Raw genomic sequence first — 210,817 nt, 5'->3', positions numbered from 1 at the left:
AGAAATTCGGTAAAAACCCGGTTTCTTTGTCGGAGTCTGTAAGCCCTGAAAAGAAGAGACGGCGGTTGAAACCGCGTCTACACAGGCAAAACCCACCTCCGTGGGTTGAAGATAATTTTTCTTAGTCGGCGTCCGGCGGACATCGTTTGTGTGCCCGTAAACTCCGCGGTTTCAACCGCCGGGCACCGCGCCGTGCCGTATCCCTACCCCAAAAAATCATCGCAAATTTGTCTCAAACATCGCCCAAATCCCCCATTCCCTCCAAACGCAGGAAATGCACCCGGCCCGACGAATCGCCCGCTACAACTGTCACTCCATCAGGCGCAAAAGCACAGCCATTAAACGTACCATCTCCGCTGAAACTAGCAACCTCTTTACCTGTGAGCAAATCCCAGATTTTCAGGGTTCTATCATCGGAAGCGGAAATCGCGGTTTTACCGTTGGGTGCGATCGCGACTGCTCTTACCACGCTACTATGACCCGTGAGAGTTTTCAGTTCACAGCCTGTCTCGGTGTCCCAGATTTTCAGGGTTTCATCCCAGGATGCCGAAATCACGGTTTTTCCGTCGGGTGCGATCGCGACTGCTCTTACCCAGCTACTATGACCCGTGAGAGTTTTCAGTTCACAGCCTGTCTCGGTGTCCCAGATTTTCAGGGTTTCATCCCAGGATGCCGAAATCGCGGTTTTTCCGTCGGGTGTGATCGCCACTGCTGTTACCCCCTCACTATGACCGGTGAGAGTTTTCAGTTCACAGCCTGTCTCGGTGTCCCAGATTTTCAGTGTTTTATCCTCTGAAGCCGAAATCGCTGTTTTTCCGTTTGGTGCGATCGCCACTGCTGTTACCAAGCTACTATGACCAGTGAGAGTTTTCAGTTCACAGCCTGTCTCGGTGTCCCAGATTTTCAGGGTTTCATCCCAGGATGCCGAAATCGCGGTTTTTCCGTCGGGTGCGATCGCCACTGCTGTTAACCCGTCACTATGACCCGTGAGAGTTTTCAGTTCTGAGCCTGTCTCGGTGTCCCAGATTTTCAGGGTATTATCCTCTGAAGCGGAAATCCCTGTTTTTCCCTTGGGTGTGATCGCCACTGCGGATGCCGAAATCGCGGTTTTTCCGTCGGGTGCGATCGCCACTGCTGTTACCCCGTCACTATGACCCGTGAGAGTTTTCAGTTCTGAGCCTGTCTCGGTGTCCCAGATTTTCAGGGTTTTATCATGAGATGCGGAAATCGCGGTTTTTCCGTCACGTGCGATCGCCACTGAATTTACCCAGGTACTATGACCGGTAAGAGTTTTCAGTTCTGAGCCTGTCTCGGCATCCCAGATTTTCAGGGTATTATCCTCTGAAGCGGAAATCGCTGTTTTTTCGTCCGGTGCGATCGCCACTGCTCTTACCAACTCACTATGACCGATGAGAGTTTTCAGTTCTGAGCCTGTCTCGGTATCCCAGATTTTCAGGGTTTTATCCCCGGATGCCGAAATCGCGGTTTTTCCGTCACGTGCGATCGCCACTGAATTTACCGAGCCACTATGACCCGTGAGAGTTTTCAGTTCACAGCCTGTCTCGGTGTCCCATATTTTCAGGGTATGATCCTTGGATGCCGAAATCGCGGTTTTTCCGTCTGGTGCGATCGCCACTGCTCTTACCCAGCTACTATGACCCGTGAGAGTTTTCAGTTCCCGGCCTGTCTCGGTGTCCCAGATTTTCAGGGTATGATCCTTGGATGCCGAAATCGCGGTTTTTCCGTCGCGTGCGATCGCCACTGCATTTACATAGTCACTATGACCGATGAGAGTTTTCAGTTCCCGGCCTGTCTCGGTGTCCCATATTTTCAGGGTTTTATCAGAGGATGCCGAAATCGCTGTTTTGCCGTCTGGTGCGATCGCTACTGCAATTACCCAGCGAGTATGACCGATGAGAGTTAAAAGTTCAGTACCGCGCTGGATGTCCCAGATTTTCAGGGTTTTATCCGATGAAGCCGAAATCGCTGTTTTTCCGTCGCGTGCGATCGCCACTGCATTTACCCCCTCACTATGACCGGCAAGCGTCCGCAACGCACCTTCATTTGCCCTCTCTAAATTAGCCTTCAAAGGCCGCAACCAAGGACTATCTTTCGATTGCTTCGCCTGTTCCAGCATCCCCTGAATCTGAGGTATTTCAAAATCCAGCAACCTCCCCCACAAATGCCCTGCCAATTGCGTTTTATCCTTCTCCAAAACGTGCGCCGACTTGCGAATTGCCGCTTGAATCAATCTCAGAGTTTGACTTTGCTCCTGAGACAGCAACACATCAGAAATTCTCGCCAAATCATAATCATCAATTAGCGCTTGTACCCCCAACACCTCCAGTTTCATCTGAATAAAACCGAAATCCGTCAACCAAGCACAATAACGGTCAACCTTCCCCCGTTTCGCAAATCTCTTCGGTTGGTATTTCACCAACAAATCTCGATCTTCCTGACACTGCTGCGCCAACCACACACCTAAATCGCTCATAGCGGCGCTCCTCCTGTAGAGTTATCGCTAATGTCATCGTTAATATCTTCCAGTGTGATTCCCGCCGACTGTACAGTTTCATCAGCTTCGAGAAACTGCCGAAAACTGTTGTGATAGATAGTATATCGAGTTTCCTTCCCTACTTTCTCCTGTCGCAAAAACGAATTCCATTTTCCGAGTACCTGTTGTACCTTCATCACATTTTTCTCGCTGGCAGATTTAGCCAACCAGCGACAAGAAACTGGTTCCTCTGCTTGCGACAGGTAATAGATAATCTTAACCTTCAATTCCAGCAGAGGATCGTCTTCCCGACCGATCATCTGTCCCCAGTGCTTTTGATAATATCCCAGCAAACCCTCTGGCAATTCGTTCAAATTCACATCATTGTAAGTACCGCCTTCAATTTCATCCAGAATGTACCGGAGATAGATAAATTTCTTTTCGCTTTTCTCGGCTACCGCCGTCACAAACTGTTCCCGCTGCAAATTTCGAGCTTTAATCCAATCCTGAATTAACTGGCTTCTCTCCGTGCGTTTAGCCAGATAAGCCTTGACATCTTCCAGACTTTCTGCACCGTACTCCATCAAATCAAAAACTGTCTTATTAGCTGCCGGCATAGGCAGAAATTCCGGCCGCTTCGAGACAATAAAATAAACATTATCCGGCAAGTCGTTAGGCAAATACGAAACATTGCTACCGCTAATTTGATTATTCCAATCAACTTCATCCAGCGCATCTACTACAAAAATTATTTTTTTATCTCTGCTAGATTTAGCGCTGACTTCCTTCAGCAAATCGCCTAGAAAATTGTTATTTTCCAGGGCATTTTCCGGCAGTCGCGGATACTTGTCTTTCAGGTTAAAACCTTCAATTAACTGAAGACAAGCATTTTCCAAAAAAGTTTTAGCGCTGATAATCCCGTCGGGTTGCGAGTTGAAATGAGTAACGCAGCGTCGCTTCAGCATCACCACACAGGTAGCCATAATCGCGCTTTTCCCAACACCCGGTTCCGCTTCTAAAACAAAATAGCCCTTCGGCTTTATCCTCAGAAACTCATTAATTGCTTCAAACACAAATTTCCGACCGGTAAAGTCTTTAATTCTGTCCTGAATAATCGTCTCGGATTTGAAGGAAATCGGCAAACTCGGCGCAGCAGGATCGATATATCTTTGCAGCAATGCCCGAATCTGCGCCAAATCATCCCGGATCTCAATTTCGATCGCGCCCAACTTCGCCATCACTTGACAAATCTGCTGCTGCGTAGCCACCTCCTCCAACTTGTCGAGAATCTCCCCATTTTGCAGCCCCAAATCCTTAAGCTGGGCCAAAGCAACTTGGTGCAAATTCAACAGCATCGCCGCAAACTTTTGTCCTCCCGTCGCCGCATCTTGTTTCAGCACTTCCCGGTACGCCTGCGGGAAAGTTGCGTAGAGTCTTTGCGCCACGAATTCGACGATTTCTGCATCAAAGGATTTCCCCTCGCTGCGGGCGAATTCCTCGATGAATCTTGCCCAATCTTCCGGTGTCAATCCCGTAACCCGATCGAACTCCGCAGCATCCGCCGAAAAAATCAGAGTCAGTTGCTCTTCGGAAATATTTAAACCCCTTGACAAATCAGCCGCTTGTATGTTAATGTTCTGCCAATATTTAGGAGTCTTCTCAGCTAAATTATCTAAATCCCTGGCAGACGAATTTTTACTAAGGGCTAGTGCGGTAAACTCAGGTGACTTAGTAGCGACATCCTTGAGAATATAGCCGATCGCCTCACCAGCCGCCTTAATCAAATCGTGATTATCAAGAATATTCGGATTTTTCGCCAACTTTTCGGCCATCCGATTCCCCAAATCATTAGCAGCCATATTCCCCGCAATCCCACCGGCAATCGTCGCTAAAATAGCAATGCCCCCAACGACGGGATTAGCCATCGCACCCAATGCTGCTGTCACACCCGGATTGGCGATCGCGCTAGCAATCATTGGCGCAACACCCATGATCGCACTGCATCCAATAACCCTAACTTTAGTATTAGCTAAATCAACTAACGACATAACTTAAATATTTCCCATACTTTGCAATAGTTTAGCGCGGCCAGATAATTAAATACAAGGTTAATTAATCTCATATCTTCCACCATTGTTAGGAACAGGCAAGATGCCTGTTCCACAATCATTGTTAGGAACAGGCAAGATGCCTGTTCCACAAAAACTAAATTTTCTTGTGGGGTGGGCATCTTGCCCGCCCCAAAATACAATCATTGTTAGGAACAGGCAAGATGCCTGTTCCACAAAAATTAAATTTTCTTGTGGGGTGGGCATCTTGCCCGCCCCAAAATACAATCATTGTTAGGAACAGGCAAGATGCCTGTTCCACAAAAATTAAATTTTCTTGTGGGGTGGGCATCTTGCCCGCCCCAAAATACAATCATTGTTAGGAACAGGCAAGATGCCTGTTCCACAAAAATTAAATTTTCTTGTGGGGTGGGCATCTTGCCCGCCCCAAAATACAATCATTGTTAGGAACAGGCAAGATGCCTGTTCCACAAAAATTAAATTTTCTTGTGGGGTGGGCATCTTGCCCGCCCCAAAATACAATCATTGTTAGGAACAGGCAAGATGCCTGTTCCACAAAACTAAATTTTCTTGTGGGGTGGGCATCTTGCCCGCCCCAAAATACAATCTGCCCGCCCCAAAAATACAATTCTATATTCAGTCGGCGACCGACGACTTTAGCTATGAGACAGGGATTTTCAACCCCTGGCGGCCCCGACAACAATCTCAGAGCCTCCTCACACCCCCGCCACAAACTGACCGCCCCGCTATCCTATTTGTAAACTTTTTTATCAACCCGATCGCCCTGCTTGCATTTAACGGATAATGTCTGTTTATTTATTTTTCAACTCCAGCGATCGCCCGCAAAATAACTTTACTTTTCTTTACAAACCTGCAACGAAAACACGGCGCAACAGAGAAGAATTTCGTTACAGACTTTAAATGCGACGCGCGATCGACTAAAGTAAAAAAAATGGCTTTATCAATTTATTGATCGCAAAGGAAACAAAGCTCATGGTTCAACGCGGTTCGACAGTCCGGATTCTCCGCAAAGAATCCTTCTGGTATCAAGAAGTGGGCACCGTTGCTACGGTAGACCAAAGCGGCATTAAATACCCAGTAATCGTTCGCTTTAGCACCGTAAATTACGCAGGCGTCAACACCAACAACTTCGCCCAAGGCGAATTAGTGGAAGTGGCAGCCCCCAAAGCCAAAGCACCAGCAGCAGCAGCAGCCGCTTCCGGCGGCAAGCAAACGACGATCAACGAGAAAACCCGCAAAACCGGCAGCGGAGCAACCCCCCAGCAGCCGAAAACTGCCGCCGGCAGCAAGCCCGGTGCTGAAGCTCCCGGAACCGTCGAAGGTTCGCCCAACCAAGGAACAGAACAGCGCTAATTGTGCCAGAACTGCCAGAAGTAGAGACTATTTGCCGGGGTTTGAACCAACTTACCCTCGATCGCGAAATTTTGGGCGGAGACGTGCTGTTAAATAGCTCGATCGCCCGTTCCATCTCTGCGACCGATTTTTTGACAAAACTCAAAGGAAAGTCGATCGCATCTTGGTACAGGCGCGGCAAATACCTCCTGGCAGAACTATCGCAACTGACACCATGTAGGGGCGGTGCCCCCGTGCCCGCCCTTCCCGATTCTTCTTCCTTCCCAGTCCCTTCTGTCTCATCCCTTCTGCCTTCAAAAGCCGGCTGGTTGGGCGTTCACCTACGAATGACTGGACAACTATTGTGGGTAAACGAATCCGAAACCCTGCCCAAACACGCGCGAGTCCGGCTATTTTTTCAGGGAAACCAAGAATTGCGGTTTGTAGATCAGCGCACCTTCGGTCAAATGTGGTACGTCCCCGCAGAAACCGAAGTAGACAGCACAGTCACCGGCCTGAAACTCCTAGGCCCGGAACCATTTTCCGACCAATTTACTACAGAATATTTTGCCCGCAAGCTGCACCGACGGGCGCGACCAATTAAAACAGCATTGCTAGACCAGTCACTGGTAGCGGGTTTGGGCAATATCTACGCAGACGAAACTTTGTTTTTGTCGGGAGTAATGCCGACAACTCTGTGCGCGGATTTGACACTAGAGCAAATCGATCGCATTCATACAGCTATTATTCAAGTTCTACAAAAGGCGATCGCCTCCGGCGGCACCACATTCAGCAATTTTCTCAACGTCCAAGGCGTCAACGGCAACTACGGCGGCATCGCTTGGGTGTACAATCGCGCCGGTCAACCCTGCCGCACTTGCTCTACAACGATTGACAAGATAAAATTAGCAGGGCGATCGACTCATTTCTGTCCCGCCTGCCAAAAATAACCAATTCAGCAACCGATTTTTTACCGGATTTAACAGAGATACCAAATCTCAGTTTCCGAATCTTCAGTCTGCGGAGGCAGACTTCGCTTGTGTAGTCGCGGTTTCAACCGCCGACTCAATCAACAACTTGGTTCGTGTAGCTTCAATCACCGACTTTTTTAACTGGTATTAAAGCCAAATCGGCATTAAAATTTGTATACTTTTATAAATGAAACAGAGCAAATTATGGCAATCAAAAAAGGTAGCATAGTCCGTGCAATTCGCGAAAAATTGGAAAACAGCCTAGAAGCCCAAGCCAGTGACCAGCGCTTTTCCTCCTATCTATTTGAAACCAAAGGCGAAGTGATGGATGTTCGCGGCGACTACGCCTTCGTCAAATTTGGCAAAGTCCCCACCCCAAATATTTGGCTGCGCGTAGACCAACTCGAAGATTTTAAGTAAACTCACCGACACAAAACATTACCGTCGGTTCTGGACGCAACTGGAACTATTCCCGATCTTCGCTAACTTTTAGGTACGTTGTTGTGCTTGCACTCTTTCATATATGAAAGAGCGCTGAAGCGCAACAACATACCTGAGTAAAGGTAATGTAGATTACATACAATGCGCTCGATCGCAATTAAGCTCATTCTGAAAATCTAAAATCTAAAATCCCCAATCTAAAATCGAATGAATTCCCCATCAACTCGCGTCTCAATTATCGGTGCAGGTAAAGTCGGTAGCACCTTAGCCCAACGAATTGCCGAGAAAAATTTAGCAGATGTAGTATTGCTAGATATCGTCGAAGGTTGGCCGCAGGGTGTTGCTTTGGACTTGATGCAAGCGCGGGGAGTCGAACGCCACGATCGCCAAATCATCGGCACAAACAATTATATAGATACAGCCAACTCAAATATCATCGTCATTGCCGCCGGCATTCCCCGCAAACCAGGTATCAATCGCGAAGATTTAATTAAAATCAACGCTCAAATTGTCACCGAAGCAGCCAAAAGTGCGCTCGCCCATTCCCCCGAAGCAATCTTAATTGTAGTGACAAATCCCCTAGATATCATGACCTATCTAGCCTGGGAAGCTGTGGATTTACCAAAACACCGAGTTATCGGTATGGGCGGCATTCTCGACTCCGCCCGCTTTCAAACTTTTATTGCTATGGAATTGGGCGTTTCCATTGCTGAAGTGTGCGCCACAGTCATCGGTTCCCACGGCGATTTGATGGTACCCTTACCGCGCTATTCCACAGTCAACGGCATTCCCATTGCTCAACTGATGGATGCAGGGGCGATCGATCGCATCGTACAGCGCACTCGCCACGGCGGCGCAGAAATTGTCGGATTGATGAAGACTTCGAGTGCCTATTTTGCACCCGCATCTTCCGCCTGTTTGATGGTACAATCTATTTTATTCAATCAATCGCGACTCTTGCCTTGCTCAGTTTATTTGCACGGCGAATACGGCGTGCAAGATATCTTTTTAGGTTCTCCCTGCCGCTTGGGATATCGGGGAGTCGAACAGGTAGTCGAACTCGAACTCAGCGATACAGAAAAAGCCGCCTTAATTGAATCAGGAAAAGTTGTTTCCCAAAATATTGAGGAAGCAAAGAGGATACTGAAAACTGCTGGTACCAGCAAGTAACTGCGAGTAAATAAAAATTACCATAAACTCACGGCGATAGATCACAACACCGGGCGTTAACAGTTGACCTGGGACAGTTGACAGAAGATCCCGCCCGCGAAGTCGAGGGGTTGACTTCGGAGTGCGAAGTTTTTAGGCAGGGGATTTAAGCCCCTGCCTAAAAATAATCTACCTAAAGGTGGGGGCTTGAATCCCCTGTGATGACGGTTACAAGTCTGCCTCAGCTCTATCTTGCAATACATCTGCCTAGAGGAACCCGAACTCTGCATTTTTCGGAACGCTCGAATATTTATCAATTAAAGTCAGGTATTTTATAATAAATTTAACCAATAAAAGCAATTACTTCATTCAGTTGACTGTTGACTGTTGACTGTTGACAGATGAGTGCGACCTCTACCTAAAAGGAAGAGGATTGGACTAATGAATAGTTTTCTTTTAATTTCTCGCCTTTAAGGGAGAGGCTTTAAACCAGTTTTTTATGGTAAAATAATTAGATTTATCAAAATTTATCTAAAATATCGAAGTGTTCCCAAAGAATCTATTAAAATAGAATGTATGACAAATAAATCGAAAATTAGCAAAAACTCTAAATAAGCCGATCGGCTAAATTCAAATAAATCTTAAAAGAGGCACTCCCAACAGGATATTCGATCGCAAAACTCAGGACAAGATCGATGAAGTTTGCGATAATCAGAAAAAGGTGACAACTACAACCGCAGGCGATCGGAAAAAAATGTCAAAATTAGTTCAGGACTCTGCGCTTGCGCCGTGAAACCGGGTTTCTCCTTTTCGCTTTCGCAGCTTCCCTGACTTAATGTATGTTAACAAACCGGGTTGATGCGTAACTTTTGAGTAAAATTCTCAACTATTGACAATTTATGCAGTATCCGATCGGCGATCGCCCGTTTTTACCGTAAATATACTGAGTTAAAATGCTGGTTCGACCTCCCAATCTAGAAAAAATACGGAAATGCAGCGCGAGTAGCTGCTAACTGGTAGGAGAAGTAGGAGAATTTGCCCTCTATATTTTAGATTGACAGCAACCGCGCCCGATGGTTAGGACGCTCTCCCATGTCACAAACCCTTGCCTTCCATTGCTTTTTCCTTCCTTCTTGCTGATTTTTACCTACTCGCCTAGCCGAAGGGCATTTTTCCTTTTTGCTTCGCTCAACTGTCAACTCTTGCTTGTTCCTTCTTCCTTCTTCCTTCTATCGAGTTAACCCTCAACTATCAACTATCACCTATCACCTATCACCTATCACCTATCACCTATCACCTATCACCTATCACCTATCACCTATCACCTATCACCTATCACCTATCACCTATCACCTATCACCTATCAACTGTCAACTGTCAACTGTCAACCCTCAACTATCACCTATCAACCGTCAACCGTCAACCGTCAACCGTCAACCGTCAACCGTCAACCGTCAACCGTCAACCGTCAACCGTCAACCGTCAACCGTCAACCGTCAACCGTCAACCGTCAACTTACCTCGATACCCAACCGCAAAATAACTAAACAAATAAGATTATGTTTCATGAATACCTGTATCAAGAAGTAACCAACCTCCGCGAGAAGCTAGCTCACCTAGAAAGAGAAATGCAGTCTCAAACCTGGTTCAAAAAGCTGCAAGCGCTGATGGGAGTGATTGGCAAAATTCGCGAATCCCTAGACTTAGAAACAATATTCAAAATCACAGCCACCGAAGTCAGGCAACTTCTAAATGCCGATCGAGTCGCCGTCTACCGCTTCATTCCCGAGTCTGACTGGAACGACGGCGAAGTAGTATCAGAAGACGTGCTGCCCCAATACAGCCCCTCCCTAGGTGCCAAAGTTCACGATCACTGCTTCGGCGAACAATTTGCCGCCAACTATGCCAAAGGATACGTTCAATCTGTCAGCGACATCTACAAAGCGCGGTTGAGCCCCTGTCACCTCAGAATCCTCAAACGATTTCAAATCCGAGCCAACTTAGTCGTACCGCTGCTGCAAGGGCAACATTTATGGGGGTTGCTGTGCGTTCACTCCTGCGGCCAACCCCGCGATTGGCAGGAAGATGAAATCGAATTTGCCAAACAAGTAGGAGAACATTTAGCAGTCGCAATTTATCAGGCCGAATTGCACTTGCAAACCCAAAGGCAATTAGCAGAAATCGAATCTACACAGCAGAAACTCCGCGACAGCGAGCAAAAATATCACCAAATTCTTGACTCGATCGCCGATATGGTATTAGTCAAAGGCCCCCAATCGAAAATCGTCTGGGCAAATCAAGCATTCCGCGACTATTACGGCATGAGTCAAGAGGAACTTCAAGGCATCGTAGACGCACCTTTCGCCGAGCCCGACCATACTCTCCAGTACATCAAAGATGATGCCTTCGTATTTGAAACCGGACAGACTCTGGAAATTGCCGAAGAACCGGCGATGCGCTACGACGGACAAGTGCGGCTGTTCAGCACAGTCAAAACACCGATCCGCAATCAAGACGGGCAAATCACAATGAGTGTCGGTGTCTCCCGCGACATGACGGAACGCAAAGCAGCAGCAGAAGCCGTCAAAGCCAGCGAAACCAAATACCGCCGTTTGGTAGAAACCTCCCAAGATATGATTTGGTCAGTGGATGCGACTGGACGCTACACCTTCGTCAACCCAGCAGTTAAGTACATCTACGGTTACGAACCAGCAGAAATGCTCGGTAAGCCCTTCTCTGACTTGGTGACACCAGAACAAAGCCAGAAAGATTTAGCAGTTTTCGCCCGCCTCCTGGAGGGAGAATCAGTTTTTCAGCACGAAACCACCCAATTCGCCAAAGACGGCAGCATCAAACATTTGATGTTCAACGCGATCGCCCTGTACGACGACACCGGCAACATCATCGGCACCACCGGTACAGCCACCGACATTACCGATCGCAAGCGCGCAGAAGCAGCCTTACAACAGGCAAACGCCGAACTAGAAACCAGAGTAGAAGAACGCACCGCCGAACTCCGCCAGACTTTTGCCGCCCTGGGCGCCAGCGAAGGCAAATTTCGGACGATCGCGGCCACCATCCCCGGAGCTCTGTTTCAATTTTGCAGCAACGATGGAGAGTGCAGAGTTGACTATACCAGCGATCGTATCGAAGATATCAGCGGCATCACAGCAGCAGAAATAATGCAAGACATCACCTCCTTCATTTCCCGCATCCACCCCGAAGACTTGGAAAGCTACATCGCTTCCGTCACCGCAGCCGTCGAAAACTTCTCTCCCTGGCACTACGAAGGGCGATTAGTCAAGCCAAACGGAGAAATTCGCTGGTGGCAAGGCGACTCCATGCCCACCCTCCGCGAAACTGGCGAAATCGTATTTTCCGGCGTATTATTCGACATTACCGATCGCAAAGTTGCCGAAACCGCCATCCGCGACAGCCAGCGACAGCTAAAAGAAGCCCAGAGACTCGCCCACGTCGGCAATTGGGAACTCGACGCAGCCACCGAAACCGTCACTTGGTCGGAAGAACTCTTCCGCATATTTGGGCTCGAACCGGCATCGATCGCGCCCAGCCGAGCCGAACAAATCGATCTGATCCATCCAGAAGATTTAGAATTGTGGGGAGCCCTAGTACAGCGCGGACTCGAAACAGGTACTCCCTTTGATTTTGACTTCCGCGTTTGCCGTCCCGACGGCACTCTGCGACATCTCAACGCCTTGGCCCGCTCCGAAACCGATGCCGGCGGCAAGGTGGTAAAATTGTTCGGCACGGCGATCGACATTACCGATCGCAAAGCCGCCGAAGCAGCCCTGAGAGAAGCAGCAGCAGAGTTGGAAGACAGAGTGAGCGAGCGCACGGCCGAACTTTCCCAAGCAGTCACCCAGTTAGAACAAGAAATTGGCGATCGTAAACAAGCCGAAGCAGCCGTACAAGTTTCCGAGCAAAACCTCCGAACCATCTTTAACAATGTCTACGACGCTATCTTCATTCAAGACTTAGAAGGTAACATTCTCGATGTCAACGATCGAATGTTAGAAATGTACGGAGTTAGTCGAGAACAAGCAATTCAATCATCAATTACGAAAGACTATTCAAGCGACGAAAATCCTATTCAACTAATGAGAGAACTTTGGGAAAAAGTATTGTCAGGCGAAAGCACCCGTATCGAATGGAAAGCTAAGCGTCCCAATGATCGTTCCACCTTTGATGCAGAAATTGCTGTGTCAAGAATTCATCTCAACGGCAATCTCAGCGTCATTGCCAATGTGCGAGATATTAGCGATCGCAAACAGGCAGAAGCAGAACTGCAACGCGCTCAACAATTTATGGAATCAGTGCTCAAAACCATACCCGTAGGAGTAGTTGCCAAGGAGGCCCAAGAACTGCGATTTGTGCTGTGGAACCCCGCAGCCGAACAGTTGCTCGGTTTCAGTGCAGCAGAAGTTATCGGCAAAAATGATTACGACTTTTTCCCCACAGAACAAGCTGATGTTTTCACCGCCAAAGACCGCGAAGTGCTCAACAGCGGGCAAATTGTAGAAATTGCCGAACAAGAGGTGGAAACGCGCCAAGGAGAATCGCGGATATTTCACAGCAAGAAAACAGCAATACTCGGTGCTGATGGTCAACCGCAATATCTATTAGCTGTCACCGAAGACATTACCGATCGCAAACAGGCAGAAATTGCCTTGAGGCAATCTTCAGCCCAACTCAAGCAGCAAGCAGAAAGAGAAAAATTGCTCAACATTCTCACCGCTCAAATCCGCAATTCCCTCGACTTCGACAGCATCGTTACAGTCGCAGTTAAGGAAATTCGCGCTTTTCTGAAGATCGATCGCTGCAATTTTGCCTGGTACTCCTGCGACGGGGAGGAGCCTGTCTGGGAAATTATTAAAGAATCTCGCCACGCCCAGCTTCCCGATTTAATAGGTCGCTATCCGGCGTCCGACTTTGGCCCTGTTGGAGAACAAATATTGCAGATGGACATCGTGCGGCTGGATGATGTCAAAACAGTGGCAGATCCTGCTTGGCAACAAACCATTCGAGCGATGGGCTACCAATCTGTATTAGCCATCCCCATGCAGGCACTTTCTGGCGTGATGAGTGCAATTACCTGCTGCAACAGCGGTTCTGTGCGGCCCTGGAGCGACAGCGAAGTCGAATTGTTGCAAGCGATTACAGTTCAATTGGCGATCGCCCTCAACCAAGCCGAACTTTACGCCCAAACTCGCAATAAAGCTCGCGAATTAGAGCAAACCTTGCAGCAATTAACCAGCGCTCAATCGCAGTTAATTCAAAGCGAAAAAATGTCATCTCTCGGTCAACTCGTTGCAGGAGTAGCCCACGAAATCAACAACCCAGTTAACTTTATTTACGGCAATCTCAGCCACGCCAACGAATATACTCAAGACTTGCTGCACCTGATCGAACTTTACCAAAATCACTACCCTGAACCAGTCCCGGAAATTCAAGAAGAAGTAGAAGCCATTGAACTCGAATTTCTCATGGATGACTTACCGAAACTGTTGACATCAATGAAAGTCGGTGCAGATAGAATTCAGCAAATCGTGGCATCTCTACGCACCTTCTCCCGCATGGACGAAGCAGAAATGAAAGCAGTAAACATCCACGACGGCATAGATAGCACTCTGATGATTTTGCAGCACAGACTCAAAGCCAAACACAATCATCCCGAAATTGAAGTGATTAAAGAATACTGTCAATTGCCGTTAGTAGAATGTTATGCCGGACAGCTAAATCAAGTCTTTATGAATGTCTTGAGCAATGCTTTAGATGCTTTGGAAGAAAGAGACTCCCGGCTTTCTGCCGAGCAAATGCGGCAAAATCCCAGCCTGATTCGCATCTCCACTGAAATACTACAACCCGATCGAGTCCTGATTCGGATTGCTGACAATGGGCCGGGAATACCCGAGACTGTCGGTACTCGACTTTTTAACCCATTTTTTACCACTAAACCTGTAGGAAAAGGCACTGGGATGGGATTGTCAATTAGCTATCAAATTGTTACAGACAGACACAAAGGCACGCTGAAATGCACTTCGGCGCCGGGACAGGGTGCTGAATTTGCGATCGAGATTCCGCTCAAAGCTAATTGCTAATCAGATGTTCGGTCAATTGCGCGCAATCTGCAACGGTTTGTAGTGAGGACTTCAGTCCTTCTTCCCGAGGACTGAAGTCCTCACTACAAACCAATTTTATGCTTGTCGATCGAGCTAGACATGATCTAATAATCGGTCGCCGAACTCGCCAACAGGCAATTTATGATACGGCGACTGTTTCTCCTAGTAGGGGCTAGCCGTGGGGCGGACAATTATCTCGCTGACATCGACATCATCGGGTTGCTCGATCGCAAATACAATCGATCGCGCGATCGCCTCCGCCGGAATACAGATTCTTCTGAATTCTTTCATCCCAATTCTGGCAGTTTCATCACTGATGCTATCAGCTAATTCCGATTCCGTGACTCCCGGAGAAATCACCGTCACCCGAATATCACCGCCGACTTCTTGTCGCAACCCTTCTGATATCGCCCCCACCGCAAATTTAGTCGCACAATAAACCGCAGCAGTAGGAGATACCGCGTGTCCGCCGATCGAGGAAATATTGATAATCTGCCCCGATTTTTGCGCCTTCATCACCGGCAAAACTGCGGCAATTCCGTAGAGCACGCCTTTGATGTTGACATCGATCATGCGATCCCATTCCTCAACCTTCAATTGGTCGAGCGCAGACAGTGGCATCACGCCAGCATTGTTAATCAAGACATCGACGCGACCAAACTTATTTTGGGTAAATTGCACAATTTCTTGCAATTGACCTTGTTGTGTCACATCCAGAACCTGGTATTCAGCAGTTCCACCCGCAGCACGAATGTCTGTGATAATTGCGTTTAGGCGATCGGTGCGACGTGCGCCCAAAACCACTCTTGCGCCTCGATGAGCCAACATCCGAGCTGTAGCTTCACCAATTCCACTGCTGGCTCCTGTAATAATCACAACCTTTCCATTTACATTCGACATGGAAAACTCCTTTGATTGTTTCTCATACCATTTATGCCAACTCATCCAACAGTATTTGTAGGGTGTGTCGCCCTATAAAATTCCCGTCAGAAGACAGACAATCTGATAGCGACGCACCTTACACCTCGGCTGGATAAACAAACAACACTTGTTCCGAGCTGTAGCTTCACCAATTCCACTGCTGGCTCCTGTAATAATCACAACTTTTCCATTTACATTTGACATGGAAAACTCCTTTGATTGTTTCTCATACCATTTATGCCAACTCATCCAACAGTATTTGTAGGGTGTGTCGCCCTATAAAATCCCCGTCATAACACAGACAATCTGATAGCGACGTACCTTACACCTCGGCTGGAGAAACAAACAACACTTGTTATGGCTCGTGGCTTTTGACAAATGGTATAAGATGAGTTAAGTTGAAGCATTCTAAATTCAGATTTTGGGAAATAATTTGTTTTTTGCAAACTCTTCAAACGTTGTTGGTGTAACTGCTTCAGGTGTTCTAGCTGTCGCATAAACTCCGTCATAATCGCCAAAATTAAGGTACATATTCCCTATCTCTCGTTGAATATCAGGTGTTGCTCCCATCAACGCAAGACTCTGCTGAAATGACTCAATTGTCACCTGGACATATTCAATCGGATGACCGCGCATCTTTGAAAGGATCTCAATTATTTTAGAAACCGTTAAATTTTCCGGCCCCATAAGATTGCGAGTCCATTGACCGCTCCAAGCATCGTCGATTAGATACTTTGCTGCCACATCACCGATATCATCAGTGCTAATCCAAGGGATATCGCGATCGCTGGGAAAGGAAAAGTTTACAGTCCGATCTCGGCGAATAAACTCAACTTGACCAGCCAGAAAATTCTCCATAAAATAGCCAGGACGCAGGTGCAACAGATTTGCATCTGTTTGGTTGAAAAGCGCTTCCACATCCCCACAGAATGAGACTGCACCCAAGTTTGGCTTTGCCCCCGCGCCAATGCTGGAAATATTGACGACTCGTTTGATGCGGTTTTCCTGCACTGCTCTTGCTCCAGCCATTGCCGTCTGAATGTACCAGTCGTATAGGCTTGGTACATCAAGTTTTGGTGGAGTCAGCCAAAACAAAGCATCGGCATTTTGCGTTGCCTCAATTAACCCTTCGGTGTCATCGCTGCCGATCGGCTTTACAGTAGCTCCTTTGGCAACTAAATCGGCTAACTTTTCTGAATGTCTGGCTAGCAAAACAGTTTCGGATCCAGCCTGGATAACTTTTTCGGCAGTGCGCCGTCCAATATTGCCTGATGCGGCTGCAATTACAATTTTCATCGCCATCCTCGCCTGTTTATTACTGTACATTAAAAGATTGGTGCAAATTTTCGATGCTACCCCACGCCTCAAGAGCAGGAATAGGGTTCCAGTATTCGCGGTAATGGATGATTTTGCCTTCCTTAGTTTCCAGTTGCATCACATAATCTTGCTGATAGTGGCAACCTGTGGCGACAATCGTGGCTTCCCCGTGAACCTCAGCAAATAGAAAATTTGGATTCAACATTTGGTGCGATCGAATATTCGTGAATGTCAAATTTTGCATCTTTGCTGGCACATCTTTCATGTGGTTGTAGATTGCAGTTTTGCCAGCCAATCGGTCAGGTGAACCAAGAGCAGAAGCATAGGGAAATTCAACTATCGCATCTTCAGCGAATAGTTCTAGCCAAGCTGGGATATCTTTGCTAATTAGTTGGAGGTGGTCGCTAAAAATCTGAGCAACTGTTGCGATTTTTGTCTGGTATTTTGTCATTGCCTTATCCTTTTTGTTTGATTGGGATGTGTTCATCGTATGAGTAAAAACAAGACTTTTCAATGCACATACCTCGCAGTTTATTGCCTAATCCTCCAAAGCATGGTTTATACTCAAAAGAGTGTAATTAAATTAGTCAATAAAACATTATGACGATTGAAATGCTCAACCATGATGCGATCGGCAATCAGTGTCAAGAACTTACAGCACTGCTAACCCGACACACCGACGGTAAGGGAGACGGTTCTCATAAAACAGATATAGATCAGCTAGAGTTCGCGCGAGAATCTTCTGTTTCTGCCGCACTACCCCTTCTCTGTCAACCTATTCTCGGCATCATCATTCAGGGCAAAAAGAAAGCCTTGCTGGGTGAGGAAACCTATTGTTATGGCGCGTCTCAATATCTTGTTGTCTCAGTTGATTTGCCTCTGAGCGGATTTGTGGTTGAGGCAACCCCAGACAAGCCTTATTTAGGATTTAAGCTGAATCTAGATCCGCGCCAACTTTGTGATATTATTGCCCAAACAATCCCCAGCGCGCCTAAGAAAGAAGATTCGGTTAGAGGCTTGTTCGTCAGCACCGCCGATGCACCGTTGCTCGATTGCGCGCTCAGACTAACAAAGCTGTTAGATACGCCGCAGGATATCCCGATCTTGGCACCGATGATTGTCCGCGAAATCTATTATCGTCTGTTAATGGGCGAACAAGGCGAAGCTGTCCGTCAGATTGCGACATCCGGCAGCAATATGCAGCGCATTGCCGAGGTAATACAACTGATCAAAGCAGATTTTACGCAGCCGATGCGAGTTGAGGATTTAGCTGAGAAAGTTAAGATGTCTCCTTCATCCTTCTATCACCATTTCAAGCAAGTGACATCAATGAGTCCCATTCAATATCAAAAGCAATTAAGACTATTAGAAGCGCGCCGCCTGATGCTTGCCGAAAACTCCAATGCGACGACTGCTGCCTATGATGTAGGTTATGAAAGCCCGTCACAGTTCAATCGCGAATACAGGCGGTTGTTCGGCGCACCTCCGTCTCGCGATATTGCTCGGCTCAAAAGTAGTTAAGAAGCTCGATGGTATAGCAGTTGACAGTTGACAGAAGAGCGCGAAAAGCGACTTGCCCGCCCGCGAAGTCGAGGGGAGTCGAAGAGTTGACAGAAGAGCGCGAAAAGCGAAGTCGAAGAGTTGACAGTTGCATAACGGGCATCAATGGTTTGATGCAGTAAGGATATCGGCTCTATTCATGAAGTTATTTATGTCCCAATACGGTTTACTTAAGACTGTTCAGTCTATAAAATCATGTGAAAAATAAACACTGCGATTGCTTCGCGGGTACGCTCGCAATGACAAAAAAACTTTAAGTGAACCGTATTGATTTATGTCCTAACCGCCGAGAAGGTTGCTATACAGCGAAAGTTTTTAATAAGATTGCTATTTCAAAGATGATATTGAACACTATTTAACTAGACTTGATCTTGCCAAGTTCGCTCAGCATTTTTGTCATCGTTAAACTGTCCAAAGGCTTAGAAAACAAATATCCCTGAGCTAATTCGCAGTCGAGTTCCCGTAGCTGTGCTAACTGTTCGGCTGTCTCCACACCTTCGGCGATCGCATTTAATCCCAAATTGTGAGCCAAAGTGACGATCGCCCGCACAATCTGCAAATGCTGACCCCCGCCGTCACCGTTTTCGATCGCGCCCAAGCGACTCACAAAAGAGCGATCGATCTTCAGCGTATCCAGCGGAAAGCGGTGCAAGTAACTCAAAGACGAATAACCCGTACCAAAATCGTCGATCGACAATCGAATATTTCTAGCTTTTAATTGGGCGAGCACAATATTGGCTTTAGTCACATTCTCTACGATCGCACTTTCAGTAATCTCCAATTTTAAACAACTCGGAGCACAGCCAGTTTCTGCCAATATTTCATCTATGTGTTCGATTAAATTTGCCATTCCTAACTGTTTAGGAGAAAGATTAACACTCATTGTTAATTTTGAAGGCTCGACAATTGGTAACTCTGAATTAGTGATTGGTAATTGGTGATTGGGAATCGGTAATTGGGAATCGGGAATTGGGAATTTTTCCCATGTTCCTTCTTCCTTCTTCCTTCTTCCTTCTTCCTTCTTCCTTCTTCCTTCTTCCTTCTTCCTTCTTCCTTCTTCCTTCTTCCTTCTTCCTTCTTCAATCAACATTTCTTGCCAAACTCGCAATTGCCTGCAAGCTTCCCGCAGCACCCAAGCTCCCAGAGGCACGATCAAGCCTGTTTCCTCGGCTACAGGAATAAAGGTAGACGGCGGTACTAGACCCCGAACCGGGTGCTGCCAGCGTACCAAAGCCTCAAAACCCTCGATCGCACCGCTGGCGATCGAGACAATTGGTTGGTAGTGTACAATAAAGTCCGAACATTCATCCTTACTCGCACCTAATTCTTCCTTACCAAAAATAGCTAGTCGCAAGTCAGTTTCTAACTGCAACAGCGAGATAGTTTGGTCGTGCATCGCCAAATTAAATACCTCGTAGCGGGCTTTTCCTAAAGCTTTAGCCCGGTACATAGCAATGTCAGCATCGCGCAGGAATTCTTCAGGGTGAGCGTACAACTGCGATTCGCCTCCTGTTTCGGTTGCTGCGACTTCGCCCCGACTGAAAACAATCCCAATGCTAGCAGTGGTAAATACTTCGTGTCCTTCGATATTAAACGGTCGTGTCAGTTCTGTTTGTATCCTGTTAGCTGCTAGGGTGGCGTCGCTGAGGCTCTGAATGTGGTCTAGCAGGATTGTGAATTCGTCTCCCCCAAGACGGGCGACGGTATCAGAAACGCGCACGCAGGTTTGCAGGCGGTGCGCTAGGGCGACTAGCAGTTTGTCTCCGAGAATGTGTCCTAAAGAATCATTAACTACTTTGAAGCGGTCTAAATCTAAGAATAGCAAACCAAATTTATAATCGGGGGAATGTTTCGAGCGGCGGATGGATTGTCGTAGCCTGTCGATAAACAAAACGCGGTTCGGTAAACCTGTCAGGGCGTCGTGAAAAGCACCGTGCAGCAGTTGCTTTTCTACTCGCTTGCGCTCGGTGACATCTCTGATAATAATTTGGGCGGCGGCTGAGCCTTGATAAATAGCGGGGATGCCGGCGACTTCAACGTCGATGATTTGTCCGTCGAGCCGCATCAGTTTTTCTTCCGCCAGCTCGATCGGCTGATTTTCTTCCTCGACTTGCCTCATGCGCTCTTTGGCTGTTTCCACATAGTTGGGATGGACGAATTTCAATACCGGAAAGCCGATGAGCGCTGCTGGAGAGTCGGCGCCGAGGAGTTTAGCGCCTGCTGCATTGATGTAGGCTATTTTCCCTTCACAGTGAACGGCGATCGCTTCGGGAGACAGTTCTACTAAACGGCGATAGCGTTCTTCACTTTCTTGAAGAGATAGTATCAAATCGCAGCGCTCTTTTTCTGCTTGCTGGCGTTCCACTTCCATTTGGTAAACTGCCAGAAATTTGCCGATGCTTTGAGCCATCAATTCTATGATTTCTATTTCGTGGCTTTCGATTTTTTTGCGCCGAATTTCTGGCGAACTAAAACTTAACGTACCGTAGGCTTTATTGTTAACAAATATCGGGGTTCCGATGTAAGATTCTAATTTGCTTTTTTGATAAACTGCACGTTCCCGGACTTCTGAGTTTGCTCCCACATTAAAAAATAGCTGCGTTTTTTGATGTTTCATCACGTCGGCGCAGTAAGTCTCGCCCAGAGGCAATTTTAAACCGCGCTCGAAATATCCCAAATTGGTTTTTACTGCCCGCACAATAAAAGCTTCGCTTTCAACTTCAGCCATGATGCCAATAGAAAGTCCAAACATCAAACAGCCTGCTGTTAGATAATCGTCAACCAGTTCTTCAAAGTTTTGATAATGATAAGTTGTAATCCGGTGCAAGTGTTTGAGATTGGCGCTGAAAGTTGCTAAGGCTTGAGATTTCAAAAATAATTCTTCTTCCGATCGCTGGCGGTCGGTGATGTCTGTTTGCACTGCAATAAAGTGGGTTAAGTGGCGCCGCGAGTTGTACACCGGAGCGATCGACAGTTCGTGCCAAAAAGGCGTCCCATCTTTCCGAAAATTGCGTAAAATAACTTGAGATTCTTTCCCTTGTGCCATGGCCCGGCGCAATTGTTTAGCAGCGGCTGTGTCAGTGTCGCTACCGTAGAACAACCGGCAATTTTGCCCGATTAAATCGTCTCTGCGATAACCTGTAATCCGCTCAAAACTGGGATTGACATAAATAATCGGATGGTGTGCAACCACCGCATCGGCGATCGCAATGCCGTTGCTACAACTTTCGATCGCCCGTTCCATCATTTGCAACCGCTCTTGCGATCGAATCCGCTCGATCGCCGCGGCTAATACGTTGGCGATCGCTTCTACAAAATAAACGTCATCTTGACTGAATACCCGCCGCTGATTGGTGTGAACCCCCAAAACGCCCCAGGCCGGTGCAGAGGAAGTATTCGTCGATGCTGCGTGTCCCCAGTTTCTTTTCCCCAGTCCCCGATTGCCGGGAACGATGACTGTCACGCCACTGAATGCCCGGTGGTTGTGTAGCAGCGGCGACTCGCTAAAGCGCGTTTCCAGCCGCAAATCTTCGACAATCGTCGGTTGACCCACGAGCAATGTGTAACCTGCTTGCGATCGACTAGAAGCGGTAACAGTGGCGTTACCCACAAGTCCGGGCTGCCACCCCGCACCCGCTCGCAACAGAAAAGCATCACCTGAGGGCAGAAGTTCTAACAACTGGCAATAATCAACGTCCAGCGTTTGAACAATCAATATCGCTGCTTTGTCCATCAATGCCAACAAATCTGTTTCGACTAGGGCATGCTGTCCCAAGTAAGCGACGGCCGCTTGCTGGCGGGCCCGCAAGTGGATTGAGGTGAGTAATTCCTGCTCCTTGGTGGCAGCTAGCTTGCGCTCGGTAATGTCGCAAAACACCGACAGCACAGTTTTTTGCGACAGCAGTGTCAAATACCGCATCGATACAGTTGCCCAAAACAGCGTCCCGTCAACTTTTTTGAGGCGGACTTCTGTCTCGCGGACGTGTCCGTTGCGGGCGAGCTCTTGCAGCAGTTCTTGGCGCTCTGCGGGGTTGTTGTAGAGGATGGAGGCTGGTTCGCCGTCGATCGACTCCCGTGCCCCCAGGCCGAAAGCCTGACGGCATAAATCGTTGCTGTAAAGAATTTTGCCCTCAGCCACAGTGCTGACGATCATCGGCATCGGCATCGAATTGGCGATCGTCAGCAGCAATTCTTTGGTTCCTGGCAACTCTTCGTACAAGTCTGGCTTGGCGGCACAGCCCTGACAGTCTTCACCGTTTTCAGGGGTCAAACTTTCCATTTTTGAATCGATCCATTGAGCGGATAACTTTTTTAAACTTAGGGTAACGGACGATTTTCAGATGCAGAGGACGCTCGACAGTACCCCACTACATCAATCTTAACCAGAACAATGTCAATCTACGTCCCAAAACTGATCGAGAGGAGTTTGACATGGACTCCCAGTGGAGAGCGCATCTATCTTTGGTAGGAAAATCTACTGTTCCTGAAGTTGCATTAAATTTTCATGTATGGCTCAATAGGGTTCAGATAAGATAAGACGTACATTGAAAGCGCGTCTATACAAACGATGTCCGCCTCCGGGGACACCAGAGGATAATGTAATTTAATCAACCCAGGGTCTTCAACCCGCTGGGAGTGGGTTGTGTTCCTATAAAAGCGGTTTCAACCGCCCGGTCATCCGCAAACAACTACCCAAAACTATCCGAGGAGAGAGGAAAATGCTTGAATCTTACCGCCAACACGCTGCCGATCGCGCCGCATTGGGAATTCCACCGCTGCCGCTAGACGCCCAGCAAACGTCAGAACTCTGCGAATTACTCAAAAATCCGCCGCCGGGGGAAGAATCCGCCTTAATCGAATTATTGCGCGATCGTGTACCACCGGGCGTAGATAGTGCCGCCTACGTCAAAGCAGGTTTTCTGACCGGCATCGCCAAAGGCGAAATCCACAGCCCCCTAATTGCTCCCAAATGGGCAGTTTACCTGCTGGGGACAATGATGGGCGGTTACAACGTCCAATCTTTAATCGATTTGCTCAATCCTACTGCTGAAATCGCTATCCCCGCCACGGCAGCCCGCGCCTTGAGCAAAACGCTGTTAGTATTTGACGCTTTCCACGACATTCTCGCCCTGTCGGATACTAATCCCTACGCCAAGCAAGTAGTCGATTCTTGGGCCGATGCTGAGTGGTTTACCGGTCGCCCCGAACTAGCGGAAGCAATTACGGTAACAGTCTTCAAAGTGCCAGGAGAAACCAATACCGATGACTTGTCTCCCGCACCTCAGGCTACCACGCGGCCGGACATTCCCCTGCACGCTTTGGCAATGCTCGAAAGCAAGATGCCCGGATCTCTGGAAACGATCGCCCAATTAAAGCAAAAAGGTCATCCCGTAGCCTACGTTGGCGATGTTGTCGGCACCGGTTCCTCGCGGAAATCGGCGATTAACTCGGTGCTGTGGCACATTGGTAACGATATTCCGTTTGTACCCAACAAGCGCAACGGCGGTTATATTCTCGGAAGTGCGATCGCCCCGATTTTCTTCAATACCGCTGAAGATTCCGGTGCATTGCCGATCGAATGCGATGTCGCCCAAATGGAAACCGGCATGGTAATCACCATCCATCCCTACAAAGGCGAAATCACCAACGAAGCCGGAGAAATCATCTCCACCTTCACCCTCAAACCCGACACAATTCTCGACGAAGTGCGCGCCGGCGGCCGGATTCCGCTCTTAATTGGACGCACTTTAACCGATAAAGTTCGCGAAGCTTTAGGACTAGAAATCAGCCAGATTTTCACCCGCCCAACAGTACCCGCCGATACCGGAAAAGGCTTCACTTTAGCCCAAAAAATGGTAGGGAAAGCTTGCGGTTTAGGTGGCGTTCGTCCCGGCACATCTTGCGAACCATTAATGACCACAGTCGGTTCCCAAGATACCACCGGGCCCATGACTCGCGACGAATTAAAAGAACTAGCTTGTTTGGGATTTAGCGCCGATTTGGTAATTCAAAGTTTCTGCCACACCGCCGCCTATCCGAAACCAGTTGATGTCAAAACTCACCACGAATTACCCGATTTCATGGCACAGCGGGCAGGTATAGCTTTGCGGCCGGGAGACGGCATTATTCACTCTTGGCTGAACCGGATGTTGTTGCCGGATACAGTCGGAACTGGTGGCGATTCTCACACTCGTTTTCCTTTAGGAATTTCCTTCCCTGCGGGTTCGGGATTAGTAGCATTTGCTGCTGCTTTGGGCGTCATGCCTTTGGATATGCCAGAATCGGTCTTAGTCAGATTTAAAGGTGAATTGCAACCCGGAGTAACGCTGCGGGATGTTGTGAATGCCATTCCCTACGTAGCAATTCAAAAAGGTTTGCTGACAGTCTCGAAACAGAATAAGAAAAACGTCTTTTCTGGGCGGATTATGGAGATTGAAGGTTTGCCCGATTTAAAGGTCGAGCAGGCTTTTGAATTGACCGATGCCTCCGCCGAGCGTTCTTGCGCCGGATGCACCATTAAATTGAGCGTAGAGACTGTTTCTGAGTACATTCGTTCTAATGTCGCGCTGCTAAAAAACATGGTCGCGCGGGGCTATCAAGATGCGCGCACGATGATGCGCCGGGTGGCGAAAATGGAGGAATGGCTGGCGAATCCGGTGTTGCTGGAAGCGGATGCTGATGCTGAGTACGTGGAAATCATCGAAATCGATCTCAACGAAATTACAGAACCCATTGTGGCTGCGCCGAATGACCCGGATAATGTGAAGCTGTTGAGTGCGGTTGCGGGCGATCGGGTAGACGAAGTATTTGTCGGTTCCTGCATGACAAATATCGGTCACTACCGCGCCACTGCGAAGGTATTGGAAGGTTCAGGAGAAGTGAAAACTCGCCTATGGATTTGTCCGCCCACTCGCATGGACGAACAGCAACTGAAAGAAGAAGGTTATTACAGCATTTTTGGAGCCGCTGGAGCGCGCACAGAAATGCCGGGATGCAGTCTTTGTATGGGAAATCAAGCGCGGGTTAAAGATGCCACAACTGTATTTTCAACTTCGACTCGCAACTTCAACAACCGCATGGGCAAAGATGCACAAGTTTATCTCGGTTCGGCGGAATTAGCGGCTGTTTGTTCGCTGTTAGGTCGCATTCCCACAGTCGAAGAATACCACGAGATTGTCGCGAAAAAAATCAATCCTTTTGCTGGGGATTTGTATCGATATTTGAATTTCGATCAAATTGCTGGATTTGAGGATGAAGGACGAGTGATTGCTTTGGAAGATATGCCTCGAATTGAGGATATTTTGGGTATTCCTGAAGGTGTGTTGAGCAAGTAATTCAGTTGACAGTTGACAGTTGACAGTTGACAGTTGACTGTTGACTGTTGATTGTTGATTGTTGATTGTTGATTGTTGACTGTTGATTGTTGATTGTTGACTGTTGACTGTTGACTGTTGATTGTTGATTGTCAGCGAAGTCGAAGGGCTGACCGCTTGACAGCACTCGATCTGGAAGAAAGAGGATTGGAGAAATGAATAGTCAGATTTTAAGTTCTCCATACAATGATTCCGGCTTTAAACCAATTCTTTCTGGTAATATGAGCGAAGCTTACTGAGATGGTTATTTTGAACCGCAGATAAACGCAGATGAACGCAGATGAATGAATTTTATCTGCGTTCATCTGTGTTCATCCGCTTACATCTGCGGTTCAAAAAAATCCCAGAATCTGGATCAATCATCCCCCGCCTTTTGTTTACAATATAAGTAGGGGGGGGTTCACCAACAATCTCTAATTCCCATCCATGATATCGCTCGACTCGCCGATTCACATAAATCTGAGAATGGTATAAGGTTCGTAGTGTGGACTTTAGTCCGCAATAAGAGCGGACTAAAGTCCACACTACGAACCATTTTTGTTATGGTCATACCATGATGTGATTCTGGCGGCTCAAGCAATATTGGAAGCAAATGCAGGGAATGAAGTTGTAATTGTTACTACAAATGTGGGGCATTTGTCTCAGTTTGTGGATGCTCGCGAATGGCGATTAATTTCATAAACCTGGATTGTTGACAGAAAAACTTCAGCCAAAGCCCGATCGCACTTACCTTTTGATATACTTTCAACTACAGATATTTTTACAGATACCGTTAGCGAGATCAACAGCATGGTGGCAGAAACAGCGGACACAATCGAAAAAACCGACGATCGCACGCAAACCCGGTTTTGGGGTAAAGTTACAGTCATAGACGCAGGCGATCGTTACAAGATCAATCGCATCGAAGTCAAACCGGGACACCACATCCGCACCCAAATGCACTATCACCGCAGCGAGCACTGGGTTGTCGTCTCCGGTACCGCTAAAGTAATCTGCGATGATAAAGAGACGATTCTCATGCAGAAACAGTCCACCTATGTGCCGATGAATACCGCTCACCGCGTGGAAAACCCCGGCGTCATTCCCCTAGTGATGATTGAAATCCAAAATGGCGAATACCTCGGAGAGGATGACATTATCCGTTTCCCGCAAGATGCTGAGGACGAAGATTGAGCCGCACCAGCTTAACCAAAAAGTAAAATTACAGGCAATTAAAATTATAGGGGCAATTTCTGAAATTGCCCCTACACGATTATATTAAGGTTGTTAAACACGATAGTGTGATATAGCAATTGGCGATCGTCCTAAGGCAAAGCTGCGTTTTTCAAATCTACATTTGCCATATTGGCATCTTTCAAATTAGCCCCAGTCAAGTCCGAACCGTTCAAATTAGCACCAGTCAAATTAGCACCAGTCAAATTAGCATCCCGCAAGTTGACCCCCTGCACGTCGATTCCCGACAAACTGCCGCCCCGCAGGCTGACATTAGCTAGATTCGATACAGACTGGCGAGCATTTCTCAAGTTGGCACCTGCCAAATTAGCACTTTCTAAATTAGCGCCCACTAAATTAGCGCTGGTGAGGTTCGTATTTTTCAAACTAGCAATTACTAAACCCGCCAGACTCAGGTTAGCGCGAGTAAAATCAGCACTCTCCAAATTTGCTCCGTGCATTTTAGCTGCAATTAGACTCGCACCTGGCAATTTAGCTTGTTTCAGATTTGCTTGTTTCAGATTTGCTTCGTTCAAATTGGCACCGCTCAAATTGGCACCGCTCAAATTGGCACCGCTCAAATTGGCACCGCTGAGATTCATACCAGAAAGCTGCGCTCCTGTCAAGTCACAACCAGTACAATTTTTAGTTTCTAATAGCTGCTTGACGTGTGATACGTTTTCTGCTTTGACTCCTGAAGCAAAACCGATCGCAATTAGCAGCCCTGTTGTTGTTAAAATTCCAAATTTCATATACTCACCCTCAGCGATATCTCTCTCTACTAATAATATCCAACATTTTTAGAGAGAGTGGGGTGATCGGTCTCTTCGATAAACTGTGACAATCATCACCCTATTGTGCACAAAAGATGATAGAATTATTGACGTTTCAACTACCCAAATCTCTTGTAAACAATTATTGCTTTTTCAGGAACCAAAAGGGGAAGGATTGCGTCGGTTCTAGACGGACACCCGTGATGCTGTTCTGAGCAAAAGTATAGTCCTTATCCTGCCAAAGGGGGATGAAAGGTACATCTTGACCTAGTATGTCTTGAATTTCGGCAAACAAAGCTTTGCGGGTTTGAGGGTTTGCTTCTTGGCGCTGCTTGGCAATCAGTTGATTTACCCGATCGTTATAATAAAACGAACCCTGCCCCTGACTGGCACCCTTCTCGCACCCGCCGGCCGCCGAACCCGTCGCACAATCCAAAAACGGCTGAATGTAATTGTCAGCGTCGAAAAAGTCAGCGTACCAATCCACTAACACCGCAGGATAAATCCCCTTCTCTATATTCTGAAACAAAGTCGGAGATTCAACGCTATTAACTTCCACCTGCATGATCCCGTCCATTTTGAGTTGCGCCAAAGCTTTGATCGTGCTCGCCACTAAAGCGCGTTTCGTGGAACCAGAAGGATGCCAGATTTGGAAAACAAACGGATTAGCCGCCGAATATCCCGCTTTTGTTAACAATTCCTTGGCTTTGGTCATGTTGGCGTCGCCGTACATTTCTTTAAATACAGGCTTGTTAACGTCGAAGGTTGTGGGAATCAGGCTGTACAGCGGCTGCGCTTGTCCTCGGAGGACGCGATCGTTAATTAATGGCCGATCCATCGCCGCAGCGATCGCCTGTCTGACTTCCAACTTATCCAGCGGTTGAGACTTCATGTTCAGCGTCATATAACTAACTGTACTGCTCTCCCCCGCGATTTCCTGCCATTTTCCTTTTTTCGCTCCCTCGTCCAAGCTACGAACTTGATCCGCATCCAGAGACAAATAAGCTACATCGATCGCCCCAGTCCGAAAAGTATTAAACAAATTTGAAGAACTCGAAAGCAGCAAAATGTCAATACCTTTATTGACTGATTTTTCCCCCCAATACTTATCAAATGCGTCAAACTTCAGAGAATCGCTACCGTACTTCGCCAACTTGTAGCGTCCAGTTCCTACAAAGGTATCCGGTTTAAATTTACCGTCCCCAATCTGGTAAGCTTTCGGAGAAATGGGACAAAGACCGGCAAATGTCAGCAGGGAAGGAAAAGCAGCAAAAGGCTTTTTGAGTTGAAAAGTTAATTCGTATTCGCCCGTCGCTTTCACCGATTCTACTGCGTCGCCCAACAAGAAACTCGGACGGCCGCCATTTTTGATAAACCGCTGCAACGAAAATTCCATTGCTGTGGCGTTAAACGGTGTGTCGTCGTGAAAAATCACGCCTTGACGCAGGGGAATTGTATATGTCAATCCGTCCTTGCTAACTTTTGGCATTGCTGTCGCCAAGTGGGGAATTAACTTTGTCGTTCCCGACTCGTAGGTGTAGAGAGTGTCGCCCAAATTTCGCAGCAGTTCCCCTGAGATGGTTTCGTAAGCGTCCGCAGGGTCGATCGTCCGCAACTTCAATGTTGTGCCAATTGTAATGCGATCGTTGTTGGGCGAATTGGGCGAATTGGGCGATCGAGAAGCGGACTGTCCGCAACTTGCCGTTAACAAGCAGCACAGGCAGAACAGAGCTATAATTTTGATCGCTGAAGGTTTTATAGATATTCTCGACTGCCACTTGTTGATTCCCATCATCTTTTCTAGACACTCCAAATTAGTAATTATATTATCAGGACTTACGTACTTTTAAAGTAGAAACCGGGTTTCTTGGTAGATAGTCTGTGGCAAAACCTCCCAAGCAGCAGCTTATCGCTTCGGGTTGTCTCGAAATCATAATTTTCGACGGCAAGTGCGAGTCAGGCGATCGATATAATTCAGATCTAAGCGGATATGACTACTGACTAATGACCACTGACCACTGACCACTGACCACTGACCACTGACCAATGACCACCCTTCGACTTCGCTCTTCGGGCGAGATGACCAATGACCACTGACCAATGACCACCCTTCGACTTCGCTCTTCGGCGAGATGACCAATGACCAATGACCAATGACCACCCTTCGACTTCGCTCTTCGGGCGAGATGACTAATGACTAAATTCCCTTGAGGAGCGATCGCCAATCCCGACAGCGTTTTAGATAAATACGAGCTACGGGATCGTTCGGATTTGTCCGCAAACACTCTTCAAACAATTTTCCCGCTTCTCGAAACTGTTTGCGATCGCACAGTAACATAGCTTCAGTATATACAGACAAATTTGCCAGCTTTGCCGCCCGAATATCCGGCGGATCGGCATCAAACACCTCATAGACTATGACATATTCAGATTTTCCTTTTACCTGTACTTTATCGACAATCCTAATAGCATAATCAGCCGGATTGCGTAACCGCTCCAAAGTCTGCTGAGAAATTAACAGAGGTACACCGTAATCTTTAGTCAATCCTTCAATCCGAGAAGCCAAGTTAACAGCATCACTAATCACGGTACTGTCCATCCGGCCATCGCCACCCACTGTCCCCAGCATCAAAGAACCAGAATTGATCCCAATGCCAATTTCAATCGGGATGTAGCCAATAGTTACACGGTGTTCGTTGTAAGCAGTCAAGATATTTAACATTTCAATACCAGCTTTCACTGCATCATCTGCACCGTCGCCAAACAGAGCCATAATTGCATCGCCAATATATTTGTCAATAAACCCCTGATTTCTAGCAATAGCGGGCTCCATTCGCGACAGATAAGCATTGATAAAATTAAAATTTTCTTGGGGCGTCATAGTTTCTGAAAGCGTTGTGAAATCGCGGATATCCGCAAACAGCACCGACATTTCCTTCTGCACCTGGTCGCCCAAATTGACATCTATAATACTTTCATATCCCAGCAAGAACAAAAATTGGTGTGGCACAAATCGCCCGTAAGCATCAGTTAATTCAGATTCGGCATCCAGGGATTTTTCCAAATTTTTAGTCGAATCGAATAGTTCCTTAATCAGCTTTTGGCGCTCAGTTTCAGCTTGTTTGCGTTGCGTTATTTCTTGAAAAACTGCGATCGCAAAAGCAACTTTACCGCCTTCACAAATGGGTCTTCCCCAAATTTCTAAAGGAATTTTATTACCGGAACGATGAATTTCTAGATCGTCAGCAGTCGCGTTTTCGCCTCTCAAAGCTCGAACGATCGGCAAATTCTCGAAAGGGTAAATCTTATCAGTTCCCGCGACATAAATTTGATAAACTTCTGACAAATCCTCAACTTTGTTTAACGTTAAAACACCCTGACCGAACAACTGCTGTCCGGCGTGATTGATGTAGTAAGGTTTGCCTTGAGAATCGAGCACGGCCACGCCTACGGGAATCGCTTCCAGAAATTGAGCCAGCTTGATTTCGCCTTCGCGCACCGCCTGCAATGCCCGATAGCGCAGCTCGCTTTCCACCGTATCGGAATGTTCCGCAGTAGTTTCCAGCAAGATTTCCAGATCCGCTTTTTCCTCCTTCAAGTCTTCCACTTGCTGGCGCAATCTTTCTATCTCTAAAAGTAGCTGTTCTCTAGATGGTTGTTCTTCCAGCATAACCCGAGAATTTGCGCCTCAACTAACAGAAAATTGCTCAACATCCTGCACTCTAAAAGTCATCATTTCTATATTAATTCCAACTGTAAAGCAGGCATCAGTCGCTGCAAATTCTTCAAAGATTTACTTTGCCAAGCTATGCGTTGAGAGCCTTGTACTGCCATTTGCACCCGAGCTTTTTTGCGCACCTCGATAATAAATTTTGACAGCATATTGATGCCAGAACTGTTCAAAAATTCTAACTGCTGCACATTGAGGGTAATTTTCGCCTGCTCCACGTCGGCTACCTCACCCAGCAACTGCACTATCGGCGCGTACTCCCTAGGCCCGCTCAGCCTGAGAGAGCCAACAAAACTCACTGTTGCCGTTGCTGGATCGTAACAGATCCGGTAATCTTGTGTTTTAATTTCCATTTCCACCAAAAAAAGTCCCTTAGATATTATCGATCGCCACGCTCGACCTATACTCTCAATCGCACCATAGTTGTCACCGCAATAATTTCCGGATCTGTTTGCACGGTTTTGAACTTCCAGCCTAGTTTGGCTGTATAATCGTTGAGCATCGTCAGCAAGCCCAATCCAGAAGCGCTACAACTTTCGTCAGCAGCATTTTTTTCCAACTGCTGAATGTACAGCTCGCTAGGGTCGCAGGTCAGCAACTGCTCAATGTAAGCCTGAAACTTGCCGATAGATGACCGAGAAATGCTATTAGCAACTGAAAAAATTACTCCATCGCTCAGTAATTGCAGTTTAATGTCGATCGGGTAATCCGAAGCTTCATCATTAAACTTCATCGCATTCTCTAATAACTCGTTAGCAATGTAGCTAACAGCACTTTTAATTTCGGCTTGTCTGTTAATTGTCGAGGGTTCGTCTTCGTTTCCAGGGAAAAAAGTCGTCAAGTAGTCAGCCAGAAAATCAGCCGACAAACCGTTGTTCCGCCACCGCTGCTTGAGGGGTAACGAACTCGGAGAAAATCCAATTATCAAGTATTCTGCGCTAGGTGACTGCTCGATAAAATCGCCGAAAGTCTGAATCATATCGATATTAAAGGTAAAGGTAGAATTCGGAACACATAATTTATTTTTAACTTGAGAGTTAAAATTTAATTAGCTATTTTTGTTTGAGTACCAGCAATGTGATGTCATCAAAAACTTTTTGTTCGCCAATGTGCGATCGCACGTCCTCAATTACACCCTGCCTAATTTCTGCCGCAGTTCCCTGCCAATTAATCTGTATTACCTCAATTAACCTATCTAACCCGTAAAGCACTTGCTCCATATTTTCAGCTTCCGTAATCCCGTCAGTGTACAACACTACCACATCTCCCGAATGCAACTGCACAACGGTTTCAGCAACAAATTCAGCAATATCTGCATCCAGCCCGATCGGGAAACCCAAATCGATCGTATCAAACCGCTCGACAGAACCGTTAGAACGCACCACAATCATTTCTTCGTGCTGGCCGCTCAACTTCAGCATACCCTCGTGATAATCTAGCAAAGCAAGGCTGGCATTTTTATCGCATTTCATCCGCTGCACATTATCATAAATTGCACTGTTAATAGCGGTTAAAAATTTCACCGCATCGGGTTCGTTGTAAGCGAGCAAAGTTCGGACAGCCGTTTGAACCATAATCATTAAAACGCCACTTTCCAATCCGTGTCCCGTCACATCGCCAATCCCAATTTTTACTCTACCTTCGTGCTGGAGTACGTCGTAATAGTCACCGCCTACTTCATCAGCAGCCTCCATAAATCCCGCAATATCTAAGCCTACAACTTCCTTCAGTTCCCGATCTTTCGGTAGCAGCATCTGCTGAATCTTGCGAGTGACATCTAGTTCGGCACTCATCCGCATATTTTCGGCTTTTAGGCGATCGTTGAGAACCGTAATTTCTTGGTTTGCACCAACCAAGGCATCGGCAATATTGTTGAACGCACCTACAACTTGCCCGAGTTCATCTCTATTATCCAAAATAATTTTATGGTCTAGATTGCCACTTGCCATTTTTTTTGACGCTTCATCAAGCACAAAAACAGTTTGCATAACTGACCGATAAAAAGACCAAAATAAATAAATCACTAGCACCAATATTATTAACACAAAAACAGCAATTATGCGTTTTCTAGCAACAAAACTATCAATTCGTTTTTGCAGGAGAAAGTCTAACTCATTGACACTTTTGTCCCACAGTTCAAAACTTGAGTTGAGAACTCGCTGGCTGCCATCGAGATAGGCGTAATATTCCACTACTGCTGTGGGATCAATTAGTTTATCTAGTTGCCCGGTTAGTTGCTCAACTACGGAGTTGAATTGAGTTAAATGCTGGCTTAATTTCGGTCGCAGGTTGCCCTGAGGATTATTGCTAAATCCTACCTCCATATTGATTGCTAAATCCTGATTGAATTCTCTCAATTTCCCCGCTAAAGTAATCAGTTTGGCTCTTTCATCAGGTGTGGCATCGGAACGCAAACTACTTTTGCCAGAAATTAGCCTAATCTCTGACAAGATTTTTTGCATTTGTGGAAGCTTCAGCAAAGTAGCATCCATCAAATAATAGGTATCTAAATCGGGGTCTAATATTAGATTGGAAGTATCGCCGATGTGAGCGCTCAATCTATCAATATCTAATCCTAGTTTATTATAGACAACATCGTAAGTTTCTAGACTCCACTGGTTGCGACGGAGTTGAAAATCTTGCCATTTCTGATAAATACTATTAAATTGATTCTGGGAAATTAGAGTTATTCCTAACTGGCGATCCGTATTGGCCAGGGCTTGAAATTCAGCGTCGATCTTAGCTTCTAAATTTTTGCTATAATCTACATTGTTTGAATTTAAATTTAAGCCCTGATAATTTAATAATTGAAGTTGTGGTATGTATTGCCTCAACTGGCGCAGCGGGCGCAGGTATTGATTGCCGTAGATTTCTTTTTGGGCAAAATCTACCCTGGTGTTTATTTCGGAAATCAGCAGGTACATGACCAAAGTTAACGGCATGGCAAATAGAAAACCGATCAAGATAAACTTTTGAGGATACGTCAGTCGATTCATTAAATGGATTCCGAGGGATTTTTTGTTCATAAATGATACATTTAAATGAATTGTACTAAAAAAGTAGCGATCGCTACCAAAAATTAATCCGCTCGAAAACAGATAGAAGCCCCCGCAGGGTTGTGGTGCAGAATTCAAAATCTCAGAATCAAGTTATAGTCCCAGATGTACTGCGCTGGAAATAAATCTCAAATCTTCAATGTGAAAATCGACTGACGGACGATCGCTCTTGAAAATCAGAATGCTAAAATTACTCAACGGTCACTTGCTTAATATTTAAAGCATTCCTGTCCTCTAGCAACAGATTGTGTGGCATCCCTCATGCCTCACCCGCTCAGGTCGCATTTTACAGTCTAAAACAGCTTTAGTAGTTTTTGGGCGGTGAATAGTCATTTTTACTGAGGCTCTCGACCAGAATCAGATTTTTTTAAGAATATTTACTTAACCCGATTTTTTTTTTGATACTTATAAACTAAGATTCTGTTGACGCTTGACAGAAAAGCGGGTCGTTGGGTTGACAGGGGCCTCTATCTGGAAGGAAGAAGATTGTAGTAATGAATAGTCTGCTTTTAATTTATCCCTAAAAGGTAGAGGCTTTAAACCAATTATTTCTGCTAAAAATTAAGTAATAGGTGGAAGGGTGCAAGTTTCCTGAAATATAAGTGTGGGCAGCGAGTATACAATACTTGTGCCGCACGACTCACTAAAGTGGGTTGTGCACAAAGGAACAAACAGCACGACTCAGCAGTGTATAAATAAATATCATCTGCATTTGAGCGATCGCTCTCGATCGCGCCAGAGTGTAAAGTGAGGTAGAGGGCGTAAGATGAAACCAATCTCCGAAAATAACTCTCAAAACAATCAAAACAGAAATCAAAAGCAGCCAAATCCTGTAATCTTGGCTTTGGTGCTGACAGGAATTCTCGCGTGGGAAATGTATCCGGCGCTAATCCACACCGCAGCCGCTAACGCGGGCGCTGTCAAACATTCCCTCGCCCAGTGGGAAAGTCTACAGCAGCCAACCGGGCCGCAATTGGCCCCTGAAACGGTGCAAAAAACCATCAACTCCCGATTGGCTATCAACAGTCTGGCTTCGGAATCGGGCAATTTTTTGGCACAGACTACGCGCCAAAATCCCCCCAACCAATTACCAGCAACCGTAGCAGCAGCGGTTCGCCAAGACTTGTCCCGCCAAACTGGGATTGCTGCTGGTAAGTTGAAAGTTACTGAATCGAGCCGCCAAAGTTGGCCCAATAGTTGTTTGGGACTGGCGCAAGCGGAGGAAATTTGCGCCCAAATGTTTGTCGAAGGTTGGCGAGTGGTGCTTTCTGACGGCAGTCAAACTTGGGTTTACCGTACTAATATTAGGGGCAATGTGTTGCGTTTGGAAAAGAAAGTTAGTTAGTTAGTTAGGGGAATTTGAGCTTGTGAAATCAAAAGTGAATGTGCTTGTGGAACAGGCTTTCTGGCCTGTTCCACAAGCACAGGCTTTCTGGCCTGTTCCACAAATAGTAAATTTTATTGGATTTTTTGGTGGGGCGGGCTTTGAGGCTGCCCCTTAGCTTAATTCTGAAGTTTTTTTCTTTCGATGATGCCGCCGCCTAAGAGCACATCTGAGTCATACCAAACTGCTGCTTGTCCGGGGGTAATGCTCAACTGCGGTTCGTCAAAAATTACCTTGACTCTGGTACCGCTGCCCTTGGAGTCGGCTTCGGATGGTTCGACAGGAATAATTGTAGCGGGGACGGGTTGCGATCGATAGCGAATCTGTACAGAAGCCCGAATCGGAGCGGCAGGCTCTGCCACAGAAACCCAATTTACTTTCTGAACCATGAACTCAGATTCTACCGCCAACTGGCGATCGCCCACAATCACCCGATTAGCACCAGCATCAAGTTCAATTACATACAGCGGTTCCGGTGCAGCAATCCCGAGTCCCTTGCGCTGGCCGATGGTGTAGTGGTGCACGCCGTCGTGCTGTCCGAGTACGCGGCCGGCCTTATCTACAATGTCACCCTTTTGCGGCGCAATGTACTTGTCCAGAAAAGCCCGCATCGAACCGTTACTTTCCACCAAGCACAAATCTTGACTTTCCGGCTTGTCAGCGGTGCTCAAGCCAAATTCCGCCGCAATTCTGCGAGTTTCAGTCTTGGTGATTTCCCCCAAAGGAAACTCCGTACCAGCCAGCAAATCCTGTGTTAAATCGTACAAGAAATAAGATTGATCTTTCGCAGGGTCGATCGCCCGCAGCAACTGATAGCGATCCGTAGCAGTATCATAAGTAATGCGAGCGTAGTGTCCCGTAGCAATCTTTTCAATACCCAGGTCTTCGCGAGCATACTTAAGCATCGGCCCGAACTTGACAGTTTTATTGCACTGCGAACAAGGCAGAGGCGTCACTCCAGCACTGTAACCGTCCACCAAAAAATCTACAATACTTGCCTTAAAGACTTCACGGCTGTCAACAATGTGGTGAGGAACGCCCAAATCTTCGCAAATTTTAGCGGCATCGACCATTCCCTCAGAGCAGCACTGACCTTTACCTTTCATCAACCACAGCGTTAAACCCACCACTTCATAGCCCTGATGGTGTAAAATTGCGGCTGCTGCGGAACTATCGACCCCGCCGGAGAGGCCTACGACAATCTTGTTCATGGTTCGGAAATAAATTGCTATTTTACTGTTTTAGTGTTACGCAAGTTCGATCGATCTAATTTATTATACCACAAAGATACTACAAATAAGACCGGGCGGTTGAAACCGCGTCTATACAAACGAAACCCACCTCCGTGGGTTGAAGACTGAGCGGTTAAAATCAAAAATACTACAAAGAAGACCCGGCGGTTGAAACCGCGTCTATACAAACGAAACCCACCTCCGTGGGTTGAAGACTGAGCGGTTAAAATTGCGTTTCTATGTTTTTGCTCTTACCTACTTAGCTAAAAGTTTATCACTAATTATGACTATTCAAATGACTATTCAAAAATTTGTTGTCACCGCCGACCAAATGCGGCAAATAGAAACAAGAATCTTTGCTGCGGGAATGCCCCAAGCCGCTTTAATGGAAAAAGTCGCGCACCTGATTGCTAGACGCATTCAGGAGCTTTTGAAGGAAGAGGGAAGTTTGGCAACGGATTTAACAGATAGAAGGAAAAGGGGGAAAAGGGAAAAAATTCTTAATTCTCAATTGCCTGTTATTGGCGTATTGGTTGGGCCTGGACATAACGGCGGTGATGCTTTGGTGGTGGCTCGCGAATTGCACTTTCAAGGATTCCCAGTAGTTATTTACTGCCCGTTTTCTAAAGTTAAAGAACTCACAAAAAGTCACGCTGATTATGCGTATTATTTAAATATTCCATTTTTTGACAGAGTTGAACTACTGAAAAACTGCAACTTGCTCATTGACGGTTTATTTGGCTTTGGATTAGAACGAGAAATTACTAATCCCACAGCCGCCGCTATTGACCAAATAAATAATTTAAACATACCCATTTTTAGTATAGACATTCCGTCGGGAATTCATACAGATACCGGAGAAGTTTTGGGGACGGCAATCCGGGCAAAACATACATTGTGTTTGGGTTTGTGGAAAATGGCATTTCTGCAAGACAGAGCCTTAGAATATATCGGTACGTCAGAATTAATTGATTTTGATATTCCAACAGCAGATATCGCAGCGATATTGGGCGATTTGCCATCAATACAACGCATTACTAAATCATCGGCTATTCAGCATTTACCATTACCCCGATCGCCAATTTCGCACAAATACACTAACGGTCACTTACTAATTATTGCAGGTTCCCGCCGCTACAGCGGAGCAGCCATTTTATCGGCATTGGGAGCAAGGGCTAGCGGTGTGGGAATGCTGTCAATTGCTGTTCCTGAGTCGATTAAACCGATGTTGAGCAGTCATTTGCCAGAAGCCTTAGTTATCGGATGTCCTGAAACTCCCAGCGGTGGAATTAAGGAGTTGCCGGTAGCAATTGATTTGGGTTCCTATGATGCGATCGCCACAGGCCCAGGTCTGACATTGGAAGCAGCCCTCGTTGTAGAATCTGTACTGGAGTGCGATCGACCTTTAGTTCTCGATGCCGACGGTTTAAATATTCTCGCTCAACTCGGCACAGTCCCGATTTTGTCGCAACGCCGAGCACTGACAATTATCACGCCTCATCCGGGCGAATTTAAGCGTTTGTTTCCCGAATTAGCAGAGGAAATCGGCGCCGATCGAATTGCCGCAACTCAAGCAGCGGCCCAGCTTTGCGGTGCAGTGGTATTGCTCAAAGGAGCCAAAGTTTGCATTTCTTGGAGCGATCGGGGCGATTCCCTACGGGATAGCTACGCTTCACGTACCATCACCTATCTCAATCCAGAAAGCACCCCAGCCCTCGCCAGAGGTGGCAGCGGCGATGTTCTGACGGGTTTGTTAGGGGGACTGTTGGCAAGTGCGGGCGATCGGCATCCAGCCCCCGAATCAGTTGCAGCAACAGCCGTTTGGTGGCACGCCAAAGCCGGAATCATGGCCGCCAAAGAGCGGACAGAATTAGGTGTAGATGCCTTTACGTTGACACAGTATTTAATTCCTACATTGCGAGAATTTTAAGTGCGATGTCCGGTAGCTCGATCGGAATAACTAAGGAATGAGAATTAAATAACTTCCACAAGTTTGTGGGACGGGCGGGACGCCCATCCCACAATAACAATTAAAATTGTAAGTTATTTAATTCGCAATAAATAAGGTTCGTAGTGCGGACTTCAGTCCGCCAATTGAGTTCGTAGTGCGGACTTCAGTCCGCTCTCATGCGGAAGACAGAAGCCCGCACAGATCCGTTTTTGTGATGTTAATCGACCAGACATGATATCACTCAAATGAGTGACACTCAAATGAGTGACACTCAAAAAAGTGACTGTGCAGTCATAAATCCTATCAGTTATACCTGAAATATCAAAGACAAAAACTTAAATATTCAAAGGAATCACATTATGTACACCGAAGAAAGAATCATGAACAATGAAACTCTATCTCTCCCCGCCGATACTACAGCTCAATCAACTTTTGCAGTTGGTCTGACGACGGGACTAAACAAACCCACTTTACAAATGGGTTCAACAGGTCAAGCTGTCATAGAACTACAACAGCTTCTATTTCATTGGCAATATTATTTCGGCCCTTTCGATGGTAATTTCACCCTCGCAGTTAAAAACGCCGTCATAGCCTATCAACACCGCGTCTTCTTACTTGAAGATGGGATTGTCGGTTCCCTGACTTGGCAAGCACTGTACTCTGGTGCACCTGTGAATATGCCGATTCTGATGAATGGCAGTTCTGGTAATGCAGTAAAAATTGTTCAGAAAGTCCTGAAATTGAACGGATACTATTTCGGTACGATTGACGGATTATTCGGGCCAATGACCAGAGTAGCAGTGATTCAATTCCAAACAGATAAGGCTTTACCAGCCGATGGAATTGTTGGGAAAAGAACTTGGCACGCTCTCAGCAAATTACCACACTAATAACTGCTGGCATTCCTAGGAATTACGCTTTCACTACAAGCCTGTAGGGTGTGCTTAGCAAGCACCTTACAGGCTTGTATAGCAGTTGACAGTTGACAGTGGACAGCTTGCCCCGAGCGAAGTCGAGGGGTTGACAGTTGCATAACGAGAATCAAACCATTGATGCTTGATGGTATCAGCTCTATTCATCAGGTTAGTTATGTCCTCAGCGATGTGGCGGTTGCTGCTCCTGGGAGTGTGCACAGAACACCTAACTCATTAACGGTTAACAACTTCGCTAACTCAAATGAGTGACACTCAAGTGAGTGACACTCGAAAAAGTGACTGTGCAGTCATCAAGCCTACCAGTTATACCTGAAATATCCAAGACCAGAACTTAACTCTTGAAAGGAATCAGATTATGTATACCGAAGAAATAACCACGAACAATGAAACTCTGGCTCTCGCGGCCGATCCTAATGCTGGGCAAAAGCTAGAATTTGCTGAAGCATCTAGAGTTATTAAACCCACTTTGCGACGCGGTTCTACAGGTCAATCTGTCAAGGAACTGCAACAGCTTCTATTTCATTGGCAATATTATTTCGGTCTGATTGATGGTATTTTCAGCGTCTATGTTGAAAGTGCCGTTAAACAATATCAACACCGCGTCTTTTTACCTGAAGATGGGATTGTGGGTTCTCTAACCTGGCAAGCACTATACTCTGGTGCACCTATTAAGCCGATTCTGATGATTGGTAGTTCAGGTGATGATGTCAAAATTGTTCAGAATGTCTTGAAATTGAATGGATACTATTTCGGTGTAGTTGATGGATTCTTCGGGCCGATGACAAAAGTAGCAGTGATTCAGTTCCAAACGGCTAAAGGTTTACCAGCCGATGGAATTGTCGGGGCGAGAACTTGGCACGCTCTGAGCAACTTACCGCATTAATCACACTTAAAATCGTTATCCTTAAGTAGGGACATGGCAATGCAATGTCCCTACTTCTCGTTGATGGAAATGCTGCGTGCGGGAAGCGCGATCGCAAATTCGGTTCCCCTTCCCGGCGATGAAAAACATTCTAAGCTTCCCCTGTGTTTTTTGGTAATTATATCGTGACAAATCGGCAATCCCAATCCGGTGCCTTTGCCTTCTGCTTTAGTTGTAAAGAATGGCGTAAACAATTTTTCTTTGATATGTTTTGACATCCCAATTCCATTGTCAGCTATCCGAATCTTGACTAGACGATTTGTCTGTTTTCCGCTGCTGTGGGCAACAGAGGTAGAAATTGTAATCAGATTGGGGTTGCTCTCAATCTGTTTGTATGTTTTGCCAAAATTAGATTCTTCCAGAGCATCGATCGCATTAGCGAGCAAATTCATAAATACCTGATTTAGTTGTCCCGGATAGCATTCAATGTTAGGCAATTCTCCGTAATTTTTGAGGACTTTAATCATCGGGCGAGCGCTCGAAGCTTTTAACCTATGCGACAAAATCATTAATGTGGTATCAATTCCTTCGTGAATATTTGCGGATTTTTTCTCAATCCCGTCGGTACGCGAGTAATTTCGTAAAGATTGCATGATGTCGCGGATGCGATCGGTTCCCAATTTCATCGACTCAATCATCTTCGGCAAATCTTCTACTAAATATTCAAATTCAATGGCTTCTATTTTATCTAAAACTGCTTCTCCCGGCTCGGGAAAGTTGTCTTGATAAACCTGGACTAAATTTATTAAATCACTAATATAGTCTTTGGCATGATGCAAGTTGCCAGAAATAAAGCTAACGGGATTATTCACTTCGTGCGCTACTCCAGCCACCAGTTGTCCGAGTTGCGAGATTTTTTCGGTTTGAACTAATTGTGATTGAGTTTGTTGGAGTTTAACAAGTATTACTTCTAAATCTTCAGCTTTTTGTCTCAATTCAGCTTCCGATGTTTGCAGAGCTATTTCGGCGCACTTGCGATCGCTAATATCGCGATTAATTACCAGGGCGTGGGGTTGGCCCTCGTACTCAAAAAAGTTAGATTTTATCTCAACATCGCACAGCGTACCGTCTTTTTTCTGTATGACAATTTGACTGTTAAATTGTTGGCATTTTCTCATAGTTTGTTGCCATTCGGCAAATAAATACAAATACTCTGGGAGAACATAATCTGGCGGAGTTAACTGCACAAACTCTTCCTGAGAATAACCATAAATTTGACAGAATGCTGGGTTAGTTGCGATGACTTTACCAGTCTTCAAATCTACCAGCGAAAGTCCGTCTGCTACCGCCTCAAATATGTTGCGGTATTGTTGTTCTTTTTGGACGAGTTCGACTTGAAACTGTTGCAGGTTTTCGAGAGATTCAGTCAATTGGCGAGATTTGTGTTGTTCGCGGGCGTAGAGGCGGGCGTTTTCAATGGCGATCGCCGCTTGTGTCGTTAAAAGTTGCAACAGTTCCAGCCGATCGCGCGTAAATGCTCCACTCGCCAGATTATTCTCTAAATACACAATGCCGATCAACTTACTTTGATACAAAATCGGCGCGCATAAAACCGATTTTGGTTGGCAATTTTGAATATAAGCATCCGCTTGGTAAATTGTTTCTCGACTTGCATCGCTTAACACCAAAGGCTGCTGACTTATCGCAACATACTTGACGACAGAAATAGGAAGATCGCAGCTATCTTCCACCAGCCTTGACTCCTGAAATGTTGCAGAGTCATGGTGGTTAGTATCCGAAACTTCCACAAACAATTTCCCGCCTCGTTCTAAAATAATACAGCCTTGCTGTGCGCCCGCATTTTCTAAGATAATATGGAGCAGTTTTTTGAGCAACTTTTCTAAAACAATTTCACTATAAATTGCTTGAGAAGCTTTGATTACTGTTGCTACATCCAAGATATTAGTATGACTAGACGTACTCGCAGTTAAAGTTACAGCAATCCGCGACTCTACAGCTTCCGGAAATAAATTACTATAGTATTGTTCGAGTTGACGGACTTTCGCTGTGGCGCCCCACTGGAGATAGCCAAGTCTGGCATCGTTGAGATAATTCTTCACGAAAATCAGCCGATTTTGCGATAAATAAAATCTCGCTGCTAATTCGTTAACGAGTGCAGAATCTTGAATGAAGCGATTTTGTATTGCCAGGGCGATCGCACTATCGTAGCATTCTGACGCCTCATAGTTTTGTCCCGACAACCGCGCCACTTCCGCCCGGATGGCTAAATATTTGTGCTGGTAATTCGCAGGGCAGTTTTTCGCAAATTCTCGGAGCTTCTCCAGGTCAATATTGAGCTGTTCTAGGTAGATTTGGCGATCGCACTCGCTGGCATTTGTACAAGCAGCAGCCAGGGCTATAGCGCGGTGGAAGCGAAAAACCGGATTCAGAAAACCACCAGTAGCAAATACCAAAAATTCAGCACCAATATTAGCATATTCTAGTGCTCGATCGACCTCCCCAAACCAATTCGCCACGGTTAGTCTGTAGAGATAAACTAAAAAAGAAGCCCCCAAATCTGCCGAGGCTTCAGCAAATTCTAAAAGCGACTGTTCATCGATGAAACTTGGCGGATTGACCGCAGTATCCGCAGGACAAGTAAGCTGGTAAATTGGCTGTTTGTTTAGCAAACAATACGCTAGCATATTGCGGTCTATTTTTTCCAAAACTGGGATAAATTCATCAATGATTGCAGCGGATTTTTGCAGCGATTCATTCCCAAAAAAGCAGATGGCCAAATAATTAGCCGCAGCATATCCCGACCACTGATAAGCACCTGTCTCTAAACCGCAGTTAAAAGATTTAATCAGAAAAAGCTTCGACTCATCAATATATTTAATGTGGTGCAAAGTTAAAGCCCCCCACGTGACAAAAATACAAGCACCTAACTCTTTAGCATCCCAGCATTCGTAAAGATTGAGACCCAGTTCTCCTACTGTGCAACCAGTGTCAATTTCGCCATATTTAACAATTAAAGTAAAGGAATACACAATGTAGCCAAAGGCGGATATTCTGCAATTACCGTGTTCAATTGTCGCCTGCACCAACTTCATCGCGCAGAGAAATGGGGCGTTAGGACTGGTAAAGTAAGCAATGGGGTAAAGTTCTTTCAAAACCCGGTGGGCGGCCAGTTGCAGCGGATCGGTGAGTGCCGGTAAATCTGCTAAATCGGCGATGGATTCCCCAATCATCGCCTTCGTCTTCACCAACTCCCGCAGCAAATACGCATCATCCGGGTACGCCTCAAACTCAATTCCCAACAATTGCAGCGTCTCGATACCTAAGCGATAAGCAGCAGGCAAATCATTTTTCATCCGCAGACAAGTCATTTTTAACTCATTAACCTGACACCGTTCCAATAATGTCCTAGTTTTCGGCAAAATCAAGTCAAAAATTACCAAAGCTTCGTCATTTTTCCCATTCAAATATTCCGCTTCGCCCAATGCCAAATGCAGCGCCCAAGTTAACGCATAATTATCTTCCCAACTTTGTGCCGGCAAACTATTGCAGCCCGACTGGAAAAAAGTCAGCGCAGTTTCAAATGCCGAAGCAGATGCGGCAGTTTTGCCCGCCTGCAAGTTTAACTCTGCTAATTCATAAAGTTGATTCAACTCGCAAATCAACCCGCGAGCAAAATTTAAATGATTGACAATATCAAAAATTCGTTCTTGGCGTTCACCTTCGCTGCTTCCTTGCAATAACAAACGCCCGATCGCTAAATGAACCGATTCTTTGTCTGCATCAGGAATCATGGCATAAGCAGCTTGCTGAACGCGATCGTGCATAAATTTGTAGCACACATCTGGGGCCGTTTTTCCCAACTTTTCCAACTCTTCCGGCTCAAATACTTGAGGTATCCGATAGGTATTGCCTACAGGTAAAATTAACCCTACTTGCAGCGCTTCCCACAAATCCTGCGCTGTTTGACTCCAAGATTTCCCGCTTGCCACAGACAGTATATCCAAACTAAACTGATTGTCAATACAAGCCGCTAATTGTAATATTCGCTGGGTGGCGGTTGACAAAATTTGAATTTTATTCACCATCAAATCAACAACATTTTCTGAAATTCCCTGGGATTCAATATGTTGAATATCCCACTGCCACTCAGCAGCCTGTGGGTCAAATCTCAACCAGGATTTTTGATGCAAATATTTCAGCAGTTGTTTCAGAAAAAATGGATTTCCATCCGTTTTTTGTAGTAATAAATTCGCCAGCGGTGTCGCTGTTTCAGCAGGACAGCTCAAAGTTTCAGCAATTAGTTGAGTCGCGCAGTCAATTGCTAACGGTTTTAAAGTAATAGCTGTCATCGGAACTCCTGCGCCCCGAATTACCTCATTCGCCAGCAGAAACGGATGTGTCGGGCTGACTTCGTTATCCCGATAAGCAACAATTACCAGCAAGTAAGGCATTTTACCGAGGCAATTTTGTTCGTACATATTGACTGTTGCAGCATCTATCCACTGACAGTCATCCAGAAACATTACTAAGGGATGTTCCGCACTCGCAATTGCTTGGACGAACTGCTGCATCACTCGATTGAAGCGGTTCTGAGATTCAATCGGCCCGAGTTCTGGTACGTCTGGTTGTGGGCCTAAAATTAACTCTAATTCGGGGATGGCTTCGATCGCAACTTTAGCATTAACATTCAAAATGTCCAGCAGCTTTTCTCGCCACAAGTCAATCTGAGATTGGCTTTCGGTCAAAATCTGCTGCACCCAACTCCGCATAGCTTGATTGAAACAAGCGTAGGGAACATTGCGTTTTAATTGATCAAATTTACCCGATACCAAGTAGCCGCGCTGTCTGGTTAAATTGCGGATAATTTCATGAACTAATGCAGATTTACCAATTCCAGAATAGCCACCTACCGAGACAATTTCACCGCTACCTTTGCTAACGCGATCGAAGGCTTGCAATAATTGCTTTATTTGCTCTTCCCGCCCGTAAAGTTTTTGGGGAATTAACAACTGACTCATCGCCTCCAGTTGTCCGGGGATAAAATTATCAATTGTACCTAAATTTTCGATTTGATTCTGGCAGCGTTCTAAATCTGCCAATAATCCGGGTGCACTTTGATACCTGTCTTCGGCATTTTTTGCCATCAGTTTTTCCACAATTTCCGCCAACACTTGGGGAATTTGCGGATTTAGTTGTGGAATTGCAATTGGTTGTTTGGCAATGTGACAGTGTACTAATTCCAGCGGATCGGTGCTGCGAAATGGCAATTTTCCTGTCAGCAGTTCGTAAAAGGTGACACCGAGAGAGTAGAAGTCGCTGCGGTAGTCTACGTCGCGATTCATGCGCCCGGTTTGTTCCGGGGACATATAGGCGAGAGTTCCTTCTAGGCGATCGGGATTTTTTAAGTTGGGCGTTTCTTTGTTTAACCGCGACGCGATGCTGAAATCAGCGAGCTTTACTTGATTTGTTTCGGCATTTATGATAACATTAGCTGGTTTTATGTCTTTATGAATAATTTGATTTTGATGCAGGAATACTAAAGCTTTTGCTAATTGGATGGCAATGTTTAAGAATTGGGCGATCGACAATTGGTAACTCGCGGTTGCTGCATTGACAACACTTCTGTCAAGCCCAGCACTTGGCCCGCCGCCTGCAAGGGTTTTTGTATCACACATTGCAGAAATCCTGCCAGCATTCCCGGCTTTTGCCATCCACTGTTTGAGAGAGATGCCGCCAAAATCTTCTAAGACTAATACTAAGCAGTTTGGGTGCGTTTCTAGGCGATCGACTTTTACTGTATATTGGCAATCAAGATCGACGGCGATCTGATATTCGTGTTTTAAGCGAGTTATCTGTTCTAGGGTAGGATATTCTGTATTTAAAACTTTGAGGATGGCAGGGTGTCCGTTTGTTAGGGATACCGCCCGATAAATAGCTGTGTTAGTTCCTTGGTGGATGAGTTCTTGCAAGTCATACCCAGAAATCCTTAAAGCTGGGAGCATAAATTTTGATTCCCGTCAGTAAATTGCTTTATAATTCTATAGTGCACTATGCAGAAGAGAAGCGTACACAGAGAAATTACGGAACAAAAAATAGTTTGTATAAGCATAGCACCGGGTTGAATACTTGATGTGAATACCGGGTGCTTGAAACCGCAGCTATACAAATTTTTACCTTAGAAGAGCAGGTTTAATACCTGATTAGCCGTAGGGTGCGGATACATCGACCATCTTCAAGAAAGAGCAACCATCTGATAGCCACGCACCTGTTGTTTTCAAGGAGACAGACAACAACCATCGGTTTTAGTCCCCCCAACATTTTTGTTGTGGTAAGCTTTTCGATAATTTATAAACGGTATCAGGTGCGGATATATCTAATTGTCGCTCTTGATACTGGGGATTTTCGCTCGGCGACGCACCCTACGAGCTATTCCCGGTTTTGTGGTGGTAAGCTTTTCGATAATTTATAAATAGTATCAGGTGCGGATATATCTAATTGTCGCTCTTGATACTGGGGATTTTCGCTCGGCGACGCACCCTACGAGCTATTCCCGGTTTCTCGGAAAAATCTGAGGTTTAGAAACCACAAATCTCATCATCAACCGGGAATCAGCCACCCGCAATTCCCAAACTAGCCTTTGATGAACTGTTCTAATTTGTGAGCCATCTTCTCTATCATTCCCTCAGAATTATCTGCCGCCGATGCTTCTGCTTCTATACGTTTGACTGCATCCTCTGGAAGATTCAGCAACTGCACTAATTTTTGATAAGCTGCGGCTTCGTCAGCGTTTATTTTGGGTTCGTCGGGAGTCCGAGAACTAGATGAAATTACTTCATAGCCGAGTTGCAAAACTAATTCTTTTTCCTCTTGCGTTTCTAGTTGGTGAATCAACTCATCAAGCGGGATATTTTGCATGATGTAATCTCGCAGTTCCTGTTGCATTTGTTGTGTGTCGTTACCGGAACCAAACAAACTGCAAAAGCGATCGAGCATTATATTCACTTCTTCTATAGCCAGTTCGCCGTCAGCCCAGGCCATTGAAGCAACTATTCTCAGCAGGTTCATCTGGCGAGGCGTAATTGATGGAGGTGGTGGGGTTTGCATAATTAAAATTGGTAATTGCTAATTGGTTATTGGTCATTTGTCATTGGTCATTTGTCATTGGTCATTTGTCATTGGTCATTTGTCATTTGTCATTTGTCATTGGTCATTTGTTATTTGTTATTAGTGTCAACTTAACATCAAATCTAGTACAGATCGGCTGTTTGACTATTCGGGCCTCGATCGCCCCTAACCCCCCTTAACAAAATGCGAACCGAAAGCGCGATCGGTGTCCCCCGACTATCGGGGCGATGCGAGGGGGATCTAGACTGCGCTAGAAGCGAGATTTCTTTGGTTTTAGGCGATTGTTGACACTAATGGGAATTGAAAATTGGGAATTGAGCGTGATTCGTTTTTGTCTTCCCCTTTTCCTTCCCCTTTATTTATGTCACAAATTCGATAGGGGAACACCTAGCCATCCAGTAAAGTTTTGTTTCTGAATAGCAGTTGGCCGATCGACTGGTACGATCGAGTAACGGCCCGGGCGCGGCCCGGCGAGAGTAACAGAACAAGTCCGCAGTTCGTCTTGGTGAAACACTGTCACTTCTAACGTGTCACCAGGCCGATAATCTTTGAGCCTCTCGCTGGCTTGTTCGGCATTTACCCGAAAACCTGCGATCGCCAGCAACTCGTCCCCAGCGTCAATTCCTGCCAATTGTGCCGGAGATCCTGCTTCGACAAATTTCACCATTTGCCGCCCGTTTTCTGCCCCCAACATCCAACCGAGGCGAGGCGAGGCGTCAGTTTCATCTACCAAAATTTGCAGCCCGAAAGGTTGCAGGTATTTGTCGTAAGGCAACTCTTCTGTGCCGTCTACATAGCGCGCAAAAAAGTCGCTCAAGTCCATTTCTGCCACGGATTCGATCGCACTTTGCAACTGTTCGGGAGTAAAGCCTATTTCTGCCGACAGCGAGTGTGAATTTAACTTGCCGTTTGATGTTAAACGCGCAGGCTTAGCCTCTGTTTCCGACTTTTGGTCAAAATCTTCGTTTTCAGCAGAAAAACCGCCAAACTGCTGCCACATCAAACGCATCACATCGTCGAGCGATCGGGCGTTACCGTGTTTAGCTCGAATCAACAAATCCAGCAACAACGAAACTACTTCCCCTTTCAAATAATAGGAAATCTGCGAATTATCGCTATTAGCATCCCTGCGATAAAGTTTAATCCAAGCATCCCAACTCGACTCGCTCGCCGGCTGCACGTTCCGCCCCGGAGTCGCCTGTAAGCGAGTAATTTCTTTAGCTAAATTTTGGAAATAACCTTTGACGTTGTAAATACCAGCTCGAAACGGCACCACCAAATCGTAATAACTGGTCGTGCCTTCACAGAACCACAGAGAAGTAGTGTAGTTTTCGTTTTCGTAGTCAAATACTTCGAGAGCTTTCGGTCTAATGCGCTTGACATTCCAGAGGTGAAAAAACTCGTGAGCCACCAATTGAATAAAGCGTTCGTACTTGTCCTTAGCCCTAAAACCAAAACGCGAATAGTTAAGAGTGCAGCTATCTTTGTGTTCCAAACCGCCAAAACCAGAGCCGGATAGATGCAGCAAAAACACGTAGCGATCGTAGGGCAAACCGCCGAACATTTCGGCTTCGACTTCGATCACTTTTTGGATGTCTCGAATCGCCCGATCTGGTTCTAAATTGCCTTGTCCCCAAACTACTAGCTGGTGGGGTTTTCCCATCACTTCAAAATCGTAGGCATCGTGACAGCCAATCTCAAAAGGACTATCAACCAGGGTGTCAAAATCCGCAGCAGCGAAAGTCATATCCTGTCCGGAGACAGGAGGCAAAGTAGTCACTGTGCGCCATTGGGGCTGCGGCGGCACAATTGTGACGCTGTAGCAGTTGCGCTCAAAACCGGGTACGAAAAAGCACAGAGCCGCCGGGTTAAAATAACCGTGAGTCGAGTCTAAATGATTGGTTCGCACTGTTAGTTCGTTGGCAAAAATCCGGTAGAAAACAGTGATATCTGACACTGAATTTGTATCGATTTGCCAGTGATTTTTGCTTTGCTTGCGCCAAGGTAAAGCACGCGCGCCCGAGAGGGAGCGAAAATCTTGCAGGTGGCGGGCGTACTCTCGAACCAAGTAAGAACCGGGAGTCCACACAGGCATTTTTAAATCCAGCACCGGCTCCGACCAACCTTGCACGCGCAAAGTTACTTCAAACAAGTGGGATTCAGGATGGGGCATCGCTACCGAATAGTGAATTATCGGTGCTGTTAATTGTCCCTTCACGTTGTCGGCAGCGGGCGGGGTATCCAAAGAAGTAACATCAGTCATTGACTTGCCAAATTCATCAAGTGCTTGAGGTTGATCAAATGGATAGTTTGGTGATCTGGATCGATTTTGATCCAGCCTTTACTATCGAGTTTTTCCATAATTTTGCTGGTTTCATCTAGGTTGATACCTGTGACATCAGCTAAGTCTTCATAGGGGATATTGAAGATTTCTTTGCCCTCAGCAGTTTTCTGACCGTAGTTTTCTCCCAGCTCGACTAAAGTATTTGCTAGTTTAACCGCTGGCTGGCGGTTCTGTAGTTGAGAGCGGAGATTGGTTTGGCGCAGCCGCCGCACCATCAATTGCAGCATCCGGTGGTGCAATTGCGGGTCTTTAAACAGGGTTTGGATAAATCGCTGAGCCGTGACGCTGATCAGGCGCACGGGTGATAGAGCAAGTACGTCATTTGATCGCGGAGATTCGTCAAGAATCGCCATTTCGCCGAAGAAGGCACCGCGTCCTAAAATAGCCATTGATACAGCTCGATCGTTTGACAGGCGCCGGACTTTGACCCAGCCGGACACCACAAAATAAATCGCGTTGCCCCAAGAATCCTCCATCACCACAGCTCGGCCTGGGGGATACTCATGCTTGACGGCATTTGATAGCAGCCCTCCCAAGGTTTCTGGGTTAGCACCCTTAAATAGAGGGAACAGCTCACTGAAAGCTTCTGTCTTCATGCAAACTCGCGGAGGTGGGAAATATGATTGGGCGACAGCCAACAGCTAGGGAACGATCGATGTTTGAGAACAAAAACAATCTGTTGCTGCTATATAAGATTGACACAAAGCAAACGAGACCGATATACAGGACAGACACCAGAGAAATTTACTTATCATCGCTCCTTTAATTGATGATAAGGGTACAGAGGCGCGCTTCACGTACAATTAGCAGATTCTTTAATTTTCAAGGGGTTTAACAGCGTGCGACTGCCTCCTGAACTTTGCCCAGCAGGGGTTCTATGTAGTCCGGCCAGCCGATCGCCATTGACTGCTTGTGGGCCAAAGACTCCGGCTCGATCGCATCGGCCGTCCACCTCAGCGGTTGACCTTGCAAGTCGCAACAGACCAATCCGGCTGCCTTTGCTAGAGCCAGAGGGCCGGCAGTATCCCACACTTTAACTCTGCCGTTGAAATACAGGTACATACCGGCTCGACCTTGTATAATTTCCATGACTTTTAAGCCAAAACTTCCCAGCGAGTAAAATTCTGCTCCCGGGATGCTTTGGGCGATCGCCCGGGCGTAGTTTTTGTGGTCTTTGTCTCCGAGAATAATTTTACAATTGAGCGCTGTCGGAGCCGGGGGTTGGCACAGGGCGATCGGCTGCGGCTCGGAGGTTCCCACAGTTTGGAACAATCCCCAATCTTTGCCGCCAAAATACATTTGGTCAAAAGCCGGGGCGTAGATCCAGCCAGCCACCGGTTCGCCCTCCAGCAGCAGCCCCACCATCACAGCGTAGTGCTGTTTTCCCTGAATAAATCCCTCCGTCCCGTCCAGGGGATCGATGCACCACAAGCGCTGGTAATTTCCCCGGTAAGCTGCCCTAGAGGCGGTGTTTTCCTCGGTGATCGTGCCGTCTTCAGGAAACAAATTGCTAAATGCTGCTGATAGTTGTCGGTCTAAGTAGCGATCGATACTCGTCACGTAGTCGTCCGGGCCTTTCTCGGAAACTTCAAAAGGTGCCGCAGCAAGCCTGTAGGCGGCTTGACCGCACTCGCGCATGATGTAGCGAATTTTCTGGTCTTGCTCTGGAGAAATATACATGAGGTTAAACATAAATGCTTCAGCTAACTTTGCTCATAAAAGCTTAAGTCATTTGAATCGATCGACCCAAGTCACTGTTTTTGACTATCGATGATGGGCCCGCGGGTGTCCTCACACACCCGGTTCCCAAGCGCGGGGCGGGCGGTGGCGATACCAGCGCCAGAGAGGATTGGCTCAATTGGCAAGATTCATCGGTAACATCAAATCGAAAATCTTGAATGCGAAAATCGATCGCACGCACCAGCACTTTCAACTGTAGAGGATAGAATCTTTCTCAGGTTCGATCGTTTGTCCCAGCCCCAGCATGGTAAGGAGAATATTTTGAAATATCATTTAGCATTAGGTCGCAAAATAGACCTCGATGGCATTGACCGCGATGCCAAACTCGGCAAATGCCCCCGCCACGTCCTGCACGCCATGAAAGAGCGGTTAAATGCCACAGTTCACTCCCCCGACGGCCTCGGCATATCCTGGAGCGACAAGGCGCGATCGAAAATTTCTTCAGGGCCCCAACATTGGGCCTTAGCGCGCCAGTTGTCCGAGCAAGTCAGCAGCGACGACGTGATATTTTGTACCGGCGAGGACATTGGCATTCCAGTGGCTGCGGTGTGCGGGGCCCTGAAGGAGCGCCCGAAAATTGTTGTATATTGCCACAATATCGATCGGCTGCGCGGCCGAGTCGCCCTGAAACTATTCGGTTTGGCCGACAAAATTGACATATTCATGGCCTGCACCAGCATTCAAACAAACTTCGCGCGCAACTATTTAGGTCTACCCGAATCTCGCGTTTTAGTGCTGTTAGAACAGACAGACACCCACTTTTTCACACCAGGCCCCGTTTCGGCCGACAAAAAGCGGCAAACAGTGGTTAGCGTCGGACTAGAAAAACGCGACTACCGACTTTTAGCAGCAGCAACTGCTGACTTGGATGTGGACGTAAAAATTAGCGGCTTTTCTAAAGATGCCAAAGCTTTATCGCAAGCTTTCCCCGATACTATGCCCGAAAATATGTCTCGCAAATTCTACGAATGGCCGGATTTAGTACAGCTTTATCGCGATGCAGACGTAGTTGCAGTTTGTTTGACGGACAATAGATATGCTGCTGGAGTGCAGGGTTTGCTGGAAGCAGCCGCCTGCAAGCGCCCGGTCGCCATTACTCGCACTCAAGGTATGGTAGATTATTTAGGGGCGGATGTTGCTAAAGCGGTCGATGTCGGAGATGCAGCAGGTTTGCGCGAGGCGATCGTCGATTTGCTAAAAAATCCTCAAGCAGCCGAATCTTTAGCACAGCGGGGCTACGAAACGATCGTGAACCAGCACAACAGCGAAGGTTATGTCGATACTTTAGTCGAAAAATTGCGATCGCTTTAATCAAATCCTAGGGTGCTGGTGGCGCACCCTAAATCACGGGCTAGAAGCCCGTGCCACCCAACATAAATTTTCAGGTGGAACAGGCTTCTAGCCTGTTTCTAAAAAATAGGTAAAACCAGCCACAAAACCTGCTAGCAACGGGCTAGAAGCCCGTGCCACCCAACATAAATTTTCAGGTGGAACAGGCTTCTAGCCTGTTTCTAAAAAATAGGTAAAACCAGCCACAAAGCCTGCGAACAACGGGCTATAAGCCCGTGCCACTCAACATAAAATTTTAGGTGGAACAGGCTTCTAGCCTGTTTCTAAAAAATAGGTAAAACCAGCCACAAAGCCTGCCGAGCCAAGGGCTAGAAGCCCGTGCAACCCAACATAAAATTTTAGGTGGAGCAGGATTTATAGCCTCCTCCACACTCAAGACTCACGTCCGCTCGCCCACTGATCCCGCCATTTTACAGTCCCTTCCGAAGCCAAAACCCAGCGGCGACAAACCAAATTTTCTCGCAGCGGCGACATTCCTTCCCGCAGCAGCGCATACTTATAAGAAATCAACTTCCCCGCACTTTCATTAAAAGGAATTTCCCCAAACCAAGTATTAGTATTGATATACTCCAGCGCGTAACCCTTACTAATATCCCAATTCCCTAATTCCGGACAATCTCCAATCACCACAATTCTTTCCCCAGGCTGACTTTTAACACTGTTAAGCTGGGCCCGCACAATAGTTTTAGCCTTAACTCGCTCTCCTACGCGGCTAAAAATCATTATTTCCCGATCGCCCAGCTCTAAATTGTACAGCATCCCATCTTTAACATCAAACTTGCGGCGCGACAAAACCTCCGTATGCTCTCCATCCGGTAGCTCAGTATCAACCGCTTCAACTTTCACAGCATTGCCGCGATTCATCGCTACAAACACCACAGAATCCCGATAGCGGCGCACGTAACAATAAACATCAGGAGTTAGATATTTTTGCCACTGACTCCCCATCGAAATAGCAGGATTCAGCCGCCGCAATCCAGACAGCAACCGCACATCTCGATAAATCGGCGAATCAGTATCCCACTTTTCCATCATCGGGCGGTTGTAAGGGTCATTTCCCCCTTCAGTATCATCGTGCAAATACTGTTCAGTACCGTAATAAAGACAAGGAATGCCGCGAGTCGTCATCATTAAACATATCGCCAATTGCAGCATTTGTCGATCGGCATTCAAGGACTGAAACCGCGGCATATCGTGGTTGTCAATAAAAGTAATCAACTCTGTCGCCCCGTAATAGCGGTGATCCAAATCCAGAACATCCTGAATTAACTGAAATCCCGCTTCAGCACCAGATCCCAAAGCTTCTCGAATCGCCACGCACAGACCAAAATCTAAAATAGTCATCCCCGACTCATTAGCAAACTCCACAGAGCGATCGTTCCTCGGGTCACTGTAAATCCATTCCCCTAAAATGAAAACATCAGGTCTGTGCGTTAAAATGTCAGCATTAAATTCCTGCCAAAACCAGATCGGCATATGCTTAACAGTATCAACCCGCAAAGCATCAACACCTCTGTCCAGCCACTGTTTAATTGCAGATTTAATGTAAAGGCGGTATTCAGTATTATTTTCATTGAACGTCGCTAAACCAGACAATTCGCAGTTTTGGACTTGCCATTCATCTTCCCAGTTTGTAACTTCCCCGTAATGGTGATACCAGTCATCTCGATCATCATTAAAGTCAGCTATCTTGACGCCATCATCGTAGAGTTCCCCTTTTTTACCGCTAAAATCCGGATTGCTGTGATTGCAGACAATATCCAGCACCAGTTTCATTTTTCGCTGGTGCAACTCGTCTACTAATCTGTCAAAGACAGTATCTTTAGTTTCTTGTGTTTGGTTGACAGAAGGATTGTCACCTTTGGCAATAAACCGGGGATTTAGTCGCTTAAAATCCTTTGTCCAGTAGCCGTGAATCGCAGCTTGTTCAACAAATAATGCCTCTACTTGCTCAAAAAGCGGAGTCAGCCATACTGCGGTAACACCCATATCTTTTAAGTAATCGAGTTTGTCGATCACTCCCTGCAAGTCGCCGCCCCAATATTTGCCCCAGTTTTTGCCTTCAGGATCGTAAAGTTCAGGGTTTGGGCCTTCGTTATTTGTGGGATCGCCATCATGGAAGCGATCGACTACAATGAAATAAATTGTTTCTTGGCGGAATTCAATGTCTCTGGTGTACAGAAATTCTAAATCGAGTTCGCTTTCTGGCTTAACTTCTTGTACCAGAGACTCAATTTTTTCTTCAGGTTCGGTAGTTTCGTATTGAGATGAAGTTTGATTCGGAGTGACTGATGTCATGAGATTTATTTTTTTGTATTGTAAGATTGGTCAGTGATTCGGAGTGAGAGTCGGAGATAGCTTTTCCTTCAGACTGACTTTTACAGCATAATACGTAATTTACTCGTTGAATAAAATCTTCCTTTAGACAGATGGCGAAGTCCTCTATAGGTTCGTAGTGAGGACTTCAGTCCTCTCTCGTTTGACGAGGACTGAAGTCCTCACTACAAACCAATTTGATTGTGGTTTGTAGTGAGGACTTCAGTCCTTCCGTTCTATTACTCCCGCAAATTTTGGATATCTTCAACGCTCAAACCAGTAGTTTGACTGATAGTTTGATTGTCAAGGACATTGAGAAGTTGCCTAGCAATTTCGAGAGCTTTTTCTCGCATTCCTAGCGCGAGTCCTTCTTCTCTGCCTTCTTGTTTGCCTTCTTGTTTGCCTTCTTCTCTGCCTTCTTCTCTGCCTTCTTGTTTGCCTTGTGCGAGTCCTTCTTGTTTGCCTTGTGCGAGTCCTTGCTGAATTCCTTGTGCAAGTCCTTCTTCAATACCCTTGAGCAAGACACCTTGCTGATCCAGAATATACCTCTCGCGATCTTCTAAATCTTTCAACTCTTGGGCATTCAAGTTAGTTTCATTAGCAATCGCAAAAGCTTGCTGAATTTCCGAGACAATCTCCATTGTTGACGGCACTACTTCCAAACTAGGAGCGTTTTTCATAAAATAAACCCACTTATCAGTCAAAGTTGCCAACTCATCCAATTGTTTGTTGAATTTCGGCAATTCAATAAATATCATTTCCATTCCTGGATCGGGATACTCAAATAAACGTTCTTTCTCCTTGAACAAAAAGTGAGAAATTACTTCTTGGTCATGGTCAAACATTTCAAAGTCAGTAATTGTCAAAGCAATTACGGATTTTAATTTAGAGTATCCTTGACCGCGGAAAAGTTGAGTTGAGTAAGCTTTTGCCGTATTGTATACAACTCGTTTTGCAAAAGATGCCACATTTAAAACTTGCATCTCAATAATTACAATTTGGCCTCCTGCAAGTTTTGCTTGAACATCCAGGTAAGAATCTTTGAGATAAGCAACTTTGGATGGTAAATACGGATCGATAATTTCTAAGTCGGTGATCGTGGAATTTCCATGATAAATCATGGCATTCAGAAAGCTGATTAAAATTGGTTTGCTTTCGTTAGAACCGAAAATCTTTTTGAATGCAAAGTCGGTTTTGGGGTTAATGAATCTCATGGTAATTTTTCGTTCTCCTAGCGCTGCAATGACTCAATCTATCTGGCAAGGACAATCAAAACATTTAAAGATTTGCTGAGCTGTGTGGGGATGGTCATTTTTTACGATGTTCCGCCACACCGGGAATTCATAAACTGAAAATTAAGCTGTCTTGACTGATTTCAATTATAACTGAGATATTGCACCATTCTCAATTAGCTGTAGGGGCGGGTTCGCCATTAGCCTTAAAGCTTGCAGACAGGTTAAGCAAACCCGCCCTCCCCCATCGAAAATCCCTTTATTGACATTGGTGCAAGATTTCAGTTATAGCTGATTTCCTCAAAAAACAGCACACCGAGATACCCCACTGCTTAAAGAATTCGGGTATCTAACAGAAAAGCGTTTTACGTTTAATTAGAGCAACCTACTTATTCTGTCAAATCGACTTGTCGAATCTCTTCTAGCGTCAGATCCAAACATTGCACGATTTGCTCATCACTCAATCCTATTGCTTGCAAGCGAGCAATCGCCTCAATTTTCGCCTGCTGCTTTCCCCGCAAAAACTCAGGCGACTCTTCAGATGACTTGCAGATATTCACCGAGCCGATTACATTATGATGGCCATTAATAACGCCGCCAGTAACATTGCTAATCATCGACTTCCGAATCAACGCCGATCGCAAATTTAACTTATTAACCTCTTCTCCAAAAGAATCAGAGAACAACTGCCATAGCTCGTAGCCCACATCTTTAGCATAACCCTCAGTACAATTCAGCGCTTGGGCAATATCGCCGTACTTTTGCCGCTTCAAAACGCCCTCAATCACACCAACTTGCATATCATCTAAATGCTTGCCAGTTTTCGCAAAGACAACTTCATCCGCAAAAGCCAGTGCTTCCTTAACGTTCACCCGCGCCTCCTCACAATATCCGAGCGATCGAACTAAAACCGTCTAGATCCGACTATTTTCGCCTTGAATACAAAAACGATTAAAGCTTTATCAAAACTTTTTATATTATACGACTTTATCCGACCTTTTTCGACTATACAAATTTATTATTCAACTGTAGCATTGTGAAAGTGAAACAATCGCTCAAAGAAACTAACTTATGACGACTACCCAACTCGCTCTCGACAAAAAAGCAAATCCTTTGATGATGCACCTGAGCATCTTGCCCAAGTACGGCATCTCCGTTGAGGAAACGTTTAGCTACGATCCCAGCACACAGACCTCCAACATCACCTCCATGAGCGGCTCCTGGTGTACTCGGAGTTCTTCCAGTACAGAAGGTACTTGGCCTTTTACAACATCCGATGACGACACACAAGAGGACGACTAGAATTTTGAATTACTAACAGATAATTCGATAGCCCTTTTTTTTCTTGAAAGACCTGTATGAATTTTTGCATTATAGGTCTTTCACTGTCAACATTATTTCAAAAGATTTAGTTATGAATAACCTTTTAATCGTGACATCCGAGACTGACATTCATGCGGATGTCGTTATCAGCGAATTGCAAAAATCAAATATTCGAGCAATTCGATTGAATTCAGAAAGTTTTATTCAAAAAAGCAAATATGCTTACTCATGGCAAGCTTCTGGCAATCCCAGTCAAAGTTTTTTGTCTTTTGAAGACTCCTTGAAAGAAGCTCAAGAAATCGGCGTAATCTGGTGGCGCAAACCTAACGACTATCAAGTATTTCCCGAAGTTGATGATGCTTGGGCAATCAAGTATTGTCAAGAAGAAACAGAATCTTTGATGTACTCTCTGTCTGGCTTATATCCTAAAGCAAAGTGGGTCAATAACTACTACAAAATTAGATTGCCATCCCATCGCATCAACCAAATTCCAATTGCTAAAAAACTGGGAATTACTATCCCTCCTACACTCGTCACAAATTCCTACGATGCTGCTTGCAACTTTGTGACAGAACAGGGAAAGTGCATTGTCAAACCGATGCGCTACTCTGGTTTTTTACATGATGACAAGCAGTATGCTTGTTATACTCGCCCCATTGATGTCGAAACACTTGAGGAATTTCGAGAGAGCATTCGATTGGCACCTGTTTTCATTCAAAAACGCATTCAAAAGAAGGCAGAGTATCGCGTTACATTAATTGGTAAGCAAAGTTTTGTTTGTCGCATTGATGCCGAACATACCAACGATGCAGATGTGACCTTGGATTGGCGCGTCACCGAACCAGACAAACTCGTTCACGTACCCGATCAACTACCAATAGATTACCTCAACAAACTCCATCAAATGCTTGACGATTTCGGCTTGAATTTTGGTGCATTCGACATCATTCGCGACGATGACGATACGCTTTATTTTATCGAACTAAATCCCAATGGACAATGGTATTGGGTCGAAATTCTCACTAAAATGCCGATGGTTCGCGCAATGGTTGAACTCATCGAAGATTTAGCGCTTCAATATCAACAGGATTGCTGAATTTTATCAGGAATTTCTGGCCGCCCGCGTAGCAAAGAAACCGGGTTTTTTGCTGAGATTAAAAGCTGTGATGGGATAGTTGACTAAAAAACCAGGTTTCTGGTGTCCCGCCTAGGAAAGAAACCGGGTTTTTTTGCTGATACCATTGATAAAAAAGCTTGCTTAAGACAAAAATGTTAGGCGGAGTGAAATGGAGGGTTGATTCCTCAGCTCTCGATGGAGCAGGTGCGTCGCTATTAGATTGTGGCTCTTGATTGAGGATTGTCGATGTATCCGCACCCTACGGCTACTGTTGCATGACTTCTGAAAATTGGTATGAGATTAAAAGTTGTGATGGGATAGTTGACTGAAAAACCCGGTTTCTGGTGCTCCACCTAGGAAAGAAACCGGGTTTTTTGCTGAGATTAAAAGTTGTGATGGGATAGTTGACTGAAAAACCCGGTTTCTGGTGCCCCGCCTGAGAAAGAAACTAAACCCTAACGAACTACAGCCACCTCCTCAACTCCCCCCTCAGAATGCTCCACCCGGAACACATTTGCACTTAAATTAGCTACAATTTGTTTCCCCTGCTGCGTCAGTTCCAAATAGCCGATCGCATCCTTGACATACCGATAAACCACATTCCAATAAAACTTAGGATACCCCTCCCGCAAATCCGCCGGATTTTTATACCCCAAAACCTGATTTTGACCAGTCTCCTCAAACTCGTAAAACAGCCCAGAAACCTTTTGCAAATATCGCGGATCGCTCAACTGACCGATTAAATCCGCCGCCCGCACCAAACCCGGATAATTCACAGTATCTTGATAGTCTTCATCCCGAGGAACCGGGAAACGAGTTAACTCAATATTCCGCTTCACCAAGTCGGCATCAATCAGTCTGTGACTACCAAAACGCTCTTCAACAAACATTTTTCCGCGATCGACATGATAAGGCGTCAAAGCCGCATCCGTCGCTCCCCGAGGCAGGTTTATTTTTGTGTTGCATATTCCCGTCGCATACAGTCCCAAATCTGTTCGATCTTGCAGACAAACGCCCTTAACATATCCGATATCGTGGCACAACAAAGCAATGTGAAAGTGCAGCCAATGTTCGCAGGAAACACCGCCCTCGCGGATGTGCTTCCCGCGCAGAATTTCTTGTCCCACTAAGGTCACTAAAATAGTATGTTCCACATTGTGGTAAAGAGCATCGCTATTCGCAATATTTTCCAAAGCCATATCGGCTACCCAAGCAATAATCTCGCCATAGTCTGATTTGAACCCGCCGTAGGTGTGGCGGTAGCCTTCAATCAGCCGATTTACAAAATCGTTAATTAACAGTTCAGTTGCGTTAAACATATTCACTTTCCTGAGCCAAAGTAGCTTATTAAATTATTTTTATATTTATGCTGTCGGCTGCTACAGTTTGATGTTATTGTTGATTTAACAGCCATAATGGATGCCCCCTCCGCTCTAGAGGCATCCACTGATATTATCAACTATTATCAACGATAACGACACAAATTAAGGAGCGAACAACTAACAAAGCGATGCACCAGCTAAAAAATAGAGATCGATGGGCGATCGAGGTATGGCACCCCTCGATTTACATTGACGGAGCGAACAACTAACAAAGCGATGCACCAGCTAAAAAAATCAGCTCAACGGGCGATCGAGGTATGACACCCCTGTACTAGCAGTAGGGCGTTACATCTTCCCCACATACGTCAGCCAAAAACCAGAGCGATCGAAAACGCAACCCCACTAATTCCTTATACACAAGATTTAGCTTGGACATCGGCGGTATGAGCAAAAGATGGTGTCCCCATAGCTGGATATCTCTCTCAAAAGGACACTGTGCGGGTATAAGTTGGCACAACAACCGTGCTGCTTGCCGATCGCCTACTGCGATGCTATCTAGCCACTGTCGGACTGGCTGAACTAGGAGATCAGTAACACTTAAGTCTTGGTACCGATTTTTAGGAAAAATACTTGTAGTGGAGCTCATGATTTACCTCAGCAATCATCACTAACAAAAAGTTATGAATCACCCTTGCTATATCATCAACCCAACCTCGCCTTACCACAGTTATATAAATAAGTCTTGCGCGTGACACTCGCGGCGCCAAAATGTGATATTTAAAGCTCGCAGTTGTGATGCCAAGTTCGCAAAAGTGTGAGAGAGATCACGTCCTGTGCCCCGTACATCATGTATCTTAAGACTGATTCAAAAAAGAAATATAACTGGCAACTGTCGGCCTCTACTTTACCATCTTACTTCCCTGAAATATATTATCCGGTCAATTTAGTAAAATCAGGTTTCAGGCAATGATTAAACAAAAATATAAAGATGCCGACCTTTCTCAACGTCCCGATACAGATACCGTCCTGGAAAAACTGCCTGTAGAAGTTAAGGCTTGGGCCGAAAGCTTGCCTTGGAACCAAAGGCGCTACGTCTTGTCCCTATGCTACATATTGTGTGCATCTACTCCAGAATTGCAAGCCGAATTTTTAGATGACTACACAGCCGATGGCTTAGTCTCAAAAATGTTTGAAGATGTAGATACTCTACAGCGAGTCAAAGAGTATTTAATCAGATTTCGAGTCAAAAAAGAATTACACGAATCTGATTTAAGAAGCTACATCAAACAATTTTACATCCACTCAGCTCAACAAGCCAGTCGGGAAACAGACCAATATTTAGAATCGGCACTCCGCTTCGTATTGAACACAGAAGAACGTAATAATGTTTTTAACTACATTTTGGGCTTTGAATTCATTAAAATTGTGTTTCAAATGAGCTGGTTACAACACGAAAGATTAGCCAGACTGCAAAAAAATCAGTCGCAGTTTATTGAAAGCTACATCAAGCCGATTCAACACGCACACAAAATTAATAGTATAATTGTACCGAAAGATGAGAGGATATTTTTTGCCAGACGCGCTTATTACGTTCAATCCCCTAGGATTTATTATAGAAAACTCATTGAGTTAGTCATGGCAACTTTTACTACAAAAATGGTGACTCACTGCGGATTTTCCATCAGTCGCCACTCTCAAGCTCTGCGCTTTGACTGCGATTACATTTACGATCCAGAACCAGAAGAAGAAAGATTTCCTACTGACTTGCAATTTATTCATTGATCCCACCCAAAAACCGATACAAGCCCCCTCCCGAGGGTCTAGACCAAAATTTTCGATCCTTATATCACCTCCCTTCGACTTCGCCCGGAAGGCATCGCCAGCGAGGGATGCCACGCGATAGAATATCTCCATATAAAATTGTTATCAACCTTGAGAAAGAAGAAATGAGATAAGGAATGAAAATTTAATAACTTCACTATCTACTCAATTATCGGAACTGCACGGTAATTCCATTTTGGCAAATATTCATCAAAAATAATTTTCATTGTTTCCTTAAATCCCTGAGCTACTTTTCGACCACTTTCATAAACTTTATCAAGCACATTTACTACCACAGAAATTCACGTTTTTTTGTGGGTTTTTTCCATAAGTTTTTTGACTAACTCAACACTGGTAAAAATCACTCCTTGACAAGCTCTCGTTACATGAGGAAATAAGCGATGCTCAATTGGATTATACTTGGATGTATAGGGAGGATAATGTGCTATTCTGATTTCTATATTTAGCTCATTCACTAATTTTTGCAAGTCCGACTTAAAGATATAGTGATTAGAATTATTACTGCCACCTCCATCACATTTAATCAAAATTGAACGTGCTTGAGGGTAGAGAGAGATGCCGTAATTTATCCACCATGATTTTAGCGATTTATAAGCAAATTCACTCGTATCTTTACTGATGCCTAGGCTTAAATATCCTCGGTTATGTTGCAGATCATAAATTCCATCGGGGACTACTTTGCCATCAGCCAAACTAAAAAAGTCATGGTCAAACGTGGTAACTATTTCGGTAGTATACAGAGTCCCTGAGCGATATAAATTTCCAATAAATTCCTTTTTTTTGGTATCCATACTAATAATAGGATTTCCCTGTAACTCATACTCTTTACTAATCCTAGCCAGATTTTTAAATTGTTCATTCCGATTCTTTGTAATTTTTGTTGTTGGTTTTTTTTGAGCTTGACGTTTCACATATCCGTGCTTTTTTAATAACTTTTGAACAACCGTCACACTAACTATTATACCTTGAGCTTTCAGACCTTCAACTATTTCTTGTTGAGTGAGATTAGTTTATTTTATCTGTTCATTCATTGGGGAGCAGGTTGTGTAGTTTTTTAACACTTCTAAAAAAGTTTCATTCAAACCAGGTATCTGAGAATCGCTAGTTTTTCTTCCTCCTCCTTTTTGACGAATTCTGTGTTGATTAAAAGTAGTATTTGATTCAGTTTTTAATTCCTTAATGCCTTTGGCTATTGTATTCCTGTCTAATGCGAAAATTCTGGCTATGTAACTAATTCCACCATAGCCAGGTTTTTCGGCTTCTATTGCTGCATATATTCGATTTTTTTCGATAAATATTGATAAAGTTTCCGCATCTGAGCATTAATATTAGAGGAATAATACATAATTTATGTATAGAAAATGACTTGAAATAACCAACCAATTATTAGCGACAAAAACAGGTGAATATCGAATTAGGATAAATTTTGACCGTGAAATTCAAATGTCAATTAATTGATATTCACTCATTTGTTTATTATACTATGTTCGCCAGCGGCACTCCCGGCTGGATGCGGATGGTGTTCATGTTCTCCACAATGTTGGTCGCCGTACCCACTGGCGTCAAGGTATTCGCTTGGACTGCTACCGTCTGGGGAGGAAAGCTGCACCTAGAAACAGGGATGGTGCGCCGGGTGGCTTCCTACGATCCGCAATACCAGGGGTGGAACGTCATCGCCAGTTTGGGAGGATTTCTGCTGGGGGTGGCGACGCTGCGGTTTATCGTCAATATGGTTGTTTCCTGGCTACAGGGCCCGAAAGCAAGTGATAATCCTTGGCACGCTACGGGGTTGGAGTGGACTGTTTCTTCGCCGCCTGTGGAGAATTTCGCCGAGATTCCGGTGGTGACTTTGCCACCCTACCACTACGTCGATTCTCCAGAGTCGATCGCCCAAACTTCTGCCCCAGAATAGCTACAATTTCATCCCTGAACCAGCTATAGCAATCGCCCCCGACGTTTAGGACGTTTTTAATTACTGAAACATCAGCTTTTATTCCTTCTTCCTTCTTCCTTCTTCCTTCTTCCTTCTTCCTTCTTCAATCATGGCAAATCCTACCCATTCAGGGCGATCGCGCCACTCTTCGCCCCAAGGAAGCAACCAAAATTCTCACGAGCACGGAAACGCGATGTTTGGCTTGACGGTGTTCTTGCTTTCAGAAAGCGTAGTCTTCCTGAGTTTTTTCGCCGCCTACATCATCCTGCGACTGACAACGGTTAGCTGGTTGCCTCCGGGCGTCCCGAAATTAGAGGTGCTTAAACCTGCGATTAGCACGGCGGTGCTGGTTTCGAGCAGTTTTGTCATTTAGTTTGCCGAACGCGCCCTCGATCGCCACAAACTCGGTTTATTTCGCTTGTTGTGGCTGACGGCATCCTTGATGGGAACTTACTTTTTAATCGGTCAGGCGATCGAGTGGAACCACCTATCTTTTGGGCTGACTACAGGATTGTTCGGGGCGACATTTTATCTGCTGACGGGGTTTCACGGTTTGCACGTTTTTGTCGGCCTGATCTTGCAGGTAATTATGCTTGTCCGTTCTTTCCTTCCGGGTAATTACAACGGCGGTCATTTCGGCGTGAGTGCAGCTTCTTTGTTTTGGCACTTTGTAGATGTGATTTGGCTGGTTTTGTTTTCGCTGGTTTACCTGTGGTAGTTCTATTTTTTTGGCAACCCTATCCTTGCGGTTTTGATAGTGCTTGTAACTCTTCCCAAGTTCAGTGTTTGGGCAATTCTACTGGCTTAGCACCAATTCTCTAGGAAACGACTTAAGCGCGGGCTGTATCACTCTTGCATGGTTTTATAGTTAACGCTGACTGTAACCGAGTGGCAAATATTCTGAAGAAAAGTAAGCACGATCGTTTAAGCGGAGTGTCTAGAGGCTGCGAAAGCACAGCCGTTAAGAGTGAAAATTTCTTAAGAATCCCCCTTCGTTTTACGGCGGGGAGTGTCAATCGGCTGTTTAGCATCATTCATTGCCATTATTTCGTGACAAATTTTGCTGTTTTTTTTCAATCGTCTCTCGATCGCCAATCTAGGCCAGGTCATTCAGGGTAGAATTGGCAGAGGCGACAGATTCGGGAAAGAGAGTTTTTTTGACTGTGCGATCGCCCGGACGGTCAATTCCCACCTGTTATCACACGGGCAATTGCACCAACGTTCAAACTTGCAAGCACCGAAAAACCGGGTTTGAGTACCCGTTGCGAAAAATGTTAACTCTCCCTTGTGGCAGATAGTAAGAATCGGTCAATTTTTGGGATAATAGAAGCTAGCACTCAACTTAGCTGAGGAACAAATGTGCTGCTGTCAAAAGGCTTTGAAGTAGAAATGTATACCGGTACGCCCGAAGGTGAGGTTGTCGGTCTGTCCGATCGCATTGTCGCCGATCTAGAGGGATTTGTGCGGGAGCCTGATAGTCGCAATGTGGAGTACACGACCGCCCCGCTATGCTCCTACGATCGCCTGCTGTGCGCCTTAGTCAAGCCGCGAGTCCGGCTGCGCGAGTATCTCAAAGGATTGGGCGACTATACATTGTTGCCGGGAAGTACCCTGTCTCTCGGCGGGAGCGATCGATTTTACCGCTCCGATCCCAACAACCCCTACCACACCTACATCGAGCAAACCTACGGCACCAAAGTCGTCACCGCCAGCATCCACATCAATATCGGCATCTCCCAACCAGAAATGCTGATGCGCGCTATCCGCCTCGCCCGCGTCGAAGCACCGCTGTACCTTGCCTTGAGCGCCTCTTCTCCCTTCCTCGACGGCGCAGTCACTGGTTATCATTCGACGCGCTGGGGTTTGTTTCCCAAAACTCCCGCCGTCGTCCCCCTGTTTGAAAGTCACAAGCATTACATCCAGTGGACTGAAGAACAGCTACAACTTGGTAGTATGCAAAATGTCCGCCATTTGTGGTCTGCTGTACGCCCAAATGGCGATCGTCGCCCCTACTGTCTCAACCGCCTCGAACTGAGAATTTGCGATCTCGAAGTCAATCCTCTGGCTTTGTTGGCCATCACTGCCTTGCTAGAAGCTCGGATTTGGCAGATGATGGAAGACCCCAGCTTAGACCCCTTAGCACTCAGCACCTTGCCCGCAGCCACGCGCAACCAAGACTTAGTTGCCCTCACCGACGCTAACGAAATTGCTGCTTCCCGGCAAAGTTTGGATGCCGAACTCACCCACTGGCAAGACGGCAGAAAGATTTTGGCGCGAGATTGGATTGAGGAAATTTACCAGGAAGTTTTGCCGATTGCCAAGAAACGCGGCTTTAGCTGCTTTCTGTCGCCGCTCAAAAAGATTCTCCGGGAAGGCAACACCGCCCAGCAGTGGTTGAAACTTCACGATAGCGGTTTGGATGCCCGCAGTATTATTCTCCAAGGGATTGATGGCATGGCTCGCCAAGAATGGGAGCTCGAAGACAATTTGTGCGCTCAGTTAGTTGCCTAAACTACCTGCTGTGGCGATCGCGGGGGCTTTCAATAGTCCCCAGACTCAGCATTATTAGACAATCATCCCCATAGCCCCAAGCTCCGGCGCCACACTTGAAGAGCGGCGCCCAAAAACAAATCAGAATATTTAATCAATTGAACTCGACGCAGGTTATAAATAAAAGCTATAACTTGTATCTACCTTTGGGTAGATTTCTATATTTCCCAATAGCTGTATTCTCCGCTTTTAATTAGCTTCATGCCTCAACTTGTCTTAATTCACCCACAAATCCCCCCGAATACTGGCAATATAGCCCGCACTTGTGCCGCCACAGGCACGGAACTTCATTTAGTCGGGCCGCTCGGGTTTGAAATTAGCGATCGCTACCTGAAACGAGCCGGCTTAGATTACTGGCCCTATGTCAATCTTCACTGTCACGAAGATTTAACTGCTTTTCTTGCCTGCCGCCAGCAGCGGGGAGGGCGAACGATCGGATTCAGCACTGGCGGGCGATACAGTTTGACCCAATTCCAATTTCAGCCCACCGACTGGCTGATGTTTGGCTCGGAAACTGTCGGCATTCCCCCACTCGTGTTAGATGCCTGTGACGCCACAGTTTTTATTCCCATGAGCCAACCGGGAGTCAGGAGTTTGAACCTCTCCGTCAGCGCCGCTGTAGGTTTATTTGAGGCTAAACGACAGTTGGGCGAGCTGGGATAAATGATTATCAACGCATACACATATAGATATTTAATAACTGTCAGGGGCTGCTACATCTTCGTTTAAATATAAGAAATTTGTATCAAAGCTGTAGAAATTTAGATAGCAGAGATTAATATATTTTATCGTTCCCAAAACTGATTGTTATCAGCAATACAATATTGCTGGCAAGAAGATTCAGTTACAAAAACAAAGGATTTCAGCGATTTAGGCTGTCAGGGATCGCCGGATTGTGCTTGAAGCCTATCGATATCTAGTAAATATACGGTTGTAGGCTGTCCGGAAATTAGCATAGAGTTTGATAATAGGTGAGAGTCTTAGCTCGGCCGGAGCGCATATTTTTATGTATTCGTTCCACCTATTGCTGTGTAAGGCTTTTGGGTATAATTGCAGCGAGTTTGACCGAGAATTTCAAAATTTCTGACGGTTCGAGCTTGTCTAAATTAAAAAAGCAAGGTAATCTTGCCTAAGCACGATCGCTCTCAACAATCGGAATATTTTTGGTTGTTGATTTAAATTCAGCATCATGCAAGCCCCTTGAGTGTTTCCAAGGACAGTTAGCGCTTCTCAGTAGGAGGTCGTTTTTTTGAAACGAACATATCCCCAAAAAAATCAGCCTGTTCAGGCAAGTGAAATCGACAGAGACGGTTCTGCGGAGCCGTCCAAGCAGACAAACCCCAGCACAGGCAGAGTTCGCTCTCTCGCCACGCTCGGGCTGGCCATATCGGTAGGTGCTTCTGGCATCCTGCTGCCGAGAAACGGAGACAGCGCTCGCGCGTCTGAACTCTCACCGACAGCAGAATCCACCGCTGAAGTCCAGCCAATCTCGGCCAACGGGCCCGCTAGTTCCGGGCAAATAGACGGTTTATCCGCCCAAGGCCCGGGAGTTAAGGTGCAACAGGGACAAACCCTTTGGGAAATGTCTCGGGATTATGAAGTTGAACCGAAGGCACCAGCAACTGCCAACAGCATCACATCCGAGACCTTACTCCAAGTTAGCAAAGAGAACCCAATAGGGATCTCTACCGAAGCTACGGCACAACAGAACCCTGGCAATACTACTGCCACAGTCAATCCCGAACAAAAGTTAAATCTGACTGGCTCCGAGTCGTTGGATAGTGCAGCCCCATCCGGGCAGCCAACCGCAGCGACCCCGCTGGCTACTCCGGTACCGACACAAAGTTCGATCGAGGGCCCGAAGGCAGACGGGGCGATCGACAGTTTGAAAAAACAGGAAAACCGCACTACAGCATCAGGTCGGTCTCTGTTGGAGTCGGAAGGGGTAGCCAATTCACCTACACCTGCTTTGAGACCGGAGTCAGTACCGACGCCCGCATCAGGGGCGTCCACACCCCAGACAAGCATTCCCGACCTCTCTGCCACACCGGTAATTCCCAGTGCAGGGGCAGGTCAAGCAGCATCTGGCGATCGAGTATTAGAGTCAATAGAAAAGTCTCTGGCAACACCAAGTTTGCCCTCGGCTGTGGTAGTTGCCCCAGCGGAGACTAACGTAGCGCCCGCTGGTGCACTCTACAGCGTGCGTCCGGGAGATACCTTAGATGCGATCGCCTCCCGTAACGGCGTATCGCCCAAAGAGCTGATCGCAGCCAACAAGCTCGGCAACCCGAACTTGCTCAACATCAATCAACGGCTGAAAATTCCCCAACTTCGATCGAACAATCCAGCGGTGCAAGCGGCAGCCTCTGATGGGGCATCCAACTCTACATCTGTCTCCTCGGCAGCTTCGGTTCCAGCATCTACCTCGGCTTTATCCGGTGCTAGCGTCGCTCCAAGCGCGCCTAGGGTGCCGGTGGTCTCTCCGTTGGCGAACTTAGAAGGTCTGAACAATATTTCAGCACCGATGGTTCCCAAAATAAACAGCATTCCGCTAACTCAAGTTTCTCAAACCATTAGCGACAACAGAAAGCTGGAGCTTCAAGGCGAACCAACATTTACAGGTGCTGTTGACACCAGCGCCCTGCCAATGGCGGCAAGTGCGACTGCTACCGCCACGGACAAAGGAGCATACGCGCAGGCGGTTAGCTATGTGTCAAATCCTAGCCCCCAAGCTTTAAATGCCGATCGGGCTACCGCTTTACCCGAGTCAAATCCTGAGGCTCTCAACCCTTACGCCGAACGCTTGAGGGCAGAAGTCGTCAGGCTGCGAGAGGAATATCGCGCCGAACGCAATTCGATCGGAGCAAATGCAGTGTCCCTGGCTCCAAGTGACGCTCAAGAGACGCAAGTCGCATCCGGCAACCCGTCTCAGGAACTCCCAAGCGTCAATCCCGACCTCTACACCCCCGAGTACGCTGGGGCCGTGCAGAATGAAATCAGCAGACCCCCGTCGGCTGGTTGGTCGCAACAAGTCCAGAAGCAGCAGCAAGAGCGTTTCGATCCGGCTCGCGCGGCTGAACTACAACCGATTAACCTCACACCTACGGGTGCAGCCGATCGACCGGTGGTGGCCACGGCTCCTTTGGGATCTGACGGTTACGACCCCCTGAGCAACCCGTCTTTGGGACGCATGGTTTCTCCGGAACTGCCTCCGCTTTCGGGCGCAGATACTTATCTGCCTAACGGCAGCAAACAGCAGTCGGCTAACGGATTGATTTGGCCGGCTAAGGGCGTTCTCACTTCTGGCTACGGCTGGCGCTGGGGACGGATGCACAAGGGAATTGATATTGCAGGGCCGATCGGCACGCCAATTATGGCCGCCGACAGCGGGGTGGTTACCTATGCAGAGTGGAACGACGGGGGCTATGGCTATCTGGTGGAAATTACCCACGCAGACGGCTCGGAAACGATCTACGCCCACAACAGCCGAATTTTGGTGCAAAAGGGTCAGAGGGTGGAGCGAGGCGAACAGATTTCAGAAATGGGCAGCACGGGTTTCAGTACCGGGCCGCACTTGCACTTTGAAGTCCATCCCGCCGGACAGGGTGCTGTCAATCCAATGGCTTTTCTGCCTGACGATACCTCCAGCGCTTCTCGATAACGACTCCTCGGAAGTTATGGGTTTTGAATTATTACCAAAACTCATAACTTCGCTCTAAACCTATAACAAATTTGATTGTTCCAAATCGAGACAAAGCTCCCCCTACCGTGCTACGATGATAAATCGTGAAGTAGGTTTGGCTCAGTGGCGCAGTGGTTAGCGCAGGGGACTCATAAGCCCAAGGTCGCAGGTTCAAATCCCGCCTGAGCCATGATTTCATCCCAAAAAACACGCTCTCAGCTTTGAGAGCGTGTTTTTTAGATTTTTCGAGAAGATACTTGTAGTCGTTATGACTATGATATATTTGTAACAGTTCGTAAAACAGGAAACAAAATCTATGACGAGTGAATGCCTCCGGGTTGGTCAAGCTGCACCAGATTTCGCAGCAACAGCCGTAGTGGATCAGGAATTCAAGACAGTTAAACTGTCAGACTATAAAGGCAAAAAGTATGTAGTCCTGTTCTTCTATCCCTTGGACTTCACCTTTGTTTGCCCGACAGAGATTACAGCATTTAGCGATCGCCATCAGGACTTCAAAAACATCGATACCGAAATCCTCGGCGTATCCGTTGACAGCGAATTCTCTCACCTGGCTTGGATACAAACAGACCGCAAATCAGGCGGTGTCGGCGACCTCAACTATCCTTTAGTTGCTGACCTCAAAAAAACTATTAGTTCCGCCTACAACGTCCTCGACCCAGAAGCAGGCATTGCCCTCAGAGGTCTGTTCATCATCGACAAAGAAGGCATCATCCAACACTCTACTATCAACAATCTTGCCTTCGGTCGCAACGTAGACGAAACTCTCCGCACTTTGCAAGCTATTCAACACGTCCAGTCTCACCCCGATGAAGTTTGTCCCGCAGGCTGGCAGCCCGGTGACAAGACTATGACTCCCGATCCAGTTAAGTCCAAAGTATTCTTTGCTGCGGTTTAAGCAGATTGTCTTTGTAGGGACACGGCACTGCTGTGTCCTTACTCGCACAGACAAGAGACTTTCGTTGAATTTACTCGTTACCAACTAACCAGTTAAGCGAGGCTCTTCCTCTGGCTCTCGGTTCCCAGGCGCTTTGCCTAGGAACCAGTTAAAACTGTCAACTGTCAACTGCTATAATTACCCAACCCCTAACATATGCTGACTTCTACTGATTTTAGCGGCTTGTTAAATCAGCGGTTTTTCCAAAATTTATTGCCTGTTCCCGCGACTAATGTACTGAAGCTGGGACAGATGACCCCAGATTTTGAATTGCCGGATATTAATAATGGCAAAGTGGTGCGGCTGTCGAATTATCGGGGCGATAAGCCGGTAGTTCTGGCTTTTACTCGAATTTTTACTGAAAAGCAATATTGCCCTTTCTGTTTTCCTCACATTAAAGCTTTGAATGAAAATTGGGAACGGTTTGCCGATCGCAATATAGAATTATTGATGGTTACAAGCACCGACGACCGCCAAAGCCAAATTGTGGTTAAAGATTTAGGCTTGAAAATGCCTCTTTTGTCCGATCCAAGCGTAAGAGTGTTTCGGGCTTATGAAACAGGTCAAGCTTTGGGTGCTCCTTTGCCCGCTCAGTTTGTTTTGGACGAACAGGGAAAACTGATCTTCAAACATATGTTTTCTTTTATCGACCACAATGCTAGTGTAGAAACTTTGCTGAAATGTTTCGATAAGTAAGAAAATGGCAATGAAGTATCCTAATTCATAGTTTTTTACCGCAGATACACGCAGATGTATGCGGTTCAGTTTTGGTTTTGCGACAAATACTTATTGTGCCAATTCTCAGGGCGGAATACTCGGAGGTTCGCGAGACAGAAATCTAGGCTATAGCTGGAATGTAGCTAGTAGCAGTTGAAGCTGATGTCGTCTCCTCCAGGTCGATCGAGCAAAATAGAATTGAGCATCTTAGCCTCACATCCTGAGTTGTTGACAGGTTTAGATGCGTGGTTGCGGCTGGGCTTGATTTCTCCTGCTGAGGTTGAAGAATTGTGCCGGCAGTATTTAGTCTGCCCGCTTCCAGATCCGGTTGTACCCCTTTCTAAAATTGACGATCGGGCGTTAGCCCAGCTCTCAAACAGGAGCGCTCCTATTCTCGAACCCAAAATACCTGCTCTCTCTACACAAAAATCATTACCCAGTACCCCAAAAAACGTTGCGGAGCGCCCAAAAACCGCTCAAACCCCAAATTTTATCGGCGAGATTTTGCAGTCGCTAATAGCCGAAATTAGCGTGTTGTGGCTGTTATTCTTAGGACTGTTCATGGTAGTTGTCTCCTCAGGAGTCTTAGCCGCCAGTCAGTGGGAAAAATTTCCGGCCGCCGGACAATACGGAGTTTTGTTAGCTTATACTTTAACATTTTGGGCGATCGGCAGTTGGGCAAAAAAACAGTCTAATTTACACTTGACTGCTCAAACTTTGCAAGAAGTGACGCTGTTGCTAGTGCCGATAAATTTTTGGGCGATGGATACTTTTGGATTGTGGCAATATCCTTGGAATTGGGCAGTTGCAATCGCCGCCGCGCTTATTTTGACTTGGATAACCCGCAGGACAATCAAAGATCAGTATCAAAGTTTGTTTGGAAAAAACTTAACTCTATCCATCGCCCTAAATCACTTGGGCTTGAGTTACTTGCACTGGGGTTGGGGAGTGCTCGGCTTTTCCCTGGCTGCGGTTTATTTGGGTACCGTGGGAACTGCTGCTGCTACAGTTTATCAAGTTCAGCAACAACGGTTGCAATCCATCGCGCCCGGGGAAAACACTGAAACTTTCACCGCTGTCTTCAGTTCTACCCGAGATTTTTTGACTTACAAAAAAGCTGCTTTAATAGCTTATTCTTTAGGAATTTTACTGGGTCGGGCGATATTTGTCAAGGATGTAAATATCCATGAAATGGGTTTAGCTTTGGGTATTTGCGGCGTGCTTTTAGCATGGCTTGATTGGCAGCAACCTGTCGCATCGGAAACGACGATCGACAATATATCCTACCAGTCAAATCCCACTAACTTGTTCAACTGGCAATTAGCCGGAGGGGCTTTGTTGGGCTTGGGGTGGTTGGTTTGTTTTCGCGAAATTCCGCTACAGGCGATCGCAGTTAGCATTTTGGCGGTTGGGTTTTTTTACAACCGTTTAGTGCGCTTTTGGCAAGAGTTTGATTTGCTAATGCTTTTCGCCCTGGGACTTCAGAGTATTTGGATGTTTTGGCGAGTTGTTCCGGCAGGCATTCAAACACTTTTTGTAGCATTTTTAACTCAGCTTACCAACTCTCAGCAAACTCCTTGGGCTGTTTGGGGCGTTCTGCTATTGCCTTATTTAATTTTAACCGTAAGCGCGGCGCAGTTGCTCTACCGATCACGCAAATTTAAACTTGCCCATTTTGGCGAAAATCTGGCTCTCGGTTTGGGGAGTGTTTTAACTATTATTAGTTTAGTCAATCCCTTTTGGCGATCGCTCAATTTATGCGTTTCTACTCTCACATTAGCTTGGATGACTTGGAAATACGTAATTCCCGACAATTCCCGGCAATTTTCGATTCCTGCTTCTGCGCCTAACACAAACCGAAATCCTGGATTTTTGGTTTACCTGACTCACATTATCAGCCTGTGGGCTATATGTTCGGCAATTGACTTGTTTTTTCCCAACCAGAAACCTCCTATTTGGGCGGGAATTTTATTAGTTTTCATGGTGGCTGAATGGGGATTTTTTGTCAGGGTAAGAGCAGCAAATGCCCGACAAAGTTCTGCCGCTTTCCGCTGGCACCCTTCCTGCTGGCAAAGCGGATGGTATTTAGGATTGCTGTTGGCAGGATTGAGCTTTATCTTGCTCTACAATAATTTGCACTCTCCGTGGGGTTTGATTTGGCTGGCGGCGCCTTTGGCTTTGACTGCTGTTGCTAAATACACTGAGGTTTCTCACAAACAACTTGCCAGTACCTTGAGCGCGATCGCCCTAATCATCGCACAATTTCTGATTTTTGATTTTCCCCGGTACAGGTTAATTAGTTTGGGATTGGCAGCGCTGTTGATGTTAGTCAATACTTACTATTTAGTTGAGCTACCAGCGGCTGCGATTGCCGTCGGATTTGGCTTGACTTTTGTATGTGCGGTGATTTATGAATTAGGCTTTTTGTCTGGTTGGACTTGGGCAATTGCTGGGGCGATCGCACTTTTGTGTCTCTGGTTGCTTCGCAGTACGGTTATTCGTTATTCTACCAGTTTGCCTCAACCTTCTGGACAAGCTCAAATTTACGATCGAGCTTTGGATGGTTGGGCAATCTTACTCACCAGCTTGCTGTTAAGCAACATCACTGTTTATTCCTTTGAACTCTACGACGTAGGCACTACCTCGATTTTCCCAGCTTCTGATCAAGTGTTGGCGGCTACTTTGGTAATCGTCGCTGCGATTGTTTTCCGAAGTTGGCGCCAATTTTCCCCGCTGGCAATTTATGCCTTGGCTTGGAGTTTGGAGTTACTCACAGCAATCGGTTTGAGTTTTGTCGATCGCACTACAATTAATTTGGCAGTGGCGAATATTGCCCTCGGCTTATGTACGCAATTGTTGGGCGATTGGTGGCGCCGCAGTGCCGACGATCGCCGAATTTTACCCAGCATTCACGTGATACCGTTGGTTTACGGGGTATTGGGCTTGATTTTGCGATCGCACACCTTTACTAATAGCACTGGTTTAATCTCGCTAGGTGCGTCTTTAATTGCGATCGGTATTGGCAGGCGGCAGCAAGAATTTAAACCTTTAGTTTATTTGGGATTAATTGGCGTCTCAGCTTCCGCTTACGAATCCCTACTATATCAACTTTCCCAAACACGAGGAGGAGCTTTTGGCGACGGCTTAATTGTGCTAGCAACTCTCGGCACAACTTTAACCTATATCTATCGCATCTTATCTCCTTGGCTCAGCAGCTATTTGCATTTAAGTAATGCCGAATTAAAAATATTTGCTCACCTGCACTGGGTTTTGAGCAGTGTGCTGCTGATTTCAGCTTCTGGCTACGATCTTAAATCAGCCTTAAATCTAGGATTAGTCACTGGTACTCTATTAGTCCAGTACGCTTTATTGCAAGGGCGAAATAATCTCGATCGCCAATGGGCAGAAATTTGGATCTACCTGGGTTGGCTAGAAGCCTTTGGCATCCGGCTTTACTGGATGAATACGCCTTTAGTAAAATACATTTCCGGGCCCTTGGCACCCTGGAAAGTTGCCTTTGCTTCTCTATTTGCCTATTTCCTTTACATCCTACCTTGGGATAACTGGGGTTGGTCAAAAAAACCTTGGCAGATAATTGCTTCCCTGATTCCCCTAGTCACTATTTTGGAATCTCCGGCGAAGTTTTATCCGATTAGCTTGCTGGTAGCTGCCGCCTTCTATGTTTTTCTAGCTTGGGAAAAGCGCGAAGTCCGTTTTACCTACGTGAGTGTGGCGATAATTGACTGGATCTTGCTGCGGTGGTTTGGACAAATCGGACTGACTCAGCCGGAATTGTATTTTACTCCTTTAGGGCTTTCTTTCCTTTACGTTGCTCAGTGCGATCGCGCTTTGCGACTGCCGGCAAAAAAAACCCTGCGCCACAATCTGCGAATGCTCGCCACTGTGCTGATTTGCGGGATACCTCTTTTGACTCAGCAAAGCCACGGTTTAGTTGCCGGCTCTTTTAGTTTGGTGGCGATTGCAGCGGGTTTGGCGCTGCGAGTGCGGGCGTTTTTGTTTTTGGGGACAGCAATTTTCTTAATCAATGTTTTCTATCAGTTGGTGGTGCTGATTTTTGACTATCCGCTGATTAAATGGGCGATCGGCTTGGCTTTTGGGATTGTGTTTATCTGGATTGCTGCTACTTTTGAGACTCGGCGCGATCGCATTTCAGCTTTTGTCCAGCATTGGGTTGTACAATTGCAATCTTGGGATTGAGTTCTCCCCAATCAAATTATGTCGCATGGGAGGGGCGAGTTTACCAATCCCCTCTGATTATTTTTTCATAAAATTTTGAAAAATCGCCCTTTTTTTTGGGGTAAAAAGCTTGACGAGGCCGCGTTGATAAGGTACTATTAAATAATGGGAATGGTGACAATTTTTAATTTTAAGTTACCACTCCCATTATCTAAAATATAACCCAGAAATCAACTAAAGTCAATAGGTAAAAATCCCTTTTTTAGCGCCGCAATTTGAACTTGTGAAACCAGAGCAATCCAAAATAAAACGGCGGATTAACCAGATTTACAAAACATCAGTCAAATCCCAAACAAATCTGGGTGACACATCTTATCTTAGAAGGAGCGCCAAATAAATGATGACAACTCAGTTAATCAAGCGCCTGTTCACAGTAAAAGAATATCATCAGATGATTGAATCTGGCATCTTTACCAAAGATGATCGAGTTGAATTGATTCGAGGAGAAATTGTTCAAATGGCCGCCGTCGGTAGAAGGCACACATCCCATGTCAAGCGTCTGACAGAGTTATTCTATATCCGCTTATTATCGAGAGTAACGATTGGAGTCCAAGATCCTGTAGAATTGGGCGATCGCTCTGAACCTGAACCGGATATTTCCTTGCTGCGGCGGCGCGATGATTTTTATGAATTGGGACATCCTCAGTCAGAGGATATTTTACTAATTGTGGAAGTAGCGGATACAACCGCTGAAACTGACAGAAATATCAAAATTCCTCTTTATGCTGAAGCGGGTATTGCAGAAGTTTGGCTGGTAGATATTAACGAGCAATGTGTCGTAGTTTATCGGGAACCTTCTCTATCGGGATATCAAAATATTCAAAGATTCCAGCGGGGTCAGACTTTATCCATTCTAGCTTTTCCAGATATAGAAATTGCACTAGGTGATGTGTTGGGATAAAAAGCTGGACTCATACCATTTTTTTTGTGGCGCGACTTGAGAGTCTAAATGAACAATAATCAGCTATCAGCTATCGAGACTGAGGAAGAATACGATCGCCTCCTAGCAGTGGCCCAGCGGCTGACATTCGCAAAAAACCGCACTCCAGAAGAAAGAGCTTTACACAAGTTATTAGTAACGCTAATTGAAGTTTATGAGGCCCAAAACTATGCGATCGACAAATCCGATCCTCACGAGATTTTGCAACACATCATGGAAGCCAGTGGCACTCGTCAAGCTGACTTAGTGGGCATCGTTGGATCTAGTGGCGTAGTTTCTGAGGTTGTGAATGGCAAGCGAGCAATTAGCAAAGCACAAGCTAAGGCACTCGGCGATTATTTTAAAGTGTCGCCTAGTTTGTTCATTTAATTAGGATTAATCCCAAAAAATGCGATGCTATTTATAGGGTAATATCGTATCCGATCGATTAACCGCAGTCAGATTAGTTCGTAGTGCGGACTTCAGTCCGCTTCTGGAGAGCGGACTGAAGTCCGCACTACGAACCTACAAACCGTTTTTATTATGGTAATCGACCGGATATGATATAATATGCGCTGCGACGCACCCTACAAACTGGCATTTTTTAATTAAAAACCCGGTTTCTTGGAGAAACCGGGTTTTTAATCAGACATTATTTATCTGCGTCTCATCATACTTAATGGCTTAATGCGAATTCCGGTAATCTCGGCTCAGATTCACCACTCGGTAACACCTTAACCACACCGTTTTCATCCACATCTACGATCGCACTTTGACCGTCTTTCAGCTTCCCAGACAGCATTTCCTCAGCCAGTACATCTTCCAACAACCGCATGATGGCGCGGCGCAAAGGTCGAGCACCGTAGCTGGGATTGTAGCCTTCTGTAACTAACAAGTCCTTGAACTTGTCTGTCACCGACAAAGTAATACCCTGTTCGGTTAAGCGGCCGAAGACTTGCTGCAACATGATGTCTGCAATCTGCTTGACTTCTTCCTTATTCAACTGGCGGAAGACGATAATTTCATCCAAGCGGTTGATAAATTCGGGACGGAAGAACTGTTTCAATTCTTCGTTTACCAAGTTGCGAACGCGGCTGTACTGCGCGTCTGCGGCACCTTCAGCGAACTCGAAACCGAGACCACCACCGCCTTTTTCAATTACCCGCGAACCGATGTTTGATGTCATGATCAGCAGCGTATTCTTGAAGTCTACTGTCCGACCTTTGGCATCAGTCAAGCGGCCGTCTTCCAAGATTTGCAGCATCATGTTGAAGACATCCGGGTGAGCTTTTTCGATTTCGTCGAATAAGATCACTGTGTAAGGACGACGACGGACTGCTTCTGTTAGTTGGCCGCCTTCGTCGTAGCCTACGTAACCGGGAGGCGAACCGATGAGTTTGGAAACAGTGTGGCGTTCCATAAACTCCGACATATCTAACCGAATCATCGCTTCTTCGGAACCGAAGAAATATGTGGCTAGGGCTTTTGTCAGTTCGGTTTTGCCGACGCCTGTGGGGCCGGAAAAGATGAAACTGGCGATCGGGCGATTGGGATTTTTCAAGCCAACCCGCGCGCGGCGGATCGCCCGAGAAACTGCGCTAACAGCTTCTTCTTGGCCGATCAAGCGTTGGTGCAAGGTGTCTTCCATGTGCAGCAGCAATTCCGATTCCGATTCTGTCAGCTTGCTAACAGGTACTCCCGTCCAATTTGCCACAATGTGGGCGATGTCTTCTTCAGTGACGATGGGAGAGATTCTGATCTGGCTTTTGTTGATCGTAGCTTCAGCGATTTGGGCTTCAATTTCTAATTCACGATCGCGCAATTTTGCAGCTTTATCGAAGTCTTGTTCGCGCACAGCAGCATCTTTTTCTTTACTGACGGCCGGAAGTTGTTTTTTGAGTTCTTTAACTTCGGGCGGGGTTTGCGAGTTCAGCACGTGGACGCGGGAACCTGCTTCGTCAATTAAGTCGATCGCCTTATCTGGTAAAAATCGATCGTTAATGTATCTGTCTGACAGTGTAGCCGCTGCTTCTAAAGCTGCATCGGAAATTGTCAGTCGGTGGTGCTGTTCGTAGGCCGATCGCAAGCCGTACAATATTTCTATTGTTTCAGCCACGCTCGGTTCGCCAACTTTGATCGGTTGGAAGCGGCGTTCTAGGGCTGCGTCGCGCTCGATGTGCTTGCGGTATTCGTCCAAGGTTGTGGCGCCGACACACTGCAATTCGCCTCGGGCGAGGGCGGGTTTGAGCATATTGGAAGCATCCATGCTGCCTTGAATCGCACCTGCACCGACTAAGGTGTGAATCTCATCGATTACCAGAATGATGTTGCCGGCAGCGCGAATTTCTGCCATGATTTTCGTCAGCCGTTCCTCAAATTCGCCGCGGAATTTTGTACCAGCAATCAGCGAACCCATATCAAGGCTGATTACTTGTTTGTCTTCTAAAATTTCCGGGACGTTTCTGTTGACGATGCGCTGGGCGAGGCCTTCGGCGAGGGCTGTTTTGCCGACTCCCGGTTCGCCTACGAGCACCGGATTGTTCTTCGTGCGGCGCCCCAACACTTGGATCACGCGCTCGATTTCATTTTCGCGACCCACGACTGGATCTAGTTTGCCGGCGGCTGCTAGCTTAGTTAAGTTAGTGCCGAATTCTTCTAAAGTCGGGATTTTGCGATCGCCACCGCCATCTCCTCGGCCTCCGGGTACTGCCGCGACTTCTCCCACGGCGCGAATTACCTGCGTGCGAACTCTCTGGCGATCGATTCCCAGGTTTTGCAGCACCTTCGCCGCCACACCTTCATCGTCTTGAATCAAGCCAAGCAGGATGTGTTCGGTACCGATGTAATTGTGACCTAACTGTCGCGCTTCGTTCAGAGCCGTCTCAAAAATGCGCTTGACGCGGGGTGTAAACGGAATTTCTGGCGGCAGGAAGCCGGAACCTCTACCGATAATATTTTCTATCTCGTTGCGCGCCTCTTTCAAATTGAGGCCCATATCCAGTAATACTTTTGCAGCGATGCCAGTGCCTTCGCCGACGAGTCCGAGAAGGATTTGCTCGGTGCCTACAAAATTGTGACCGAGGCGCCGCGCTTCCTCTTGGGCTAGCATGATTGCTTTAATGGCTTGTTCTGTAAAGCGTTCAAACATATTTTTTCCTTCCTACTGTCTTGGCGAGGGCTGTATCGCTGCTGGTGAGGAGCGATTTGGAACACTACACAAATTATATATGTAAATTTTTGTGTATTTCCTTCAATTCAATGTATCGCTGCTAAGGAGGGGCGGACAGTGGGGAGAGCCGAATAGTAGGGGTGTGTTTGCCGTCTCGCACTACTAGCTACAAGTTTCGGTGCAAATTCAGGCTAGGAATCATACTATTTCTGGTCTCTTACTCTACTTTGCTGCTGCCCCCCTGTCAAGGATTTGCTCAAATGGGCTAGCAAAACTGCTTCAATGGCGATCGGCGAATGCTTTTGTTTGTAATCACCTGCTTCGAGCAAAAGTCTTTCGCCTCCAACAACGTAAGTTGATTTTAACAGGTTCAGGGACTTTTCGGCTGGTGCGATCGCCCTTACCAAATTTGCGGCATTTTTTAATTTCAATTATACACTGACTCGCCCCATAAATTATCCTAGCGCGATCGGCAGTGGTTTTGTACTTTTTGCTTTGTGATTTTTTAACCATAAATAATTGGTTTAAAGCCTCTCTTTTTTAGACAAAAATTAAAATCACACTATTGATTACTCAAATCCTCTTCCTTCAACGTACAGGTCGCACTCATCTGTCAACTGTCAACTGTCAACTCTTCGACTTCGCTCTTCGGGCAAGCTGTCAACTCTTCGACTTCGCTCTTCGGGCAAGCTGTCAACTGCCAACTGCCAACTGCCAACTGTCAACTGTCAAAGCCATTGTGCGAGCAATTGTTCAATAACTTTCACAAAGCCGATCGCAACTTGAATCAGCGGCCACCCCACCAAACTAATTAACACCGCCCAGCGATTTTGAATATCCAAACCTTGCCGAACCGCCACAATTACAGTTAGCAAACTCCACACTGCTAATATCCGCTCAATTCCTTCTCCCAGCAAGGGAATTAACGTTAAAAAATTTAGCACTTGCGGGGCGTAGGCAAATCCGATCGGAACCAGCAACTCGCCATAAGTGACGTGACCTGGTTTGAGCCACTCCCCGATTTTAAATATCGTGAAAGTCCAAAAATAATAACCCCCCGCAACTGCCAAACCCTCTATCCAAAGTGATAAAAATAATACTGATGGCTCAGTTCTATTGATTAACAAAATGACGGCGCTACCCAAAACGCGGGACACCGCCGCTAAAATTACAATTGTTAAAGCTATGCGCTTAGTTCTGCGAGTGTAGGGAGTTTTTTCGTAAAAATTGGCATTCAAAGAAAGCGCGTTCCAAAGCGTTGCCCGCAAACCTGCAATTGAATCTTCTCCCTTCACGTTAAACTCCTGCTCCTCAAGATAGTTGACAAGTTATACAAAATAATGTCTAATACAGCACAATCACCGAAATAATTCTACAGAATTAGGTAATTAACAGGCATTCTACCAGATTTGATTAAATGCTAAGATTAATTTTGCGGATACTGGCGTGGCTGCGCGGAGGAAGTTTAAATTTATTGATCGTCGCAGGTGTAATCCTGATAATTTGGGGCATTCTTTCGCCCGTGGGAACTATTATCTGGTGGCTGGGTCAAGGTGCAGAAACTTTGGGAATCAAGAAAAATCCGCCGGAGATATTGCCCTCAAACAAAGGTAATTTAGAAGCGCGCAAGTCTTCGCCTCTCAATTGTTATATCATCTTTTTACCGGGAGTTGGCGATTTTTCGGGGAACGAATTAACGCCGGGAGAAGAGTTTTTTCTGAAGCGTTTAGTTAAAACTCACCCGCAGTGCGTCGCAGTGGGCGATATTTTTCCTTATTCGGCTTCTAACAAAAGTTTGGGAGGAGAGCGGTTGTTTGCTCCTTTTTGGCGGTTTGCAGAACACGCAAAAACCGGGCCAATTGCGGGGGATATCTTGATCAAAATTCGCAATCTGTGGAGGTTTGCAATTTCTCTAGATTATCGCTACGGTTTTGCATACAACCAGGGAATTGCTAATGTAATTATCGATCGCATGAATGCTAAATCTCCGATTTCAGCTAATCCTCAAAAACCTGTGAAAGTTATTTTAATTGGGACTAGCGGCGGCGCCCAAGTTGCTTTGGGTGCTACTCCATATCTTAAGGACTGGCTGAATGCAGAAGTTACTGTTGTTTCGGTTGGGGGCGTGTTTTCGGGAGAAAATGGTTTTGCAGAAGCCGATCGCATTTTTCATCTGCGCGGCACTCGCGATCCAATTGAGGATATTGGCGGCATAGTTTTTCCCACTCGCTGGTACTGGTACGCGACTTCTCCCTTCAATCAAGCGCGAACTAGCGGCCGGTATGCAGAAGCTTTCAGCGGCCCTCACAAGCACGACGGCGATGATGGATATTTTGGGGAAAATCTGGCGGGGAACGGTCAAAAGTATGTAGATATCACGCTGGAAAAGATTAATCAATTGCCTGTTTGGTCTGAGGGCGCGGCTCAAAGAGAGGACTAAAGTCCTCACTACGAACCCGTAATTTAGGTTTGTAGTGAGGACTTTAGTCCTTCTTAATTCTTCAAGATTAGACTTGAATTGCAAAAATAATTAGGACGGGCTAGAAGCCTATCCTAAATTTTGATTAAAAAGACTTTGGCAATTCAAGTCTATTAATCAAAAAAGGACTGAAGTCCTCACTACAAACCTATTTTATTATAGTCGATCGACCGCACATCATCTCAATCGATAACATATACCTTTTTCAAATTGCACCAGCTCAAAAGCCGGGTCAAGATTTACAGTTGTTTCTCCTCCCCCTAGAAATAGATAGCCGTTTGGGCGCAACACCTGCCGCACTCTCGCTAAAATCGATTGCTTTGTCTGAACATCAAAATATATTAAGACATTTCGCATAAAAATAATGTCCATTTGAGGCACAGATGCAAAGGATTCAGTCAAGTTAATTTGGCGAAATTCGATCGCCCTCCGGAGGTCTTCTTTAATCTGCCATTCCTTGCCGCAGTGATGGAAGTATTTGTGTAACAATGCTGGTGGTAAACCCCGCACTACTTCGTGCTGCGCGTAGCAGCCAGAAATTGCTCGCTTCAGCATTGCTGTAGAGATGTCGCTACCAATTATCTTGACTTGATTTCTCGCCAACTGCGGAAAATATTCGCGCAGCAGCATCGCAATACTGTAAGGCTCTTGGCCGCTGGAACAAGCAGCACACCAAATATTTAAATTACCCTCGCCATCGCTCTGTTTTAATAATTGCGGTAATACTGATGTTTTTAACACCTCGAATGGGTTGACATCTCTAAAAAAAAATGTCTCATTCGTCATCATTGCTTCGACAATTGATTCGTAAAGCGGGTTAAAACGTTGTTGTTTAATTTTTTTTAACTCTGCAACTAACCCGCTGATGGAATTCGCCCCGGCTTCTTTTGCTACGATTCCTAAGCGCGATTCAACGAGGTACATTTTATCTTCTGCCAAAAATACACCGCTGCGATCGTATACGAGTTTTCGGATATAATCAAAATCTGCAATAGTTATCGGCATGATAATTAGGACATTGACAGTTGACAGTTGGCAGTTGACAGTTGACAGTTGACAGTTGACAGTTGACAATTGATAGTTGACAGTTGTCAATTGTTACCTACTACTAATCAACTAATGACTCATGACTAATGACTAATGACTAATGACTCATGACTCATGACTAATGACCACCCTTCGGCTTCGCTCAGGGCAAGATGACTAATGACTAAGGACTATTGACTGCTAAAATCTACAACTTTATCAACATCTAAAAATAGCAACAACTGACCTTCTAGCTTGTACGCACCTCGAATTAACGGGCGTATTTTGCTGGTGAAAGTATCTGGAGGAGTTTCAAAATCCGCTTGAGATACTTCTAAGACATCTCCAATATCATCGACTAACCAACTGACTGTTTCATCGCCACTTCTGACGATTACATTTAAAGGCAATCGTTCGATAGGCCGATCGCACAAATCCAACCGCCTCCGCAAATCAATCGCCGTGACAATTTGCCCCCTCAAATTGATCAATCCGCCCACTACTGGCGGCGCTAGCGGCACTCGCGTCATCTCTTGATAGCGGATGATTTCTTGCACTTTATCAACTTCTATACCAAAAAATAATTCTTCCACAAAAAAAGTACAAATTAGAGTTTTTTCAGTCATTTTTAAGTTATTCCTTTAATGGCATTATCTTGGGCTTGCCAACATCTGCTCGACTCCGAATAAATTGCTGTTAATTACTGCATCTACATCGAGAATTTCCGTAACTTGACCCTGAATCACGGCACAATATGAAATTCCTGCTTGAGTAGCTGTACCTTTAATGTCGATCGCCTGTTCTACAATGTCCAGAATGCGATCGACTACTAGACCCACTTGGTGCTCTGAGCCGATCGACACCACGACTAACGGCAGTTTATCATCTGCTGCGCCCGATCGCCCGCCAAGACCGCTGGGCCCCCAATCAGCCGACTCGCCACCGCTACCAAACACCGCCGACAGATAAATCACCGGCATAATTTGGTTGCGATACTGTACCACACTCTGCTTCCCGACTCGCTCCAACTGATGGCGGGGAAACTCTTCCAAGCGGCAAACTCGCGATAGGTGAATTGCCATCCGCCGATTGTCTGGGCCCTGAAATACGAACAACTGTTGCGGAGGTTCTGAAGATTCGCGGCGACTGTTTTCGTCAGCTAAAATAGCCTTTTCCTGAACCTCCGTCATGTGGGTTTTCTGAGCAATTCCATGCACGTCCAAAATCAAAGCAACTTTACCGTCACCCATGATAGTTGCTCCCGCAAAACAAGCTAGAGATTTTAGTTGTTTTCCTAAAGGTTTAACCACAATTTCTTGCGTGTCGTTGATGGCATCAACCACCAACCCAAAAGGTTTGTCTGTCGCTTGCACCACCACAATATTCAGAGCCTCATCTAGGTCGAATTGCGATTTTTTGCCGTTTTCTACAATTTCTGTTTCTAACTGTAATTCCCGGTTTAAATAAATCAGCGGCAGCAGTCGCCCCCGCAACCGATATACGGGCGTCCCGTGAAACATTTCTATTTTTTTAATTTGTTCTCCTTCCAAGCGCATTAGTTCTAGCAAATTGACTTGAGGAATCGCATATCTGTCGCCTCCGGTAGTAATAATTAATGTCGGAATAATCGCCAGAGTTAAAGGAATTTTTAGCTTAAAAGTTGTGCCTTTACCGACTTGACTGTGAACGTCGATCGTGCCGCTAATTTTTTCAATATGTGTCTGAACCACGTCCATCCCCACTCCCCTACCGGAGATATTGGTGATTTTTTCGGCTGTCGAGAAACTGGGCATAAAAATTAAATTCAGTGCTTCGCGATCGCTCATTCTCGCCGCGTCAACAGCCGAAAATATTCCTTTTTGTACCGCCTTAGTTCTAATCCTATCCGGGTCGATTCCCCCGCCGTCATCGGAGATTTCAATGTTTACTTGACCGCTTTCGTGATAGGCTCGCAGCAGCAGTCTCCCGACGGCGGGCTTGCCTTTGGTAACGCGGACTTCTGATGTTTCGATGCCGTGATCGAGACAGTTGCGGACTAAGTGGGTGAGCGGGTTGGCGATCGCCTCAATTAATGTTTTATCTAATTCCGTTTCTTCGCCTTCCATGTCTAACTGCACTTGTTTTCCCAAGCTGAATGCTGTGTCGCGTACTACCCGGGGGAATTTGTTCCAAATAGTGCGAATTGGCTGCATTCTGGTTTTCATTACTCCTTCTTGCAGTTCGGAAGTAACTAAGTTTAAGCGGCTGGATACTGATTTTAATGTATCGTCGTTTTGGACGTTTGCTGTTTGCGTGCTGGCAAATTCTAAGATTTGGTTGCGGCACAAGACGAGTTCGCCTACTAAGTTCATTAGTTTGTCGAGCAAGCCGACATCTACTCGGATTGCAGTGTCGGAAATTTTGAATTTTTCGCTCTCTGTATCTGCCGTATTTACCTGTTCTGCGGCAGTATTAGTAATGGCGGGAGGTGCCATTTGGTCGATCGACAATAAAGCTTTTTCACACAAAGGCTCTGTTGTCAAGTCTAATTTTTCCGGTTCCGGGGCGGCAACTTCTAAAGCTGCGGGGGTGGATTCAAGGGATCTCGCACTCGGCTCTACTTCGGATTGGCCGCCCTCGGCTGCTTGGAGTTGCAACAGTCGATCGAGCAATGCGGTGTGGGCGATGGGGCTTTCTTCTCCCGTCTTTTCCAGGGCTTCCATGTGCGATCGCACCGCATCGATTGTCTCCAACAAAGCGCTAGTAATCTCAGGAGTTATCGCCATTGTGCGATCGCGCAAACGACTCAGCAAATTTTCTCCCGCGTGGGCTACCGCCTCCAGTTTTTCTGCACCCAAAAAGCCGCTATTGCCTTTAATCGTGTGCAAGCTGCGGTAAATCCGGTTCATCACATTTGGATCGGCATCGTTTTGTTCTAAAGCTACTAAATCCTCCTCAATTTGGTTGAGATATTCGTAGCCTTCAATCAAAAATTCCTTGACATCTTCATCAATTTCCATCGATCCCGTTCCTTATTCATCGGTTTGACGCGCAAGATTCAAATAAATCATCTAATAGTTTTAAAATGTAGTGCGCCCCAGTCAGCATTATGCTCGATCGGGCGATCGGCTGGATGATTGCCAACTTGCCCCCATTAGTATACTATATTTATACAAATTAGCCTAAATAATTAACTTCCCAGCACTACTGTCGGATTTTTTAAATCTGGTAATAAAAAATTCATCTCAGGGTTTACCAGACAAAGTGCCAACCAAAATGCAGGACTTAAACAGTCTGGGTGCGCCCCAACCCGGTTTCTCAGTAAATGCCTGTCTCAAAACATCTTATTTATTGTATATACTGGATTTCGTGGAGCGGCGATCGGAAAGAAGCTGGCAGAATAAATAAATATAAATTTCTTGAATTATTACCTCAAAAATATATTTTTTTACAGCTTCTTTTGTATACATAAATTTGCCAAGTTTTTTCCATAAATAAAATGCTAGAACAAATAGAACAAGCCCAAGAAAAATTCAGCGTTCTCGATCGAGTTCCCATCGGATTGTGCGTGATAGATCGCGATTTTACCGTGCTGTTTTGGAATCGGACTCTAGAGCAGTGGACAAAAAAGAGCAAAAAAGAAATAGTAGGAACCAACCTCAAAACTCACTTTCCTCAACTCGACGCACCTAAATATCAATCTCGCCTCAAACAAGTATTTAACAATGGATTGCCCGCCGTATTTTCTCCACAACTGCACCAGTCCCTAATTTCATCAAATCTACGCAACGGCAAACCGCGAATTCAAAATACCAACGTTACTCCCATACCAGCGCTCGAAGGAGAAGGTTTTTATGCTTTAATCGCGGTTCAAGATATTTCCGAAGTTACGCAGCGCATCCAAAACTACCAGCAAGAAATTAAGCAGCGATTAGTTATAGAAGAAGAACTCAAGCGCGCCACCACCGACGCCGAAGCTGCTAACCGAGCTAAAAGTGAATTTTTGGCAATGATGAGTCACGAAATCCGCACGCCGATGAACGGAGTTATCGGCATGACTGAGCTGCTCCTAGACACGCAACTGTCGCCAAACCAGCGAAATTTTGTGAATACAATCCGCACCAGCGGTGATGCTTTGCTGGCAATTATTAACGACATCCTCGACTTTTCTAAGATAGAAGCAGGCAAGCTGGATTTAGAACGAGAACCGTTTAATCTCAGAAACTGTGTTGAAGAAGCTTTAGATTTAGTCGCGATGAAAGCTGCTGAAAAACAGCTCGATTTAGCCTGCGAATTGGATGCCAGCGTCCCCGCTTTCCTGTACGGAGATGTCACCAGACTGCGACAAATTTTGATAAATTTGCTCGGTAATGCTACCAAATTTACCGAAGCAGGCGAAGTGGTAGTTAAAGTAACAGCAAAACTGATTGCCCGCGCTGCTATAGAAGTTGCCGAAACAGACTTTGTTGCTGCAAAAAATTTGGGCTTTGACAGCCAAGCATCCCGTCAAAAACCTGCTTTAAATTTTCCATTTCCAGACTCCGGTACTCACACTCCTCAATGTCTAGAAAAATCAGAAATTGGCAATTATCAAATTCAATTTACTGTCAGAGACACAGGCATCGGAATTTCAGCCGATCGCCAAAATCTACTATTTAGAGCCTTCAGTCAAGTTGACAGTTCCACCACTCGCAAATACGGCGGTACAGGCTTAGGTTTGGCAATCAGCAAACGCCTGAGCGAAATCATGGGCGGTACGATGTGGGTAGAAAGCCAAATCGGTAAAGGTTCTAAATTTTATTTTACCATCAAAGCTCAAGCAGCACCTGCTCCTGTAGAAATATTAAACCTGAATGCACCGCAGCCTCAACTAGCAGGTTTGCGGTTGTTGCTAGTTGACGATAATGCTACTAACCGCAAAATTATTACCCTCCAAGCTAAGTCTTGGGGAATGGTTGTGCGCGCTGCCAAATCCGGCGCCCAAGCGCTGAAAGTGCTGCAACGTCAAAGTCTGTTCGACTTGGCGATTTTAGACTTTCATATGCCCGCAATGGACGGCATTACTTTAGCTGAAAAAATGCGGGATGTTCCTCAAGGTAAAAATTTACCTTTAATGATTTTGAGTTTTGGCGGCCGGCCATCGACGCGGGAATTTCAAGGGCGAGTTGAATTCGCAGCTTTTATATACAAACCAATTAAGCAAGCGCAGCTCCATGAAGTTTTGCTCCGCATCATTAACGGGGAATGTACTATAAATCATCCCTGTGTTGTACAACCTCAATTGACGCAGGAATTCGCGGCAAAACTGCATTTAAAAATCCTGATAGTTGACGATGTAGAAGTCAATCAAATGGTGGCCGCCCAGATTTTAAACAAGTTAGGCTACAATTCCGATTATGCTAGCAGCGGCCGAGCAGCTTTGGATGCTTTGGAGCGTTCGGAATACGATATTGTGTTTATGGATATGCAGATGCCAGAAATGGACGGGCTGGAAACTACTCGCCTGATCCGCCAGCGGTTTGCGAGGGATTTGTCTTTACAAAATCCTGATTCAGCAGCTCGATTTTTAGCCACAGACGAGCAATCTGAGGATCTAACTTCCCCCAGGGAAAATGCCAAATCGACTTCTCCTTGGATTGTGGCGATGACGGCTAATGCGATGCAGGGCGATCGCGAGCTTTGTTTGGGAGCTGGGATGAATGATTATATCACTAAGCCGGTGCGAGTTCAGGCTATAGTTCAGGCGATCGCCGCTTTCGATCGAGAAACCGAGCGCTCCGAGTTTCATCCCGAGCTCAAAAATCCGCAGCCACAGCCGACAGACTTGGCTTCACAAGTTCTGTCTGGAGACGAGATGAAAAATGTTGAGCCGGAGATTGACGAAAATGCCTTTCAAGAGTTAAAGCATTTAATCGCCCGTGCAGGTGTTTTGATTTCACAAATAGAAGCTGGATCTCAATCGATACCGCCAAAATATCATCCTCATATTGAGGAAATTATAGCCGTTACGGGCAACATTCAATTGCCGGCTTTACCTGCTGTGACAAATCCCAGCTCAGCACCAGAAAAATCCCAAAATTCACCGCTAGCAGCCGCAGCAACATCTCTACCAAAAACAGCCACATCCGCGATCGAAGTGCCGCCTCTTGACAGTCAAACTTTTGAAGAAATCAAAGAGTTATTAGGAGACGAAGCCCAAGAATTTTGGAGCGAACTCGTTGAGAAATTTCTGGAAGTTGTACCGCCAAGATTGCAGCAACTCGCAGATGCTGTCAATCAAGCGGATGCTCCAGCCATGAAAGCCTCTGCTCACGCTCTTAGAGGTGCTTGTACGACAGTCGGAGCGCTCCCTTTGTTTCAATTGTGCGCCCAGCTAGAACAGATGGCGCGCAATGATACGATCGCCGGTAGCGAGGTTCTGATGTGCAAAATTGCCGCCGAATATCAACGGGTAAAAGCGGCTTTGCTATCTAGTTAAGCTGTTGGACATTTTAGTTGAATATTTGGGGCGCGCTCCGTGGGTGCCCCCCCCGCAGCCCGATGGTTGAGAATGTATTGCTGATTGACAAAAGCGATCGGATATGAGTTTAGCCGCGCAGGGCGATCGATCGTTTTCCCCAAAATCTTTGAAATATTAGGCTATTTAGCCAATTGCACAACTTTAAAAATTTTGACATAATATTATAGAATTCTCAACATAATCTCAACAGCAACGCGACAACTAAATCCGTAGCTTTTCCCTGACTGTAATTTTACAGTATAAAAAAATACACTCAATTATCGGTCGCGCCGCAAGTTCAGTTTCATAGGGAGTATTAGATTATACAAGTGTTGGAAATTACCAGAAAGAATTGGTTGAAAGCCGGAACCCTTGTAAGGAGAAATTACAACAAGACTATTGATTGCTCCAATCCTCTTGGTTCCTGGTAGAACTCACTGTCAACTGTCAACTCAACAGAGCATCAACTTATCTATCTCAACCCAGAAATTAAATCTATCTGTTTCTGACTAAGAACTTGATGATATTCTCGCAATACTATGATTAGTGCTGACTTTAGAAAAAACTCGCCAACCCCACCCCAAATTTTGATCGTCGATGACGAACCAACCCAGCAGCTATTTACCCGCCGGATTGTGGAAAAAGAAGGCTACCGGGTAATTGAGGCATCAAACGGACAAGAATGTTTAGATATTTGTCAAAAGATGCTCCCAGATATTGTCTTATTGGATGCCATGATGCCTGTAATGGACGGTTTTACTTGCTGCGCTCAACTCCAAGCCCATCCCCTGACGCAAAACATCCCGGTGCTAATGCTGACAGCGCTAGATGACAAAAAATCAGTCAATCAAGCTTTTGAAGTAGGAGCAACAGATTATGTGACAAAGCCGATTCACTGGCCAGTGCTGCTTCAGCGAGTGCGGCGCTTGATTCAACAGTCTCAAATGTACCGGCAGTTGATCGAAAGTCAAGAGAAAACTCAAAAATTATTGCTGAACATCTTACCAGAGTCGATCGCCCTGCGGCTGCAAGCAGAAGTAACCGAACACTTGGTAATCGCCGATCATTTCCCCAATGTCAGTGTCTTATTTGCTGACATGGTAGGCTTTACCAAGCTTGCCTCAGAAATTCCTCCCATTGAATTAATAGTCAAACTCAATTCGATTTTCTCAGAATTTGACAAACTAACCGAGAAATACGGGTTAGAAAAAATTAAGACAATTGGTGACGGCTATATGGTAGCATCTGGATTACCGATCCTTCGGGACGATCATGCTGATGCGATCGTACAAATGGCCCTAGCCATGCAGCAAGCTATGGCGCGGTTAAACGCCCAAACAAAAGAATTCCACAGCCTGCGAATTGGCATTCACTCCGGGCCTGTGGTTGCAGGGGTCATCGGAACTAAAAAGTTCAGCTACGATCTTTGGGGCGACACAGTAAACACCGCAAGCCGCATGGAACAATACAGTTTTCCCGGCTGCATTCAAGTGACAGAAGACACCTACAAACAGTTGTCAAACAAACATTTGTTTGCAGAAAGGGGCATGATTGATGTTAAAGGCAAAGGTAAGATGAAAACTTACCTCTTATAACAGTTGACAGTTGACAGTTGACAGTTGACAGTTGACAGTTGACAGCTTTATTCAGTTGACAGCTTTATTCAGTTGACAGTTGACAGCTTTATTCAGTTGACAGCTTTATTCAGTTGACAGTGGGTGCATCTTCTCGCTTCTATAGGAGTGATTATTAGCTAAACTCGCCCCTACAAAATACTCTTGTTTTTTGTGAAATGACCTACTGATCCGAAACTATCCATTCCCAATTCCCAATTCCCAATTCCCAATTCCCAATTCCCAATTCCCAATTCCCAATTCCCAATTCCCAATTCCCAATTCCCAATTCCCAATTCCCAATTCCCAATTCCCAATTCCCAATTCCCAATTATTTAACTTAAGGAAAGCGCCAAAATGGGTTTAGTTTTAATTATAGATGATGCAGCATTTGCTCGGCGAATGATTCGCAAAGCAATCGAAGAAGCCGGACATCAAGTTATAGAAGCAACCAACGGACAAGAAGGGTTAGATATGGCTGCTTCGCATTCGCCAGACTGTATCATGACAGATTTGTTAATGCCAGAAATGGACGGTTTTGCCTTCCTCAAAGCCCTGGGCGAAAAAGGTTCAAAAATTCCAGTAATCGTACTTTCAGCAGATATTCAAGACAGCGCTAAGCAGAAGTGCGCTGAATTGGGAGCATTTATGATGCTGAAAAAGCCCCCAAAAGCTCCAGACATTCAGGCTGCAATCCAAAAAGCTCTGGATAGCAAATAGGAGATAGGAGAGTGGAGCTAACAGCAGATGAAATCGATGCTTTGAAAGAGCTGATCAATATTGGCGTGGGAAGTGCCGCTGGAATGTTGAACGAAATGATTCAATTTCCCATCCGGTTGCAGATTCCAGATATTGAGCTTTTATCCGCGAAGGAGCTCAGAAGCGAATTAAAAAAACGCTTCGGCATAGATCCTCTTTCCACTGTGCAACTCGGCTTCACCGGCTCATTTAGCGGCAGCGCCCAGCTACTTTTCCCTACCGACAGTGCGGTGAATTTAGTCTCTGTTCTCACTGGCGAACAAAAGGGAAGTCCTGACCTTGATGCTCTCAAAATTAGTACCCTCAGCGAGGTCGGAAATATGGTCATTAACGGTGTCATGGGCTCAATTGGCAATATTTTAGACCAGCCGTTAGACTATGCGGTTCCCTATTACGCAGAGGAGGAAATTGAGGAATTACTGTTAAAAGAACATTCTCTGGAGTGCGGGAGCGTGCTGTTGGCTCCGGCTCATTTTAGTATTGAAGAGCTGCAAATTCAAGGAGATATTTTGCTATTCTTTGATATGGGTTCCTTTCAGATGCTGCTGAAGGCGATCGCCGCAGTATCTTAAATACCGCAAATCTTCTTAATGAAAAGAGATTATTTGCATCCAAGACTGCAAGCAAAAACTTGCTGGCCCACAGCAAGTGCAGAAAACGTTCTACAGATTGTGACTGCCCAATTGACCTAATAATTCGTATAAAAATACCTAAGACATGAGTACACAAAATCAATCACCAGCCTCAAAATCTCCAGAAATTGATTCGTCGGCTAGCGGGGATTTAAGCGAGACTGTAGTTGCAGAAACCGACGCCAGCCAGGGGACAGCAGAGATGCTCGACAGCCAGTGCCGCCAGCAACTGATTCTCGCTCTAACAGCAGTCAGAGATGGCGACTTTAGCGTGCGTTTGCCCGCTGACAACGGCTTGGGAGAAATTGCCAAAGTGTTTAATGAAATGGTGAGTGTCAATGAAAAGTTTGCTGACGAAGTAGAGCGCGTCAGCCAAGCAGTTGCCGAGGAAGGCAAAGTCCCCAAGCTAACGGCAATTAAAGAATTTAAAGGTTCTTGGGTGAGCAGTATTGACGCGGTGAACGTGACGCTAAACAGCTTAGTTCTTCCGACGATAGACATGGCGCGAGTCCTGCACGCTGTGGCTAAAGGTGATTTGTCGGAGAAATTTAGCTTAGAAGTTCAAGGTAAACCGATCAAAGGATTGTTCCGCCGCATTGGGACGACTCTCAACAAAATGGTAGACCAATTAAATGGTTTTAGTTTAGAAGTAACTCGCGTCGCCCGGGAAGTGGGCAGCGAAGGCAAGTTGGGAACTCAAGCAGAGGTAGAAGGGCTTTCGGGTATTTGGAAAGAACTTACCGAAAGCGTTAACTTGATGGCGGCAAATCTCACAAATCAAGTGCGGAATATTACCAAGGTGGCAACGGCAATTAGTGTCGGGGATTTGAACGAAAAAATTACTGTTGAAGCTGAAGGGGAAATTTTGCAACTGAAAGATACTCTCAATCAAATGGTTGACTGTCTCAATGATTTTGCAAAAGAGGTGACGCGGGTAGCAAAAGAGGTGGGAACTGAGGGCAAACTTGGGGGTCAAGCACAAGTCCACGGAGTTGCTGGAGTCTGGAAGGATTTAACCACAAATGTTAATTTGATGGCGAGCAATCTTACCAGTCAGGTACGCAGTATTGCGGAAGTTACTACAGCAGTTGCTCAGGGAGATTTGTCTAAGAAAATTACTGTGGAAGCTGAAGGGGAAATTCGGGATCTGAAGAATACGATTAATGACATGACTGTTCAGCTCAATGAGTTTGCTTTAGAAGTGACGCGAGTTGCTAGAGAGGTTGGCGTTGAAGGTAGATTGGGAGGTCAAGCAACAGTTGAGGGTTTGTCGGGGACTTGGCTGAGTTTGGCTGGTAATGTGAATATTATGGCGGCTAATCTTACGGAACAAGTTCGGAGTATTGCGGAAGTTTCTACGGCGGTGGCTAAGGGAGATTTGTCTAAGAAAATTACTGTGGAAGTTCAAGGAGAAGTTCTGGAACTTAAGGATACGTTGAATACGATGGTTGACCAGCTTAATACTTTTGCCGATGAAGTAACTGGGCTGGCTAAACAGGTTGTTTCTGGACAATTGGGAGGGCAGGCGACTGTTCCTGATATTGGCGGGACTTGGAAAGATTTGACGGATAATGTTAATTTGATGGCGGCGAATTTGACGGCTCAGGTACAGCATATTTCCCAAGTGGCGATCGCAGTTAGCAGTGCTTCGGAGGAATTGATTGGGGAAAGCCAAAATATGGGCGCTGCGGCTGAGGAAACTTCGGCTCAAGCGGGGACGGTATCTGCGGCGGCGGATTTAGTTAATAGCAATACTCAATCGGTGGCTACGGGGATTGAGGAAATGAATGTGAGCATTAAAGAAATTGCTAAGAATGCTTCGGAGGCTGCGACGGTTGCGAATTCGGCGGTGAGGATGGCGGAAACTACGAATCAAACGATTACTAAACTCGGCGTTAGTAGTGCAGAAATTGGTAATGTTGTCAAGGTGATTACTTCGATCGCCCAACAGACTAATTTACTGGCTCTGAATGCTACGATTGAGGCGGCGCGGGCTGGGGAAGCGGGTAAGGGTTTCGCGGTGGTGGCGAATGAGGTGAAGGAGTTGGCGAAGCAAACGGCGGTGGCGACTGAGGATATCAGCAAGAAGGTGGAGGCTATTCAAGCTGATACTAAAAGCTCCGTGCAGGCGATCGGGCAAATTACTTCTATTATCAACCAAATCAGCGATTTCCAAACGACGATCGCCAGTGCCGTTGAGGAACAAACGGCTACAACTACCGAAATTTCGCGCAATATCAACCAAGTTGCGATCGGTTCTTCGGAAATTGCCCGCAACATTACCAGCGTCGCCGATGCAGCCGAAAGTACCGCCGCCAGTGCTAGCAATACTCAAAATTCTGCGATCGAACTATCAAAAACTGCCGCCCAATTGCAAGGACTTGTCAATCAATTTAAGTATTGACAGCGGACAGCGGACAGTTGACAGCGGACAGTTGACAGCGGACAGTTGACAGCGGACAGTTGACAGCGGACAGTTGTTATTATCGTTTAGCGTCTTTGTAGCCTGTCAGTTTTGCTTTTGTATGAGTGCGAGCATCCCCACTCGCACTCCCAAAATACAAAGGATAAACCTCTACATTTTTCTTGACTTCTGTGGCAGTACAAATGTCTATTAAAGATATTTGTGAGTCTGTTGTATTCGAGACAGAAGAGACGGAATAATATCAAAATTAGCGGTAAAACTAAGGTGTGCATTCATTGTACGCTCTACATCATTAGGCTATGCGTCAAAAATTGGTTAAAATTAATTACCAATTACCAATTACCAATTACCAATCATATAAAATGAAAACATACTCAAAACCAATTTCACTAATTCTGATTGGTGGCTTTTCAAATTCAGAAAATCAGACATTGCGCGAAACTTTAAAAGCAGACGAATATGTATTTGCCGTAGCTACAGATTTATACAATTGTTTAGTTCTCGCTGAGTGCCACCATCCCAAAGTTGTCATCTTAGATTTTGCAGCGATAGAACACAATTATTTACCGATAATCCAATTTTTGCACTTGTTACAAATACCCACCATTATACTCAGCGACGACTTAGCAAGAAACATGATTCAGTATTTGTCGCTTGCAGGAATATTCGCAACTCTCAAAAAAACAAACAATCAATTAGAATTGCGGCAAACCGTGGCAATTGCTGCTTACCCAAACGGTGGCGGTGCAATTGATGGCGACAGTCAACTGCGGGATTTCAACTTAGGCAAGCTCGAAACAGGAAAACACACCAAATTACAGGATGTTGTCAACAAAGCAATCGGCACGGCAGTTTCTCAGATGAGCGAAATGATCGCCTGTGAGGTAAAATTTGAAATGCCTTCTGCTCAAGCACTATCGCCGCTATTTTTGCAAAAAAATCTGATTCACACTTTGGGAAAAAACTTAGTATCTGTGGCGCAGATTGATTTTAACGGGGATTTATCAGGTTCGGCTAAGATGTTGTTTTCCTGTGATGCTGCCGATGCTCTTGTTTTAGCTCTCAACGGCGGTGGCGATGTCGCCAGCGAGGAATTTAAGCAAGAAAAAGCCGATATAATGGGGGAAATTGGCAATTTAGCTATTAGCGGTATCGTTGGCACATTTAGCAATACATTAAAGTACGATCTCGGTTATGTAGTTCCCCACTATATAGAAGGTTCGGCGGAGCAAATTTTTAGTGCTATGAGTTTTAATATGCGGTCAACCATTATACTGTTTATGTCTCGTTTTAAAATCATCGATCTTGCGGTAAAAGGCGAGTTGATTCTGTTTTTTCAAGCTCGTTTGCTCCTAGATTTGTTATTTCGAGTCAAATAAAATAAGATGCCCCTAATTAAAATTTTAATTGTTGATGCTTCTGTGGTGGTGCGCCGATTATTAAATAACGTACTAGACGGCGATCCTGCACTCGAAGTTGTGGGGACTGCACCCAACGGTAAAATCGCTTTAGCCAAGATTTCTCAGATGAATCCTGATTTGATTGTGCTGGATGTGGAGATGCCGGAAATGGAGGGTTGGGAGACGCTGGCAGCTATCCAAAAACAGCACAAGGATATTCCGATAATTATCTTTACGGCGCTGACAGAGTTGGTGGCTGTTACGACTCTGAATGCTATGGCGCTCGGTGCTACGAATTATGTGGCTAAGCCTCAGAATATGAAGGGCAATGAAGAGGCGCTAGAGTACGTCCATAATCAATTAATCCCTAAAATTAAGGCTTTTTTTAAGGGGAAACAGAGCGAAAAGTTGGGTAATATCAAATTGGGTGAAACTAACAATATTTTTACCACGCAGTTGCCAAATATATCGCAGTCTATTTCGTCTAATTTAGCGGTAAATATTAAGTCTAAGGTTGAAATTGTGGCGATTGGGGCTTCGACGGGCGGGCCAAATGCTTTGGAAGCTGTTTTGCAGGATTTGCCGGCTAATTTTCCTGTACCAATTGTGATTGTGCAGCATATGCCTCCGGTTTTTACGAAGCGTTTGGCCGATCGACTAACCTCCAAGTGCCAAATTAGAGTGGAGGAGGCTGTGACGGGATGTATTGTCGAAGCTGGGCGGGCTTGGATAGCGCCCGGTGATTACCATATTGTGTTGGAAAAACAGGGTTTTGGGGTGCGAATTCGCACGCATCAAGAGGCGCGGGAAAATTCTTGTCGCCCTGCGGTGGATGTGCTGTTTCGATCGACTGCTAAGATTTATGGTGCTGGTGTTTTGGGTGTGGTGTTGACTGGAATGGGGCAAGACGGGCTGCTGGGCTGTCAGAATATTCGGGAGGCTGGCGGTAAGATTATTGCTCAAGATGAGGCTAGCAGCGTTGTCTGGGGGATGCCGGGAAGTGTGGTTAATTCTGGTTTTGCCGATCGAGTGGTATCCTTACAAGACATGGCACGCGAAATTATCGATCGAGTCAGTAGTCAGTAGTCAGTTGGCAGTAGTCAGTTGGCAGTTGGCAGTTGGCAGTTGACAGTTGGCAGTTGACAGTTGGCAGTTGACAGTTGGCAGTTGTACTTTGTTTTTCCCTTTTCCTTCTTGTTTTCCAATTACCAATTATATCGTGTCCGAGCGATTAAACGCAATAATATTAGTTCGTAGTGCGGACTTAAGTCCGCTCTCCGGAAGCGGACTTAAGTCCGCACTACGAACCGTTTTTGTCATGGTAATCGACTGGACATAATATTACCAATTACCAATTACCAGTGACCAATTACCAGTGACCAATTCCCCATTACCCATTACCCATTACCACCGATCAATGTCTCGACCAACATTATATATTGCCCTCACCAATCATGGATTCGGCCATGCCGTCCGAGTTTCCTCCGTCGCTGCAAAAATTCAAGAATTAAATCCAGATATTTTATTAATTATCACCACAACTGCACCTCGCTGGCTGCTGGAATGTTACATTACTGGCGATTTTATCCTCCGTCCCCGTGCTTTTGATGTCGGAGTTGTGCAAGCTGATAGTTTGCATATGGATAAAGAGGCGACTTTGGAAAAATTGCGGGAAATTAAGAAAAAGCAAAATTCTATTGTTGCGGGTGAAGTTAATTTTATTAAGCAAAATCGGGTGGGTTTGGTGTTGGCAGATATTCCTCCTTTGACAACACGAATGGCGGCAGCGGCTGGGGTTCCTTGCTGGATGATGAGCAATTTTGGGTGGGATTTTATCTATCGAGATTGGGGTGGCGAATTTACGGAAATGGCTGATTGGATTGGTGAATGCTTCGGAAAGTGCGATCGGCTTTTTCGTCTGCCTTTGCACGAACCGATGCCAGCTTTCCCCAATATTCAAGATGTGGGCTTAACTGGTGGCAATCCTCGTTATAGTAACGCAGAAATTCGGGAAGTATTCGGCATCAAATCACCGCCGGAAAAAACTGTGTTGCTGACTTTTGGCGGACTGGGTTTAGAGGCAATTCCTTATCAAAATTTACAGCTATTTAGCGATTGGCAATTTATCACTTTTGATGCGTTAGCTCCGGATTTCCCGAATTTGATTAAAGTCAAAAATTCAAAATTTGCAAATTCTTTCCCAATTTTACCGCGTCCGGTTGATATGATGCCTGTCTGCGGCCGTTTGGTTTCTAAACCGGGATACAGCACTTTTTCGGAAGCTTTGCGTTTGGAAATACCTGTGGTTTCTATCATGAGAGAAGGTTTTGCGGAAGCTGCGGTGTTGTTGGAATGGCTCCAAAAGTATGCACAACATCAAATTGTGACGGCGGCGGAGTTTTTTGAGGGGGATTGGGGGTTTTTGCGACAACCGCTGCATCCGCCGCTGTTGTCGGATAAGTTGGATAAGCACGGTACGGAGGCGATCGCCCAAGCTGTTGTAGACTATTTTAAAAATGGGGATTAGGATCAGGGCGATTGATGAGGATTTTTGCAAACAGTCTCATCCAAAATCGGAAATCGAAAAATGGAAAATCGAAAATCGAAAAATGGAAAATCCCAAATCTAAAATCTAAAATCTAAAATCTAAAATCGAATGACGGCGATTGAAATCGCGCCTACACAAACAATGTCGGCGGAGGCCGACTCAAGAGAAGCTGTAGGGTGTGTCGCCATTAAAAATCTCTGCCACAAAATCGACTTTTCGACTAGCGACGCACCAGCACTCCCCAGCTATTGTAAACACACCCAAAAATATATTGTAGTAATAATTCTTAGACATGGTATTACAAGTCTCATCGAATTTTTACAATATAAGACGGCGATTAGAAATCGCGCCTACACAAACGAAGTCGGCCTCCGCCGACTGAAGAGTTTACAATAGTCTCACGTACAATCCACAATCCCAAATCTAAAATCTAAAATCTAAAATCTAAAATCCAATGCTTCATCATCAACAAATACTCAGAATTCAAACGACAGGCAAGTCTCTGTGCAAAATCACTCCTAAGATAGAAGATGCGGTGGCGAAATCTGGTATTCAAACGGGACTTTGTAGCTTATTTTTGATGCACACTTCTGCTAGCTTGGTGATTCAAGAAAATGCTGACCCGGATGTACTTCAGGATTTGGCTAATTTTTTGGCTAAACTGGTACCGGAGGGCGCGAATTACATTCACGATGCGGAAGGCCCCGACGATATGCCGGCGCACATTCGCACTGCGCTGACTCATACTTCCGAACAAATCCCGATCGCCCGTGGTAGATTATTGTTAGGAACTTGGCAGGGAATTTACCTCTGGGAACACCGCCAGCGGGGCAGCCTTCGCGAGTTAGTTGTTCATGTCAGCGGCGTTTGATGGGAATCTGTACCTCGCTGATTTTAGCTGCTTCCGCTGTCATCGGGGAGTTGTAAAAAAAGCGCCGCGGTGGCCCGACTATTTCGTATTCGGGATGTTCTTGAAGCCAATCTTTGAGTTTCTGGAGGTTGTTTTCGTAGCTTTCCCAAGTGTAGGCGCCCCGCACGCCGATGCTGACAACTGTCATCGGCGAAGTATCGGTGACTTCGACAGCGGCGTTAACGCTGCTAGGGGCGATGTTTGGTGCGGGATACAAAAATGAAACTTCTGCAACAGGAACTGCATTGATTTGCTCGGAAGTTTCTGTATAGCGCGCTTCTACTGGTGTTGTCATCGCAATTTGGTTGTTGCTGATGTGTTGAAATAAGGGGTTAAATGCGATTCCTGTCGCTTGTCGCAAATCGCCCGCGTGGGTGTAGGTGACAGCACGGTATGGAGGATATTGCTTAACTTCTATAACCCCAATCTGTGCCGGTTCAGGGAATCCACTAGGTAATGCCATTTTAGATTTTAGATTTTAGATATTATATTTTACACTAAAGGATGAGGAAATAGTTACTCCCGAAGGGTTTGGAACTTACTTGCTGTTGCATTTTGTGTGGCAACTGTTATAAATAGGCTGAGATTGTTTCCAGACGATCGATCGACTGGCACAATCAGTTTAGTATTTTTTGAGGGTGCTGCTAACTGTCGATCGCCTAAAATTAGTTTAGAGATTTATTAACTAACCTCGTAATAATACGGACGACACTGAGCAAGCAGAGAAACATTAATCTAGTTGTCCTTGAAAAATTACCGTTTTTCAGGGGCGTCTGCTATTTTTGTCGGAAAATATTCCGCTGTTGTGCCGATCGATCTGTGGGTTCTGAGTTATTACCACGCTTATCGGCTTTGTGCAACACCGCTCAATTATACTGCTTTCAGGGCTTGACATATGAAAAAGATTCTAGTGATTGAGGACGACCAAGTAATTCGCGAGAATATTCTCAAACTCCTCAAAGCAGAAGGTTTCGACGTGACGGGTGCATCCAATGGAGCGGAGGGTTTAAATGCGGCTGTGTCAAATCTTCCTGACGTGATTCTGTGCGACGTGACGATGCCGCAACTTGACGGGTATGGGGTGCTGGCGGCCTTGCGATCGCATCCTGTTACTGCTACAGTACCCTTTATTTTTCTCACAGGTAAAGCCGATCGCTCCGAAGTGCGGCAAGGTATGGAATTGGGAGCAGATGATTACCTGACTAAACCTTTTACTAAAGCTGAGCTTGTGGGCGCGATATCAAGCCGCTTGAAAAAACAAGCAGCTTTGGCAAAACAGCAGTATAATTTGCGATCGCCAAGCAGCGAATCGCTCCCAGATGCCGACAAATTAGAGCAAATCAAAACAACTTTGTGTGCAGCCCTCGAAGGAGAAGAATTTCAAGTTTACTATCAACCGCAGGTCAATGTCCAGACTGGTAAAATCATGAGCGCAGAAGCTTTAGTGCGCTGGCTGCATCCTGAAAAAGGGCTGATTTCCCCCGCCGAATTTATTCCAGATGCCGAAGAAACTGGCTTTATTGTAGAGTTAGGCGAGTGGGTTTTGCAGACAGCTTGCAGGCAAATACAGGTTTGGCAAAATGCTGGTTTTTCCTTGCAGCAGGTAGCGGTGAATCTGTCGCCCCGCCAATTTCACCAGGCGAATCTGGGCAGCAGAGTTGCCGAGATTTTAGCAGAAATTGGTTTGTCACCGAGCAGTTTGGAATTAGAGCTGACTGAAAGTATGATGGTGGAGGATGCCGAAAGTGCGATCGCTACTTTGCAACAATTGAAAGATTTGGGAGTTTCTATCTCTATTGACGATTTCGGTACTGGCTATTCTTCCTTAAGCTATCTAACGCAATACCCTTTCGATGTTTTAAAAATAGACCGCTGTTTTATCAGTAATATCACCGATGGTTGCACAAATGCAGCGATTGTGAAAGCGATTATTGAAATGGCGCACAGTCTCTGTCTCGAAGTAATTGCCGAAGGAGTTGAAACCGAAGCAGAAAGAGATTTTCTCTGGCGCTACGAGTGCGATGCCATGCAAGGATATTTGTTCAGTCCTCCCGTGCCGGCAGCGGATTTTGAACAGTTGCTAGTAGAAGGGAAATAGCATCTTGGTAGAGTCATACAATTTTAGATTTTAGATTTTAGATTGACTTGACAGATTAATCTGGATCTTGACTAAAAGTAGAATTTTTCTTAAAATATTCACGACAGCCGGAGTTTTACAGACAGTGGTACTATCGGCTGCTGCGACTCTTTCAGTTTCGAGAAAAATCACTAAAACTTGCTGTAATCACCTCTATCTTAAGATAGATAATTTGCCATTATTGAACAAAAAATATTTTTTAAACAATCGAGAAGTTTTTAGGCCGCGACTTGAGATAACATAAATGAAAAGCTCAACATAAAACAATACGGTTTACTTAAGGATTTTTGACGATTTATTAAGTCAACCAGATTACGGTAGGGGTGCGTGCAGGCTAACAATCTATGAAATAATTGACTTTATTAAGGCAAAACCCGCCCAATAGAAGTAAACCGTATTGCAACCTAAAATCCCTGACTTTAGGTACAGATTGCACACCAACTTCCCATAAAATGAATGAACAAAAAAACAAAAAAGTACGACTATATTAGCAATTATCGGGCGGGAGTTAGAGATGCTTTTGATTTAATACCCACAAGTCGGAGAAGCAAAAAGAATTCAATTCATTAGACCTCTTGTAAAAATCAAAAATTATCTTGAAACAATCTGCGTTGCATCTGTGTTGCATCTGCTTTTTATCTGCGGTTACTGTATGAATCAAAAACTTATGGAATAGGTCTATTATTGCTTCAGGTTTGCAGCCCAAATTAAAAGTTTTATTTATGCTGTTAGGATTTAAATTTGGTAAAGCAGATACAGAAAAAACTAAGCGACACAATCCCTCCCGGGTGCGCGATCATTTAGCAAACGAACGCACTTATTTAGCGTGGATGCGAACAGCGATCGCCCTGATGGGTTTTGGCGTCGTCATCGTCCGCCTGCGCGCCTTCCACCCGCCTCTGCTACCGACTCCCGGTAACGGCTGGAAGTTGGGGTTGCTGTTTTCTGTGGTGGGTTTGCTGACGGTGTTAATTTCCACTAAGCACTACTTTGCTGTGCGTCAGGATATCGATTACGATACTTATGAGCCTACGGATAGGTGGGTACTGCTGTTTAGTTTGGCGATCGTACTTTTGGGCGCTGGAGTAATTTATTTTATCTTCTCAGTTCCGGGTACCGCAACTACTTTCATAAGTCCAGAATAATCCCAGTTTTTCCTAAATATATCCAAAAGTGCGATCGCCCGGTGAATTTCCGTCAAGCCGATGAAAGTAGATGAGGAGAAACTGAAGCAGCAAAATCTATCAAGGGCGATCGATCGCTCTGCAAACGAACGCACCTTTCTGTCGTGGATGCGTAGCGCGATCGCCTTAATGGGTTTTGGCGTCCTCATCGTGCGATTTCGCGCCGTCCAAATCCCCATACAGCACCGTCACGGTACGGGCTGGAAGTTGGGTTTAGTCTTCTCTCTAGTGGGTTTAGCAACCGTGTTAATCTCAACTAGACAATACTTTATCGTGCGCCGCCAAATTGACGAGAATACCTACGAACCTTCAGATTGGTTGATAATCCTCTTCAGTGCGGCTGTTGGTTTGTTGGGGATGGGAGTAATTTTTTTTATTTTTGCAGCCGCCGTGAGTTCGCAGAGTTTTGTCATCCCCAATTGATTGCAAATCCATCTTAAAAAGGTTCGTAGTGAGGACTTTAGTCCTTCTTTTGGAGGACTAAAGTCCCCACTACAAACCCATCTGAAAAAGGTTCGTAGTGAGGACTTTAGTCCTTCTTTTGGAGGACTAAAGTCCCCACTACAAACCCATCTAAAAAAGGTTCGTAGTGAGGACTTTAGTCCTTGTGATTGCGGACTAAAGTCCTCACTACAAACCCATCTTAAAAAAGTTCGTAGTGAGGACTTTAGTCCTTCTTTTGGAGGACTAAAGTCCCCACTACAAACCCATCTAAAAAAGGTTCGTAGTGAGGACTTTAGTCCTTGTGATTGCGGACTAAAGTCCTCACTACAAACCCATCTTAAAAAAGTTCGTAGTGAGGACTTTAGTCCTTCTTTTGGAGGACTAAAGTCCCCACTACAAACCCATCTAAAAAAGGTTCGTAGTGAGGACTTTAGTCCTTGTGATTGCGGACTAAAGTCCTCACTACAAACCCATCTTAAAAAAGTTCGTAGTGAGGACTTTAGTCCTTCTTCTGGAGGACTAAAGTCCTCACTACAAACCCATCTAAAAAAGGTTCGTAGTGAGGACTTTAGTCCTTCTTTTGGAGGACTAAAGTCCCCACTACAAGCCAATTTTATTATATAAAAACTAACATAGGTAGTTCTAAACTAATGCTTCTAATTCCGTTGCTGTCGGTAATTCAAAATCTTTGAACAACACTGTGCTGAGGTAGCGCTCGCCAAAAGAAGGCTGCACAAAAACAATCAATTTACCAGCATTTTCAGGACGCTTGCCAACTTGAATCGCGCCGTACAACGCTGCACCTGCCGAAATTCCTGACAACAATCCTTCTTCTCGGGCGAGGCGGCGGCTGTAGGCGATCGCATCTTCATCGCTAACTGCAATCACCTCATCAATCAACTCAACTCGCAGCACTTCCGGGATGAATCCCGCACCGATTCCTTGGATTTTGTGAGCGCCAGACTTACCTCCAGAGAGCACGGGGCTGCCGGCTGGTTCCACCGCCACAGCCCTAAAACTCGGTTTCCGCTGTTTAATTACCTCACTAACCCCGGTAATTGTGCCGCCAGTGCCAACTCCAGCTACTAAAAAATCTACTTTACCCTCAGTATCCGCCCAAATTTCCTCGGCTGTGGTTTCCCGGTGAATTTTGGGATTTGCGGGGTTGCTAAACTGTTGTAGCATGAAAGCATTAGGGGTTTCTTCCACAATTTCTTCAGCACGGGCGATCGCGCTTAACATCCCTTCATGGCCCGCAGTCAATTCCAACCGAGCACCGTAAGCCTTCAACATCGATCGGCGTTCCAAGCTCATGGTATCCGGCATAGCTAAAATTAGACTGTAACCCTTCGCCGCGGCGATCGCAGCCAAAGCAATGCCAGTATTTCCCGAAGTCGGTTCAACTAAAATTGTTTTGCCAGGTTGAATTAACCCAGCATCTTCTGCCGCTTGAATCATACTCGCCGCAATCCGATCTTTCACCGAAGCAGCCGGATTCATCCCTTCCAACTTCGCGACAATTGTCGCCACCACGCCCTCAGCTTCAGGAATTTTCTTCAGATGAACTAAAGGAGTTTTGCCAATTATTTGCGTAACATCTTTAGCAACTTTCATGGTTAAATTTATCTCCGTTTAAATGTAGTACATGGGATTGGCTTGTTGGCGAGCATCCCGCTGTTGGCACAAATCCTGCAAAGTGTATTTACCCAAAACTGCCAAAGATGCCTGCCTGACTTCCTGCCAGATTTCTAGCACCGCAGTTTTTTCTATTGTTACAGATTCCGAGACTTTTGCCAGGGGGCGGCGGCCGTCGCCTTCGATCGCCAAAAACACCTCTAGCAAAGTAACCTGCCAAGGCTCTTTAGCGAGCAAATAACCGCCTTTAGCACCCCGCAGAGTCTGCACGATACCAGCACGCCTGAGCACGGCAAGAATTTGGTCTAAATAGCGTTCTGGTATCTGTTGAGATGCAGTAATTTCGTTCAGTGTTAGGGGCGAGTCCTGCGGGTGGTGGCTCGCCAGTTCCAACAGCGCTAACAGAGCATATTCTACTCTAGAAGATAGTTCCACGTTCCCCACTTGCTGCGATAGAGTTTAAATCCTAAAGTCTATTGCTAAATTAAATTGAATAAGCAGGGAAAGTCATCGCGTGTTTCGGCTTGACATAAACCTGCTGCTCTCGCTGTAGCTGTAGATTGTCAAAGCGATCGCGACTGACGTAAGCAGTCACAGTCTGACCCGATTCTAACAGTAACTCGGTTTGAATTTCCCTGCCTAAATGAATGATGCGGCTGACTTTTGCTGAGGCAAAACCAGACTCCGGCTTAGTTTTAATTTCCACGTCATGCGGGCGCAAAAACACTAATTCCGAATGAGCAGCGCCATTATTGTAAGCAGTTGTACCGTTGCTGGCGAACAAACCCGCAGCATTCGGCAGCACATTGACCGGCCCGATAAAACTCATCACAAAAGCAGATGCAGGTTTGTCATAAATTTCTGCGGGAGTGCCGACTTGTTCGACTTTACCTTGGTTCATCACCACAATTTCGTCGGCTACTTCCATCGCTTCTTCTTGATCGTGAGTCACAAAAACTGTAGTGATATTAACTTCTTTGTGAAGGTTGTGTAGCCACGATCGCAATTCTTTGCGAACTTTAGCATCTAATGCTCCAAAAGGTTCATCTAGCAGCAGCACTTTCGGCTGCACAGCTAGGGCTCTGGCCAAAGCAACCCGCTGCCGCTGGCCACCGGAAAGTTGCGAAGGATATCTGTCGCCCAAACCTTTCAACTGCACTAAATCTAACAGTTCATCAACCCGTTTGGTAATTGATTCTTTAGGAAGTTTGCGAATTTCCATCGCAAAAGCAATATTTTTCTTAATAGTCATGTGTTTGAACAAAGCGTAATGCTGAAACACAAAACCGATATGTCGTTCCTGCACCGACTGCTGGGTAGCATTCTCACCGATCAGGTAAATATGACCAGTGTCCGGCGGTTCGAGTCCTGCAATCATCCTCAGCAAAGTCGATTTCCCCGAACCGGAAGGCCCCAACAGTGCGACTAAAGAGCCGCGTTTAATTTCCAAACTCACGTTGTCAATGGCGTGAAAGGAGCCAAAGTGTTTTGATACGTTCTGAACTGTAATGCTCATGATTTTGTGTACCTATTTTAGGAGTTGAGGATGTTAACTCCGTATATTTGACTGGTTTACAGTAGTATAGCCTTAAAATAATATTTTGCAACGGCTGTAACTTTTTGTATCCTATTTTGAGACCCCGCTGATGGGGACTGGGCTGAAAAGTTGATGTTGGGGGGCCGTCAGAGTTAGCTCGCGAGCGTTTGCAGATGCGGGAGTATCGGTAATATTTGAGAAATTCCACTATTGTCAATAAGCGTTTGACGGGCGGGCAGGATGCCCACCCCACAAGCAATTTAATATTTTGTGGAACAGGCATCTTGCCTGTTCTTCAGAATGGTGCAATATCTCAGCAATATCGGACTCGGCAGTTGAAACCAAGACTATACAGACTTTCATCCGAGCTAACAGGGACTGAAAAATAAACTGGGTTTTTGGGCCAGATTATGTGTGGCCAGGGCAATATAGAAGATTTCAGGTACGAATTGCTCTATCTGAGGTGCGATCGCCCGCAATTGAGATGATAATAGTTAGTTCAGAAGGTTACACGCCTCAGCTTTGAAAAACTACCAAAATAGTAAATCCTAAGAAAAACACCGCTATGGGAAAACCAACAGGCTTTATCGAATTCCTCCGCGAATTGCCCTCCGAGCTCTCACCAGTCGAAAGAGTCCACAACTGGGACGAGTTTCATCTACCGATGGAGGAAGACAAACTCCGCAGCCAAGGCGCGCGCTGCATGGACTGCGGCATTCCATTTTGCCACACCGGCAGTATGATTAGTGGCATGGCAAGCGGCTGCCCGGTCAACAACCTCATCCCCGAATGGAACGACTTAGTATATCGGGGATTGTGGAAAGAAGCCCTAGACAGACTCCACAAAACCAACAACTTCCCCGAATTCACCGGCCGCGTCTGTCCCGCCCCCTGCGAAGGCGCTTGCGTGCTCGGCATCAACAACCCGCCTGTCACGATTAAAAACATCGAAGCTTCGATTATCGATAAAGGCTGGGATGAAGGCTGGATTACCGCCGAACCGCCCGCCAAACGCACTGGTAAAAAAATCGCCGTTATCGGTTCCGGGCCCGCCGGTTTGTCCGCTGCGGCGCAATTGAACAAAGCCGGTCATTTGGTAACTGTATACGAAAGAGCCGATCGACCGGGAGGCCTGTTAATGTACGGCATCCCCAACATGAAGCTAGACAAGGAACAAGTCGTGATGCGCCGCCTCAAAGTCCTCGAAGACGAAGGCGTGACATTTGTCTGCAACACCGAAGTCGGAAAAGACTTACCAGCAGAACAATTACTCAAAGAATACGACTCCGTTGTCCTCTGTACCGGCGCGACAAAACCCCGCGACTTGGGAATTGAAGGGCGGGAATTAACAGGCGTGCACTTCGCGATGGACTTTTTGGCAGCCAACACCAAAGCAGTCTTAGACAAGAGCACCAACGGCAACTTTATTTCAGCCGCAGGCAAAGATGTGGTGATTATCGGCGGTGGCGACACGGGCACCGACTGCGTGGGCACCTCCATCCGCCACGGCTGCAACAGCCTGGTACAGCTAGAAATCCTGCCCAAACCGCCCTCAGAACGGGCCACCAACAATCCCTGGCCCGAATGGCCAAAAGTCTACCGCTTGGATTACGGCCAAGAAGAAGCAGCAGCCAAATTTGGCGATGATCCGCGCGGCTATCTCACCACCGCGACCAAGTTCGAGGGCGACGAAAACGGCAACGTCAAAGCCGTGCACACTGTTGAGGTGGAGTGGGCGAAAAACGAGAAAGGGCAGTTCATTCCCAAGCAAATCGCGGGAACGGAGAAAGTCTTGCCGGCGCAGGTTGTGCTGCTAGCGATGGGCTTCCTGGGCCCGGAACAGCCACTGCTGGATGCGCTGGGATTGGAACGCGACGCGCGCAGTAATGTGAAAGCCGAGCACGAAAAGTATACAACGAGTATTCCGGGAGTTTTCGCGGCGGGTGATTGTCGCCGGGGTCAAAGTTTGGTGGTTTGGGCGATTAATGAAGGGCGCGGCGTGGCCCGGGAATGCGACCTTTATTTGATGGGTGAAACGGATTTACCTTAATTCGTAGGGTTTACCCATAGGTTCGTAGTGAGGACTTCAGTCCTTTCTTTTCTTGCGGACTAAAGTCCTCACTACGAACCTCTTTTGGTTCGTAGTGAGGACTTCAGTCCTTTCTTTTCTTGCGGACTAAAGTCCTCACTACGAACCTCTTTTGGTTTGTAGTGAGGACTTCAGTCCTTTCTTTTCTTGCGGACTAAAGTCCTCACTACGAACCTCTTTTGGTTTGTAGTGAGGACTTCAGTCCTTTCTTTTCTTGCGGACTAAAGTCCTCACTACGAACCTCTTTTGGTTTGTAGTGAGGACTTCAGTCCTTTCTTTTCTTGCGGACTAAAGTCCTCACTACGAACCTATTGTGATAAAATACAAGTAAATAAACAACATAACTTTGATATATTGTTCAGATTGCCTGCAATACATCTACTAAATTAAAAATTTATGACTGCTCTTCCTATCAACCGCGCAACTACCCTCAAAGCTGCTTATCAAGTTTGCAATCCTCTCGAATCATTAGGAGGTGCAGATATCGATCGCTATTATGTTGATTTATCAGACGTTCGCAAAACTGAAGCGATCGCAGGTGTCAGTAATATTTTAGACTGTCAAGAACCAGAACAGTTTACCACAATCCTATTTACCGGACATCGTGGCTGTGGCAAAAGTACCGAATTGAAGCGAATTCAAAAAGAGTGGGAAAAAGATTATCGCGTCATTTATCTGGAAGTCAACAAAGAGACAGATATTAGTGATGTAGGTTATACAGATTTTTATTTGATCACCATTAAGCAAGTTGAGTTTGAAATGCGTCGGCTGGGACTGAAATTAGATTCTCGGCTGATGGATAATTTTGAGGCTTGGTTTAAGGATGTCACCGAAGAAACAGAACGAACAGTTGAAAGTTCCATCAGCATCGAAGGAGAAGCAACTTTGGGGCCGGAAGCTCCATTTTTAGCAAAGTTGTTGGTAAAGTTACTGGCACAAATCAAAGGTTCTGATAGGCAGAAGAAAACAATTCGCCAAATCTTAGAAAAAGACATTTCTCGATTGAAAGCCGATATCAACTTGCTGTTAAATGATGCTGTCAAAAAACTGAGAAAAAAGTTTCCCAACTATAAAGGTTTTCTGATTATATTTGACAATTTAGACCGAGTTCCTCCAGGGGTAGCAAATCATTTATTTTTCGATTATGCGGCTCAACTTCAAGAACTCAACTGTACGATGATTTACACAGTTCCGCTGGGAGCACTATACTCGTCTCAAAATGCCGTCAAGAATTTTGACTGTCCTCACATTGTCCCGATGGTCAATATTTATGAATTTAATCGAGATAGCTGTGACTTAAACTACAACGAAGCTAGCTTAAATGCTATGGCTAGTTTAATCGAACGCCGAGTTGAAGTTGACACAATCTTTGAGTCTCGCGAACAATTGCTAGAATTAGCAAAAGCTAGTGGTGGCCATGTTCGCCAACTCATCCAGCTCATGCGGACTTCTTCCATAACAGCTAGAGGTCGCGGTCATGCTAAAATAATGGCTGAAGATGTTACTTATGCAATCAAACAAGAACAATTTAATTTTGAGCGATTTATTCCGCAAAGTCACTACCCAGTTTTAGCTCAAGTTTGTTTGACGAAAAATGTTAATAAAGATGAAATTAGTGAATTGATGTTATTCAATCTTTCGGTTTTGGAATACAACGGCAAAAATCGATGGAACTATCCGAATCCGGTGGTGAAGCAAAATGAAGAATTCAAAAAAGCTCTCCGAGATGCCAGAGAATCAAATGTCAACCCAGAATAATCGTGATTTACAAATTGGACGATTTCTATCGGGAAATCAGCAGGTATTTACTCAACTGTTGACGTTCGTTGATTTTTCCACCAAGTTTACAATTGGGTTTGTAGAAGTTAATTTTAATGCGGAAGCTGATTTGTTAATTGAGGGATTGAACAATCATCCGATTTCTGAAGAAACTCAATTTGAAGTTCTGACTTTTGCTGAGGATTTGCGTTTTCTCCGAGATGAAATTGTCAAGATTTTACCTACTATTAAGCAAGAGCCAAATAAAAAGTTAGTTTTAATTGTGCGGGGATTGGAAAAGTCGATCGGCAAATTTGACGAATATCCACCAGTGTTACAAGACCTTAATTGGGTGCGAGATGCTTATAAAACCAGCGTTCCCTATCCGATGCTGTTTGTTTTACCGGACTATGGGATTACTCGTTTGGCGAAGTTTGCAGCGGATTTTTGGGCGTGGAAGTCGGGCGTATTTTTATTTAAAACTACTCAAGCTACTAGAGATGATGCCGTTGCTAGGACTCTTGATTCGCAAAGGAGTTTTAGGACATTAGAAACGCCTGAAAAGCAAGAACGCATAGAACTTTTAGAGTCTTTGTTGATGGACTACAGTCCGAGTCATTCTGGAAGTGAAAGAAATCCTAGTGCTTGCAGCAATATTTTACATCAATTAGGAGTTGCTTATCTCAGTCAAGAGAAGCCTGTTAAAGCGAGGGAGTATTTAGACAAAGCTTTGGAGTTGACAAAGGAAAGTGAAAATTTATCGCTGCAAGCTGAAGTTTATAATGAATTGGGTAAAGCTTACAAGCAACAGAAACAATTTCCGGCGGCAATGAATGCTTATCAAGCATCGCTGTCAATTTCCCGCGAACTGGAAAATCGTCGCGGTGAAGCTAATGCTTTGTATTATTTGGGGAATGTCTGTCAGGATTTGCGAGATTGGGAAAAGGCAACTGTTTTTTATCAGCAATGTTTACAAATTGAAGAGTCAATTGGAGATGTATACTCTCAAGCAAGCACCTACGAACAGTTAGGATGGGTGGCAAAAGAAATGTGGAAGTTGACTGAAGCTGAGCTTTATTATCGCAAAGCTTTGGAGATTTTTAGCGAATATGGCGATCGCCCTGGTATGGCGAGTAGTTGGGGACTATTGGGAAATATCGAGCGAAATCGCGGGAATTGGGATGAAGCTGAGAGATTGTACCGGCAATCTTTGGAATTAAGGACAGAATTGGGCGATCGTGAAGGTATGGCAACTTCGATCGGTTGTCTTGGAGAAATTGAGATGCTTAAGGGTAATTTGGATGCAGCAGAACCGCTTTTACAAGAAGCTTTAGCGAAAATGCAAGAACTAGGAGAACGTGCAAAACTTGCCGAGGCTAACTACGATTTAGCACTACTTTACCGCAAACGCAACAACCCAGAACTCGCCCAACAACATTACAACACAGCCCATCAAATATTTGAACAATTGGGAGCCGCCAAAGACTTAGAAAGAATCGATCGCGAGTGGTAATCCGATTAATTTTACTCAAGAAATGCCGCGGGCGATAGTTGAAAAAACTCAGAATACCGGGCGGTTGAAACCGCGTCTACACAGACAAAACCCGCGACTCGACTTCGCTCGCCGAACACCTCCGCGGGTTGAAGATGCGATCGTTAAAATTACGTTTTTTCTTGAGTCCGCGGAGGCGGACATTGTTTGTGTAGACGCGGTTTCAACCGCCGTCTTATCTAATTTCGTAACTGCGGCGAAGGATTTTCGTAAAAAACCCGGTTTCTGGCCACCCATGTGTAAGTCCTATTTCAGCAAACTTGAGAAAATCCCTAAAATTTTCCCCGCATCTTTAATGTAATACTCCACAACATCAACATCTAAAGCATTACCTTTTAACTGTAAAAATCTCCAAACAGTACCAGATGTCACAACACCATAAATTACTGCAACTTCATTGCCTTCTTTTTGATTAAACAACTGCGCCGCATACATTTGGGCCGCACACTGTCCCAAACCGCCGATTAAATCTTCTTTCTTCGCCTCCACAATCGCAATTACAGGGGACATAATCACAATTTGCGACTCGGAAAGACTAATTAAAAAATCACAAGCGCCATTCAGTCCTTTTTCTATGTCTACGTTAAACTCTTTACCAGAAAACAAACTGATTTTATCGTCTAGCATTCTCCTCAATTCTAGTAAGATTGGGGTGATAATCATTTCTGATCGCGCTTTTTCTGTATTGATTTCGCTGGCAATTCGCAGGTTGTACTTGAGGGTGAAATCTAGATATTCACTGTATTCTGCTTCGGGGATATGACCAAATAAATCATTTTTGTCTTTCAGGGTTAAGCTTAGTTGTTTGATGGCGTCAGTCAGGGAAAAGTTACTGTAAGCCATATAGGATTTTGATTGTTAAGTTGATGATAATATTATAGCTTGTAGGTTGTAGATTGTAAGATGCGTCAGTTTGGAGATTTGCGATTATTGATACAATTGTCGAAGCTGACACACCCTACGATTACACAGCTATGTCATTGCGAGCTCTTAGCGAAGCAATCGCCTAGACTGGGATTGCTTCGTGCCTCGCAATGACACTTAGAGACCTTTATTTATGTCAACAATTAACGCACCCGAAGATTCCATCTCCAATCAACCAAAATTTAACGGATCGACATCAATAGTTAGACTAACAGAACGCGGCGTGCGATCGCGCAACCCGACCAAATCCGACAAATCCAGCGACTCATCCAAAGGTAACTTCAGCAAAATCTGCCACCGATAGCGATTAGCCACCCGCATAATCGCCGCCGGTGCAGGCCCCAACATCTCGCAACCTGTCCCGGAAAGTCGATCGATATATTGTTGACAAACAGACGCCAATTGTACCGCAGTCACCGCAACTTCCGCCGCATCAGCACTACTCAACCGCAACAAAATCAACCGCCCCGAAGGTGGATAATTTAGCGCCGCCCTTTCCGCTAATTCCGTCTCCACAAAACTCGCATATTCGTGTCGCTTCACAGCTTGAACTACCCGATGTTCGGGAGTATAAGTTTGAATAATTACCCGCCCCGGATCGTCGCCTCTACCCGCACGCCCCGCCACTTGAGTTAATGTTTGAAAAGCCCGTTCACTGGCCCGATAATCGGATAAATTCAGTAACCCATCAGCAGATACAACCCCCACCAATGTAACTTGAGCTAAATCTAACCCCTTCGTCAGCATTTGTGTGCCTAATAAGATGTCAGCTTCACCATTGGCAAATTGAGTTAACAAGCGGCGGTGGTCGCCCTTATTTCTAGTAGTATCGCTATCAAACCGAATCGCCCGCAATTCTGGAAACAATCTCGTTAATTCCTGTTCCACTCGCTGCGTACCGCTACCGAAGTTTTTGAAGTAAGGAGAACTGCATTCTGGACAGTTTTGAGGATGTCTTTCCGTGTGGTTGCAGTAGTGACAGCGCAGGATTTCTGCGCTTCCCTCGCCGATATGGTGATAGGACAAAGAAACATCGCAATTCGGGCATTCCATCACGTAGCCGCAACTCCGACAAGACACAAACGTACTGTGTCCTCGGCGGTGAATAAATAGGATGCCTTGCTGTTGTCTGGCTTGCAATTGTTCCAGCGCATTTTGCAGAGAAGCGCTAAAAATTGAGCGGTTCCCTTGCCGCAATTCTTGGCGCATATCGACTACTTCCACGGGCGGCATCGGGCGGGAATAAATGCGAGTTGGTAATGATAAATAATGGATAGTTGGTAACGAGTAATCATCTCCGCGCGTCCCCACCAATGTCTCTAAAGCTGGCGTTGCGGAACCTAAAATTAATGGACAATTTTCTAATTCGGCGCGCCATTTGGCGACGGTGCGGGCGTGGTAGCAGGGCGCTGGTTGGTCTTGTTTGAAACTGCTGTCGTGTTCTTCGTCCAGGATAATTAAGCCGAGGTGCGGTAAAGGTGCGAAAATGGCCGATCGCGTGCCGATGACAATTTGCGGCGTTCCTGTGAGCATCTGCCGCCATGTATCGTAACGTTCGCCGTCGGATAGCCCGCTGTGATAGACGCAAATTTGTTCGCCAAACCGGGCGCGGAATCTGTCTGTCAGTTGCGGTGTCAACCCGATTTCCGGGACGAGTACGAGGGCGGATTTGCCACTGGCTAAGATTGGGGCGATCGCCTGCAAATACACTTCAGTCTTACCAGAACCTGTAACGCCGTGCAACAGCACTTGACGGAATCCCGAAAAACTGTTAATAAACGTTAAAGCTTCAGCTTGAAAACGAGTTAACTTTTTCGGTACATCGGGTAATTGAGCAATTCCGCGATCGCCCCTGAGCACTTCCCTTTGATCGATGACAACGCTACCTTTCTGTTCCAAAGCTTTGACAACTGAAGAACTTGCGCTGCAAATTCTCAGCAAATCATTCACCCACATTTCACCGCCGCCGCGCCGCAAAACCTCCAATACTTCTTGTTGTCGCTTCGTTAAATCCGTGACAAAGGCGCTAGGAATTAATGTCACTGCCGGTTTGAGTTGTGGTTTGGGAGGATTGGGCGGTTCTAAATAACTTTCCACCCAACCGCGTTGCAATAAATCTTTCAATCCCCGATAACTTCCCTTGACTTGGCGCTGGAGGTATTGCCAAGTGTAATCACCGTTTTTTTGAGCTTGCAGCAATTGCAAAATTTGACTCGCGGCGGGATTGAGAAACGTTTCGGCATTCGGAGCGATTGCATCTTTAATTAACCGAATTCGGCGCACGGAACGGCTTAGCAAACCGGGCGGGAGTGAAGCTCTAATGACTTGAATTAATGGCGTACAATAATAAGCAGAGACTCGTTCTATTAGTTCCCAATAACTAGCAGGAAAAAAGCCCGTAGTGACAACATCTTCGACATTTTTCACCCGCGCCGGATCTAAGTCTGCCGGCAGTTGAGAAACGAACCGAATTGCGATCGCCCCTACCTGTTGATTGCCAAACGGTACACTTAAAATATCCCCCGGCTGCACGTTCAATTCCGCGGGTAAGCGATAGGTAAATAACTTGTTTTCCTCCCCAGGCGAGTCCCCCGCGCCCCTGAAAGGAGAGTCCACCAACACCTCGATCCACTCTGCCGGCGCGGTGGGGCGCTGGGGTGGTTGGTTGCTACCGTAGGATGCCCCTGCCTCTGCCGCGGAGGGGGTTGATAAGCCAAAAGTGACAGTAGACATAGGGTTTCACATCAAACTAGGAGGAGCCGCGGTCATGGGGAGTTTTTATTATCCCTCAGTTTAGCTCGATCGATATAGCAGTCTTCAATTCTTTGAAATACTGTAAGGACACGGGGCAGTGCCTTTCATCCTGCCAACTTAACGCGCTTTCCCAGAGTCCGGCAGGGGTTTAAACCCCTGCCTCAAAGCTGAAGTCCTCTCAAGAGGACTGATGAGTTCTTGAGTCCTCTTCAGAGCGTTCCACGGACGCTTCGCACCCGTTATGGATGAAAGAAACTGGTTGAGTCCTCATAGCGAGGACTTTCGCTATTAGACAGGGGTTTAAACCCCTGGCGGACTGTGGGTTTAACACGCTTGTTGACACGCTTTAGACAGGCGCCATCTCCATAGCTGATGTCTGTACATTAGTCAACAGAAAACTAATATATTAACTGCGCGAATTGGCGATCGGAATCTCGATCGCAAATTCAGTTTCTTCGCCAACAGTCGATATGCACTCCAATCTCCCGTGGTGTTTGTCCACCACAATTTGATAGCTAACCGATAGTCCCAAACCTGTACCAGTACCTACTGGTTTCGTCGTAAAGAAAGGATCGAAAACTTTGGTCTTCACAGCATCATCTATGCCCGATCCATTATCTTTAATACCGATTTTAACCCAATTATCTTTTTGAATAGACGTACTAATTATAATCCAATACGGTTCACTTAAAACTATTTATACTCGGAGATCCCTTGCAGCATCCCCCTGGTTGTAGGGGAACTTTAAGAGCTTTCTTGTTCCCCCCTTTTTAAGCGAGGTGCCAGGGAGATCGTTCTTAAGTAAACAGTATTGAATTATAATCCAATACGGTTTACTTAAGAGATGACGACAGGGAAAACCGATGAAAAATAAACTCTCTTGTTTGCTTCGTTTCGCAATGACATCTTAAGTGAACTGTATTCAGCAATCAGGGGTCTGTTTTCCCTAGTAAATTTTGGTTTTCTTGGAGGTTTGGACTACTCAGCCCTTTTAAAGATTCTAAGAATTGCTCAGGAGTCACTCCTGTGCGGGGAGCTATGCGACTAGCAGCATCTTGAGGATTTTTTATTAAGTAATCTAGGGCGCGAAACCGACCGTCAACTAAAGCCTGCAAAGCCTTGGGCTGTTTGTTAATTAATTACATCCTAACTTACTATCACAACATCGACAATTTCACCAGGAATTTGCGAACTATCGAACAGTTGTTTAGCACCCGCTGCTAGCAGCTTTGTCCGAGCATACCCAAAAGTAACAACAGCATCTACCTTTCCATCTTTAAAGGCTCGTTCATGTTCGGACACTCCTAAAGAGACAATTTTGATATCTTTAGGTGACATACCTTTTTGTTCTAAGGCACGGGTAATTATGAATGCTCCTAGTGCCGTAGATTCAACACCTACTGGTCTGGCTTTTAAGCCTTGCAAATTTTCCATCTCTGGTTTCCCAAGAATCACATCTCCACGGTTAGAGAAATCCATAACTACTACAATTTTTACGTCGGGATTGGTGGCGGCCAATACCAAAGCTTGGTCGATGGATATCCCGGCTGCTTCAATTTCTGCATTGCGATAGGCTCGTACTTCTTCTGTACCTGAAGGGTAATCTACTAATTTAATAGGGGTATTGTCATAGTACCCTAAACTGCGAGCCAAGTACAGAGTTTCATAGCCTGGCCAAACATTGGCACCGACTCGCAAAGGGGGTTCTACTTTGGTGCAACTAGCTAACATCGCTGTACACAGGGTTACTACCGCAATGCCAAGGGTAAAGCTTTTTTTGAAGTTACGGCTCAATTTTCTCCAAAATTTGAGATCGAACATCTGATGATTTATTAACATATACTTAGGTGTGATACTGGTGATTCGTAAGTAAATTATACTTGCCGATCGCCACTTAATTTAAGGTCGTGCGATCGCCAATATTTACCAATTTACTCAATATAAACACCGATCGCAAACTTAGAGCAGCGGCTTGAATGTAAATAATTGCCCCCGCAACAAATGCCTTGTAACAAACAAGTTTGTAGAGCACCCGCGCCGACGCACAGGTATTAATACCATTTTTATAAAGTTTTGCGATAAAAGTCATCGAGCGGGTGTGTCGCGCTCAAAAATTCCTGGCATTTAATCGACAATCTCATAGATCCGCACCTTACCCATCGGGGAGAGCAAACCCAACAATTGTTTGGTAGCACGATTTGTTATAAATGGTATTAATCCCATTTTTATCAAGTTTTGCGAGAAAAGAAGTTTTGGGAAAAAGTTAAACGGATGGTTGTTTGCACAGCCGAGAGTTTGTCAGGTGCGTCGCTATGAGATTCTCGATATGCAAGCCGAGAGTTTTTCATAGCGACGCACCCTACGACTACTGGAGACGGTTCGCAATCTCCCTGTGCAGCAAGGAAAATAACCGTTCCGATATAGCAAGCGCCCCGATGCTGAGCACGTTGTAAATTGCTGAAAGCGTTGATTTTCTTCCTTCTTCCTTCTTCCTTCTTCCTTCTTCCTTCAACATCTGCTATAAATTTAACTCCAATGTATCGATCGCACTTACACACCAGCACCATTTTGTGGTAAGAATTACTACTTGTGACAAAATCGACACAGCAGTTTACATTTGGAGAGTATTAGATGTCAGGTAGCGAAGTCCGTGCAGACTTTTGGATGAGCGAGTACATTACCCCCTGGGATATTTACGTTCACGGCGTCATCGGCGTGCTCGCTTACAAAAAAACTGCCTATCAGGAAATGTACGTAGTTCAAACAGGCACCTACGGGAAAGGCTTAGTTTTGGACGGTAAATGGCAATCTTGTACCGGCGACGAATTTCTGTACCACGAACCCCTCGTGCACCCAGCCATGATTGCTCACGGTTCCCCCAAAAAAGTGCTCGTTCTCGGCGGCGGCGAAGGAGCTACAATTAGAGAAGTGCTGCGCTGGAAATCAGTTGAAAAAGTCGTCATGGTCGATATTGATGGCGAAGTAGTAGAAGCTTGCCGCGAACACCTGCCAGAAATGCACCAAAATGCTTTTGACGACCCTCGTTCGGAAGTAGTAATCGGCGATGCTTTGGACTATTTAGACAATACTGATAGCGATTGGGATATTGTGATTTCTGACTTATCCGATCCTATTGAAGAAGGCCCATCTTTCCAATTGTTTACCAAAGAGTATTTTGAGAAAGTTCGGAAGATACTGTCGCCTAACGGATATTTCGTAGTCCAAGCAGGCCCAGTTTCTCCAGCAGAAATGAAAATGCACGCCCGCATTGTCAATACCCTGAAATCGGTTTTCCCCAACGTTCAATCCTGCACCAGCTTTATTTCTACCTACGGAGCTCCTTGGGGTTTTGCCGTAGCTTCCAGCCAGGAAATCAATACGCGGCCCGAACCAGAAGTTACCGACAAATTGCTCGCCGATAAAACTACCGGCGGGTTGCGGATGTTAGACGGGATTACCCTGTTGGGATTGATGCAAGTTCCGGGTCACTTGCGGCGGGTAATCGCCGAGGAAACCGAAGTTTATACTATGGCAGCACCTCCTAAATTTTTCGGGAAAGGCTCTGTCGGCCAGTGAAGTTAAATTGTAAGAGAAAAGTCATTTGGAGTAACTCACATGGGTAGTTTAATTGGCATACTCGCTGCAATTTTTGTTCCCCCGTTGGGCGTATTTTTGACTGTTGGGATCGGCGCTGATTTTTGGATTAACCTGCTTCTCACCTGTTTTTTCTGGTTTCCCGGTATGATTCACGCCATTTGGATCATTGCCAAGCACGATAACGGCTAGGTTGGTACCAAAGTTTGTAGGGTGCTTAACAGTTAACAGTTGACAGTTGACAGTTGACAGCGAAGTTATTTTTGTAGGGTGCGTCAGGGAGAAAATATTTGACTGCATAATGTCAAATTCTGCCCTGACGCACCCTACGGTTATTCTGCTATCATAACTTTAAAAAAATGGTATAAGGTTCGTAGTGTGGACTTTAGTCCGCTCTTATTGCGGACTAAAGTCCACACTACGAACCATTTTTGTTATGGTCATACCATTTTTTAAAGATCTGATAGTTGACTGATAAAATCAATTTCTTCACAAACCAATTCAGCGATTTTCTGCGCCGCCCCAGATTCGCCGCGCACGCTGCGGAGCCGATCGCCCATTCGTGCTAATTTATCAGGATTGCTCAAATAGTCGATCGCCAGATCCGCCACAACATCCGCTTCCAGCTTACCAATCAACTCCGGCACAATCTCCTCCCCCGCCCAGATATTCGGCCAAGCATACAGCTTTCCCCTTCCCAATTGCAGAATCAACCAATTAATCGCCGTCGCAAAAACAGAACCGACTAACGGCAAATTTGCCAACAATCCCGGTAAACCATCCCAAGCCTTCATCGCATCCAACTGCTGCGTCGGAATCAACACAATCATCGGTATTGCTAACGAACCTAATTCGGCAGTATTCGCTCCCACAGTAGTCAAACACAGGCTGCATTCTGATAGCAAATCGTAGGCTGGAGTCTCAGTCCAAAGTTCTATCTGCAACCCACTTGCTGTCTGCAAAAACGGCGATTCTGTTAAATGCAATTGGGCGCTAGCATTGGCAAATAAATGTAAGCAAGGATTTTGTTCTGGGTTGGCAAAACGTGCTAGAGTTTGCACATCTATGGTAGGCGCAACCGGAATTACAAAGCGAGTTTGAGGGCGGATGCGATGGATCGATTGCGCGATCGCCAAACACAACGGTACACCTAAAGCTAATTTCGCCGCCTTAGAACCCGGTAACAATCCAATTAATTCTATTTCTCGTCCGGCCGGTGCGCCATCTTTTGCATCCGATTTGCGCTCGCCTACTTCCGCAATCAAATCGCCCACAACTGTAAATTTATCAGCATATTTCTGCGGAACTTTAGCAAAAACTTCCGGTTTCATCGCCGCAAACTTATCAATCCAGCGATACCACCGCGCGTCCCATTCAGCATAAGTAACCGTCCGATATTTTAGCCTTTTACCGATCGCAACCGTAAAAAATTGGTCGCCGCCTAAAAATAACACAACTCCGGTTTCATACCAATCCCAATTCTGGGCAGTTTTGCCAGATAATAAGAATTGCATAAAATGCTCCGGTGCTTGCACTCTGTCCACTTCTGGGTAGTTAGATGCGATTTCTGCCTCTTTCCCCGTGGCGTGCGGACAGGGGGAAAGCACCACCGAGATTCGCGCTTCTGTGCCCCTGTTTGCCAATTGCTGGCGCAATGCTTGCACGGCGGGACGCACCCAAGTTGCTAATTCTCCGGGCCCGTTGGAGAGGATTAAAATATCGACTGTCATAGGACTTAATATTTGAAAGGATACAAGGGAGAATTTATGAAAGATTTAATTGATGCCGTCAAGATGAGTGATGTTGTGGCTGTGGAAAGTGCGATCGAACAAGGTGCAGATATCAACGCCAAAGATGACGAAGGCGCGACGGCTTTGACGGCTGCGGCTGAGGCTGGCAATGCGGAAATTGTCAAAAAATTGCTCGCAGCAGGCGCGGAGGCTAACAGTCAGGATAACGACGGTTGGACGCCGTTAATGAGTGCCGCTGCTGCCGGACATACCGAGATTGTACAGCTTTTGCTGGACGCGGGGGCGGATGTGAATGCTAAAACTACTTTTGGTTTGACGGCTTTGATGAGTGCGGCGGGTAGCGGGCGCACTGAAGTTGTGCAGGTTTTGCTCGATCGAGGTTCCGATCTCAAAGCGAAGGATAATAATACTTGGACTGCGTTCATCTGGGCATCTTCGGAACATCACCAAGATGTCGTTGAGGTTTTGAAGCTGGCGCGCGATCGGCATTAAAGACTTAGCAACCGGGTTTATCAAATAAACCCGGTTTTTGAATGGTAAGATTAGCGATCGCACTCCCAGCAGCGATCGGGTAAATCCGCAATAGCTGCGAGAGGCTCTCCTGGACTTATGGTGAAAAAGTGGGGTAACTGATAGCTTCGTTATTCAGATTGAAGTGAAAGCCTTATAGGGCAATGGCTTGACAATTAATTTGCCTGACTGATAACCACAACATCAGGAGAACCCTGCGAGATTTCTACCCAATTAAAAATGTAAAAGCTGGAGATGATGGTAATTGATTCAATGTCAGATTTCCGCCGCCCTCAATAATAGCGATCGTGTCAGAGTCACTGATTGATGGCACTCCATTTCTCGGGTTCCTAAAACCTTTCGTTTGGATAGCTAAATCTCGACCATTGTTAATCGGGAACACCGAGAATATATCTAAGTAAGACTCTGATAGTGAGATAGCTCCTGCTAGCTGAATAGTATCCTGACCTTTCGTAAAGTTCCGAATTGTAGCAAAACCCGGCCCGATATAAAACTGTGTCGATCCTAGTGGCGTCCCCCTACTGGTTATGTTCTCCTCACCAAGCGCAAATGTATCGCGGCCACTACCGCCAATGAGAGTATCGAATTCATTACTGCCATCACTTTCATAAACTCGGCCGCTACCAAAGCCATTACCTGTACCTAAACCTACTTCAACTCCAATTAATTCTGCATTTCCTACCCCGGAACCAGTTAGGATGTCATTCCCAGAACTTCCGACAAAAGTCGCAGAACGGTTAGGCTCATTTTTTCCAAAATTGAAGTAGTGTTCGCGACCTGTTTTCAAGGCTCCAGATTCGACAAACGGCCGAATATCGGGATTTTTCTGTAAGTATTCCGGTTCCAAGAAAGAAGTCCCAAAGCGACCATCTCTGATGCCGAATTTAATGAAATGCTGGTAGCCGTTTTTAAAAGTTCCATTCTGAATAAACGGCTGCAAATCTCGGTTATTTGCTACATAAAATGCTTCGTCATAGTCAGGCGATACTCGCCTGCGGCCTTCTTCGTAACCAAATTTGATAAAGTGGTCTAAACCAGTCGCAAAAGGCGCGTTTGGATTGTTGGCGCTGCGGACAAGGGGAGCAATATCTGGATTTTGAGCTAGATAGGTTTGTTCGTCAAAATAACGCGATATTTTGGTGAGACCGGCGGCTTGACCAAATTTTTCAAAGTGTTCTCTGCCAGATTTGATGATTCCTGCATCAAGTGCTGGTTTCACCCACGGATATTGGGAAAGGTAGTATTTTTCGTCTAAAATGTCATAGTTTGCCATAATTTTTCTATCGAGCTTAGTTTGCTTACTTGTCAGTTAAACTTCATAAATATTATTAACTTTACTACCTCAGTATGTCAAGCTAAGTATTGTTAAGCCCGTTGATTGTTTTACTGGTCGAACCAAAATGGCGACTTTAAAAAAATCATCAGTATTAGCTAATAACTAATGACCAATGACCACCCTTCGACTTCGCTCTTCGGGCGAGATGACCAATGACTAATGACTAACCGATCGCAAAAGTACCGTTACCATTAGATTGGATGAAAGTCAAATTAAAATTAGCTTCTCCTTCAATCACGCCGAGCACAAATTTAATATTATCGAAAAAAATCGGTTTATGACTACCAATGTATTAAATTAACCAGGAGTAACCGAAATGGATATGAAATGCGTCAAGTGTAACACCAACAGCTCTTTCAGTGATCGCGCCCAGCGAAAGAGTCGCTGTAGCAATTGTAACCATCAGTTTGTGTTTGAACCCACTAGCCCCAGGGATAAAAAGTTGCTAGTTACCGATCGACTGTTCAAAGATGCGATCGCAGATATTTCCAGCCAGAATATGTTATTCTTCACGCGAAAGCAGTTTTTACATCTGATCCACAAACGACTCCAATCTCCCATATCAAGATCAGAAAACACATTCCTAGAATATAGATTGCTGTGGATTCCTACTTACTTGTTTATCAGCTTATTCGTGATATTTTTCAGTGGCTTTATTATGTCTACTTTAGCTGAAGCCTATTTTCCAAATATTCACCAGACTGCGATATTTTTTCTAATTCCGTTGATTATTTATAATCTTGCTTGGATAGGGAGATTTGTGAAAGATAGCCAATCTCCTGAACGAGGTATTTCCGGTAGAATAGTTAATGCTGAAAATTTCAAAGATTTAGGGGTAACTATTTTACTAACAGGGATTCCTATCAGCCTAAGAATTAACTCTTCTGCTTGGTATATCACCTCAACTTTACTAGGGCTATCCTCCTACGGAATCGGTTTTTTACAAAAACGTCGCCAAGCAGAAATCTGCGAACATTTTTTAGCCAATGAAGTACAAGTTGATGAATGGCTAGAGCGCTGGCAAACGGCGAATGGCACATTAGAAAAACTCCTGCCTACTCCCGCTCAAAATGCTTTTCCCGCTACCATCAATTCAGAAATCAGCACTTATGCAATTATTTGTCAGAGTGACGAAATCGCTCAATTTCTAATTGCCAACAACGTCGCTTCTGAAAACAACTGTACCATTCTCAGCATCAATGGCTATCCCCAAAGTATCTTCGACACTGCGATGGAAATACTGCGCCACAATGCCGATTTTAAAGTTTATGTACTGCACGATGCGACTCCTGCTGGTGTTGATTTAGCAAATCAACTGCGAACAAATCCAAACTGGTTTGCGAATCAAGATATCAGGATTTTTGATTTGGGTATTTTCCCCCATCAAATCTTGGAAGATCGTGATATATCTGTGCGAAATTCTAAAACAATGGCAGAAGCAGCCCGTCAACTTTCCTACAACGTTCGACTAGACTTAACAGTAGAAGAAATAGCGTGGTTGGATGCAGGCAATTTCGTGGAGCTCGAATCTTTTGAACCATCACGATTGTTGCGAATCGTCAACTCTGGACTGGCTATGAGTACAGAAAGACAGACTAACGACGGCTTAATGCCAGCGCATAGTCCCGTCCATGATAGTGTCGGATTTGCTGGTGAGTATGTGTTTAACCCACCTAAGATAGCGAATAAAAATATTCCATTTAGCGATCAGTTGTTCCAAAAGGCGATCGTGGCTATTTCCACCGAAAATGTGTTATTCTTCACCCCCAAACAGTTTTTATATTTTATTGACAAAAAGCTTAAATGGCCAGCATCAGTCAATCAATGGATATGGATTTTTCTGTACTTATTTTTGCTGGGTTTTGCAATAACAATAGGCGGCTTTTTTCTGGTAATCCTTTTATTAATACTTCCTCCTTTGCTGGTTTCCCAAGTAGGATCAGTGACTATATCTCCTTGGCTGTTTTTCCAAGTAGCATTAGTGACTCCATTTCTTATTTTCAATTATTTTTCGGTTCGGGCATTTCGTGAAGGTAGCAGATCTCTACACCAAGGCATTCGCGACAGGAGAATTAATGCTATCAACCTAGTAGTTTTGGGGGTGCTTATTTTAGTATTAGGCATTCCCACTAGCCTGATCACTTTGTCTATCGTCGGATTAATTCTAGTGCTTTGCTTAGGTATATATGCCTGCTCGATCGGTGTCTCACAAAAACGTCATCTACAGACAGTTAATGAAGAACTTTTCACTAATGAATTGCAGATGAATCAATGGCTGCAACGCTGGCAAAGGGCGATGGGGAGGATAGACAAATTGTTGCCTACTCCTCGCCAAAATGCTTTGCCCATCACCATGTATCGCGAAATTAGCACCTACATTTGCGATCGGGCAATCATCTGCGACAGCGACGAAATCGCCCAATTCCTGATTGCGAACAACGTCGATGTTAAGAAAAAATGTGCTATTTTCAGCATCAGTGGCTATCCCCAAAGCATCTTTGACACTACGATGAAAATACTGAGGCAAAATGCTAATTTGAAAGTTTATGCGCTACACAATGCGAGTCCTACTGGTATTAGTTTAGTCCACCAACTGCGGACTAATTCAGACTGGTTTGCAGAGCAAGATGTGACAATTTTTGATTTGAGCATTTCTCCCTGTCAAATATTGGAAAGCCAGAATATGTTTGTAAAAAAGTCTCCAGCAATGGCAGAAACCGCCCGTCAATTGCCTTATGCCGTGAGGCTAGGTTTAACAACAGAAGAACTAGCGTGGCTGGATGCAGGCAATTTTGTGGAATTGGAGTCGTTTTCGCCGCAAGAATTGTTGTCTATCGTCAACTCTAAACTTGCTGAGAGTGGAGATCCGCAGAGTATTGAGGGCTTGGGTGAATGAGCGTGTAAAATATGGTGAGGCTATGTGTTTGTTTCTGATAGTTTTGGTGAGTCAGATTCTGAATATTTGCATCACAACCCAGAAACCAGGTTTTTAGCAGAATCTAGACTGTAATAAAGTATTCTAGAAAAAACCCGGTTTCTGAGTATCCATAGGTTCTGTTTTGCAAATATATTAGTAGGGGCGAAGCATTCCGGCAGTAAATCTCTACTGATCACTAATAAATTGCCTGCCGGAATGCTTCGCCTTTACAAAATTCAGATGCACCCACTTTGCATAGGAAATGAACGTCATATCAAATCCGGTAGCATCGGAATTATTATTAGCCGAAATTAGGAGACGGCACTGCCGTCTTCCCTATATCATTCCGGTTACACCGGAATTGATATCATTAATCATCACCATTAGCTAATGACTAATGACTACCCTTCGACTTCGCTCTTCGGGCGAGATGACTAATGACTAATGACTAATGACTAACCAATCAAGAAAGTACCGTTACCGTTAAGTTCTTGGAAGATCAAATTAAAACTTGCTCCTCCTTCAATCACGCCCAGCACGTCTCCGGCACGTGTCTGGATGGACAAATTGCTGCCAACGGGAAGCAACCTATAGTTGTCTAAAGAATTTCCTTGAAGTTGGATAAAATCTGTTTCTGGGTTGTAGTTGCGAATCGTAGCTTGACCGTTACCCAAATACAGCGGTGTCGGAGTGACGTTCCCGGCTGTAGCAGGAACTCCGAGTACGAATGTATCAATTCCCGGGCCACCAATTAGGACATCGAACTCATTGGTGCCAAAGCTTTCATATTGTCGGTTCCCGTTGCGATCGATACCTACTTCTACTCCCACAAGTTCGTTCTCCCCGACGCCAACACCAGTCAGAACATCGTTGGTACGGCTGCCGACAAAAGTTGCGGAGCGGCTGGGTTCGTTTTTGCCAAAATTGAAGTAGTGTTCGCGACCGGTTTTCAAGGCTCCGGAGTTGACAAACGGCACGATGTCGGTGTTTTTCTTTAAGTATTCTGGTTCAAAAAACGAAGTTCCAAAACGACCTTCTTTTGCCCCGAATTGAACGAAGTGCTGGTAGCCTGATTTGAAAGATCCATTGGGGCCTATAAACGATCGCAGCTCGGAGTTGTTTGCTAAATAAAAATCTTCGTTGTACTCAGGCGATACTTGGGCCCGGCGCTGTCCTTCATCGTAACCGAACTGGATAAAATGATCTAGACCTGTCGCAAAAGGTGCGTTTGGATTGACAGTGCGGATAAAGGGTCTGATGTCTGTGTTGACAGTAAGGTAAGCATTTTCGTCAAAATAACGCGATACTTTAGTTAAGCCGGCGGCTTGGCCAAATTTTTGAAAGTGTTCTAGCCCAGATTTGACGATTCCAGCATCAATGGCCGGCTTGATCCAAGGATATTGGGCGAGGTAGTATTTTTCGTCGAAAATTGCGTAGTTAGCCATGTTTTCCCCCTAGGGTTTAGATGAGCTTGACAATCAACAGCAATTAATTTCACCTGAGTTCGATCGCCGATCGCGAACTTATAGATTATAGATTTTGTAAAATCCTTTTAAGTTCCCGACAAAAATATCAAATTTGTAATAGCAGACTCATCATAATCCAATATTTAATATTTGGAACTTATGCCTTTCTGCGGTTAATTAATTGCTCGATCGCCTGTTTCGTTACTTCTACAAACTTGGCAACTTTTCTCAGGAGCATTTTTCTCAAAGATTTGTTGCTTCTTTATTTTGTTTTCATGATTTAACTGTATTCATATTTTTTGTATTCTGTCAAGTAAATTTTTGTAAATAAAAATTGGAGCAGTTGCTCAAGGAATTTGTAAAATAATGTAACTAGAAATCGCAATAAATTTGTCGAATTGTGTAATTAGCAGGATCAAATCGGCTAATGGCAAGCGTTTTCTGGTAAAAATGCTTAGGGGATAAAAAATTCCCGATTGCCGAAAACAGCATCTTAAAGGAGCCTAACCGGATGTTCACTCACGTCAAGCCCACCATTCGCCACGTCGTGCCGGAAAACTTGCAAGGGCGATCGCTCATGAAGGTGGTCTATGTCGTACTAGAACCGCAGTATCAAAGCGCCCTCTCCGCAGCGGTTCGAGCGATAAATAACAAAAATCCGAATCTGGCAATAGAAATTAGTGGCTATCTGATCGAAGAACTCCGCAGCCCGGAAAATTACGAGGCTTTCAAGCGGGATGTGGCGGATGCCAATGTATTTATTGCTTCTCTAATTTTTATCGAAGATTTGGCCGAAAAAGTGGTAGCGGCTGTAGAGCCCCTGCGCGACAGCTTGGATGTCGCCGTTGTCTTCCCCTCGATGCCGGGGGTGATGCGACTCAATAAAATGGGCAGTTTCTCGATGGCGCAGTTGGGACAAAGCAAAAGCGCGATCGGCGAATTTATGAAAAAACGGAAGGAAAAGTCCGGGAGTTCCTTCCAAGACGGAATGCTGAAACTGCTGCAAACTTTGCCGAAAGTGCTGAAATATTTGCCGATCGACAAAGCGCAAGATGCCCGCAACTTCATGCTAAGTTTCCAGTATTGGCTGGGCGGTTCCCAAGAAAACTTGGAAAACTTCTTGCTGATGCTGTCACATAAATACGTATTCAAAGGCCAGGGGGCAACCACGGGGGGATTGCCCCTACAATACCAAGAACCCGTTGTCTACATGGATATGGGGATTTGGCATCCTTTAGCACCGTCGATGTTTGAGGATGTCAAAGGATATCTGAACTGGTATAATGCCCGCACAGATATTTCCGCAGACCTCAAAGACCCCCTCGCACCTTGCATCGGTTTAGTGTTGCAGCGCACTCACTTAGTCACTGGAGATGACGCGCACTACGTCGCAATTGTCCAGGAATTCGAGGCAATGGGCGCGCGGGTGTTACCGATTTTTGCAGGCGGTTTGGACTTCTCGAAACCTGTTGAAACCTTTTTCTTGGAAGTTGGGCCCAAGGGTGTTGCACCGCTGCCGATCGTGGATGCAGTGGTTTCTCTGACTGGTTTTGCCTTGGTGGGCGGCCCGGCGAAACAAGATCACCCGAAGGCGATCGAGACTTTGAAAAAGCTAAACTGTCCTTACATGGTGGCTTTGCCTCTAGTTTTCCAAACGACAGAAGAGTGGGAAAATAGCGATTTAGGCTTGCACCCGATTCAAGTTGCTTTGCAAGTTGCGATTCCTGAGTTGGATGGTGCGATCGAACCGATTATCTTGTCGGGAAGAGATGGCGCAACTGGAAAGGCGATCGCCCTGCAAGATAGAATTGAGGCAATTTCCCAGCGCGCCTTGAAATGGGCAATGCTGCGGCGAAAACCAAAGTTAGATAAAAAAGTTGCAATCACAGTCTTCAGTTTTCCACCCGACAAAGGCAACGTCGGAACAGCGGCTTACTTAGACGTTTTCGGCTCAATTTACGAAGTATTGAAAGCCTTAAAAGGCAACGGTTACGACTTGCCAGAATTGCCGGATTCTGCCGAAAAACTGATGCAAGAAGTCATCCACGACGCAACAGCGCAATACCAAAGTCCAGAATTGAATGTTGCTTACCGGATGTCCGTAGCTGAATACGAAGAATTCACTCCTTACTCGGAACGCTTGCAAGAAAATTGGGGCCCGCCTCCTGGACATTTGAACAGCGACGGACAAAATTTGCTAATTTTCGGCAAACATTTCGGCAACGTGTTTATCGGAGTGCAACCTACCTTTGGATACGAAGGCGATCCAATGCGGTTGTTATTCTCTCGTTCCGCCAGCCCCCACCACGGTTTTGCTGCTTATTACACTTATTTGGAGCGCATTTGGGGTGCAGATGCGGTGCTGCACTTCGGCACTCACGGTTCCCTAGAATTCATGCCGGGTAAGCAGATGGGAATGTCGATCGATTGTTATCCTGACAGTTTGATCGGGAAGATTCCTAATCTCTATTATTACGCCGCCAACAATCCCAGCGAGGCAACAATTGCCAAGCGCCGGAGTTATGCTGAAACCATCAGCTATCTGACTCCTCCGGCAGAAAATGCTGGTTTGTACAAAGGTTTGCAGGAACTCAGCGAGTTAATTGCTTCCTATCAAACTTTGAAGGATACGGGCCGGGGCGTGCCGATCGTAGATGCGATCGTCGAAAAATGCCGTTTGGTCAATTTAGACAAGGATATCGCCCTACCTCCCGACCCCCCCCAACCCCCCCTTACCAAGGGGGGGCCAGGGGGCGTTGCTGCGGGCATGACTGCGGAGGAACGAGACAATTTAGTTGGCTTGGTTTACCGCAAGTTGATGGAGATTGAATCGCGGTTGTTACCTTGTGGTTTGCACATTATCGGGAAGCCACCAACTGCTGAAGAGGCGATCGCAACTTTAGTAAATATCGCCAATTTAGACCGCGAAGAAGACAACCTGATCAGCTTACCGCGAATTATCGCCAATAGCCTGGAACGGGATATCGAAGACATTTACACCAATAGCGACAAAGGCATTTTAGTTGATGTCGAATTGCTGCAAAACATCACCTTAGCTTGTCGGGATGCAGTAGGCGCTTTGGTGAAGGAACAAACCGATGCCGAGGGCAGAGTTTCCCTAGTTTCCAAGTTAAATTTCTTCAACATGGGCAAGAAAACACCTTGGATTGAATCGCTGCACGCCGCCGGTTACAAAAAAGTCGATCCAGAACCAATTAAACCGCTGTTTGAGTATCTGGAATTCTGCTTGCAACAAGTTTGCGCTGATAACGAATTAGGCGCACTGTTGCGCGCGCTAGAAGGCGAGTATGTTCTGCCGGGCCCCGGTGGCGATCCGATTCGCAACCCGGATGTTTTGCCCACTGGGAAGAATATGCACGCTTTAGACCCGCAGTCAATCCCCACGACGGGTGCGGTGAAGTCTGCTAAGGTTGTAGTCGATCGACTATTAGAAAGACAGCGCACCGATAACGGCGGCAACTATCCCGAAACCATCGCCGTTGTGCTTTGGGGAACCGACAACATCAAGACTTACGGCGAATCCCTAGCGCAAGTAATGTGGATGGTAGGAGTCAAACCAGTTCCTGACGCATTGGGCCGAGTCAACAAACTCGAATTGCTTTCCTTGGAAGAGTTGGGCCGTCCTCGGATTGACGTAGTAATTAACTGTTCCGGCGTCTTCCGTGACTTGTTCATCAACCAAATGAACCTGTTAGATAAAGCCGTGAAAATGGCAGCAGAAGCCGACGAACCGTTAGAAATGAACTTCGTCCGCAAACACGCCTTGAAGCAAGCCGAAGAAATGGGCATCAACCTGCGCCAAGCAGCAACCCGCGTATTTTCCAACGCTTCCGGTTCCTACTCATCTAACGTCAATTTGGCGATCGAAAACAGCACATGGGAAAGCGAAGCCGAGTTGCAGGAAATGTACTTAACCCGCAAATCCTTCGCCTTTTCTTCCGACAATCCCGGAACAATGGCACAAGACCGGCAGATTTTTGAATCATCCTTAAAAACTGCTGAAGTCACCTTCCAGAACTTAGATTCTGCGGAGATTTCGCTAACCGACGTGTCGCACTATTTCGACTCCGATCCGACCAAATTAATCGGCAGTTTGCGCGCCGACGGTAAGCAACCAACATCCTTCGTTGCTGATACAACGACAGCCAACGCGCAGGTACGGACGCTATCAGAAACTGTGCGTTTAGATTCGCGCACCAAGCTGCTGAATCCGAAGTGGTATGAAGGAATGTTATCGCACGGTTATGAAGGCGTGCGGGAGATTTCTAAGCGTCTGGTGAACACTACTGGATGGAGTGCGACGGCGGGCGCTGTGGATAATTGGGTGTATGAGGATGTGAACACCACATTTATCGAAGATGCGGAGATGCAGAAGCGTTTGCTGAATCTGAATCCTCATTCGTTCCGCAAGATTGTCAGCACTTTGCTTGAGGTGAACGGCCGGGGTTATTGGGAGACTTCGGAGAGTAATTTGGACAGGTTGCGCGAGTTGTATCAAGAGGTGGAAGACCGGATTGAAGGGGTAGAGTAGGATAGTTTGGGGCAGGCCTTTCGGGTCTGCCTCTACATTCTCGATAAACTACTTGTGTTGTGTTTCAAAACCCCATACTCGCCTAGCTAAGTGAACGAGCATTTCTTGACGCTTGTCTATGGCTTTGGAATCCCAAACTTCAAACTGATCAAGATTAAGGTCATTTACAGTACGGTTTAATTGCGTGTTATTCCCTACACCAGGCTTTTCAACAAGGGAACGAGGGAGCAAAAGCTGTGACTGCTTATAACCGCTTTTTTTAGCATCATAGGTCGAGTCAGAAAGAGAACTGTTGATTGTCTTCTCTAAAAGAACCAAGTTACCAAGCTTTTCAACATAAGAACCATACTCATTCGGTTTGTCAAATTTACTTCTCAACTCAGGGTTGACTGATTTGGGTAGTATGTGTTCAATAGTTATCGATTTATCTAAGTATCTATCTAACTGGCTAACATTACTGTAAGCTTGGTTGTCCACAAATTGAGTTATTTTAGCTAGTACATAGCGAATACGATATGTAGCTATTTTAGATTCTGTTAATTCACGAAAAGCAGAATTAAACTCATTAGATAAAGATACCAATTTTTCTGTGAAATACAATTCAATAAAAGTTTCAAAATGTTCTCGTTTTTTTACTTCCAGTAGGTCTTGACTCCACTGGGAAAAATCACGAATCATATTGATGTCCTTACGAGTCGAACGAGTAATAGTGTAAGTAAATAAAAGATTTTCAATGTGACAGCATAATTCTATGAATAAATCCTTTGGCAGTTCTCTTGCTGCAAGAAGTAAGATGAAGTGTTGGCTATATCTTCCTTGTAGCTTTTTAATATTCTTCAAGGATTGATTGTCAGAACCATCAACATTTTTACATCTAGTAAAGTTGCTGAAGTCTTCACTTGCTTTGATCAAAGTATCCACGAACTTCAAAGGATATTTATCTATTTTATATCTGCTACCTTCTTTAGTAAACCAATCATATATAGCTTCTTCTGGAAAGTTATTCTGCAAATTAACTTGATAGTGAGACATAATATAATAACGCAAGAATCGCATAGGATCTTCCTTGCAATCATGAATAATATTAATCATTTTATCCCATCGTTTTTTTAACTCTTTCCAATGAGATTTTAAATCTTTACTTCCTTGTTTAGATGTATTGATAAATAAGTAGTTTTTAAGTAAATCCATAGAGTTTAATCCTACTCCGCGATGGTTGATTGTCTCGAAAACTTTAAGAGCACTTTTTAAGTTTAACGTTCCAATTCTAATTAATTTAACTCGACTGGTAAAAATACCAGAAAACTGTAGTCTTTTTTCGACACTAGATCCAAAGCGGGACAACAAGAATTCCCTAATTGTTTCATAAGCATCGACCAGCTTAGTAGCTGATTCAGAGGCTATTTTATCAATACTTGAAATATTACTTTTACTGTCAGCAATAATTTCTAAAACTTTTGCACCATCTCCATATTGAAGAGTTAGTCGATATCTATCTATGTCTAGACCAGTCTTAGTATCTTGATCAACTCCTGCTATTAAACCTTCTATCGCTTTTGATTTGTTTCCTGATTCAATCACAAAATCTCGAATGGCACAAAAAAGCAAATATATTGTTGTTAGCCTTTGCTGACCATCAATTAATTGAAAAGTTCCTTGATCTGGATAGACAACAAGAGAGCCTAAAAAATATTCGCTATCTTCTAGTGGTTCGTCATTATCATATAATTCATCAATAATATCTACAAGCAATTTTTCAACATTTTCATCAGCCCATACATACTCCCGCTGAAAGTCCGGTACTGCATAAAACTCTTTAAAGAGATCGGCTATGCTTAAATTGTGAGATTCAATTCTGGGTGCAGTTGCCATAATAATTTCTTCTTAACTTTTTGAAGGAATAACCATTCATTTTAGCATAGAGTAACCTCATGTTTGCTTGTATAGCGATCGCCCATTTATTCGCAAACTGCGATTGTCACCGCCCCTCCACCTCTCCCTCGATCCGGCTTTGGGGAATATTTTCGCAGGGCGATCGCCCTTTATGCTATCCTGTGAGTAGATACGCTTTGTATATACATACTCGTGCAGTTTGAATATGACTATCTCGCACAAACGACTTGAAGAACTAAAAAATATCCCAGAATCCGCCATTGATACGTCTGAGATTCCTGAGTTAGATGCAAGTTTCTGGGAAAAAGCCAAACTCGTGCAACCGATCGCTAAACAAGCTATTTCTTTAAGAGTCGATAGCGATGTCCTAGATTGGTTCAAAAGTCAAGGAAAAGGTTATCAATCTCTGATGAATGCTGTACTGCGCTCTTATGTTGAACATCACATCAAGAACAGTCAATAAAAGTGCGATCGCCCTCGCAACTCACTCAATATGCTACAATCCTTAATAAAGGTCGTTTAGCCACGATAAAATACCGCTATGACTACCCTCACCCTCAACCTCAACCCCATCATTAAGCTGACAGACGAACAGTTTTTTCAGCTTTGTCAGGAAAATGAAAATATTAGACTGGAACGAACAGCGAAAGGAGAACTAATTATCATGTCACCAGCAGGAGGAGAGACTGGAAACAGTAATGCAGGATTAACTGCACAGATTTGGAATTGGAACGAGCAAAATAAACTGGGTAAAGTGTTTGATTCCTCAACAGGATTCAAACTTCCTAATAGTGCAAATAGAGCCCCTGATGCTTCATGGGTAAAATTAGAACGCTGGAATGCTCTGACTCCCGAACAAAAAAAGAAATTCCCCCCCATTTGTCCTGATTTTGTAGTCGAGTTAATGTCTCCGAGCGATAGCTTGAAAGAAACTCAGGATAAAATGAAAGAGTACCGAGGTAATGGTGCGCGTTTGGGTTGGTTAATTAACCGCAAGTCTCGACAAGTTGAAATTTATCGTCAGGGCGCAGAAGTTGAAGTGCTGGACTCGCCTGCTACTTTATCAGGTGAAGATGTTCTTCCCGGATTTGTGCTAAATCTTGAGTCGATTTGGTAAAGCGCGATCGCCCTGTGGGATACAGTAAAATAGAATTACAAGTTTCGTGCAATCAGAATTTTACCTGTTTATAGCATCTCTTACAGGCAGAATCTCTATACCGCCAGACATCAAGGAGTATTTGCAATGGTTCAAACCCTGACGTACAGTAAAGAATATCTTGCAGAATCTCACCTGGTTTTACATGATATCAGTTGGGAAACCTACGAACAGTTGTTAGAAATATTTGCGGAACGTTCAACACCGCGCATGACTTACTACCAAGGAACTTTGGAACTAATGGTGCCTCTACCAGAACATGAAAGGTATAGCTGGACTCTGGGACGACTAATTGTAGCCCTGTCTGAGGAGATTGGAATTGAAATTATCGGATTAAAATCATCTACTTGGCGTTCGGAACCGAAAAAAGCTGGCAAAGAAGCTGACGAATGTTTTTACATCCAAAATGAAGCTGTAATGCGGGGAAAATTAAAAATTGATCTCAAAAATGACCCGCCGCCAGATTTAGCTGTAGAAATGGATTTGACAAGTTCTTCTATCAATCAAATGGCGGTTTATGCGGAACTGAAAGTGCCGGAGGTTTGGCGCTGGAAGAAAGGAAAACTGACAGTTAATATTTTAAATGATACGGGTTATGTCGAGTCGGAAACCAGTTTGGCATTTGGCTCATTTCCTGTGAAAGAACTCGCAGGGTTTATGCAGCTAGATTCCGATAAAGGGGAAAATGCGAGAATTAGAGAGTTTAGAGAGTGGGTGCGATCGCACTTACAGAATCAGCAACGGTAGGGAAACGGCACTGCCGTCTCCGGCGTGGGCACGGATACGGACACGGCAATGCCGTTTCCCTACAAAAGTCGCGTTTTTTGACCTAATTTCATATCGGGAAGTGCGATCGCCCTTTTCGTCCCCAAGTGCGATCGTCTTTTTCGTCCCCAAGTGCGATCGCCCTTTTCGTCCCCAAGTGCGATCGTCTTTTTCGTCCCCAAGTGCGATCGACCTTTTCGTCCCAAAGGGCGATCGCCATTATTTATAGACATCACCGCGAGAACCAATCTGAGTCACAACTTAAGTTCTTTTGAAGATATTCCCCGATCGCGCCCCGCGACATAATCTGCCAATGCTGCTTGACTTTCCGCTATCTCTTGGGCCCAAACCACCTCATCATCGCCTTCAACTTCAACCCCCTGATGAACGATGTTTCTCAATTCCTCTAATAATCGAAGTTGGTCAGTCAGGGCGAGGGATTGAACTTGAGTTAGTACCTCATTATAAGTCGGCATAGACTTTTTACTGGTATTTTTTAGCTCTAACCCTAATATATACTGATTTTGGCTGGAAGTGCGATCGCCCTTTTCTTCCCAAAGCGCGATCGCCCATTTCTTCTCAAAGTGCGATCGCCCTTTTCTTCCCAAAATGCGCCCTAATACACTTCACGACGATGAGCGATAATAGTCACAACCACCTGCTTTTGCTCCTCATGAATGTCATAAACAACCCGATAATCTCCAACGCGATAGCGATAATATCCAGCTAAGTCGCCTTTGAGTTGCTTAATATTTGGATGACTGCGAGGGTGAGTTTTCAACATTTCAAAACATCGCTCTAGCTTGCGTTGTAAAGAAGCTGATGCTTCTTCAAAAAACTCCTGAGCATCAAAGCTAAGAACCACTGAATAAAAATTCAGATTTTAATCAGTATTTTCGTTTGAGTTGCTCAACGGAAGTCACCTTACCTGCTGCTACATCCTTTTTGGCTTTATTAAATGCTTCTAGAAAACCGGGAATTTTCAATAATTCCACCGTAGCTTCATTGCTTTCACGTTCTGCTAAATAAGCTAAAAAATCAGCCACAACGAGCAGCCGTTCAGGAGATAAGCTATCTATCGATTGCTTAAGGTTCTGGCGAAGTTCTTGAGTTTTCATAGTTCATAGCTATTGAAAATTATTATAGCTACCTGTCTGATTTTACCAGATAGTCTGAAATTTAGCTCTTGCGATCGCCCTTATTTTCCTTAAGTGCGAGATCCCACGGGATAGCTACGCCGATCGCACTATTGGATTATTTACCAATCAGTCGATCGTACTCTGCGTGCGTACCAATCCAAAACCACAAAATACCTGTTTCAATTTCCACACCCAACGCCCTATAAGCCTGTCCGGCCCTTACATATCAATACTTACCAACCTTCTTAAAATGCAAAGAAGGATGAGACTGATCGGCCCTGAGCAACTCATAACACTGATCTGCTGTAGCCTGTACCGTTGAGGGTAAAGCGCTATAACAATCCCAAAATTTTCGAGTAGTATAGTGCATTAAATCGCTCGATAGTTACCACTCTCAAAATCTGCGTAGGCGACAGCCGGGGCGTTAGCCATCGCTTCTGCTGCTAAAGCATCCAGTTTACCCTCAGCAATATCTTTCTCTAGCTGAACATCCCATCGTTGGTAATCCAAATTTAGAAACCACTCTAACAACTCTCCAATTTCGTTCGACCCAAGTTCGAGAATCGCATTTTCTATCTGTTCTACAGTCAACATAGGCTGTCTTAGATTACACTTTATTTCGCTGATTTTATCGTAGCACTATTGCGATCGAAGTGATTGAGATATTACTCATCCCATTCTTCTCTTAGTTGCAACTGGAATTCCAAAGCATCCACACGCTTCGGCAAAAAACCGCGCCATCTATCTAAATCTTTCCTGGGCCATCTTTGACTGCTATCCTGAGTATGGGTTGTTTCCAGATCGCGAATCAATGCTGACAATACTTCTAAAACTTGCTGTTGCTCTTCAAGAGTGAGACTTTGAGCCTGACTCAGTACCTCGCTATAAGTAGACATAGGCTTTATGTTGAGATTTTTGAATCTGAAGCTATTATATAACAATTTCTAGTTATGAGTTATGTCGCTAAGCTATCCATTCCATGAATCTCGTTCCTGATTCACATATTCTCCAGCATCAATCCCATTCCAAATTTCCTTACCCAAACCTTCCAGTTCTAAAATACTGCGCTTGGGCTGAGGAATCACCGGTTGACACAGCTTCAATTTAAGTTCTTTTTGGATACCGCTTTCTTCTGCTTGTTTGCGCTTCAGTGACTCTAGCAATTTCTGCTTGACTTCTTCCTTAACTTCTAAACCCGAATCAGGATCGCCAAAATATTCTTCTAAGCACTGTTCAACCGTATGCCGAATCAAGTCCCGCAATTGCTCGATTGTCATGTCTTTGACTTGCATCTTCATCTCCTAGTCTTTGGGAGTTTTAATAAATTCTACCAGGCTTGAGTTAAAATTTCACTGGGCGATCGCCCTTTTCTCCCAAACAGCCGGAAGCTTAGCTATCCCGCAGGCGATCGATCGCCCAGCCATCAATCCTAAACATTCCCTAGCCTTCAACTCAATCTTTTTCGACTTCTGACTCGGTTGATTTCCGCCAAATCTAACACAGTATTCTTGGCACTCAGACTTTAATTTTATATCATAGTTTGCTACAATAAAATTGTAGACTTGAACGCCGAAATTGATTTATTTCCTATCGCCGTTTCAAACTCAGCACGCTGAGAAAAAAGCTCGATAGAACCATCTGCAAGCCCACAGTCAGGCAAGTGAGCGAAGGAATTACCAAACGCAGAGTTTTAGAAGGATCTAGAGAACCGAAAGCAGTTTCGCTCCAGATAGTTAATGACAAAAACGAGCCAACTATGCCAATTAAAATTAGGGTGAATCCGACAAGCAATCCGGTCTCTAAGCTAACATATCGAAATATTTTATTCAGTTTCGGGTCTGCGGGCAGCAGTTTCTCGCTGATGGCGAAAATTTTGGTAAAAAAAGCGAAAGTTACTGCTTGAAAACCGATAATAATTGCGATCGCCCCATAAAGCAGCGTGTGCACGTCAAACCTAATACTACCAATCTTTTGACTACCAGGTAACAGCCAGATGCCCACACTTAAACCCCAAATCATCAGCGCCACACCTGGATACAAAAACAGCCAGCGAGGACTGTAAAGCAGCAAAAATCGCAGGTGGCGCCAGCCATCTCGCCAAGTTCGCAAATGCGGCGGGCGGCTGCGCCCGTCGGGAAAAAGTACCGTTGGGACTTCGGCTATCCGCAACTTGTACAGAGAAGCCTTCACCACCATTTCGCTAGCAAATTCCATCCCTGTTGTTTGCAAGTCGAGTTGCAAAATTGAGTCTCTCCTAAAACCCCTGAGCCCGCAGTGAAAATCGCCGGCGGGACTGGCAAAGAATAGCCGCCCCACCCATGTCAGCACCGGATTTCCTAAATATTTGTGCAGGGGTGGCATTGCACCCGGTTTGATGCCCCCTTGAAAGCGGTTTCCCATCACTAAATCGCAGCCTCCCCGCAGTTTTTCCACAAAAGCGCCGAGGTTGGCAAAGTCGTAGCTGTCGTCAGCGTCGCCCATGATAATATAAACTCCGCGGGCTGCTAGGATGCCGCCCATCAGGGCGCTACCGTAGCCTTTGGCTGCCACCGGCACGACTCTGGCGCCTCCGTTGGCGGCGATATCTTGAGAACCGTCCGTGCTGCCGTTGTCTGCTATGATAACTTCGCCGACAATATCAAGTTCGCGCAGCGACCTCTGGGCTTTCTCGATGCAAATTTCTAAAGTTTCTGCCTCATTCAGGCAAGGCATAAGTATCGATAGTTCGAGAGTGTTTTCCCCGCTTGCTTTGGTCTGTTGGGCCATTTGTTTTTTTCACTCTCGATCGCGATCGACAATTCTTGATTTTCCACTATTTTTGCTGAAACTATTGAAATCCAACAAAACTCAATCAAACTTAATTTAAAATGTTAAGGGTAGTTTTTGGGTCGGCAATGCTAGTGCTGTAGTATAAGTTGGTAAACTAATGAATAGAAGCGTTTTTATGGTCTTGCTGGCTGCTATTTTGTGCGGCGTCGCAGGTCAATTCAGTCTCAAGGCAGGAGCTAAAATATTAGGGCCGATTGGCGCTGATAATTTAATCGAAAAAGTCGCAGCCATGGCAACTCAGCCGTTGATTGTAGGCGGTCTTTCTTTGTATGCAGTTTCTTCGATCGGCTTTATTGTAGTTCTGTCACGGGCAAACCTTAGCATAGTCTCGCCTTTACTGTCAATTAGTTATCTGTTTACTGTTTTAGGTGGCAAACTTATATTTCACGAGCCTTTGCCGCCGTTGCGGTTGGTAGGCGTCGCCCTAATTATGACGGGAGTAATTTTTGTACTCAGAGGTCAAGCTGGCGGAGTGACAGGAAACTAATACGATTTTATATTTTAGAAATTGGGAAGGGTGTATCTGAGTCTTGTTTTATGAAATAATGCTGCTATATGTCTGTCTCCTCTGAGTCTATGAATCCACTTCAATTATTGAGCGATCGCACCGCTGTTCTGGCTACTATGCACCAAAAAGAACGGGTGATGGCTCCGATTTTGGAACGAGAATTAGGAGTCAAAATTAGCGTACCTCGTGAGATAGATACTGACGCTTTCGGCACGTTTACGAGAGAAGTTAAACGCTTGGGAACTCAGGTAGAAGCAGCTCGCCAGAAAGCAGAAAAAGCTCTAGAAGTTGCAGGTGAAACTCTGGCTTTTGCGAGCGAAGGCAGTTTCGGCCCTCACCCCATGATGCCGTATCTGCCAGCTAATAGAGAAATTGTAATTTTATTAGATCGAGCTAACAATCTCGAACTTATCGGCGAATCTTTGTCGGTGGAGACTAATTACAGTCACCAGTTAGTTGCGAGTATAGAAGAAGCCGAAGATTTTGCTCAAAAAGCGGGATTTCCCGAACACGGATTGGTGGTTGTAGTTGGTGATGCTGCACTGGGTAATGGGGAAATTGTCAAGGGTATTGCAACTGAAAAACAACTTTTTGATGCTGTATCAGCAGGTTTGAAAAAATCTTCGACGGGCAAAGTTCACGTGGAAACAGATATGCGGGCGATGCACAATCCGACTCGGATGAAAAATATCGCAAGTGCAACTCTCGATTTAGTTAAAAAATTTAAGCAATTCTGCCCGGAGTGCGGTTGGCCGGGATTCGATGTTGCCCAGAGGAAAATCGGGTTGCCGTGCGGACTTTGCTATTTTCCGACTCAGTTGGTGCGATCGACAATTTATCTATGCAAAAACTGCGGTTATACTAAAGAAGAACTGTTTCCCGACAATCGAGAGACAGCCGATCCCGCTCAGTGTCAGTATTGCAACCCTTAAAATTAAGTTACTAATGATAGCCGTAGCAACCGATCGCAACTGGAAACCCGTTATTAAAGAATTTGAGGCTGTAGTGGGCAAAAACGGCGTAGTGCAGCGCCGTGAAGAATTGCTCGTTTACGAGTGCGACGGACTCGCCAGCTACCGCCAGCGCCCGGCCTTGGTGGTATTGCCGCGCACTACCGAGGAAGTGGCAAATGTCGTCAAAATATGCGATCGCAATTCCATTCCCTGGGTAGCTAGAGGCGCCGGCACCGGGCTTTCTGGCGGCGCTTTACCTGTAGAAAACTGCGTGCTGATTGTCACAGCCCTGATGCGAAAAATCCTGAAAGTAGACTTAGAAAATCAGCTAGTAGTCGTACAACCAGGAGTAATTAATAACTGGGTAACGCAAGCAGTTAGCGGTGCAGGTTTTTACTACGCGCCCGATCCTTCCAGTCAAATTGTTTGTTCGATTGGCGGCAATGTTGCCGAAAATTCTGGCGGCGTGCATTGCCTCAAATATGGAGTTACCACCAATCATGTTTTAGGATTAAAATTGGTAGTTCCCGACGGTTCCATAGTCGATGTGGGTGGTGAAATTCCCGAAATGCCCGGTTACGATTTAACTGGTGTATTTGTCGGTTCCGAAGGCACTTTAGGCATTGCGACAGAAGTTACTTTGCGAATCTTGAAAGCGCCGGAATCTATTTGCGTTCTATTAGCTGATTTTCCTAGTATAGAAGCAGCAGGCGAATCGGTTTCTGATATTATTAGTGCTGGCATTATTCCCGGCGGCATGGAAATCATGGACAACATCAGTATTAATGCTGTGGAAGATGTGGTAGCAACTGGTTGTTATCCCCGCGATGCGGCGGCAATTCTGCTCGTAGAAATTGACGGTTTAGAAGTAGAAGTTGCTACAAACAAACAGCGAATTGCTGATATTTGTAAGCAGAATGGAGCGCGCAATATCACGACGGCTCACGATCCAGAAACACGGATGAAAATCTGGAAAGGGCGGAAAGCTGCTTTTGCGGCGGCGGGTCATCTCAGCCCGGATTATTACGTGCAAGATGGCGTAATTCCGCGCACACAAATGGCTTTTGTTTTGAAAGAAATTGAGGGTTTGAGCGAGAAATATGGCTACCGAATTGCGAATGTATTTCATGCGGGAGATGGGAATTTGCACCCGCTGATTCTGTACGATAACTCGGTAAAAGGTGCGCTGGAAAAGGTGGAAGAGTTGGGCGGGGAAATTCTCAGGCTGTGCGTGAAAGTCGGCGGCAGTCTTTCGGGGGAACACGGTATCGGTGCTGATAAGAAGTGTTTTATGCCGGATATGTTTTCGGAGGTAGATTTGGAGACGATGCAGTGGGTGCGTCATGTGTTTAATCCGAAAGGTTTGGCGAATCCGGGGAAGATGTTTCCGACTCCGAAGACTTGCGGGGAGGCGGCGAGGGCTAAGGTGGAAACTATGAAGAAGTTGGAGGGTGCGGAGGTTTTTTAATTCCCCTAAATAAGACGGCGGTTGAAACCGCGTCTACACAAACAAAACCCGCCTCCGCGGGTTGAAGAGGGTGGCATAATTTAACCGCAATTACGCAGATGCAGACGGCGGTTGAAACCGCGTCTACACAAACGATGTCCGCCTCCGCGGACTGAAGAGGGTGGCATAATTTAATCGCAATTACGCAGATGCAGACGGCGGTTGAAACCAGGTTTACACAAACAAAACCCACTCCAAGATGCAGACGGCGGTTGAAACCGCGCCTACACAAACAAAACCCGCCTCCGCGGGTTGAAGAGGGTGGCATAATTTAATCGCAATTACGCAGATGCAGACGGCGGTTGAAACCAGGTTTACACAAACAAAACCCACTCCAAGATGCAGACGGCGGTTGAAACCGCGCCTACACAAACAAAACCCGCCTCCGCGGGTTGAAGAGGGTGGCATAATTTAATCGCAATTACGCAGATGCAGACGGCGGTTGAAACCAGGTTTACACAAACAAAACCCACTCCAAGATGCAGACGGCGGTTGAAACCGCGCCTACACAAACAAAACCCGCCTCCGCGGGTTGAAGAGGGTAGCTTAATTTAACCGCAATTACGCAGATGCAGACGGCCGTTGAAACCGCGTCTATAGAACCCATTTGACATCTTTGAGTTTTTGGGTTGGGTGACGAGAAATACCGAGATTAACCCGGTTTCTGAGATTTACGCCCGGGGCAAGAAACCGGGTTTCTACGAGTTTTTGGGTTGGTCACGAGAAATACCGAGAGAAACCCGGTTTCTGAGATTTACGCAGAATAGATCTCAAATGGGTTCTATACAAACAATGTCCGCCGGACGCCGACTCAAGAGGCTAATATAATTTTCATCGGCTACTCTTCTCTTCAACCCGCGGAGGCGGGTTTTGCTTGTGTAGGCGCGGTTTCAACCGCCGTCTTATCTAATGCGCTTATCTCATGTGCGATCGCAATTTTGATCGTAAATTCGGTGCCCTTGCCCGCTTCCGAAGTACAATAGAATTCGCCTTTGTGCCTTTCTACAATAATTTGATAGCTAATTGACAAACCCATACCCGTGCCTTTACCAATGGGTTTAGTAGTAAAAAATGTATCGAATATCCGCTGCTTGACTTCCTCAGTCATTCCGGGCCCGTTGTCGGCAATTTTGATTTCTACAAAATCTCTGACAACTTTTGTATAAATTCTAATCTGGCGGAAATTTTCTGGTATTTGTTGAATATTTTGCGTAATGTTCTCATCATCTAAAGCATCGATCGCATTACTTAGAATATTCATAAAAACTTGATTGATTGGCCCTGCGAAACACTCAACCAGTGGCAACTTTCCGTATTGTTTAATAATTTCAATAGACGGCATTTCTCCGTTTCCTTTCAAACGGTGATTGAGAATTAATAGTGTGGTGTCAATACCTTCGTGGAGGTTAACGGGTTTCATTTGTGAATCATCGTGCCGCGAAAAGTTCCGTAGCGACTGCACAATCTGGCAAATGCGATCGACACCAACGCTCATGGAAGATAGGATTTTAGGTAAATCTTCAGATAAGAAATCAATGTCTTTATTTTCTATTTGATGTTGAATTTCGGCGACGGGATTGGGATATTGCTGTTGATAAAGTTTGAGGAGATCGAATAAATCTTCTGTGTAATCTTTGAGGTGAGTAAGATTACCATGAATGAAGGTGACGGGGTTGTTAATTTCGTGGGCTACTCCGGCAATTAGTAATCCTAAGCTAGACAGTTTTTCACTCTGAACTAATTGGGAGTGAGTATTTTTTAATTCGTCAAGTGCTGCTGCTAGTCTTGCTGATTGTTCTCTGCTTTGTGCTTCGGAGTGTTGCAAGGCTTCTTCGGCTTCTTTGCGATCGGTGATGTCTCTCTGTATCCCGATGAAATGAGTTAATTTGCCTGTTTTGTCGCGCACAGGAGATACTGATAAAGCATTCCAAAAAATAGTTCCGTTTTTGCGATAATTCTTTAATATTACCTGACATTCGCTTTCGGTTTTCAAGGCTTGGCGGATGATTTCTAGCGCCTCGGAGTCGGTATCGCTTCCTTGTAAAAATCGGCAGTTGTTCCCGATAATTTCTTCCCGTCGATAGCCTGTCATGTTTTCAAATGCGGGATTGCAATAAATAATTGGATGTTCGGGGTTAGTTGCGTCAGAAATCGTAACTCCGATGCTGGTAGCGGCCATAGCCCGATCGTACAACCAGAGCATTTCTTCTGCGCGCTTGCGATCGGTAATGTCTCGCAACGTGGCTAAATAAGCCATTTCTCCCTCCCATTCCGTTTCCACCACCCGCATTTCTACTACAGCATTTGCTTTGTGCTTGCGAATAGCCTCAACTTCTGTTTGGATGACGCGCATTCCTGGTGTTTCTGTTTCTCCGACGTGCGGAATAATATCTGTGTCCATCTCAATTTCGCAAGCTGAACCTTCTACTACCAAATTGCCAAAAAATGCTTGACCTAAAAGTTCCTCTGCTTTGCAGTTAAATAGCGCTTCTGCTGAGGGATTGGCAAAACAGACAAGCCCTTGTTTGTTGACAATTGCGATGCCGTCGGCATTTTTGGCGATCGCATTCCGAAACCGAGATTCACTGGCTTTCAAATCCTGTTTTAGCTGTTCAATTGCTTCCTGCATCTGCTGCGTTTCCCCAACACTAATACGATCGGCTTCTGAAATATTGGTCTCTGCCGAATTGTGGGCATATTTTTGGGGTAAATCTTGATATTCTCTTTTATGGGGCATGGTTTTAGCAAGTGTTTTTTGGCTACTGCTAATATTACTGAGCTTATTTTCGGGATCGGCTCGTTGAAAAAACATATTTAAACCTTCGCTTTAATTAAGGTGTCGAACTCGCCAGATTTTTGGGTCTTTTTATGGACAGAACAAGCTACACCTGATGCTAACACATTACTTTGAAAATTCGTCCTAAAATATGGTTGAAATTCCAGAGCGATCGCCATCTAATTATCTATTCCCTGTTGGCTAAGTAATTTCAATGACATCGGCATTTACGTAGTAGCAAAACTAACTATTAACGCCAGAAATGACTTCAATCCCGCTCGCGGATGACAAAATAACAGGAGCGACTGGCAGGTTCTAAATATTTAAAAGCAACTGCCAAGTATAAATTTTTATATGATTTATAAAATAAGTACGCTGTCAAAAAGCAAGCTCATCTAATTAAAAAAACAATAATCACCATTGCCAATTAGCAAATTATGTATCTGCCGCCAGATTTGATATAAAATGTAACCTGTCTATTTTTGCGATCGCAATTTCAAACCAATGGCACGTCTAGCACTTCTGAGCGTATCCAATAAAACCGGGCTAATCGATTTAGCGCGCAGTTTAGTAGAAGAATTTGAATTTGACATCATTAGCAGCGGCGGGACAGCAAGCGCCCTCAAAGAAGCGGGCATCCCTGTCACGAAAGTTGCTGAATATACTGGCTCTCCCGAAATTTTGGGCGGGCGAGTCAAAACACTTCACCCGCGCATCCACGGAGGTATTTTAGCGCGCCGCGATGTAGCGCAAGACATGGCGGATTTAACGGAAAATCAAATTCGGGCGATCGACTTAGTTGTAGTCAATTTGTATCCCTTTGAACAGACAATTGCTAAACCAGGGGTAACACTTGCAGACGCCATTGAGCAAATAGATATCGGCGGGCCGGCGATGCTGAGAGCTTCGGCTAAAAATCACGCTCATTTGACAGTTTTGTGCAACCCTCAGCAGTACAATACTTATTTAGCAGAAATTCGGCAAAACGGCGGGGAAGCATCCTTAAAATTCCGGCAAGAGCGGGCGCTGGAAACATTCGAGCATACCGCAAATTACGATCGCGCGATCGCCAATTATCTCACCAGCCAATCCGCAGCATCGAAGCTACCAGAAGAGTTTAGCGTATCAGGAACAGAGCTGCAAACACTCCGCTACGGCGAAAATCCCCACCAAGCAGCCACCTGGTATCAAAGCGGAACTACACCGACAGGCTGGACAACGAGCACCATTCTGCAAGGCAAAGAATTGAGCTACAATAATTTAGTAGATTTAGAAGCAGCAAGGCGGCTGATTGTAGAATTCCCGGAGACTCCGGCGGCCGCAATTTTGAAGCATACAAATCCTTGCGGTACAGCTTTGGGTGCAACTATTTCTGAAGCGTATCAAAAAGCTTTTGACACGGATTCAGTCTCAGCTTTCGGCGGAATTGTCGCTCTGAATCGCCCGATTGACGCTGCTACTGCAACGGCGCTAACTCAAACATTTTTAGAATGTATTGTCGCGCCGGGGTGCGAACCAGAAGCGGAAGAAATTATCAAGAAAAAGGCGAAAGTCCGAGTTTTAATTTTGCCAGATTTGACTCAAGGCCCAGCACAAACTGTGAAAGTAATCGCAGGCGGTTTGCTGGTACAAGATGCGGATAATGTAGTAGAAGAAACTAGCAAATGGCGTGCAGTTACTGAGAAACAGCCGACTGCTGAAGAGTTAGCAGAATTGCTGTTTGCTTGGAAAGTAGCAAAACACGTTAAATCGAATGCGATCGTTGTGACGCGCGATCGCACTACAATCGGTGTAGGCGCCGGACAAATGAACCGCGTGGGATCGGTTAAACTAGCGTTGGAACAAGCGGGAGAGAAGAGTAAAGGAGCGATTTTGGCTAGTGACGGCTTCTTCCCCTTCGACGATTCCGTCAAAACGGCTGCTGAGGCTGGTATAATTGCGATCGTCCAACCGGGTGGTAGTATGCGCGATAAAGATTCAATCGCAGCCGCCAACCAACTCGGAATCACAATGGTTTTTACCGATATCCGGCACTTTTTGCATTAGGAATTATACTTATAGCAATTCTCGATTGTGTACGATCGTGTAGGGCTACAATAGTGTTTTAAGGTGTCAATAATTGCGTTACAACCTTTGTATCTCTTGTTTGTAGCAGAGTCTCGATCCCCCTAAATTCCCCTTAAGAAGGGGGACTTTGAGAAGAATCATCTCCCGTCTGAAGACGAGAGACATTAACACTCTTGTCCCGTCTTCAGACGAGAAACATTGATGATGCTCTTGTCCCCCCCTTCTTAAGGGGGGTTAGGGGGGATCGAGAAGACTGTGACACCCATGAACACTGTTATATCCTAACGAGTTCCAGTTGCATCTTTAAAAAATCATGACTTACACTGAACAGCAAATTCAACCCCAAGATGTAAAAGTTAAAATCCTGCTCACTGGCGGACATCAGTGCACCATTACGCTCAAATCCGATACACCATTATTGCACAGCCTTGTCAAAGCATTAGTCGATCGCACGCAACAGACAGTAGGTTTTTCCACCTTATTCCAAATCCCCATAGACGACGGGCGTTCCAGCCTTTCCTTTCCCGGCGAGCACCTAGTCGGATTAGTCACGGAACCCCCAATTTACTTGCAGCAACTGCAACCACAACAGCCAGCAATCCCTGTAGAAATACCCCTAGAAATTCCTGTAGAAATACCCACAGAAATTCCCGCACCCGCGCCCGTAAATGACGACTTAATATCTCGCTACGCCCAAATAGACAACTTTTTAACATCCGCAGAAAAGAACAAACTAATCAAATACATTTTAGCCAAAGAATCAGAATTTGTGACTACCAGCACCTCAACCAATGCCGAAGATTACCGACGTTCGATGGTGCTCCACTCTTTCCCGGAATTTTCAGCACTGATGGTGAATCGCATCAAAGCAATTCTCCCCGACGTGTTGCGTAAATTAAATATTCCAGCATTTCCGCTTGGTGACATAGAAGCTCAGCTAACTATGCACAATGATAACAACTTTTACAAACTTCACAACGATAGTGGATCGCCCGATACAGCAACTCGATTTTTTACTTATGTTTATTATTTCAATCGAGAACCCAAGGCTTTTTTCGGCGGTGAATTGCAGATTTATGACAGCAAAGTTGAGAACAATTTTTATGTTGCAGATGAGACATTCAGAACTGTTGAACCTCGGAATAACAGCATCGTATTTTTTCTGAGTCGCTATATGCACGAAGTTTTGCCAGTTAGTTGTCCATCGAAAGCTTTTGCTGATAGTCGCTTTACTATTAATGGCTGGGTGCGTCAAGCGGATTGAGACAACATTTGCGGGTTAAGTAATAAGTAGCCGTAGCAGTAGCAGTAGGGTGCGTCGCGTTGAAAATTCCTAAATTTGACAAACAATCTCACAGCGACGCACCTGATACGATTTTGACAAATTTTTACTACGGAAGAAATGTTGGGCGAGATTGAAACGGAGGGTTGTTTACTCAACTCTGTTTGTCAGGTGCGTCGCTGTCAGATTGTCAATATTTAGTTAGGATTTTTCAAGGCGACGCACCCTACGACTATTAATGGCTGGGTGCGTCAAGCGGATTGAGACAACATTTGCGGGTTAAGTCGCATATCCCCAGGCCGGACACGGCATTGCCGTGTCCCTACAGATGCTATAAGTTATGATAAATCGAAAATCGTATTACTCTTGTGCTCCGGCATTTTTTAGCAATTTCACAACAGTGGAATAACCCTTAAATTCAGCTAACATTAAAGCCGTATAATTGCCAGGATTTTTGTGATTCAACTCTGCACCAGCGGCGATTAAAATCTTAACCGCATCAGCATAACCGCGATGGGCGGCCCACATGAGGGCGGTGGCGCCGGAATCATCCAGCAAGTTGACATCTGCGCCTTTTTCGACTAATATTTGGACGATCGCCATATAACCGCGATCGCACGCCTTCATCAAAGCCGTTTTCCCCAAATCCGCCGGGATATTGGGATCTGCACCGCCGTCAAGCAAGGCTTTCACCGTTTCAGTATGTCCGTGAAACGCAGCGAGAGTCAAAGCCGTCTCCCCAAAGTTTTTAGCATTCAGGAAATCAGGGCGATTCGAGTTTACCTTTTGCAGCAACGCTGATACGATCGCACTATGACCGTGAACAGCCGCCACCAGCAAAGGCGTATCGCCCAACCGATTTCTCGCACCGACATGAGCACCTCGGTTTAAGAGCATTTCTACCACATCTTTGCAGCCTTCAACCACGGCAAAATTCAACGCAGTTTCGTCATCTCTGTCTTTCGCGTTGATATCCGCGCCAGCATCTAGTAAGATATGAGCGATCGGCAAATTACCCCCAGCAGCCGCCGCCATCAAAGCCGTCCCGCCATCTCCACTTTTGACATTCGCATTAGCACCCGCAGCCAGCAAAGCGCGCACCGCATCAACATTGCCGCCATCCGCAGCCAAAGTTAAAGCAGTTTCGCCTTCTTTGTCGCGAATTTCCAAATCAGCACCCGCAGCCAACAGCGCCTCAACAACAGCCAAATTGTCCGCCGCCTGTGCCAGCATTAAAGGAGTTTTGCTCTGTAGATTTTTCAGATTAACATCCGCAGCGCGATCGAGCAAAATTCGGACAATGGCAGCACTTCCTTGACTAACTGCTAAAAATAGCATAGAATTATCCGCAACAGCACCCGCATCAGCCAAAGCTTTCACAACAACTTCATATCCCGATAAAGCAGCTATTTTCAGAGCAGAATCGCCATCTTTATCGCGAACATTCACATCAGCCTTAGCATCAAGTAAAAGCCGGACAACATTAATATCACCTTTCAGAGAAGCCGCCATCAAAGCCGTACTTCCATCATCATTTTTAGCATCAACATCAGCACCCGCAGCCAACAACAGCCGCATAACATCAGCCTGTTTGTGAGCGGCGGCCAACATCAAAGCCGTCAGCCCAAAACGCCTGCTAACATGGTTGACATTAGCGTCATTATTTAGTAAAATACGCACGATTTCCGTATAGCCCTTTTGGGCAGCAAACATCAAAGCCGTCGTCCCCTCAGAGTCTTTGCCGTTAGCGTCAACGCCCTTAGCGAGTAAAGCTTGGACGTGAATAATGTTGCCAGTCTTGGCAGCTTGAATCAATACAGCGTCTTGTTTAGTGGCAGGCATAATAGTCTCTCATACCGTATATTTGTACCGTCGCACGAGAGGGACTTACTGGTATGCTAAGTTTTATGAAGTATATTTACAAATCCTGAGAACACTATGAATCTCGAAATTCCGCAGTCTGTGAAAGTTTGGAGTCAATTCTTCCACCCAGTTTTAATGTGGGTATTGCTAGCAATCTCATTTTATGCTTTGTATCTGGGCATACAAATCCGCCGTACCAGAAGTGCCGAAGGCGATGCCAAGAAAGAGTTAATTAAGGGCAAATTCAATATCAAGCACCATCAGATGGGCTCTTTGCTGCTAGGGTTAATGGTAACAGGTGCGATCGGCGCAATGGCAGTCACCTACATCAACAACGGCAAACTATTTGTCGCCCCGCACCTAGTCGCAGGCTTAGGAATGACCGTCATAATTGCCATTTCAGCCTCCCTGACTCCATTGATGCAAAAAGGCAACAATTTTGCTAGATACACTCACATCGTTCTAAATGTGGGGCTGTTGGGGCTATTTGGCTGGCAGGCGGTAACAGGTGTAGAAATCGTGCAAAGGATTATCAGTAAAATGTAACGGTTAGGGTACGATTCAGGACTTGCGCGCGGGTGTCCAGAAACCAGGTTTTTCGCGTTTACTTCGTTTGTAGGTGTAAATTCTGCTAAAAACCCGGTTTATTTAATCCTAACAGTAACTGGTTCCAAGGCTATGCCTTGGAATCCATATTTAGTTTTTTAGTCGTAGGGTGCGTCGCTATCGACAATCCCTCGCTCAAAATCGACAATCTCACAGCGACGCACCTGGGTTATTCAACGGTTGAATAAATCACCCTCTCTTTTACTATTTCCCAACAATCGCAAGGTGCGTCGCAATGAGATTGTCGATTTAAATTAATTTTTATAGCGACGAACCCTGAAAAAAATCAAAGTCATGCTAGAAACCCTGATAAAATATTTTGTTTACGCCACCAAAGGTCATATTACCAAAACACAACTAATCAAATTTTTGTATTTAGCCGACCTTTATGCTGTCAAATGGACGAGCAAACAGCTTACAGAACTCAATTGGCGTTATTATCACTATAGCCCTTGGAACGAAGACATCATCGTCGCCTTAAATCAAATGAATGGCAAAACAATTGTACAAGAATCTGTGGGAGAAACCATATTTATCCGACTTGGTACTCAAGCAGGTAATGTCGATGATTTAGAATTACCTGTAGCACTAAAACTAATGCTGGAAAACATTCGCAGAGAATGGGCAGGCTCAGGACACGATAAAATCCAGCAATTACTAAAATATGTCTACAGAACCGCCCCAATGATTGAGGTTAAAGATAGCAATCAACTAGAGGAAGTAGTAAGGCTTAATCTTGAGACAGAAAGACAAAAATTAATCAGTGAATTAGGGTAATAACGTGGCTGGAAAAACACCTCGTCAAGGTTGGATTTATTTAGTAAATCCCCACAAAGTATCTCTTCGGTGCAAACACAATCACAATCACATTTATGATTTAAGTCAACCAGGTAAAATTGAATGCAAGACTGTTGATTGCAATCTGATAATTAATTCTAGCATTGTTTTTCGCGGAGTGCATCATTATCTCATTTGGGCAAACGAGCAGTTTCAAGATGACTCTGAATTCCTAGAAACTTTTATGGTAATTCCTTTAACTTTCCAAGAAACCTGCAAAGGCTTACCAACAGCGTATCCAATTAACTCGACTAGCAAACAGGGTCTTTCTCAGAATTCCTTAGCTTTAGTACATCAGATATGTAATGTTGAGATTAATTGCTTTAAGGACTCCCAAGGAAATTGGCTGGAGCGAGTTGGACAAGTGGATAAAGGAGATAAGGAGTCGATAGAGGAGCGTTTAAAGTATTTTTTGAATCTCGAACATGATTGTAGTAATGATTGGTTGATAAACAATGTGTCTGTAGAGATTTTAGAGAAAGTATTTGATTATCCGCCGAATGAAACAAAGAAAAATATTGATCTAGAAAAAGTCATAAGTGACCTTGAATTATGGTGAGTTCAGACGGCGGTTGAAACCGCTTTTTACCTCGAACTCGTATGTGGCGAAGCGCCCGTCATATGAGTTCGAGGTAAAACTACACAAACGATGTCTGCACTTCGACAAGCTCAGCGACCACCTCCGCTGACAAAGAGAGAATAGCATGATTTTAAGCGCTCTTTCTTAAACCAATGGAGAACTTTCGGCGATCGCAGTAAAGTCGCAGGTTTTGCTTTTATAGACCAATAAGGTTCAGTTAAGGGCTGTCCTTCGAGAGGAACGAAGCAATCGCAGTATATGTTTTTTACAGCGTTTTATACCCAGGACTGTCTCATCTCAACCCTATTGTGTTATACAGCGATTACTCAAGGGTTTAAATACTTTTTGTGCAAGCGGACGGTGGGACTCGAACCCACGACGTTCAGCATGGGAAGCTGACATTCTACCACTGAATTACGCCCGCGCTTAGTCTGTTTTATTTGCTTTTACCTTTAAGGCGTTGCCGTAAAAAACGACCTGAAAGACATTATACAACAATTTTGCTATTCTGAGTCAACCATTTTGAAAATCAATTTGCGGTGGTCGATCGCCCCTCCCGACAAAAAAAGCCCTGCACCAAAGGCAGGACTAATACTTCTACTCTTCAGTCCGCGGAGGCGGACTTCGTATGTGTAGCCGCGGTTTCAACCGCCGGGGCTTCTACTCTTCAGTCGGCCTCCGGCGGACATCGTATGTATAGCAGCGGTTTCAACCGCCGAGGCTGTGGGAAAAACGATCGCTCGCCCGATCGCGATTTTCACCTAGGGAAACGGCACGGCGCCGTTTCCTGTATTCGATCCCCACAAATAGGGGTGTCGGACTTGTCACAGGTGTTGGGGTTGTGACAGGTGTCGGACTTGTTACCGCAGGCGCGGGTGCCTCTGGTAAATTGGCTGCTTTGCGACAAAAGATGTTATTTTTTCTATTCATATATTTGAACGATCGACAAAATCAGTATGTAGCCAGATATCAATTAAAAGAATTTAGACACCGCAGCAGGAAACGGCAGTGCCGTTTCCCTACCCAAAATACAGGATATTTGTAGGGAAACGGCATTGCCGTCTCCTTATTTCGATCGCACCGCAGACGACTTCGCTCTTTTCTTCCCCCGCACCCGATTAAAAATCCAGACTTGCAGGCCATCCATATAGGTATAAACCACCGGAATCACCACCAAAGTCAACAGCGTAGAAGTCATCAAACCGCCAATTACCGCCATCGCCATCGGACTCCGCACCTGAGATCCGGCGCCAAGTCCCAGCGCGATCGGCACCATTCCAGCTATCATCGCGATCGTTGTCATCAAAATCGGCCGCAACCGCGCTACACCAGAATCCAGCGTCGCTTCATACATCGGTGCGCCTTCCTTCTCATTCATAATCGCGTAATCTACCAACAAAATCGAATTCTTTGTCACAATTCCCATCAGCAACACCACGCCAATCAAAGCGTACAAACCGAGAGATTTTTGTCCAACCAAAAGCCCCAACAGTGCGCCGCCCAGAGATAAAGGTAATGCCGCCATAATTGTGATCGGATGCAAGAAATTTGCAAACAACAGCACCAATACACCATAAATAAACAGTACCGCCGTTCCCAAAGCCCCGGCAAAACCGCTGAAAATATCCTGCATTACTTTCGCATCACCAGACGATTCCTGTTCCACACCGGGGGGTAAAGGATTCATTACAGGTAGTTTCTTCACCGCCGCCGAAGCTTCTCCTAAAGTCGTACCGCCCAACAAATTGCCTTCTACGGATACTTGACGGGCTCTATCGTAGCGATCGATCTGAGAAGGCCCGCTGCCCAAAGTAATATCCGCCACCGCCCGCAACGGCACTAAAGTATTATTTTTACCCGGTATTTGCAGGTTTTTAATTGTTTCGATATCACTGCGAAACTGCGATGCTAACATCACATGAATCGGAATTTGTCGATCGGGCAAATCGAATTTAGCCAGATTCGAGTCAATATCTCCAATCGTTGCCAAAGAAGCAGTACGAGCAATTTGCTGCACCGAAACACCCTGATCCGCCGCTCGATTTGGATCGGGTTTTACCAAAATCTCCGGCTTGACTAAACTCGCGCTAGATTGCACCTCAATTAGTCCCGGAAGTTGCCTCATTTGTTGCGTGAGAGTTTCCGCAGTTTTAGTTAAAGCTTCGGCATTTTCGCTCTTGAGGACGATCGACATTTGCTTCCTACCGCCCACACGCCCTTGAGCAAAACTCAGCCGCACACCGGGAACATCCGCCAGTTTGGGCCGCATTTCCTCTTCAAACTTCTGTTGTCCGATTCGCTGATTGGCGGGCTTCAATTTGACGTACAGACTGGCTGTATTTACGCCGCTAGCACGCCCGCCGCCTCCACCCGCTCCCCCCGATACTGTGGGAGCGCCTTCGGTCTCCAAAACGCTATCTACGGCTGGATGGGCGAGCAATAATTTAGTTGCTTGCTGCACCGCTAAATCTGTTTGTGACAAGGTGGAACCGGGCGGTAATTCGATCGATACTGTGGAAAGTCCGGTATCATCGCGATCGATAAACCCCGTGGGAATGTAAGGTATTAATTGGACGCTACCGAAAAACAAAGCCACACCTAAAATTAGGACGATCGCCCGATGCTTCAGCGCCCAAGTCAAAAGTCGGCGATACTGATAGGAAAGTTGGTCTTTTTTGAGTTCCTGATGATGTGGCTGATCCTTAAACATATAAGCCGCCATCATCGGAGTTACGGTGCGGGCGACTAACAGCGAAAATAACACCGAAGCCGAAACCGTCACCCCAAAAGGTCGAAAAAACTGACCGGGAATTCCCGGCATAAAAGCCACCGGCGCAAACACCGAAACAATCGTCATCGTGGTAGCAACGACAGCTAAACCAATTTCAGCGGAAGCATCCAAAGCAGCTTGATAAGCCGTTTTCCCCATCCCCACATGGCGTTCGATATTTTCAATTTCGACGATCGCATCATCGACTAATATTCCCACCACCAACGACAGCGCCAACAAAGTCATGCTGTTAAGCGTATATCCCACCATCCTGAGCACAGCAAAAGTAGGAATAGCCGACAGCGGCAAAGCCACAGCAGCAATCAAAGTCGCCCGCCAATCCCGCAGAAATATAAAAATCGTGATAATCGCTAAAACCGCCCCCAAAATCAAAGCATCCACAGAAGCTTCATAGGAATCTCGGATGTGATCTCCTAAAGTATAAATCAGTTCCAACTTGACATCGGTTGGCAAAGTTTTTTCCAGCTTCTTAACAGTTGCCCGCACCGCTTCTTCCACAGTCACCAGAGTGCTACCAGTGCTGCGGAGGATAGCAAAAGCTACAACAGGCTTGTTATTGAGCCGCGCGCCCTGACGCGCTTCTGCATAGCCTTCCTCAACTTTTCCCAAACTAGAAAGCGGCACAAAACTGCCTTTAGGCAAGGTAATTTGATAAGCTTTCAACTGTTCGATAGTTTTAGCACTACCGAGGGTGCGGACTGTTTGCTCGGAATTGCCGATTTCAGTTCGCCCCCCGGGAAGATTGATATTAAAATTGCGAATTTGGTCGTTAACTTGGGTAGCTGTAATCCCCAGACTTTGCAATTGTTCGGGGTTTAAATCAACTCGAATATCCTTATCTCTGCCTCCGATGCGCTGCACTTGAGCCACACCTTTGACAGAAAGGAGGACACGACTGATGTTTTGGTCGATTAATTCGCTTAATTGTTCTACGGTTTGGCGATCGGATACCACGGCGTAGGACATAATGGAACTACCCGCAAATTCCACCCGCTTGACAACGGGATCGTTAATGTCTTGGGGCAGGCTTTGGCGGATTTGGGCGATCGCATTGCGGACATCGTTGGTTGCGCGATCGCTATTCGTGCCCAATAAAAAGTTAACAGTCGTATTAGAAGAACCATCATTAACAGTAGAAATAATGTGGTCAATATTGCCCAAACCAGCCACAGCATCTTCTACTTTTTTCGTAACTTGCGATTCAAGTTCCGCTGGATCTGCCCCCGGTTGGATGACAGATATCGAAACTGAAGGTACATCGATGTTAGGTGAATCATCGATACCTAAAACTGGAAATGATACTAAACCTCCGATTGTCAGAATCAAGAATAAAACAATCGTCGGGACAGGTTGTTTTATCGACCAAGCCGAAATGTTGAAAGACATAATAGGAATTGGGAATTGGGAATTGGGAATTGGGAATTGGTGATTGGTGATTGGTAGTTTGTAATTGGTAATATAGTGTTCTTTTTATTTAAAATTTATTGTGGAGTGGGCATCTTGCCCGCTCTAAATATATTGTAGTAACTAACCAATATCAAGGGTGCATCTCACTTTGACAAATATGTTTGTAGGGGCGAAGCATGACCGCAGTCAATATGGGATTATAACTAATAAGTTATATGCGGTCATGCTTCGCCCTCTTCAAAAACCAGATGCACCCAATATCAAATATCAAGGTGCGTCAGGAAAAATTATTAGTCTGTCGTCGCCAACTTCTCGCCTGACGCACCCTACAATAACAACTAATGTCAACAGTCAACAGTCAACTGACTACTGACTACCGACTTTAACCCGATCGCCATCCTTGAGATAACCAGCACCAGCAACAACCACTTTATCCCCTGCTTTCAACCCTTTTTTAATCTCAACCTGAGCACTCGTCAAATCCCCAACCGCGCCCCCGGTAATCTCCCCAACTACCACCGGCTGAGCTTGCACCTTGTCCTCACCCACAAGTTTGTAAACAATAGAACTGCCATCAGACTGTGGTAAAATAGCCTTAGCCGGAACTTTCAAACCTTGCGCCGTCGCCGTCGAAATCGCAGCGCGCAAAAACATTCCCGATCGCAAAAACTCACTTGCAGGCAAATCAATCTTCACCGTAGCTTGCCGATTTTGCGGGTCAACTAACGGCGAAATCTCTCGCACAGTTCCAGACAACTTAATCCGCTTGTCTGAATCCGAACTAATCTGTACCGCGGTTCCCGGTTGTACTTGCGAAACCTGAGTTTCTGGGACTTTTAATTGCAGTTCTAGCTTATTTCCCCGAATAATCGAAAATAGTTTTTGACTTCCCGAAGAAACATCACCAACTCGACCAATTCTTTCCGATACAATACCGCTATCCGGCGCTCGGACGATAGTTTGTTCGAGTTGAGTTTGCAACTGTTTGACTCGCGCATCATTGCTGCGAACACCTGCTGCATTGTTCCCTACATTTGCTCGGGCGCTGCTGACAGTTGTGGCCGCAGTATTTACCTTGGCGCGCGCACTCAACAGTGCAGCTCGGGCTGTACTGATACTAGCTTCGGCATTAACTACTTTAGCTTGAGCCGATCGCACTTCTTCCGCCGCTTTGTTCTGTTCTTCTATAGCTTTATTCAAATCAGCCTTAGCTTTATTCACATCTTGAACAGCAGTTTCTCGCTCAGTCTTGCGCTTTTCCAAATCTTGCTGGCTAATTACTCCTTGAGCCGCCAAATTTTGGGTGCGATTGACTTCTCTTTGGGCTTGAGCTAATTTCGCCTGGGCGGAAGCAATACCAGCCTTAGCTTGATTCACACCAGCCTTAGCTTGATTCACACCAGCTTCAGCTTGGCCAACACCGGTTTTAACTTGCGCTAAGTCTGCGATGGCTTTTTCCACGCCAGCTTCAGCTTGAGCGACAGCGGCTTCGGTTTCTTTTTGGGTAGACTGGGCTTGCTGCACTTGAGCTTGGGCTTGTTCTACCGTAGAGTTTGCCGATTCTACCTTAGCAACGGCTTCGGCAATTTGCGATCGCAACACCGAATCATCCAAAACCGCCATTACCTGATTTTTTTCTACCGTATCCCCTTCTTTCACCAAAACCTGCTTAATTTGCAAACCGTTCGATTGCGGTAGCACCGGCAGTAAATCGTAAGGCGCCACACTCCCCGTCGCTTCGAGAGTTTGAGCCACCTCGGCCGATTCCACAGGGGCCACCGTCACCGTCTGAGCCGTCCCCTGCTGAGCAGCCGCTGGGGCTACAACTGGAGCACGTGCGCTCTGCTTCCCCGCAGTCAAGTTTACTGCGAGCAGCGTTGCAGCCACGCCAATCCCTGCGCCCACCAATAGCGTCGGCCACCTGAGTCCTTTACTGGGAGGAACTTCTGGTGCTTCTAATTCGGAAACTTCCGATAGCGCCCCATCCATTTCTGGAACTTCTAAGGCTATTTCTCGTTCATCTTCTTCAGACGAGAAGCGCCAGCGAGAGGTATCTGAGGTGCCAGTTTCAGACGCATCCGCTACTAATTTGCTGTCGCGGCCGCTCTGCACGGGGGAAAGGGGCTGCTTTTCTTCTGCTTCTGAAAAAACTTGATTCGTCACGGTAGTTCCTCCCGTCGGTTTCAGCCTTCGGTTTTTGATATTGTAAAGAAAGATTGCGGTTTTAATATGTAATTTATTTTAGCTGAGGGTGCGAGCGCTCGCGCCTCCTCCTTGCGGGTGAGTGTAGCGTCATTTCACATGATAATGGTGATTGCGATCCGAGATTGTGCGATCGACCTTTAATATCATGTCCGGTAGATTACTATAAAAACGGTTGGTTCGTAGTGCGGACTTCAGTCCGCAGCTATGGAGCGGACTGAAGTCCGCACTACGAACCTACTTATTGCGATGAACTGGGCGCGATCTGAACTCGATCGGGCGATCGGGCATACTGAATGTTACCGTGATTGGCGATCGATCGCAGGGCGATCGGGCTGGCGATTGCCTGTCTCACGGGGGTTTTATCATAACTCACCCATCAATACTAAAACAATTCAGTCTAATATTGAAGTGAATTATTGCTAATCTATACTCTAATATGTGTGTTGTATAATACGGCACAGCAGCTAAAAAACTTGTGCCAGTTTAATTGACAAAAATCCCAATGAATAGTGTATTTACTCCCGTCCAACAGTTTCTAATTACTTGGTTGCTAGTGCTAGTGACTGGATGGTTTACCCTGACTGCTATTAATTATGTTGGGGAACTCGTCAGCATTTTAGTAACAGCGGGACTCATTGCATTTTTATTAAATTATGCAGTAATCAGACTGCAAGTATTTTTGCCGCGAGGACTCGCTGCGGGGCTAGTTTATTTAACGGCGGGTTTGGTAGTAGTAGTAATCGGTCTAACTATTGTACCGCCAGTCTTCAGCCAAGCTAGACAGTTAGGGGTCAGGTTCCCAGACTTGCTGGAGTCGGCGCGGCAGCAGTTAGGTGAATTTCAAGCATGGAGTGCCGATCGCAATTTACCATTTGACGTGCAACTTTTAGAACAGCAGTTATCAGCAAAAGTGCAGGAACAAGTACAGGCGATTGCTGGTACGAGTTTAGGTTTAGTTGTAGGAACTGTCAACTGGTTTCTCGACTTAATTTTGATTCTAGTCATTTCATTTTATATGCTCCTCGACGGTCAAAGAGTGTGGCAGGGATTGACCAGCATTTTTTCGCCAGATATTCGCTATGTTTTAACCGATACTTTGCAGCGAAACCTCCAGCGATTCGTATCGGGACAGTTGCTGCTGGGACTATTTATGGCGACCTCGCTAACTATGGCTTTTTGGTGGCTGCAAGTTCCGTTTTTCCTGTTGTTTGCCGTGTTTATCGGCTTGACAGAAATAATTCCGTTTATCGGAGCGGCGCTGGGCATTGGTACTGTTAGTATAATTGTAGCGTTTATTGATTGGTGGCTGGCGCTGCAAGTGTTGGCAGTTGCGATCGGTCTCCAGCAAATCAAGGATAACTTAGTAGCACCCAGAATCATGGGTAATCTCACGGGTTTGAGTCCGGTAATTATTTTTACAGCTTTGCTGTTAGGAGGTAGAGTGGGAGGATTATTAGGAGTTATCCTAGCAATTCCGCTGACTGGGGTGGTCAAAAGTATCGTGGAAATTGTACTCAATCCCAAATTACCTCCGCAAACAGGCTCGTTTTTCTACAATCCTTTTAGCGGCGAGGAATTGGGGAAAATTGCGGAAAATGAAAGTAGAATAATCTTGGTTCCCGATGATAAAAAATAGTCCTAAGGTTCGTAGTAAGGACTTCAGTCCGTAAAATTTTTATTAGTAATGAATTCGGCGCTTGTGAGTGATTTCTTGAAGAAAAGACTAAAGTCCTTACTACGAACGGAAGAAGGACTAAAGTCCTCACTACGAACCTGATAAGGACTAAAGTCATTACTACGAACGGAAGAAGGACTAAAGTCCTCACTACGAACCTGATAAGGACTAAAGTCATTACTACGAACGGAAGAAGGACTAAAGTCCTCACTACGAACCTGATAAGGACTAAAGTCCTCACTACGAACAAACTTAAAATTTCAAACCTAAAACTTATGAAATGGTGGCAAAATCTTAAAAATAATCCTCTAGCTCGCTTGGGAGCTGTGGTGCTATTAATTTTTTATACAGTCGCACTTTTCGCCGAATTTGTGGCACCTTACGACCCCTACGACTCTCAATTAAATGGTTCCTTGCTGCCGCCAACTCAGATTTATTTAAGCGCCAAAGACGGGCGATTTATTGGGCCGCACGTTTATCCGACTACTCAGGGCCCGGTGGATGCAAATACGGGCGCTCGCGAGGTAATTGTAGACTGGCAAAAACCCTCTGCTCTCGGTTTGTTTGTCAAAGGTTCTCCCTATAAGTTTTTAGGAATTTTGCCTTTTGACAGGCACCTGGTTGGCACTACAGGAGAAGGTAAAATTAACCTTTTAGGTACCGACGAACAAGCTCGCGATCAATTCAGCCGCTTAGTACATGGCAGTCGCATTAGCCTCAGCATTGGTTTAGTTGGCATAGCAATTTCATTTCCTTTAGGATTGTTGATTGGAGGAATATCTGGTTATTTCGGTAGTTGGATTGACAGTATATTAATGCGCTTCGCTGAAGTATTGATGACGATTCCCGGTCTTTATTTATTAATAGCCCTAGCAGCAGTTTTGCCTCCGGGATTGACAAGTGCTCAGCGATTTATTTTGATTGTGTTGATTACTTCATTTATCGGTTGGGCAAGTTTGGCGCGGGTAATTCGCGGCCAGGTACTGTCTATTAAACAGCGAGAATTCGTGCAAGCGGCTCGGGCTATGGGCGCCAACCCAATCTATATTATTATCCGCCACGTGTTGCCACAAACTGCAACTTATGTAATTATTTCTGCTACTTTGTCGGTTCCGGGTTTTATTGTGGCGGAGTCGGTTTTGAGTTTAATTGGATTGGGGATTCAACAGCCAGATGCCTCTTGGGGAAATTTGCTATCTCTTTCTACTAATGCTTCAATTTTAGTGTTGCAGCCTTGGTTGGTTTGGCCTCCGGCGATACTGATTGTTTTGACTGTTTTGGCTTTCAATTTATTGGGGGATGGATTGCGGGATGCTCTCGATCCGCGCAGCATTCAAAGGTAATTGTTGACAGTTGACAGTTGACAGTTGACAGCTTGCCCCGAGCGAAGTCGAGGGGTTGACAGTTGGCTTCGGAGTGCGAAGTTTTTAGGCAGGGGCTTAAATCCTTGTCATTACCCACATCTCCTGAAACCCTCTCAACGTAAAGGTCTTAAACAATCCGCTTGTTATCATTAGTCAGAAGCTATTGAGAATATCTAACAATGAACAACGAAAGAATGGGGGGTTGCGGAATTTGCTTTTTGAGAAAATTAGCAGGTTGAAAAATGTGGGTAATGACAAGGGCTTAAATCCTCTGCCTAAAAACTTCGCTGTCAACTGTCAACCCCTCGACTTCGCTCGGGGCAAGCTGTCAACTGTCAACTGTTAAAGGTAAACGGATGGTGAAAGTAGAACCAACACCGACTTGACTGTTTACTGAAATATTGCCACCCATCATCAGGCAAAAACGCTGGCTGATTGCTAGTCCCAAACCTGTGCCGCCGTACTTGCGCGTGGTAGAAGCGTCTGCTTGGGTAAATGGTTGGAAGATGTGCTCCAATTCGTCTGGATTCATGCCAATTCCTGTATCTGTACAATTTACCACTAAAAATTCTTTACTGGGATTTGAGGATGGAGAATTTGCCGCGGGTTCAGAACTGTTTTGTGGTGTCGCTTCGCTGTTATCACTGGATATTGTTTCTCGGCTGGCGCTTACGGTAATTGTACCATTTTGAGTGAATTTGGTGGCATTGCTCAGCAAATTTAATAAAATTTGCCGCACTTTGGTAATGTCACCGCGCATTGTGCCGATGTTGCTAGTTTGCTGTAGGTTTAAAGTGTTGTAATTTTTCTCGATCAGTGGGGCTGCGCTGTCTGCAACTTCTGCTATCAAGGCGCTGATGTCGAAGGTTTCTAGGTATAGATCCATGCGACCGGCTTCGATTTTAGAAATGTCGAGAATGTCGTTAATTAGTGATAGCAAGTGTCTGCCGGATGTGCGGATTTTGTCTAAGTCTGGGGTGAGTTCGTCATAGCCGGATTCTTCGGTTTCTTCTTGGAGCATTTCGCTGTAGCCGATGATGGCATTGAGAGGTGTGCGTAGTTCGTGGCTCATGTTTGCTAAAAATGCGCTTTTTGCGGTGGAAGCTGCTTCGGCTGCTTCTAGGGCGAGTTGCAAGGCGGATTCAAAGACTTTACGATCGCTAATATCCTCGACGCTGCCTTCATAGTAGAGTACCTCGCCGTCGGTGTCGCACACTGCACGGGCGCTTTCAGAAATCCAAATTATGCTGCCGTCAGCGCGGTACACTTCTGACTCAAAGCCGGAAATTTGTCCGAATTCTTTCATGACTCGCATAAACTTTTCGCGTTGCTGGGGATTGACGTAAGTTTGCTGTCTGATGTTGGTGAGATTTGATGTCAATTCTTCGGGAGTGGCGTAGCCGTAAATCCGGGCTAAAGCTGGATTTACGCTCAAGAAGCGGCCTTGGGGGGTGGTTTGAAAAATGCCTTCGACTGCGTTTTCAAATATGCTGCGGTATTTTTGTTCTGCTTGACGGAGGGCGCTTTGTGTTCGATCGCGATCGCTAGCTTCGATCGCCAATGATACCAAATCTGCCAGGGAAGCAACAAAATTTTGTTCTTCTACTGTCCAGTGGCGAGCACTTCCCACCTGTTCGATACAGAGGACTCCGACTGTTTGTCCTCCCAGCCGCACTGGCGCATCTAAGGTTGATGTGGTGCCGTTTTGTGCAAAGTAAGATGCCACAAATTCCCTGGTTCTGATATCTGACAGAGCGTCGTCGGCTGCGATCGTCCGGTCTTCTTCCAAAGCTTTAAAATAAACTGGATAGTCTGCTGCTGCGAGTTCAGCACCTTGGGAATGCTGGCCGTTGGTGCGATGAAATTTGTCTAAACATTGCAATGAAGATCGGCTTTCATCGTACAGCCACGCTCCGGCTGCTTCTGCATCTAGGGTATGAGCCGCCGCTGCGGTGATTTCTCTTAAAGCTACTTGCAAATCGCCTCGATACAGCGCTTTATTTCTTGCCAATTCTAGCAAAACACTGTTTTGTTTGAGCAATTGTTTTTGTCTCATCCGCCGCACGGATTCGGCTCGCTTCTGTTCGGTAATGTCGCGGGCTACCCAAATTACAGATTCTTCTGAAAGCGGCGAAATGCTGGCTGCAAAACAAACTTCGCGGTCGTTAATAGTTAAATCGTACTCGATGCTGACTGTTTGCTGAGTATCTAAAGCTGCTCGGATGTGGTTGAGAAAATTGTCGGCTGTAGCTTGCTCAAACAGCTCTCCGATTGTTTTACCAACTAATTCTGCGGCTGGTTTGTAAAGCAGGGATATATTTGTGGGCGCAATTTTTAAGTAGCGACCGGTCGCATCCACAACTACAATTAATTCGTTCATGGCTGCAAACAAAGCCCGCAATTCTGCTTCGGCGGCTTCTAGTTCGGCTGTCCGCTCTGCTACTCGCTGTTCTAAACTGGAGTTGGTTCGTTCTAGGGCTACAAAAGACGATCGCAATTGTCTCGCCATCTGGTTGAAAGACTGAGCTAACACACCGAGTTCGTTGACGCCTTTGACTTCGACTTCGCCGTCTAATTCGGCGGAGGTGAAGTCAGCAGCTTCGGACATTTTTGTTAAAGCTTGGGATGCTTCCAGCAATCGGGTAATTGGTGTGACAACCCAGCGAGAGGTGAAAATACCCAGGACGATCGCCAATATGAACGCAAAAAAGCACAATAAAATAGTTGTGCGAGTGTTGGCGTTAATTTGCTCCATAAAGTCTCCTTCCGGGATGGCGACGACAATCAGCCAATCGAGGCCGCGGCCATCTCGCAGCGGAACCACCGTCAGGAATTGACGTTTCCCGTCTATATCGAAGCTAAACTGTCCTTGGGTGTCAATTTCTTCAAAACTGCCAAATTGTTTTTGCAAGTATGTGGATGCCGATCGAATTAGCGCATTTTTACTTTTAGTCGCCATCAACCGTTTTTGTCCGTCATTGTCAGTGACAAAGGGCAATTCGTCTGTGGAACTGGCGACGATTTCCCCGCTGCGTTCGATCGCAAAAACTTCTCCTGACGGGCTAATTTTAATACTTTTGAGAAAATCGCTGATTTGAGAAAGAGTCAGGTCAATTGCCAAAACCCCCCGCAGTTTTCCTGTTTCATTGTAAATAGGCATCACCGGCGTAATGCCGAGAACTGACGGGGCTGCGAAGACGTATATCGGAGACCAAGTGGCTTTTTCCGCCTGTTTGGCAGCTTGGTACCACGGTCTAGTACGGGGGTCGTAGGGGGCGGTTTTGATTAGTTCAGTGCGATTTCCTTTGCCATCGAGGCGATAAATTTGGCGGTTGGGAGCGGTTGATTCGTCTCTGATGTATAGTAAGTCTTCTGCTTCGTGTTTGACCAAGAGAAATCTGCCCTGTTCGTCGCCGTAGTAGATGGTTGTAGTTTGATCGCTCAGCTTGGTCTGGTTCCACAAATAGCGCTCTAACTTGGGGAAGTCATCAGGGTTGAGGTTTTCCGAGGCGATCGCAGCAGTATTCATTTGCAGGAACAGGTGAGACATATCCCCAAAACTGCGGAAATTTTCTTTAGTCCTGGCTGCGACTTCCAAGCTCAACCTGGTAGCAAGGTCATTGACGGCTTTCTGGCCGTTGCGAAACGACAGCCATCCTGTGACGCCGACTGCTACGGAGATTTGCACCACCAGGGGTATCAACAAAACTAGGCTCAGCGACATCTTGGGCGAGCTTTTCATCAGCCAACTGCTCAAACTTTTCAATAACATCAATAATATTTTGACACCTAGAAGCTTTGCCTATCGTTTGTCTTTTAAAAGATGCCCTAGATATTATAAGTTACAAACTCCCACAGGAACAGTCAATTGGGCTAGCCTACCCCTCACAACTTGACTGAGGTTGCCGGGGTTACTGTAAAAAATTGTAATATCGATCGTATCACTACTTGCTAGAATCGGGCGATCGCGATCGGGGACTCCCAGTCAAAAACTCACACTAGGTTAAAATAGAATACAAGGGCTCTTAGGTACTGCCAACCCTGAATTGATAAGTCATTCCCGTCAAAAATGGAGAATCGAAAAAGCAGAATCGAGCATCGGAGCGCTAGAGCCGCGTCTAACTGCGGTCAACCCTACGGGCGCTCAATCAAAATCTGATTTAAAATTTCAAGGGGAGTGTCAAAAATGTAAGTTATTTGACAACAGTCTGTTAAAAAATTTGCTATTGATAGAATAAGCGGACAAAAAGGCGATCGCACGAAAAAAGGGTAATTAAAGCATCTGTGTTTGATCGAGGGCAGCAATGTCAGTCGATTTGAGATTGAAAAATTGAAAAATCAGAGATTTACTCCACAGATTCATCTGGGAGCCCGAACATCCGCATTGTCCGCTAGCGAAAGAGAAGGGAGCCAGTCGTTGAATCTAAAATTTGGGGTTCGACCCCCATGAGCGTGGGTAGCTTCTACTTATTTTTGGGTAATGTCAAGTGTTTTTGGCTTTGGTGGACGATGGATGGAGCCCCGCTATGCTACGACATTTTAGCAAAATAATACTTCGGGAGGAAGACATGGACTATACATTTGAAATCCTGGGCGTATCTCCAACTTTAACGTTTTTTAACCAGCAGCAGGAATTGCTGCAACAACAGCAGCCGTCCGGTGTAGAATACTTGGGAAACCGAAAGTGTACTCTGGATGCGTTTGTGGCGTCTGTGGAGGTAGTTTCTCCCTATCGCGGCTGGGATGTCGATCGAGTCGTAGACACAGTGATTAGTTTCTGGATGCACAACTCTGAGAGCATCCAGTATTGGAAGCATCGCTTGCAGGATGCCGGCAGCGAAAACTTGTTAGTAGCCAGAGTAGGCGATCTCAAGTCTTTGCAAGCTGCATTTGAATCGCTGCTGAGTGAATAGGAAAATCTGGAATTGGGAAAAAGGCGATCGACAATAATGTAGATCAGCTCCAAAATATATAACCATGTCATTGCGAGTGAAACTCCGTGTGAAGCGAAGCAATCGCAGAGGCTCTGATAGCAATACACATTCTGTGACAAGCGGCAAAGTTTATTTGCAGCTACCCACTTAGCTAAAATCAACTCAACTGTCTATTCCCAATTCCCAATTCCCAATTCCCAATTCCCAAATTTTATGTCTCGTTCAAAAGCCCTACAATCTTATATTTTTATCCGTTTGCTCCTCGCACCACTAATGTTGTGGACAATCACCACAGCAGTATTTTTGTTGCTGCGGGCCACTCCGGGCGACCCCATAGATGCCATTCTCGGTTCGCGAGCTCCCGCAGCCGCCAAAGCAGCAATGCGAACCCAACTCGGCCTCGACGCACCCCTGTGGCAACAATATCTCAAGTACATGAAAGACTTGCTGGGCTTCGACTTGGGAACTTCCATCACTACTCGCGGACAAACCGTCTGGCAAATTATCGGAGACTATTTCCCCGCTACAGTCGAATTAGCAGTTTGTAGCATGGCCATAGCTTTAATTGTCGGCATCAGTATCGGTTCCCTAGCAGCATCCCGCCCCAACACTATTTTCGACGCAGCAGGCCGTTTGTTTGGGATTATTACTTACTCGCTGCCGGCTTTTTGGGCCGGCATGGTTTTGCAGTTGATTTTCGCGGTACAGTTGGGCTGGTTTCCCTTGGGGACTCGCTTTCCGGTGACATTTCCAGCCCCCCAAGGCTACACGGGACTGTACACTGTAGACAGTCTCTTGAGTGCTAACCCGGGTCAGTTTCTGACAAGTTTGCATTATTTGGCTCTCCCGAGTTTGACGCTGGGCATTCTCTTAAGTGGTATTTTTGAGCGAATTGTCAGGGTGAATCTCAAGCAAACTTTGCAAGCAGATTATGTCGAAGCAGCCCGAGCTCGTGGTATTCCTGAATTGCGGATTTTATGGGCTCACGCTCTTAAAAATGCGATGATTCCAGTGATTACTGTTTTGGGACTGACTTTTGCTGCACTGTTGGGCGGTGCAATTTTAACGGAGGTTACTTTTTCTTGGCCGGGGCTGGCAAATCGTCTTTACGAAGCGATTAGTTTGCGGGATTATCCCACTGTTCAAGGTATTGTGGTGTTTTTTGCGGGAATTGTGGTAATTGCTAGCATTGTAATTGATGTTTTGAATGCTTACATTGACCCGCGAATTCGCTACTAAATTAAGGAAGAGTTGACAGTTGACAGTTGACAGAAGAGCCCGCCCGCGGAGTCGAGGGGTTGACAGTTGACAGAAGAGCCCGCCCGCGGAGTCGAGGGGTTGGCAGTTGACAGTTGACAGAAGGAATAATGAAGAAGCAAGAATGAAGATGTTTGCCCTCTCTCGCTCATTCTCTCGCTCTCGGCTATCTTCTTCTTTGATATGGGTGGAAGATTGTCAGGTGCGATCGACTAAAATATTCAACTCACAACGAGTAAAATTATTTGCAGGACTAATTTACCAAAAAAATGAAAACACAGGGAACAGGTTATGCTACAGCGATCGTACTTATTCAAAAATTACTGGAAAAGCTGTTAGGAGATGAAGTTCTGGTGCGGGTGCAGCTTCCAATTCAGTTAGGGGATGCCCAACCAAAACCATCGATCGCAGTTGTGATGCCAGACGTGCTACGCTACGCTGACCGCCATCCCATCGCCTCGGAAATATATCTGCTGATCTCCATAGCCGACGGTACGCTCAAAAATGACTGCGAGACTCAAGGACACATCTATGCTAAATCGCGCATTGATGATTTTTGGGTGCTAGATATCAACGAACGCCAGCTTCATGTATTTCGAGAACCCTCAGACGACGGGTACGGCAGTCAAATGATTCTGTCAGAAGATTCGACTGTGGCACTCTCAGCTTTTTCTAAGTGTACTTTCTGCGTGCGCGAGACGTTGCAGCCGGCGGCTGCCGATTAAGAAGGATTTGTTAAAAAGATCGGCTTTGAGAATGACGACACGAAAGCAATTTATAAGCCATAGTGGAGCAAATAAATATAACATTTGAGGAAGCGCTGATGAGATTATTGCGCCTCGCAGCCGCTCTATCGGCTGCCTTGACTCCACTGATGGCTGAAGCTGCCTTTAGCCGTCCCATGCCCGGAACAGCCGAGTTTCCCCGGGCCTCAAACCCCCGAGTAGACGTACCGGTTTGTTTCATCGAAACCCCAAGCGGTACAACTTTTGATTTAGTCAGCTTGTGCGGGACTAACGCTGCTCCCCAAAAGACTTCTCCGGCTGCCACTCCCCCCCCTCCTCCTGGAAATAACCCCAATGCAGCCACTCCCGCTACCGCTCCTAACCCCAACAGCGTCACCAGAGACGCCGCAGGCGCCCCGATAACTACTCCTGCAAATCCCGCAAATCCCGCAAATCCCGCAAATCCCGCAAATCCCAACAACAATGCCAATCCGGGAACTGCGCCGAATACCAATCAGAATAATCCCAATCCTGGAACTGCGCCGAATACCAATCAGAATAATCCCAATCCTGGAACTGCGCCGAATACCAATCCCAACAACAATGCCAATCCTGGAACTGCGCCGAATACCAATCAGAATAATCTGAATCCTGGAAGTTTGCCCTATACCGTTCCCAACAATGCCAATCCTTCAACTGCGCCGAATACCAATCAGCAGAATAATCCCAATTCTGGAAGTTCGCCAAATACCAACAGCAACAATTTGTCTCCCAACAGTACCACCGGCAACGGTACGGGCAGTTTTTGAAGGACGATCGCCCGATGAGTTAAGCTAAGACATGGAAGTGGCGATCCTCTTCGTTGGCGCAGCCCCCGTAGGGGCGGGCTTTCCTTCGGATCGCTTCGCTAACGCACTTGAGGAGACCTGCTGTGTCAAACTTAGTTCAACGCTTAGCAATAACCGCTCATCCGCAACTCGAAAAATCCCTCGGCTATCGAGGAGACAGTCGCTGGGTAGCTTGGCGGTGGGAACCTGACATCGACCAAATTATTTCCAGCGACGGCAAAACAGTCGGCACCGGCAATAACATGGCTTGGCTGGTGTTTTTGCAGCACGATTTAGTTCAGCCTGCCCTCCAAGAGTACAACTTCGCCGAGGGCGATCGCCACTGGCTGCTTTTAGACACCGAAACTCGAAATCTCTACGTCGGTGAAGGCAAAGCAGTTCAAAGTCTGCTGGAACAGCCGGAAAGTTTAGCTTTGCTAGCCTGTCTCGATGGCGGAAGTGCCGGACAAACCGCAGAAACTTGGCAGCAAACCCTATCTAAACTAACCCCAACAACAGCCTTTCGCCACCTCACAAACGTCATTCCTTTCGGAATCGCCGCCGCCTTAATCGGTGCTTTGGGAGTTGGAACCGGATTGTGGGTAGTCCCGACGGTGCAGCAGAAACTCACCGAAAAAACAACTTTTACTTCCCCAATTAGTTCTGGTGCCAACTGCGGAATTGGCGGTTCCGAGGATTTTTCAGCCTATATTGGTTCATCAACCGGAGATAAAGAACTTCATTTAATCGGTGTTTACGAAGCCAATGCGGAACACGGGAAGGTAAATTTGTCGAAAAGTGCGTTAGCTCCTTCGAAGCGATCCGAAGGAAAGCCCGCCCCTACGGGAGGCTCATCAACGAACAGGATCGAAATCAAAGTAGAGCGCCGAAACAAACCGATAATACTCGCACTTTCCGCCTACGAACCAGTCAACTGGAACGTGACTTTAGAACCCGGAACTGTTATCGAAAAAATCATTGTTAACGGATACAACAACCAAACTGTTTCTGGAGTTTCGGGAATTCCCATAGAAGAGCACAGCTACGAAAAAACCGGAAACTATATCGGCGATTTTATCTACAAGTGGGGTACAACTCCAGAAAGTACCAATACTCCATCTCTCGTAACTAAATTGGAAGAAATAAATCGCACAAAGTTAACCTCTTTTCAAGGATGCTACAGAGGTACAAACTTTAGTATTAAATGAACCCAGCGATAGACAGCCAAAAATTAAAAGTCTATGTTGCTAAAATCATAAAACCCGCGCGGGCGGGTTTTTTATTGAAATTTAAAATTCTTGGTATTTCTATGGTATAATATGCCGTGGCGTTACGAGCGATTATCATATAATGTCCGGTAAATTCAAGGCAATCAAGAAGGTTTGTAGTGAGGACTTTAGTCCTTCTTTGGAGCGGACTAAAGTCCTCACTACGAACCAATTTGATTGTATTGGTTCTTTTCCGACTTGATGCCAATTTCCAATTCTCACAATGCTAACACAATCATTATGAAATACTGGTACGAAACCCTCGCAGTAGCCCAGCGAATTTTAATTGAATTGGGAAGGCGGCGGCGCAGCTTAGTCTTGTGGAGTATTTTTCCAGTTTCTATCTTGCTAATTAACGGTTTAATTTTAAAAGAACGCGCTAATCTCACCACAGAAAAAGCCTTTGAAAGTGCAGCACCTGCAAGCTTAGTAGGAGCAGCTTTATTTTTTAGCTGTCTTGGTGGCAGCGTAGCCACGGTAGTGTCAGAGCGAGAACAGCATACTCTCAAACGCTTATTTATTTCTCCCTTGAGCGGTACTTCCTACTTCCTAGGAATTTTTCTCGCTCACAGTTGTATCGGCATCGGTCAGGTAATTTTAGTATACACGATCGCAGCGTGTTTGGGAGCACAATTTCAAGGCTCTATTCTGTTAGGATGCGCGATTATTCTGCTGAGTATTGTATCTTACGTAGGAGTCGGCTTTATTCTCGGCACCCAGTTTGCGAGGCGCACTGAAGATGTCAACTCGCTAGTAGCGGCTTTCGGCGTTCCTTTGTTGATTTTAGGAGGCGCATTTTTGCCAACTGCGCTATTTCCCAAAACTCTGCTGGATCTCGCCCAGTACAATCCAATTTATCACATGAATGAAGCCCTGATCGCTGTGTGGGCAAACGGCAAAGATTTTGCGGATATTGAATCGCACTTCTGGTTTTTATTGATATTTGCTATTTCCATGATTGCAGGCGGATGGCTGTCATATCGGCGGATGTTAAGAGTAGAAAGAAGACTTTAATTAAGACTAAAGAAACCGGGTTTTTACCGAATCTGTGGGCGCAAGCGAAAAATTGTACTAAAAACCCAGTTTCTGCCCAGCCGCGCGCGATATTACAATGAAACTTAGCACCGAGAAGGCTATAAATAATACAATTAAACTTAGGGAGATTTTGAGCAGTGCTGCAAATAGAAAAGCTAAATAAGTCTTACGGCGAGCGTTCAGTGCTTAAAGATTTAACACTACACATTCAAGGTGGCGAAATCTATGGTTTGCTAGGTCAAAATGGGGCAGGGAAAACTACAACTATCAATATTTTATGCAACTTGCTAAATGCCGACAGCGGTAAGGTTTCCATCAATGGCGAACCTGTTTCGGAATCTACTAAACTATTAATTGGTGTAGCGCCTCAAGAAAATTTGCTTTACAAAAGCCTTAGCTGTGAAGAAAATCTGAATTTTTTTGCTCAAATTTACGGTTTGGATCGCAAACAGCGCAGCTATCAAGTAGAACAATGTTTAAAAGCGGTAAATTTGATAGATAGAGCTAAAAGTCCGGTGGAAACTTTGAGCGGAGGAATGCAGCGCCGTTTAAATATTGCGGTGGCTTTGGTGCATCAGCCTAAATTAGTAATTTTAGATGAACCGACAACGGGTTTAGATATTGAGGCTCGTTATGAAATTTGGGAGTTGATTCAGCGTTTACAGTCGGAAGGAATTACGATTTTGCTGACTACTCATTTGTTGGATGAAGCTGAACGTTTGTGTCAGAGAATTGGTATTTTAAAGAATGGTAGTATTGTGGCTGAGGGCAGTTTGGAGGAGTTGCAAAAATTGATTCCGGCTCAGGAAATTATTGTGGTTAAAACTGCGGAAGAAGAAAAGGCGATCGCCCGCGCGGCAGAATACAGCTTTATTCCCCGTCGCTACGGTAGCGATTTGGCTTTTTGGCTGCCGGAACGTTTGGAGTTAAAGGATATTATTTTGCTGTTTGATGGAATTTCTATTGATTCAATTGCTCGCTATCCGGTGCGGTTAGAACATATTTATGTTGAGGTGACAAAACAAAGTGAACAATGACATATAGCCGAGTCTCAGAAAGATGAGGTACTATCCGGGGGCATAGGGCATAGGGCATAGGGCATAGGGCATAGGGCATAGGGCATAGGGCTATTCTCACTTTTTTGAGAACCGCTATAGTGCGAGAGTCTCGCTTCTTGCGAACAGGCAAGATGCCTGTTCCACAACACATTAAGTTTATTGTGGAACAGGCATCTTGCCTGTTATTGAAAAACTTATTGCCAATCGTGCAAGATGTGTCTAACCAGATTTGATATTAAACGGCTTTTGCCCACGATAGCCAAGTTTCCATTGGGCGGAAACCGACTGATTTGTAAAGCTTTGTCGCGCCTGTCAAACTGTCTGCATCGACGCTGAGTTTAGCTGTGTTTGCACCCGCGGCTTTTAAGGTGTGCAAACCTGCGAGCAGCATGGCTTTTCCTAATCCCATTTTCCGAAAGTCGCGTCGCGTACCTAATAATTCAATCCAGCCGTCTTTTGTGTTGCTGCGGGGGTTGGTTTGGGGTTTGATTTGACAGTCGCAGAAAGCTGCAAATTTACGATCGCCCGAAACAGCAATTAAATCTAGTTCTGGCTGATAATTTGGATCGCTCATCCAGTATCGCACGATTTCGGCGGTTAAGTCATGGTGGTTCCAGTGATCGATAAATGACTGGTTGAACATTTCTACCCAGGGTTGGATGTCTTTTTCCCCGGATACGTGTGTTAGCGCAAAATCTGCGGGAAATTCGGGTGTGGGAATTGGTTCGGCGAGCGATCGCACCATTGTGAGAAAATAACGATCGACCTCAAAGCCCTGTTTCTCGAACAACCGCATCTCGTAGGTTTTATCCTCGCGGCTGTAGGTACGCAATTTCGCTGGTAAATTCCGTTCTTTCGCGACTTCGCCCAGTCGTTTTTCGCCCCATTTAACGATATCTTTTTCCAAATCTTGGCCGCGCAGGTTTGGATGCACGTAAAACCAGAGACAGCCTTCTATTTCATCCTCAGAATCGGGCATATCTAGGAGTGCTAAACCGAGCAATCTGTAGTTACCGTCTTCCCACAACTGTACGTCGCGGGCTTTGTCGAGTTTGGGGGCGTCGAGTACGAGCTTTAGTTCGCTGGCGGATACTTCTTCGCCTGGGCCATCGACTGCTTCGCAAGCATCGATTAAATTGGCGATCGCACACCAGTCACTTTCGCCTTTGTAGGAGCGTGTTGTCAAGATATTCATAGAAAACTTTGCAATCCGTAATTTCGGACTGTTCCTATTAATGGGTATTTGCAAATGAGTACAGTAATTCGGACATTTTGCACAAATGTCAGTAACAGGCAAGATGCCTGTTCCACAAAAAATTTATGTTCTTGTGGGGCGGACACCACGGCCCGCACGTCAAATGATTTTGGTTATTTAGAATGGTGTTGATAAAACTCAGAAACCTGTTTATATCACCCAGGCTTTCAGGTTTTATCTCATAGCGCAATCTTGAAATACTCCCCGGCAGACAGGCCCGGGGATTCTTGACACTTCACCGACGGATGCTACCGAAGTAGTCTTACCCTGTCTCTGTGTCCGTTTAGAGTCGTGGAGATTCCCCATCCCGACTTTGTTTATATTCTTAGCAGCATTCTCATCTCGATCATGTTCAGCCCCGCAATTTAAACATTTAATTGTACGGACTTTTAGATCGAGCTTTCCCCATTTAAAACTGCACTCAGAACAAACTTGACTGGTAGGCTCCCAGCGGCTAATCACCACATAGTCTCTGCCGAACTTCTCACATTTAGCCTCGCACAAAGTTCGGAATTCCGCCCAACCTTGCTGACTAATCACTCTCGAAAGTTTGCGATTTTTCATCATCCCTGACACATTTAAGTCTTCCAAGATGATAGCTTGGTTTTCGCTAACAACTTTAGTCGATAATTTGTGCAGAAAGTCTTTGCGAGTGTCGGCAATTTGATTGTGAACTTTAGCGATCTGAATCCGAGTTTTTCTCCTACGGTTAGAGTCTTTTTGTTGACGTGCTAACTTCTTTTGAAGCTTGCGAACTCTCTTGTCTAGCTCTTTATAGGAGAGACTTTCGGCTTTTTCACCATTACTCATGAAGGCGAAAGTCTTGATGCCTAAGTCAATACCGATGCTTTGGTTTTTGGCTTCAATATTAACAGGCTCGACCTCGACCACAAAGCTTAGGAAATAACGATTAGCACAATCTTTCAAAACCTTGACCGAACTGGGATTAGCAGGTAACTCTCTAGACCAAATCGGCTTAATGTCGCCAATCTTGGCTAAATACACTGTTTTATTATTTAGTGAAAATGCTGCTTTTGTGAACTCTGCCGACTGGCTGTTCATCCTTTTTTTGAATCGAGGTTGCCCTACTTTTTTGCCTTTTCGTTTTCCCGAACAGGAATCGAAAAAGTTTTTGTAAGCACTCTCTAAATGCCTCAAAGACTGCTGCAATGGAACAGACGAAACATCCTTCAGCCATATTCTTTCTTCAGTCTGCTTGGACAAAGTGAGAATTTTAGCTAAGACGTTGTAACCAGGGTATTTACTGTTCTTGCTTAAAGCCAGAGCATCATTCCAGACTACCCGGACACAACCAAATAGCTGAGCCAAGCTCTGCTTCTGTTGGTCGGTCGGGTAAAATCTATACTGATAGCGAGCTTTCATTGTTTATGTTAAATTTGTCTGTAGTTTCATTGTATCTTGGTCTACTGTGTCCTGTTTGTTTCTTGAGTCGGTGGAGCGCCCCTGGAAGTGCTTAAACGCTATATTCAGAACCAATTAAAGCCGTCCTAAAAGGACGGGGTTTTAAACCCAGTTTTCTGACAAAAATTGGTTTGCCTTTTGGGCTGGTTTTGTATTTTAGTCTCAAGCTAGAGGAGCGCCCAATGTTCGCAAGCAGCGCCCTCGCAGTTATCAAGGCTGGTGCTTGATTAACGGTTATTTAAATAAATTTGATACAGCTAAGTAAAGAAGTTTTCACCCCCACCGGGTAGTTGATTTTTACTTTTGCTCTGTTTTACAATAAATCCTGTTTTAGGGATTTGTTGCTGCTCCTATTTACTCGCCCGTTTGGGGGAGGGGACAGGTTGAACTTATTAAAAAGTTCTCTATTTCAACTATAACTGCTCAGGTTTTTTTTGGCAAGTTTGAGGTCAGGAGAGTTTTGTTTATATTAACTGGAACTTTGATATGGCTACAGAAGCAACTCTGTTTTAAGCGGCCGTAACTGTAGTTTTGATAACTTTTTGTGGCACTTGAAGATTTAATTTTATCCAAACGTTAAACTAACGTTAAACTGCTTTCTCGGATGTGCATGAGGTAAATATGCTCGACAACCTCGATTTAAATATTTCGTTGGATAAAGAAACCTATGATGCCAAAATCGAAGTTTTAATGCAGCAGTTGCGATCGCTCCAACAAACCTGCTGGGAAAAAAAACTGCCCGCAATCGTTGTCCTCGAAGGCTGGGCGGCGGCTGGGAAAGGCGCTCTGGTTAAACAAATGGTGGGTTACATGGACCCGCGCGGGTTTGCTGTTCACCCGATTTGGCCGCCGTCAGAGGCAGAAATGGGCTATCCTTTTTTGTGGCGGTTTTGGCAAAAACTGCCGGCGCGAGGGCGGATTGGCTTTTTTTATCACAGTTGGTACACTCATGTTTTAGAAGACCGATTGTTCGATCGACTCTCCGACGCCGAAGTACCGACAGTTATCAGACAAATCAACGCCTTCGAGCGGCAGATGGTAGATGACGGCGCCGCAATTGCCAAATTTTGGATACACCTGAGCAAAAAAGAACTCAAGCATCGGCTCAAAAAACTAGAAGATGACAGCTTACAAGCTTGGCGAGTGCGGCCAGAAGACTGGAAACAAGCCAAAAAATACGAAGAATACACAGCTTTGGCCGAAGAAATGGTGACTCAAACCGGCACGGGCCCGGCACCTTGGACGCTAGTAGAAGGGGACTGTCAGCGCTGGGCGAGAGTCAAAGTTTTAACGCAAATGGCAGCGACAATTACAGAAGCCCTAGACAGACTCCCGACGCAATCTGCACCCGCTTCAGTGCCGCCTCAAGAAAGATTGCAGCCCGCCGAACCGGATTTGCTCGCGCAAGTAGATTTAACGCAATCGCTGTCGCCAGATGAATACAAAGAGCAACTTCGCGAAGCCCAAACCCGTTTTGGTAAACTCCAACAAAGCATCGACAAAGAAGAAATCCCGGTTTTAGTGCTGTTTGAAGGTTGGGATGCGGCCGGCAAAGGAGGAGCGATCAAACGCTTGACAGATGTCCTAGACCCCCGCAGTTACGCCGTTAATCCGTTTGCGGCCCCCACGGATGAAGAAAAAGCTCACCACTACCTCTGGCGGTTCTGGCGGCGGTTGCCGACTGCTGGTAAAATCAGCATTTGCGATCGCAGTTGGTATGGTAGAGTGCTGGTCGAGCGAGTGGAAGGATTTGCCACCGAACCCGAATGGCGCCGAGCTTACCAGGAAATCAACGAATTTGAGGAGCAACTCACCAGTTTCGGTTGTGTCTTAGTTAAATTCTGGCTGCACATCAGTCCAGACGAGCAACTAAAGCGGTTTACAGAACGACAAAACAATCCATTTAAACAATACAAACTGACTCCTGAAGATTGGCGGAATCGGGAAAAGTGGAATTATTATGAAGTGGCGGTGAATCAAATGATTCAGCGCACCAGCACCCCGGCTGCTCCCTGGACTGTAATTGCGGCCGATAACAAGTATTATGCTCGTGTTAAAGTAATTCAAACGGTAACGCAGGCAATTCGGAATCAACTGAAACGCCGATAAATTGGGATTGGTTAAGGTGTAACAGGTAATGGGAAAAATAGCAAGCACAAAACAGGCAAGATTGCCAAGTCAATTTCACCTGCCGCCTGCTCGCTCCATTGCCAATTACCGATCGACTATTACCAGTTATCAATTACCAATTAACTGTCAGCAATCTGTGGCCCTCCTCAAAAGGGGTAACAGCCCCCGACGCTATGAGTGTGGAGATCGTAAAATTTTAGACCAAAGTGCCAGCTCCTAGATTCATCTGTGGAGTCAATCTAAAATCGTTCGACGCTCGCGAAGTCGAAGTCTAAAATCGTTCGACGCTCGCGAAGTCGAAGTCTAAAATCTAAAATCGACAGACTGGAACTAGCGCCTGCGATTGCCTGTAACCAATAGTTGATAGCTGACTGGAATCGAGCATTTTTTAGAAATGCGATCGGGATGCGCGATCGGCGAAAGTTAACAACCCAACCGCTCCCTGCATTTCCGATCGCAGCTAAATTAGCGCTCGTTCCACACTTCCGTACTAATTTATGAAGACACAGAATATTGCAAGATGCCTGAACTATTTGCTCGCATTCTATTTCTATTCCTCCTCTTCTCACTGATCAAATCGTGGTGGGATCAATCGGGAGGCAAAGACAATCCGTTAATAGATCGGCTGCGCGTTTTGCTGCTGATCAGCCTTTTGTTCCTGGCTTTTTTCGCGCCAGACACGCCAGTCGGAGCAGCGATTTTCGGCTTAATAGCTTTCTTCTTTAAGCCACTGGGTTTTTCGATTTCGTTACTGGTGATTGCATCGGCGCTGATCACGAACGGGGGCATCCGCAACCCGGCGCCGAGAATGATCCTGGCAGCGCTGCTGGTTTTGATTCTGTCGAGTATGCCAGTAGTGGCTTATTGGTTCGCCGATCAAGCAGAACGGGATGCGGCTGCACGCACAGTTTGCTGCGACGAAACAGCAGCGGCGATCGTCCTACTGGGCAAGGGAACAACTAACAGTCACAACGCCAACCGAGAAGCGATTCAACTGACAGATACAGGCAATCGCTTGCCCTATGCTGCGGTTTTGTACAAAAAACAACTAGCACCTTTGGTGATTGTTAGTGCTGGGCCCAGAGCAGATTTGCAGAATTATACTGGCGAAGGTAAAGAAATCCAAACTTTGCTGGCAAATAACATGGGCGTGCCGTCCAACAGTATCGTTCTAGAAGATAACGGCCGCAACATACGCAGCAGCGCCGAGGAAGTCAGAAAAATCCTCGACAGCCGCGGCGTCGGGCGCAAAGTAATTCTGGTAACATCTGCAATTCAGATGCGCCGTGCCAGCCTCACTTTTGCGAATATGGGAATCCAGGTGATTCCCAGAGCTACGGACTTCTACACTTACCAACCCGTGTCAGGAGGGAAAACCCGACTGCGCTTAGATGCGGCAGATTTCCTGCCTAGTGCAGAAGCTTTGGTAACTACAACACGAGTATTCGATGAATATTTCGGGTCTGTTTATTACTATTTGCGCGGCTGGCAGGCTCCCAGGGTCTAAAGCGGCAAGTTGGTGGTGTTTTTCTGAGGCAACACCGACTGCTCCCCAGATTGGTTTGACATCTCATGAGAATGAGACCTTTGTGGGGGGCTGTATTTTCTCATTCCGGCGGGGTCGCCGACGGCAAAATTGGCAGTTAATAAAAACACGGCCCAAAATATAGGCTCCTCCCACTTAGATTTTTTTGGAGGTGTTTCTGCGGCTTTGACTGATTCAACGTTGACTTTGATGTCTAGTTTGCCTTCAATTTCTTTGCCCTTGAGCACTCCCTCTTTGCAGACACCCTTAAAAATCATCGGAGCGGGTTTTGCTTCTTCTGCTTTCGCTTCGTCTGGCATTTTTTTATCCTGGTTTGAGTAGATCCGGTTGGATAGTAGATTCTCAGAGGTTCGGGGGGTTTCCGGAAAGGATTCCGCGAACTCTGAAAAAATTAAATTAAATATGCACCCCGCCCCTGGTTGGGGATTAAAAATAAGAAGTTGAAGGCATTTCCAGCGAGTGCTGGTGTGTTTTCGCTAGCAGCGCGCCTTGGAAGCTGCTACTTATCTATCGGGTAGAAAGGGAGATTTTTATGCAAAAACAGGTTTTTAGAAAAAATTGTCAATAAATTTATTATGTCCGCGCAGGCAAAAACGTCAACAGTACCAAGGCAGAGCATGGTTGTGTTCACAAAAGAAACCTGGTTTTTTGCATAACGTGATGTGAGGCAATTATTTAAAGAAACAGGTTTTTGGTTGAGAAAATGTTCAATTTTTAATGTTCAATTTTCGATTGTGACTGACTTACTGCATAAGGGTTTAGAGCTTATAAATGAGTTGCATTATTTTTGTGAAACTGGTATCTAAAGCGTATCGCGACTGGCAATCTCAAATCTAAAACGATCTATATAAATGTAGATGAAGCTTTAAAATAAATAAGTATGTTCCTAGCCAGTGAAACGGATCTTTCGCTGGCGGTTATGATAGCAATACACATTCTGTGACAGCGCATCGGTTTATTGGCGCGATCGCAAGTTAATCGCAAGTGAAAAAACCCACCAGCAAACTATCCTCCCTGCAACCTGAACAACTGGCCGCTTGGGCAACAGAGGCAATTAAGCGCAGTAAATCCGGTCAAATCCCCGCTTACGTACCACTTCTTGCGCGAGCCGACAGACAAGGGTTTGCCGTGCAAATTAGGGCAATTGAGGGTCAAATTTTGAGCTGGGGCAGCGCTGCTACAACATTCCCGCTGATGAGCGCAATCAAGCCTTTCGTCTTCCTTTACTTGCTGTGCGAGTTGGGGGAAACAGCGGTGTTTGACTGCGTGGGCTGTGAACCTTCGTCCATGCCTTTCAATTCCCTGACTCAACTGGAAATAGATAAAGGGAAGCCGAGAAATCCGATGATTAATAGCGGGGCGATCGCCCTAGCGTCTTTAATTCCGGGTAAAAATGCGATCGATCGCTGTCAAAACCTGCTAACTTGGCTGAACCAACGAGCAAAAAGTCAGTTATTTGTGGACGAGTTAATGCTCGATTCGGTGAATGCAAATCCGAATCAAAAAAATTGGGATCTTGCCGCTTCAATGGTAGAATCGGGTTATCTCCACAACTCAGAAATTGCGTTAGAAACGTACAATCGCGTCTGCTGTTTGGCGGGAACCGTAGAAGATTTGGCTAAGTTGGGAATGCTGTTGGTAAGTGGTGGCGATGCAGCGGAAAACTGCCGTACTGTGAAAGCGCTGATGGCTACTTGCGGTTTGTATGAAGCATCCGGCCGTTTCGCGCTGCGGGTAGGAATTCCGGCTAAGTCTGGTGTTAGCGGGGTTCTGTTGTCGGTAATTCCGGGTGAAGGGGCGATCGCCTGTTACAGTCCGCCTTTGAATAAAGAAGGCAATTCTGTCGGTGGTTTGTTTCTATTGGAACAAATAGCTAAAACTCTGCGGCTTAGCGTATTTGATTAGATTGGGGCATGGGGCATGGGGCATCTCGCCCTGAGCGAAGTCGAAGGGTGGGGCATTGGGCATGGGGCATTGGGCATGGGGCATTGGGAAGAATCAATCGGCCATCACATCACAACGAATGACGAATGACTAATGACTAATGTCAACTGCCAACAGTCAACAGTCAACAGTCAACAGTCAACAGTCAAATGTCTAATGCTTTTCACCCAAAATAGCATAAACTACAGTTTCTTCTTTTTTACCACGCAATTGAATCGCCCCTACTTTTTGGCCTTCGTAGCGATCGCGCACATAAGCAAAAGTCCTCGCCGTCACCAACAAATTAAAAGGACTGTCAGACACAATTTCCTTATTCATCGCCTCCAGTCTAGCAGCAACGTTGACAGCATCGCCAATTACAGAATAATTCAAACGCCGGGAACCGCCAACAGTACCAGCAACTAACTGCCCAGTATGCAAGCCGATGCCAAACTTAATTAAAGGTTTGCGTTCAATTCTAAGCTGCTGATTAATTTCGTGGAGTTTTTCGTGCATGGCGATGCAAGCCGCAATTGCATTTAAAGCATCTTGTTGAATTTCGGGATATTCATTATGGCAAAAAGGCAGACCAAAAACTGCCATAATTGCATCGCCGATGTATTTATCGACAACACCGCCGTGATCCATAATACAGTCAGTCATGGCTTCTAAATAATTATTCAGCCAGTTGAGCAAATCCCGGGCTGGCATTTTTTCTGAAATCGAAGTAAAACTGCGAATATCCATGAACAATACAGTTGCTGTAAGTTCTTGAGGTTCGAGTTCTCCCTGTTCAAATATCTCTGCTTTGCGTTGCCAAATAAGCTGAGCAGTTTCGGGGGCGACGTGCTTTTCAAATAACCTCATCAATTGCTGTTTTTCGTACTGTTCCCGCACTTGTAAAGCAGTTCCCGATAAAATTAGGGTGCCGATGGGTGCGGCAATAGGAATCCACCAAAAATACCAGCCAAATAACACAGCAGCAGCGGCAATCCAAATTACAGGTAAACCAAGGGCGATCGCAATTCTTTCTTTAACACCTCGGTTGCACAGCACCGAAGTAGTAAGCGGGCCAATCCCCAACAATAACAAAATTTCTACCGCTACGGGCAGCCGCTTGAGCAAGCGTTGATTGAGCAAATTGTCAATCAATGCTGCATATAAATAAACCCCAGCAGTAGTCTTGTTGAGAGGTGTAGATATCTGGTCAAAACCCGTAGCGACTAAGCCGACTAACACTAATTTATCAGCTAAAGCACTTTCAGGAATTCTACCTTCTACAATATCAACAAAAGCATAGGTGGGTAGATTTTGGGTTTTCCCGGGCCAGTTAAGCCAGACTGTTTGTTCCTGCATATTTTCTGGCTGCGGCAGCAATACAGGATTTTGTGGGTTAGCAGCGTTGTACCTCTGAGTCATTGCTAAACCGAAGTTAGGAATGGAGTCAAGAAATATTTTTGAATCGCGGCTAATGCCGTCGCTGTTGGGTTCGTGCATGATATGTCCGACACCTGCGGCGGCTGCTTTTAAAGATGCTACGGGTTGTTCTTTTGTGGTTCTTGGGAGTACAACTTTGCCGCTGCTGGCGATCGCACTGGCTAACATTTGATCTTTGGGACTCGGATCGAGGAAAAGAATGTCGAAACCAACTGCTGTGGGGGGAGATTTTTTCAGGGCTGATAGAAGTTCGGCGTAGCGATTGCGCGGCCAAGGAAACATACCGTATTCCCGCAAGCTTTGGGGTTCGATCGCGATTACGGCAATTCTATCATCCCAACCCGGATTTGGCAAAATTCCCGATTCGCGAATTTGAAATAGGGTTTTGTATGCCAAAAATTCGATGGGTTTCCACATTCCCAGTTGCAGCATGGCTACTGATATGATACCTGCTAAGGCGCCTGTCAGCCAGGGAGGATTGGTGATGAGATATTGCCGGATGCCAATCAGTTGATGTTGTTTGAGACGATCGATCGATTGTTTGAACTTCATGCAATTAGTTTGATGCAATAATTGATATTCGATGCTGATGTTTCAGATTAGAACAGCGGGCGGTTTCAACCGCGTCTCTACAGACACTCATCCGCTTCCGCTGATGTTCGAGATTTAGGATACCGGGCGGTTGAAACCGCGTCTATAAAGACAAAATCCGCCTCCGCGGATTGAAGATGGGCCAGTTAAAATTACGTTGTCTTCTCTAGTCTACGGAGGTGGACGAAAGTTTGACAGGAAAGTGTTTCAACAGCCGTCCGATCTAAATCGGTTGTTTAGGGAACTGCGAGGCTGTAATGCCTTTCTCTGACTGACGATCCTCGTACTACAATTTTGAGACGGCGGCTGGCTGGTAAAATCCCTTGAATTGTGAATTTGCCCTGTCGATCGATCTTAATCGCTTGGTTGTTGACATAAATTATGTCGATCGGGTTAATTTGACCTCTGAGGCGATAGATATTGCCGCCAAGTCTCGACAAACTGCGGACTTTGAGTTCGGCTAGGCGAGGGCTCGCTGAGGGCGGCGCGGGAGGAGTTTGAGGGAAAATTGCGGTAGCACTGCCGCGGTTGACAACTACTTCCGAGTCGTTGTTACCTGATACTCCGACTGCACCTTCAATGGTTTCGACTGCGGTTTTGCCGTCTGCACCGACGCTGACTCCAAAGGATGTACCCCTGACTCCGGCCACACCTTCGGGGGTTTCAACCCTGACTGGGGCGGTTCTGGGAGATTTTTTTTGCTGGGCAATGGGCTCGGATTTGCCTAGTCCGCTGAAGGTATTTAGGGCCGCAATTTGGTTGGGCGGGATAATTGTGGAGGTGGTGGCGGAGGCTGTGGGCGCAGCAGTTTTGCCGATCGACAATCTGACTCGCCCTCTGCTGACAAAAATAGCTGTGTCATTTTCGCCTGAACTGCTTGACAAATCGGATATTTTGACTGCGGTTTTTTCGGCAACTTCGACGATGCCGGTGTGATTGTCGATCGCTAACCGGGCTGTGGAATCGGGGCCGGTAATGATTTCGTCTCCGGGGGCGAGGAGGCGATCGCCTACGACGGCGGGCCGCCCTTTAAAGGTGACTGTACCGCGAAGTTCTTGAATTTCGAGCGATCGTCCGGCCGCTGTTCCTTGAGCGTTGATTCTGTCAGTTGAGGCTGGATTCGTGGCAGATATTGCTAGATTTTTGGGAGATTTTGAGCTGGTTGGCAGTGCTGGCGGTCGATCGACTGAGACAATTTTAGTAGGGTTTGACTGTTGTTTGGGGGATGGAGGCAGCGGACTGGCGATCGTAGAGCGAAAGGCTGGAAGACAGGCGAGTACAGCTAAGGACAAACTTAGGAGCGGAATTTTGCTCGATCGCCAGCACGTAAAAATTTTATTCATAATTTCTATTATTTCATGTTGAAGTTCCTAGACTTCATTTCCTTTATTAGACTCCTTAAATCCGGCAATCGTTCCATTTTTTCTGCCATAAAACAGCATCCCAAATAAGCTTTCTCAGCAGGAAAGCTTAGCATTAAATTTGATTTTTATTGTTATATTTTAGTAAACTGTTACAACGCAGGGCAGTTTTCTCAAATTCGAGCTGCGGGGTTTGCGTTGTCCAGACTAAGAGTCTTTCGGAGCATGAGCTTTTGCTGGTCTCAAGGTTCCAGAGCCAATATTTATATATAGCAAATATAAAATTAATTACTGTTTTAGAAGGATTTTTGCCTTCTACCGGAAGGATGACTAATTGGGTAGAAATCCAGTAGTTTTGGCAATTAATAAAAAGATGAGCTTGAGGAAGCGATAAAAAATAATTATCTAAGTGGTGCGGCGGGTGCTGACGAGTGTCGTGGGGCCCTGTGGAACTCGATCGGGCTGGGTATGCCGACGGGCGAGCTGGCGATCGAGCAACTCCGAACTAGAATACCGCTTTTTAGGAAAAGTCGATCGAAATTTGGCGGGAAAATCATCGGGGGCGATCGGGCGTGGTGCAGTTGCTGCTCGATCGAGTCCACCAAACTGTAAAATGAACGCTTGTATATATGTGATGTAGAGCAGGAGAACAATTTCAGTGGCAATAGAAGTAGGTCAGAGAGTTAAGGTGCGCCGTCTCAGAGATCGGATACCTGCAAATATGGTGGGCAAGATAAAGGAGAATCCAGTAGGCACTGTTGACAGTTTCAGAATGGTTGATGGTAGCGGAGTAGGCGTGGTAGTCAAGTTTGACGTTGGTTTTGCGACTTGGTTCTTTGAGGATGAGCTAGAAGCCCTTTAACAGAAGGCAGTTGTCAGTGGGCAGTGGGCAGTCGGTAGTGGTTCTTTCTGATTCCTGATGTGTGAGTTGTTAGCTGCTACCAATCACAACTGACAACTGACAACTCTTCGACTTCGCGAGCGCGCAAGCTGACAACTGACAACTCTTCGACTTCGCGAGCGCGCAAGCTGACAACTGCCCCAATCTCGATCGCCGTTGCGCTTAAATGTTAAGTAGTAAGCTTTGGCATTGAGAACAGAAAATGGCTTTGATTTTGACATTTTTGGGCAAAGGCGGCACTGGCCGCAGTACGATCGCGATCGCAACAGCTAAAAAATATGCCGCTCAAGGCAAGCGAGTTCTGCTACTCGGCCAAGATCCTGGCCCTGCATTGAGTATTCTGCTAGGAGTTCCCCTGACTCTCACCCCGCAGGAAATCGCCCCGAACCTGAAAGCAGTACAGGTAAACAGCGCGCCGCTGCTAGAGCGCAGGTGGGACGAAGTTAAACAACTAGAAGCGCAATATGTCCGCACTCCGTTTTTCAAGCAGATTTACGGTCAAGAATTGGGAGTATTACCGGGGATGGATAGCGCGCTGGCGTTAAACGAACTTCGGGAATACGACGACAGCAAACAATACGATGTCATTGTGTATGACGGAAGCGGCGGCATGGATACGCTGCGGATGCTGGGAATGCCGGAAATTTTGAGCTGGTATATCCGCCGCTTCCGTCAAGCTTTCGTAGATTCGGATTTGGGGAAAAATTTAGCTGTGTCGCCTTTTATTCAACCGATTGTCAGTACCGTGTTGGCGGTGGATATGTCGGGAGATAATGCTTTTCAATCTACGAAGCAAGTCGATAATCTATTGGATAAAGGTAAGGATGCGCTGGCAGATCCGAATCGCACGGCGGCTTATTTGGTGACGACACCAGATGCAAGTGCGATCGCCACTGCGCGCTATTTGTGGGGAAGTTCTCAACAAGTTAGTTTGACTGTCGGCGGCGTAATTGTCAATCAAGCAGCGGTGACAGAAACTATTGCTGCGGATTTCGCTCCTTTGACAGCGGTTTCGGTGCCGACGCACAGCGATAATAATTGGCAGCCGTTAATTGATGCTTTACCAGATTTTTCTGAAGCAGCTAAAGCTCCTAAACCAATTAATATTAACACAGCACAGCGTTTAGTGAGTTTATTTTTGCCTGGGTTTGACAAGAAAGAAATTAAATTGATTCAATCCGGGCCAGAAGTGACAATCGAAGCGGGCGATCAGCGGCGCAATATTTTGCTACCTCCGCAGCTAACTGGTAAATCCGTAACTGGCGCTAAATTCCAAAACGGTTACTTGATTGTTTCTTTTTAACACTAAAGTCCCCACCAGAAACCCAGGTTCGTAGTGAGGACTTCAGTCCTTCTTCATCCAGGTTCCTACTTGTAGGGTGCGTCGCTATAAAAAATATCTAACTAAGTATCAAAAAACTGATAGCGACGCACCTTAGACAATGGCGAATCGAACACGGCGAATCCAACACGGCGAATCCAACACGGCGAGGCGAATAGAATTCGGCGAGGCGAATAGAATTCGGCGAATAGAATTCGCGTCTACACAAACAAAACCCGCCTCCGCGGGTTGAAGAAAAGAAGGTTAAAATTATTTGACATTCTTGAGTCCGCGGAGGTGGTCGCTGAGCTTGTCGAAGTGCGGACATTGTTTGTGTGCCCGTAAACTCTGCGAATTCCATTCGCCGTATTATCTTTGGTAGCTGCGAATTCCATTCGCCGTATTATCTTTGATCGTTGCTTTTACCGTTACCATTCCCATTCCCGCCAGTCGTTAGCAAAACCCGCTTAGCCAAAGGTTCCGGTACTTCTTGCAAACGATCGAACTCCCAGTGAAAAAATCCCACACCCATCGTCTGCGATCGCAATTCTACGATCAAATCCTGCATTTCCGCGATCGGCAAATAAGCAGAAACAGCATCCCATCCCTTCCAATCTGGTTTACCTTCGTAACCGAGAATTTGCCCGCGATGTCCGCTGACCAATTGCAACACCTTTGATGTACACTCGTTAGGAGCGCAAATTTCCACTTTCGCGATCGGCTCCAGCAAAGCAGGTTCGCACTTCGCCATCCCATCCTGCATAGCCAACCGCGCCGCCTGCTTAAAAGCTTGTTCCGAACTATCAACAGAATGATAGGAACCGTTAGTCAGTGTCACCGATACATCTACTACCGGAAAACCCAGCGGGCCGCGATCCAAATACTCGCGCACTCCCACTTCAACGCCGGGAATATACTGTTTTGGAACGACTCCGCCGACTATTTTGTCCGTGAAATTGAAACCTTCTCCGCGCGGCTGCGGTGCGATGTCGAGGTACACGTCGCCAAACTGTCCGTGTCCCCCGCTTTGGTGTTTGTAGCGCCCGTGGATGGATGATGCGGGTTTGCGAATGGTTTCTTTGTACGGGACTTGTGGTAAGTGAGTTACCATCGGCAAATTGTACTTGCGGCGCAACCTGTCTAAGGCGACTTTCAAGTGGATTTCACCTTGACCCCAAAGTATAACTTCGTGGGTGTCGCCGTGCTGTTCCCAAACTAAAGATGGGTCTTCTTCTAATAGTTTAGCTAAGGCAGAACTCAACTTAACTTCATCGTTGCGCTTTTCCGGGACGATCGCCAGTGCGTACACAGGCGAGATGATTTCGGCTTTTGGCAATAATTCGTCAGAACCCAACACATCGCCTGTTCTCAAGCCTTCCAGCCTGCCCACAGCCACAATTTCCCCAGCCTTCGCCGACTGCAAACTTTGCGTTTGTTGGCCAGTCAAGCGGTACAAACCGTTAACTCGAACCCCGTTCAAAACTGCTCCATCTGCGAGAGTTCCCCGCCACATTCTCACCAACGATAACTTGCCTCCCTGTGGCGTGTAATAGGTTTTGAGGATTTGACCCAGAACCTGGCTCTCGCTTTGTATATTGCGCCGATCGGCTGTAGTTTCCGGTGTCGGCGCTTCCCTCAGCAAAGCTTCCAGCAGAGGCCGCACGCCGAAATCTTGTTCCGCGATACCGATGAATACAGGTACTATTAAATCCGCGCCTAATTCCATCTTGAAATCGCGGGTAATCTCTTCAGCATCGGGATTGATTTCTTCCAGCAATTCTTCCAGTAAATGGTCGTCAAAATTCGCTAATTCTTCGAGCATTTCCTGTCGCGCGGCGCTTTCTTGTGCTTTGAGGTGTTCGGGAAGCGGGACAGGATCTGCGGGTGCGCCGGAGTGATAGTCGTAAGCTTGTTCGGTTACTAAGTCGATAAAACCGATGATTTGTTCGTTTTTGCCGATCGGGTATTGGTGAGGTACAATTGGTCTGCTAGAAACCGATTTGAGCGCGTTGAGCACTTCGGTGAAGTTGCTACCGCAGGTGGTTTCGTCTGTGCAAGCCCGATCGATCTTATTGATGAAAACTAGGTGCGGAATTTCCCAATCGTCGAGGAATTTGAACAGCGGGGCGAGGGTTAAAGTGCGATCGGCAACCGGTTCGCAAACAATCACCGCTGCATCGACACCGATAAGTGCATTGTAAGTTTCTTGGGCAAACTCGATCGAGCCGGGACAGTCAAGAAATGTGAAGCGGACGTTTTCGTATTCAGCGGTGGCGCAGTTGACTTCTACACTCATTTTGCGATCGCGCGCTTCCGGCGAACTATCACCTACAGTATTACCATCCTTAACATTTCCCTTGCGAGCGATCGTCCCCGTCACCGACAGCAAACTTTCCAGCAAAGCGGTTTTCCCGCTTAAATAAGGGCCAACAATTGCCACATTTCGCGTAGCCGCAATGACATTTTCGTTCATATTGCCTCCTACAGAAAGTGAAGGGGAAGGGGAAGGAGAAGATGATGATTCAGGAAAAAAACTTGTGTTTGCCGGTTTCTCCGATCTCTTCCCTTTTGAACGTGAAAACTTTTATTTGTGATGCTTCTTAGTTTAATCTTAAAGGGAGACACTAATTCATTAATTACTATGAACTATTAAGTAGTTTTGTAAATAAGTTTGAGTCGTGAAAATGCTAATCCCAGAAACCGGGTTTCTTCCCTTATTTCTCGTACTCAACCGAAAATATTCATAGAAACCCGGTTTCTCGCCACGCAGCGAGAGAAATGAGTTGTTCAGTCGTGAAAATGCTCATCCCAGAAACCGGGTTTCTTCCCTTATTTCTCGTACTCAACCGAAAATATTCATAGAAACCCGGTTTCTCGCCACGCAGCGAGAGAAATGAGTTGTTCAGTCGTGAAAATGCTAATCCCAGAAACCGGGTTTCTTCCCTTATTTCTCGTACTCAACCGAAAATATTCATAGAAACCCGGTTTCTCGCCACGCAGCGAGAGAAATGAGTTGTAGGGTGTGTCGCCCTCGACAATCCCTAAAAATGACAGACAATCTCATAGCGACGCACCTCCGATCGCAATTCCCGTGTAAACAAAACAAACAATTTTTCAGTTTGTTTGTTTAGCCTCATGTCTAAGGTGCGTCGCCCTCAGATTGTCGCTCTTTGTTGAGGGATTGTCGATCGCGACGCACCCTACAAAAACTGGTCAAGTTTAATTGCGCTTGGGGAAGAAAAGGGCGATCGCGCTTTGGGAAGAAAAGGTCGATCGCACTTTGGGAAGAAACGGGTGATCGTACTTTGGGAAGAAATGGGCGATCGGGCTTGGGGAAGAAAAGGTTAATAGCGGTAGCAAAAATTTAGACTATCTGGCATAATTCAACAGGCATATTATAATTCAATACGGTTTACTTAAGATGGTCATTGCGAGGAACGAAGCAATCGCAACGTCTATTTATCATCGGTTTTCCCTGTTGTTATTTCTTAAGTGAACTGTATTGTATTATAATTGTCAATAGCTACGATCCACGACGTATAGCGGTTCTCAGATAAATGAGGTATGCAGAAACCCTGTATTGTCAAGCTTTCAGGTCAAAATTCATACCTCACCTTTTTGAGAAAGGCTATAAATTAAAAACTGTATGATCGGGCATCATTACTTTGCAGGCATAAAGTGCTTTACGCAGATTTATTTCAGTGATTTTTGCACCTATAAAACTTACGTTTGTTAAACGAGCGTCTGAAAAAGTTGCATCAATCAAATTTGCATCACAAAATATAGTATTATATATATTCGTCGCATTAAGGTTTGCACTAGCGAGATTTGCATACATAAAGCTTGCATCCTTGATTCTTGCACAAATCATCTGTGCTTCCACAAGATTCGCGTGTTCCAAATTGGCTTGTGTAAAATTTCCTCCATCAAGATAAGCTTCAGACAGATTTGCAAAACGGAGATCTGCTTTTTGAAAATTTGCATCTTCAATATGTGCTATCCCGCTAAGATCTACGTAGGAGAGATTTGCTTTTTCAAAATTAATGCCCTTAAGTTCTGCATCAATCATACTTGCATTACTTAGGTCTGGTATTACATGAGGGTTATTCTTGCGCCAATTATTCCAATAAACTACTCCTTCTTTCAGTATTAGAAGATGTTCACTATTAGCCATTATTTTTCCTGTTTTTTAGAATTTTTATTGTTAGGCGATCGCCCCCTGCACCCTCTCCCATCCTTTGCGCTACCGCATGGTAGATTCGAGAGAGCGATCGCAACTCCTTGATCATTTACAAAGTGGTCAAAGCCATTTCTGACCGTTCCACGAATAGTCTGGGTAGTCGCTGGACATAAACTCTTTGGCAGCATCCAGTAGCGTCTGATAAGTCATACTATCTTTTTTGTCCCAGTAATTATTGGTTAAATAATCATGGAACTTCCGATCTTGCCTATCATCCATCCCCCTCGTTACTTGTTTAAACAGATTGGTTCTGAAATCATGGTCGGATTTATATCCCATTTCAATTCCATCCTTTGCATCACAGTATACTAGATTCTCAAGAGCGATCGCCCAACCTTTAACTTGTCCTGTAGATATGGGCGATCGCAAATTTTATTATTTTCTTTAACGCAATAATCCGTCTAACCAACTACTAACTCCTTCATCAACGAGTTCACCTGTCTCTCCATACAAAGCTTCTCCGTACCAGTCGCTTGGTCTCTCGTCGCCTCGTTGGCTGCCACCATATCTGGTATATATTTCTTGGTGTTTTCCTGCCGCTTTATTTCTCACAAACCAATTCCTATCTTTTTTGTAATAGTGAGCATGGTTTTGTGATAGTTGCTGGCGCTTGCTATAGTCAATGTCATCTTCAGTATCACCCACTAGAATCTCATCTGCATCTGTAGCCACTTTGTAGTAGCCATTACTAATTTTTTGAGCACTATCAGGCCAATGAGCCATCGACTTGTTCCTCATTAAGAATATTCATCTAAACCTCAGTTGCGTACAAGGATGACTTCGTTAATGTCGGCACTCTTCTCAGACAGCCCGATCGCAAATCTCGAAAGCAATGTCTGAAAGAGTAAACTACTAGCACCTTTCGCTCAAAAAATCATACAATGAGCTTGCTTCGCCGATCGCCCACCCACTCACGTCAGAAAACGTTATATTATGTTATGTAAAAAGTTATAAAAAATAAGTTATGATAACTAAAAATTACCTCAGATGCGACCTATGGAGCTTAAGGAAGTCTTAAGATTTGCCGATGAAAAGGTCTTTGCCAAAACAGGGAAACACTTAGACGACCTGCAAGAGGCGATTTTAAAAGAAACGCTCCAAGGTCGAAAATATGCGGCAAAAGTAGCCAAAGACCGCGATTGTAGTGAAGGTTATGTTAGGGTGGCTGCTGCTGAACTCTGGAAACTACTTTCAGAGGTATTAGGCGAGGAAGTTAGTAAAGTAAATGTTAGAGCGATACTAGAAAGAGCGAAATTTTATAATAGTTATTCATCTGCTATTGATAAAAATTATGGAACAGTTAATCATAACCTCAATATTTGTCAAGAAAAAGCGAGAAGTCCTACACCTCCCCAAAACCCCCAACAAACCCCAACCCAACCCCACATCGACTTAGGCGACGCACCGGAAATCTTCAGGTTTTTCGATTCCCTACGGGATAGCTTCGCCGCGCGTCCTTCCGAACTCTCCACCCTCCAAAACTGGATAACACAGCAACGCACTCGCCTCATCGCACTCCTCGGAATCAGCGGCATCGGCAAAACAACCCTCTCCCTCGGCCTCATCAACCAAATCAAAACCGGCTTCGATTACGTCATCTATCGCAGCCTCCGCTTTTCCCCAACCCCAGAAGCAACTCTCACCAACCTGCTGCAAATCTTTCCCCAACCAACAGAAACTCCCCAAAACATTGACACCAAAATTTCCCAACTCCTCAACCACCTACGCAACTATCGCTGTCTGATAGTCCTCGATGACGTGCAAATGCTTTTTTGCAGCGGACAACCCCCAGGAGAATACAAATCTGAATGTGAAAACTATCAGTTATTTTTTAAACTCATTGCCGAAGTTTCTCATCAGAGTTGTTTGATGTTGAATAGTTCCGAAAAACCTAGAGAATTTGTCCGATTAGAAAAAGAATATCATCCGGTGCGCTCCTTTGAATTGGGAAGTTTAGGAATAGCAGCTATAGATATTTTGAAATCAGAAAAGTTGTCCGATGAGGAAACATGGGAAACATTGATTGATATTTATCAAGGAAATCCCCTGTGGTTGGAGTTAACTGCAACCCTGATTCGAGAGTTGTTTGGGGGTAGCGTTGCCCAGTTTTTGCAGTGCGAGATGCCGATTTTAGATGAAGGGTTGCAATCTCAGTTATCTCAACAATTTCAGCGCTTGACTCCGCCGGAATTGGCTGTGGTGACTCACTTTGCTAATCTAGCTGAACCCGTTGCTGTGACCTATTTTTTTAACAAAATACCGTTGTCGTCGTCTGAAATAGTCAATGCAGTGCGATCGCTCAGAAGTCGGTTTTTATTGGATGCAATGGAAGAGGAAAAGATAACTTTGTTTAGTTTGAATCCTGTGTTGAGACAGTATGTGCAAAGTCGGTATCTCTCTAATTGATGTCAAATTAGGTTGATAGATGGGATGGGAAATGGTAGTGTCCATTAGATAAAACGGCGGTTGAAACCGCGTCTACACAAACGATGTCCGCCGGACGCCGACGGAAGAAAATCAAGAAATATTAACCGCGCATTCTTCAACCCGCGGAGGCGGGTTTTGTCTGTGTAGACGCGGTTTCTTCAACCGCCGGGTATTTCGCCCGGTATTTCGCCCGGTATTTCGCCCGGTATTTCGCCCGGTATTCTGAACCGTCAGGAAAAGATTTTATGCTGAAATTAAGTCGGGGAGGGCGGGTTTATGAGATTGTTGATTGCGATCGTAAATTGTTGATGAACCCGCCCCTACAAATTGTCGGTGAAAGAGTAATTTAATTAATGTCTCAGCAACCGCAAACCGCTCAACGTTACTAAAACTGTAGAGCCTTCATGACCGATGACGCCGATCGGCATTGTGATATTTCCGAGAAAATTAGCAGCCAACAACAGTATAATACAACTGAGCGCAAACACAATGTTTTGTTTGACCACATTTTGAGCGCGACGCCCCAAACTAATTGCTTTAGCTAGTTGTTCTAACTTATCCGCCATTAATACGATGTCGGCGGTTTCTAAAGCGACATCGCTACCGGAAATTCCCATCGCAATTCCTACGGAAGCTTGAGCGAGGGCGGGGGCGTCGTTGATGCCGTCTCCTACCATTGCTACGGTTTGATACTGGGCTTGCAGTTTCTTAATTAGGTGTACTTTGTCTTCGGGCAAAAGTTCGGCGTACACTTCATTGATTCCTAATTGGCGGGCGATATATTGAGCGGTTTGCTCGTTGTCGCCGGTCAGCATTATGATGTGTTCTATGCCTAATTTTTTCAGGCGTTGGACTGTGGCTGCTGCTTCCGGGCGGACTGTATCTGCTACTGCAATGATGCCTAAAAGTTCATCGCCCTTTGCCACCCAAACAACCGTTTTTCCTTCCCCTTGCAGGCGATGGCTGACTTCTGTCAATTCGGCGGTGGTTCCGACAAAACCTGCTTTACCAATGGTAATGGTTTGATTGTCAACTTGGCCGACAATTCCGCTACCAATTTTTGCTTGTACGTCGATCGCACTTGACAACGATAACTCTTGCTGATTTGCAGCCTGGACGATTGCTTGGGCGATCGCGTGTTCGGAATGAGTTTCGAGAGCCGCAGCCAATTGCAGAACTTCTGTTTGAGTATATCCGGTTGCTGGTACAATTTGGATAACTTGCGGTTTTCCGGTGGTGAGGGTTCCAGTTTTGTCAAAGGCGATCGCCCGAACTTGACCAATTATCTCTAATTGCGCGCCACTTTTGAACAAAATTCCCTGTCTCGCGCCGTTAGCAATCCCCGACAGCAGCGCCGGCATAATCGAAGCCATCAGCGCGCAGGGAGAAGCGACTACTAGGAAAATCAACGCGCGATAAATCGTATCTTCCCAATTCCAGCCTAAAATAAAGGGCGGCAAAGTTGCCAGCAGCAAGCCTAAACCGACAATTAATTTAGCATAACCGCGCTCGAACTTTTCCACAAACTGCTGAGAAGGCGGCGCTTCTGTTTGCGCTTGCTGTACCAGCCGAATCACTCGCTGAATCAAACTGCTTTCTGGATTTTTGTGAACTTCCAATTTGAGCGCGCCGAAACCATTAATTGTCCCAGCATAGACTTCATCACCGGCAGTTTTTTCGACTGGCATCGATTCGCCGGTAATTGAGGCTTGATTTAGGGTGCTAAAACCTTCGATAATTATCGCATCTGTGGGGATGATTTCTCCGGGCTTGACTAAAATACGATCGCCAATTGCCAATTTATCGATCGCAATTTCTCGTTCCCCATCGTACATTAACACCCGCGCAGTATCGGCAGTCAAGCTCATCAAACTGCGAATACTCCGTTCAGTCCGCTGCATAGCATAACCTTCCAGCGCGCCGCTAATTGCAAAGATTAAAATTAAAACCGCACCATCCACAATTAAATGATATTCTCGCCGCCACAGCCCCAAACCTGCCGCGCCCAAAGCAGCGACAATCATCAATAAATCTACATCTAATTCGCGTTCTTCAATAAGCGTAGTCAAGCCTTCGCGGGTGCTGGAATAGCCACCAATCACGTAAGCAGCGGGCAATATTAACACCGCTAAGCCCAGCCAACCGACTTGTAGGGCGATCGAACCAAAAATTACGAGAATTCCGCACAGGGCGGCTGTCACAGCATCGGGATGTTCTTCTGCGAGGCGCGAGATGCGAGAGATGGGGAGGGAATTGGGAGTCATTGGGAAAATTTGATTTGATAGAATGACTCCTGCATCGTAAACCTTGACATTAGTGTCAATGTCAAGCTTTTAATCTAAATTCCCTCCAGGTAAGGAAACGGCAATGCCGTGTCGTGCATTTCGGGCGATCGCCAAGTGCGATAAACTGTCGGTAAATCTGGTAAGAAAACGGCATTGCCGTGTCCTGGACAAACAAACATAATCCTGGACGCATCAAGCCAAAGAAACCGGGTTTTTTACCGAATCTGTCGGCTACAATCAAGTATTTTACTAAAAACCCGGTTTCTGACCACCCGTGCGTCCAAGACTATATCATCCCAATCGAGAAATCAATTCATCAGTTGATAACTGCGGCAATTGTTCTAACAACAATGTCAATTCTTCCACAGGTAAAGCTAACAAATTAGCAACCAGTGTAGGTAAACTATCGTTAAATTCATTTAAGCGCAGTCCTAAGACATTTTCTGCTAACAATCTCACCGCTTCTTGTCTTCCCGCTGCATCCACCGTCAGCATAGATATCCCGAGTAAAATTACCGTAAACTCGGCAGCAGGTATCTTGGATACCGGAGAGAGAAACGCTATCATCAACGAGTCTAACTCTCCAAATCTCACTCGCAGGAAATTCTCAAAGATTAAGCGCTGTTGTTCTTGTCTTCCTCGCTCTAATCCTTGTTCTAATCCTTGTTCTAATCCTTGTTCTAATCCTTGTTCTTGTGCGGCTTGTAACTGTTCTTGAAATAGAGGTGCGATAGTCATAATTAACTCCCGGTCTTCTGTTTCTATGGGCTGTTCTAAATCTGCTACTAGGTTTGATTGCAGTCGATACAGCAATTCTAACGTATTAATTCGCAGTGGATTGTCTGTAGCCAAGGCGCTCAACTCCGAAACTGCCCTTTCCTGCACTTTTCCTTTACCCAAAATCCTTATCCACAAGGTTTCGGGAGTTTTTGGCAACTGATGGATGACCACAATTGCCGATCGCATAGATTCCCCCAAAAAATAGATTCCTGGCATCCAATTGGGTTCATCTGTTTGTGCGCGAAACCCATTTAATAGCGATTCTGAGGCTGTGGGAGTGAGAATCCACAATTTCGGCAAATCATTTTCGTTAAATCGAATATTGTCTCTTCTGGCTTCTCGCTCTAATTCGCTCTGAATATCAAACAATTTGCTGATGCAGCTTACAACTTCTCTGGTAGTTACTGGGTTGCGGAATGGTTCAAAAATTGCCGTCGCAGTTGCTAGTTGTCCCAACAATCCCAAATTTGCGAGATGTTCTGGGATTGTGGTTTCATAAGTAAAGTAAACATCGATTTCGCGTACTTCGGAAGTGACATCGCGGCCGATCTCGACTTTCCCAAGTGGAGACAGCATCTCTTCTAGGTATTCTTTGGCAAAGCGATCGTGAATTAATCGAGTCATTCGATTTTGGATTGTGGATTTTAGATTTTGGATTTACTGCACAAGTTAATTATATCATGTTGTAAAGCCAGAGTTTAGGTTTTATGTTATTGCGAAAAACGAAGCAATCTAAGTCTTTGCGATTGCTTCGTTCCTCGCAATGACAATTAATGTTAATTAGAAAATTCCCCGAGGCCAGCGCCGGACATGGCAATAACGTTTCGCTACAAATATCGGGTACAATTTAGAATATTTAGCTCTAGTTTTCCCAATTGGTATTATGCAGCAACAATACCTGACAATCAAACAACTTACTGAAGCGGTAAAAGGTACAATTACCCCTCGGATGGTGCGACACTATCACACCTTGGGGCTACTTTCTCCGGCGGTGCGATCGACTTCTAACTACAGACTGTATACCCGCAGCGACGTGCAAAGACTCCAAAGAATCGTTGCACTCAAGCAGCAAGGCTTTCAACTGTCTCACATTCGCAAACTCTTAGAAACAGACGCGGAGGCTTCCCCAGACGCGCTGATGGCGACTTTGCAACGACAATATCTGTCGGTAATTCAGCAGATTGTGCGCCTGCGAGAAACGGCATCAGCCCTCGAAGGATTGCTGGGGCGGGATCTTTCGTGTCAAGCGGTGCAGGCGGGCGCATTGGCGCAACTGAGGGTTTTGGAGGCCCAAACTGAGGGGGGATTGGGACAGTTAGAACAACTTTGGGATGGTTGGGATGCGGGGGCACACACTCACCCGGAGGCATTTGGGGAGTCGTTACAGCATTTGTTGCCGGATTTGAGCGATCGCTCGGAAATTGAGGTAGACTTGCTATCAAAACTGGTGTTAGCATCCGGTGATTGTTCGCTGCTGCCGTTTGTGAAGTTGAGCGAAACGGCGATTAAATCGGCGCGGGAAGCTTTGAAAAATCAATGTCAAATTGTGGCTGATGTGCCTCCTGTTTTTGCTGCTTTGGATAGCACAAGATTGGCTCATTTGGGAACAAGTATCACAACTTTAATTGATGATTCGCACATTAATGCTGCACCGGAAGCAGAACAGAAATTCTGGCACGAACGCGAGTGGTTTGAAAAGTTGTTGAAATTGGAAAAAGGATGTATATTAGTAATCGGATATGCGCCGTCTGTGCTGATGGCGGTTTGTGAAGCGATCGCGAACGGGCAACTGCAACCGGCTTTGGTGATTGGAATGCCGATCGGTTTTAGTCATGCTCCGGTGGCGAAACGGCGGTTAGTGCGATCGGGAATTCCTTATATTACGACGGTGGGAACTTTTGGCGGCGGATTATTGGCGGCGGTTGCTTTGAATGCTTTGGTTGAGTCTTTGATTGCCAAGCCGAATTGTCACTGTCATCTTAGAACGGTTGACAGTTGACAGTTGACAGTTGACAGTTGACAGTGGGCAGTTGTCAGTTACATCATACGGGAATCAAACTGTTTATGCGTGATGGATAAGCGACTCTGTTTATGAAGTTATTAATCTCTTTACGGATGTAGCAGTTGCTACAAGGGAAAATGGGATTGATATTAGTTGGGTTTCCATCCTTAATAGGGTTTAGGTTGAAATTCGTGGACGCATTTTGGTAAAAGAAACCGGGTTTTTACCGAATCTGCGGGCTGCGATGAAATATTTTCGTAAAAAACCCGGTTTCTGACAAGCTACCCAACCTCAGTGGCTTGCAAAATCTCGTTAACCGGTCTGCCTCGTTTCAGTTCGACCCACTTAACCTCAATGGGCTGATAAGCACAATAACATATTGCGATTTCCTGCTGGGTTTCCTCAGACGAAAAATGGTTGATGCGAGTCACAATCCAGTCGCCATCTCTACCGTGAGTAATGCCATTGTCGGGGTCTTGCAGATTGGTATATTCTCGCAGGCGATCGCCGATTTTGGGCAATTTGCCGGAAAAGTCCCATTCTTCAGTCAACATTTCGGTTAAACCACCGGATGGCATTAATTTGCGTTCTCTCCAGCCTTCGGCGCTCATTGATTCGACTTTGTAAACAATCCAGGTTTGATTCATCTTCGTTAACTCCAAAACGTGTTTAGGTAAAAAACAGGATTCAATAGACCAGATTGTAATTCGCTCTCTCTCTTGAAATACATCTGCGTTAATCTGCGTCGATCTACCTTGCATCTGCGCTTGAACGATCGATCGAAGATTTATGCAATAAGTCTCATCCAATAAATTAAATCACATCACCACTTCCCCAGAGCGCCCCAAACAGCACCCGAAATTACCCCCCAAATCGCCCCCAAACCAGCCCCGACGATCGCACCGACAACAGGGGCCAACTGCACCGACACCCCACCGCTGAGAGCCGGAAACACCGCACAAAGCCCCGCCCCCAACACTGCACCCGCAAAAGTCCCCAAAAAACTCCCCCAAATCGCACCCAAAGCCGCACCGCGAATCCCCGAAGGCTGAAACGACACCGGCAGCTTCGGCGCAAACCCGCAAACACCCAAGAAAGTCCCTGAAACGACACCTCCAACCGAACCCACACCCGCCGCCACAATAGCCACACCCAGCAACAAACCCCCGAATTCGATCGTCGGCCGCATCTGTCCGTTATACTGCTGCCAAACCACCCACCCCATCCCCAGCAAAACGCCCGCCAAAGTCCCCAAAAACCCTCCCCAAACCGCCCCCAAAAATGCTCCGCGCCGGCCCCACACTCTGCTGATCGGCATCGCCAGAGGAGGCTCAAAACCTGCCCAAATACAGCCCCAACCAGCACCAACCGCGGCGCCACACCCGATCGCCTGCCCGATCGCCGGATTGCCATTAATCGCCCCAGACACCGCACCCGCGATCGCCGCCAACAAAAAAGCCCCCCAAGCCGCCCCCGTCAATACACCACCCCACTTGCGCCAAATTTGCTGCGGCGACAAAGTGAAAATACCCCACATCATCCCAAAAAAACTGCCCCAAATCGAACCGACAATAATTGCGCCCAAAATCGGGCCGCCGCCTTCAGCAATTAGCGAAGCTATCCCCACCACCGCGGCCAAACACAAACTGCCCCAAACACCGCCCCAAGCAGCATCCTGAACAATTCTCTCAAACTTGCTAGGGGGAATCTGAGGCGCCGGAGTCCGACTCCGAGAAGGCAGAGGCAGCATCGGCATTTGATAGTTGCCCAGTTGGCGCGGCAGCCCCGTGGCGGGCTGTTGTCGGCGCACTGCGGTCTCCCTCACAGGAGGCGGGGATAAGGGCTTTTTACGCTTGGTTGTGGCGGGCTGCAAGTGCAATCCGTTGCTGACTGCTTGTCGCGAAGGAAACGGATCGCGGCCTTTGAGGAGTTTTGCCCGATCGCACCAAGGGCACCTACTCAAATGATTTCCGTATTTGTGCTGGCTGTTTTTGCTGCAAGTAACCAGAGAATCTTCCGCTTCCCGAATCGCATTCACCCAAGTTTTCGCATCCGGGCGCGCCGACGGATTGCCGTGCCCTTCCTCAAAACAGCGGACAAACATCTGCCGCAGCCGCGGATGCAGCATCTCGAAAGGTGGCGCAGCGGGCATCGGGCGGTAGGGTATTCGCTTGGTACCGGTGGGGAAATGGCCCGATCGAATTCTCGCTTCCAAAGACGGCGGTTCGTCGCTACCGAGATACACTCCCGAAAACGGGTGCGTACCTTCCATCACCAATTGAAAAATTAATACCGCTAAACCGAACAAATCGTGCTCTGGAGCTCGATCGATATCGCGGAAAATCTGGCCCTGCAATTCGGGCGGCGTAAACTCTGGTTTCCCCACGGGACACCGATAAACGTAACCAGTATAAGGATCGCGCACTTGAAACGAATCGGTGTCTACCAGCGTTACCAAAGCCGTATCCGTCACCAGAATGTTCGACTCGTTCACGTCGCCGATGACGTAACCCCTGACGTGGAGGGCGTTTACCGCCGAGGCGAGGTTTCTGGCGGTGCGGTGGAGGTAAAGATAGTTAAATAGCGGTTTTTGTTCGCGCCTGGTTTTGGGAGTGTAGAAAGTGTGTACCGGCAGCACTTTGTTGACGCGCGGCATCACAAAACCGACGATTTTTTCGCGCCCGCCGACAGTATGCAGCAAATCGAGAGGCCAAGCAATTGAAGCGTGTCCCGGTTCCGCGATCGGCGCATCCGGCGGCATACTGAACATGACAGTGAGTTTGTCGCCGTCTTCGTCTGTCGGTTTGTGGTAGATTTTTGCTAGAAGGGACGAGTCTTGGGCGATCGGGTAGATGCGACCTTCACCGCCGCTGGCGATCGCGCTGTTGCTGTCGATCGCAATCAGTTGTCCGCTAAATTGGCGCTGCAACTGCATAGAATTCCGTTAGGGGATAGAGGATTAATCAATTTTAGATTTGAGATTTTGGATTTTAGATTTTAGAAAGCTACCCCACTGATAAACCGGTAATTCTATTTTGTTTTGGGATGAGTATCCTGCCCGTCCTGGAAAACTCAGCAACAGGCAAGATTCCTGTTCCACAATAGTTCAATTTTGCAATTGTGCTTACAATCGATCGGGCTCGATTCCCATTTCTCGCAGTCTTGATTCTAAAGCTTGCGATCGCGATCGTTCTTGTTCCAGCAGAATTTCTGCCTGTTCAGCCCGCAGGCGTTCTTGTTCAGCCCGCAGGCGTTCTTGTTCAGCCCGCGTCTCGGCTTGCTTTCGCAGTCGATCGATCTGAGCAAAACTCATAAATGGTTCTTCAGAAGGCCCGAACATTTCGAGTCCAGTTTCAGATAATTGAAACCGCACTCCCAGTCTCGGACTTACCCAACCCTCCATTTGTTCGATCTGTTCTAATTTTCCCTCAACCCGCAACCATCCTATCAGTTCCAATTTTTCTGGATCGTACAAATAGTATTCTTCCACACCGTAGCGTTCGTAAAATTGAAATTTTTGCATCATCGGAGTCAGACGATTTCCCGGCGACCAAATTTCAAAGGCGACTTGCGGCGCAATATTATCTTCGTTCCACTGTTGGTAAGAACCTCGGTATCCTTTGGGTATGCCAAAAATTGCCATCACATCTGGCGCTTGGCATAGTTTATTCTTCCCTTCCACCGGATACCAAAGCAAGTCACCTGCGACAAAAACATTCGGATCGTCTGCAAACAGCAACTCTAAATTTTCTTTAATCCAAACGATTAATCGAAACTGATCCGTATTGTTTGACATCGGTTCACCGTTATCGTCGGGGTAGATGATCTTTGCTTTTTCGGGAGATTGCAGTTGTGTAACCATTGCTGTTTTCCCATTTTTTTTAGGAGTTGATTTTATTTTAGTCGATCGCCTGTTTCGTCTTCCAGTTCGTCAACTGCGGTTTTAATGAAATTATCCACCAGCCAGTCGCGGGTACGCGAGAAATTGCTCTCCAATTCTAGGTAATGACTGCCTAATTTTGTTTTAAAGTCTTTCGGGAAAATCTCTTTAGCCCCTAACAGATTTTTCCAACGAGTTAGCTGGCTGCTGTTGCGATCGGGAAAGCGGTTGTACAGATAGTCGATCGCGATCGCCTCAAGAATGTCCGCCCCCAGGATTTCCCGCCGTTTTAGCTCGTTTTCCAGCGTACCTTTCGACTGCTGAGTTAGATCGAGATGTTCGCCCAGAGTTGGTTCAATCAACTTTTGAATCAGCCAATTGCCCGCACGGGAAAAATTGCGATCGAACTCTAAGTAAATCGCGCCAAATAAAGCCTCAAAACTCTCGGCTAAAATTTTATTGTACTCACTTTCGTCTGCTTCTTTATCGTCCCCAAGCCGCGAACTATTTTCCTTCAATTTAAAACTTTCTGCGACTTCTGAGAGTTTTTTTCGGTCTGCTAAACGAGCTTTTAAAGTTGAGATAGCATCGCAGTCGAGTTCGGGATATTCGCCGTACAGGTAATCGGTGACAACAGCACCAAAAATCGCTCCGCCCAGCAGTAACAGCCGTTGGTGCTTTACTTCTTGGCCAGTGGGAGAATGATTGGGCCGATCGTCCTCGCTGACATGACAACTATTAGCCAAGGCAATTTCCAGCAGTTGGGTTTGCCCAAAGTCCGAAAGGTCGATCGCCACTTTGACTGCTTCAATATCTACCTGTTTAATTTTTATCTGCTCTAATTCTTCTTCACATTTACCCCACTTTTCCAACCAATCACCGCCCGCATCTTCGACATACAAATCCACAAAATCCACCCCGTTGTGCATCCAATCATCCTGGATTTTTCTGGCAGCTTCTAGTTCTTCAAATAGTTTTTGTAAATTGCTTTCAACGGTGCTTGTGCCTTGTACTGTCATAGTATTGATTTTGATGTAATTTGATTTTATTTCCAACAACTTCACTGCACTTCAATCAAATCTAAATTCACTTTATACCGAGTTGCTAGTTATTTTACAAGATTGATTGTTTCGGTAAATCTTCCCATTGGTTAGCCGCGAATTACGCAAAACCTCGATCGTTCGCAGGCTGCCATCGGGCCGTGCATCTTACCCGTATTAATTGCTGCGGTAAATCTTCCCGTTGCTTGGCCGGGAATTACGCAGAACCTCTATCTTTCCTCGGGTGGGAATTTTGCACTTTACCCCTATTGATTGCTGCGGTAAATCTTCCCGTTGCTTAGCATTCGTAGTTCGCACCTGTTGCCGCAGTTTGCCAGACTCCTCCCGGAAACAGAAAATGGGAAGAAAAATCTTGGCGTAGCCTTCCCCCACAAGGCAAGCGGGCTGATGATTAAGTTGGTGGCATTGTCTAAAATTCTGCAATATGCGAGTTAATCAAAATTTGTTGTTCACCGAGTGTTTAGCAGTCGAACTATTCTCAGCAGCAGATCGGGTGAATTTATGGGAATTTGATGTAACGACCTGCGGGCAAATTATCACTATTATATAATGCAATGTTAACTAACTGGTTCAGGAAATTTGCATCTTTTGTATCATAACTTAAGAATAGTCCCCTGTCAATCCCCCAGCCTTGAAGAGTTTGTTGCCATTTTTGATATTTTTGTTCCGAAAATTCATCAGAAAGAGTGGTGACTTGAATGCAGAGGGGCTGCTGTTGGCGGTTGCTGACGATCGAATCGGTAGCCATAGAAAGATCGGCTACATAGCGATACAAAACACTGCCTTGGCGTTCGACGATCCGGGCCGCGATCGCACGAATGACGCGATCGTCACCCGGATCGAATTCACCAGCCTTGAGTTTTTGTTTCCAGATGTAAAATTTGCGATCGTTTTCGCTGAGCCATTTAGGAAATAGATAGCCGTACCAATACCTTTCGCCCGGAGTCATTAACTCAAACGCCGCTTGTCGTTCTCTTTCCGAAGGTAGAGATTGAACCATCAGCCAAACCTGAGAATCTCGCATAAGCTGTAGTAAAAAAGCCAGCACAAATTTCTTAGCAGTTAGCGAACCGGGTTTAACATCTTTCACCCAGCGATTGATTTCATCCAATCTTCTCGCCAAACTCGGATCTATGAGATCTGCTTCGCTAATTAGGGAGTTGAGCTTATCCTTAATCTCTTGTGCTTGCAAGTGACGACCTACTGTACAGACTAAACCAGAATTGTTGACACCTCGATTTTATTATAGAACCGTGCCAAATTTTCGCCGCTCATCAAACATTTCTAACAATTGTTATGGAACAGGTATCCTGCCAGCCCTTGACTTTATTTGAGTAGATGCCTATTTCATAGTTGCTGCCGATTCCTGCAACCGCAAGTACAATAAGAGTAAATAAACATTCATCAACGGCATCAATAAAAAAACGAGTACATCGACCGCCACTTTATATGGTATGGATTCGCCCGTCGGATCGATTAATAAGGATATCAATATTATTGGCACAATTGTCACAACCAATAACAAAGAAGTCGCTCTAAACAACAACCACCAGCGCCCTTTAGTTAATTTCCAACTGCTGCTGATACTTTTGATAGGCGAATAGTTATAAATTACCGTATGATAAGATGAAAACATTAACCGATATGATATATATAGCCCCGGAATTATTAGGGCAATCAAGCCTGTCAACAGTAGCAATCCATAGATAAGATTAACCAGAAAAAGTTGGGGGAATCTTATTTTAGCTTGCTGGAAAGCCTCACTTACAGTTACTCGCTTTCCTGTCAAACTTCGGTAAGTATAGAAAATAGTGGCTCCCCAAACCAAAATTATTGCTAACCTACAGAACAAGTTAATAATCTGCCCAGCACGTGATGAAGGTAGATCAATAACACTATCAAGGACGCTAAATATCAAAACGGGAGAGTTGATAATCAACAAAGGAGTGTATATATCCCCCATAGCAGCAAAGGTTTCTCGCAATAAGCTTCTGGCGCTAATTTGTGGATCTGTCATTTTTGAGTCTGGTTTGCTAGGTGGATGGGAACAGATCAGGTATTACTCGAAAAAGTTGCCAACAATAATGTTAAATCATCATCGGTGCGTTCGGAGACTCTGGGCGATCGCAAAAACGACTCTAATTGCTCTTTCGCATCCGCATCTTCCTTGGCTGCGCCCGAAAACCGAAACAAAGGCGCAAAAAACGGCCCGTGCGGCGTACCTTCGGGGATTTTGAGAGCGAGCATTTGCAAGCCGTCGGAAAACACGGCTAAGTGCGGCAGTTGTTCCCGCATCACCTTAAATTGCGCTGTTTCGATCGCATTTGGCGAAATCAAAAAGATGGTTTCATTGATATATTCGCCACAAGGAGGTACAGTAAGGGCGATCGCAGTTCCTGCACTATCACCCGCCACCGCCGCACCGTCACCAATTTGAGCAACCGCCATCAATTCCGGCGTCGCCACAACCGCGATTAAAGTGCAAGCTAAATCCCTCGCCGCCACTTCCCGGGTTGCGGCTTCTGCTTCCACAGCCGCCCGCGCGACTTGCAGGGATGCCGTCAAAAATACCTGCCATTCGTCGTCACTTTCAGGCTGCAAATCCTGTTGACAAATAGTTTCCACAACCGCTTCCACAGCAATTTTCGCCCCCACTTCTGCGAGTGCAGCCGAACCCGCGCCGTCAGCAACCGCTGCTACCAAAACACCGTTCGATAAGACGCGCCAGCAGTGGGCATCTTGACAGGGTTGCGATCGTTTTTCATGGCTGGTACCAGTCACCGATGCTGCTACAACTTGCCAATTAAAAGATGAATTCTCCATTAATAACTCTTATATTTAGAACTTCGTAAACTCAAAATGTAGGGTGCGTGATGAATACCTTACCGCTTACATGGGGAGAGAGAGGGCGGGTTTTGCCATTTTTTTAGTCATTTGTATCATAAATCCTTCGCTAAACCCGCCCCTACAAAATGCCAACTGCCAACTGCCAACTGCCAACTGCCAACTGACAACTGACAATTGACTAAACAGTTCCCCATCCGGGCGGCGGCAATGCTACTTGTTCGTCAATTTTTGAGTGAGAAACTCTCTGCATACTCGCCGACAACCAGATGAACATCTCTCGAAAATCTAATCCTCTCAATTTTACAGGAGTGCGCTCGACAATTTGCGCGAGACGCGAGATATTAGCACCTTCGACTCCGACAGCAAAAAATGCCACGCGCTTGTTAGTTTCTTCCTCTTTAATCCGTTGTGCTGCTATTTCCACAACATCATCCGATTCACCTTGAGGTTCGCCGTCGGTAATCATAAATACCCACGGGCGGTAATAGGTAATGCCGTTGTTGCGGTATTCGGATTTGCGGGCGGCAATAGTATCTAGTGCTAGCTGAATGCCGGCGCCCATGTGGGTTTGTCCTTGGGCTGTCAGCAGCGGTGTCTCGAACTGATCGGCGGTCACGAAGTCTTGCACGACTTTGATATTATTGTCAAAGGAAATAATCGCTACTTCGACTCGCTTTTTGGCTAGTTCGTCTTTAATTAGGTCATTCCTAAAAACTTCTAGCCCCTCATTCAAGGCATCTATGGGTGCGCCTTGCATGGAGCCGGAGGTGTCCAGTAGGAGGACGCAGGGGCACCGTGGCTCTGGGTTTTCGGCAAATTCTACGGCTTCGTCTAGTCTCATGGTTCGGGGTTGACCTTGGAGTGGATCGATTTCTAGGTTTGTTACTTTATAGCAGAAGGAAGAAGGAAGAAGGAAGAAGGAAGAAGGAAGAAGCGATCGACCGCATGGGTTAGGATCATTAATCACGTTCTAATCGTCTCGATCGCATTTTACCATTTTCGTGAAATATCAGCGTGTTAAATATCAGAAGGGCGCGCGTGCTTTTCTTAATCCTTGGCTTCATCCGCGTGCATCCGCGTGCATCTGCGGTCAAAAAAACAGATTTATTCCTGGCTGTGCTAGTATAGACTAATAGTATTCCTGCAAAATAAGGATAAATCTTATGATTGCAACAGTCACAAAAAAAAATACTTTTGACCAATTTCTTGTAGAATGTCCCGAAGATGGATTATACGAACTGGTGAACGGAGAGATTATCGAAATATTTCCAACCAGAAATCATATTGATGTTGCTGACGGCATCTTAGACTCTTTTCACGCTCAAATAAAAAACCTGAGCTTAAATTATGTAGTAACAAGCAAAACAGCTATCAGAACTGTAACTCAAGCTGGAGTCGAACAAGGGCGGAGACCAGATGTCAGCGTGATCGATCGCGATTTGTGGTATTCTGACCGTTCTGCCTATGCTGCTGTGCATGAACCAATTCAGTTAGCGGTGGAGGTAACATCAATGAATTGGAACGTCGATTATATTCATAAATTGGATGAGTATCAGCGTCTGGGAATTGCCGAATATTGGGTTGTCGATTATTTAGCAATTGCTAGCTCTAAATTCATCGGAAAGCCCAAAGTTGCGACTATATTTGTCCACCTTCTGGATGCAGACGGTAACTATCAAACAACTGCATTTAAAGGTAGCGATAGAATTGTGTCGCGGACTTTTCCAGAATTAACGCTGACAGCCGAACAGGTGATGAATGTTTAAATTAGGTTAATGGAGCTAACTCTGTTATTATATAGTAAAAATTACTAAAAACATGAAATCTATTTCTGATCAAAAAGCTATTAGTCCTTGGAATTACAAACCTTGGTGGTGTCAGCCTTGGTCGATTCTGTTGACTGGAACGAGTCTGATTTCTGGTAGTTGGTTTTTGCTAAAAACAGTTTGGATAACTGTTTTAGTCGCGATTCCTTTATTGGCTTGGATGGGATTTTTCTTATTGGTTTGGCCGAGGTTGATGCTGTCTAGCGCTGCTTTAGACTCTGATTCAGATTAGTAAGTAGTCGTAGGGTGCGTCGCCCGAGAAAAATCTCATCTGAATATCGACAATCTCACAGCGACGCACCTTATACCTGATTCAGATTAATAAGTAGTCGTAGGGTTCGTCGCCCGAGGAAAATCTCATCTGAATATCGACAATCTCACAGCGACGCACCTCATACCATTTCTCAACGGTGTTTATCAGGTGCGTCGCTATGAGAATATCTGTTGAATTTAGGGATTTTCTCAGGCGACGCACCCTACAGCTACTATTGCATGATTTTTGATAATAGTAAGTAGTCGTAGTTTGTTAGGTGCGTCGCTATGAGAATATCTGTTGAATTTAGGGATTTTCGACGGCGACGCACCCTACAGTAAGTAGTCGTAGGGTGCGTCGCCTGAGAAAATCTCATCTGAATATCGACAATCTCACAGCGACGCACCTTATACCATTTCTCAACGGTGTTTATCAGGTGCGTCGCTATGAGAATATCTGTTGAATTTAGGGATTTTCTCAGGCGACGCACCCTACAGCTACTGAGATTTACGCCCGGGGCAAGAAACCGGGTTTCTACGAGTTTTTGGGTTGGGAAGCAGAAATACCGAGATCAACCCGGTTTCTGAGATTTATGCAGAATAGATCTCAAATGGGTTCTATACAATAAGGGGCTTGCAATTAAATATAACCCCAGTTATACTAAAAGGGTTAGGAAACAAAAAATCTGACATCAGCAGTTGTGACTTGTGTGATTGAGATGGTAAAAATGATCTTGAGTGAACCAGTTAAATTGA

158 protein-coding genes, 2 tRNA genes and 1 pseudogene are annotated in these 210,817 nt (G+C 45.7%); 80 read left to right on the top strand and 81 right to left on the bottom strand.

Annotation, left to right across the window (positions count from 1 at the left end; all coding sequences use genetic code 11):
• Nucleotides 1–232: 232 nt before the first annotated feature.
• Genes QZW47_RS13485 through QZW47_RS13475 form a run of 3 tightly spaced genes read right to left on the bottom strand, consistent with a single transcriptional unit; the run spans nt 233 to nt 4,809 of the window.
• Complete coding sequence (locus tag QZW47_RS13485) at nt 233–2,494, bottom strand: WD40 repeat domain-containing protein (RefSeq protein ID WP_293127947.1); 2,262 nt, start codon at nt 2,492–2,494, stop codon at nt 233–235.
• The gene (locus QZW47_RS13480; protein ID WP_293127945.1) at nt 2,491–4,542 is read right to left on the bottom strand and encodes an ATP-binding protein; all 2,052 of its coding nucleotides are present in this window, start codon (nt 4,540–4,542) and stop codon (nt 2,491–2,493) included. The genes QZW47_RS13485 and QZW47_RS13480 overlap by 4 nt, the downstream gene beginning before the upstream one ends.
• Nucleotides 4,543–4,602: 60 nt before the next feature.
• Nucleotides 4,603–4,809, bottom strand: coding sequence for a hypothetical protein (locus QZW47_RS13475; RefSeq protein ID WP_293127944.1), 207 nt, complete (start codon nt 4,807–4,809; stop codon nt 4,603–4,605).
• A 747-nt stretch (nt 4,810–5,556) separates the two neighbouring features.
• Here QZW47_RS13475 and QZW47_RS13470 point away from each other — a divergent pair.
• From QZW47_RS13470 to QZW47_RS13450, 5 genes are all read left to right on the top strand, one after another.
• The gene (locus QZW47_RS13470; RefSeq protein ID WP_293127942.1) at nt 5,557–5,937 is read left to right on the top strand and encodes a photosystem I reaction center subunit IV; all 381 of its coding nucleotides are present in this window, start codon (nt 5,557–5,559) and stop codon (nt 5,935–5,937) included.
• Between the two features lie 2 nt (nt 5,938–5,939).
• Complete coding sequence (locus tag QZW47_RS13465; protein WP_293127940.1) at nt 5,940–6,866, top strand: DNA-formamidopyrimidine glycosylase; 927 nt, start codon at nt 5,940–5,942, stop codon at nt 6,864–6,866.
• A 225-nt stretch (nt 6,867–7,091) separates the two neighbouring features.
• Complete coding sequence (locus QZW47_RS13460; RefSeq protein WP_293127938.1) at nt 7,092–7,307, top strand: NAD(P)H-quinone oxidoreductase subunit O; 216 nt, start codon at nt 7,092–7,094, stop codon at nt 7,305–7,307.
• Nucleotides 7,308–7,535: 228 nt separating this feature from the next.
• Nucleotides 7,536–8,498 carry a malate dehydrogenase gene (gene mdh, locus QZW47_RS13455; protein ID WP_293127936.1) on the top strand — a complete coding sequence of 321 codons (963 nt, stop codon included), beginning with the start codon at nt 7,536–7,538 and terminating at the stop codon, nt 8,496–8,498.
• 1,537 nt (nt 8,499–10,035) lie between these two features.
• Nucleotides 10,036–14,595 (top strand): PAS domain S-box protein, encoded by a 4,560-nt coding sequence (locus QZW47_RS13450; protein ID WP_293127934.1) that lies wholly within the window; start codon nt 10,036–10,038, stop codon nt 14,593–14,595.
• A gap of 183 nt (nt 14,596–14,778) precedes the next feature.
• On the opposite strand, the gene QZW47_RS13445 is transcribed toward QZW47_RS13450, so the two are convergent.
• From QZW47_RS13445 to QZW47_RS13435, 3 genes are all read right to left on the bottom strand, one after another.
• Nucleotides 14,779–15,516: an SDR family oxidoreductase gene (locus QZW47_RS13445; protein WP_366930877.1), complete on the bottom strand. Its 738-nt coding sequence runs from the start codon at nt 15,514–15,516 to the stop codon at nt 14,779–14,781.
• Nucleotides 15,517–15,951: 435 nt separating this feature from the next.
• Nucleotides 15,952–16,833 carry an NAD(P)H-binding protein gene (locus QZW47_RS13440; RefSeq protein WP_293127930.1) on the bottom strand — a complete coding sequence of 294 codons (882 nt, stop codon included), beginning with the start codon at nt 16,831–16,833 and terminating at the stop codon, nt 15,952–15,954.
• Nucleotides 16,834–16,852: 19 nt separating this feature from the next.
• Complete coding sequence (locus QZW47_RS13435) at nt 16,853–17,305, bottom strand: nuclear transport factor 2 family protein (protein WP_293127928.1); 453 nt, start codon at nt 17,303–17,305, stop codon at nt 16,853–16,855.
• A gap of 149 nt (nt 17,306–17,454) precedes the next feature.
• On the opposite strand from QZW47_RS13435, the gene QZW47_RS13430 reads away from it, so the two are divergent.
• Nucleotides 17,455–18,375: an AraC family transcriptional regulator gene (locus tag QZW47_RS13430; RefSeq protein ID WP_293127926.1), complete on the top strand. Its 921-nt coding sequence runs from the start codon at nt 17,455–17,457 to the stop codon at nt 18,373–18,375.
• Nucleotides 18,376–18,769: 394 nt separating this feature from the next.
• On the opposite strand, the gene QZW47_RS13425 is transcribed toward QZW47_RS13430, so the two are convergent.
• The gene (locus QZW47_RS13425; RefSeq protein ID WP_293127924.1) at nt 18,770–22,693 is read right to left on the bottom strand and encodes an EAL domain-containing protein; all 3,924 of its coding nucleotides are present in this window, start codon (nt 22,691–22,693) and stop codon (nt 18,770–18,772) included.
• A 439-nt stretch (nt 22,694–23,132) separates the two neighbouring features.
• Between QZW47_RS13425 and acnB the strand changes: the two genes are divergently transcribed.
• From acnB to QZW47_RS13410, 3 genes are all read left to right on the top strand, one after another.
• Nucleotides 23,133–25,748, top strand: coding sequence for a bifunctional aconitate hydratase 2/2-methylisocitrate dehydratase (acnB, locus tag QZW47_RS13420; protein WP_293127922.1), 2,616 nt, complete (start codon nt 23,133–23,135; stop codon nt 25,746–25,748).
• Nucleotides 25,749–26,324: 576 nt separating this feature from the next.
• The gene (locus tag QZW47_RS13415; protein WP_293127920.1) at nt 26,325–26,468 is read left to right on the top strand and encodes a hypothetical protein; all 144 of its coding nucleotides are present in this window, start codon (nt 26,325–26,327) and stop codon (nt 26,466–26,468) included.
• A 99-nt stretch (nt 26,469–26,567) separates the two neighbouring features.
• Complete coding sequence (locus tag QZW47_RS13410) at nt 26,568–26,960, top strand: cupin domain-containing protein (RefSeq protein WP_293127955.1); 393 nt, start codon at nt 26,568–26,570, stop codon at nt 26,958–26,960.
• 131 nt (nt 26,961–27,091) lie between these two features.
• Here QZW47_RS13410 and QZW47_RS13405 read toward each other — a convergent pair whose 3' ends face one another.
• The 6 genes from QZW47_RS13405 to QZW47_RS13380 form a co-directional block, all read right to left on the bottom strand.
• Entirely contained in the window at nt 27,092–27,751 is a 660-nt protein-coding gene (locus QZW47_RS13405; RefSeq protein WP_293127918.1) for a pentapeptide repeat-containing protein, read from the bottom strand.
• Nucleotides 27,752–27,914: 163 nt separating this feature from the next.
• Nucleotides 27,915–29,564: an ABC transporter substrate-binding protein gene (locus tag QZW47_RS13400; RefSeq protein WP_293127954.1), complete on the bottom strand. Its 1,650-nt coding sequence runs from the start codon at nt 29,562–29,564 to the stop codon at nt 27,915–27,917.
• Nucleotides 29,565–29,969: 405 nt separating this feature from the next.
• Complete coding sequence (locus QZW47_RS13395; RefSeq protein WP_293127916.1) at nt 29,970–31,442, bottom strand: adenylate/guanylate cyclase domain-containing protein; 1,473 nt, start codon at nt 31,440–31,442, stop codon at nt 29,970–29,972.
• 68 nt (nt 31,443–31,510) lie between these two features.
• A complete protein-coding gene (locus QZW47_RS13390; protein ID WP_293127914.1) occupies nt 31,511–31,855 on the bottom strand; it encodes a hypothetical protein in 345 nt (114 codons plus the stop codon).
• 47 nt (nt 31,856–31,902) lie between these two features.
• Complete coding sequence (locus QZW47_RS13385) at nt 31,903–32,481, bottom strand: DUF6272 family protein (RefSeq protein WP_293127912.1); 579 nt, start codon at nt 32,479–32,481, stop codon at nt 31,903–31,905.
• Between the two features lie 73 nt (nt 32,482–32,554).
• On the bottom strand, nt 32,555–34,528 hold the full coding sequence (locus QZW47_RS13380; protein ID WP_293127911.1) for a SpoIIE family protein phosphatase: 1,974 nt from the start codon (nt 34,526–34,528) through the stop codon (nt 32,555–32,557).
• Nucleotides 34,529–35,324: 796 nt separating this feature from the next.
• Here QZW47_RS13380 and QZW47_RS13375 point away from each other — a divergent pair.
• Nucleotides 35,325–35,903 (top strand): hypothetical protein, encoded by a 579-nt coding sequence (locus QZW47_RS13375; protein WP_293127910.1) that lies wholly within the window; start codon nt 35,325–35,327, stop codon nt 35,901–35,903.
• Nucleotides 35,904–36,061: 158 nt separating this feature from the next.
• Here QZW47_RS13375 and mnmA read toward each other — a convergent pair whose 3' ends face one another.
• Nucleotides 36,062–37,153 carry a tRNA 2-thiouridine(34) synthase MnmA gene (gene mnmA, locus QZW47_RS13370; RefSeq protein ID WP_293127909.1) on the bottom strand — a complete coding sequence of 364 codons (1,092 nt, stop codon included), beginning with the start codon at nt 37,151–37,153 and terminating at the stop codon, nt 36,062–36,064.
• Between the two features lie 316 nt (nt 37,154–37,469).
• Here mnmA and QZW47_RS13365 point away from each other — a divergent pair, with 316 nt between their 5' ends.
• The 3 genes from QZW47_RS13365 (at nt 37,470) to QZW47_RS13355 (ending at nt 40,943) form a co-directional block, all read left to right on the top strand.
• Entirely contained in the window at nt 37,470–39,104 is a 1,635-nt protein-coding gene (locus tag QZW47_RS13365; protein WP_366930876.1) for an NAD(P)H-hydrate dehydratase, read from the top strand.
• A gap of 401 nt (nt 39,105–39,505) precedes the next feature.
• A complete protein-coding gene (locus QZW47_RS13360) occupies nt 39,506–40,015 on the top strand; it encodes a peptidoglycan-binding protein (RefSeq protein WP_366930875.1) in 510 nt (169 codons plus the stop codon).
• 400 nt (nt 40,016–40,415) lie between these two features.
• Entirely contained in the window at nt 40,416–40,943 is a 528-nt protein-coding gene (locus QZW47_RS13355) for a peptidoglycan-binding protein (RefSeq protein WP_293127906.1), read from the top strand.
• 50 nt (nt 40,944–40,993) lie between these two features.
• Here QZW47_RS13355 and QZW47_RS13350 read toward each other — a convergent pair whose 3' ends face one another.
• The 5 genes from QZW47_RS13350 to QZW47_RS13330 form a co-directional block, all read right to left on the bottom strand.
• A complete protein-coding gene (locus QZW47_RS13350; protein ID WP_293127905.1) occupies nt 40,994–46,945 on the bottom strand; it encodes an AAA family ATPase in 5,952 nt (1,983 codons plus the stop codon).
• A gap of 628 nt (nt 46,946–47,573) precedes the next feature.
• Nucleotides 47,574–48,047 carry a TerB family tellurite resistance protein gene (locus tag QZW47_RS13345; RefSeq protein WP_293127904.1) on the bottom strand — a complete coding sequence of 158 codons (474 nt, stop codon included), beginning with the start codon at nt 48,045–48,047 and terminating at the stop codon, nt 47,574–47,576.
• 385 nt (nt 48,048–48,432) lie between these two features.
• On the bottom strand, nt 48,433–50,331 hold the full coding sequence (locus tag QZW47_RS13340; protein ID WP_293127903.1) for a M61 family metallopeptidase: 1,899 nt from the start codon (nt 50,329–50,331) through the stop codon (nt 48,433–48,435).
• Complete coding sequence (locus QZW47_RS13335) at nt 50,328–51,008, bottom strand: Crp/Fnr family transcriptional regulator (protein ID WP_293127902.1); 681 nt, start codon at nt 51,006–51,008, stop codon at nt 50,328–50,330. The genes QZW47_RS13340 and QZW47_RS13335 overlap by 4 nt, the downstream gene beginning before the upstream one ends.
• Nucleotides 51,009–51,243: 235 nt before the next feature.
• Nucleotides 51,244–52,104 carry an inositol monophosphatase family protein gene (locus QZW47_RS13330; protein ID WP_293127901.1) on the bottom strand — a complete coding sequence of 287 codons (861 nt, stop codon included), beginning with the start codon at nt 52,102–52,104 and terminating at the stop codon, nt 51,244–51,246.
• A 276-nt stretch (nt 52,105–52,380) separates the two neighbouring features.
• On the opposite strand from QZW47_RS13330, the gene QZW47_RS13325 reads away from it, so the two are divergent.
• The gene (locus tag QZW47_RS13325) at nt 52,381–53,463 is read left to right on the top strand and encodes a glycosyltransferase (RefSeq protein WP_293127900.1); all 1,083 of its coding nucleotides are present in this window, start codon (nt 52,381–52,383) and stop codon (nt 53,461–53,463) included.
• A 411-nt stretch (nt 53,464–53,874) separates the two neighbouring features.
• Here QZW47_RS13325 and QZW47_RS13320 read toward each other — a convergent pair whose 3' ends face one another.
• From QZW47_RS13320 to QZW47_RS13310, 3 genes are all read right to left on the bottom strand, one after another.
• Nucleotides 53,875–55,800: an alpha-amylase family glycosyl hydrolase gene (locus QZW47_RS13320; protein WP_293127899.1), complete on the bottom strand. Its 1,926-nt coding sequence runs from the start codon at nt 55,798–55,800 to the stop codon at nt 53,875–53,877.
• 257 nt (nt 55,801–56,057) lie between these two features.
• Nucleotides 56,058–57,032: an Rpn family recombination-promoting nuclease/putative transposase gene (locus QZW47_RS13315; protein ID WP_293127898.1), complete on the bottom strand. Its 975-nt coding sequence runs from the start codon at nt 57,030–57,032 to the stop codon at nt 56,058–56,060.
• 407 nt (nt 57,033–57,439) lie between these two features.
• Entirely contained in the window at nt 57,440–57,922 is a 483-nt protein-coding gene (locus tag QZW47_RS13310; protein WP_293127897.1) for a hypothetical protein, read from the bottom strand.
• A gap of 199 nt (nt 57,923–58,121) precedes the next feature.
• Between QZW47_RS13310 and QZW47_RS13305 the strand changes: the two genes are divergently transcribed.
• Nucleotides 58,122–58,352: a hypothetical protein gene (locus QZW47_RS13305; protein ID WP_293127896.1), complete on the top strand. Its 231-nt coding sequence runs from the start codon at nt 58,122–58,124 to the stop codon at nt 58,350–58,352.
• 112 nt (nt 58,353–58,464) lie between these two features.
• The gene (locus QZW47_RS13300; protein WP_293127895.1) at nt 58,465–59,469 is read left to right on the top strand and encodes an MvdC/MvdD family ATP grasp protein; all 1,005 of its coding nucleotides are present in this window, start codon (nt 58,465–58,467) and stop codon (nt 59,467–59,469) included.
• Nucleotides 59,470–59,945: 476 nt separating this feature from the next.
• Here QZW47_RS13300 and QZW47_RS13295 read toward each other — a convergent pair whose 3' ends face one another.
• Together QZW47_RS13295 and QZW47_RS13290 are read right to left on the bottom strand one after the other, a co-directional pair.
• Nucleotides 59,946–60,809, bottom strand: a complete 864-nt coding sequence (locus tag QZW47_RS13295) for an Npun_R2479 family HD domain-containing metalloprotein (RefSeq protein WP_293127894.1) — start codon at nt 60,807–60,809, stop codon at nt 59,946–59,948.
• A gap of 334 nt (nt 60,810–61,143) precedes the next feature.
• The gene (locus QZW47_RS13290) at nt 61,144–61,458 is read right to left on the bottom strand and encodes a Mo-dependent nitrogenase C-terminal domain-containing protein (RefSeq protein WP_293127893.1); all 315 of its coding nucleotides are present in this window, start codon (nt 61,456–61,458) and stop codon (nt 61,144–61,146) included.
• Nucleotides 61,459–61,778: 320 nt separating this feature from the next.
• Here QZW47_RS13290 and QZW47_RS13285 point away from each other — a divergent pair, with 320 nt between their 5' ends.
• On the top strand, nt 61,779–62,594 hold the full coding sequence (locus tag QZW47_RS13285; RefSeq protein WP_293127892.1) for a cobyrinic acid a,c-diamide synthase: 816 nt from the start codon (nt 61,779–61,781) through the stop codon (nt 62,592–62,594).
• A gap of 341 nt (nt 62,595–62,935) precedes the next feature.
• On the opposite strand, the gene QZW47_RS13280 is transcribed toward QZW47_RS13285, so the two are convergent.
• The gene (locus tag QZW47_RS13280; protein ID WP_293127891.1) at nt 62,936–63,604 is read right to left on the bottom strand and encodes an ISAzo13 family transposase; all 669 of its coding nucleotides are present in this window, start codon (nt 63,602–63,604) and stop codon (nt 62,936–62,938) included.
• Between the two features lie 521 nt (nt 63,605–64,125).
• Here QZW47_RS13280 and QZW47_RS13275 point away from each other — a divergent pair.
• The 11 genes and pseudogenes from QZW47_RS13275 to QZW47_RS13225 form a co-directional block, all read left to right on the top strand.
• Nucleotides 64,126–64,566: pseudogene (locus tag QZW47_RS13275) on the top strand (cbb3-type cytochrome c oxidase subunit I); the annotation flags it as partial.
• 439 nt (nt 64,567–65,005) lie between these two features.
• Nucleotides 65,006–65,305: a cytochrome c oxidase subunit 3 gene (locus tag QZW47_RS30145; RefSeq protein ID WP_366930874.1), complete on the top strand. Its 300-nt coding sequence runs from the start codon at nt 65,006–65,008 to the stop codon at nt 65,303–65,305.
• Nucleotides 65,306–65,946: 641 nt separating this feature from the next.
• The gene (gene gshA / locus QZW47_RS13265; RefSeq protein WP_293127890.1) at nt 65,947–67,098 is read left to right on the top strand and encodes a glutamate--cysteine ligase; all 1,152 of its coding nucleotides are present in this window, start codon (nt 65,947–65,949) and stop codon (nt 67,096–67,098) included.
• 240 nt (nt 67,099–67,338) lie between these two features.
• The gene (locus QZW47_RS13260; RefSeq protein ID WP_293127889.1) at nt 67,339–67,800 is read left to right on the top strand and encodes a tRNA (cytidine(34)-2'-O)-methyltransferase; all 462 of its coding nucleotides are present in this window, start codon (nt 67,339–67,341) and stop codon (nt 67,798–67,800) included.
• Nucleotides 67,801–68,386: 586 nt separating this feature from the next.
• Nucleotides 68,387–70,798, top strand: a complete 2,412-nt coding sequence (locus tag QZW47_RS13255) for a peptidoglycan DD-metalloendopeptidase family protein (protein WP_293127888.1) — start codon at nt 68,387–68,389, stop codon at nt 70,796–70,798.
• A 138-nt stretch (nt 70,799–70,936) separates the two neighbouring features.
• Nucleotides 70,937–71,009, top strand: a tRNA-Met gene (locus QZW47_RS13250).
• Between the two features lie 126 nt (nt 71,010–71,135).
• On the top strand, nt 71,136–71,735 hold the full coding sequence (locus tag QZW47_RS13245) for a peroxiredoxin (RefSeq protein ID WP_293127887.1): 600 nt from the start codon (nt 71,136–71,138) through the stop codon (nt 71,733–71,735).
• Between the two features lie 195 nt (nt 71,736–71,930).
• Complete coding sequence (locus tag QZW47_RS13240) at nt 71,931–72,470, top strand: peroxiredoxin (RefSeq protein ID WP_293127886.1); 540 nt, start codon at nt 71,931–71,933, stop codon at nt 72,468–72,470.
• A 183-nt stretch (nt 72,471–72,653) separates the two neighbouring features.
• Nucleotides 72,654–76,709 (top strand): hypothetical protein, encoded by a 4,056-nt coding sequence (locus QZW47_RS13235; protein WP_293127885.1) that lies wholly within the window; start codon nt 72,654–72,656, stop codon nt 76,707–76,709.
• A 379-nt stretch (nt 76,710–77,088) separates the two neighbouring features.
• Nucleotides 77,089–77,649 carry a Uma2 family endonuclease gene (locus QZW47_RS13230; protein ID WP_293127953.1) on the top strand — a complete coding sequence of 187 codons (561 nt, stop codon included), beginning with the start codon at nt 77,089–77,091 and terminating at the stop codon, nt 77,647–77,649.
• A gap of 48 nt (nt 77,650–77,697) precedes the next feature.
• Nucleotides 77,698–78,057 carry a transcriptional regulator gene (locus tag QZW47_RS13225; RefSeq protein ID WP_293127884.1) on the top strand — a complete coding sequence of 120 codons (360 nt, stop codon included), beginning with the start codon at nt 77,698–77,700 and terminating at the stop codon, nt 78,055–78,057.
• A gap of 286 nt (nt 78,058–78,343) precedes the next feature.
• Here the strand turns inward: QZW47_RS13225 and QZW47_RS13220 are convergent, their stop codons facing one another.
• From QZW47_RS13220 to QZW47_RS13210, 3 genes are all read right to left on the bottom strand, one after another.
• On the bottom strand, nt 78,344–80,815 hold the full coding sequence (locus tag QZW47_RS13220) for an ATP-dependent Clp protease ATP-binding subunit (protein WP_293127883.1): 2,472 nt from the start codon (nt 80,813–80,815) through the stop codon (nt 78,344–78,346).
• 224 nt (nt 80,816–81,039) lie between these two features.
• Complete coding sequence (locus QZW47_RS13215; RefSeq protein ID WP_293127882.1) at nt 81,040–81,267, bottom strand: hypothetical protein; 228 nt, start codon at nt 81,265–81,267, stop codon at nt 81,040–81,042.
• 297 nt (nt 81,268–81,564) lie between these two features.
• Nucleotides 81,565–82,131, bottom strand: a complete 567-nt coding sequence (locus tag QZW47_RS13210; RefSeq protein ID WP_293127881.1) for a hypothetical protein — start codon at nt 82,129–82,131, stop codon at nt 81,565–81,567.
• A 122-nt stretch (nt 82,132–82,253) separates the two neighbouring features.
• On the opposite strand from QZW47_RS13210, the gene QZW47_RS13205 reads away from it, so the two are divergent.
• Entirely contained in the window at nt 82,254–83,276 is a 1,023-nt protein-coding gene (locus QZW47_RS13205) for a hypothetical protein (RefSeq protein WP_293127880.1), read from the top strand.
• Between the two features lie 216 nt (nt 83,277–83,492).
• On the opposite strand, the gene QZW47_RS13200 is transcribed toward QZW47_RS13205, so the two are convergent.
• The 3 genes from QZW47_RS13200 to QZW47_RS13190 all read right to left on the bottom strand — a co-directional run bounded on the left by QZW47_RS13200 (nt 83,493) and on the right by QZW47_RS13190 (nt 87,340).
• Complete coding sequence (locus QZW47_RS13200) at nt 83,493–84,410, bottom strand: protein-glutamate O-methyltransferase CheR (RefSeq protein ID WP_293127879.1); 918 nt, start codon at nt 84,408–84,410, stop codon at nt 83,493–83,495.
• Nucleotides 84,411–84,532: 122 nt separating this feature from the next.
• Nucleotides 84,533–84,967 carry a chemotaxis protein CheW gene (locus QZW47_RS13195; protein WP_293127878.1) on the bottom strand — a complete coding sequence of 145 codons (435 nt, stop codon included), beginning with the start codon at nt 84,965–84,967 and terminating at the stop codon, nt 84,533–84,535.
• A gap of 24 nt (nt 84,968–84,991) precedes the next feature.
• Entirely contained in the window at nt 84,992–87,340 is a 2,349-nt protein-coding gene (locus QZW47_RS13190; RefSeq protein WP_293127877.1) for a chemotaxis protein CheA, read from the bottom strand.
• Nucleotides 87,341–87,819: 479 nt separating this feature from the next.
• On the opposite strand from QZW47_RS13190, the gene QZW47_RS13185 reads away from it, so the two are divergent.
• Nucleotides 87,820–90,798, top strand: coding sequence for a response regulator (locus QZW47_RS13185; RefSeq protein WP_293127876.1), 2,979 nt, complete (start codon nt 87,820–87,822; stop codon nt 90,796–90,798).
• A gap of 560 nt (nt 90,799–91,358) precedes the next feature.
• A complete protein-coding gene (locus QZW47_RS13180; RefSeq protein WP_293127875.1) occupies nt 91,359–92,414 on the top strand; it encodes an adenylate/guanylate cyclase domain-containing protein in 1,056 nt (351 codons plus the stop codon).
• Between the two features lie 202 nt (nt 92,415–92,616).
• Here QZW47_RS13180 and QZW47_RS13175 read toward each other — a convergent pair whose 3' ends face one another.
• Nucleotides 92,617–92,763 carry a hypothetical protein gene (locus tag QZW47_RS13175; RefSeq protein WP_293127874.1) on the bottom strand — a complete coding sequence of 49 codons (147 nt, stop codon included), beginning with the start codon at nt 92,761–92,763 and terminating at the stop codon, nt 92,617–92,619.
• 26 nt (nt 92,764–92,789) lie between these two features.
• Here QZW47_RS13175 and QZW47_RS13170 point away from each other — a divergent pair, with 26 nt between their 5' ends.
• From QZW47_RS13170 to QZW47_RS13140, 7 genes are all read left to right on the top strand, one after another.
• Nucleotides 92,790–93,152: a response regulator gene (locus tag QZW47_RS13170; RefSeq protein ID WP_293127873.1), complete on the top strand. Its 363-nt coding sequence runs from the start codon at nt 92,790–92,792 to the stop codon at nt 93,150–93,152.
• An 11-nt stretch (nt 93,153–93,163) separates the two neighbouring features.
• Nucleotides 93,164–93,763: a chemotaxis protein CheC gene (locus tag QZW47_RS13165; RefSeq protein WP_293127872.1), complete on the top strand. Its 600-nt coding sequence runs from the start codon at nt 93,164–93,166 to the stop codon at nt 93,761–93,763.
• Between the two features lie 145 nt (nt 93,764–93,908).
• Entirely contained in the window at nt 93,909–96,227 is a 2,319-nt protein-coding gene (locus QZW47_RS13160; RefSeq protein ID WP_293127871.1) for a methyl-accepting chemotaxis protein, read from the top strand.
• A gap of 383 nt (nt 96,228–96,610) precedes the next feature.
• Nucleotides 96,611–97,627 carry a hypothetical protein gene (locus tag QZW47_RS13155; protein WP_293127870.1) on the top strand — a complete coding sequence of 339 codons (1,017 nt, stop codon included), beginning with the start codon at nt 96,611–96,613 and terminating at the stop codon, nt 97,625–97,627.
• Nucleotides 97,628–97,633: 6 nt separating this feature from the next.
• Nucleotides 97,634–98,734 carry a chemotaxis response regulator protein-glutamate methylesterase gene (locus tag QZW47_RS13150; RefSeq protein WP_293127869.1) on the top strand — a complete coding sequence of 367 codons (1,101 nt, stop codon included), beginning with the start codon at nt 97,634–97,636 and terminating at the stop codon, nt 98,732–98,734.
• A gap of 331 nt (nt 98,735–99,065) precedes the next feature.
• Complete coding sequence (locus QZW47_RS13145; RefSeq protein ID WP_293127868.1) at nt 99,066–100,175, top strand: glycosyl transferase; 1,110 nt, start codon at nt 99,066–99,068, stop codon at nt 100,173–100,175.
• Between the two features lie 475 nt (nt 100,176–100,650).
• Nucleotides 100,651–101,067 carry a secondary thiamine-phosphate synthase enzyme YjbQ gene (locus QZW47_RS13140; protein ID WP_293127867.1) on the top strand — a complete coding sequence of 139 codons (417 nt, stop codon included), beginning with the start codon at nt 100,651–100,653 and terminating at the stop codon, nt 101,065–101,067.
• Here QZW47_RS13140 and QZW47_RS13135 read toward each other — a convergent pair.
• Complete coding sequence (locus QZW47_RS13135; RefSeq protein ID WP_293127866.1) at nt 101,054–101,569, bottom strand: heme-binding protein; 516 nt, start codon at nt 101,567–101,569, stop codon at nt 101,054–101,056. The two genes, QZW47_RS13140 and QZW47_RS13135, sit on opposite strands and share 14 nt — an antisense overlap.
• Before the next feature lie 96 nt (nt 101,570–101,665).
• Between QZW47_RS13135 and QZW47_RS13130 the strand changes: the two genes are divergently transcribed.
• From QZW47_RS13130 to QZW47_RS13115, 4 genes are all read left to right on the top strand, one after another.
• The gene (locus tag QZW47_RS13130; protein WP_293127865.1) at nt 101,666–101,791 is read left to right on the top strand and encodes a hypothetical protein; all 126 of its coding nucleotides are present in this window, start codon (nt 101,666–101,668) and stop codon (nt 101,789–101,791) included.
• Between the two features lie 210 nt (nt 101,792–102,001).
• The gene (locus QZW47_RS13125) at nt 102,002–103,204 is read left to right on the top strand and encodes an EAL domain-containing response regulator (protein WP_293127864.1); all 1,203 of its coding nucleotides are present in this window, start codon (nt 102,002–102,004) and stop codon (nt 103,202–103,204) included.
• Between the two features lie 761 nt (nt 103,205–103,965).
• Nucleotides 103,966–104,388, top strand: a complete 423-nt coding sequence (locus QZW47_RS13120; RefSeq protein ID WP_293127863.1) for a DUF202 domain-containing protein — start codon at nt 103,966–103,968, stop codon at nt 104,386–104,388.
• A 60-nt stretch (nt 104,389–104,448) separates the two neighbouring features.
• The gene (locus QZW47_RS13115) at nt 104,449–104,850 is read left to right on the top strand and encodes a DUF202 domain-containing protein (protein ID WP_293127862.1); all 402 of its coding nucleotides are present in this window, start codon (nt 104,449–104,451) and stop codon (nt 104,848–104,850) included.
• Nucleotides 104,851–105,513: 663 nt separating this feature from the next.
• Here the strand turns inward: QZW47_RS13115 and cysK are convergent.
• The 3 genes from cysK to QZW47_RS13100 are packed head-to-tail and all read right to left on the bottom strand — an operon-like array spanning nt 105,514 to nt 108,022.
• The gene (cysK, locus tag QZW47_RS13110) at nt 105,514–106,485 is read right to left on the bottom strand and encodes a cysteine synthase A (RefSeq protein WP_293127861.1); all 972 of its coding nucleotides are present in this window, start codon (nt 106,483–106,485) and stop codon (nt 105,514–105,516) included.
• A gap of 18 nt (nt 106,486–106,503) precedes the next feature.
• Nucleotides 106,504–106,941, bottom strand: coding sequence for an Rrf2 family transcriptional regulator (locus tag QZW47_RS13105; protein ID WP_293127860.1), 438 nt, complete (start codon nt 106,939–106,941; stop codon nt 106,504–106,506).
• A 49-nt stretch (nt 106,942–106,990) separates the two neighbouring features.
• Nucleotides 106,991–108,022 carry a sulfate/molybdate ABC transporter ATP-binding protein gene (locus tag QZW47_RS13100; RefSeq protein WP_293127859.1) on the bottom strand — a complete coding sequence of 344 codons (1,032 nt, stop codon included), beginning with the start codon at nt 108,020–108,022 and terminating at the stop codon, nt 106,991–106,993.
• A gap of 586 nt (nt 108,023–108,608) precedes the next feature.
• Here QZW47_RS13100 and gltD point away from each other — a divergent pair.
• The 3 genes from gltD (at nt 108,609) to QZW47_RS13085 (ending at nt 113,403) form a co-directional block, all read left to right on the top strand.
• Nucleotides 108,609–110,093, top strand: a complete 1,485-nt coding sequence (gene gltD, locus QZW47_RS13095; protein ID WP_293127858.1) for a glutamate synthase small subunit — start codon at nt 108,609–108,611, stop codon at nt 110,091–110,093.
• Between the two features lie 435 nt (nt 110,094–110,528).
• Entirely contained in the window at nt 110,529–111,890 is a 1,362-nt protein-coding gene (locus QZW47_RS13090) for a P-loop NTPase fold protein (protein ID WP_293127857.1), read from the top strand.
• On the top strand, nt 111,874–113,403 hold the full coding sequence (locus tag QZW47_RS13085; RefSeq protein WP_293127856.1) for a tetratricopeptide repeat protein: 1,530 nt from the start codon (nt 111,874–111,876) through the stop codon (nt 113,401–113,403). The genes QZW47_RS13090 and QZW47_RS13085 overlap by 17 nt, the downstream gene beginning before the upstream one ends.
• Nucleotides 113,404–113,688: 285 nt before the next feature.
• Here the strand turns inward: QZW47_RS13085 and QZW47_RS13080 are convergent, their stop codons facing one another.
• The 6 genes from QZW47_RS13080 to QZW47_RS13055 form a co-directional block, all read right to left on the bottom strand.
• Nucleotides 113,689–114,285, bottom strand: a complete 597-nt coding sequence (locus tag QZW47_RS13080) for a hypothetical protein (protein WP_293127855.1) — start codon at nt 114,283–114,285, stop codon at nt 113,689–113,691.
• Between the two features lie 252 nt (nt 114,286–114,537).
• Nucleotides 114,538–117,099, bottom strand: a complete 2,562-nt coding sequence (gene priA / locus QZW47_RS13075) for a primosomal protein N' (protein WP_293127854.1) — start codon at nt 117,097–117,099, stop codon at nt 114,538–114,540.
• A gap of 427 nt (nt 117,100–117,526) precedes the next feature.
• Entirely contained in the window at nt 117,527–117,787 is a 261-nt protein-coding gene (locus QZW47_RS13070; protein WP_293127951.1) for an ATP-binding protein, read from the bottom strand.
• 479 nt (nt 117,788–118,266) lie between these two features.
• Nucleotides 118,267–118,959, bottom strand: coding sequence for an ABC transporter substrate-binding protein (locus QZW47_RS13065; RefSeq protein WP_293127853.1), 693 nt, complete (start codon nt 118,957–118,959; stop codon nt 118,267–118,269).
• A 55-nt stretch (nt 118,960–119,014) separates the two neighbouring features.
• Nucleotides 119,015–119,209 carry a hypothetical protein gene (locus tag QZW47_RS13060; RefSeq protein WP_293127852.1) on the bottom strand — a complete coding sequence of 65 codons (195 nt, stop codon included), beginning with the start codon at nt 119,207–119,209 and terminating at the stop codon, nt 119,015–119,017.
• Nucleotides 119,210–119,348: 139 nt separating this feature from the next.
• Entirely contained in the window at nt 119,349–119,687 is a 339-nt protein-coding gene (locus QZW47_RS13055) for a hypothetical protein (RefSeq protein ID WP_293127851.1), read from the bottom strand.
• A 64-nt stretch (nt 119,688–119,751) separates the two neighbouring features.
• On the opposite strand from QZW47_RS13055, the gene QZW47_RS13050 reads away from it, so the two are divergent.
• Together QZW47_RS13050 and QZW47_RS13045 are read left to right on the top strand one after the other, a co-directional pair.
• On the top strand, nt 119,752–120,696 hold the full coding sequence (locus tag QZW47_RS13050) for a fused MFS/spermidine synthase (RefSeq protein WP_293127849.1): 945 nt from the start codon (nt 119,752–119,754) through the stop codon (nt 120,694–120,696).
• A 39-nt stretch (nt 120,697–120,735) separates the two neighbouring features.
• Nucleotides 120,736–120,906: a YqaE/Pmp3 family membrane protein gene (locus QZW47_RS13045; RefSeq protein WP_293127848.1), complete on the top strand. Its 171-nt coding sequence runs from the start codon at nt 120,736–120,738 to the stop codon at nt 120,904–120,906.
• A gap of 260 nt (nt 120,907–121,166) precedes the next feature.
• Here the strand turns inward: QZW47_RS13045 and QZW47_RS13040 are convergent, their stop codons facing one another.
• Nucleotides 121,167–122,444 carry a lipid-A-disaccharide synthase gene (locus QZW47_RS13040; RefSeq protein ID WP_293127847.1) on the bottom strand — a complete coding sequence of 426 codons (1,278 nt, stop codon included), beginning with the start codon at nt 122,442–122,444 and terminating at the stop codon, nt 121,167–121,169.
• Between the two features lie 36 nt (nt 122,445–122,480).
• On the opposite strand from QZW47_RS13040, the gene QZW47_RS13035 reads away from it, so the two are divergent.
• Entirely contained in the window at nt 122,481–122,957 is a 477-nt protein-coding gene (locus tag QZW47_RS13035; RefSeq protein WP_293127846.1) for an ankyrin repeat domain-containing protein, read from the top strand.
• 244 nt (nt 122,958–123,201) lie between these two features.
• Here QZW47_RS13035 and QZW47_RS13030 read toward each other — a convergent pair whose 3' ends face one another.
• On the bottom strand, nt 123,202–124,269 hold the full coding sequence (locus tag QZW47_RS13030; protein ID WP_293127844.1) for a calcium-binding protein: 1,068 nt from the start codon (nt 124,267–124,269) through the stop codon (nt 123,202–123,204).
• Nucleotides 124,270–124,741: 472 nt separating this feature from the next.
• On the opposite strand from QZW47_RS13030, the gene QZW47_RS13025 reads away from it, so the two are divergent.
• Nucleotides 124,742–127,228, top strand: a complete 2,487-nt coding sequence (locus QZW47_RS13025) for a hypothetical protein (protein WP_293127842.1) — start codon at nt 124,742–124,744, stop codon at nt 127,226–127,228.
• A 476-nt stretch (nt 127,229–127,704) separates the two neighbouring features.
• Here QZW47_RS13025 and QZW47_RS13020 read toward each other — a convergent pair whose 3' ends face one another.
• Nucleotides 127,705–128,694, bottom strand: a complete 990-nt coding sequence (locus QZW47_RS13020; protein WP_293127840.1) for a calcium-binding protein — start codon at nt 128,692–128,694, stop codon at nt 127,705–127,707.
• Nucleotides 128,695–129,226: 532 nt separating this feature from the next.
• Here QZW47_RS13020 and QZW47_RS13015 point away from each other — a divergent pair.
• Nucleotides 129,227–133,267, top strand: a complete 4,041-nt coding sequence (locus QZW47_RS13015) for a magnesium chelatase subunit H (protein ID WP_293127838.1) — start codon at nt 129,227–129,229, stop codon at nt 133,265–133,267.
• Nucleotides 133,268–133,315: 48 nt separating this feature from the next.
• On the opposite strand, the gene QZW47_RS13010 is transcribed toward QZW47_RS13015, so the two are convergent.
• Nucleotides 133,316–135,139: a DUF262 domain-containing HNH endonuclease family protein gene (locus QZW47_RS13010; protein WP_293127836.1), complete on the bottom strand. Its 1,824-nt coding sequence runs from the start codon at nt 135,137–135,139 to the stop codon at nt 133,316–133,318.
• A 226-nt stretch (nt 135,140–135,365) separates the two neighbouring features.
• On the opposite strand from QZW47_RS13010, the gene QZW47_RS13005 reads away from it, so the two are divergent.
• From QZW47_RS13005 to QZW47_RS12995, 3 genes are all read left to right on the top strand, one after another.
• Complete coding sequence (locus QZW47_RS13005; protein WP_293127834.1) at nt 135,366–135,623, top strand: BrnA antitoxin family protein; 258 nt, start codon at nt 135,366–135,368, stop codon at nt 135,621–135,623.
• Between the two features lie 78 nt (nt 135,624–135,701).
• Nucleotides 135,702–136,277 (top strand): Uma2 family endonuclease, encoded by a 576-nt coding sequence (locus tag QZW47_RS13000; protein WP_293127832.1) that lies wholly within the window; start codon nt 135,702–135,704, stop codon nt 136,275–136,277.
• A gap of 126 nt (nt 136,278–136,403) precedes the next feature.
• The gene (locus QZW47_RS12995) at nt 136,404–137,063 is read left to right on the top strand and encodes a Uma2 family endonuclease (protein ID WP_293127830.1); all 660 of its coding nucleotides are present in this window, start codon (nt 136,404–136,406) and stop codon (nt 137,061–137,063) included.
• Nucleotides 137,064–137,122: 59 nt separating this feature from the next.
• Here the strand turns inward: QZW47_RS12995 and QZW47_RS12990 are convergent, their stop codons facing one another.
• The 8 genes from QZW47_RS12990 to QZW47_RS12955 form a co-directional block, all read right to left on the bottom strand.
• Nucleotides 137,123–137,314 carry a hypothetical protein gene (locus QZW47_RS12990; protein ID WP_293127828.1) on the bottom strand — a complete coding sequence of 64 codons (192 nt, stop codon included), beginning with the start codon at nt 137,312–137,314 and terminating at the stop codon, nt 137,123–137,125.
• 21 nt (nt 137,315–137,335) lie between these two features.
• Nucleotides 137,336–137,689, bottom strand: coding sequence for a hypothetical protein (locus QZW47_RS12985; RefSeq protein WP_293127826.1), 354 nt, complete (start codon nt 137,687–137,689; stop codon nt 137,336–137,338).
• Between the two features lie 8 nt (nt 137,690–137,697).
• Complete coding sequence (locus QZW47_RS12980; protein WP_293127824.1) at nt 137,698–137,946, bottom strand: type II toxin-antitoxin system RelE/ParE family toxin; 249 nt, start codon at nt 137,944–137,946, stop codon at nt 137,698–137,700.
• A gap of 22 nt (nt 137,947–137,968) precedes the next feature.
• Nucleotides 137,969–138,199, bottom strand: coding sequence for a hypothetical protein (locus QZW47_RS12975; RefSeq protein WP_293127822.1), 231 nt, complete (start codon nt 138,197–138,199; stop codon nt 137,969–137,971).
• Between the two features lie 390 nt (nt 138,200–138,589).
• Complete coding sequence (locus QZW47_RS12970) at nt 138,590–138,814, bottom strand: hypothetical protein (RefSeq protein WP_293127820.1); 225 nt, start codon at nt 138,812–138,814, stop codon at nt 138,590–138,592.
• Nucleotides 138,815–138,885: 71 nt separating this feature from the next.
• Nucleotides 138,886–139,116: a hypothetical protein gene (locus tag QZW47_RS12965; protein ID WP_293127818.1), complete on the bottom strand. Its 231-nt coding sequence runs from the start codon at nt 139,114–139,116 to the stop codon at nt 138,886–138,888.
• A 72-nt stretch (nt 139,117–139,188) separates the two neighbouring features.
• Entirely contained in the window at nt 139,189–139,512 is a 324-nt protein-coding gene (locus QZW47_RS12960) for a hypothetical protein (protein ID WP_293127816.1), read from the bottom strand.
• A gap of 295 nt (nt 139,513–139,807) precedes the next feature.
• Nucleotides 139,808–140,986 carry a glycosyltransferase family 2 protein gene (locus tag QZW47_RS12955; protein ID WP_293127814.1) on the bottom strand — a complete coding sequence of 393 codons (1,179 nt, stop codon included), beginning with the start codon at nt 140,984–140,986 and terminating at the stop codon, nt 139,808–139,810.
• A 160-nt stretch (nt 140,987–141,146) separates the two neighbouring features.
• On the opposite strand from QZW47_RS12955, the gene QZW47_RS12950 reads away from it, so the two are divergent.
• The 3 genes from QZW47_RS12950 to glcD all read left to right on the top strand — a co-directional run bounded on the left by QZW47_RS12950 (nt 141,147) and on the right by glcD (nt 143,978).
• Nucleotides 141,147–141,536, top strand: coding sequence for a transporter (locus QZW47_RS12950; protein WP_293127812.1), 390 nt, complete (start codon nt 141,147–141,149; stop codon nt 141,534–141,536).
• 89 nt (nt 141,537–141,625) lie between these two features.
• The gene (locus QZW47_RS12945; RefSeq protein WP_293127810.1) at nt 141,626–142,489 is read left to right on the top strand and encodes a DUF6671 family protein; all 864 of its coding nucleotides are present in this window, start codon (nt 141,626–141,628) and stop codon (nt 142,487–142,489) included.
• Nucleotides 142,490–142,502: 13 nt separating this feature from the next.
• Nucleotides 142,503–143,978 (top strand): glycolate oxidase subunit GlcD, encoded by a 1,476-nt coding sequence (gene glcD, locus QZW47_RS12940; protein ID WP_293127808.1) that lies wholly within the window; start codon nt 142,503–142,505, stop codon nt 143,976–143,978.
• An 889-nt stretch (nt 143,979–144,867) separates the two neighbouring features.
• Here the strand turns inward: glcD and QZW47_RS12935 are convergent.
• A complete protein-coding gene (locus QZW47_RS12935) occupies nt 144,868–146,829 on the bottom strand; it encodes a PAS domain S-box protein (protein WP_293127806.1) in 1,962 nt (653 codons plus the stop codon).
• Nucleotides 146,830–147,297: 468 nt separating this feature from the next.
• On the opposite strand from QZW47_RS12935, the gene purH reads away from it, so the two are divergent.
• Complete coding sequence (gene purH, locus QZW47_RS12930) at nt 147,298–148,839, top strand: bifunctional phosphoribosylaminoimidazolecarboxamide formyltransferase/IMP cyclohydrolase (RefSeq protein WP_293127804.1); 1,542 nt, start codon at nt 147,298–147,300, stop codon at nt 148,837–148,839.
• Between the two features lie 334 nt (nt 148,840–149,173).
• Nucleotides 149,174–150,124 carry a 2OG-Fe(II) oxygenase gene (locus QZW47_RS12925; RefSeq protein WP_293127802.1) on the top strand — a complete coding sequence of 317 codons (951 nt, stop codon included), beginning with the start codon at nt 149,174–149,176 and terminating at the stop codon, nt 150,122–150,124.
• 378 nt (nt 150,125–150,502) lie between these two features.
• Here QZW47_RS12925 and QZW47_RS12920 read toward each other — a convergent pair whose 3' ends face one another.
• The gene (locus QZW47_RS12920) at nt 150,503–151,984 is read right to left on the bottom strand and encodes an ankyrin repeat domain-containing protein (protein WP_293127800.1); all 1,482 of its coding nucleotides are present in this window, start codon (nt 151,982–151,984) and stop codon (nt 150,503–150,505) included.
• A gap of 96 nt (nt 151,985–152,080) precedes the next feature.
• Between QZW47_RS12920 and QZW47_RS12915 the strand changes: the two genes are divergently transcribed.
• From QZW47_RS12915 to QZW47_RS12905, 3 genes are all read left to right on the top strand, one after another.
• Nucleotides 152,081–152,551, top strand: coding sequence for a DUF4079 domain-containing protein (locus QZW47_RS12915; protein ID WP_293127798.1), 471 nt, complete (start codon nt 152,081–152,083; stop codon nt 152,549–152,551).
• 354 nt (nt 152,552–152,905) lie between these two features.
• On the top strand, nt 152,906–153,388 hold the full coding sequence (locus tag QZW47_RS12910) for a type II toxin-antitoxin system antitoxin SocA domain-containing protein (RefSeq protein WP_293127796.1): 483 nt from the start codon (nt 152,906–152,908) through the stop codon (nt 153,386–153,388).
• 4 nt (nt 153,389–153,392) lie between these two features.
• On the top strand, nt 153,393–154,007 hold the full coding sequence (locus QZW47_RS12905) for a type II toxin-antitoxin system PemK/MazF family toxin (RefSeq protein WP_293127794.1): 615 nt from the start codon (nt 153,393–153,395) through the stop codon (nt 154,005–154,007).
• 373 nt (nt 154,008–154,380) lie between these two features.
• On the opposite strand, the gene QZW47_RS12900 is transcribed toward QZW47_RS12905, so the two are convergent.
• From QZW47_RS12900 to QZW47_RS12880, 5 genes are all read right to left on the bottom strand, one after another.
• Nucleotides 154,381–154,452 (bottom strand) — tRNA-Gly (locus QZW47_RS12900).
• Nucleotides 154,453–154,736: 284 nt separating this feature from the next.
• On the bottom strand, nt 154,737–154,958 hold the full coding sequence (locus tag QZW47_RS12895; RefSeq protein WP_293127792.1) for a hypothetical protein: 222 nt from the start codon (nt 154,956–154,958) through the stop codon (nt 154,737–154,739).
• Nucleotides 154,959–155,094: 136 nt separating this feature from the next.
• Nucleotides 155,095–158,205 (bottom strand): efflux RND transporter permease subunit, encoded by a 3,111-nt coding sequence (locus QZW47_RS12890; RefSeq protein ID WP_293127790.1) that lies wholly within the window; start codon nt 158,203–158,205, stop codon nt 155,095–155,097.
• 387 nt (nt 158,206–158,592) lie between these two features.
• Entirely contained in the window at nt 158,593–160,389 is a 1,797-nt protein-coding gene (locus QZW47_RS12885; protein WP_293127788.1) for an efflux RND transporter periplasmic adaptor subunit, read from the bottom strand.
• Nucleotides 160,390–160,669: 280 nt separating this feature from the next.
• Nucleotides 160,670–160,804, bottom strand: a complete 135-nt coding sequence (locus QZW47_RS12880; RefSeq protein ID WP_293127786.1) for a hypothetical protein — start codon at nt 160,802–160,804, stop codon at nt 160,670–160,672.
• 129 nt (nt 160,805–160,933) lie between these two features.
• Here QZW47_RS12880 and QZW47_RS12875 point away from each other — a divergent pair, with 129 nt between their 5' ends.
• Entirely contained in the window at nt 160,934–162,067 is a 1,134-nt protein-coding gene (locus QZW47_RS12875) for an AI-2E family transporter (protein ID WP_293127784.1), read from the top strand.
• Between the two features lie 314 nt (nt 162,068–162,381).
• Nucleotides 162,382–163,449 (top strand): ABC transporter permease, encoded by a 1,068-nt coding sequence (locus tag QZW47_RS12870; RefSeq protein ID WP_293127782.1) that lies wholly within the window; start codon nt 162,382–162,384, stop codon nt 163,447–163,449.
• A 349-nt stretch (nt 163,450–163,798) separates the two neighbouring features.
• Here QZW47_RS12870 and QZW47_RS12865 read toward each other — a convergent pair whose 3' ends face one another.
• Complete coding sequence (locus QZW47_RS12865; protein ID WP_293127780.1) at nt 163,799–167,242, bottom strand: PAS domain S-box protein; 3,444 nt, start codon at nt 167,240–167,242, stop codon at nt 163,799–163,801.
• 796 nt (nt 167,243–168,038) lie between these two features.
• On the opposite strand from QZW47_RS12865, the gene QZW47_RS12860 reads away from it, so the two are divergent.
• The 7 genes from QZW47_RS12860 to QZW47_RS12830 all read left to right on the top strand — a co-directional run bounded on the left by QZW47_RS12860 (nt 168,039) and on the right by QZW47_RS12830 (nt 174,553).
• Nucleotides 168,039–168,383: a hypothetical protein gene (locus QZW47_RS12860; RefSeq protein ID WP_293127778.1), complete on the top strand. Its 345-nt coding sequence runs from the start codon at nt 168,039–168,041 to the stop codon at nt 168,381–168,383.
• Between the two features lie 234 nt (nt 168,384–168,617).
• Nucleotides 168,618–169,643: an ABC transporter permease gene (locus QZW47_RS12855; RefSeq protein WP_293127776.1), complete on the top strand. Its 1,026-nt coding sequence runs from the start codon at nt 168,618–168,620 to the stop codon at nt 169,641–169,643.
• A 287-nt stretch (nt 169,644–169,930) separates the two neighbouring features.
• Nucleotides 169,931–170,386 (top strand): Uma2 family endonuclease, encoded by a 456-nt coding sequence (locus QZW47_RS12850; protein ID WP_293127774.1) that lies wholly within the window; start codon nt 169,931–169,933, stop codon nt 170,384–170,386.
• A 98-nt stretch (nt 170,387–170,484) separates the two neighbouring features.
• Nucleotides 170,485–171,195, top strand: coding sequence for a hypothetical protein (locus QZW47_RS12845; RefSeq protein WP_293127772.1), 711 nt, complete (start codon nt 170,485–170,487; stop codon nt 171,193–171,195).
• A 122-nt stretch (nt 171,196–171,317) separates the two neighbouring features.
• Nucleotides 171,318–172,421: a hypothetical protein gene (locus QZW47_RS12840; RefSeq protein ID WP_293127770.1), complete on the top strand. Its 1,104-nt coding sequence runs from the start codon at nt 171,318–171,320 to the stop codon at nt 172,419–172,421.
• A 300-nt stretch (nt 172,422–172,721) separates the two neighbouring features.
• Nucleotides 172,722–173,495, top strand: coding sequence for an ABC transporter permease (locus QZW47_RS12835; protein ID WP_293127949.1), 774 nt, complete (start codon nt 172,722–172,724; stop codon nt 173,493–173,495).
• Nucleotides 173,496–173,653: 158 nt separating this feature from the next.
• The gene (locus tag QZW47_RS12830; RefSeq protein ID WP_293127768.1) at nt 173,654–174,553 is read left to right on the top strand and encodes an ABC transporter ATP-binding protein; all 900 of its coding nucleotides are present in this window, start codon (nt 173,654–173,656) and stop codon (nt 174,551–174,553) included.
• 256 nt (nt 174,554–174,809) lie between these two features.
• Here QZW47_RS12830 and QZW47_RS12825 read toward each other — a convergent pair whose 3' ends face one another.
• A complete protein-coding gene (locus QZW47_RS12825) occupies nt 174,810–175,769 on the bottom strand; it encodes a GNAT family N-acetyltransferase (RefSeq protein WP_293127766.1) in 960 nt (319 codons plus the stop codon).
• A gap of 234 nt (nt 175,770–176,003) precedes the next feature.
• Nucleotides 176,004–177,212, bottom strand: coding sequence for a transposase (locus tag QZW47_RS12820; protein ID WP_293127764.1), 1,209 nt, complete (start codon nt 177,210–177,212; stop codon nt 176,004–176,006).
• A gap of 660 nt (nt 177,213–177,872) precedes the next feature.
• Between QZW47_RS12820 and pap the strand changes: the two genes are divergently transcribed.
• Nucleotides 177,873–179,360 (top strand): polyphosphate:AMP phosphotransferase, encoded by a 1,488-nt coding sequence (gene pap, locus QZW47_RS12815; RefSeq protein WP_293127762.1) that lies wholly within the window; start codon nt 177,873–177,875, stop codon nt 179,358–179,360.
• Between the two features lie 541 nt (nt 179,361–179,901).
• Nucleotides 179,902–180,888: a YdcF family protein gene (locus QZW47_RS12810; protein ID WP_293127760.1), complete on the top strand. Its 987-nt coding sequence runs from the start codon at nt 179,902–179,904 to the stop codon at nt 180,886–180,888.
• On the opposite strand, the gene QZW47_RS12805 is transcribed toward QZW47_RS12810, so the two are convergent.
• On the bottom strand, nt 180,885–181,226 hold the full coding sequence (locus QZW47_RS12805; protein ID WP_293127758.1) for a hypothetical protein: 342 nt from the start codon (nt 181,224–181,226) through the stop codon (nt 180,885–180,887). The genes QZW47_RS12810 and QZW47_RS12805 overlap by 4 nt on opposite strands.
• 685 nt (nt 181,227–181,911) lie before the next feature.
• On the opposite strand from QZW47_RS12805, the gene glsA reads away from it, so the two are divergent.
• Nucleotides 181,912–182,832 (top strand): glutaminase A, encoded by a 921-nt coding sequence (gene glsA, locus QZW47_RS12800; protein ID WP_293127756.1) that lies wholly within the window; start codon nt 181,912–181,914, stop codon nt 182,830–182,832.
• Between the two features lie 192 nt (nt 182,833–183,024).
• Here glsA and QZW47_RS12795 read toward each other — a convergent pair whose 3' ends face one another.
• Both QZW47_RS12795 and QZW47_RS12790 read right to left on the bottom strand, forming a co-directional pair.
• Nucleotides 183,025–184,839: an adenylate/guanylate cyclase domain-containing protein gene (locus QZW47_RS12795; protein ID WP_293127754.1), complete on the bottom strand. Its 1,815-nt coding sequence runs from the start codon at nt 184,837–184,839 to the stop codon at nt 183,025–183,027.
• Nucleotides 184,840–185,114: 275 nt separating this feature from the next.
• Nucleotides 185,115–186,221 carry a FecR family protein gene (locus QZW47_RS12790; protein WP_293127752.1) on the bottom strand — a complete coding sequence of 369 codons (1,107 nt, stop codon included), beginning with the start codon at nt 186,219–186,221 and terminating at the stop codon, nt 185,115–185,117.
• A gap of 439 nt (nt 186,222–186,660) precedes the next feature.
• On the opposite strand from QZW47_RS12790, the gene QZW47_RS12785 reads away from it, so the two are divergent.
• From QZW47_RS12785 to QZW47_RS12775, 3 genes are all read left to right on the top strand, one after another.
• On the top strand, nt 186,661–186,879 hold the full coding sequence (locus QZW47_RS12785; protein ID WP_293127750.1) for a hypothetical protein: 219 nt from the start codon (nt 186,661–186,663) through the stop codon (nt 186,877–186,879).
• An 18-nt stretch (nt 186,880–186,897) separates the two neighbouring features.
• A complete protein-coding gene (locus QZW47_RS12780; RefSeq protein WP_293127748.1) occupies nt 186,898–187,101 on the top strand; it encodes a DUF2862 domain-containing protein in 204 nt (67 codons plus the stop codon).
• 241 nt (nt 187,102–187,342) lie between these two features.
• Nucleotides 187,343–188,443: an ArsA family ATPase gene (locus QZW47_RS12775; protein WP_293127746.1), complete on the top strand. Its 1,101-nt coding sequence runs from the start codon at nt 187,343–187,345 to the stop codon at nt 188,441–188,443.
• 421 nt (nt 188,444–188,864) lie between these two features.
• Here the strand turns inward: QZW47_RS12775 and QZW47_RS12770 are convergent, their stop codons facing one another.
• The 3 genes from QZW47_RS12770 to QZW47_RS12760 all read right to left on the bottom strand — a co-directional run bounded on the left by QZW47_RS12770 (nt 188,865) and on the right by QZW47_RS12760 (nt 193,424).
• Complete coding sequence (locus QZW47_RS12770; protein WP_293127744.1) at nt 188,865–190,934, bottom strand: elongation factor G; 2,070 nt, start codon at nt 190,932–190,934, stop codon at nt 188,865–188,867.
• Between the two features lie 1,155 nt (nt 190,935–192,089).
• Entirely contained in the window at nt 192,090–192,635 is a 546-nt protein-coding gene (locus QZW47_RS12765; RefSeq protein ID WP_293127742.1) for a pentapeptide repeat-containing protein, read from the bottom strand.
• A 450-nt stretch (nt 192,636–193,085) separates the two neighbouring features.
• A complete protein-coding gene (locus QZW47_RS12760; protein WP_293127740.1) occupies nt 193,086–193,424 on the bottom strand; it encodes a hypothetical protein in 339 nt (112 codons plus the stop codon).
• 273 nt (nt 193,425–193,697) lie between these two features.
• Here QZW47_RS12760 and QZW47_RS12755 point away from each other — a divergent pair, with 273 nt between their 5' ends.
• Complete coding sequence (locus tag QZW47_RS12755; protein ID WP_293127738.1) at nt 193,698–195,107, top strand: AAA family ATPase; 1,410 nt, start codon at nt 193,698–193,700, stop codon at nt 195,105–195,107.
• 371 nt (nt 195,108–195,478) lie between these two features.
• Here the strand turns inward: QZW47_RS12755 and QZW47_RS12750 are convergent, their stop codons facing one another.
• The 3 genes from QZW47_RS12750 to QZW47_RS12740 form a co-directional block, all read right to left on the bottom strand.
• Nucleotides 195,479–197,392, bottom strand: a complete 1,914-nt coding sequence (locus QZW47_RS12750) for a heavy metal translocating P-type ATPase (RefSeq protein WP_293127736.1) — start codon at nt 197,390–197,392, stop codon at nt 195,479–195,481.
• Nucleotides 197,393–197,466: 74 nt separating this feature from the next.
• Entirely contained in the window at nt 197,467–197,592 is a 126-nt protein-coding gene (locus QZW47_RS12745) for a hypothetical protein (protein ID WP_293127734.1), read from the bottom strand.
• Between the two features lie 112 nt (nt 197,593–197,704).
• A complete protein-coding gene (locus QZW47_RS12740) occupies nt 197,705–198,817 on the bottom strand; it encodes a flagellar assembly protein H (RefSeq protein WP_293127732.1) in 1,113 nt (370 codons plus the stop codon).
• Nucleotides 198,818–199,076: 259 nt separating this feature from the next.
• Here QZW47_RS12740 and QZW47_RS12735 point away from each other — a divergent pair, with 259 nt between their 5' ends.
• On the top strand, nt 199,077–200,192 hold the full coding sequence (locus QZW47_RS12735; RefSeq protein ID WP_293127730.1) for a precorrin-8X methylmutase: 1,116 nt from the start codon (nt 199,077–199,079) through the stop codon (nt 200,190–200,192).
• 284 nt (nt 200,193–200,476) lie between these two features.
• Here the strand turns inward: QZW47_RS12735 and QZW47_RS12730 are convergent, their stop codons facing one another.
• The 8 genes from QZW47_RS12730 to QZW47_RS12695 all read right to left on the bottom strand — a co-directional run bounded on the left by QZW47_RS12730 (nt 200,477) and on the right by QZW47_RS12695 (nt 208,824).
• A complete protein-coding gene (locus tag QZW47_RS12730) occupies nt 200,477–200,842 on the bottom strand; it encodes a hypothetical protein (RefSeq protein ID WP_293127728.1) in 366 nt (121 codons plus the stop codon).
• Between the two features lie 176 nt (nt 200,843–201,018).
• Nucleotides 201,019–203,130, bottom strand: coding sequence for a DNA-binding protein (locus QZW47_RS12725; protein ID WP_293127726.1), 2,112 nt, complete (start codon nt 203,128–203,130; stop codon nt 201,019–201,021).
• 189 nt (nt 203,131–203,319) lie between these two features.
• Nucleotides 203,320–204,057 carry a Uma2 family endonuclease gene (locus QZW47_RS12720; RefSeq protein WP_293127724.1) on the bottom strand — a complete coding sequence of 246 codons (738 nt, stop codon included), beginning with the start codon at nt 204,055–204,057 and terminating at the stop codon, nt 203,320–203,322.
• Between the two features lie 32 nt (nt 204,058–204,089).
• On the bottom strand, nt 204,090–205,094 hold the full coding sequence (locus QZW47_RS12715) for a ribonuclease III domain-containing protein (protein WP_293127722.1): 1,005 nt from the start codon (nt 205,092–205,094) through the stop codon (nt 204,090–204,092).
• Between the two features lie 541 nt (nt 205,095–205,635).
• Complete coding sequence (locus QZW47_RS12710) at nt 205,636–206,328, bottom strand: hypothetical protein (protein WP_293127720.1); 693 nt, start codon at nt 206,326–206,328, stop codon at nt 205,636–205,638.
• A gap of 150 nt (nt 206,329–206,478) precedes the next feature.
• Nucleotides 206,479–207,153 carry a hypothetical protein gene (locus tag QZW47_RS12705; RefSeq protein WP_293127718.1) on the bottom strand — a complete coding sequence of 225 codons (675 nt, stop codon included), beginning with the start codon at nt 207,151–207,153 and terminating at the stop codon, nt 206,479–206,481.
• A gap of 35 nt (nt 207,154–207,188) precedes the next feature.
• The gene (locus tag QZW47_RS12700; protein WP_293127716.1) at nt 207,189–207,959 is read right to left on the bottom strand and encodes a PP2C family serine/threonine-protein phosphatase; all 771 of its coding nucleotides are present in this window, start codon (nt 207,957–207,959) and stop codon (nt 207,189–207,191) included.
• A 202-nt stretch (nt 207,960–208,161) separates the two neighbouring features.
• Entirely contained in the window at nt 208,162–208,824 is a 663-nt protein-coding gene (locus QZW47_RS12695) for a VWA domain-containing protein (RefSeq protein WP_293127714.1), read from the bottom strand.
• Between the two features lie 322 nt (nt 208,825–209,146).
• Here QZW47_RS12695 and QZW47_RS12690 point away from each other — a divergent pair, with 322 nt between their 5' ends.
• Entirely contained in the window at nt 209,147–209,749 is a 603-nt protein-coding gene (locus tag QZW47_RS12690; RefSeq protein WP_293127712.1) for a Uma2 family endonuclease, read from the top strand.
• Nucleotides 209,750–209,801: 52 nt separating this feature from the next.
• Entirely contained in the window at nt 209,802–210,041 is a 240-nt protein-coding gene (locus tag QZW47_RS12685) for a DUF6737 family protein (protein ID WP_293127710.1), read from the top strand.
• Nucleotides 210,042–210,817 lie beyond the last annotated feature (776 nt).

It is taken from the genome of Microcoleus sp. bin38.metabat.b11b12b14.051 (assembly GCF_013299165.1).
GTDB lineage: Bacteria > Cyanobacteriota > Cyanobacteriia > Cyanobacteriales > Microcoleaceae > Microcoleus.
This window is presented reverse-complemented; position numbering and strand designations above follow the sequence as displayed.

Excerpts from the sequence above, each read along its gene's own strand:
- QZW47_RS12740 (WP_293127732.1), bottom strand. The coding sequence starts at position 198,817 with ATGACTCGATTAATTCACGATCGCTTTGCCAAAGAATACCTAGAAGAG.
- QZW47_RS13480 (WP_293127945.1), bottom strand. The coding sequence starts at position 4,542 with ATGTCGTTAGTTGATTTAGCTAATACTAAAGTTAGGGTTATTGGATGC.
- QZW47_RS12865 (WP_293127780.1), bottom strand. The coding sequence starts at position 167,242 with ATGTTATTGAAAAGTTTGAGCAGTTGGCTGATGAAAAGCTCGCCCAAG.
- QZW47_RS13395 (WP_293127916.1), bottom strand. The coding sequence starts at position 31,442 with ATGCTGGAAGAACAACCATCTAGAGAACAGCTACTTTTAGAGATAGAA.
- QZW47_RS12760 (WP_293127740.1), bottom strand. The coding sequence starts at position 193,424 with ATGGCTCATTGGCCTGATAGTGCTCAAAAAATTAGTAATGGCTACTAC.
- QZW47_RS12890 (WP_293127790.1), bottom strand. The coding sequence starts at position 158,205 with ATGTCTTTCAACATTTCGGCTTGGTCGATAAAACAACCTGTCCCGACG.
- QZW47_RS12730 (WP_293127728.1), bottom strand. The coding sequence starts at position 200,842 with ATGAATCAAACCTGGATTGTTTACAAAGTCGAATCAATGAGCGCCGAA.
- QZW47_RS12910 (WP_293127796.1), top strand. The coding sequence starts at position 152,906 with ATGCTAGAAACCCTGATAAAATATTTTGTTTACGCCACCAAAGGTCAT.
- QZW47_RS13220 (WP_293127883.1), bottom strand. The coding sequence starts at position 80,815 with ATGTTTGAACGCTTTACAGAACAAGCCATTAAAGCAATCATGCTAGCC.
- QZW47_RS13035 (WP_293127846.1), top strand. The coding sequence starts at position 122,481 with ATGAAAGATTTAATTGATGCCGTCAAGATGAGTGATGTTGTGGCTGTG.
- QZW47_RS13475 (WP_293127944.1), bottom strand. The coding sequence starts at position 4,809 with ATGCCCACCCCACAAGAAAATTTAATTTTTGTGGAACAGGCATCTTGC.
- QZW47_RS12970 (WP_293127820.1), bottom strand. The coding sequence starts at position 138,814 with ATGTTGACTGTAGAACAGATAGAAAATGCGATTCTCGAACTTGGGTCG.
- QZW47_RS13345 (WP_293127904.1), bottom strand. The coding sequence starts at position 48,047 with ATGCAAACCCCACCACCTCCATCAATTACGCCTCGCCAGATGAACCTG.
- QZW47_RS12825 (WP_293127766.1), bottom strand. The coding sequence starts at position 175,769 with ATGAATATCTTGACAACACGCTCCTACAAAGGCGAAAGTGACTGGTGT.
- QZW47_RS13055 (WP_293127851.1), bottom strand. The coding sequence starts at position 119,687 with ATGGTGCTGGTGTGTAAGTGCGATCGATACATTGGAGTTAAATTTATA.
- QZW47_RS12750 (WP_293127736.1), bottom strand. The coding sequence starts at position 197,392 with ATGACTCCCAATTCCCTCCCCATCTCTCGCATCTCGCGCCTCGCAGAA.
- QZW47_RS12975 (WP_293127822.1), bottom strand. The coding sequence starts at position 138,199 with ATGAAAACTCAAGAACTTCGCCAGAACCTTAAGCAATCGATAGATAGC.
- QZW47_RS13085 (WP_293127856.1), top strand. The coding sequence starts at position 111,874 with ATGTCAACCCAGAATAATCGTGATTTACAAATTGGACGATTTCTATCG.
- QZW47_RS13185 (WP_293127876.1), top strand. The coding sequence starts at position 87,820 with ATGCTAGAACAAATAGAACAAGCCCAAGAAAAATTCAGCGTTCTCGAT.
- QZW47_RS13470 (WP_293127942.1), top strand. The coding sequence starts at position 5,557 with ATGGTTCAACGCGGTTCGACAGTCCGGATTCTCCGCAAAGAATCCTTC.
- QZW47_RS12690 (WP_293127712.1), top strand. The coding sequence starts at position 209,147 with ATGATTGCAACAGTCACAAAAAAAAATACTTTTGACCAATTTCTTGTA.
- QZW47_RS13090 (WP_293127857.1), top strand. The coding sequence starts at position 110,529 with ATGACTGCTCTTCCTATCAACCGCGCAACTACCCTCAAAGCTGCTTAT.
- QZW47_RS12860 (WP_293127778.1), top strand. The coding sequence starts at position 168,039 with ATGGACTATACATTTGAAATCCTGGGCGTATCTCCAACTTTAACGTTT.
- QZW47_RS13060 (WP_293127852.1), bottom strand. The coding sequence starts at position 119,209 with ATGACTTTTATCGCAAAACTTTATAAAAATGGTATTAATACCTGTGCG.
- QZW47_RS12735 (WP_293127730.1), top strand. The coding sequence starts at position 199,077 with ATGCAGCAACAATACCTGACAATCAAACAACTTACTGAAGCGGTAAAA.
- QZW47_RS12915 (WP_293127798.1), top strand. The coding sequence starts at position 152,081 with ATGAATCTCGAAATTCCGCAGTCTGTGAAAGTTTGGAGTCAATTCTTC.
- QZW47_RS12770 (WP_293127744.1), bottom strand. The coding sequence starts at position 190,934 with ATGAACGAAAATGTCATTGCGGCTACGCGAAATGTGGCAATTGTTGGC.
- QZW47_RS12955 (WP_293127814.1), bottom strand. The coding sequence starts at position 140,986 with ATGGCCCAACAGACCAAAGCAAGCGGGGAAAACACTCTCGAACTATCG.
- QZW47_RS13065 (WP_293127853.1), bottom strand. The coding sequence starts at position 118,959 with ATGTTAATAAATCATCAGATGTTCGATCTCAAATTTTGGAGAAAATTG.
- QZW47_RS12920 (WP_293127800.1), bottom strand. The coding sequence starts at position 151,984 with ATGCCTGCCACTAAACAAGACGCTGTATTGATTCAAGCTGCCAAGACT.
- QZW47_RS12895 (WP_293127792.1), bottom strand. The coding sequence starts at position 154,958 with ATGAATAGAAAAAATAACATCTTTTGTCGCAAAGCAGCCAATTTACCA.
- QZW47_RS12755 (WP_293127738.1), top strand. The coding sequence starts at position 193,698 with ATGGAGCTTAAGGAAGTCTTAAGATTTGCCGATGAAAAGGTCTTTGCC.
- QZW47_RS13450 (WP_293127934.1), top strand. The coding sequence starts at position 10,036 with ATGTTTCATGAATACCTGTATCAAGAAGTAACCAACCTCCGCGAGAAG.
- QZW47_RS12725 (WP_293127726.1), bottom strand. The coding sequence starts at position 203,130 with ATGCAGTTGCAGCGCCAATTTAGCGGACAACTGATTGCGATCGACAGC.
- QZW47_RS13040 (WP_293127847.1), bottom strand. The coding sequence starts at position 122,444 with ATGACAGTCGATATTTTAATCCTCTCCAACGGGCCCGGAGAATTAGCA.
- QZW47_RS12935 (WP_293127806.1), bottom strand. The coding sequence starts at position 146,829 with ATGTTTTTTCAACGAGCCGATCCCGAAAATAAGCTCAGTAATATTAGC.
- QZW47_RS12705 (WP_293127718.1), bottom strand. The coding sequence starts at position 207,153 with ATGACAGATCCACAAATTAGCGCCAGAAGCTTATTGCGAGAAACCTTT.
- QZW47_RS12765 (WP_293127742.1), bottom strand. The coding sequence starts at position 192,635 with ATGGCTAATAGTGAACATCTTCTAATACTGAAAGAAGGAGTAGTTTAT.
- QZW47_RS13300 (WP_293127895.1), top strand. The coding sequence starts at position 58,465 with ATGAATAACCTTTTAATCGTGACATCCGAGACTGACATTCATGCGGAT.
- QZW47_RS12790 (WP_293127752.1), bottom strand. The coding sequence starts at position 186,221 with ATGAATAAAATTTTTACGTGCTGGCGATCGAGCAAAATTCCGCTCCTA.
- priA (WP_293127854.1), bottom strand. The coding sequence starts at position 117,099 with ATGTCTACTGTCACTTTTGGCTTATCAACCCCCTCCGCGGCAGAGGCA.
- QZW47_RS13205 (WP_293127880.1), top strand. The coding sequence starts at position 82,254 with ATGCTAAGATTAATTTTGCGGATACTGGCGTGGCTGCGCGGAGGAAGT.
- QZW47_RS13115 (WP_293127862.1), top strand. The coding sequence starts at position 104,449 with ATGAAAGTAGATGAGGAGAAACTGAAGCAGCAAAATCTATCAAGGGCG.
- QZW47_RS13235 (WP_293127885.1), top strand. The coding sequence starts at position 72,654 with ATGTCGTCTCCTCCAGGTCGATCGAGCAAAATAGAATTGAGCATCTTA.
- pap (WP_293127762.1), top strand. The coding sequence starts at position 177,873 with ATGCTCGACAACCTCGATTTAAATATTTCGTTGGATAAAGAAACCTAT.
- QZW47_RS13315 (WP_293127898.1), bottom strand. The coding sequence starts at position 57,032 with ATGAGATTCATTAACCCCAAAACCGACTTTGCATTCAAAAAGATTTTC.
- purH (WP_293127804.1), top strand. The coding sequence starts at position 147,298 with ATGGCACGTCTAGCACTTCTGAGCGTATCCAATAAAACCGGGCTAATC.
- QZW47_RS13240 (WP_293127886.1), top strand. The coding sequence starts at position 71,931 with ATGCTGACTTCTACTGATTTTAGCGGCTTGTTAAATCAGCGGTTTTTC.
- QZW47_RS12810 (WP_293127760.1), top strand. The coding sequence starts at position 179,902 with ATGCCTGAACTATTTGCTCGCATTCTATTTCTATTCCTCCTCTTCTCA.
- QZW47_RS12845 (WP_293127772.1), top strand. The coding sequence starts at position 170,485 with ATGAGATTATTGCGCCTCGCAGCCGCTCTATCGGCTGCCTTGACTCCA.
- gltD (WP_293127858.1), top strand. The coding sequence starts at position 108,609 with ATGGGAAAACCAACAGGCTTTATCGAATTCCTCCGCGAATTGCCCTCC.
- mdh (WP_293127936.1), top strand. The coding sequence starts at position 7,536 with ATGAATTCCCCATCAACTCGCGTCTCAATTATCGGTGCAGGTAAAGTC.
- QZW47_RS13385 (WP_293127912.1), bottom strand. The coding sequence starts at position 32,481 with ATGATTCAGACTTTCGGCGATTTTATCGAGCAGTCACCTAGCGCAGAA.
- QZW47_RS13430 (WP_293127926.1), top strand. The coding sequence starts at position 17,455 with ATGACGATTGAAATGCTCAACCATGATGCGATCGGCAATCAGTGTCAA.
- QZW47_RS12850 (WP_293127774.1), top strand. The coding sequence starts at position 169,931 with ATGAAAACACAGGGAACAGGTTATGCTACAGCGATCGTACTTATTCAA.
- QZW47_RS12805 (WP_293127758.1), bottom strand. The coding sequence starts at position 181,226 with ATGCCAGACGAAGCGAAAGCAGAAGAAGCAAAACCCGCTCCGATGATT.
- QZW47_RS13020 (WP_293127840.1), bottom strand. The coding sequence starts at position 128,694 with ATGGCTAACTACGCAATTTTCGACGAAAAATACTACCTCGCCCAATAT.
- QZW47_RS12715 (WP_293127722.1), bottom strand. The coding sequence starts at position 205,094 with ATGACAGTACAAGGCACAAGCACCGTTGAAAGCAATTTACAAAAACTA.
- QZW47_RS13010 (WP_293127836.1), bottom strand. The coding sequence starts at position 135,139 with ATGGCAACTGCACCCAGAATTGAATCTCACAATTTAAGCATAGCCGAT.
- QZW47_RS12965 (WP_293127818.1), bottom strand. The coding sequence starts at position 139,116 with ATGTCTACTTATAGCGAGGTACTGAGTCAGGCTCAAAGTCTCACTCTT.
- QZW47_RS12870 (WP_293127782.1), top strand. The coding sequence starts at position 162,382 with ATGAAATGGTGGCAAAATCTTAAAAATAATCCTCTAGCTCGCTTGGGA.
- QZW47_RS12720 (WP_293127724.1), bottom strand. The coding sequence starts at position 204,057 with ATGGTTACACAACTGCAATCTCCCGAAAAAGCAAAGATCATCTACCCC.
- QZW47_RS13445 (WP_366930877.1), bottom strand. The coding sequence starts at position 15,516 with ATGTCGAATGTAAATGGAAAGGTTGTGATTATTACAGGAGCCAGCAGT.
- QZW47_RS13435 (WP_293127928.1), bottom strand. The coding sequence starts at position 17,305 with ATGACAAAATACCAGACAAAAATCGCAACAGTTGCTCAGATTTTTAGC.
- QZW47_RS13320 (WP_293127899.1), bottom strand. The coding sequence starts at position 55,800 with ATGACATCAGTCACTCCGAATCAAACTTCATCTCAATACGAAACTACC.
- QZW47_RS13290 (WP_293127893.1), bottom strand. The coding sequence starts at position 61,458 with ATGAGCTCCACTACAAGTATTTTTCCTAAAAATCGGTACCAAGACTTA.
- QZW47_RS12775 (WP_293127746.1), top strand. The coding sequence starts at position 187,343 with ATGGCTTTGATTTTGACATTTTTGGGCAAAGGCGGCACTGGCCGCAGT.
- QZW47_RS13180 (WP_293127875.1), top strand. The coding sequence starts at position 91,359 with ATGATTAGTGCTGACTTTAGAAAAAACTCGCCAACCCCACCCCAAATT.
- QZW47_RS13145 (WP_293127868.1), top strand. The coding sequence starts at position 99,066 with ATGTCTCGACCAACATTATATATTGCCCTCACCAATCATGGATTCGGC.
- QZW47_RS13195 (WP_293127878.1), bottom strand. The coding sequence starts at position 84,967 with ATGACTGAAAAAACTCTAATTTGTACTTTTTTTGTGGAAGAATTATTT.
- QZW47_RS13305 (WP_293127896.1), top strand. The coding sequence starts at position 58,122 with ATGACGACTACCCAACTCGCTCTCGACAAAAAAGCAAATCCTTTGATG.
- QZW47_RS13050 (WP_293127849.1), top strand. The coding sequence starts at position 119,752 with ATGTCAGGTAGCGAAGTCCGTGCAGACTTTTGGATGAGCGAGTACATT.
- QZW47_RS12835 (WP_293127949.1), top strand. The coding sequence starts at position 172,722 with ATGAAATACTGGTACGAAACCCTCGCAGTAGCCCAGCGAATTTTAATT.
- QZW47_RS12795 (WP_293127754.1), bottom strand. The coding sequence starts at position 184,839 with ATGAAGTTCAAACAATCGATCGATCGTCTCAAACAACATCAACTGATT.
- QZW47_RS13350 (WP_293127905.1), bottom strand. The coding sequence starts at position 46,945 with ATGCTCCCAGCTTTAAGGATTTCTGGGTATGACTTGCAAGAACTCATC.
- QZW47_RS13440 (WP_293127930.1), bottom strand. The coding sequence starts at position 16,833 with ATGAAAATTGTAATTGCAGCCGCATCAGGCAATATTGGACGGCGCACT.
- QZW47_RS13425 (WP_293127924.1), bottom strand. The coding sequence starts at position 22,693 with ATGGAAAGTTTGACCCCTGAAAACGGTGAAGACTGTCAGGGCTGTGCC.
- QZW47_RS13380 (WP_293127911.1), bottom strand. The coding sequence starts at position 34,528 with ATGAACAAAAAATCCCTCGGAATCCATTTAATGAATCGACTGACGTAT.
- QZW47_RS13335 (WP_293127902.1), bottom strand. The coding sequence starts at position 51,008 with ATGAAGACAGAAGCTTTCAGTGAGCTGTTCCCTCTATTTAAGGGTGCT.
- QZW47_RS13375 (WP_293127910.1), top strand. The coding sequence starts at position 35,325 with ATGAAACCAATCTCCGAAAATAACTCTCAAAACAATCAAAACAGAAAT.
- QZW47_RS12995 (WP_293127830.1), top strand. The coding sequence starts at position 136,404 with ATGGTTCAAACCCTGACGTACAGTAAAGAATATCTTGCAGAATCTCAC.
- QZW47_RS13390 (WP_293127914.1), bottom strand. The coding sequence starts at position 31,855 with ATGGAAATTAAAACACAAGATTACCGGATCTGTTACGATCCAGCAACG.
- QZW47_RS13285 (WP_293127892.1), top strand. The coding sequence starts at position 61,779 with ATGATTAAACAAAAATATAAAGATGCCGACCTTTCTCAACGTCCCGAT.
- QZW47_RS13125 (WP_293127864.1), top strand. The coding sequence starts at position 102,002 with ATGAAAAAGATTCTAGTGATTGAGGACGACCAAGTAATTCGCGAGAAT.
- QZW47_RS12960 (WP_293127816.1), bottom strand. The coding sequence starts at position 139,512 with ATGCAAGTCAAAGACATGACAATCGAGCAATTGCGGGACTTGATTCGG.
- QZW47_RS12925 (WP_293127802.1), top strand. The coding sequence starts at position 149,174 with ATGACTTACACTGAACAGCAAATTCAACCCCAAGATGTAAAAGTTAAA.
- QZW47_RS13190 (WP_293127877.1), bottom strand. The coding sequence starts at position 87,340 with ATGGAAATTGATGAAGATGTCAAGGAATTTTTGATTGAAGGCTACGAA.
- QZW47_RS13295 (WP_293127894.1), bottom strand. The coding sequence starts at position 60,809 with ATGTTTAACGCAACTGAACTGTTAATTAACGATTTTGTAAATCGGCTG.
- QZW47_RS12855 (WP_293127776.1), top strand. The coding sequence starts at position 168,618 with ATGTCTCGTTCAAAAGCCCTACAATCTTATATTTTTATCCGTTTGCTC.
- QZW47_RS12950 (WP_293127812.1), top strand. The coding sequence starts at position 141,147 with ATGAATAGAAGCGTTTTTATGGTCTTGCTGGCTGCTATTTTGTGCGGC.
- QZW47_RS12700 (WP_293127716.1), bottom strand. The coding sequence starts at position 207,959 with ATGGAGAATTCATCTTTTAATTGGCAAGTTGTAGCAGCATCGGTGACT.
- acnB (WP_293127922.1), top strand. The coding sequence starts at position 23,133 with ATGCTTGAATCTTACCGCCAACACGCTGCCGATCGCGCCGCATTGGGA.
- QZW47_RS13485 (WP_293127947.1), bottom strand. The coding sequence starts at position 2,494 with ATGAGCGATTTAGGTGTGTGGTTGGCGCAGCAGTGTCAGGAAGATCGA.
- QZW47_RS12820 (WP_293127764.1), bottom strand. The coding sequence starts at position 177,212 with ATGAAAGCTCGCTATCAGTATAGATTTTACCCGACCGACCAACAGAAG.
- QZW47_RS13360 (WP_366930875.1), top strand. The coding sequence starts at position 39,506 with ATGAACAATGAAACTCTATCTCTCCCCGCCGATACTACAGCTCAATCA.
- QZW47_RS13400 (WP_293127954.1), bottom strand. The coding sequence starts at position 29,564 with ATGGGAATCAACAAGTGGCAGTCGAGAATATCTATAAAACCTTCAGCG.
- QZW47_RS13460 (WP_293127938.1), top strand. The coding sequence starts at position 7,092 with ATGGCAATCAAAAAAGGTAGCATAGTCCGTGCAATTCGCGAAAAATTG.
- QZW47_RS13230 (WP_293127953.1), top strand. The coding sequence starts at position 77,089 with ATGACAACTCAGTTAATCAAGCGCCTGTTCACAGTAAAAGAATATCAT.
- QZW47_RS13150 (WP_293127869.1), top strand. The coding sequence starts at position 97,634 with ATGCCCCTAATTAAAATTTTAATTGTTGATGCTTCTGTGGTGGTGCGC.
- QZW47_RS13045 (WP_293127848.1), top strand. The coding sequence starts at position 120,736 with ATGGGTAGTTTAATTGGCATACTCGCTGCAATTTTTGTTCCCCCGTTG.
- QZW47_RS13330 (WP_293127901.1), bottom strand. The coding sequence starts at position 52,104 with ATGTTTAACCTCATGTATATTTCTCCAGAGCAAGACCAGAAAATTCGC.
- QZW47_RS13260 (WP_293127889.1), top strand. The coding sequence starts at position 67,339 with ATGCCTCAACTTGTCTTAATTCACCCACAAATCCCCCCGAATACTGGC.
- QZW47_RS12945 (WP_293127810.1), top strand. The coding sequence starts at position 141,626 with ATGAATCCACTTCAATTATTGAGCGATCGCACCGCTGTTCTGGCTACT.
- QZW47_RS12745 (WP_293127734.1), bottom strand. The coding sequence starts at position 197,592 with ATGTTTGTTTGTCCAGGACACGGCAATGCCGTTTTCTTACCAGATTTA.
- QZW47_RS13100 (WP_293127859.1), bottom strand. The coding sequence starts at position 108,022 with ATGAGCATTACAGTTCAGAACGTATCAAAACACTTTGGCTCCTTTCAC.
- QZW47_RS13365 (WP_366930876.1), top strand. The coding sequence starts at position 37,470 with ATGACTATTCAAAAATTTGTTGTCACCGCCGACCAAATGCGGCAAATA.
- QZW47_RS13080 (WP_293127855.1), bottom strand. The coding sequence starts at position 114,285 with ATGGCTTACAGTAACTTTTCCCTGACTGACGCCATCAAACAACTAAGC.
- QZW47_RS13155 (WP_293127870.1), top strand. The coding sequence starts at position 96,611 with ATGAAAACATACTCAAAACCAATTTCACTAATTCTGATTGGTGGCTTT.
- QZW47_RS13405 (WP_293127918.1), bottom strand. The coding sequence starts at position 27,751 with ATGAAATTTGGAATTTTAACAACAACAGGGCTGCTAATTGCGATCGGT.
- QZW47_RS13140 (WP_293127867.1), top strand. The coding sequence starts at position 100,651 with ATGCTTCATCATCAACAAATACTCAGAATTCAAACGACAGGCAAGTCT.
- QZW47_RS13340 (WP_293127903.1), bottom strand. The coding sequence starts at position 50,331 with ATGACTGATGTTACTTCTTTGGATACCCCGCCCGCTGCCGACAACGTG.
- QZW47_RS12695 (WP_293127714.1), bottom strand. The coding sequence starts at position 208,824 with ATGAGACTAGACGAAGCCGTAGAATTTGCCGAAAACCCAGAGCCACGG.
- QZW47_RS13245 (WP_293127887.1), top strand. The coding sequence starts at position 71,136 with ATGACGAGTGAATGCCTCCGGGTTGGTCAAGCTGCACCAGATTTCGCA.
- QZW47_RS13355 (WP_293127906.1), top strand. The coding sequence starts at position 40,416 with ATGTATACCGAAGAAATAACCACGAACAATGAAACTCTGGCTCTCGCG.
- QZW47_RS13225 (WP_293127884.1), top strand. The coding sequence starts at position 77,698 with ATGAACAATAATCAGCTATCAGCTATCGAGACTGAGGAAGAATACGAT.
- QZW47_RS12685 (WP_293127710.1), top strand. The coding sequence starts at position 209,802 with ATGAAATCTATTTCTGATCAAAAAGCTATTAGTCCTTGGAATTACAAA.
- cysK (WP_293127861.1), bottom strand. The coding sequence starts at position 106,485 with ATGAAAGTTGCTAAAGATGTTACGCAAATAATTGGCAAAACTCCTTTA.
- QZW47_RS13005 (WP_293127834.1), top strand. The coding sequence starts at position 135,366 with ATGACTATCTCGCACAAACGACTTGAAGAACTAAAAAATATCCCAGAA.
- glcD (WP_293127808.1), top strand. The coding sequence starts at position 142,503 with ATGATAGCCGTAGCAACCGATCGCAACTGGAAACCCGTTATTAAAGAA.
- QZW47_RS13030 (WP_293127844.1), bottom strand. The coding sequence starts at position 124,269 with ATGGCAAACTATGACATTTTAGACGAAAAATACTACCTTTCCCAATAT.
- QZW47_RS13015 (WP_293127838.1), top strand. The coding sequence starts at position 129,227 with ATGTTCACTCACGTCAAGCCCACCATTCGCCACGTCGTGCCGGAAAAC.
- QZW47_RS13170 (WP_293127873.1), top strand. The coding sequence starts at position 92,790 with ATGGGTTTAGTTTTAATTATAGATGATGCAGCATTTGCTCGGCGAATG.
- QZW47_RS13160 (WP_293127871.1), top strand. The coding sequence starts at position 93,909 with ATGAGTACACAAAATCAATCACCAGCCTCAAAATCTCCAGAAATTGAT.
- QZW47_RS12875 (WP_293127784.1), top strand. The coding sequence starts at position 160,934 with ATGAATAGTGTATTTACTCCCGTCCAACAGTTTCTAATTACTTGGTTG.
- mnmA (WP_293127909.1), bottom strand. The coding sequence starts at position 37,153 with ATGAACAAGATTGTCGTAGGCCTCTCCGGCGGGGTCGATAGTTCCGCA.
- QZW47_RS12990 (WP_293127828.1), bottom strand. The coding sequence starts at position 137,314 with ATGTCTATAAATAATGGCGATCGCCCTTTGGGACGAAAAGGTCGATCG.
- QZW47_RS13135 (WP_293127866.1), bottom strand. The coding sequence starts at position 101,569 with ATGGCATTACCTAGTGGATTCCCTGAACCGGCACAGATTGGGGTTATA.
- QZW47_RS13000 (WP_293127832.1), top strand. The coding sequence starts at position 135,702 with ATGACTACCCTCACCCTCAACCTCAACCCCATCATTAAGCTGACAGAC.
- QZW47_RS13120 (WP_293127863.1), top strand. The coding sequence starts at position 103,966 with ATGCTGTTAGGATTTAAATTTGGTAAAGCAGATACAGAAAAAACTAAG.